This window comes from Mesorhizobium sp. YL-MeA3-2017 (assembly GCF_030814575.1).
GTDB lineage: Bacteria > Pseudomonadota > Alphaproteobacteria > Rhizobiales > Rhizobiaceae > Mesorhizobium > Mesorhizobium terrae.
Map to the genome: position 1 here is coordinate 117,843 of NZ_JAUSVH010000001.1, position 230,686 is coordinate 348,528.

The following is a 230,686-nucleotide window of genomic DNA, read 5'->3' on the forward strand; positions in this document are numbered from 1 at the left end:
AAGGAGAACTTCTTCAAGGGCTTCCCGGTGGTGTGGAACATGGTTGTGTTCACGCTCTTTGTCATCGAGCCCGGCCAATGGGTGTCGTTCGCCATCGTAGTGACGGCCGGCATTCTCACCTTCGTGCCGATCAATTTCCTGCACCCCGTCCGGGTGGTGCGGCTGCGGCCGGTGAATTTGACGGTTACGCTGCTTTGGTGCGCCTTCGGCGCGCTTGCGCTGGCGCAGTCGGCCTTGGCCAGTTTCTACAATCAGATCGGGGTTCTAGGTGAACAGGTCAGCCTGTTCACGAAGATCGGTATCAGCCTGACTGGCCTCTATCTGTTCTGCATCGGCGGCGTTATGCAGTTCTTCCCCAATCTCGGCGCCAGGAAAGCTTGAAGATGAGCAAGGCCATCCGCATTCACGCCCATGGCGGACCTGAAGCGCTGATTTACGAGGACGTCGATCCCGGTCGTCCGGGACCCGGCCAGATCCTAGTCCGGCACACGGCGATCGGCCTCAATTTCATCGACGTTTATTACCGCAACGGATTGTACGCGGCCCCGGACGGCCTGCCGCTGATCCCGGGCGGCGAGGCTGCCGGCGTCGTGCTTGAACTGGGCGAAGGCGTCGAAGGCCTCAAGGTGGGAGATCGCATTGCCTATGCGGTTGCCGTCGGCGCCTATGCCGAACAGCGGGTGATCGCGGCTGATCGCGTGGTGAAAATTCCCGACGGCATTTCGGACGAACAGGCCGCAGCCATGATGCTGAAGGGCATGACCGCCGAATATCTCGTGCGGCGTACCTTCAAGGTGGGGCCAGGTAACACCGTTCTCTATCATGCCGCGGCCGGCGGCGTCGGCCTGATCCTCGGCCAATGGGCCAAGCACCTTGGCGCGACGGTGATCGGCACGGCCAGCTCGCCCGACAAGGCGGAACTGGCCAGGGCGCATGGCTACGACCATGTCATCGATTACAAAACGCAGGATTTCGTTGCTGAGGTTGCCCGCCTGACCGGTGGCCGCAAATGCGATGTCGTCTATGACGCGGTCGGCAAGGATACGTTCCCGGCTTCGCTGGATTGCTTGCGACCGCTCGGCACGTTCGTATCGTTTGGCCAGTCTTCAGGTCCGATCCCGCCTTTCAACATTGCGCTGTTGGCGCAGAAAGGCTCGCTCTTCGCCACCCGGCCGACGCTGTTCGTCTACAACGCCAGGCGCGAGGATCTCGAAGCGTCGGCTCGGGCGTTGTTCGACGTCGTGCTGGCCGGCGCGGTCGAGATCAAGATCAATCAGAGTTATGCTTTGAAGGACGCCGGAAGAGCCCACGCCGATCTTGAAGGGCGCAAGACGACAGGAGCGACAGTGCTTATTCCTTGAGCGCGAACCTAGGTGTCTTGCTGAAATTCTTGAAGCTCTTTCAATATGCGTGCCGCTATCCGAAATAAGCAGCTGCTGCCTACGATGATTGCGGGAACACAGAACATATCTGGGAAAACCGGATGGGAGGCACTGTGAGTGCACAAGACGGCACCGCGAACCTGTTAGAGGTCCGCGGACTGACGAAGATATTCGGCACGCTGACCGCGTGCGATCATGTCGACCTCACCATCGCGAAAGGCGAAATCCACGCGCTTCTCGGCGAGAACGGCGCCGGCAAGTCGACGCTGGTGAAAATGCTGTTCGGCTCGCTGGAGCCGCATTCCGGCGAAATCCGCTGGAATGGCGAGGCCGTCAGGATGACCAGTCCGAGCGTTGCCAAGAAGCTCGGCATCGGCATGGTTTTTCAGCATTTTTCGCTGTTCGAGGCGCTGACGGCGGCCGAAAATATCGCGCTTTCGCTGGATGACGGCGCACCAATCAATACGATCGCCGCGAAGGCGAGGGCGCTTTCCTATTCTTACGGCTTGCCGCTCGATCCGGACTCGCTGGTGGGCGACCTGTCCGTCGGCGAACGCCAGCGCATCGAGATCATCCGCTGCCTGCTGCAGGCGCCGCAACTCATCATCCTCGACGAGCCGACTTCGGTGCTGACCCCGCAGGAGGCCGACAAGCTGTTCGAGACGCTTGAACGTTTGCGCGCCGAGGGCAAATCGATCCTCTACATTTCGCACAGGCTGGAAGAGGTGAAGCGCCTTTGCGATCGTGCAACGGTGCTGCGTCATGGCAAGGTGGTCGGCCACTGTAATCCGCGAGAGGAAACGGCCGCGTCGCTCGCCCGCATGATGGTGGGCAGCGAGGTCAAGTCGGCTGAACGCACGCCGGTATCGCTGGCCGATGCGCCGGAACTGCTGAGTGTCTGCGGATTGAGCCGCAAGCCGGCCGGGCCGTTCTCCATGCCACTCAAGAACATCTGGCTCTCGGTCAAGGCGGGCGAGATTCTCGGTATCGCCGGTGTCGCCGGCAACGGCCAGGGCGAACTCTTCGAAGCACTGTCCGGCGAGACGCAACAAGCGAGCAGCGATATCGTGCGGATTCGCGGCAAGGATGCGGGGCTGCTCGGCATCACCGGCAGGCGCATGCTGGGAGCGGCCTTCGTTCCCGAGGAACGCCTTGGCCATGGTGCCGCGCCGCGCATGAAGCTCTCGGAAAATCTGCTGCTTTCACGGCACGCCACCGACGCCAGAGCCTTTGTCGGTGCCGGCGGCATGGTCAAGAACGGCTCCGTCTACGAAGCCGCGCAACGCATCATCAAGGTGATGGACGTGCGCAAGAGTGCTCCCGATCCCGAAGCCGCGGCGCTTTCCGGCGGCAATCTGCAGAAATTCATCGTCGGGCGCGAGCTGGATCGCAACCCGACGGTCATGGTCGTCAACCAGCCCACATGGGGCGTCGATGCCGGCGCCTCGGCCCATATCCGCCAAGCCCTGATCGAGCTGGCGCGCAGCGGCTCGGCAGTGCTGGTCATCAGCCAGGACCTCGACGAACTGTTCGAGATATCCGACGCCATCGCCGTCATGCACAATGGCGAATTGTCGAAACCGATCCCAATCGCGGAAGCCACTTTCGAACGGATCGGCCTGCTGATGGGCGGCGCCGAGCCCGGTCACGCCGAACACAGCCTGGAGACCGCGTGATGCGCCTCGAACTCGTCAAGCGTCCCCAGCGTTCCGCGCTGTTTTCAGCGCTTTCGCCCTTCATCGCCTTCGCCCTGACAATGATTGCCGGCGCGATCCTGTTCGCCCTGTTGGGCATCAATCCGCTGTCGGCCTTCTACACCTATTTCATCTCGCCGATCACCGAGGTCTGGCAGCTGCACGAACTGGCGATCAAGGCAGCGCCGTTGATCCTGATCGCAGTCGGCCTGTCGGTGTGTTTCCGGTCCAACATCTGGAACATCGGTGCCGAGGGTCAGTTCATCTTCGGCGCCATCGCCGGCTCGATCATCCCGGTGCTGTATCCTCAGATGCAGGGGCCGTTCGTGCTGCCGCTGATGCTTCTGATGGGCATGGTCGGCGGTGCGGCTTACGCGGCCATCCCAGCACTGCTCAAGACCCGCTTCAACACCAACGAAATCCTCACCAGCCTCATGCTGGTCTATGTCGCGCAGCTGTTCCTCGACTGGCTGGTGCGCGGGCCATGGCGCGATCCCAAGGGTTTCAACTTCCCCCAGACCGTCCAGTTCAACCCGTCGGCGGTTCTGCCGGAACTGATGCCGATGTCGGGCCGCGCCAATATGGGCTTTGTCTTCGCGCTGGTCGCCGCCGTGGTGGTCTGGCTTTTGATGAGCCGCCTGCTGAAAGGTTTTGAAATCCGCGTCCTCGGCTCCAGCCCGCGGGCAGGGCGGTTCGCCGGCTTCAGCTTCAACCGCATGGTGTTCTTCGCCTTCATGCTGTCAGGCGCTCTCGCCGGGCTTGCCGGCATTTCCGAAGTGTCCGGCGCGATTGGCCAATTGCAGCCGTCGATTTCGCCGGGTTACGGCTTCACCGCGATCATCGTGGCTTTCCTCGGTCGTCTCAATCCGCTGGGCATCGTCGCGGCGGGCCTTGTGCTCGGATTGACCTATCTCGGCGGCGAAGCCGTCCAAAGCGTGCTCGGCCTCTCCGACAAGGTGGCGCGTGTGTTCCAGGGCATGTTGTTGTTCTTCGTTCTCGGCTGCGACACGCTGATCCACTACCGCATCCGGCTCGTCGGCCTGGCCCCTGCGACCAAGCTGGACACGACGCCGAAGCTGGAAGAGGCCCACTGACATGGACATCACCGTCAACATTCTCCTGACCATCGCCACGGCCGCTACGCCGCTTCTGATCGCGGCTATCGGTGAACTGGTGGTCGAGCGCTCCGGCGTGCTGAACCTCGGCGTTGAAGGCATGATGGTTATGGGTGCGGTCGCCGGCTTCGGCGCCGGCTATCTGACCGGCTCGCCCTGGGTCGGCCTCGTGGCCGCGATTGTTGTCGGCGCGCTGTTCTCGCTGCTGTTTGCGGTGATGACGCTGTCGCTTGCCACCAACCAGGTCGCGACCGGCCTGTCGCTGACGCTGCTTGGTCTCGGCCTGTCGGGCATGATCGGCACTGGCTTCGTCGGCCTGCCGGGCGAGCGCTTGCCCAATCTCAACATTCCGCTGCTGACCGACCTGCCGGTGGTCGGCAAATTGCTGTTCGGGCAGGATCCGATTTTCTACATCTCGATCGCGCTGGTCTTCGGCGTGTCGTGGTTCCTGTTCAAGACCCGCACCGGCCTCACCCTGCGCTCGATCGGCGACAGCCACACCTCGGCCCATGCGCTGGGCATCCAGGTCATCCGCTACCGCTATCTGGCGGTGATGTTCGGCGGGGCCTGCGCCGGGCTCGCCGGCGGCCACCTCTCCCTCGTCTACACGCCGCAATGGGTGGAGAACATGACAGCCGGCCGCGGCTGGATCGCGCTGGCGCTGGTGGTGTTCGCGTCCTGGCGGCCGTGGCGGGTGCTGGCCGGCGCCTATATCTTCGGCGCGGTGTGGATCGGCCAGTTGCATGCGCAGGCGTTCGGCATCCCGGTCCCCTCGCAATTCCTGTCGTCGCTGCCGTATCTTGCCACCATCGTCGTCCTCGTCGTCATCTCGCGCAACAAGCGCCTGACGATGATGAACACGCCCGCTTCGCTCGGACAGGCTTTCGTTCCGGATCGTTGACAACCTAGAAAAAGACCAGCATAGCAAGGTTAATCCAGAGAGGTAACATCATGAAAAAGCTACTGATTGCCCTGATGACTTCGGCTGCGGCGCTGTCCGTCGCCGTCTCGGCCGAGGCCGCCGAAAAACTGAAGGCCTGCTGGGTTTATGTCGGCCCGGTCGGCGACTTCGGCTATTCCTACCAGCACGATCAGGGTCGGCTCGCAGTTGAAAAGAAGCTGGGCGACAAGGTCGAGACCGCTTATCTCGAAAACGTCGCTGAAGGTCCGGACGCCGAGCGCGCTTTCGAGCGCCTGGCACGCCAGGGCTGCAAGCTGATCTTCGGCACCTCGTTCGGCTTCATGGACGCAGAAGTGAAGGTCGCGGCCAAGTTCCCCGACATCAAGTTCGAGCACGCCACCGGCTACAAGACCGCGCCGAACCTCGGCATCTACAACGCCCGTTTCTACGAAGGCCGTTACATTCTCGGACAGATCGCAGCCAAGGAATCGAAAGCCGGCGTCGCTGGCTACATCGTCTCCTTCCCTATCCCGGAAGTGGTGATGGGCATCAACTCCTTCATGCTCGGCGCGCAGTCGGTCAACCCGAACTTCAAGGCCAAGATCGTCTGGGTGAATTCCTGGTTCGATCCGGGCAAGGAAGCCGACGCCGCCAAGGCGTTGTTTGACCAGGGCGCCGACGTCATCGTCCAGCACACCGATTCCACCGCGCCGCTGCAGGTAGCGCAGGAACGCGGCCTGCACGGTTTCGGCCAGGCCTCCGACATGATCAAGTTCGCGCCGAAGTCGCAGCTGACCGCGATCGTCGACGACTGGGGTCCGTACTACATCGAGCGCGTCGAAAAGGCGCTGGACGGCACCTGGAAGCCGGAAGACCGTTGGGAAGGCATCAAGGCTGGTGCCGTGCACATGGCGCCCTACACCAACATGGCGGACGACGTGAAGGCGATGGCGGAAGCCACGCAGAAGAAGATCGCCGGTGGCTGGAACCCCTTCACCGGCCCGGTCGCGAAACAGGACGGCACGCCGTGGCTGAAGGACGGCGAAGTGGCCGACGACAAGACGTTGCTTGGCATGAACTTCTACGTCAAGGGCGTGGACGACAAGCTGCCGCAGTAAGCCTCCTGACAACAGGCTGTCAGGGAGGGGTTGGTAGAAAGATCGCCTATCTTTGACAGCCTGAGAAGGAAGGCGAGGCCGAAATGCTGAAGTTCTACTGTACGCCCTGGTCACGGGCTTCGACCGTTTTCTGGCTACTTGAGGAACTCAGCCAACCCTACGAGATTGAACTCGTCGATATTCGCGCTCCGGGCGGTGTTCCGGAGGGCTACCGTGCCATTCAGCCGAACAAGAAGGTGCCGGCGATCGATCACGACGGCATAATCGTCACCGAACGGGCGGCGATTTGCATCTATCTGGCCGACGCGTTTCCCGAAGCGGGTCTCGCACCCGCGATTGGCAACGCCAGCCGCGCCGCCTATATGACGCGGCTGGTCTATTGCGATTCCGTGTTTGACCCCGCCATCGCAGTGCGGTCGAAGGGTTGGGAATATGCCGGTAGCGACTTCTCGTTCGGCCTGTTCGACGACATGGTCGCCAATCTCGAAAAATTGCTTTCGAAACATCCTTATGCGGTCGGCGATAGTTTTACCGCAGCTGACACGCAGCTCGCCGGCGGCATCGACTTCACCATGAACATCCTGAAGGTGCTGCCGCGCCTTCCGGTTTTTGTCGACTACATCGCCCGTGCCACCGATCGGCCGGCCTACAAACGCTATCGCGCCAAGGAGGCAGAGCTTGCCTCGAAAGTCACGCCGCTGTTCGACAGTTGAGGCCGACGAGAGGCAGGCTGTTCCATGCGCGATGGCACTGCGCCGCAATACAGCTCTTCAGTCCGTCTGTCTGGTTGAGGGCGCCGCGCAGCGCACCTCAGCAAGGATCACACAGCCGAGCCGTATAGGTCATAGGCGTCGGCGCGGTCGACCTTGACGGTGACGATGTCGCCGACGCGCAGCGGGCGCCGCGACTGGATATGCACCGAACCGTCGATCTCGGGCGCGTCATATTTGGTACGCCCCTTGGCCGTGGTGCCGTTGGCCTCGTCGATGATGACCGGCAGGCGTTTGCCGACTTTCTTGGCCTGTGCGGCAGCCGAAATCTTCTGCTGGCGCTGCATGAAGCGATGCCAGCGCGCTTCCTTGACCTCGTCCGGCACCTGCTCGAGGCCGAGGTCGTTGGAACGCGCACCCTTGACCGGCTCGTATTTGAAGCAGCCGGCGCGGTCGATCTTGGCCTCGTCGATCCAGTCGAGCAGCATCTCGAAGTCTTCCTCGGTCTCGCCGGGGAAGCCAACGATGAAGGTCGAACGGATGGCAAGGTCCGGGCAAACGTCGCGCCAGCCACGGATGCGCTCCAGCGCCTTTTCGCCATGGGCGGGGCGGCGCATGTTCTTCAACACCTGCGGCGAGGCATGCTGGAAGGGAATGTCGAGATAGGGAAGGATCTTGCCCTCGGCCATCAGCGGGATGACGTCGGCGACATGCGGGTAGGGGTAGACATAATGCATGCGCACCCAGATGCCGAGCTCGCCCAGTTCCTGCGACAGGTCGAGGAATTTTGCGCGCACCTCGCGCTCTTTCCAGACCGACGTCGCATATTTGACATCGATGCCGTAGGCGCTGGTGTCCTGCGAAATGACCAGCAGTTCCTTCACCCCGGCGTTCGCCAGCTTTTCCGCTTCGCGCAGCACATCCGCCGCCGGTCGCGAGACAAGGTCGCCGCGCAGGTCGGGGATGATGCAGAAGGTACAGCGGTTGTTGCAGCCTTCGGAAATCTTCAGATAGGCATAGTGGCGCGGCGTCAGCTTCACGCCCTGCGGCGGCACCAGGTCGGTGAACGGATCATGCGCCGGCGGCGCTGCCTCATGCACGGCCGCCATCACGCTCTCATAGGCCTGCGGGCCGGTGATGGCGAAGACATTGGGGTGCTTTTCGCGGATCAGCTCCGGTGTGGCGCCCATGCAGCCGGTGACGATGACCTTGCCGTTTTCCTTCATCGCCGTGCCGATGGCGTCGAGCGACTCCGTGCGCGCCGAATCCAGGAAGCCACAGGTGTTGACGACGACAAGGTCGGCGCCATCATGCTTGCGGGCGATCTCGTAGCCTTCGGCGCGGAGCTGGGTGAGGATGCGTTCGGAATCGACCAGCGCCTTCGGGCATCCGAGGCTGACGAAGCTGACGCGGGGTGCTGCGGTCATGGCGGCGTTCCAATGGACGCGGGCCGGAAACCTTGCAGGTCCGGCCCGGAATTCGTTCGTTTTCGGCATGGCACCAGTGCGGTGCTCTATTCGGCGCGCGCAATAGCACAGTTCGCCTGGCAAGCAAACCTCAGGCGCAGCCGGGCGCCCGGGCCTGAGTGGCCCGGGTCGTCCTCGACCTAATGCGCGCCACCGACGCTAGGCCCGAACCAAGGCGCCAGGAAACCGAAATGGTTCGGGAACTGCTCGACGGCGCCGTCGAGCAGCATCTTCAGCGCCACATAAAGGATGATCAGCAGGCCGATATAGGCGATCCAGCGGAAGCGATGCAGCAGGCGCGCCACGAAGGAGGCGGCAAACCCCATCAGCGCGATCGACAGCGCCAGGCCGATGATGAGCACCGTCGGGTGCTCCATCGCCGCGCCCGCGACCGCCAGCACATTGTCCAGCGACATCGAAACATCGGCGATGACGATCTGCCACGCCGCCTGGGCAAAGGTTTTGCGCGGTTTTCCCGATTTGGCGGCGGCGCCGTCGCTTTCCGCATCCGCCAGCGCTTCGGTGGCCTCCTGCTCTTCCTCGTGGCTGACGCGCAGCTCGCGCCACATCTTCCAGCACACCCACAACAACAGCAGGCCGCCGGCGATGAGCAGCATCGGGCCGAAGGCCAGCAGCCATTGCGTGATCAGGGCGAAGATGATGCGCAGCACCGTCGCGGCGCCGATACCGACCAGGATCGCCTTCTTGCGCTGGTCCTTGGGCAGGCCCGCCGCCGCAAGGCCGATGACGATGGCATTGTCGCCGGCAAGCACGAGGTCGATGGCGATGACCTGCAGAAGGGCGGAAAAACCAGCGGCGGTGAAGATTTCCATAAGCGGAAGTGCCCCTCATCGGTTTTTGAATCGAACTACATAAAATGTGGCCCTACGTGTATCGCATCATGGCGTCAAGCGCAGCACCGGATTGGCCGGATCACGCTCCGTTCCACACCGAAACATAAGGCTTTGGCCCGAACCGCCACGGGCGGAATGCATCGGATTGAGGTGCGATATGCTTGAGGACGCCGGAGCCTCCGCCGGCTCGGCCCGCCATTGCCTCGATAGTCCTGACGACGGGCAGGTGAGCAATCCGGCGCCGGATTTTGCCGTTCCCGCAGCCATGGTCGACCGGTAGTCGGACTCAGTCGGGAATCGGAGAGCGCCCACGGCGGCGGATCGGCCGCAATTCCCACTCATTGGTCGGGCGCGGCGCGTTTTTCAGCCGAAAATCGTCCCGAACACGGCTGTTTTTCGATTTTCCCCCTCTGTTCATACGGGGCGCGGTTTTGCGCCCGCTGCTATCGCCTTGGCCGGAATGAACGAATCCACGGGCCGGAAATGCGATTTTTCGTGAGCATAGACCAGCATTGCGCCGCACGGCTCCTGCGGTCGCATGCGGCCGGCAGGGTGGGGGTGTCGCCATATGTGCCCGCGTTTTGGCGAAAAGAAACCCTGCCGGCCAATCGGCGCGACCTTTTCGGCGCGCCGCGCGGTCCCGGCCCGCGCGCTTCGTTCATCGCGATGTTCGACGCTTCAAGAGGGACTTTTCCATGACCATGACGATTTCCGCCCAGCCGGCCAAAAGGTGCGCTCGTGCCTTCCGGCGCAGCCTTCTGGCCGCCACCGCTCTGGTGGCCGCCGCCGCCGGCCCCGCCTGGGCGGGCTATCGCTTTTCAACCACGGGCACTTATTCGGGTACCATCATAATAAACTCAGCCGAGAGGGAATTCAGCCTTTCGGTGGTTAGCGGCGCTGTCGGGACATTTGTCGGCATTCTACATATCGAGGGCGGTATGTTCGTACCCCGCCTCAACATCGGCAGCACGGGGGACGGTGCTAATAACGGAACGATTATCTTCGCACCCTCGGCCATCGATCGAGTTGGAGGATCGTACGTTAATATTTTTCTCGACGCCGGGACCGCGCAGATTGGCAGTCAGGCTGGGCGAGATTTGCTGGCGCATGAACGGACACAGGTCGCGCTCAGAAGCGGAACGTTGGATCTGGCTGGCCAAGACCTAGCTATCAGAAGTTTGTTCACCGGCGTCGACGGAAACGAGGGGACCGTTCGCAACAATACCGCAGGCACAACCGCAGTACTTGCCTTGGTTGGGGCCAACATCAATAGCGCCAACAGGATCGTCGACGGCCTTGGCAAGATACGGCTTAGGAAGGAAGGAAATCGCTTATTATCGGTAGTTGGTAGCCAAAGCTACTCCGGTGGCACTGAGTTCGCCGCTGGCGCTATCCAATTCGACAAAGGCAGTCCCACTCAAAGCGATATCAGCATCGGCACCGGCGAGATCCTCTTAAACGCGGAAACGGGCAATACTTTGCAGCTTCGCGCCATGTCTCAAGGCTTGGCCCTCACAAACGACCTGCGCTTCGAAAATGGTAGTGTGGTCGACATCCCGGTCTTTCATGAGGGTAGTGTGACGCTGAAGGGCGCGCGTTCCGGACGCGGGGAAATACGCAAGACCAGTATTGGTACGCTCGTCTTGCAAGGTGACGGTTCGCAATCCGCGCTTCGCTACGAAGTTTATGATGGCACCCTACGGACAGAAGGGAATGGCGACGCCATCGGCGCCAACTCCAGCGTAGCTGTTTGGACAGATGCCACGCTCCATGTCGCTCAGAGTGATCGGCTTAGCGTTCTGAGTGGCATGGGCACCGTACAACTCGATGCCGGCAAGCAGCTGGACATCGCCGGTGTCGATAAGGAATCGCGCTTCGAAGGCCAGGTCGTCGGCGCCGGATCACTGAGGAAATCAGGCTCCGGAGAACTGATCCTCACGAAGGCCAACAGCTATTCTGGTGGTACGGTGTTCAACAACGGTGCCATCCGGGCGACTGCCGACGGCGCCCTCGGCACCGGCAAGATTACCGTTGAGGACGACAACACGGAACTGATCCTCGGCGAAACCGGGGGCGTAACGCTCAACAACGAAATCGCCTTCAACATCCCAGGTAACCAGGGCGCGTCCGTCAGGGTCGACGAGGGCAATATTTCCACCCTTTCTGGGACGTTGCGGGACCTGTCGTCTCCCGGGAAAAACGATGTGATGTTTCACAAGACCGGCCTCGGCAGGCTGACGCTGACGGGCACGACCGAAGGCAATGTTCGACACCAGGCGGGGCGCCTTCAGGTCGACGGAACTGCCACATCCGTGGGCGTGATGCGCGACGCGGTGCTGGGGGGAAATGGAACGATCGATGATCTCTGGATCAGCGGCGGCGGCATCCTCGAAGGCACGTCAGGCCAACAACTGACAGCGGGGAAACTCTTCGCCGATGGCGAGGGTGGCCCGGCATTGATCAACGTGCGCCTTGGCCAGCCCGGCGGTCCGGCTTTGTTCAAGGTGCTGGGCGACTTGACGCTCAGTGCCACCTTCAACGTCTCCGACGCCGGCGGCTTCGGGCAGGGCGTCTACCGGCTGATCGACTATGGCGGCACCTTCACCAACAATGGCATCGGCATCGGCACCACGCCGGACGGCTACAAGAAGGAAGACCTCGTCCTCCAGACTTCGATCGCCAAGCAGATCAATCTGGTTGTCGGCGGTGCCGGGCCGGACAAGAACATCCTGTTCTGGGACGGGGCGGATTCGGAAGGCAACGGCGCCATCGACGGCGGCAGCGGCACCTGGGCGGCCCAGCAGCCCAACTGGACCAGTGCCGATGGCAGCGCCAACACGGCCTGGGGCGGCCGCTTCGCCGTGTTCCAGGGTACTGCCGGCACCGTCAATGTCGTTGCCGATGGCGAGCCGATCAAGATCACCGGCATGCAGTTCGCCTCGGACGGTTACCGCGTCGAAGGTGGCAATCTGGCGCTGAACCAGGCCGAGACCAACATCCGCGTCGGCGACGGCAGTGCCGCCGGCAGCCAGATGACCGCCACCATCGCCTCCGGCCTCACCGGCACCGGCGCGATCGTCAAGGACGACCTCGGCACCCTGGTGCTGACCGGTGCCAACACCTATCTGGGCAACACCATCGTGCGGGCCGGCACCCTGGTCGGCAATGCCGGCTCGATCCGCAACGCCATCGCCAATGCCGGCAAGGTCGTCTTCGACCAGGGTGACGACGCCACCTTCGCCGGCGCCATCGGCGGCACCGGCACCATGGTCAAGAACGGCGCCGGCAAGCTCACCTTGACGGGTGCCAGCGGCCTCGACTGGACGGTCGACCGTGGCACGCTGGCCTCGGCCACCGACCGTTTCGGCGGCGATGTCGAGATCGGCGCCGAGGGCATGACGCGTTTCGACCAGGCCGCCTCCGGCGCCTATGCCGGCATCGTCTCGGGTGAGGGAGCGCTGCGCCTCAATACAGGCAGCGGCAACACCGTCAGGCTGACGGGTGACTCCTCGGCCTTCGACGGCTTCACCACCGTGGAGAGCGGCGCGCTCGACATCGCCGGCAAGCTCGGCGGCGAACTCCTGATGCGCGACGGCACCTTGCTTGGCGGCACCGGCATGGTCGGCTCCACCACCATCGCCTCCGGCGCCACCATCGCGCCCGGCAACTCGATCGGCACGCTGGCCGTCGCCGGCGACTTCCTGCAGGAGGCGGGCTCGGTCTACCATGCCGAGATCGATGCAGGCGGTTCTTCGGATCGCATCGCCGTCGGCGGCCGCGCTACCCTGCAGGGCGGCACCGTGCGTGTCACCAAGCTCGCCGGCTCCTACAACCGCACCATCCGCTACACCATCCTGAGCGCGGTCGGCGGTGTCACCGGCAAATACGCCGTGCTCGACCAGGACCGGCCGTTCCTCAACATGGCGCTGGGTTATGGCGCCAACGACGTCTATCTCGACATGGTGCGCAACAGCACCGCCTTCTGCGATGCCGCCCAAACCCGCAACCAGTGTTCGGCCGCACGTGGCGCCGAAAGCCTCGGTGCCGGCAACAGCGTCTACAACGCCATTGCCGCCGTCAGCGACCAGGCCATGGCGCGCCAAGCCTTCGACGCATTGTCGGGCGAGGCCCATGCCTCGACAAGAAGCGCGCTTGTCGACGACAGCCGCTTCCTGCGCGAGGCGGCCAACCGGCGGGTACGCGAGGCCTTCGCCGAACCCGGCGAGACGCTGGGCGGCGTGTGGCTGCAGGGTTTTGGCAGCTGGGGCTCGACGCAGACGACGGTCGAGACGGCGGCACTGCACCGCTCCATCGGCGGCCTCTTCGTCGGCGCCGACGGCGAGATCGGCGACAACTGGCGCGCCGGTGTCGTGGCCGGTTATTCCTCCAGCACGCTCAAGGCTGATGCGCGCGCTTCCTCGGCTTCGGTCAAGAGTTACACGCTGGGTGCCTATGCCGGTGCCGAATGGGGTGCCTGGACGCTGCGTGGCGGCCTTGCCCATGCCTGGCATGATGTCGAGGCGGCGCGCTCCGTTGCCTTCGACGGCTTCAAGGACAGTCTCAAGTCCGACTACGATGCCCGCACCACCCAGTTCTACAGCGAGGTCGGTTATGCCATGCATGCTGGCGGCATGCGCTTCGAGCCGTTCGCCGGCCTTGCCATCGTGCATGTCGCCTCCGAAGGCTTTCGCGAGAAGGGCGGGGCGGCCGCACTCGACGGTCGTGCCGGCAGCGACACCGTGCCGTTCACCACCTTCGGCATGCATGCCGAGACGCAGCTGATCGTCGGCACCGAGGCGGTCCTGAAGGCGCGCGGCATGCTGGGCTGGCGCCATGCCTTCGGCGACGTGACGCCGGATGCGGGCTTGCGCTTCGTCAGCGGCGGCTCCGCCTTCGCCATCTCCGGCGCGCCGATCGCCCGCGACAGCCTGGTGCTTGAAACCGGCCTCGACCTCGCCATCGGCGCCGCCACCACGCTCGGCATCTCCTACACCGGCAATCTCGGCGGCGATGCCTCCGACCACTCCATGAAGGGCAACCTCTCCATCCGCTTCTGAGCGGATGAAGATACCCCAACCTCCCAAGGAACACTCAATGGCTACCGCTCGCACCATTGCGACCACTCCAACCTCTGCTTGACGCTGTGATCTGGCGCGCGGTAAAGGCGAAGCGACGATGGCATTCGTTAGCAAAACGGCAGCAGCCATGGCGGATGCCATCGCCGAAAACCAAAAAAGCTAGCGAGATTAATGCCGGAGGGATGGCCGAGCGGTTTAAGGCACCGGTCTTGAAAACCGGCGTGGCAGCGATGTCACCGTGGGTTCGAATCCCACTCCCTCCGCCACCTATCTCGCTTTCAGCCCGTGCCGAAGGCACTTCACCATTGGTCGGCTGACGTCTTCACCAGCATTTCGCGGTTACCGAAGGCGGGCCACTTGAAAAGGACATGATAGCCAGTCTCATCAGCGAACCCTTGCACATATCCTTCCCAAGCCGGCGTATGAAACCGCTAAAACTTAAGGCCTTTGTTTATTTCGCGAGACGACGCCGGCGCCTGCTGCCGGTCTGAGATCGTCGGCGAACGATCAGGTCGCTGTGTAGTCTCCAGATATTATTTCAAAACAAGCTATTGCCCGATTGCTCTACGGCACAACGACACCTTGTCGCCACAATTTTGCCGGTCGAAGGCCGCAATCGATTAAGCGTGTAATAAGCAATTCCTGTGCAAAAGGGATTCTGGGGTTTTGGGTGTCGAGCGGGTCATCGTTCGAATTGCTTCGTCCCCAGCAGTGTTTGAGTAGCGGCGCCATTGTTCGGGCCGGCAGGGGAAGAGTTCACGATGCAGGTACCGACGCGTCTTCGTCGCATTTCGACTTACGCGTTGTTGGCCGTCTCGGCCGGGCTTCTCGCAGCCTGCGCATCCTCTGAACCGACCAAGACCAGCAAGCGCGAACGCTCCAAGGAATATTTCTCGGAAGCCGAATATGGTGTGAAGGCCAGCCCGCGCGTCGCCATGGGCAAGCACGGTTTTCGCCGCGGCGGCGGCCGCGACCAGCTCGGCAATCCCTATCAGGTTCGCGGCAAGTGGTATTACCCGAAGGAAGAGCAGAAATATTCCAGGAAGGGCACTGCCTCGTGGTACGGCGAAGCCTTCCATGGTCGGCTCACCGCCAATGGCGAAGTCTACGACATTTCGCAGATCACCGGCGCGCATCCGACCATGCCGTTGCCCAGCTACGCCCGCGTCACCAATCTCGACAATGGCAGTTCCATCATCGTGCGTGTCAACGATCGCGGGCCTTATCACGAAGGGCGGCTGATCGATCTGTCGAAACGGGCGGCCGACATGCTGGGCTACTCCCGGATCGGCACCGCCAGGGTCAAGGTCGACTATGTAGGCCGCGCTCCGCTCGAGGGCAGCGACGATTCCTATCTCCTGGCTTCCTACCATCCCGGCAACAGGATCCCCGATCCATCCGACGGCCTGCCGACCGGCGTCATGGTTGCCATGAACGGCTCGTCGCCAAGCGCGCCGATTGCCGCCAGTGCGGCAAGCATCCCGTTCCCCGGCCAGGCCGCGAGTGTCGCACTAGCACCGGCACCGTTGGTGGTGGCGCAGAACAGCTCCATCGAAGGCATCGTCCTGCCGGATTTCGGGCCGATCGTCATGCCGCGTCCGGATATGGCCGATGTGCTGCCGACGCCGCAGAACCTTCCATTCAAGATGGCGACCCTGTCTTATGCCGCCGAACGCAACCAGCGCTCGGCTTCGGCCTTTGCCGCGCTCGAAGGGCCGGCGGCGGCGCTAGGCAACTGGAAACAGCAGAACGACCCGTCCGATGATTATGTCGCTGCCGGCACCTTCGACAGCGCTGTGGACGCAAAGAAAGTCGCTGCAGCGCTCAAGGCCTATGGTCGCGTCGAAATCGACCAGGCAAAGCTCGACGGCAGGGACTGGTATTCGGTCAATCTCTATCAGGACGGCCGCATGACCGTCGATAACATGCTGGAAGCAGCCTGGAGCCATGGCGCGCCGGATGCATTCGCGGTGCGCGACTGAGGCGACCCGCCGCCGGGGATAAGCTGGGCGCCGGCGGCAGGCGCGATTGATCGGCTCGCCTCTCAACTGATAGCGTGTGGCCATGATTTCGAAATCCCGCACTCCTTTGGCCTTGGCCAGCCTGTTCGGCATCGCGCTTCTCGTGCTCTCGGCTATGCCGGCAGCCGCGCAACTGTTCGAGACCAAGGCGGCGGCCGCCTTCATGATCGACGCCGAAACCGGCACGGTGTTGTTTTCCAAACAACCCGACAAGCCGATCCAGCCGGCCTCGCTCGCCAAGCTGATGACGCTGGAAATGGCCTTCAATGCGGTGAAGGGTGGTCGGCTCACGATCAACGACACCTTCGTGGTCAGCGAAAACGCCTGGCGCAAGGGGGGCGCCCCATCCGGCACCTCCACCATGTTTGCGGCCCTCAAATCGGCCATCCGCATCGAAGACCTGATGAAGGGTATCGCCGTTCAGGCCGCCAACGATGGCTGCATCATCCTCGCCGAAGGATTTGCGGGTTCCGAAGAGAATTTCGCCCTGCAGATGAATGAACATGCCCGCCAGATCGGGCTGCCGATTTCGACCTTCGTCAACGCCACCGGCTTGCCGGCCGGCGGCCAGAAGACGACTGTTCGCGAACTTACCCAGCTGGCTTTGCGCCTGTCGCGCGAATATCCGGACCTCTACGCCTATTTCGGGCTGAAGGACTTCACCTGGAACAAGATCACGCAGCGCAACCGCAACCCGCTATTGGCCATGGATATCGGCGCTGACGGGCTGGCGGTCGGCGCCAGCGAACAGGACGGATTCGGTATCGTCGGTTCGCTCAACCAGGGCGGCAGGCGGGTCGTTGCAACGATGAGCGGGCTGGCCAGCGACCGCGAACGCGCCGAGGAGGCACGCAAGCTCCTCGAATGGGGCCTGCGTTCCTTCGAAAAGACCGAGGTCTTCGCCAAGGATGAGACAGTTGGCGAGGCGCAAGTGTTCGGTGGCGCCAAATCCGGTGTGGCGCTGAAGGCCAAGGGGCCGATCGATCTCCTGCTGCCCATTGCTGGCCGCGACAAGGTCACCGCTCGCATCGTCTACAATGGCCCGCTGCCAGCGCCGGTGGAAGCCGGGCAGCCGGTCGGCGCGCTGCGCATCTGGATCGGCGATACGCTGAGCCAGGAAACGCCGCTGTTCGCGGCCGAGACAGTGGAGGTTGGCTCCATGCCGCGCCGCGCCATCGACGCCGTCAAGGAAATCGCGGTTGGTTGGTTGCGATAGGTCTTTAGTCGCGCAAAGCGATACAACCTATTATAAACAAAGCGAATTCACTCGATCTTCGGATTCTTGTGGCCGGTTTCCCGTCGCCATTCTGGACCTTTTCGCCGGCGCGCATTAAGAGTGGAAAGATCGGCAAGAAGCACTAACCCTCTCGCCGCAGCGGCTTCCGGCACCTATGTCTGGTATTGGGGCGACAACCGAGGCGCAGCGTTTGGCGAGCGGATTCTTCATCACTTTCGAAGGCGGCGAGGGCGCCGGCAAGTCGACGCAGATCAAGCGTCTGGCCGAGCGTCTGCGCACCAAGAAATATGATGTCATGGTCACCCGGGAGCCGGGCGGTTCGCCAGGTGCCGAAGCGGTGCGCCACGTGCTTTTGTCGGGCCTTGCCGAACCCTTCGGGCCGAAAATGGAGGCGCTGTTGTTTGCCGCGGCCCGCTCGGACCATGTCGAACAAGTGATCCGGCCGGCGATCGAGCGCGGAGCGGTTGTGTTGTGCGATCGTTTCATCGATTCGTCACGGGTCTACCAGGGTGCCACCGGCGGGCTGGATCCAGCCTATGTCGATGCGCTCCAGCGCGTTGCCATCAACGGAATGGTGCCGAACCTGACCCTGATCTTCGACATCGATCCGACCGAGGGACTACGTCGCGCCGCCGAGCGGCGCAATGCCGGCGAGGTTCCCGATCGTTTCGAGAAGGAGACGCTCGCCATCCAGCAACGCCGCCGCGAAGCCTATCTGGCAATCGCCAAGGCGGAGCCGAAGCGCTGTGTGGTCATCGACGCGTCCGGCGATCTGGAACAGGTCGAGCATGCGGTGACCGCCGCCGTTTTCGCCGCACTCGACAAGGGCAAGCCGACACGCGCCAGCCATAAGGCGCCGGCATGAGTTTCGAACGGCTGGCACCGGAACAGCATGATACGCTGGACGGCGTGCCGGAACCGGCCGAGAATCCGCACCTTGTTGGCCACGGTGACATCGCGGAGACGCTGGCCGCCGCCTATCGGGCTGGCAAGCTGCCGCATGCGCTGATGTTGTGCGGCACCGCGGGTATCGGCAAGGCGACCCTGGCTTTCCATCTTGCGCACCACCTTCTGCGTTATCCCGACGGCAGATCGGCGCCGGAAGCGCTTGCCGTTCCTGATCCGACCTCATCGCTGCACCGCCAGATCGCCATGGGTGCGCACCCATCGGTGCTGCATCTGACGCGACCGATGAACGATCGCACCAAGACCTATAAGAGCGTTGTTACCGTCGACGAAATCCGCAAGGTCGGCCAGTTCCTGTCGATGACCTCCCATGACGGTGGCTACAGGGTGGTGATCGTCGATCCAGCCGACGACATGAATACCAATGCAGCCAATGCGTTATTGAAGAATCTTGAAGAACCACCTGCAAGAACGGTCTTCATCCTCATCGTCCATGCACCCGGCAGCTTGTTGCCGACGATCCGATCGCGTTGCCAGGTGTTGCGGCTTGCTCCGCTCGCCGAGGACGAATTGACGGCCGTGCTGGATGCGGTCGGTCAAGCAGTGCCGGATGACGCCGCACAGCGTGCTGCGTTGGCCGAGCGGGCAGGGGGCAGCGCCCGCGCCGCCATCCTGCTCACCCAATATGGCGGCCTGGAAATTGCGGGGGCACTGGAAAAGCTGGTATCGGCGGGCAGGGTGGATATCGCCAAGGCGCATCGGCTGGCTGAGACGGTTGCCGGTCGCGATCAGGCCATTCCGTTCGAGACGTTCAACCGTCATGCTCTGGAATTGCTCTCTGACGCGGCAAGTTCGGCGGCGTTGAGTGGCGATCTAAGGCGCGCCAAGCTGCTGTCGGATGCTTGGCAAGAAGCGCGGCGTGTAATATCTGAGACTGAAACCTACAATCTCGACAAGAAGCAGCACGCGCTTACGATGATCGACCGCCTGAATTCTGCAATGCGAATGTGACGGCCCTGAAGCGCGGGATGGCTTTCGCCATACCGATGCGATATCCACGCCCCGACTTTCCATTCAGACATTCATGACGGTCCGCCATGTCCCGCGACAAGTTCTACATCACCACCGCAATTTCCTATCCCAACGGCAAGCCGCATATCGGCCATGCCTACGAATTGCTGGCAACCGACGCGCTGGCCCGTTTCCAGCGCCTGGACGGCAAGGACGTCTTCTTCCTGACCGGAACCGACGAACACGGCATCAAGATGCTGCAGACGGCCAAGAAGGAAGGCATTTCACCGCGTGAGCTGGCCGACCGCAACGCGGCCGAATTCCAGCGCATGGCGCTGGCGCTCAACGCCTCCAACGACGATTTCATCCGCACCACCGAGGCACGCCATCAGGTCGCTTCCCAGGCCATCTGGAAGGCGATGGAGGCCAATGGCGACATCTACAAAGGCGGTTATGCCGGCTGGTACTCGGTGCGCGACGAAGCCTATTACGGTGAGGAAGAGACCGAAGTTCGGGCCGACAACGTTCGTTACGGCCCGCAGGGCACGCCGGTCGAATGGGTCGAGGAGGAAAGCTACTTCTTTCGCCTTTCCGCCTATCAGGACAAGTTGCTGGCGCTCTACGAAAGCCAGCCGGATTTCGTCGGCCCGAGCGAACGGCGCAACGAGGTGGTCTCCTTCGTCAAATCCGGCCTGAAGGACCTTTCGATCTCGCGCACCACCTTCGACTGGGGCATTCCGGTTCCCGGCGACGAAAAGCACGTCATGTATGTGTGGGTCGACGCGCTGACCAACTACATCACCGCTGCCGGCTATCCTGACACCGCCGCCGCCTCCTGGAAATTCTGGCCGGCGACGCACGTCATCGGCAAGGATATCGTGCGGTTCCACGCCGTCTATTGGCCGGCATTCCTGATGTCGGCGGGCATCGAACTGCCGAAGCGCGTCTTCGCGCACGGCTTCCTGTTCAACCGCGGCGAGAAGATGTCGAAGTCGGTCGGCAATGTCATCGATCCGTTCACGATGGTCGATCACTACGGGCTCGACCAGGTGCGCTATTTCTTCCTGCGCGAAGTGCCGTTCGGACAGGATGGCAGCTACAGCCACGAGGCGATCGTCAACCGCACCAATGCCGACCTTGCCAACGATCTCGGCAATCTGGCGCAGCGGTCGCTGTCGATGATCGCCAAGAACTGCGCCGGCGTGGTGCCGCAGCGCGGCACGCTCGCCGAGGCTGACGAAACAATCCTTGGCCAAGCGACGGCTGCCTTGGCGACTGCGCGCAAGGCGATGGCGGAGCAGGGCATCCATCATGCACTGGCAGCGATCTTCGCAGTCGTGGCCGATGCCAACCGCTATTTCGCCGCGCAGGAGCCGTGGGCGCTGAAGAAGACCGATCCGGCTCGCATGGAAACGGTTTTGTGGACCACGGCCGAGGTCATTCGGCGCGTCGGCATCCTCTGCCAGCCCTATATCCCGGGCTCAGCGGCAGAGCTGCTCGACACGCTGGCAGTCGCTGCGGACAAGCGTGGCTTCGAGCATCTGGGCGACGAACAGGCGCTGGTGCCGGGCACGGCGCTGCCTGCGCCGCAGCCGGTGTTCCCACGTTATGTCGAGCAGGCCCAGGAAGGCTGAGTGATGCTGGTCGACAGCCATTGCCATCTGGACTTTCCGGATTTCACCGAGGAGCGGGCGGCCATCGTCGCCCGTGCCCTCGCGGCCGGTGTCGGCCGCATGGTGACAATCTCGACGCGAGTGAAGCGCTTCGAACAAGTGCTTGCCATTGCTGAGGAATATGACGAAGTCTATTGCTCGGTCGGCACTCATCCGCACAATGCCGCCGAAGAGCTCGACATAACCACCGAAGACCTCATTCGGTTTGCCGCGCACCCGAAGGTCGTTGCGATCGGCGAGGCGGGGCTCGACTATTTTTACGACAAGGCGCCGCGCGACGCGCAGGCGCTAGGATTGCGTGTCCATATCGCGGCGGCGCGTCAGACCGGATTGCCGCTGGTGATCCACGCCCGCAACGCCGACGAGGATATGGCGACGATCCTGACGGAAGAGACAGGGAAGGGCACCTTCCCCTTCATCCTGCATTGCTTCTCCTCCGGCGCCGAGCTTGCTCGTGTCGGCATCGAGCTCGGCGGCTATGTGTCGTTCTCCGGTATCCTGACCTTCAAGAATTCGGCCGAATTGCGCGATATCGCCAAGGACGTACCGCATGAGCGGCTGCTGGTCGAAACAGACGCACCCTATCTGGCGCCGCCGCCGCATCGCGGCAAGCGCAACGAACCGGCCTATGTGGTTGAGACTGCTAAGGTTTTGGCCGAAACGATCGGCGTCAGCGCCGCTGAAATTGCTACGATCACCACGGCCAATTTCTTCCGGCTGTTCACCAAGATGCCAAAGCCGGCCTGAGCGATGCCGGATACGCTGCGCCTCACCATATTAGGCTGCGGTTCGTCGCCTGGCGTGCCGAGGCTCACCGGTGACTGGGGCAATTGCGACCCTAGCAACCCGAAAAATCGCCGCATGCGCGCCGCAGCCCTGGTGGAGAGGATTGCCGCCAACGGCGCCACGACCACGGTTGCCATCGACACCGGGCCGGATTTCCGCTCACAGATGCTGATGGCGTCGGTCAAACGCATCGATGCCGTTGTTTACACTCACGCTCATGCCGACCATATCCATGGCATTGACGACCTGCGGACCTTTGTCGTCGACCAGCATCGCCTGATGGACATCCATGCGGATCGGCTGACGCTGGAGCGCTTGAAACAGGGCTTCGGTTACTGCTTCGAGACGCCGCCGGGCAGCTCCTATCCGCCCATCCTCAAGCCGCATCTGATCGATCATGACAGGCCGGTGGTCGTCGAAGGAGAGGGGGGTCCCCTCACCTTAGAACCGCTACCTCAGGCGCATGGCGATATCGTCTCGCTGGGCTTTCGCATCGGCGGGCTCGCTTATTGTTCCGACGTGTCCGACTTTCCGGCGGCTACGACCGAGCGGCTGACCGATCTGCAGGTGCTGATTATCGATGCGCTGCAGTACCGCCGCCATCCCAGCCATTTTTCGTTGTCGGAAGCGCTTTCCTGGATCGAACGGCTGGCGCCGGAAAGAGCGGTGCTGACGCATATGCATGTGCCGCTGGACTATGCCGCCGTGCAGGCCGAGACGCCTGATCACGTCGAACCGGCGTTCGACGGCATGATCATAGAAATCCCTTATGATTCAAACTAGAGCACAATTTTCCTCGTGCGCACTGCGAACGGAAAGTATCTCGTGGTGCGGTCGGTCTATCCGGTGATTGTGATGGCGTTGCCCAATCCCGCGATCGGAAATCGAAGTGCTGCCGGCGCCGACAAAGCCTCTTGGCCCCATATTCATAAGTTCCATAATCTATCTTATGCGACTTGAGGATAAACCTGTACTGATCGCAACTTCTAACGTCGGCAACGCCGAACAACCAAGCCAACCATGAGCGAACGCGATATGTCGATGGGAAGCCCCGGCAAGACAAATGGCACTGTCCCCTGGCAGGACGATTGTCGCGATGGCGTGCGCAACGTACGCGATCTCGATCGCCTGCCACTTTCGCCGCAGGAACGTGCCGCCGCAGAAGCAGCCGCAGCAATTCACAAGATCCGCGCACCCAAGAGCTACCTCGACCTGATCGATTGGGACAACGCAGCGGACCCCATCCGGCTTCAGGTCATTCCTTCGCCCGAGGAACTCGAATTCGACGAAGGAGAACTCGTCGACCCGATCGCCGATCACGCCTTCAGCCCGATACCACGCCTGACGCACCGCCACGCCGACCGGGTCCTGCTGTATCCGACCTATCAATGCGCGGTCTATTGCCGGTTCTGCTTCCGCAAGGAATCGCTGACCTCGATCGGCCGCGGTTATTCCCGCGAGGCTCTCGAGGCCGCATTCGCCTATATCGAGAGCCATCCGGAAATACGCGAGGTGATCCTGACCGGTGGTGACCCATTGTCCCTGCCCGACAAGGCGCTGGCGGAAATCAGAGCGCGCGTCGAAGCCATCGAGCATGTGCGGCTGCTGCGTATCCATACGCGTGTGCCTGTCGTGCTGCCATCGCGCGTGACGGATGAGATGGTTGCAGCGCTACAGGGCCGGCTGATGGTTACGGTCGTCACCCACTTCAACCATGCCCGCGAAATCACGCCGGCGACCGAACAGGCCTGCCGTATCTTGCGACACGCAGGCTTTGTCCTGCTCAATCAGACGGTTCTCCTGAAGGGCGTGAATGACACGGTCGACGTCCTGGAAGAGTTATGCCGGGAATTGATGTACCGGCTCGGCGTCAAGCCCTATTACCTTCATCATGGCGACCTCGCCCGCGGCATGGCGCATCGGCGCACCACGATCGCCGATGGGCAGGCGCTGGTGCGCGAGCTGCGCGCGCGCCTGTCCGGAATCTGCAATCCGGTCTATGTTCTCGATCTTCCCGAAGGCGGCGGCAAGGTGCCGATCAACCCGTCCTATGCCGAGGCACAGGACGGGTCGACCTGGCAGTTCCGCGGCCATGACGGCAAACTCAGGACTTATGCTGAGATCGTTCGCGAGCCATAGCGGTCGCCATCCCCTGCTCTAGCGGACGCTTCTTCGCGCCAGCAGCTTGTCGATCCGGCGACCGTCCAGATCGACGATCTCGAAGCGCCAGCCTTCATAGGTGAAGGTCTCGCCAATCTTGGGCAGATGTCCGAACTGGAACAGCGCAAACCCCGCAATCGTGTGGAAATGGTCGCTGCCGGCCCGCGATCCTATGCCCAGGCGGCTAAGGGCGTCATGGGCCGACATCATCCCGTCGATCAAAAGCGAGCCGTCCTCACGCTCGACAATGTCAGGCTCTTCGCCCTCCATGCCGGGCAAATCGCCGGCAATCGCTTCGAGCAGGTCGGTTTGGGTCACGATGCCTTCAAGGCTGCCATATTCGTCAACGACCGCAGCCAGCCGAACGGGAGACTGCTTGAACAATTCCAGCACTTTGGCGACCGACGTGACTTCGTGGACGATCAGCGGTTCGCGCATCGCCGCAAGAGGATCGAGCGGCTGCCCATTGAGAAACTGATCGAGCAGATCTTTCTTCAGCACCATGCCAAATGGTTCGTCGATATCGCCTCGCCCGACCAGCAACTGATCATGCCGGCATTCCCGGATGGTGCGTATCATGTCCTCGCGCGTATCGTCGGCGTCGATCCAGTCCACCTCATGACGGGGTGTCATGATGCTGCCGATGCGGCGATCGGCGATGTTGAGGGCGCGAACCACCACCTCACGCTGCGCGTGTTCAAGGATGCCGGCTTCCTGGCTCGCCTGCACCAGGAGCTTCAACTCCTGCGGCGAATGCAATGCGCCCTCGCCCGCTCCCGGTTGCAGCCCACAAGCCCGCAGGATCAGATTGCCGAGGCCGTTGAGTGCGAGGATTGCCGGGCGCAGCAGGAAAAGAAACAGTCCGAGCGGGCGCACGATCCACAGCGCCGTGCCTTCGCTACGTTGCAAGGCAAGGCTCTTTGGCGCGAGTTCGCCCAGCACGATGTGCAGGGTCGTGATGATGATGAAGGCAATCGCCACCGCAATCGCGTGCGAGCCGAAGGCAACGAGCGTTTCCGGTAGGCCGGACAAAAGCGGCTCGATCAGATGGGCCAATGCTGGTTCGCCGATCCAGCCGAGCGCCAGTGATGAGATGGTGATGCCGAGCTGGGTTGCTGCGAGATTGGCGTCGAGATTGTCGACGGCTCGCTGCAATGCCATCGCATTTATGCGGCCTGCGGCCACCAGTTCAGCCACCCGGCTTTTGCGAACCGCGACCAATGAGAATTCCGCTGCAACGAAGAAGCCGTTTGCGGCAACGAGAATGAGGACCGACACAATTCCGAAAATGTCGGCCAAGCTACTACTACCATCGCCCGTAGGCATGATCTCCTCATAAGGGTTGCGACGCGACACGCGCGCCAGGGAAAAAAAAGGCGGCATCGACGATGCCGCCACCAGATTTGCCCGCTGATGCAGGCAAGCAGCAATCCTACCGAACGAAAAGCCGTCCGCCTAGGGTTTGCTTTGGAATATCTGGTTCCAGCCCCCGCGGCCGCGTTGATCTTCGGAGCGGATGTCGCCAAACAGACTGAAACGGCCGCCCGCGGTCCAGCGTTTTGCGAGCATCTAAGTGTTGGAGCGACCCTCCAGTCGGTATTACCGAATGGAGGGTCGCAGCCCGCTCAGCTGGCGTTTTCAGGCCTTACGATTTGCCGATGTATGGCATCAGTTCCAGCGCGCCGCGGTAGATCATGTCGCCGGCCACATAGAGGATGATTGCCAGGCCGACATAGGCGATCCAGCGATGCTTCTGCAGCAGGCTGGCAATGAAGCTGGCAGCGATACCCATCAGCGCGATCGACAGAATGAGCCCGAAGACCAGAACATTCGGATGATCGCGCGCGGCACCGGCAACGGCCAGCACATTGTCGAGCGACATGGAAACGTCGGCGATGACGATCTGCCAGGCGGCCTGGGCGAAGGTCTTTGTCGGCGCACCTGCGGCGCCCTCGGCGGAATTCTCGCCTGCATGAGCCTCCTGTCCGTGTCCGGACCGAAGCTCGTGCCACATCTTCCAGCATACCCATAGCAGGAGGACGCCACCGACAAGCAGCAGCCCGACGATCTGGAGGAGTTGCGTCGTGGCCGCGGCGAAGATGATGCGAAGAACGGTTGCGGCGATAATGCCGACGAGGATTGCCTTGGCACGTTGTGCCTTTGGCAGCCCCGCGGCGGCAAGTCCGATAACGACGGCGTTGTCGCCGGCCAGGACAAGGTCGATCATGATGACCTGGAACAAGGCGGTCATCGCTTCTGGAGTGAAGAATTCTGTCATACGGCACCCTTTGCATTCAGCATGGGCGGCGCAGCGTTCAGACATGCCCCGTACACTCGCGCAACGCGAATGTTGTCAGGGACTAGCGAAGAGCTAGAAACATCAGAGCCAGGCCACCGGATTGAAATTCCAGTCCGACATCACAGCCATGATGGCTGCCAGAGGGGCCCGGCCTGGTAGCTTCTGACTAGTCGATGGGAACCAAAAACTCAACACAAAACATGCGCCTCGGAGCAAACACATGCAGGGGCCGTTCAGATTATGGTGGACGAAGCTTCGACCTCGCCAATGCCGGGAATGACGACCGAGAACGCAATACTGCCTAGGTCAAACGGCGCGCCGCCCCGATTTCCCGCTGTCGCCGTCGAGCCAATATTCAGTGGATTGATCAGACTTCCCCACCCGGAGACTTGGTTGCGGCTGTTCCCTGCTCTATCGATAGAAAATCGATGCTTTTGGGGGAGCCGAAAGTCCGTATGAATGAAATGCACGGGAAATTCGGCTGGATAGCCGGAGCGCTGAAGCGCTTGGGTCCGTTGGGTGCTCTTCTCATCCTATCCGCCTGCGTCAATTCTCCCGCCGCCCCTGCTATTCCGATATTCGGATCCTACTTTCCCGCCTGGATCATCGCTGCGGTTATCGGCATCATCGCCACTATCGTTATCCGTCTGCTTCTGGTGGCCGCCGGCATTGACGAGCACTTGCCGGTGCCGCTGCTGGTCTATCTCTCGCTTGCCCTGCTTTGCGGCATCGGCGCCTGGTTCGCGCTGTTTGGCGGAGTGCCCCGGTGAGCGCGCTCGACCATGTCCGGCGTGGCGTGGCGTGGATTCTGACGCTCGCCATCATCGCCGGTGCGGCCGTAGCGGTCTATCTCGCTCTGTGGGAAGCGGATCGCAGCCCGCGCACTGACGTTGCCGAGGTCGACGCACCGACGGTGCCGATCGCAGCTTCCGTGCCCGGCAAAGTCATCTCGGTCAGCGTAACCAACAACGCTTCGGTGAAGAAGGGCGACATCCTCTTTCAGCTCGATCCGGAACCCTATCGCCTACGCCTGGAGCAGGCGCGGGCAGAGCAGCGCGCTGCTGAATCGGAAGTGGCGCAAGGCGGTCGCAACCTCGCCACTGAACGCGACAATGCCGGCATCGCCGACAAGCAGATCGAACGGGCGCGCATTAACGCCGAGATGACCAAACAGACGCTGCAGCGGCTCGAACCGCTTCTGCCCAAGCGTTTCGTCACCGCGCAGCAAGTCGACATGGCGCGCACCGCCGCCAACGATGCGCAGGTCAGCCTGCGGCAGGCCCTGCAGCAGGCGCAAGGCGCCACCAAGATCATCGGCACGCTGGATACCCGCAAGGCCCAGGCCGACGTTGCCCGCGCAACGGTCGATCTGGCGCAGCGCGATCTTGACAACACCACGGTGCGCGCGCCCTTCGACGGCAAGATCGTCGGCATGCAATTGTCGGTTGGCAAGGTGGTGATCCCCGCCGAAACCCTGTTCACGCTCATCAACACGGCCGAATGGGAAACGGTCGCGTTCTTCCGCGAGACCGATCTCGGCGCCATCAGGATCGGCAATGCCGCCGACGTCTTCGTGATGGCCGATTCCACCCGCCGCATCAAAGGCACGATCTCGAGCTTAGGCTGGGGCGTGCGTTCGGATGAAGCCGCCACCATTCTCGGCATCCCGATCGTTTCCTCGTCGCTCAACTGGGTGCGCGTGGCCAAGCGCTTCCCGGTCTATGTGAGACTGGAGAACCCACCGGAAGACCTCATGCGCGTCGGCGCTTCCGCCGTGGTGATCGTCGGGCCGGCTCCGGCGAATGGCGACGGTGCAGATGCTGTACCAGCCGCCAAGTAAGACCACCCTGCTTTCGATCCTTTGGGACGAATTGCAGCCCTATCCGGGGCGGCTCGACCTGTCTTTGCGCATCGCACTGGTCTGTGTGCTGGTCACGATGACGGCGATGGCGCTGGAGGTGCCGGAAGCCGCCCTCTCCTGCTATCTCGTCTTCTTCGCCTCGCGCGCTGACGCCGGCTCTGGCATCGTGACCGCGGCCGGCGTGCTGGTCGGCGCTACCCTCGGCATCGCGATCGGCATTCTGAGCCTGATGGTAGTCGCCGACAGTCCGATGCTGCGCTTGGGGCTGGTCGCGCTTTTCACCTTCGGCGGCATGTATCTGGCGCAGGCGTCCAAGGCCGGACCGCCGGTCGGCACGGTCGCCATGGTCTTCGCCTTCGTCATGACCCTCTATGACATCGTGCCGATCGCCGAACTGCTTGTGCGGGCGCTTGCCTGGATGTGGGTCGTGGTGTTCTTCCCGATGGTCTATCTCATCGCGCTCAATGTCGTGGCCGGGCGCAGCCCTGCCAGGCTGTTGCGCCGTGAGATAGAGGAGCGGCTCGAAACGGCCGCAGCGTTGATCGAAAGCGGTAGCGAAGAAACACAACGTCGCGCCGGCAAACTGCTGGCCGCCGGCAATGACGAACTTGCCAAATACCGCGTCTTCGCGCGCATCCTTTCGCTGATGGACAACAAGGAGGCGATGCGGGCCGGCGAACTCGCTGAAGCAAGTTATGCGCTGCTCACCCTCGTGCTCGCGCGGGTCGTCAATGGCGAAGGATTTGGCCAAGACGCCCATGCCGCCGACACCTTGCGGGAACTGGCTGGCGATATTCGCGCCCGCCGCTTGCGCAACACAGTGGCGACAAGATTGCTGCATGCAGGCGATCCGGAAACGGCTCGGCTGATCAACCGGATCGCGCAAATCCAGATGCGGACGTACGAACCGCGGCCGCTGCCGCCGGGGGAGAGCGAGGGCTTCTTCGCGCCGGACGCGTTCACCAACCCGGTCTACACGCAGTTCGCGTTGAAGACCCTGCTGGCGGTGATGATCACCTACATCACCTACACTTCGCTGAACTGGTTCGAGATCCATACCGCCATGATCACCTGTTTCATGGTGGCGCTGGGTTCTACCGGCGAGACGGTCCACAAGCTGACGCTGCGCATCATTGGCTGCCTGATCGGCGGTGCAATGGGTGTCGGCTCAATCGTCTGGCTGGTTCCGCACATGACCGATATCGGCCATCTGGCATTGCTGGTCGGCGGCGCCAGTTTTGTCGCCGCCTGGGTTTCGGTCGGTTCGGAGCGCATCTCCTATATGGGTTGGCAGATCGCGCTGTGCTTCTTCCTGGTCACCCTGCACGGCTTCGGACCGAGCCTCGACATGGATGTGGCGCGCGACCGCATCATCGGCATCATCTTTGGCAATGTCGTCGTCTCATTGGTGTTCTCCACCATCTGGCCGGTCAGTGTCGGCGCTAGTGTGCGCAAGCAATTGGCGAACGGCATCTCGGCGCTCGCCGACCTGATGGCGCGGCAGGGCGAAAAGGTCAGCGCCTATGCCGGCCTCGCAAGCGGCTTGTCGAAAGCGATGCGACAAGCCGAAATGCTGCGTTTCGAACTGAAGCGGGTGCGGCATGGTGAAATCGGAGCCGAGACGGCCGAGCGCATTGCCGACGAAATCGAGACGATGGCGACGCCGATCATTCTGCTCCGCGAACGGGATGAGAATACCGATCCGTTTCATCGCCTGCCGAAACCGGTGCGCGCTGCAACACGGAACTTTGAGGACACGGTCGCCGCGTGGCTGCGTGAACGTTCGGCCGATCTGGGGGCTCGTCGCTGGGATCGCACCTCAGGCTCCGTGCGGGCCGCACTGCGGCGCATCGAAGCCAGGCTGCTGCGCACCGAACGCGGTGCTCCCGGCGGTTTTCCCCGAAAACTTCGCGCTGAACTGGCGGCACGGCTTGCGCTCTATGAAGAGATCGCGCAGGCCGTGGAGCGGGCAGAAGCGAAGGGAAAGCCGGCATGAGCCTGCGATCGCGCACGGCATGTTCGATTGACCGGCCCGCTGATGGCCGGGTTGGTCGGCTGCGCGTGCTTCGCTACGCCCTTATTGGCGCCGCCTTCCTCCTATCCGGCTGCACCGCATCCGCGCTGCACGACCTTGCACCGCCGAGCGCCGACAAACCGTCCTCGAAGGCTCCTGGCAATATCGCCGCCGCTCCGAAGGCGGTCGACGGCAAGCCCGATTTCGGGCTGACACCAAATCCGGCGATCCCGATCACGCTCAACACGCCGACCATCGACCCCAAGCATGCCTATTCGCTGCCCGAACTGATCGACATGGCCCAGATGGCCAATCCGGTCACGCGGGCGGCCTGGCAGCGGGCACGGCAGGCGGCGATCGCGGTTGGTGCGACGGAGGCGACCTACCTGCCGATTATCACGGCTGATGTCGTAGCTGGGTTCGAACAGACTTCGGCGACCGCGCCCGGCCTCAATCTCATTCCCATTCCGATACCGGCCGGCACCTTGACCACCACCGGCACGCAGGTGGTCCCTTCCCTCACGGTCAAGTGGTTGCTGTTCGACTTCGGCCAGCGGGAAGCGATGCGGGATGCCGCCAATCATCTTTCCTATGGCGCCAACGTCACTTTCAACGGCACGCATCAGAAGCTGATCTTCGATGTATCGAATGCCTTCTTCATCCTGACCGCGGCCCGCGTGCAACTGAAGATCGCCCAGGGCACGCTGGCCAACTCCAGACTGGTTCTTGAAGCCGCCGAGGCCCGTATGGGGCGTGGGCTCGCCACCACCATGGAGGCGGCCACCGCCAAACAACAGGTGGCGCAAGCGCGCTTCAACCTCACCCAGTCGCAGGGGCACGAGCGCAGTTCCTACATGGGATTGCTGGAAGCGATCGGCATTACGCCCACGACCGAGATTAATATCCAGGACATTTCCAGCCGCGTGCTGCCGAAGGCCGTCCCGGCCGATCTCGACCGGCTGATCGCCACCTCGCTGCAACGCCGACCGGATGTGCAGGCTGCCTTTGCGAAGCTGCAAGCTGATCGCAGTGGCATTGCCGCTGCCCGCGCCGAGTTCATGCCCAAGATCGCGATCGCCGGCAACATCAACCGCAACATTGGAACGCTCTCGACCGAGGATTCGCGGTTCGACCTGCGCACCAGGCTGAACGTGAACCAGCCCAACGCCAATCTCGTTGTCGGGATCACCATGCCGATCTTCGACGGCGGCCTGCGCGACGCGCGCCTGCAAGGCGCGGTTGCCCAGGCGGCCGCTTCCGAACAGGAAATGGCGCAGTTGCAGAACACGGCGGCGCGCGAGATCGTCACTGCATACGATATGCTGCGAACGTCTCTCGCCGGCCACGGCGCGGCGAGTGAGCTGACCAGTTCGGCACAGACCGCCTATAACGCCGCGCTCGACTACTACAAGCAGGGCCTCGGCACGATCACCGACGTCTCCATCGCGCAGACCGCCCTCCTCCAGGCGAAATTCGCCAAGGCCACCGCCTATTCGGACTCGCTGGTCGCTGCCGCAACGCTCGCCTTTGCCACCGGCACGCTCACCAATCGCAATGGCCCCGGCCGCTTCTGATCGTTTGCCGACTTCCTCCCGGAAGACCCGGCAACAACCGTCCCGGGATTTCCGCTGGGATAAGTATGTTCTTTTCCGCGACGCAAAACTTAGTGGCAGATCGTCATCTTTCGCCAGAAAACCGTGCAGTTCTTGCTCAGGCGTGGCGTCCGCGCAGCATAAAAATATCGAACGTCGCCAGCATCATTCGGCGCGCCCATTATGCTGTCCGTACAATTCGTTAAGCATCTTTCATGAGGTAAAAATAACTGGACGAGTGTTCAGAAAATCGTCTGGACAATCCAGTCCCGTTATGCAGGAATACTTATATTAGCAGGTTGGCGGGGGCTGAACTTGCTCTCAATTGCGAGGGCAGACTGAGGGGATGGCCATGTTCGTTCGCCGTTCTGGCGACGCCCTTCTCGATATTGTTCGGCATTCACCGTGCCGACATCTCCTGCTCATAGGGTCGGGCCAGCCGGTCGCTCTGACCGGCAAGAATGCCGGCTATCTTCGTGCCAGGTCGGCATCACTCGAACTCGTCCAGAACTGGCCTGCAGCTGCAAGCCTGTGCGGACTACACGTCGAAACCACCATGCGAGGAAATTCACCGTGAAACACAAATCGCCCTTCGACATCTTCTTCGATCAATTCAACGAGGATATTTCGGAAGATGAATTTCCGAGAAACAGCATGTCGGCTTTCGCTGCCAAGTCGGTGGTGAACAGCGAGGCATGGACCGACTCGCAGCCGGTGATGAACCTGTCGTCCTTCGTGACGACATTCACCGAGCCGGAAGCGCTCGAAATCCTGCACAGCCATTTCCTGAAGAACTACATCGATCACGACATGTACCCGCAGCTCTTCGCCATGGAGGGCCGTATGGTGCGTTGGTTGCACCAGCTGTGGAACGGCCCCAAGGGCGTCGAGCCTTACGGCACCGCCACGGTCGGCTCCTCGGAAGCCTGCATGTTGGCCGGCCTCGCTCACAAGTGGAACTGGCGCAAGGCGCGCGAAGCTGCCGGCAAGGACAGTTCGAAACCCAACATGGTCACCGGCGGTAACGTCCAGATCGTGTGGAAGAAGTTCCTGCGTTATTTCGATGTCGAGCCGCGCATCGCGCCGCTGAAGCCAGGCAACTACCGGCTGACCACCGAACATCTCGACAAGCTCGTGGACGAAAACACCATCGCCGTGGTCGCCATCGCCGGCCAGACCTTCACCGGCGAAGACGACGACATCCAGGAAATCCATGACTGGCTCGACGCCTATGAGAAGCGCACCGGCATCTCGATCCCGATGCACATCGACGGCGCTTCCGGCGGCTTCGTCAACCCGTTCCTCTACCCCGATTACAAATGGGATTTCCGCCTGCCGCGCGTGCTGTCGATCAATGCGTCGGGCCACAAGTTCGGCCTGGTCCCGCCGGGGCTCGGCTGGGTGATCTTCCGCGAGCGCTCGATCTTCAACGAGGATCTCGTCTTCTACGTCAACTATCTCGGCGGCGAGATGCCGACCGCGACGCTGAATTTCAGCCGCAATGCCGCGCAGATCGCCTACCAGTATTACGCGTTCCTGCGCCTTGGTTTCGAAGGCTACAAGGAGATCATGACGCGTACGCTGGAAAACGCGGAGCATCTGCGCGAACTGCTCGTCGAGAGCGGCTATTTCGAGATCATGAACAAGACACAGCGCATCCCCGTCGTGGCGCTGACGCTTAAGCCGGAATTCAAGAATTTCAACGAGTTCGATGTTTCGGCCAAGGTACGCGAGCGCGGCTGGGTCCTGTCGGCCTACACGATGCCGCCGGACGCCCAGACGGTGAACAGCCTGCGCGTGGTGGTGCGCCCGCATCTCAACCACAATGTCATCAACGGCCTGGCCAAGGACATCATCAACGCTTGCGACTGGCTGAAGCAGCATGGCGGCAACGCCACGCCGCCCAAGCTGCACGACCCGCACAAGGTGACGCCGAGCAAGTGCTGATCATCTGAGAATCCAGCTAAACGCAAGGGGCCGGCGCCCCGGAGCGAAAGGACATCTCCATGGCTGCTTTTATGAGTTTCCTGGGCGCCAACCCTTACATCCTCTTGTTTCTCGTGGTCGGCCTGTCGATCTGGGTCGGCTCGTGGCAGATCAAGGGGTATGGTCTCGGCTCGGTCGCCGCGTCGATCATCGTCGGCTGCGCGGTCGCGGTGCTGGGGTCCTACTATGGCACCCGCTTCCAGCTCGACGATTTCACCAAGCTGCTCTTCTACTACCTGTTCATGTATGGCGTCGGCCTGCGTGTCGGCCCCTCCTTCATCAACGGGCTGAAGGGCGACGGGCTGAAGTTCGCCTTCCTTGCGGTGCTCTGCTCGTTCTTGGGGTTGTTTATCGTGGTAGCCGGCGTGAAGCTGCTCAACCTGCCGATCGGCACGGCCGGCGGCATCCTGGCCGGCGCCATGACCATGTCGGCCGCCCTCGGTTCCGCCGACCAGGCGATAACCTCGGGCGTCGTGCCGCTGCCCGGCGGCACCACGCATGACCAGGTTTCGGCGATGATCGCCTTGTCCTACGGCATCACCTACATCTGGGGCACGGTCGGCATCATCCTGATCACCAAATATCTGCCGCAATGGTGGGGCGTCGACGCCAAGGCAGCCGCGACGCAATATGAGGCGGAGCACGGTGTGCCGAATGTTGACGATGCCGGCCTGTCTGGTTACCAGCCGTTCGGTTTCCGTGCCTACCGGCTGGACAGCGACAAGGTGGCGGGCAAGACCATTGCCGAGTTCCGCAAGTCCTATCCGGAATACCAGATCGAGAATGTCGAGCGTGGCAAACAGTTGCTCGGCGCCGATGCCGATCTCAAGCTTCAGCGCGGCGACATCCTTGCGCTTGGCGGCAACCTGAACGCGCTGACCGATCACATGGGCATCATCGGCCCCGAAGTTCCGGACGCCCGCGTGCTCAACATCCCGCTTGATCAGGCCGAGATCGTCGTCATGAACAAGGACGCTATCGGAAAGGCGCTCAAGGAATACCGCTCCTCGCCGATCGCCGGCCAGGTGCAGCTCACCCGCATCGAGCGCGGCGGCGTGCCGATCCCGATCGGTCTGGAAACCAAGCTGGAACGTTTCGACGTGTTGTTCTTCACGGGCTTGAAGAGCGCCGTCGATGCCGCCGGCAAGCTGGTCGGCAAGGTCGCACGCCATAACACGGCTACCGATCTGCTCACGCTGTCCTTCGGCATGATCCTCGGCCTGCTCATCGGCCTGATCGAGGTGCCGGCTTTCGGTTCCGCCGTCGGCCTCGGCAATGCCGGCGGCCTGCTGGTGTCCGGCATCCTGGTGTCCTCGGTGGTGTCGAGGCTGCGTTTCTTCGGCAACACGCCGAATGCCGCGCGCAACATTCTGGAAGACATGGGCCTGATCGTTTTCGTCTGCATCGTCGGCATCAATGCCGGCGCCGATCTGCTGACCCAGCTCACTGGCACCATTGCCGTGAAGATATTCATCGTCGGTTTCTTGACCTGCTCGATCCCCCCCTTCGTGGTGTGGGCGATCGGCTATCACGTGTTCAAGATGAACCCAGCGCTTCTGATGGGCGGGGTCGCCGGTGCGCGCAGCCATTCCGGCCCAGCACGCGAGGCGGCGAAGCTGCTCGGCTCCAACGTGCCGTGGATCGGTTTTCCGGTCGGTTATGCGGTGTCGGGCGTGTTGCTCACCGTCTTCGGCTACTTCGCGATGCTGCTCGCACACTGACGCTACATCGGGTTTGACGCCGGTCCGGGCCATGCACGGCTCCCGGCCCGGCGCACCGCGATGTCGAGATGGTTTTGGGGATTGGAAAACCGCCGATGCTTGACCTTTTGAAGCCCATCATCGGCACGCCCGAAGCCATGCTGTTCCTCACCGTGGCGCTCGGCGTGCTGCTCGGGCGCCAGAAACTTGCCGGCTTCTCCTTCGGCAACGCCGCCGGAACGCTTATTGCCGGAACTTTCCTCGGCGCGGTGTTTGGCGGGGCGGTGCCGGATCTGTCACCAACACTCAAGTCCGTCGCCTTCCTGCTTTTTGTCTTCGCGGTGGGTTTCCAGAGTGGCCCGCAATTCTTCGCCTCGCTCGGACGCTCGACATTGCCGCAGGCCCTGATCGCCGTTGTCGTCGCTGTGGTTGGCCTCTTCACCACCGCGCTTGTGGCCAGACTGTTCGGCCTCGACCAGGGCATCGCCATCGGCGTTGCCGCCGGTGGCCTTACCCAGACTGCGATGCTCGGCACCGCCTACGGTGCTCTGAACGAACTCGGCCTGTCGGCGGACGCGTTGCGCAAGGTGCAAGGCGATGCCGCGGTTGCCTTCGCGCTTACCTATGTTTTCGGCACCATCGGCGTGGTGCTGTTCTGCTCGCAAGTCGGCCCACGCCTCATCGGCGTCAATCTGAAGGATGCAGCGCAGAAACTGGAAGCGGAGCAGGCCAAAGCCCTGACCACCGGCGGCGAACTGCTCGACTTCCGTTCGCTAGTGGCACGTGTCTTCCGTGTCGATGCCGCCGACGGCAAAACAGTCGGCGAACTGGAACGGAAGTTCGGTCCACAGGCAGCGGTACAGCGTGTACGCCGCAACCGCGCGGATCTAATGGTCACGCCGGACCTACTCCTGCAGCGAGGCGATCTCGTCTCTGTCCAAGGCTACCGACCGGCCATCGTCAAGGTCGCCGGCCAGATCGGCAAGGAAGTTGCCGCAGAGGAACTCGTCAACGATCTTCTGGGCGACGGCGCGGAGGTGATCGTTCATCCATCCTTCGCAGGGCTTAGCCTGCACGATGCCGTGGCAAAGCTGGGCGCCGTTGGCCATGGCTTGTTCCTGCGTCGCATCCGCCGCCAATCACACGACATCCCCGTCACGGCGCAAACCATATTGTTGCCGGGCGATACGCTGTCGCTCGCCGGCCCGGCCGACCGGCTTGCCGCCGCGCTGCCGCAAATCGGCACCGTGGCAAACAACAACAACCGTTCAGATGTCGCCTTCCTTGCCGCCGGCCTGCTTGTCGGCGTGCTGATCGGCTTGCTGACGCTGACCGTTGCTGGCTTGCCGATCACGCTTTCCGCCGGTGGCGGTGCGCTCGTCGCGGGCCTGATCTTCGGCTGGTGGCATGCACGCCGGCCCGAGCGCTCCAACGTGCCGGTGGCGGCAACCCAGATCATGTGGGATTTCGGCCTTGCCTCCTTCTGCGCCCTCGTTGGCTTGACGGCCGGGCCGCAAGCCATTTCCGCGATGGGATCGCACGGCGTCACTCTGCTGCTTGCCGGTGTCATCGTCACGCTGGTGCCACAGATCGTCGGCCTGTTCGTTGGTCACTTCGTCCTGAAGATAAACCCGGTGCTGCTGATGGGCGCGCTGGCCGGTGCACAGACGCAGGATGCGGCCATGCTTGCCGCCAGCGATGTCGCGGAAAGCCCAGCGCCCGCGCTCGGCTTCACCGTGCCTTACGCGATCGGCAACATCCTGCTCACCATCCTTGGTCCTGCCGTGGTTGCCTTGACTTGATTAGCACTGACGTTTGCCCTGAGCGGCTCGACAAAAGTGGAAACGCGCACTGTTAGCTCTTGGTTCGGACCGGCGGTTTCAGTGGTCTTGAGGCGAAACTGTTGGATTGGCTGCGGACCGGCAGCTAGAGGAATGGCCGTGCTACGATTTTCCAGCATTTCCGCACACATCCGCGCACTGGCAGTCGCCAGCCTGGCACTGGCGGGCGGTTGTGCCGGAAATCAGCATGATCTGCTTCCTGCCACCGAGACGGCGGCCCCCGCCTCGTCGATCGCACGCGACCACCACATCTACATCGCCACCACGCGCGCCAAAGCGAAAGACCCACGCGAAGTCTATTCAGGCCAGCGATCGCGAAAGGCCGCCTATGCGATGGTCGATGTCAGCGTGCCCGCGATCCACAAACCAGGCCGTATCGAACGCCCGCCCGGCAATGTCGCGGACCCAGCCAAATATTTCACCGCGAAGGAAATTTCCGGCTATCGCGACGACGAGGCTTTTTCCAGGGCGCTCAGTGCCGACATCAAGGCGCATGGAGGTCATGCCCTGGTGTTCATCCACGGTTACAACACCCATTTTGACGACGCGGTCTACCGCATCACCCAGATCGCCCAGGACTCCGGCTACACCGGCGCTCCGGTGCTGTTTACCTGGGCGTCGGCAGGAAAGACCGTGGACTATGTCTACGACACCAACAGCGCCACCGTCGCCCGCGACGCGCTGGAGGAAACGCTCCGCCTCGTCGCCAAATCCGGCGCCAAGCGCATCGACATCGTCGCTCATTCGCTCGGCAATTGGGTGACCATGGAGGCATTGCGCCAGCTCGCCATCACCAAGGACAAGGACCTTAGCGGCAAGCTCGGCGATGTTGTGCTCGCTTCACCCGATCTCGACGTCGATGTCTTCAAGAGCCAGATGGAGCGCTATGGCAAACCAAAGCATCCCTTCATCGTGCTCGCCTCGAAGGACGATCGGGCTCTGGATATTTCGAGCTGGATCGCCGGCGACAAGCCAAGGCTGGGCGACTACCTCAACGCCAAGGACATTGTCAGCTACGGCGTGATCGTCGTCGACCTCTCCAAGGTCAAGCCGGGCGATGAGCTGGGTCACACCACTTTTGCCGACAATGCAAATGTTATCAAACTCTTGGGACAAGGGTTGAACGAAGAAGATGCACGCGCGCTTGGGAGAAATGCCGACGTGACCAGCCGCGTCAACCGCTTCGCGCAAGGGATCGGGCAGTCGCTGTCGTCAGCCGCGGACATCGTTATCACAACCCCGCTCGAAGTGCTGACCCTGGGCGCTGGCGGACGCTAACAGCCCGGCTTGCAGATCATACAGGTCACCGATCCACCATCACGCCTTCGTGACCGAACAACGCAGGGACCGATGGAATAAACGGCCGCCTCCACGGGTCTCCCCAGTATGCGCCACACACGGCGCGATGGGAGATCCACATGAGCCACCATCACGACAATGACGAGCATGGCATAAGCCGGCGCCACGCACTCGAATGCATGATCTGGGCGGGTACAGGCGTGTTATGGACGATTTCAGGCGGCGTTCCCAAATCGCTCAATCTGCTCGGCCAGGCCGAGGCAGCCGAGGCGCTTTCGTCCGGATTCACCTTCCTGCAGATATCGGACAGCCATATCGGCTTCGACAAGGCCGCCAACCCGCACGCCATCGACACGCTGAAAGAGGCGATGGCGAAGATCGCGACGTTGCAGGTGAAGCCAGCCTTCCTGATCCACACCGGTGACATCACGCATCTTTCCAAGCCGGCACAGTTCGACAACGCCGCCCAGATTATCGGTGGCGCGGGCTTTGACGTGCATTACGTGCCCGGCGAGCACGACCTCGTCGATGACGCCAACGGGCAAGCCTATCTCGACCGTTACGGCAAGGGTACCAAGGGCGCCGGCTGGTATTCTTTCGACCAGAACGGCGTGCACTTCGTCGGTCTCGTCAACGTCGTCAATCTGAAGGCAGGAGGACTTGGCAATCTTGGCGCCGAGCAGCTCACCTGGCTGGCCGATGATTTACGCGCATTGAGCAGTTCCACGCCGATCGTGGTCTTCGCCCACATTCCGCTCTGGGCCATCTATCCCGAATGGGGATGGGGCACCGACGACGCGGCCCAAGCGCTGGCACTGCTCAAGCGCTTCGGCTCGGTCACCGTCCTCAACGGCCACATCCACCAGATCATGCAGAAGGTGGAAGGCAATGTGACATTCCATACCGCGCGTTCGACCGCCTTCCCCCAGCCTGCGCCCGGCACCGCCCCCGCGCCCGGACCGATGACGGTCGACGCTGGCAAATTGCGCGGCCTGCTCGGTACCAGCGGCGTTTCGGTGAAGCAGGGTTCCAACGAACTCGCCATCATCGACACCACCCTCGCAGATGTCTGAATTCCAATGGAAAGGAACACACCTTATGCTCCGTTTTCGTCCCCCTGCCCCGCAACTGGCAGCGATCTTCTTCGGCCTCAGCCTGTCCGTTGCGGTGAATGCACCGCTGCATGCCGCGGATGCGCCCGCAATCAAGATCGAGAACTTCGCCTTCACCCCACAGACCCTGACCGTGAAGGCGGGGACAACGGTCACCTTTCGTAACGATGACGACATTCCGCACCAGATCGTGGCAACGGACGGCGGTTTCCGATCCAAGGCGCTTGACACCAGCGACACCTATACCTTCACCTTTTCCAAGGCTGGCGACTTCGCCTATTATTGCGGACTGCACCCCCACATGCAGGGCAAGGTCGTCGTCACGCCCTGAATGCGGTTCTGGACACTGCTACGGAGTGCCGGATGATGCTGTGGAGTTGAGCGGCAAGGCTCCTGCCGGACGGTTTGGCGAGGTGGTTCTGCCCCATCTCGGCGATGCCTTGTCGCTGGCTCGCTGGCTCACCGGCAACGCAACCGACGCGGAAGATGTCGTCCAGGAGGCCTGTCTCAAGGCCCATGCCGGTATTGGCACCTATGCCGGCGGCAACGCCCGGGCCTGGTTGCTGACGATCGTACGCAACACCTCCTATTCGTGGCTTGCACGCAATCGTCCGCGCAATGTCGTCGTGGTCGGCGACATGACCGACCTTGATGAATTGGCGACGGGGTACGGCAACGACGCTCCGTTCGCCAATGGTCCGGAGGCAGCGCTCATCGCCAAGAGCGACCACGCGGCCTTAGAGGCTGCCATCGCGGCACTCCCACATCCGTTTCGCGAGGTGATCGTGTTGCGCGATGTCAACGATCTGGCCTATCGCGAGATCGCGGCGGTGCTTGATCTGCCGCTGGGCACCGTCATGTCGCGCCTCGCGCGGGCACGTGCCGCGCTGATCTCGAAGCTCGGGGGCAAGTCATGATTGACAAGGACGGATTGCCCAGAGATTCTCGGGATTTGCACCTGCTCCTTCACGCGCTTGTCGATGGCGAACTCGACGCAGCGAAGGCCATGACGCTCGAGCGGCGGCTCGCCGAAGACCCAACGCTTGCTGCGGAACATCAGCGCATCGTCGCCCTGCGGCGGGCAGTTCTCGCATTGCCTCGAACGGAAGCCGATCCCGCTTTTGCCGCGCGCATGGCGGCGTTGGCGCAGGAAGGCGAAAAGGCACCCTCGCCAGCCAACAACAACATCTCATGGAAAGCTCGGTGGGACGATTGGCGCGCCCTTGCCGCGTCGGTCGTTGTCACCGCCGGGCTGGCGAGCGGAGCAACCTACTGGATGATGGCGCCCGGCATGCAGGAGGATTTTGCCACGGCGATCGCCAATGACCATCGCCGCAGCCTGCTGGCAGCCGCGCCAGTGGATGTCGTCTCTTCGGATCGCCATACGGTGAAACCGTGGCTGGATGCCAGGATCGGTGTGTCTCCTCCTGCGCCGGATCTGACCAAGGACGGTTTCTCGCTCGTCGGCGGGCGCGTCGAAGTCGTCGGCAATCGGCCGGTGCCTGCACTCGTCTACCGCTATCGCGAACACCTGATCACGCTGGTTGCAATCCCCCGTGAAGGAACCGCCACGCCGATGCCCTCCAAGCCGACAGGTGGAGGCTTCTCAATGCTGCGATGGGACGACGGGGCCTTCTCCTACTGGGCCGTTTCGGATGCGGAACCGAGCGTAATGGAGGATTTCGCGTTCCGTTTCCGCGCCGCCATTGGTCCCTGAGCACTGGTCCCGACAAGCCAACCTTGCGAACTGTTAATTCGACACGCCGGGGCCTTCGTCTTAAAAAACAGGCGAATCGCTGGAGAGTGCGGCCTTGGAACAGCGTGTGGAACTTCCAAAGGAAGCGCAGGCTGCCGAGCAACGTCGATCGGGCAGTTGGCTGGCATGGCTTGTCGTTCTGGCGGTGATCGCGTCCGGCGGCTACTGGTGGTGGCAGCGGTCGCAACCGACGCAGCAACCGGCTCCCAGTTTCAGCCGGCGCTCCGCGCCGCCCGCCGCCGTCGGCACCGCGACGATCTCGACCGGCAATGTCGACGTCACGCTCGACGCCCTGGGCACGGTGACATCGCTCGCCACCGTGACGGTGCGTACCCAGGTCACCGGTCAGCTTGTCCAGATCGCCTTCAAGGAAGGACAGGATGTCAAGAAAGGCGACCTGCTCGCCAAGATCGACTCGCGCTCCTTTGAGGCGTCACTCGGGCAGGCGGTGGGCCAGCTGGCCCGTGACCAGGCCCTCCTGGACAACGCGAAACTGGATCTGACCCGAGCCGAAACGACGGTCAAGACCGGCGCCACCACGCGCCAGGCTTATGACACACAGGCGGCCCTTGTGACGCAGTATCAGGGCACGCTGGCGTCGGACCTGGCAACCGTGCAGGCGGCCAAGGTCAATCTCTCCAACACCAGCATCGTCTCGCCGGTCGACGGCCGTGCAGGCCTGCGCCTGGTGGACGAAGGCAACTACGTAACGCCCGGCGATGCCAACGGCATCGTGGTCATCACGCGGCTGCAGCCGATCAGCGTGCTGTTCACCGTGCCGGAGGACCAGCTCTCGGCAATCCGCCGGCGTCTCGGCCAGGGCGCCACGCTGCCCGTCACCGCGTTCGACCGCACCGGCAATGCCAAACTGGGCGACGGGCAACTGGAAACCTTCGACAGCGCGATCGACCCGACGACCGGCACGATCAAGTTGCGCGCGACCTTCGCGAACGAGGACCACGCCCTCTTCCCCAACCAATTCGTCAACATCCGGCTTCTCGTCGACACCCATGCCGACGCCATCATCGCGCCGACCGCCGCTGTCCAGCGCGGCGCGCCGGGCACCTTCGTCTATGTGGTGAACGCCGACAGCACGGTTTCCGTGCGCACCGTGACGCTTGGCACCATGAATGGCGAGAAAACCCAGATACTCTCCGGCTTGAAGGCCAGCGAGACGGTGGTCGTCGATGGCGTCGACAGGTTGCGCGACGGCATGAAGATCAACGCGGCGCAACCGGGCAATGATGCCGCGACGCCACCAGTCGCAGCCACGCCGCCCGCGCCGCAGCAAGGCGACCCGGCCAAGCCGGATGCCTCAGCACACAAGCACGGCGACGGCAAACACCGGCGCAACCAGACCGGCCAATCGCCATGAATCCGTCCCGCCCGTTTATCCTGCGGCCGGTCGCGACATCGCTGCTGATGGTCGCGATCATGCTGTCGGGCATTCTGGCGTTTCGTTTCCTGCCGATTTCCGCCCTGCCCCAGGTCGATTACCCGACCATCCAGGTCCAGACCTTCTATCCCGGCGCCAGCCCGGACGTGATGACCTCTTCCATCACTGCACCGCTTGAGGTGCAGCTTGGCCAGATCCCCAATCTGGAGCAGATGAATTCGATCAGCTCGGCCGGTTCCTCGGTGATCACGCTGCAGTTCAGCCTGGCCATTTCGCTCGACGTCGCCGAGCAGGAGGTCCAGGCGGCCATCAACGCGGCCGGCAATCTGCTGCCAGCCGATCTGCCGGCACCGCCGATCTATGCCAAGGTCAACCCCGCCGACGCGCCGGTGCTGACGCTCGGCCTCACCTCGACGAACATGGCGCTGCGCGACGTGCAGGCGCTCGCCGACACGCGTCTGGCGCAGAAAATCTCGCAGCTTCCCGGCGTCGGCCTGGTTTCGTTGTCGGGTGGGCAGCGACCGGCCGTGCGTGTCCAGGCCGATCTGCGCAAGCTCGCCGCCTACGGGCTCAACATGGACGATTTGCGCACCACGCTGGCCAGCGCGAACGTCAACCAGCCCAAGGGCAATTTCGACGGCCCTTCGCGCGCCTACACCGTCAACGCCAACGACCAGCTGCAGAGCGCCGATCAGTACAGGTCGCTGATCGTGGCCTACAAGAACGGCGCGCCCGTAAGGTTGAGCGATGTCGGCGCCGTGGTGGACGCCACCGAGAACAACAAGCTCGCCGCCTGGATGAACACCACGCCGGCGATCATCGTCAACGTGCAGCGCCAGCCCGGTGCCAACGTCATCGACGTGGTTGACCGCATCAAGGCGCTGCTGCCACAGCTACAAGCCTCGCTGCCGCATTCCGTCGACGTCGCTGTGCTCACCGACCGCACCACGACCATCCGCGCCTCGGTGCACGATGTCGAATACGAGCTGTCGCTGGCCATCGTCCTGGTCGTGCTGGTCATCTTCGTTTTCCTGCGCAGCGCCCGCGCCACGCTGATCCCCAGCCTGTCGGTACCGCTCTCCCTCGTAGGCACGCTGGGCGTCATGTACATGTTCGGCTACAGCCTCGACAATCTGTCGCTGATGGCACTGACAGTGGCGACCGGCTTCGTCGTTGATGATGCCATCGTGGTGATTGAGAACATCTCGCGCTACATCGAGGAAGGCGACACACCGCTGCAAGCGGCGCTTAAGGGCTCCGAGCAGATCGGCTTCACCATCATCTCGCTGACCGTTTCGCTGATCGCGGTGCTGATCCCACTGCTGTTCATGAGCGACGTCGTCGGGCGGCTGTTCCGCGAATTCGCCGTCACCCTCGCCACCACCATCCTGATATCGGCGGTGGTCTCGCTGACGCTCGTGCCCATGGCCTGCGCCAGGCTGCTGCAACCGATCTCTGAGGTGCGCGAAAACGCCTTCCAGCGCGCCAGCCACGATTTCTTCGAATGGGTGATCCGCGGCTATGGTCGCATGTTGAACTGGGTGCTCGACCGGCAGGCAGTGACGCTCGCGGTCACCTTTGCCACGCTGGTGGCCACCGCGATCCTCTATGTCGAAATCCCGAAGGGCTTCTTTCCGGTTCAGGATACCGGCGTGATCCAGGCCGTCACCGAGGCGCGGCAATCGACATCCTATGCAGCGATGGCGGACCAGCAACAGCGGCTTGCCGCAGTCATCCTGCAAGACAAGGACGTGGAAAGCCTGTCCTCCTTCATCGGCGTCGACGGCACCAACACGACGCTGAATGTCGGCCGCATGCTGATCAATCTGAAATCGCACGAGCAGCGCACCGCTGACATCTCGACCGTCATCGCCCGGTTGAAAAAGGAAGCCGCCGCCCTGCCCGGCATCACCCTCTACATGCAGCCGGTGCAGGATCTGACGATCGACGGCACCGTCAGCCGCACGCAGTATCAATTCGTGCTCCAGGATGCGAGCGCCGGCGAGCTGGCCGAATGGACGCCGAAGCTGATCGACAAACTAAACACCTTGCCGCAACTGGCTGACGTTGCGAGCGATCTTTCTAATCGTGGTCTCGCCGTCTTCGTCGATATCGATCGCGACCAGGCTGCCCGCTTCGGCGTCACGCCGGCCACGGTCGACAACGCGCTCTACGATGCTTTCGGCCAGCGCATCGTCTCGACCATCTTCACCGCCTCCAACCAGTACCGAGTCATCCTCGAGGCCGATCCCGAACTGCAGCAGTCCCTCAAATCGCTTTCGTCGATCTACGTGCCGACATCGACCGGCGGTGGCCCGATATCGCTGTCGGTCTTCGCCAAGATGCGGGTCGACACGGTGCCGCTCCAGATCACACATATGGGCCAGTTCCCGGCGACGACCGTTTCATTCAATCTTGCGCCGGGCGCTTCGCTCGGCGGCGCGGTGGCCGCAATCCAGCAGGCGCAGGCCGAAATCGGCATGCCGGCGTCCGTGACCGCCTCTTTCCAGGGCACGGCCAGTGCCTTCCAGGCCTCGCTTGGCAATGAGCTGTTCCTGATCCTGGCGGCGGTGGTGACGGTCTATATCGTGCTCGGCGTTCTCTATGAGAGTTTCATCCACCCGATCACCATTCTCTCGACGTTGCCATCCGCAGGCATCGGCGCACTGCTTGCGCTGATGATCGCCGGCGAAGACCTGACCATCATTGCGCTGATCGGCATCATCCTGCTGATTGGTATCGTCAAGAAGAACGCGATCATGATGATCGACTTCGCGCTCGACGCACAACGCAACGAAGGCAAGTCGCCGCGCGATGCCATCTTCCAGGCGTGTCTCCTGCGCTTCCGGCCGATCCTGATGACCACGGTCGCCGCCGTCCTTGGCGCACTGCCGCTGATGCTCGGCACCGGTGTCGGTTCAGAACTGCGCCATCCGCTCGGCGTCAGCATCGTCGGCGGCTTGCTGTTCAGCCAGGTGCTGACTCTGTTCACGACGCCGGTCATCTACCTGTGGTTCGACCGGCTGGCGACCCGCCTGCGTGGCGCCGGCCCGGAAATAGCCCGGGGACGTGGCGCGGACTTCGCGCCATGAACCTGTCAGTCCCGTTCATCCGGCGTCCGGTGGCGACCATGCTGCTCACTATCGGCCTGTTCGCGACGGGACTGGTGGCTTTTCCATTGTTGCCGGTCTCGCCACTGCCGCAGGTCGACTATCCCGTCATTTCCGTGCGCGCCTCCATGCCTGGCGCCAGTCCGCAGGTGATGGCCAACACGGTGGCGAGCCCGCTCGAACGGCATCTCGGCGAAATCGCCGACGTCAATGAAATGACCTCGTCCAGTAGTGTCGGCTCGACGCGGGTGACGCTGCAATTCGGTCTCGATCGTGACATCGACGGTGCCGCGCGTGACGTGCAGGCCGCCATCAACGCAGCTCGGGCGGACCTGCCAGCCAGCCTTCGCTCCAACCCGACCTACAGGAAGGTCAACCCGGCGGACGCGCCGATCTTGGTCCTGGCGCTGACCTCCGACACGCTGACGCGCGGCCAGATCTACGACACCGCAAGCACCGTTCTGGCGCAGAAACTTTCGCAGGTCGAAGGCATCGGCGAGGTCGACGTCGCGGGCAGTTCTTTGCCAGCAGTGCGTGTCGAACTAACGCCGCAGACCCTCTATCATTACGGCATCGGGCTGGAAGACGTGCGCGCAGCATTGAGCTCAGCCAACGCGCATGCGCCGAAAGGAGCCATCGACGTCGGGCCGGAGCGGTATCAGATCTATGCCAACGATCAGAGCCTGCGTGCGGAAGACTATCGTCCCCTCATCGTCGCCTACCGCAACGGCGCCCCGGTCAGGCTGACCGATGTCGGCGAGGTCGTCGATTCCGTCGAGAATATCCGCAATTCCGGCCTGGCCAATGGCAAGCCGGCCGTTCTCATCGTCATGACCAGGTCGCCGAACGCCAACATCATCGATACCGTCGACCGGGTGAAGGATCTGATCCCGACGCTGAAGGCGTCGATCTCGCCGGCGATCGATCTTTCGGTCGCCGTCGACCGATCCAACACGATCCGCGCCTCGCTGAAGGAGGTCGAGCTCACATTGATGATCGCGCTCGGCCTGGTCATCCTGGTCGTCTTCGCCTTCTTGCGCGACGTACGCGCCACGCTGATACCGGTCGTGGCGGTCCCGGTCTCGCTGGTCGGCACGCTGGGCGTCATGTATCTGCTTGGCTTCAGTCTCGACAATTTGTCGCTGATGGCGCTGACGGTGGCGACCGGCTTTGTCGTCGACGATGCGGTCGTCGTCCTTGAAAACGTCGCACGGCACCGCTCCGCAGGCCTGTCTCCCGTCCAGGCGGCGATCAAGGGTACGCAGGAGGTCGGCTTCACCGTCCTGTCGATGAGCGTTTCGCTAATTGCCGTCTTCATCCCGATCCTGTTGATGGGCGGCATCATCGGGCGGCTGTTTCGCGAATTCGCGGTCACCCTTTCGGCGGCGATCTTGATTTCGCTGGTCGTCTCGCTGACCACCACGGCCATGATGTGCTCGGTGCTGTTGCGCAAGGAAGAACGCGGTCCGCACGGGCGCCTCTACCGGGCAAGCGAAGCCGCCTTCGAGGCCATGTTCAACTTCTATCGCAGCACGCTGTCGTGGACGCTCGGGCATCCGCGGCTGATCATGCTGCTGCTTCTGGCCACGCTCTGCCTCAACGGTTACCTCTATGTCATTATCCCGAAAGGCTTTTTCCCCCAGCAGGATACGGGGTTGCTGGTCGGTTCTGTCCAAGCCGATCAGTCTATTTCGTTCCAGTCGATGTCTGACAAGGTCAACCGTTTCGCCGAGATCGTGAAGAACGATCCGGCGGTCGCCAGCGCGGTCGCCTTCACAGGCGGAGGCCAGACCAATTCGGGCGCCATGTATGTGGCGCTGAAGCCGCAGGCCGAACGCAACGTTTCGGCTGACGCGGTCATCGCGCGTTTGAGGACGCAACTCGCCGTCGTACCCGGCGCCACGCTCTTCCTGCAGTCGGTGCAGGACATTCGCGCTGGCGGGCGCCAGTCCAATGCCCAATTCCAATACACGTTGCAGGGCGACGACGCCGATGAAATCCGCGATTGGGCGCAGAAGCTGACGATAGCCCTGCAAACCGAACCCAAGCTCACCGACGTCAACAGCGACCAGCAGAACAAGGGGCTGGACATCGACCTCACCATAGACCGGGATACGGCGGCGCGGCTGGGTATCACCGTCAGCCAGATCGACAGCACGCTTTACGATGCTTTCGGCCAGCGCCAGGTCTCGACCATCTATGTGGCCCGCAACCAGTATCACGTCATCATGGAGGTGGCGCCGGAATACTGGCAGCACCCCGACACGCTCAAGCAGGTCTATATCAGCAAGTCGGGCGGTTCGGTCAGCGGCTCGCAAAAGACCAACGCGGTGGCTGGAACCTTCGTATCGGGTCAGAAGAGCGCCGCGTCGGCGCAGGTTTCCGATGCCGCGGTCAATCAGGCCAACAATTCCATTGGCGCTGTCGGCAAGACGGCGAGTTCGACCGGGGCCGCCGTCAGCACGGCGCGGGAAACCATGGTGCCGCTATCGGCCGTTGCCAGCTATGCCCCAGGCAACACGCCGCTGTCGGTGAACCACCAGGGATTGTTCGTCGCCACCACCATTTCCTTCAACCTGGCGCCGGGCGTCGCGCTGGGCGAAGCGATTGCCGCGATCAACGCGGCCCAGGACCGTATCGGCATGCCGGTAACCATCCACGGTGGATTCCAGGGTACCGCCAACGTCTTCCAGCAATCGCTTGCGAACGAACCGATGCTGATCCTGGCAGCACTGCTAGCGGTCTATGTGGTGCTGGGCATGCTCTATGAGAGCTATGTCCACCCGCTCACCATCCTGTCGACCTTGCCGTCGGCGGGTGTCGGCGCGCTGCTGGCGCTTGGCGCCTTCGGCATCGAGTTCTCGATCATGGCGATGATCGGCGTGATCCTCCTGATCGGCATCGTCAAGAAGAACGCCATCATGATGATCGACTTCGCGCTGGACGCCGAGCGCAAGCAGGGCATGTCGGCGCGCGACGCCATCTCCCAGGCGTGCCTTCTGCGTTTCCGGCCCATCATGATGACCACCATGGCAGCCCTGCTCGGCGCGGTCCCCCTTGCCATCGGCCTTGGCGAAGGCAGCGAGCTCAGACAGCCGCTCGGCGTTGCGATCGTCGGCGGCTTGATCCTCAGCCAAATGCTCACCCTTTATACGACGCCGGTCATCTACATTTATCTCGATCGGTTCCGCTTGTGGGCGCTTGGCTCGCGCCGAAAGCGCGGGGCCGCGCCAATTCCGAGCTGATCTCAGGCAGCGAGAAGATGTGTCGAGCAGGTCGAACCCATCAGGCGTTCGCTGCCTCCACCAGCCAGTCATGGAAAGCCACCATTGCCGGCGTTTCGGCGCGCGACTGCAGGCGAGTCAGCCAATAACTCCCCATGGTCACGGCAACGGAGAAGGGCTGCCGAATGGCGTCGGCCAAGAGGTGGCGGGAAAACATCAGCGGCGGCGCCAAGGCAATGCCGGCACCCTGGAAGGCCGCTTCCATCATGGCGAGCGAGGAATCGAAGACGATGCTCTTCGGCACCGGCATGTTAGCCGGCGCGCCGGCCGCGGCCAGCCATTGCGGCCACTCGTCGGCGCGGTAGGAACGCAGCAGCGTGTGCCTGGAAACGTCGGCCGGCGTGTGGAGCTGCTCCGCGATGCTGGGAACGCATAGCGCCGAAAGTGGTGCCTCCAGCAGTCGGACCGCCTCGACACCATGCCATGCCCCTGCCCCGAAGCGGATCGCGTAGTCCAGCCCCTCGGCGGCGATGTCGACACGGTTGTTGTTCGTGGAAAGACGCAGATCGATGAAAGGATGCCGCGCCTGGAAATCGGCGAGGCGCGGCAACAGCCAGCCGACCGCCAACGTCGCCACCGCACCGACGCGCAACACCTCGCGATAGTGGCCACCCTCGAAACGTTCCAGCGTTCCGGCGATGCGGTCGAACGCCTCGCGCAGCGCCGGCAGCAACGTTTCGCCTTCCGGCGTCAGCATCAGGCCGCGAGGCAGCCGGTTGAACAGGATGACGTTCAATTGGCCTTCGAGGCTCTTTACGTGATGGCTGACGGCGGCCTGCGTCACGCACAGCTCGATCGCCGCCTTGGTGAAGCTAAGGTGCCGCGCCGAAGCTTCGAATGCCCGCAGCGCGTTGAGGGGAAGATGAGGTCGAACCACGGAACACCCAAATTCTTCTAATGGCTGGCGCTAGATATCGTCGTTTGTTCGATGCGTACAGGCCACCTATACCAGCTTCACCCGATCGGCTTCCCTGCTTCAAATTACAGCCCGGATTTCGATATGCGGGTCTTTGGACATACAAAAGCGATCAACGACCGCAGCCCTCCCAGGCGCCGCGGATCGCACAACCACGAGGATGCTGTAGCTGCCATGAGAAATATTACCTTTTCGAGGCTTGGGTCTGTTGCTTTTGCCTGGCTCGCGCTCGGCGCGAATGCGCAGGCGGCGGAAAGCGAACAAGGTCAACTCGGCCGCATCGTCGCCAAGGCGATCGAACCGGTCATGAAGGAAAACGACGTTCTCGGCATGGCCGTTGCCGTTACCATCAAGGGCAAGCGCTACTTCTTCAACTACGGCGTGGCATCGAAGGAAAGCGGCCAGAAGGTCACTGAAAACACCATTTTCGAGATCGGTTCGATCAGCAAGACCTTCACCGCCACGCTTGCCGCCTATGCGCAGCAAACCGGTACGATGGCTCTATCGGATCCAGCGGTCAAATACATGCCGGCCTTGGCTGGCAGCGCGCTCGAGAAGGTCAGTCTGCTTGATCTCGGCACCTATGCCGCCGGCGGCCTGCCCCTGCAGTTTCCGGACAGCGTGAAGGGTCAGGATGGAATTGTCGCCTTCTTCAAGAGCTGGCGGCCGGACTATGCTGCCGGCACCTACCGCCAGTACTCCAACCCGAGCATCGGCCTCTTCGGAGAATTGGCCGCCAAGAGCATGGGCAAGCCTTTCGCTGATCTGATGGAGCAGAAGCTTTTCCCCGCGTTCGGCCTGACGAGCACCTTCATCAAGGTCCCTGAATCCCGCATGGCCGATTATGCTTTCGGCTATTCGAAGGCCGACAAGCCGATCCGAGTCTCGTCAGGTCCGTTCGGTTCGGAAGCCTATGGCGTCAAGACGACCTCGACGGATATGGCGCGGTATCTGGAACTGAACATGGACAGTTCCAGCCTCGATGCCGCGATGAAAGGCGCGATCGTCGCCACCCACACCGGATATTACAAAGTCGACAACACCACCCAGGGCCTGGGATGGGAGACCTATTCTTATCCGACGACACTCGACGTGCTGCTTGCCGGCAATTCATCGGACATGGCTCTCAAGCCACACAAGGTGGAAAGACTGGTTCCGCCGCAAGAGGCGGGAGATGACGTGCTGATCAACAAGACCGGCTCCACCAACGGCTTTGGTGCCTACGCCGTTTTCGTTCCGGCGGAAAAGATCGGCATCGTCATGCTGGCCAACAAAAGCTATCCCAACCCGATCCGGGTCAAGGCTGCATATCAGATCATCACGGCCATCGAAAAACAGCCGGGTCTGCTGAACGCCCGCTGACGCGTCACCATTTCTGATCCGAAACAGGCAACGGCGGCAAGGCACCAACCTTGTCGCCGTCACGGCGCGGCATATTGGCCACCATTGTCCGTGTCCAACACCATCGACAAGGTGACATGCCGCGGGCGCGTCAGCGCGAAGATCACAGCCTCGACGACATCGCGGTTGGTGCCGCGCCCGCCTTTGGCGCGATGCGCCACCTCCTCCCATTCGGGATCGGTTGGCAAAATATCGTCCAGATAGGGCGGATGGATCGTGATCGAGCGAACTGGCGAGCCGACCAGCATCTGCTTCAATCCTTCGGCAATCGCTGACTGGCCATGCTTGGCGGCATAGAATGGCACCGAGACCGTATGCAACGACGCGTTGAGTAGGCCGCTGATCGACCCGATCGTAACGATGTCGGGGCTTTCCGAACGCTCCAGCCCGGGCAGAAGCGCCTGCGTGAACAGGAACGTGCCGGTAATCGCGGCGTTGACCACGCCTGCGACTTCATCGGCCGTATAGGGCTCTTTCCGCCCCTCCAGCCACATCGCGCCATTGTTGACCAGAACGTCGACTGTCGGGTTGGAAGCTAAAATCGCCCGGCTTGCCTCAGTCACACTGCCTACATCAGCCAGGTCGACGGCAATACAGGTTGGTGCATTTCCAGTGCGTTCCACGATGATCGACGCGATATCGGCCAGCGCTTGTTCGTTGCGACCGCACAAAACGAGACGGGCTTCGAGTTCCGCCAGCGATATGGCAAGAGCCGCACCCAGCCCCCTTCCCGCACCGGTGATAACGACCAGCTTCCCTGCAAACCGTCCCACCAAACGAACCTCCCACAATCATCGAGTGAAGCGGACATAGGCGCCATCGGTATATTTTGCGAGACCTGCCGGGAACGGAATCCGTCCAACGCAGACCGGCCCCGCGAAAGGACACGAATGGACATCCGCCAACCGGCCATACCGAGCAACACCATTCCATCGTGCCGTTCCGAATGCGCATTCGATTGTTACGCAATGTCAGAATTTCAGCATTCCATTTCGCGCATTCGTCCTTAAGTTCACTATCCTTATGGACTTAAGGGAGGAGCGACGATGATCGAGCGTTCGCGCAATTCCGTCATCATCATTGGCGGTGGCGCCAGTGGCGTCATTCTCACAGCACATCTGTTGCGTTCGACCGATCCGGGTTTGCGTGTCACGCTGGTCGAGCGTCGCGACAGTTTCGGCAAGGGCATGGCCTATTCCACCATCTTGCCCGACCATCTCCTGAACGTCGCCGCCACCAATATGAGCGCGTTTCCCGATGATCCTGGCCACTACTGGCGCTGGCTCGTGGAAAACCGGCTCGTCGCGGCCAATGCCGGGCCGGTCTACACGCCACGCGGCATCTATGGGCGTTATCTCGAGCATGTTCTGGCCACTTGCGTCGAACGCGAAAGCGCTACCGGCCGCCTGCGGCTGGTGAAGCAGGAATGCATCGGTGTCGCCACCACGCAGGGCGGCGTCGAGGCACGGCTGGCCGACGGCACCAGCCTGGTCGGTCATGTCGTCGTGCTCGCCACCGGTCACGACGAGGCGCCGGCCACGGACCAGAATTTCGCGCTCCGTGTCGGCTCGGCCGAAGATACGCCACTGGACCCTGACGCCCGGGTGCTTGTGCTCGGAACCGGCCTCAGCATGGCCGACGCGTGGCTCACGCTCCAGCATCGTGGACACAAGGGCGAAGTCGTTGCCGTATCGCGACGCGGGCTGCTGCCCTGGCCGCACCAGAAGGGCAACCCGATCAAGCTCGACAGCGCCGACATCCCACTTGGTACTGAGCTCTCCTATTTCGTGGACTGGTTCCACAAACTGGTGCGCGAGACCGAAAAAGCCGGCGGCAACTGGCGCGACGTCGTCGATGGGCTGAGGCCGTTCAACCAGCGCATCTGGCAGAATTGGCCTGCTACCGCCAAACGCCGCTTTCTCGAACACACCAAGGCCTGGTGGGATATCCACCGCCACCGCATGGCGCCGCAGATCCATGCGAAGGTGAGCGAAGCTGTGCGTTCCGGCCGGTTAAGGCTCCTTGCAGCGCGCGTCCTCGATACGCAGCCGGACGGTGATCATGGACGCAAGGTGCGGCTCTTGCCGCGCCGCTCGCGCGAAACGGAAACACTGCATGTCGGTCGTGTCTATGACTGCACCGGCATCGTGAAGGACGTGTCGACCGGTTCGATTGCCGTCATCCGCTCGCTGACTGATCGCGGCCTGGCACGCCCTGACCCGTTGCGCCTCGGTCTCGACGTCACGCCGGACTGTGCGGTGATCGACGCAAGCGGCTCGGTTTCCGACCGGCTGTTCGCTGTCGGCCCGCTGACGCGCGGCACATTCTTCGAGATCGACGCCGTCCCCGATATCCGCAACCAGACGGCAAGGCTGGCGGGAAGATTGACGCAGCAAAGCGCGCCGGGCTTTCGCTGATTGCAGAAACGGAAGCGGCGCGATCCGTATAGACCGCGCCCCTCCATCTGTTGCCCGAAGCGTCAGAAGCCGTATCTTTGAACCAGATCGAAACGGCCGGCCGCGACGGCTGAGCTTGCGGCCCAAGCTGCGTCCCGCCGTGCCAGCGAGTTCCGCACGAAGGACGCGACATGGCCGAACGCATCGAGATCGGCCGTGGTCTCGATGCCCGCAACCATGAACTCGGATACGCCCGCATCGATGAAGCCAAGCAGCGAAAGTGCTGCCTGCGCCGGCAACCGAGGCAGGTCTGCGAAACCGGCATTGGCGTGTGCATCGTCTGCAACCCAATGAACAGGCAATGCGAAGCGAACCTTGCCTTGCCGACCGTGCCTTGCCGCCGCCGCGCGGACCCGGCCTGCCAATAGCCGCGCCTCGTCCGGAGAACCGGCTGTCAGTTCAAAGACGTCGGCATGCTTGCCGGCAACGTTCAGCGCTGTTCCGGAAAGCCCACTCATGCGGATCGGCACATGGACGCTCGGAGGCTGCTTGCGCGGCACGAAGCCGCCGGCAACGCTGTAGAACGGCCCCTCATGGTCGATCGGCCTTTCATTCGCCCACAGCCGCTTCAACAGCATCAGATACTCGTCCGTACGCCGCCAGAATGCGATGTGGCTGGGTTGCCACTCAGTGTCTGCGAAGCCTCGAGCAGGTACGCGCAACGAGATGCGGCCGTCGCTCAGTGCTTGCAAGGCAACCACGCGACGCGCGGCCGTCACAGGATCCAGTTCTCCGGCCCCATGCGTGACGACGAGTTGCAGCGATTTGAAGCGAGCCGCAACGGCCTCATCGAGCTCTGCGAGTGGCGCGCCCCGTTCTTCGAGTTGCCAGGACCGGAAGCCCGCATTCCAGGCGAGCGCCGGCGCTACATCGCCGCTCCGGACGCGAGCATCGCCGGTGTTGGACAGTGGTTCAGTGTTATTGGGGGGCACGAAAGTGAACACGACGCTCATCACAACTTCTCCCTTGTTGTGGCTGACAGGCGGGTGATTCAACTCCTACAAAACGCCAGACGCTTGCAGGCTGCCTGGCGAGAGCCTCAGTGCACGAGGCCGAGGACAAAGGCGCCGGCAAAGAGGAAGGATATGGCGAACACCGCATAAGGCGCGAACGCACCTGCAAGAGCCGGCGCTGCTGGGCTGCTATTCTTGCGGGTCTTGCGACCGGCGGTCTGGATTTGGAAATGCGCCACAGCGTCCTCCATTTCCTTTAGTCTATAAACTCAGTAGATTTTGTCGATTGCTATTTTTGACGAAGCGATAGCATGGCTTTCTCAGATGCCTCGACGGCTTCGAACTTTGTTCCGCGAAATTGCCATGCGGCGCGGTTAGGCGCGCTCCAATATCCGCATCGTCCTTTCTGGCCGTTCGCTTTGGCGGCCAATGCAAAAACTCTGGCGATACCCGGGCATTTTTCGTATCACAGCGCCGCGCCCGCCCGGCGGCGCTATACGATGGAACCCGCTCCGATGTTCGAAGACTTGCAGCCCGCGCCGACAGACAAGATCCTGGCCCTGATCGGCCTTTATCGCGCGGACCCGCGCACCGACAAAGTCGATCTCGGCGTCGGCGTCTACAAGGACCGCGCGGGCAAGACCGTGGTGATGCGCGCCGTACGCGCGGCTGAAAAGCGCCTGCTGGAGACGCAGGACACCAAGACCTATCTCGGTCTGGCCGGCGACCTTGCTTTCAACGCCGCAATGGCGGATCTCGTATTCGGTAAGAGCGCCGACGTCACACGCATTCGCTCCGCGCAAGCGCCGGGCGGCTCCGGTGCGCTGCGCCTGGCGGCCGAGCTTCTCAAGCGCACCAGGCCGGATGCCGTGGTGTGGATTTCCAACCCGACCTGGCCGAACCACATCCCCATGATGCGCGGCGCCGGCCTGACTGTCCGGGAATACCCCTATTTCGATGCGGAAAGCGGCACCGTGCGCTTCGACGCCATGCTGGCGGCGTTGAAGGAAGCCAAGAGCGGCGATGCCGTGCTTTTGCACGGGTGCTGCCACAACCCGACCGGCGCCAATCTGACAGCGGCTCAATGGGCCGAAGTGGCGGACCTGCTGGTAGCGCGCGGCCTGCTGCCTTTCGTCGACATCGCTTACCAGGGGTTTGGCGAAGGCCTTGAGGCCGATGCAGCCGGTCTGCGCATCGTCGCGGGCAAGGTGCCGGAAATGCTGGTCGCGGCCAGCTGTTCCAAGAACTTTGCCGTCTATCGCGACCGCGTTGGCGCGGCGATGATCATGGGCAGGACTGGCCCGGAAGCTGACATGGCCCAAGGCCACATGCTGGCCGCAGCCCGCACGCTCTATTCCATGCCGCCGGATCACGGTGCGGCGGCGGTCCGTATCGTCCTCGAAGACAAGGACCTGCGAGCCGATTGGGAAGCCGAGCTTGAGGAAATGCGCCAGCGCATGCTGCGACTGCGCGTCGCCTTCGCCGAGGCGTTGCGCCGCCAGTCCAATTCCGATCGCTTCGACTTCATCGCCGAGCATCGCGGCATGTTCTCGCGCCTCGGCCTGCGCGAAGACCAGGTTGAGCGGCTCCGGGCCGAACACGGCGTCTATATGGTTGGTGACAGCCGCATCAACGTAGCGGGTCTACCTGAGGATGGGCTGGACAAGCTCGCCAAGGCGATCGTTTCAGTGCTCGACTAGGCTGCCGCGACAGTCAGCCAGACTGTGGACAAACGGCCAATGCCACATACCGGCATTGGCCGTTTTGCCGAGCGCGGGCTAGCATCCGGCCATGAAGCCCTCCAAGGACATCTCCCGCCTCATCGAAATCATGGCGGCGCTGCGCGCGCCGGTCACCGGCTGCCCGTGGGATGTCGAGCAGACCTTTTCTACCATCGCGCCTTACACGATCGAGGAAGCCTACGAGGTGGCGGATGCCATCGCCCGCGACGACATGGACAACCTGCGCGAGGAACTCGGCGACCTCCTGCTTCAGGTTGTCTATCACGCGCAAATGGCTGACGAAGAAGGTGAATTTGCTTTCGGCGATGTGGTCGAAGCCATCACCAGGAAGATGATCCGCCGCCACCCGCACGTCTTCGGCGACCAAGAGGCGCGCGATGCCGGCATGGCCAAGGGCATGTGGGAAAAGATCAAGGCCGAGGAGAAGGCGGAGCGTCGCGCCGCCCGACTGGAGCGCGGGCAGGACCCCGAGGATCATGGCAACGGGTTCCTGGATTCCGTGCCGGTCGCCCTGCCCGCTCTCACCCGGGCGTTGAAGCTGCAGGAGAAAGCGGCCCGTGTCGGTTTCGATTGGAGCGAGGCCGCTCCGATCCTCGACAAGATCGAGGAAGAGGTCGCCGAACTGCGCGAAGCACTTGCCAAGGGCGACACCGCCTCGATCAAGGACGAATTCGGCGACATGCTGTTCGCCGTCGTCAATCTCGGCCGTCATCTCAAGGTCGATTCGGAGGCCGCGCTCGCCGGCACCAACGATAAATTCCGCAAACGCTTTCACTATGTGGAACGGACGCTGGACCAGTCAGGCGGCAGCCTGGAGCAGGCGACATTGGATGAAATGGAAGCGCTCTGGCAGAAAGCCAAGAGCGAGCCCTAAACGACGACTAATCCTGGCGAAATGGCTATAGCGAGCGCAAGCTAGCCTTGGATCCGGCGATGCAGGCGACCTTCGATCTCTTCCCGCGCGCTTTCCGTCGCCATCAGCGAAAGTAAAACGCTGCCGTCCTCGTTGTCGGTGCGCGCAACAACGTCGCCGTTGCGATAGAGCCAGTCGACCAGCCCAAGCTGTGCCGGCTGCAAGGTGACTTCGACCCGCTGCAATTCACCCGACACGCGGGTCTCGATCAGCGACTTAAGTGCATCGATGCCTTCGCCCGTCACCGCGGAAATGGCAACCGGCGGACGCCTGCCGTCGGCGCTCTCCGCCAGCAGGCGGTCGCGATTGCCTTCGTCTAGCAGGTCGATCTTGTTCCAGACCTCGACGACACGGTCGGTGTTGGCGGCATCCACACCAAGATCGGCCAGGATGCGTTCCACATCCTCGGCCTGCGCGGCAGTGTCCGGGTCCGAAATATCGCGCAAGTGAATTACAAGATCGGCCTCCACCACCTCTTCCAACGTCGCTCGGAAGGCCGCCACCAGATGTGTCGGCAGATCGGAGATGAAGCCGACCGTGTCAGACAGAATTACCGGTGTGCCATGCGGCAGCCGTACACGGCGCAGCGTGGGATCGAGCGTCGCGAACAACATGTCCTCTGCCAACACCCCCGCCCCCGTCAACAGGTTGAACAGGGTCGACTTGCCGGCATTGGTGTAGCCGACGATGGCAACCACGGGAAAAGGCACCTTCTTGCGTTTGGCCCGATGCAGATCGCGCGTGCGCCGCACCGTCTCCAATTCACGCTTCAGCCGGATGATCTTCTCTTGCAGGGCACGGCGGTCGGCCTCGATCTGCGTTTCGCCCGGGCCGCCCAGAAAACCGGCGCCGCCACGCTGGCGCTCAAGGTGGGTCCAGCTGCGCACCAGCCGGCCCTTCTGGTAGTTGAGATGTGCGAGTTCGACCTGCAGCGTGCCTTCCTTGGTGCGGGCGCGCTCGCCGAAAATCTCAAGGATGAGACCGGTGCGGTCCAACACCTTGACGTTCAATTCCTTCTCCAGATTGCGCTGCTGCACCGGAGTGAGCGGATGGTCGATGATGGCCAGTTCCGCGTGCTTGTCCTTGACCGCCTCTGCCAGTTCAGAAACCTTGCCCGAGCCGAGCAGGGTCGCCGGTCGCGGTTCCGCGACAATGGTGATTGAAGTCTGGACTGGATCGAGATCGATGGCGCGGGTCAGGCCGACGGCTTCATCGAGCCGCGCCTCGGGCGACCGTGCCAGTCGCACCCGGCCGCTGTCGTCCTCCTGCCTGGGATGATTCGGCAGCACGGGCACAATGACGAGGGCGCGGGTGGCTTTGTCGCCGCCCTCGCCCTTAACGTCTGTTGATTGTCCGCGGCCTTTGCGGCCCGCGTCACCTTGCTTGGTCAATTAGCCGCCTTGGCTTTCCTCACCATCGAACATCTGAACCGGTTGGCTCGGCATGATCGTGGAAATGGCATGTTTGTAAACGAGCTGGGAATGCCCGTCACGCCGCAGCAATACGCAGAAATTGTCGAACGAGGTCACGACCCCGGTCAACTTCACTCCGTTGATGAGGAAGATCGTCAGTGGGTTCTTGCTCTTGCGCACCGAGTTCAGGAATAGGTCCTGAAGATTTTGCGAACGCTCTGCCATTGTTCTTATCTTTCGCCGATCCCCTTCGGTATGCATGCCAATGCGCCAAAATACTCGGCGTATGTCAAGCTTGCAGACATGCTTGTCGTCAACAACGACAAGTAGAACGAGATATATTGATGTCCATTCCTGTTGTGCCGGTTATCAGGCCGGACTTTTTTCCGCAACGTCAAAAAACGCTTGTCTCAACGAAAGTGTTACCGATCCAGGGTGGCCGTTGGCAACGGCCTGACCGTCGATGGCTACAACCGGCATGGCGATCAGGGTTGCCGAACTGACAAAGGCTTCGCGCGCCGTTTTCGCCTCATCGACCGTGAACGCCCGTTCCTCGATTCGCAGGCCAAGCTTGGCTGCGACGTCGAAGATCGTCGTGCGGGTGATGCCGCGCAGGATTCCCGTGTCGGCCGGCCGCGTTACCAGCGCGCCGTCCCGGGTCACGATCCATGCGTTGGTCGAGCCGCCTTCCTTGACGGTACCATCGGGATCGACAAACCAGGCCTCCTGCGCGCCGGCCTCCTTGGCTTTCTGCTTGGCCAGGACGTTGGGCAGCAGCCCAATGGTCTTGATGTCGACGCGCTCCCAGCGGTTCTCCGGAACCGTGATCACCTTCACGCCGGACTCGGCCTTCCTGGCGGATGCGGCGGGATCGACCCGCTTCGCCGTCACCACCAGCGAGGACGGTGTATCCGGCGAGGGGAAGACGTGATCGCGCGGAGCGACGCCGCGCGTCACCTGCAGATAAACCAGCCCGTTGACCACGCGATTGCGGCGTACCACTTCGCGAACGATAATCGCCAGCGCCTTGCGGTCGACCGGCCATGCCATGGCCAGTTCCCGCAACGACCTGTCGAGGCGCTCAAGATGACGGGTCATGTCGACGATGAAGCCGCGCGCGACCTCGCACACCTCGTAGACGCCGTCTGCGAACTGATAACCGCGATCCTCAATATGCACGGCGGCGTCACGGTGCGCGACATAGCGTCCGTTGACATAGGCAATGCGCGGCATGGCGAACCCTCTGAAATATTAGGCTTTCTTACGCGATTCCGGTGGTCGCGTATCGAACAATGGCATGGTCCAGCCGGCCGTGGCAGCGGCCGGCGGATAATCAGACACCCAGCGACTTCAGCTTGCGGTGCAGAGCGGAGCGCTCCATGCCGATGAATTCGGCGGTCTTGGAGATGTTACCGCCGAAGCGGTTGATCTGGGCGATCAGATAGTCCTTCTCGAATTGCTCGCGCGCCTCGCGCAACGGCAGCGCCATGATGTGCTGGTCCGACTGGTTGGGCGTACGCGGCATCACGTCGCCGATTTCCGACGGCAACAGTTCCGCGGTGATCGGCACCTCGACATCGTCGCCACGTGCCAAAATCATCAGCCGTTCAATGTTGTTGCGCAGCTGGCGCACATTGCCCGGCCAGTTATGGGCCTGCAGCACAGCCAAGGCATCGTCGCCGATGCGGCGCGGCTTGATACCCGCTTGCCTGGCGATCTGCTTGACGAAAGTGTCGACCAGATAGGGAATGTCCTCGCGCCGCTCGGCAAGCCCGGGCACCGAGACCGGCACGACGGCCAGACGGTGGTAGAGGTCTTCGCGGAAACGACCCTCGGCGATCATCGCCTCGAGGTTCTGTGCCGTCGAGGAAATGATACGGACATCCACCTTCACGCGCTTGGTGCCACCCACACGCTCGAACTGTTGCTCGACCAGAACGCGCAGGATCTTGTTCTGGGTCTCGCGCGGCATGTCGGCCACTTCATCGATGTAGAGAATGCCGCGATGTGCCTCCTCCAGCGCACCGACCTTGCGCTCGGTGCCGTTCGATTCGGTGCCGAATAGCTCGATCTCCATGCGCTCTGGCGTGATGTTGGCGGCGCTCAACGTCACGAACGGTCCGCTTTTGCGGGCCGACAGCGCATGGATCGCGCGGGCCGCCAATTCCTTGCCGGAACCGGAGGGGCCGATGATCATGATGCGGCTGTTGGTCGGCGCCACGCGCTCGATTGTCTGGCGCAACTGGCTCATCGCTGACGACATACCAATCAGGTCAAACGTCTCGCCGCTGCGTTGCTTGAGATCCGAGACCTCGCGTTTGAGCTTGGAGGTTTCCAGCGCGCGCTCGGCGACGAGGATCAACCGGTCGGCCTTGAACGGTTTCTCGATGAAATCATAAGCACCGCGCCGGATGGCCGAGACGGCGGTCTCGATGTTGCCGTGGCCGGAAATCATCACCACCGGCAGGTTGGGATGCAGCGTCTTGATCTCGTCCAGCAGCGCCAGACCGTCGAGACGCGAACCCTGCAGCCAGATGTCGAGGAAGATCAAGCGCGGCGCGCGATCCGCGATCGCCGCCAAGGCGCTGTCGGCATCGTGGGCCGTGCGCGTTTCATGCCCCTCGTCACTCAGGATACCGGCAACCAGTTCGCGGATGTCTTCTTCGTCGTCGACGACAAGAATATCAGACGCCATTACCGACCTTCTCAGTTTCTCGTTCGTTTTCCGCCATGCCGCGGCCACCTGATGCGGCGCCGCTCGAAGGCAGGATGATGCTGATCATCGCCCCTCGCCCGCCGTGGAAGTCGGCCGGCGCATCGTGCAGTTCCAGCCGGCCGCCATGGTCTTCCACGATCTTTTTGACAATCGCGAGGCCAAGGCCGGTGCCTTTCTCGCGTGTCGTCATATAGGGCTCCAGCAGACGCTGGCGATTCTCGCGCGGCAGGCCTTTGCCATTGTCGATCACGTCCACCCGGATCGAACCGTCCTTGGGTGTTGCCTGGATACGGATCACGCCGCTTCCACCGGGAGCGAACTGCATACCTTCCATGGCTTCGGCGGCATTCTTGATCACATTGCCGAATGCCTGCGACAGCAGGCGGTTGTCGAAGGTACCCTTGAGCGGGCGGTCGCCGAAATCGCGCTCGAAAGCGATGTCCGAGCGACTGACCTCCACCAGGAAGGACGCCTCGCGCAACGGCTCGCGCAGGTCGATCGCCTTCATCTCGGGCTTCGGCATGCGCGCGAAGGCTGAGAACTCATCGACCATGCGGCCAATATCCTCGACCTGCCTGATGATGGTGTCCGTGCACTGGTCGAAGACCTCGCGGTCTTCGGTGATGACCTTGCCATAGCGGCGGCGAATGCGCTCGGCCGAGAGCTGGATCGGGGTCAGCGGGTTCTTGATCTCGTGAGCGATGCGCCGCGCGACGTCAGCCCAGGCGGAGGTGCGCTGCGCGGTGACAAGATCGGTGATGTCGTCCACGGTCACGACGTAGGACTTGTCGCTCTCGTAGTCCTGATCCTGGTCTTCCTCGATGGTGACCTGGACGTTGAAAGTGCGCTCGGCGCCGGCACGGAAGAAGGTGACTTGCTCACGATAGACCGGCTTGCCGGACTTGCGACCGATTTCGAGCACCCGACCGACATGCGGCAAGGCTGCGGACAAGTTCTGTCCCAGCGCCGCATCCGACGACATGGCCAGCATTGCCTCGGCCGACTTGTTGACGATGGTGATGGTGCCGAACGGATCGACGCCGATGACGCCCGATGTCACGCCGGCAAGCACTGCCTCCGAGAACCTGAGGCGCTCGTCGGCGAGGTCCTTGGCCGTCAGGATTTCGTTGCGCTGCGATTTCAGCTCGAACAGCATGTTGTTGAACGTCTCGCCCAGCGAGGCAACGTCGCCGTCGGACTGACGCACCGGCACCGAAACGTCGAGATTGCCGGTCGCCACCTCGTCGGCGGCGCCGATCAGTTGGCGGATCGGCCGCACCAGACGGTCGGCCACCGCGATGCCCGTCCAGATCGCCGACAGGATGACGATCAGTGTCAAGGACAGGTAAGGCAGTGCGAATGCCACCTGCGAGAAGGATCGATTGCCCTCAAGGCCACTATATTCACTCGTATTGGCCCTGACGATCTCACGCGCCTTGATCACTTCCGGATCGACGACACGGATCGTGTAGAGATAGAGCCCCTCGATCTCCTTCAGCTTGATGATCGCGCCCATGATGTTGCGCGTGCGTGGCTCGATCAGCAGCGGCGTGCCATTCTGGGCTTCCTTGACCGCACCGTTCGGCGGCTCCGGCATCGGGAAGTCGGCACTGGTCTTGGCGCTGAGCACGAAACCGCCATCGGCATTGACCAGCGCTGCATGGGCAAGGCCGCGCCCGACAGCCTCCTTATTCATCAGGTCGATGAAGCCGGTGCGGTCGAGCCCGTAAAGCGTCCGCGAGCTGTCGAGATCATAGGCCATGGACAGCGTCGTGCCCTGCAGGTTGCGGGCGTTCTCCTGCACATAGGCGTCCGCGATCGACAGCGATGAATTGATGATCGTCTTGGTGCGGATTTCGAACCAGCGATCAAGACCGATGTTGAGCGTGATCGAGGCGATGATGGCGACCAGGATCGCCGGCACCGCTGCCACCAGCCCGAACATCGCCACAATACGCACATGCAGCCGCGATGCAGCCTTGCCGGTGCGGCGCGCCATGATGATTCGCCGCGCCTCGCGGGCGATCAGTGCGGCGAGGAAAAGGATGAACAGCGCGTTGAGGCCGATCAGCCAGAGCGTCGTCGTTCTATCGGGCACGATCGGCGTTGCCCCGACCAGAATCGCAAAGGAAATGCCGGCCATTAGCAGCGCGCCGAGGATCGCAACGATGCCAGGCAGCGCCATCAGCCGCCTGGCTTCCTGCACCCCGGTTCGTCGAAACAATGATCCGCTCAATGTGATGGCCTGCTCAGCCATTTCGCCGCTTGCTGTCATGATTGCGTCGCATCTATGCAACGCATTGTGGCGAATATGCAACAAGACGCCCGATCACAAAAATCTTTCGGCACCTCATCAACCGAAATTTGTTTGCGTCGTCGCGAAGCTCGCGACGGCGGGATTTCGCCGCGATCAGTTCGGTCGCGATCCGCGATAAACGTTGACGCCGAGGTCCCGGATCTTCTTGCGCAACGTGTTGCGATTGAGGCCGAGCAGGTCGGCGGCACGGATCTGGTTGCCGCGCGTCGCTGTCATCGCGGCCAAGACCAACGGGTGCTCCATTTCTTCGAGGATGCGCTGGTAGAGGCCAGGCGGCGGCAATTCATCGCCGAAAGAGGCGAAATAGCGCTGCAGATAGTGCTCCACCGCCTGGCTGATCGACAGGTCGTCGGGGATCAGCGCGTTGGCGCTGGGCACAACTGGCGCTTCCGCCGTCTTGAGCTCGGCTTCGATGATTTCGGCGGAAATCTCATCCTGCGGATAAAGTGCTGCCAACCGGCGCACCAGGTTTTCCAACTCGCGTACATTGCCCGGCCAAGGATAACGCTTCATCAGCTCGATGCCGGCGGGCACGATGCGCTTGGTCTGCAAGCCTTCCTTGGCGCCAAGCTTGAAGAAATGCCGTACCAGGTCCGGAATGTCCTCGGCGCGTTCGCGCAGGCCGGGAAGCCGCAACGGCACGACATTGAGGCGATAGAACAAATCCTCGCGGAACAGGCCTTGATTGATCAGCGTGCGCAAATCCTTGTTGGTGGCAGCAACGATGCGCACGTCCGTCTTGATCGGCGTGCGTCCGCCAACGGTCGTGTATTCGCCCTGCTGCAAAACACGCAGCAGCCTGGTCTGTGCCTCCATCGGCATGTCGCCGATCTCGTCCAGGAACAGCGTGCCGCCCTCAGCCTGTTCGAAGCGGCCGGTGGAGCGGTTCTGCGCTCCGGTAAAGGCGCCCTTCTCGTGACCGAACAATTCGGATTCAATCAGGTCGCGCGGGATCGCCGCCATGTTGATGGCAACAAACGGCCCGCCTCTGCGACGCCCATATTCGTGTAGCGCACGCGCGACCAACTCCTTGCCGGTGCCCGATTCGCCGCTGATCATCACCGTAAGGTCCGTCTGCATCATGCGCGCCAGCATGCGGTAGATGTCTTGCATGGCGGCCGAACGACCAACCAGCGGCATGGTCTCGGGTTGCTCCTCCGGTCGAATATCAGCCTTCGGACGGCGCGGTTCGGCGAGCGCCCGGCCCACGATGTTAAGCAGCTCGGTCAGGTCGAACGGCTTCGGCAGGTATTCGTAGGCGCCTGTCTCGGAAGCACGGATAGCGGTCATGAAAGTGTTCTGCGCGCTCATGACGATAACCGGCAGTTCTGGCCGCGCCTTCTTGATGCGTGGCAGCATGTCGAAGGCATTCTCATCGGGCATGACCACGTCGGTGACGACGATGTCGCCCTCGCCCGCAGCCACCCAGCGCCACAAGGTCGAGGCATTGGACGTAACCCGCACTTCATGGCCGGCGCGCGACAGCGCCTGGTTGAGCACGGTGCGGATCGCCGCATCGTCGTCGGCGACAAGAATGGTGCCGCGAGCGGTCATATGCGGTGATCTCCTTCGTCGTCATGCATTTCCGGCGCCGGGTCTTTCCAGACTGGCAACAGCACGCGAAACGTGGTGCCGCGCGGCGTCGAATCGCATTCGATGATGCCGCCGTGCTCGCCGACGATCTTGGCAACCAGCGCCAGACCGAGCCCCGAACCATTCGGTTTTGTGGTGATGAACGGGTCGAACAGGATCGGCAGGATGTCTTCCGAGACGCCGGAACCGTTGTCGTGCACGCAGAATTCCAGCGGCAGCGACACGCGATCCTGCGTACCTGGCACCGACATGCGAATGCCGGGGCGGAACGCCGTCGTCAGCGTGATCTCGCCGAGCGGGTCGGAACCGACCGCTTCGGCCGCGTTCTTGACCAGGTTCAGGAACACCTGGATGAGCTGATCACGATTGCCGTAGACCGAAGGAAGCGATGGATCATAGTCTTCCATGATCTTGATCCGGTTGGCAAAACCGTTCCGGGCGATCGCCTTCACATGATCGAGCACGACATGGATGTTGACGGGATAACGGTCGATCGGCCGCTCGTCCGAAAACACCTCCATGCGGTCGACCAGCGACACGATACGATCGGTTTCGTCGGTGATCAGCCGGGTCAACGCCCGATCCTCGTCGGAGGCGGAAAGTTCAAGCAATTGGGCAGCGCCGCGGATGCCGGACAACGGGTTCTTGATCTCGTGCGCCAGCATGGCGGCAAGGCCGGTAACCGAACGGGCAGCCCCGCGATGCGTCATCTGCCGATCGATCTTGTCGGCCATCGAGCGTTCCTGGAACATCACGACGACGGAATCCGGGAATTCCGGCACCGGCGCCGCGTAAAGGTCGACGATCTTCTCGATGCCGAGGCGCGGCGAAGACACATCCACTCGGTATTCGTTGACCGGCGCATGCCGTTCTCGAACCTGGTCGACCAGGGTTAGTAGCGGGCTGCCGAAGGGAATCAATTTGGCCAGCGTATTGCGCGCCAGCATGGTCGCACTGGAGCGGAAGAAGTCCTCGGCATCGGCGTTGGCATAGGTGATATGGCCTTCCGGCCCCACCATGATCACCGGACGGCGGATGGTGTTGAGCAGGATCTGCGCGGCATCGGCCATGTCCGCGACTGGAGCCATCGCAACGGTCATGCCGCGCTCCTGATCGCTTCGACTTCGCTGTCGCGCGCAAACGCCTCACGCAACAAGGCGATGACGCGCTCGGGTTCGAAGCTGGTGAGGATATCCTTGCGCAGGTCGGCAGCAGACGCAGCGGCGTGTCGATCAAGATACCAGCCGAGATGTTTCCGGGCCTGCCTCAATCCGCTTTCGATGCCATAATGCGCCAGCATATCCTCGTAGTGCGCGACGACATATTCGCCAAGTTCCGCGGCACTCCCCGGCAAGCTCACGGATTCGCCACCACTTGCGACAGCGGCGAGTGCGCCGGCCGTCCACGGCGCGCCATAATGAGCGCGACCGACCATGACCGCATCGGCGCCCGACTGGTCGAGGATCACTGCCGCATCGGCTGGTGAGGCAACATCGCCATTGGCGACGACGGGGATCGATACGGCATCTTTCACGCGGGCGATCGCGCGCCAATCTGCTTTGCCCTGGTAGAACTGGCAGCGTGTGCGGCCGTGCACCGTCACCATCCTGACGCCGGCCTGTTCGGCGCGCCGTGCCAGCATCGGCGCGTTCAGCGCGTCTTCGTCCCAGCCGAGCCGCATCTTGACGGTCACCGGCACCTCGACCGCGCCGATGACGGCTTCAATCAAGGTCAATGCGTGATCGAGATCGCGCATCAGCGCCGAGCCGGCATAGCCGCCGGTCACCTTCTTCGCCGGACAGCCCATATTGATGTCGATGATGTCGGCGCCTTCGCCGGCAGCGATCCGTGCGGCCTCAGCCATGTGAGCCGCCTCGCGTCCGGCGAGTTGCACCATGTGTACAGGCAGGCCGGAATGGCGAATGCGCAGGTCGAATCCGGCCCTGCCCCGCGCCAGTTCGCCACTGGCAACCATCTCCGAAACCACAAGGCCGGCCCCATGCGCATAAGCGCGTTTGCGGAACGGCTCGTCGGTGATGCCGGACATGGGCGCCAGGAAGATGCGATTGCGCAACTCCACCCCACCCACATCGAGCGGCAAGGCGAGTTTCTCAGGATTGGTCATGCACAAAAACCAAGCAATATCTAGTGTTGCCTATTCCCTAGCCAGATCGGAATGATTGTGCAATGCAGAATGAACATGCATTGCGGCTTATTTGGGAAAATGCTGGCCTTCCGCGCCGCCCACGACTAAGCGTCTGCGCATGAAGGAACCGAGCGCAATCAAGGCTGTCGCCACAGATCGCCGTGTTGCCGCCGTCATCGTGGCGGCAGGCCGCGGCGAACGCGCCGGGCAGGCCGAGGGGCCCAAGCAGTACCGCCGCATCGGCGGCCGCGCCATCCTTGCCCATACGCTGGAGACCTTTCTTGCGCATCCGCAAGTCGGCCAGGTGGTGGTCGTGATTCATGGCGACGACCAGGAGTTGCTGCGCAAGGCGATAGGCGACAACCTCGAACGGGTCGCAATCGTCACCGGCGGTCCGACAAGACAGGATTCAGTACGTCTCGGTCTTTTGGAACTGGCAGCGCAGGCGCCAGACAGGGTTCTCATCCACGACGCGGTGCGACCGTTCTGCGATGCGGACCTGATCGACAGGGTGATTGACGTCATCGGCGCCAACCAGGGCGCGCTGCCGGCCTTGCCCGTGGCCGATACGCTGAAACGCGAGGGCCGCGACGGCACCATCGGCGAGACGGTGCCGCGCGCTGGCCTCCATGCCGCGCAGACGCCGCAGGGATTTCCTTTCCGGCCGATCCTCGAAGCGCATGAAAGAGCACATCAGGCCGGCCGCAGTGATTTCACCGACGATGCAGCGATAGCCGAATGGGCGCGCATCCCGGTCAAGATCGTCGCCGGCTCGCCGGACAACGTCAAACTCACCTGGGCACGGGATATCGCGATGGCGGATCAGAGGATTCACGGCGAACGGTCGAACTTTCCCGACATCCGCACCGGCAACGGCTACGATGTCCACGCCTTCGAGCCGGGAGATCATGTCATGCTCTGTGGCGTCGCCATCCCGCATGATCGCAAGCTGTCTGGCCATTCCGATGCCGATGTCGGCCTGCATGCCTTGACCGACGCGCTGCTCGCCACCTGCGGTGCCGGCGATATCGGCACGCATTTCCCGCCTTCCGACCCCCAGTGGAAGGGTGCCGCCTCGCGCCTGTTCGTAGAGCACGCCGCCAGGCTGGTACGCACACATGGCGGCCGCATCGCCAATGCCGATATCACGCTGATCTGCGAGGCGCCCCGCGTCGGCCCACATCGCGAGGCGATGACGGCGGCTTTGTCCAATATGCTTGGCATCTCGCCCGAACGCGTCTCGATCAAGGCGACAACCAATGAGAAACTTGGTTTTGTCGGGCGACAGGAAGGCATAGCGGCAATCGCCACGGCAAGTGTCGTCTATCCCGGAGAAGTACCGGAATGAACGACCTCACCGAACTCGCCGATCGTTTCCTGAAAACCTGCGCGGCGCGCGGGATCATGGCGGCAACGGCCGAAAGCTGCACCGGCGGCATGATCGTTGCGCATCTGACCGATATTGCCGGCTCTTCCACGGTGGTCGATCGCGGTTTCGTCACCTACTCGAACGAGGCCAAGATGGACATGTTGGGCGTCGAGCCGGCAACATTGCGGGCCTTTGGCGCCGTTTCGGCCGAAACCGCGCGGGAAATGGCCGCCGGTGCGCTCGCCCGATCGCGGGCCGGCATCACCCTTGCCGTCACCGGTATTGCCGGGCCGGACGGCGGTTCGCTGGAAAAGCCGGTTGGACTAGTCTGGTTCGGGATGGCGCTGTCTGGCCGCCCCGCAGTCGCCGAACAGCGCATCTTCGACAATCGCGGCCGCGACTTCATCCGCCGCGAGACCGTCAGGCACGCTCTTGAGATGGGATTGAAGGCGCTCGCTGTCTGAAGCCTACTTCGTCTTCAGCCAAGGCGTGGCGGTACTCCAGAAGATGATGTCGGCGCCAAGATAATCTTCTGCAAAGCGCGCGAACTCGCCCTTGCTGAACGGCTTGTGGGTTTTCGGGTTTTTGTAGGTTAAAGTCGGTTCCTGCACCGCCATGGCGACAAGCGACAGTTTCCCCTTGTATTTGTTGAAGAACGGATAGGAGTTCTTCATCTGCGCCTTGCGGCCTGGGACGATGTCGGGACCGCCGAGCCCGACGCCATTGGCGCTGGCGAATTCAAACATACGCCCCATGTAATTGTGATCATTGTCCCATTCGCATGGCCAGAAATTCACATATTGCACCACATGCGACTTGGTGAACGCTTTTCGCGCAAAAGACAGGTTTTCTAATTCGCCGGCAAAGTAATTGTCGCAACTGAAGCCTTTGGGCGGCGCTTTTTCGTCGAGGTCGATAGCGGTTTCCGGCAGGTTCACGCCGAAAACCCGACCGTCGAAGCGCGCTGCAAGAGCCGCGAGCAATGCCTGATACCGTTGGCGAACGGCGGGGTTCCACTGTTGCGCCACCCAGCCGGATCCAATTGGCTTGTTTTCGCCCGGATTGTCGAATTGCGGAGACAAACCGCCACCATACGCCGGATCGCTCATCAGATAGCCGGGGACGTATTTCGCATCTGGTTCGAAAAAACGGTCCTGGATCTGGATGAAAAGCTTCTTTTTCAGACCATCGAGAGCGGCAAGGTCCTTTTCGATCGCGGAGAAATCATACTTGTCCTTCTCCGGCTCCAACGCCCGCCAATTGTAGACGATTTGCGCCCCTTCTATATCTTGCCGACTAATTACATTCATCGCCTCATCGAGATCGCCTGCACTCGTATAGATGAAATTGCGGGGCTTCTCGGCTCGAGCCGGCAGCGAGACGGCAAGCAAAGCGACGGCAACGGCAAGACCGGCTATCTTGACCAAGGGTGGTCTCCTGTAGGGATCGCCGAGGGGCTTCAGCTTTTCAGGCGGGAGGATTTCGTCCGTAAATTACATCGGCGCGCTTCTCGAACGCCTCGGAAAACATGCGGAAGGCACGGTCGAACATCGTGCCCATCATCACGCCCAAAATGCGGCTCTTGAACTCGTAGTCGATGAAGAATCGGACGAAACAACCGTCGCTGGCCGGCTCGAAGCCCCAAATGTTGCTCAGATATTTGAACGGGCCGTCGATGTATTTCACATCGATGATGTGCTCGTCCGGCTTGAGCAACACCTGGGTGGTAAACGTCTCGCGAATGGCCTTGTAGCCGATGCTCATATCGGCGATCAGAACGGTACGCCCGTCACGCTCGCGTCGCGAGCGAACCGAAAGCGCCTCGCACAGCGGCAGGAATTGCGGATACTGCTCAACGTCAGCGACCAGCGCGAACATCTGGTCCGGACTGTGCGATACACGCCGCGTCGCCTCGAATTTCGGCATGAAACCGGCTTATTGAGCGGATTTCTTGAGCTGCTCCTCGCGTGCCGCGCGCAGGCGGGCGAAATCCTCGCCAGCGTGGTGCGAGGAACGCGTCAGCGGGCTCGAAGCCATGAGAAGAAAGCCCTTGCTCTTGCCGACGATGGCATAGGACTGGAATTCTTCCGGCGTGACGAAGCTCTTCACCGGATGGTGCTTCTTCGACGGTTGCAAATATTGGCCGATGGTCATGAAGTCGACGTCGGCCGAGCGCAGGTCATCCATCAATTGCAGTACTTCGTTACGCTCCTCGCCGAGCCCGACCATGATGCCGGACTTGGTGAAGATTGACGGATCAAGCTCCTTCACGCGCTGCAGAAGCCGGATCGAGTGAAAATAGCGCGCACCGGGGCGCACCGTCAGATAGTTGGACGGCACTGTCTCCAGATTGTGGTTGAAGACGTCGGGTCTGGCCGCCACGACGATCTCCAGTGCGCCTTCCTTGCGCAGGAAATCCGGGGTCAGAATTTCGATGGTCGTGGTCGGTGCTGCGGCGCGAATGGCCTGGATGACCTCGGCAAAATGCTGGGCGCCGCCGTCGGCCAGATCGTCGCGGTCGACCGATGTAATGACAACATGGGTCAGGCCCATCGTCTTGACGGCCTGAGCCACGCGGTTCGGCTCGTCTGCGTCGAGCGCGGTCGGAATGCCGGTGGCGACATTGCAGAAGGCGCATGCCCGCGTGCAGATCTCGCCCATGATCATGAATGTGGCGTGCTTCTTTTCCCAGCATTCGCCGATATTGGGGCAGCCGGCCTCCTCGCACACGGTCACCAGCTTGTGCGACTTCACGATCTCGCGCGTCTCGGCATAGCCCTTGGAAACCGGCGCCTTGACGCGGATCCAGTCCGGCTTGCGCAGCACCTCCTGGTCCGGCCGATGCGCCTTCTCAGGATGACGGGGACGTGGTTTGTTGGCGACGAGATCGAGAACGGTGACCATCTGAAACCTGTTTCCTGCGGCAAGCGCTGTGCGCTTCATCTAAGACTTTTCGCGGCAAAGAAAAAGGCCGACGCTGTGCATGCCGCGACGGCCTTTTTTGCATGGCGGATCGTGTGGGCGTTCAGCGCCGCACGAGGCGGCCGGCCCAGATCAGCAGACAGGCGCCGATGAAGCCGGTGATCAGATAGGCAACCCAGCCGACACCGAACACGCCGAGATTCAGCGCTTGTAGGATGGCATTCAGCACGACCGCGCCGACAATGCCCAGAACGATATTCATGAAAATGCCGGTGTTGCTCTTCATCACCATCTCGGCCAGCCACCCCGCCAGACCTCCGATGATGATGGCCGCAATCCAGCCAACGCCATTGACGCTCATCTGCACCCTCCTTGCTGCTTGGCGAACAAATTCGCATAAGCCAACGTTTCCCGCAGCGTTCCGGTTCCACGGTCAGAAGCGCGGATGAGCGCTTTTTCACGCGTTCAGAACCCGTCCATAGGCATCGAGCACGCTTTCCTTCATCGTCTCCGACAGGGTCGGGTGAGGGAAGATGGTGTGCATCAGCTCTTCCTCGGTGGTTTCCAGGTTCATGGCGACCACGAAACCCTGGATGAGTTCGGTCACTTCGGCTCCCACCATATGGGCACCGAGCAACTGCCCGGTCTTCTTGTCGAAGATCGTCTTGACCAGGCCCTGGTCTTCGCCGAGCGCAACCGCCTTGCCGTTGGCCACGAACTGGAAGCGGCCGACGCGGATATCCTTGCCCTGCTCCTTGGCCTTGGCCTCGGTGAGGCCGACGGACGCGACCTGCGGGCTGCAATAGGTGCAACCGGGGATTTTCAGCTTGTCCATCGGGTGGACATGAAGGCCCGCGATCTTTTCCATGCAGATAACGGCCTCGTGCTCGGCCTTGTGTGCCAGCATGGGCGGCCCGGCGACATCGCCGATCGCATAAATACCTGGAACATTGGTGCGGCAGAATTCGTCGATGACGATGGCGCCACGATCGATCTTCACGCCCACCGTCTCCAGCCCGAGATTCTCGGTGTTGCACTGGACGCCGACAGCCGAAATCATGCGGTCGGCGGTAATCGTCTGTGTCTTGCCGTCCTTGCCCTCGACTGTTGCAGTGACGGAATTAGCGCCCTTCTCAACCTTGGTGACTTTGGTCTCAAGCAGGATCTTCATGCCCTGCTTCTCGAGCTGCTTTTTAGCCCAGGTGGAAATCTCGGCGTCTTCGACCGGCATGATCTGCGGCATGATCTCGACCACGGTCACATCGACACCCATGGTGCGGTAGAAGGAGGCGAATTCGATGCCGATGGCGCCGGAGCCCATCACCAGCAGCGATTTCGGCATCTGCGGCGGCACCATCGCCTCGAAATAGGTCCAGATCAGCTTGCCGTCCGGCTCGATGCCCGGCAGCGCGCGCGGCCGCGCACCCGTGGCGATCACAATGTGCGTGGCCGTATAAGTGCCCTCGCCCTTGGTGCCCTTCGGAATCGGCCCCATCGGCTCCATCGGCTTCTTCGAGGTCTTGCCAACGACGATCTCGCCCGGCTTGGTGATCTTGGCTTCACCCCAGATCACGTCGACCTTGTTCTTCTTCATCAGGAAACCGACGCCATTGTTCATGCGCTGGGCGATGCCGCGCGAACGGTCCACGATACCCTTGATGTCCGGCGTGATCGTGCCTTCGAGCTTAAGGCCGTAATTCTTGGCATGTTCGGCGTAGTGGAGGATTTCGGCCGAACGCAACAGCGCCTTGGTCGGGATACAGCCCCAGTTGGAGCAGATACCGGCCAGATGCTCGCGCTCGACGATCGCCGTCTTGAAGCCGAGCTGCGCCGAGCGGATGGCCGCGATATAGCCACCCGGACCGGAACCGATGATGATGACGTCGTAATTGTCAGCCATGTTCTTCCTGCCTTCTCATCAAGCGGCGCCGCGCGTCAGCAGCACCCAGCCATGTTCTTTGCTGTTGTCTAACAGCGGTACAGCGCGTTTGCGGGCCACTTCCACGAATCCGCGCGACCCGTAGAGGCCGAGCGCCGTCTCGTTGTGGCTTTCGGTGATCAGGCTCATCGGCCTGCCGCCTCCGCGTGCGATTTCGTGGTCGAGAAGCCGCTTGCCGAGCCCCCTGCCGCGATGGTGCCCGTATACGCCAAGACTGTCGAGGAACCAGTGGCCGACCAGCGTTTTCTGCAAGGCCAGGATCGGCTCGATGACCGGATGCGGCGCCTCCGCGTCGACGATCGACGGTTCGATCGGATGACCGATGACGACGCCAGCAACTTCCTCGCCGATCACGGCCAGGCTGGCGTCTTTCCACGCGGCCTGTTCGGTGTCGGAACGCATGAAAGAGCGCCCCTGTTCAAAGGCGGTTTCCTTGGAACCGTCAAGCACCGCCCCGTACCAGAACCACGACGCGAAACCGTGCGAGCTTACATCGACCAGAATAGCGAGCTCGGCGGCATCGCGCTTCTCGGCCCTGCGAATGGTTGTCGCCGCTGCCATCACAACCCCAGCAGCTCACGCACTTTCGGCACCAACGCCGCACCAATCCTGCGGCTGTTGTCGGCGTCGAGATGAACACCGTCGAGCGGTGTCGTTCGTGCCACCGTACCTGCGTCGAAAAAGCCGCAGCCCACTTCCTCGGCGAGCGCCGCATAGAGCGGCGCAAGGTGCTGCGAGGCCTTGTCGCCGCCGGCGAACATTTCCTTGTATTCGGAATTGGTCGTGTGGCTAAGCACCGGAGGCGAAACCAGGAGCACCCGTGGCGGCGGATAGCCCATGCCGTGATCATAGCCGCGTACGATCGAGACCAGTCGCGCCATGCCTTGCCTGGCCGCCAGCGGATTGCCGTGGATCCACGGCTTCATGTCGTTGGCGCCGAGCATGATGATGACGAGATCGAGCGGCGCATGCGTGCCAAGAACCGTTGGCAAAGTGCGAGCGCCGTTCCGATCGGCCTCGGCAAAATTGTCGTCAAAGGCAGTGGTGCGGCCGTTCAGCCCTTCGGCGACGACATGGACATCGGCGCCAAGCTCAGCTTGCAGCACGCTCGGCCAGCGATCTTCGAGCGAATGGCGCCCCGGACCTGAGGCATCGTAGCCCCAGGTCAGGGAATCGCCGTAGCAGAGGATGGTTTTCATGCGGCCCAACCCGGCCGCCTAAACCAACATAGCCATCGGGTTTTCGATGATGCGCTTGAAGGCACCGAGCAGTTCGGCACCCAGCGCACCGTCGACGGCACGGTGGTCGGTCGAAAGGGTAACGGACATCACGGTGGCGATCTTCACTTCGCCGCCCTTGACCACCGCCCGCTCCTCGCCGGCACCCACCGCCAGGATCGTCGCATGCGGCGGATTGATGACGGCGGCAAAGTCCTTGATACCGAACATGCCGAGGTTCGAGACAGCCGTCGTGCCGCCCTGATACTCTTCCGGCTTCAGCTTGCGGTCGCGCGCCCGTTTTGCCAGATCCTTCATCTCGTTGGAGATGACGGACAAGGTCTTTTGATCCGCCTTCCTGACGATCGGCGTGATCAGCCCGCCCGGGATCGACACCGCCACGCCGACATCGGCATGCTTGTGCTTGACCATCGCGGTCTCGGTCCACGAGGCGTTGGCATCGGGCACGGCAACCAGCGCCTGCGCCATCGCCTTGATGATCATGTCGTTGACCGAGAGCTTGTAGGCTGGCACGTCGCCCTTGTCGGTCTTCTTGATCGGGGCGGCGGCATTGAGCTCGGAACGCAGTTTCAACAGCGCATCCAGCTCGCAATCGAGTGTGAGATAGAAATGCGGGATGGTCGACTTCGCCTCGACCAGACGCCGGGCGATGGTCTTCCTCATATTGTCGTGCGGGACGAGATCGTAGGAACCCTGCTCGAACAGTTTCAGCACCGCCTCGTCCGACATCGGCTTGGCAGCCGGTGCACCGCCAACGGCAGGTGCTGCGGCCGGAGCAGGCGCGACCTTGGCCACGCCACCACCGGCAAGCGCCGCCTCGACATCCGCCTTCACCACGCGCCCATGCGGGCCGGAACCGGTGACGGCGGAGACATCGACGCCGGCATCCTTCGCAATGCGACGAGCGAGCGGCGACGCGAAAGTGCGCTCGCCGGCGGCAACAGGTGCCGCCCCATTCGCAACCGGCTTCGGTGCAACTGGCGCTGCCGCAGCGGTTTGAGCTGTCGGAGCTTCGGCCGGCGCTTCCGCCTTGGGCGCCTCCGCCTTGGCGGGTACTGCACCACCCTTGGCGGCGGCACCGGCATCCTCGCCTTCGGCGGCCAGGATGGCGATCACGGCGTTGACCTTTACACCCTCGCTGCCAGCCGGCACAACCAGCTTGGCAACGGTACCTTCATCGACGGCTTCGACTTCCATCGTCGCCTTGTCGGTCTCGATCTCGGCGATCACGTCGCCCGGCGAAACCTTGTCGCCTTCCTTGACCAGCCATTTGGCAAGATTGCCCTCCTCCATGGTGGGCGAGAGGGCCGGCATGGTGATGTTGATCGGCATGTTGTCCTCCCGGCCAGATCAGCGATAGGTGACGGCTTTCACCGCCTCGATCACTTCCGCGACATTAGGCAGCGCCAGCTTCTCGAGATTGGCGGCATAGGGCATAGGCACGTCCTTGCCGGCGACGGTGATGACCGGCGCGTCGAGATAGTCGAAAGCCCGGCGCGACACCTGGTTGGCGATGTAGTCGCCGACCGAGGACTGCGGGAAACCTTCCTCCACCGTGACCAGGCGATTGGTCTTCTTCACCGAGGCGATGATGGTATCGATATCCATCGGGCGGATGGTTCTCAAATCGACGATCTCGGCGTCGATGCCGAGCTTGGCCAGTTCCGCCTCGGCCTTGACCGCGTAGGTCATGCCGATGCCCCATGAAACAATGGTGACGTCCTTGCCCACCTTGTGGATGCGCGCCTTGCCGATCGGCAGAATGAAATCGTCCATTTTCGGCACGTCGAAGGAGTGGCCGTAGAGGATTTCATTTTCCAGGAAGATGACCGGGTTGGGGTCGCGGATCGCTGCCTTGAGCAGCCCCTTGGCGTCGGCCGCCGTATAAGGCTGCACGACCTTGAGGCCGGGAATGTGGCTGTACCAGGCGCCATAGTCCTGGCTGTGCTGGGCCGCCACGCGCGACGCTGCCCCGTTCGGGCCGCGGAACACGATCGGCGCACCCATCTGGCCGCCGGACATATAAAGCGTCTTGGCCGCCGAGTTGATGATCTGGTCGATCGCCTGCATGGCGAAGTTGAAGGTCATGAATTCGACGATCGGCTTGAGGCCCGTCATCGCGGCACCGACCCCGACGCCGGCAAAGCCGTGCTCGGTGATCGGCGTGTCGACCACGCGCTGCGGGCCGAATTCCTGTAGCAGGCCTTGGGTGATCTTATAGGCACCCTGGTATTCGGCGACTTCCTCGCCCATGACGAAGACGTCCGCGTCACGGCGCATTTCCTCGGCCATGGCATCGCGCAAGGCTTCGCGCACGGTGGTGGAAACCATTTCGGTTCCGGCCGGAATATCGGGATCGGCCGCGATCTGCGCTTTCGGCGCCGCGGCGACGGGAGCGGCGGCCAGCTTCTCGGCCGGAGCCGGCGCTGGCTCGGCTACGGCCGGCGCCTCGGCCTTGGCCGGTGCGGCCGCCTTGCCGATATCACCGGCGCTTTCGCCGTCCTGCAACAGCATCGCGATCGGCGTGTTGACCTTGACGCCTTCGGAACCGGCGGCGATCAGGATCTTTCCGAGCGTGCCTTCGTCGACGGCTTCCACTTCCATGGTCGCCTTGTCGGTCTCGATTTCGGCAATGACGTCGCCCGGGGCGACCTTGTCACCCTCGTTTTTCAGCCATTTCGACAGATTGCCCTCTTCCATGGTCGGCGAGAGCGCGGGCATGAGAATTTCGATCGGCATGGTCGCACCCTCCCCTTAGATCGTGATGTCCGTCCAGAGCTCGGACGCATCCGGCTCGGGATCGGTCTGGGCGAAGTCGGCGGCGTCGGCGACGATGTCGCGCACGTCCTTGTCGATGGCCTTGAGATCGTCCTCGCTCGCCCATTTCTTGGCGGCCAGGCGCGCCTTGACCTGTTCGATCGGATCGTGCTCGGAGCGCATCTTCTGCACTTCCTCCTTGCTCCGGTACTTGGCCGGGTCCGACATCGAGTGGCCGCGGTAGCGATAGGTCTGCATTTCGAGGATGATCGGGCCGTTGCCCGCGCGGCACCATTCTGTAGCGAGCTCCCCAGCGGCCTTTACCGCGCGCACATCCATGCCATCGACCTGGATGCCGGGGATGCGGAACGACAGACCGCGCTGCGAGAAGTCGGTCTCGGCCGACGAGCGCGTCACCGAGGTGCCCATGGCATAGCGGTTGTTCTCGATCACATAGATGACCGGCAGCTTCCACAGCGAGGCCATGTTGAAGCTTTCGTAGACCTGGCCCTGATTGGCGGCGCCGTCGCCGAAATAGGTCACCGAGACATTCTTGTTGCCGCGATAGCGGTTGGCGAAGGCGAGGCCCGTGCCCAGCGACACCTGCGCGCCGACGATGCCGTGACCGCCGTAAAAATTCTTTTCCTTGGAGAACATGTGCATGGAGCCGCCCTTGCCCTTGGAGTAGCCTCCACGGCGTCCGGTCAGCTCGGCCATCACACCGCGCGGGCTCATCTCCATGGCCAGCATATGTGCGTGGTCGCGATAGGCGGTGATCATCTGGTCGCCTTCGATCAGCGACATTTTGAGACCAGTGACGACAGCCTCCTGACCGATATAGAGATGGCAGAAGCCGCCGATGAAACCCATGCCGTAGAGCTGGCCGGCCTTTTCTTCAAAGCGGCGCATCAACAGCATCAGGCGGTAGGCGGAGAGTTCCTGCTCCTTTGAAAAGTCTAACGGTTTTGGAGCTGAGAGGTTCGGCAATTTGCCGTCGGATTTGGATTTGGCAGGCGCTTTTCTGGCGGCGGTTGCCATGCTTCACTCCCTGTTGCGTCTCTTCGCGGACACGGGGGAGCAGCTTGCCTCTCCCCACCGATTGGAGAAAAGGCTAACATGCAAGCTGCCGTTCCGCCATGCGGAAAAATGCATGGCTGACATGCACGTAAGCGATTAGAAATATTGAAAATAACCTTGATTAACCGACTTTCGGTTAATTCGATTTCGTCGGCAGCATGATGACGAGCTCGTCGGCGCTCGTCACATTCAGCGTGCGGCGCGCCTGCTCGTCCAGCATATCCTTCTCCAGCGAGCCGTCATGCAGAAGCCGGACCCGCTGCTCGATTTCCATGCGGCGCGCTTTCACCGACGCCAGCTGTTCTTGCAAGCCCGCGACCTGCGCCTGGAGTTTGGCCTTCGAATTGATGCCGAACGCGCCATGATAGGCATGATAGCCGAAATAGCTCAAGAACAGCGCGCACAGGGACGGCACGATCAGCCGTCCGGCATTTGTCTGCTTGTGCTGGCGTGTCCACATCGGCGCGACTCCTCGTCCACCTCTTGTCGCCCGATTGTGCTTAATGGAGGGTTACGGCGAGGCCGCGGATGCAAAAAGGGCGGGCCTCAGGCCCGCCCTTCGTTGAGGCTGGATTTGCCTGATTAGGCTCTGAGGATCGACGTGCCGGCGTAACGTGCCTGCTTGCCGAGCTCTTCCTCGATGCGGATCAGCTGGTTGTACTTGGCGGTGCGGTCCGAACGTGCCAGCGAGCCGGTCTTGATCTGACCGCAATTGGTGGCGACGGCGAGGTCGGCGATGGTCGAATCCTCGGTCTCGCCCGAACGGTGCGACATGACGGCGGTGTAGCTGGCCTTGTGCGCAGTCTCCACCGCATCAAGCGTCTCGGTCAACGAGCCGATCTGGTTGACCTTGACCAGGATCGAGTTGGCGACGCCCATCTTGATGCCATCGCGCAGGCGCGCCGAATTGGTGACGAACAGGTCGTCGCCCACCAGCTGCACCTTCTTGCCGCACAGGTCGGTCAGATACTTCCAGCCTTCCCAATCGTCCTCAGCCATGCCGTCCTCGATCGAGATGATTGGATAGTCGGCGGCGAGCTTGGCGAGATATTTTGCCTGCGCCTTGGGATCGCGGGTCTTCTTCTCGCCTTCATAGACGTAGTTGCCGCCCTTGAAGAACTCCGTCGCAGCGCAATCGAGCGCCAGCGCCACGTCCTGGCCCGGCTTGAAGCCGGCCTTTTCGATCGAGGCCATGACGAAATCGAGCGCGGCCTGGGCGCTCTTCAGGTTCGGTGCGAAACCGCCCTCGTCACCGACATTGGTGTTGTGGCCGGCTTCCTTCAGGCCCTTCTTCAGCGTGTGGAAGATTTCCGAACCCCAACGCACGGCGTCGCGCAGCGTCGGCGCGCCGACGGGCATGATCATGAATTCCTGGAAGTCGATCGGATTGTCGGCATGGGCGCCGCCATTGATGATGTTCATCATCGGCACCGGCAGCACGCGGGCGTTCGGGCCGCCGACATAGCGGTAGAGCGGCAGGCCGGATGCCTCGGCCGCAGCCTTGGCCACGGCGAGCGAGACGCCGAGAATGGCGTTGGCGCCCAGCCGGCTCTTGTTCGGCGTGCCGTCCAGCTCGATCATGGTCTGATCGATCTGGATCTGGTGTTCGGCCTCCATGCCGCCGATCGCCTCGAACAGCTCGCCATTGACGGCCTCGACGGCGCGCTCGACACCCTTGCCGAGATAGCGCGGACCGCCGTCGCGCAACTCCATCGCCTCATGCGCACCGGTGGAGGCACCGGATGGCACTGCGGCACGACCCATCGAACCGTCTTCGAGGACGACATCGACCTCGACCGTCGGATTGCCGCGGCTGTCGAGGATTTCACGGCCAACTATGTCGATGATGGCGGTCATTTGAGGCTCCTGCTTGGGATGAGGACAAAATGCGGGGCTCACCGGCGGGTGACGCTGCGCAAACTCAATAGCCCAAGCCCCGCGAAACGCAACGCGCTAAAAGCCAGTTTTCGGCCTTTGTCAGGCTGCCGGCTTCACCGTCGCGCTGAATTTCCCCATCAGGTAGGGACCGGACTGCACGGGCTGGTAGCGCGGCACCTCTCCCGGCTTCAGGCAGGTATCCAGGCAGGCGATCTCCTGGTGCCAGTTGGGTTGATGGAAGAAGGCGAGCGACTGGCGCCTGGACGATTTGGCCGCACCGACATCGGGATTGACGACACGGTGCAGTGTCGAAACCCAGCGGTCGTTGGTCCACAACGCCATCAGGTCGCCGATGTTGATGACGAAGGCGCCCGCTACCGGCGGCACCTCGCGCCATTCCCCTTCCGGCGTGTAAATTTGCAGGCCGCCCGAACCCGGCTGCGGCAGAAGGATGGTCAGGCTGCCATAGTCGGTATGGGCGCCGGCGCGCAGCTGGCCGACCAGCGGCGGGGTGTCGGTCTCGGGATAGTTCAACGCCCGCAAGGCACTGATCGGCCGATCGATCATCGGCTCGAAATAGTCTTCCCGCAGGTCGAGCGCGACGGCGAAGACGCGCATGATGCGCGCCGCCAGATCTTCCATGGCGGTGTAATAGGCTTTCCACGCTTCGACGAAACCATCCGGCGCATCCGGCCAGATCGTCTCGGCGTAGCAGAAGGACAGCGCCTGCGGATCGGTCAGCCCCTCGGGCACCGAGAGCGGACCGCCATTGAAACTTTCCTTCAAATCCGGCGGCGTGTCAGCACCCTTGGACCTCGCCAGCGCCTCTACGCCGGGACCGAGATAACCATAGGGATAGCCGGGATAGGGCGCCCTCACCTTTTCCTTGGCTTCCGGCGGCCGATCGAAAAAGGCTTTGGCCTTCGACCAGACGGCGTCGATCACCGCCGGCGGTACCGAATGGCCGCTGATTGCGAGAAAGCCGGTTTCCCGGCAGATCGCGTCGACCTCGCGGCCAAGCGCCTTGCGCCCAGCCGTATCCGCCGCCTCGAAACGCGAAAGATCGAAGACCGGAAACGCCGTCGCAACCATTTTCCACTCCCCTCAGATTTTTGTTCTGGTTGGAGCATAACGTTGCGCTTGGCGGCGCTTCAACGAGGAAGCGTTGTTCCAGGCTTGCTGCTTGGGATCACTCGGCGAGGATGAAGGTGACCTTCATGTTGACCCGGTAGGCGACGATCTTGCCGTTCTCGACCACGACCTTCTGGTCCTGGATCCAGGCACCCTCGACATTCTTAAGCGTCTTGGAAGCGCGCTCGACGCCCTTCTCGATGGCGTCCTGGAAGCTCTTCTTGGATGATGCAGTGATCTCGGTAACGCGGGCGACGGACATATCCTACTCCTGACGACGAGCCAATTTGCCGGGCGAGCCTACAACCGGCCGCCAGCGCTCGCAAGCAAGGGTAGTCGATACAGGGTCGCCGCCGTCAGCCCTTGGCGATGCGGTCGAAAGCCATCAGCCGCTCAAGCAGCGCCGGCATGTCCTTGAACGGCACCATGTTCGGCCCGTCCGACGAGGTCGAATTATCGGGGTCCTCATGCGTCTCGACGAAGACACCTGCGACACCCACAGCCACAGCGGCCCGGGCCAGGGTTTCGACGAAACGACGTTCGCCGCCGGAGGTGGCACCCTGCCCGCCCGGCTGCTGCACGGAATGGGTGGCGTCGAAAATCACCGGCGCGCCAATCTCGGCCATGATCGGCAGCGCGCGCATGTCGGAGACCAGCGTGTTGTAACCGAAGGAGGCACCACGCTCCGTCACCAGCACATTGGCGTTGCCCGAACCGGTCACCTTGCTCACGACATTCTTCATGTCCCACGGCGCCAGGAACTGTCCCTTCTTGACGTTGATGACCTTGCCGGTCTTGGCTGCAGCCACCAACAGGTCGGTCTGGCGCGACAGGAACGCCGGGATCTGCAACACGTCAACATGCGGCGCCACGATCGCGCACTGCTCTTCAGTGTGGACGTCGGTGAGGATTGTTACGCCGAGTTCCTTGCGGAGGTCTGAAAAGGCCGGCAATGCTGCCTCGAGACCGGCGCCGCGCGTGCTGGACAGCGAGCTGCGGTTGGCCTTGTCGAAGGAAGATTTATAGACAAAACCGATGCCGAGTTTCTGCGTGAGTTCCTTCAGCTTGCCGGCCATGTCGAAAGCATGCTGGCGCGACTCGAACTGACATGGACCGGCAATCAGCGACAGCGGCGCGTCATTGGCAAACAGTGTCTTGCCGACGGTCACTTTGGCATTGGGTTTGGTCATGTCCGTTCCTCGAAGATGAAGGCTGCACCCTGGCCGTCTGCTTGGGGCACCACAAGCCGGCCATCGCGCAGATGGTGTTTTACATGCGCGGACACAAGCAGACGTTCGGTCGCAACAAGATCGGCGGTCGCGAAGACCACGGCGACGAAACGCAAAGCCGAACGCGCGCCGGCACCAAGACCGAACTTCGCCTCATACTCCGCCCCGTGCATCAACTCGATATCGGCATTGGGCAGAGCCAGCCGACTTTCCGCCACAGCGGCCTTGTTGGGCGCGCCCGCGGCAATAGCGAGCAGCTTGCGCAGCCTCGCCACATCGTCGCTCACCGCCACAACGCCGCGGATTGCAACGGCGCCGTTGGCATGCGCTTGCAGTGCGGCCCGGTCGACCTTGGGGGCATTGACACGCTGGCAGGCGAAGACGAAGGCGTCCGGCGTATCGCGCCCGGAGGCGAAAGCCAGCCGGAATGAAACCGTGTCGCTCTTGCCGGAGCGGTCGGTGAAGGGGCGCGAAAAATCGAGCCTTTCGCCGGCCGAAATATTCGCCTCGACATAGGCACGATGGTCGGCGTCGGCATCTTCGGTACCGAAGACGATGGCCGAAAACCCTTCGGCGCCATGCTCTTCGCGATAGGTGTGGTCGCGGGCGACAAAGACGTTGCCGGCCATGATTGCCTGCGCGGCGACCTCGGCATCACCCACGGCCAACGGCTCGAGAAAGGTGCCGTCAGCCAGGTAAACGCAGCAATTCTCGGTGCCGAAAGGATGTATGCCACGCGGCGCCACGGTGAATCCGAGAGCGGCGAGCCGAGCCTCTGCCGCGCCGAGGCTTTCAGTCGGCAGCACGATATGATCGAGCGGATGGGCTGGTCGGTGCATGTTGGCGGCGGTGTGCATCATTCTGGCTGCCGGTTCAAGCGAAATGGCGGCGCAATCGCGCTCCGGCCGCATTCCCTGCCACGCCCCTGCGTCAACCGCGTGACGTGAACGGTGGAATTGCCCGACGATTGGTAAGTAACAGCCTACGACTGCAGGTCAAAACGCCAGTCGTTGCTGCGCATCAGCTTGCCCGGCGGGTATTCGAAATCATGTTCGCCCATCAGGACAAAACCGAGTTTGCGGCAGATCGCGTTGGAAGCGAAATTATCGGGCGACGGGAAGGCGTGCAGATAACGATGCCGCGCCTCACCGCGCAACACGCCGATCAGCAGGCCGGTCCCCCTGGCAGCGAGGCCACGGCCTTGCAATTCAGGCACGACCGCCCAACCGGTTTCGTAGACTGGCTGATCCTGCCAGGTTTTCCGCCAATAGCCGACCGAGCCGGCGCCTGCCCCATCGAACGATATCTTGAACATCCGGGTTTCGCCTGGAGCGGTGCTCTCCAGGTAGCGCCGGTGGCGATCGGCCAGCTTTTCAGGTGTTTCAGGACCGCCTATGTGCTGCTTTTCCGCTGGCGTATTGCAGCGTTCGAGGATGTCGAAATCCCTGGAAGACCAGGTTTTCAGCGTAACAGTGCCGTCCTGCGCGACAATCATTCAAGCCATCCTCGGCAGTTCTCGACGACTCAACCGCGTGGCCGGCGAGCGCAGAATCGCTAGCCGATAACCCTGTTTCTCGTTGAATATCTTTTTCGGAAAACCCGGCAAATCATTTTCTTCCCCTTACCCAACGTCAGACCTAACCTGCACTACAAAAAAACAAGGTCATGAGAGGGAACAACTATGACCATCAAAGGAGCTTCGCCCGGCCTTTACAATGAGGATCTGGCGCCCGCCAAGGTCCGCAATTGGGGGCCATTCTCGATCTTCAACGTATGGACTTCCGACGTCCACAGTCTGTGGGGATACTATCTGGCCGCCAGTCTGTTCCTTTTTTGCGGCGGCTTTTTCAACTTCATCATCGCCATTGGTATCGGCTCGCTGATCATCTACGCGCTGATGAACCTCGTCGGCTATGCCGGGGTCAAGACCGGCGTGCCCTACCCCGTGCTCGCCCGGGCTTCCTTCGGCATCTGGGGCGCAAACGTGCCGGCGCTGGTGCGCGCCATTGTCGCCTGTTTCTGGTACGGCGCGCAGACGGCCGCCGCCTCCGGTGCCATCGTCGCGCTGCTGATCCGCAACGAAGGCATGCTCGCCTTCCACCAGAACAACCACCTGCTCGGCCACTCAACGCTGGAAGTGATCTGCTTCGTCGTCATCTGGGCGCTGCAGCTGCTTATCATCCAGAAAGGCATGGAGACGGTGCGACGTTTCCAGGACTGGGCCGGACCGGCGGTGTGGATCATGATGCTGATCCTGGCCATCTATCTCTGTGTAAAATCAGGGAAATTCGCCTTCACCAGCGACATCCCGCTCGACGTGCTGCGTGAAAAGACCAAGGACGCCGGTATTCCGGGCGATCCAGGCTCATGGACGGCGCTGTTCGGCGTCGCGGCCATCTGGGTCACCTATTTCTCGGCGCTTTACCTGAATTTCTGTGATTTCGCCCGCTATGCGCCGGACAAGGCGGCGCTGCGCAAGGGCAACATCTGGGGCCTGCCGGTCAACCTGATCCTGTTCTCGCTGGTCGCCGGCGTCACGACCATCGCGGCCTATGATGTCTATGGCGAAGTGCTGCTGCATCCCGACCAGATATCGGCAAAATTCGATAGCTGGTTCCTGGCGCTGCTTGCCGCGCTGACCTTCGCGGTGGCGACGCTCGGCATCAATGTGGTGGCGAACTTCGTCTCGCCGGCCTTTGATTTCTCCAACGTCTTCCCGCGCCAGATCGACTTCAAGAAAGGCGGCTATATCGCTGCCTTGATTGCGCTTATCCTCTATCCCTTCGCACCGTGGGAGGGCAGCGCGGCGAGCTTTGTCGGCATCATCGGCGCTACCATGGGCCCGATCTTCGGGGTGATGATGGTCGACTACTACCTGATCCGAAAAGGCGAGGTCGATGTCGAGGCACTCTACCGCGAGGATGGCGAGTTCCGCTTCCAGGGCGGCTGGCACGTCAACGCCTTCATCGCGGCCGGCATCGGCGCTGTCTTCTCGTCCATCCTGCCCAATTTCACCAACTGGCTGCCGGTATGGTGGGGTGTCTATGGCTGGTTCTTCGGCGTCGCCATTGCCGGGGTCATCTACTACATCTTGCGCTCGGCCTCAGCCGCCGTGCCGGTCAAAGCCTAGGATTTTTGCTCTCCCAACCTCGACGGGCGGAGGCGCGATTGCCGCGTTTTCCGCCCTTTTTCTTGCCGTTTTTCACGACCGCGTCCGGAATGGATATGTCCGGTCCAGGCCTCCGATGTGGACATCGACGCCCGGCCGGGGACGCGGTGAAAAAACTAACGCGTTCGCTTTCAATGATTTGCCGATCAAGGGCCCTGAAACGGCCCGCGGATTTATTCACCTTGAGCCAAATGACTGCAAAATCGGGTCAAACGGTTTCAAAGTCGCGTGCCTTGGCTTCACTTTGGCTGCCCCGAATGCGCAACCGGCGAAACTGGCGCGGCGGCCCCGGCCCTTCTCGCCGAGCACCCTGGATTTCATGTGTAAGTAAAAGATTACGGAGTTAGAATCTCGGCCAATTTGCGCACGGTGTTCCAGTTGCGCGAGGTGCCGATGCCGAGGCGTTTGTGGCCGACGGCGGACAGCAGGCGCGAATTCGGTCGCTCCCGCGAAAACACGATCCAGATGTCGCCGCCGACGATCGCGATCTTCTCGTCCGCTGCCGCATAGGCCTTGAGCGAACCGATTTCGGCCGCCGGCGCCGGTCGGCGCATGACGCGGACCGCAACCTGGTCGGCGGCCTCGAGAGACTCGTTCGGGAACGGGTTGCCGGCGGCCAGCGCCAGCCAGCCGGTTGCGTCGCGCACGATGATGTCGACATGCCGGCCGAAGGTTTTGGGAAAAGCCGCCTCCAGCCGGCTTTCCAGCTCGGCTATCGGCGTTTCGGGTGCATCGAACACCAGATTGCCGCTGGCGGCGAGCGTGCGCAGGTTTGCGAAGCCCAGCCCCTCGGCCATCGCCTTGAGGTCGGCCATCACCACGCGGCGCTGCGGCGTGAGCACGATGGAATAGAGCAGCGCAATATAGGTCCGCACTGCCCTACCCTTATCTTCAGACCAAACGGCTCTGCGCGATCGCCGCCTCGATGAAGGAGGAGAACAGCGGGTGCGGTTCCAGCGGCCGGCTCTTCAATTCCGGATGATACTGGACGCCGATGAACCAGGGATGGTCGGGATATTCGACCGTCTCTGGCAGCACGCCGTCGGGCGACATGCCGGCGAACACCAGCCCGCATTCCTCCAGCCGCTGCTTGTAGTCGATGTTGACTTCGTAGCGGTGGCGGTGGCGTTCGGAAATTTTTGTGTCGCCGTAGATGTCGGAGATCTTCGAGCCGGATTCCAGCCGCGCTTCATAGGCGCCAAGCCGCATCGTGCCGCCGAGGTCGCCGGCGGACTGCCGCTTCTCCAGCATGTTGCCCTTCAGCCACTCGGTCATCAGGCCGACGACCGGCTCCTTGGTCGGGCCGAACTCCGTCGAGGACGCTTTGTCGATGCCGGCCAGCGAGCGGGCCGCCTCGATGCAGGCCATCTGCATGCCGAAGCAGATGCCGAAATACGGCACCTTGCGTTCGCGCGCGAACTTGGCCGCCAGGATCTTGCCTTCCGAACCGCGTTCGCCGAAACCGCCCGGCACCAGAATGCCGTGCACCTTCTCCAGGAACGGAGCCGGGTCTTCCTTCTCGAACACCTCGCTCTCGATCCAGTCGAGCTTGACCTTGACGCGATTGGCAAGACCGCCATGCGACAATGCCTCGATCAACGACTTATAGGCGTCCTTGAGGCCGGTATATTTGCCGACGATGGCGATGGTGACTTCGCCCTCGGGATTGTGGATGCGCTCGGCCACGCCCTGCCAAGGCTCCATGCGCGGCTTCGGCGCCGGCTCGATGCCGAAGGCGGCAAGCACTTCCGTGTCCAGCCCTTCATTGTGATAGGCCATCGGCACATCGTAGATGTGGCCGACATCGAGCGCCTGGATGACGGCCGATTCGCGCACATTGCAGAACAGCGACAGCTTGCGCCGCTCTTCCTTGGGGATCGAGCGGTCGGCGCGCACGAGCAGGATGTCGGGCGCGATGCCGATCGAACGCAGTTCCTTGACCGAATGCTGCGTCGGCTTGGTCTTCAGTTCGCCGGCCGCCGGGATATAGGGCATCAGCGTCAGGTGCACATAGACGGCATTGTTGCGCGGCAGGTCGTTGCCGAGCTGGCGGATCGCCTCCAGGAACGGCATCGCCTCGATGTCGCCCACCGTGCCGCCGATCTCGCACAGCACGAAATCGTAGTCGTCATTGCCATCGAGCACGAAATTCTTGATCTCATCGGTGACGTGCGGAATGACCTGCACGGTCGCGCCCAGATAGTCGCCGCGCCGCTCGCGCTCGATGATGTTCTTGTAGATGCGACCAGTGGTGATGTTGTCGTTGTGATTGGCCGAGCGGTTGGTGAAACGCTCGTAATGGCCGAGATCGAGATCGGTCTCGGCGCCATCGTCAGTCACGAACACTTCGCCATGCTGGTAAGGCGACATCGTGCCGGGGTCTACATTGAGGTAGGGATCGAGTTTTTTGATGCGCGCGCGGTAGCCGCGCGCCTGCAACAGGGCTCCAAGAGCCGCTGCGGCAATGCCTTTTCCAAGGGAAGAAACCACGCCGCCGGTGATGAATACATATCGGGCCATGGGAACCATCGCTTAGCGCGGCTGAATTGATTCCGCCAGTGGAAAAACCGCCGCGCATGGTTTTTCCCGGAGATGAAGGCTGCCGGAACGCAGCCAAAACAAAAGGGCCGGCTGGAGCCGGCCCTTTCGCCAATTGTGTGTACCGCGTTACAGGACGACGACCTTGGTGCCCATCTTGACGCGGTTGTAGAGCTCGATGACGTGGTCGTTGATCATGCGGAAGCAGCCATTGGAGGCGCTGGTGCCGATCGACTGCGGCGCAATCGTGCCGTGGATGCGCAGATGCGTATCCTTCTTGCCGTCATAGAGGTAGATGGCACGGGCGCCGAGCGGGTTCGCACCGCCGCCGGGCATTCCGTCCTTGTACTGGCCGTATTTCTTCGGCTCGCGTTCCTGCATGTCCTTGGTCGGGATCCAGCGCGGCCATTCCTGCTTGTCGCCGACGGTGGTCATGCCCTTGTACTGCAGGCCTTCCTTGCCGACCGCGATGGCGTAGCGGCGAGCCGTGCCCCAGGATTCGACCAGATAGAGCCGGCGCTCTTCGGTGTTGATGACGATGGTACCGGGCTCGTAGCCGGTGAACGCCACTTCCTGCGGTTCGTATTCCGGCTTCACCTTGAACGGCTTCTTGGACTGCTTGCGGTCGAGCGCGGCGTCGAGCGCGCGCGTCTGCGGCAGCATGGACATCGAAGACGAGCCGGCAGCACCGCCGAACAGACCGGCGAACAGGCCGTTGTTGGGACGCGTAGCGGTTTCACCCGGGCGCGGCTCGCTGCGCAGCTCGCCATTGTTGCCGTTTGAAACGACGTCCTGTGCTTCTGGCGTCAGCGGCTCTTCCACGACAGCGGGGATCGGCTGTACCGGCTTTGCGGTTTCAAGTTTCACCAGCTTCTTGGCCGACTTGGCGTCTTCGGCGTCGGCGTCCTGAACGACCGGCTTCTGACCCTTCTTGGTCAGGAATTCCTGACGGGCGGCATCCGCCTTGGCCTTGGCGGCCTCGCGCATGGCCATCTTGCGGGCTTCGAGCACTTTTTCCTTGGCCAGTTCGCGCTCGACCCGGACCTGCTTCTCCAGTTCCTGGATGCGGGCGAGATCGGCCTCGGTCGGCTTCTTTTTCTTCTTGAGCTGTTTCAGCTCGACAGCGGCGCTCTTGGTCTTGGCGATATCCGCCTTGGCTGCCTTGGTATTGGCTGGCGCGGCCGCATAAGCAGGCGCACCAAGGGTGAGCACGGCACAAAGGCCGGCGAGAATGAAACTGCGAAGCCGCATGGCGAGGTTCCGTCCAGAAGAAATGCGTGTTGCCCACGGCAACAGCGGGCGCCCGGAAGGTGCCTCAATTGCCGCAATTTCGCTATAATCGAACAGCCGGCACCTGCTCAAGCGCCAACGGCACACAGATGAGATCGAATCTTCGTGATTGCCGCGCATTTGCCGCGACTGTGTTCAAACGACAACAGATCGCAACATTACTGTGCCAGCGCCGGCGTTGTTTGCCTGGCTATTGTCCAGAATCGGGACGGACAGCCCGCGCCCGTCCCGCGCCAGCACCCTTCCCTGGATTTCCCGAAGGGCCAGCGCCGCGCGTGCCATTCGCCGCCGCAGCGTGGACGAGCAAATAAAAACGCCCGCCGGACCGGTCGGTCCCACGGGCGTTTCTGGATTGGACAACGCGGCCGCTGGAGCGCCGCGCGCCTGTTCGCTTACTGGTTTGGAACCTGCGGCTGCGCCGGCTGTGCCGGGGCGGGAGCGGTGCCAGCCGGAGCGGTGGTCGCCGCGCCATCGCCGGTCGGCGCGGCCGGAGCCGTCGATTGCGGCTTGGCGGCGCCGTCGCCCGAAGCCGGGGCGGCAGTGCCTGCCGGAGCAGCCGGAGTGACCTGGCCCGGAAGCTTGTCGAGAACGCCCTTGCCGCCGGTCTGCTGCGTCACCGGAGCGCGGTCGAGGAAATCGGTCGCCTTGCCGCCGTAACGCGCCGAGATCGACAGGATCAGCGAAGTGGCGAAGAACAGTGCCGCGAGGATCGCCGTCGCGCGGGTCAGCGCGTTGGCGGCACCGCGGGCGGTCATGAAGCCGGAACCGCCGCCGATGCCGAGACCGCCGCCTTCCGAACGCTGCAGAAGCACGACGCCGACAAGCGCGAGCACGATCATGAGATGGACGACGATCAGGACTGTTTGCATTGTCTACCTTGGCAAAGCTGGCTTGGGCGCCAGCGGCGACCGGTGAACAGGTGGCGGCTCTTACAACGCTTTGATGGCATTTCCAAGCCCGGCACCGGAATATGGGGACCGGTGCCGGCTTTGCAACCGAAAAGCACGCCGTCAGAGGTTGCGATAGGCCTCGGCGATGCCAAGGAAATCGGCCGCCTTGAGGCTGGCGCCGCCGACCAGCGCGCCGTCGACATTGGCGACGCCAAGCAGTTCGACCGCGTTGGATGGCTTGACCGAGCCGCCATAAAGAATGCGCATCTTGGCCGCGGCCGCCTGGCCGAGCTTTTCGGCGAGCTTTTCGCGGATATGGGCATGGGCCTCAGCCACATCCGCGGCCGTCGGCGTCAGGCCGGTACCGATCGCCCAGACCGGCTCATAGGCGAGCACCGCATTGGCGGCTGTCGCGCTGGACGGCACCGAACCCGCGACCTGCGTGGACAGAACATCGAGCGTCGCGCCGCTTTCGCGCTGCGCGCGGGTTTCACCGACGCAGATGATGGCGACCAGCCCGGCGCGCCAGGCGGCCTCGGCCTTGGCGTGGACGGTGGCGTCGCTCTCGCCATGGTCGGTGCGGCGCTCGGAATGGCCGACGATGACATGGCTGGCGCCGGCATCCTTCAGCATCTCGGCCGAGACGTCGCCGGTATGGGCGCCGCTCTGATTGGCATGGCAATCCTCGCCGCCGACGTGAACCGGCGTTCCGGAAACCGTTTCGGCGGCGCGCGACAGCAAGGTCGCCGGCACGCAGACCAGCGCGTCGGTCCTGGCGTCGAGCCCGTTGATGAAGCCCTGGCCGATGGAGCGCAGTTCGGGAAGCGAGGCGCTGGTTCCGTTCATCTTCCAGTTGCCTGCCACGAGAGGGCGTATTCCTGGTGTCATTCTTGTGATCTCCGGCCGGTCTGTCGCGGTCTTCCCTACCAAAATCAGGCCACAAAGCAATCGACAGTGGGCGTGAAGGACGCTATTGCGCTTGGCTTGATTTAATTTGGACAACGACATGCTCTCTACATTGCGGAACGCGGCGGGAACCTGGGTCGCGAAAGCGCTGCTCTCCCTGTTGGTGGTGAGTTTCGCCGTCTGGGGCATCTCCAGCCGCATGATGGGCACCATCGCCGGCCACCACAGTGTGCTGACCACGGGCGGCACTTCCGTCTCCGTCACCGAATACCGCCTCGCCTATGACCGCGAGATCAACGTCATGTCGCAGCAGTTCGGCCAGCGGCTGACGCGCGAACAGGCCAAGCAGCTGGGCGTCGAGAATCGCGTTCTGTCGCAGCTGGTCTCCGGCGCGGTGCTGGACGAGCAGGCGCGCAAGCTCGGCCTCGGCCTTTCGGAAAACCGCATCGCCGAGCTGACCCGCGAGGACGCCGCCTTCAAGGGCGCCGACGGTCAGTTCGACCGCCGCATGTTCGACTATGTGCTGCGCCAGATCGGCATGCGTCCGGAAGACTATCTGAAGAACCGCATGCAGGTGGCCACCCGCCAGCAGATCGTCGAGGCCGTCTCCGACGGCATGAAGGCGCCGGACACCTTCCTCAAGGCTGTCGCCCTTTATCGCGGCGAGGACCGCACCGTCGACTATCTGGTGCTGCCGAAGGCGATGGTTGAGCCGATCAATCCGCCGTCCGACAGCGACCTGAGGGCCTATTTCGAGGCCAACAAGAAGAAATACGCCGCGCCCGAATACCGCAAGTTCTCCTATGTGCGCCTCGAGCCCGAGGACATCATGGACCTCTCCGCGGTGACCGAGCAGCAGATCAAGGACGACTACGAGAAGAACAAGGCGCGCTACACGACGCCTGAAACCCGCACCATCCAGCAGCTCGTCTACAAATCGCCGGAAGCCGCCAAGGCTGCCGTCGATTCGCTGAAGAGCGGCGGCACCTTCGACAAGCTGATCACCGCCGAGGGCAAGACGCCGGCCGACACGCTTCTGGGCACGCTCTCCAAGGACAAGATCGGCGACAAGGCGGTGGCCGAGGCGGCCTTCGCGCTGAACGCCAACGAGGTCAGCCAGGTCATCCAGGGCGCCTTCGGCCCGGTGCTGGTGCGCGTCACCGAGATCAAGCCGGAAGTGGTGAAGCCGGTCGCGGAAGTCACAGCCGAGATCCGCAAGGAACTGGCCGTCAACGAGGCGAGCCGCATCCTGCTCGACACCCACGACGCCTATGAGGACGCCCGCGCCGGCGGCGCCACCATGAAGGAAGCGGCCGAGAAGCTGAAGCTCAAGGTAACCACCGTCGACGCCCTCGACCGCACCGGTCAGCGGCCGGACGCCACCGTGGTCACCGGCCTGCCGGAATCGGTGGCGCTGATCCGCGCCGTGTTCGACGCCGGTCAGGGCATCGAGAACGAAGGCCTGACCACCGCCGACAACGGCTATGTGTTCTATGAACTGAACGGCGTCACCCCTGCCCGCGACCGTCCGCTCGACGAAGTGCGTCAGAAGGTGGTCGCCGACTGGACGCTGGCCGAAGCCGACAAGCGCCTGACCGCCAAGGCCGACGAGCTGGAAAAGCGCGTCAAGGCTGGGGCCACGCTCGAAACCGTCGCCGGCGAACTCAAACTGGAGAAGCAGACCAAGCGCGGCCTCAAGCGCGAGACCGACGACGCCGATTTCGGCAAGGACGGCACCTCCGCCATGTTCGCCGTCGGCGAAGGCGGCTCGGGCGTCGTTTCGGCACCGACCGGCGCCGCCAAGATCCTGTTCAAGGTCGCCGAAGTGTTCGAGCCGGCCGGCGTCGATGCCAACACCATGCCCGACGACGTCAAGAAGACCTTCGCCTCGGGCATGTCCGACGACCTGCTCGACGAACTCGTGGCACAGCTGCGGACGCAGTTCGAGGTGCGCGTCGACCAGACAGCCGTTTCGCAGGCCCAGCAGGTCCAATGAGCGCGCTGAAGCCCCATATCGCCCGCGTGGCGGCCGGGCACAGGCTGTCCTTCGAGGAGGCGCGCGAGGCCTTCGACATCATCATGTCGGGAGACGCGACGCCCGGCCAGATCGGTGGCTTCCTGATGGCGCTGCGCGTGCGCGGCGAGGCGGTGAGCGAGATTTCCGGCGCGGTCGCCACCATGCGCGACAAGATGCTGCGCGTCGAGGCGCCGGCCGGCGCGATCGACATCGTCGGCACCGGCGGCGACGGCTCGCATTCGCTCAACATCTCGACCGCCTCGGCCTTCGTCATCGCCGGCGCCGGCGTGCCGGTGGCCAAGCATGGCAATCGCGGCCTGTCCTCGCAGACCGGTTCGGCCGACGTGCTGACCGGCCTCGGCATCAAGCTCGACCTGACGCCGGAGGCCATCGGCCACTGCATCGCCAAGGCCGGCGTCGGCTTCATGTTCGCGCCGTCGCATCACCCGGCCATGAAACATGTCGGCCCGGTGCGCGGCGAACTCGGCACCCGCACCATCTTCAACCTGCTCGGACCGCTGTCCAACCCGGCCGGCGTCACCCGCCAGATGGTCGGCGTGTTCGCGCCCGAATGGATTTTGCCAGTGGCCGAGACATTGAAGGCGCTGGGCGCCGACCATGCCTGGGTTGCGCATGGCGACGGCTATGACGAGATCACCACCACCGGCGAGACCGAGGTGGCCGAACTGGTTGGCGGCGCGATCCGTAGCTTCAAGCTGACGCCCGAGATGGTCGGTCTCAAGCGGCATTCGAAACAGGATCTGCGCGGCGGCGACGCCGCCTACAATGCCGAGGCGCTGCGCCGCATGCTGGCCGGGGCGCCGGGCGCCTATCGTGATACAGTGCTGATGAACGCCGGCGCCGGACTGGTGGTGGCCGGCAAGGCGGCGACGCTGGAGGACGGCATCGCGCAAGCGGTCGCCGCCATCGACAGCGGCAAGGCCAAGGCGGTGCTCGACCGGCTGGTGAAGGTTTCCAACGAGTAGGGCCATGGCCGATATCCTGCGCAAGATAGAAGCCTACAAGCGCGACGAGATCGCCGCCGCCAAGGCGCGCGTGCCGCTGGCCGAGATGAAGGTGCGCGCCGCCGATGCCGACCGCCCGCGGGGTTTCCTGGCGGCGCTGGAGACAAAACGCGCGGCCGGCGCCTTCGCGCTGATCGCCGAGATCAAGAAGGCGAGCCCGTCCAAGGGGCTGATCCGCGCCGATTTCGATCCGCCGGCGCTGGCGCGCGCCTACCAGGCGGGCGGCGCTGCCTGCCTCTCGGTGCTGACCGACGCACCGTCGTTCCAGGGCGCGCCGGAATTCCTGACCGAGGCGCGCAAGGCTTGTAACCTGCCGGCGCTGCGCAAGGATTTCCTGTTCGATCCCTATCAGGTCTACGAAGCGCGTGCCTGGGGCGCCGACGCCATCCTCATCATCATGGCAAGCGTCGACGACGGGCTGGCCGCCGAGCTCGAGGAAACCGCTTTCTCGCTCGGAATGGACGCGCTGATCGAAGTTCACGACGAGGAAGAAACGACGCGGGCGCTGAAACTGCGCTCGCGCCTCATCGGCATCAACAACCGCAATCTGCGCACCTTCGAGACCAGCCTCGAAACCTCGGAGCGCCTCGCCGGCATGGTGCCGGACGGGCGCCTGCTGGTCAGCGAAAGCGGCATCTTCACCCATGAAGACTGCCGCCGCATGGAAAAGAGCGGCATCGGCACCTTCCTGGTCGGCGAAAGCCTGATGCGACAGGCCGACGTGACCGGCGCCACGCGCACGCTTCTCGGGCTCGACGCCAGGGCCGAGGCCCTCTGACCGTGGCCGGCAGCGCCCTCACCCATCTTGGCGCTCAGGGCGAGGCGCATATGGTCGATGTCGGCGACAAGGCCGAGACGGTTCGCACTGCGGTGGCCGAAGGTTTTGTTGCCATGCAGGCCGACACGCTCGCCATGATCCTTGCGGGCAATGCCAAGAAAGGCGATGTGCTGGGCACCGCCCGCATCGCCGGCATCATGGCCGCCAAGAAGGCGCATGAACTGATCCCGCTCTGCCATCCGCTGCTTTTGACCAAGGTTTCGGTCGATATCGAGCCGGACCACGCCCTTCCCGGCCTGAAGGTAACGGCGCTGGCGCGCGTCACCGGCAAGACCGGTGTCGAGATGGAGGCGCTGACGGCCGCCTCGGTCGCCTGCCTCACCATCTACGATATGGCGAAGGCGGTGGACCGCGCCATGACCATTTCCGGTATCCGGCTGGTCGAGAAGACCGGCGGCAAATCCGGCGACTACAAGGCGGGTGCCTGATGTCGCTGGTGCCGGTCGACGACGCGCTGGCGCGCCTTCTCGGCGACGCCATGCCGCTGCCCGCCGAAACCATCCCGCTTGCCGAGGCTTATGACCGGGTTCTGGCCGAGCCGCTGGTGGCGCTGCGCACGCAACCGCCTTTCGACGCCTCCGCCATGGACGGCTATGCCGCCCGCGGCGCGGACGTGGCGGCTGCGGCGGGTCGCCTCACGGTGATCGGCCAGGCGCCGGCGGGCCGCGGATTCACCGGAACGGTGGGACCCGGCGAGACCGTGCGCATCTTCACCGGAGCGCCGCTGCCGGCCGGCGCCGACACCGTCGTCATTCAGGAAAACGTGCGCAATCTCGGCGACGGCACGGTCGAACTTCTGGAGCCGACCGCCGAAGGGCGCAATGTGCGCCGCAAGGGCCTGGATTTCGAGAGCGGCAACGTGCTGCTCGACAAAGGCCGGCTGCTTGACGCCGCCGCTTTGTCGCTTGCCGCCTCCGCCAATCACCCCACGGTGGCTGTCGTTCGCCGGCCGCTGGTCGCCATCATCGCCACCGGCGACGAATTGCTGCCGCCGGGCAGCGTGCTTGGTTCCGGCCAGATCATCTCGTCCAACGCCTATGGCGTCGCCGCCGCGGCGCAGGCGGTGGGCGCCAGGGCGCTCGACCTCGGCATCGCCGCCGACCGCAAGGACGCGATCGCCGCTTTGGTCAGGCATGCCGTCGACGCCGGTGCCGACATCATCGTCACGCTGGGCGGCGCCTCGGTGGGCGACCACGATTTGGTCCACGACGTGCTGACCGGCGAAGGCATGACGCTCGACTTCTGGAAGCTCGCCATGCGCCCCGGCAAGCCCCTGCTGTTCGGCCGCATGGGCGCCATTCGCTGCATCGGCCTGCCCGGCAATCCGGTCGCCAGCCTGGTCTGCTCGCAACTGTTCCTGAAACCGCTGCTCGCCCGCCTCGGCGGGCGCCTCTTCAGGCAAGACATGCGCGAGGTGAAACTGGCAAGTAATATGCCGGCTAATGATCGGCGCCAGGATTATGTTCGCGCGGTCGTGGAGGAGCGCGCTGGCGCCCTCATCGCCACCCCGTTGGGCATCCAGGACTCCTCGATGCTGCGCACGCTGGCCGATGCCAACGGGCTGATCGTGCGCCCGCCCTTCGCCGCCGCCGCTATCGCCGGCGAGCCCTGCCAGGTGCTGATGCTGCGCTGACGAGCGGAGCAAAAAACTGGCGGCAGCGAAGAACTGTTTTCAAGCCGCCGCACGTCCGCCTCGGACGTACAAAAAGCTCTTTAATCCCTTGAATTTACGCGTTGTTTTTACCGAACACCGATCCCGATTCTCGAACCGTCGCGCGCGGCATCGTTAGGTGAATCAGGTCGCCGCCACGCGCTTCGGCAGCACGAGATCGCCGACGGTGTAGGTGTGAAATTCGCTTTTGGACACCGCGTCCAGCTTGCGGAACTTCTCCACGAAGACTGGATCGGAGAAGAACGTGTCGACATCGCCGGCGCCCTGGATCGCTTCGACATTCACGACCGTTTGTCCGTCCGTGCTCTTGGCCAGCGTGCTCCAGAGGAAACCTTCCTTGCGTTCGGCGACATAGTGCACGACGTCCTGGATGATGGCGAAAGCCTCCTCCTGCTTTCCGGGGTGGGCGTGGATGACGTTGACGATGAAGGTCGTTGGCTGGGGAGTGGCCGCGAAGGCGGCGTTCGATTGGGTGGTCATGCGTATCTCCATTTGAGGATCGCGGCGGACTGTGCGCGACGGCATCTGGATATCGGGACGGAAATATCGGATAAATGGTCCGGTATTCTCATCACATCGGATATTTTTTCCGGAATTGACTCTCCATGGATACGCTTGGAACGCTTGGCATTTTCATTCAGGTGGCCGAGGCGGGAAGTTTCGCGAGCGCTGCGCAACGGCTCGGCCTGTCGGGTTCCGCTGTCGGCAAGGCCATCCTGCGGCTCGAGGACGAGATGGGCGCGCGCCTTTTTCACCGCTCGACGCGCAGTATGGCGCTGACCGAGGAAGGCAGTTTTTTCCTCGACAGCTGCCGGCGCATCCAGGCGGAATTCGAACAAGCTCAGGCCCAGCTGTCGCGGTCGCAGGCGACCCCGCGCGGGCAGCTTCGCGTGAGCCTTCCCCTGGCCGGCATGCTTTTGATGCCGACGCTGTCGGCTTTCATGGCAACATATCCGCAGATCAACCTCGATCTCGATTTCACCGACCGGCTTGTCGATGTCATCGAGGAGGGTTTCGACGCCGTCGTTCGAACGGGCGACGTCAAGGACACGCGCCTGATGAGCCGCAAGCTCGGGACATTCAGGCACATGATTGTCGCGGCACCCGAATATCTCGCCGAAAACGGCAGGCCGAGTGTGCCGGAGGACCTCCTCCTGCATCGGTGCCTGCATCATCGCTTCGCGAATTCGGGACGGCTCGAACCGTGGCCGCTGGCGCGCGATGGACGCGAGCTGAAGCTCGACCTTCCCGTCACCACGGTCGCCAGCACGTTGGAACCATTGATCTATCTCGCCGAACGATCTTTCGGCATCACATGCCTTCCGCCGTTTGCCGTATCCTCAGGCCTGGCCGAGAGAAAGCTGGTGCCGCTACTGGAAGACTACCTTAGCGAGGCCGGGACGTTTCGGATCCTTTGGCCGACCAACCGATACCTCTCGCCCAAGGTTCGGGTTTTTGTCGACTACATGGCTGCGAATCTTTTTGCCGAGTAATCACCAGGCTGGAAGGCGCGGGACGCGTAGCAGCAACGTCTTTGTCGGCCGGCTTGGCACAATCCGGCCGGGCCGTGCCTTTGTTGCAGGCCCGGGCTCTTCACACCGCGCGCCTGTTCTGCTCAACCATGCAGTGGCGCCTCGATTCTGCCATTTGCAAAGCCACTCGCCCCGGCGCGACGAAAAAGTCGAGATCGAGTTCCGGCGGCATCAGGCTGAACAAAGCGTCAACAGATTCATTAAACTTTAAATGGTTGCGGAACACAAATGGAACAGATAGTGTTTGTTCCGGGTTTGTTTTACTGATTCCGGTTCCAGTCCCCTGGGGGTGACAATGCTGACACGCAAGCAACACGAGCTTCTGCTCTTCATCCACGAACGACTGAAAGAAAGCGGCATCCCACCCTCTTTCGACGAGATGAAGGAGGCGCTCGATCTTGCATCGAAGTCCGGCATCCACCGCCTGATCACCGCTCTGGAAGAGCGCGGCTTCATCCGCCGGCTGCCGAACCGGGCCCGGGCGCTCGAAGTTTTGCGTCTGCCCGATTCCATCGCGCCCGGCCTCAACGCGGCCAGGAGGTTTTCGCCGGCCGTCATCCAAGGCAGCCTCGGCCGCCCGGCGGCCAAGGAGCCGCAGCGCCCGCAGTCGGCCAGCAATGACGACGATGCCGGCTCCGCCGTTTCCATTCCCGTCATGGGCCGCATCGCCGCCGGTGTGCCGATCGACGCCATCCAGCACCGCACGCATTCCATCTCGGTGCCGCCTGACATGATTTCGGGCGGTGACCACTATGCCCTTGAGGTCAAAGGCGATTCGATGATCGAGGCCGGCATTTTCGACGGCGACACGGTCATCATCCGCAATGCCAACACCGCCAATCCCGGCGAGATCGTCGTGGCACTGGTCGACGAGGAGGAAGCGACGCTGAAGCGCTTCCGCCGCAAGGGCGCGTCGATTGCGCTGGAGGCCGCCAATCCGGCCTATGAAACCCGCATTTTCGGGCCGGACCGGGTCAAGGTGCAAGGCAAGCTGGTCGGCCTGATCCGCCGCTATTAATGAGGCCGGAACAGGTCGGCTCGACGCGCTCGGAGCCGGCTCCAAGCGCTCGTAGCAGGTCTCTTTCCTCCGCTGAAATGTCGCGGAGCCGGTTTAGTGGACGCGGTCTTGCCGAATTGATAGCCGGCTAATTTTCTGGCGTTTGAGGCGCGTGATCTCGTTGTTCTGTCGTGACATCAGGACCGTTCGGCGTGGCATCGCGTTTGTTCGCACGCGCATCGCGCCTGTTTGTGTCGGCATCGAATCTGTTTGCCGAGGCATCGAATTTGCCTGCCTTGGCATTGGACTTCACGCGCTCCTGCTGCCGGGGCGGCAGGCCCCTCGCCTCGCGTGAAAACCGGCGCTGCGCGTGCCAGGGCCGGGAGCTGTCTTCGAGGGCGAAGCGCGCCGTTGCGGCAGCAGCGGCATTTTGCGGGTCGAAATAGACCGCCGCGCTGCCGGCGCGGGCCAGATCCTGTCGGGTGATGACGACGACGGCGGCGTCCTCGCAAAGATCGCGCGCCGTGGCGTCGTCGATGACGATCACGGCGGCGACCGCACAGGCGGGCTTCGCGGCGCGCGCATTGGGCGCCGTCGCCACGACCGGGCCATCGGGATGGCGGGCAAAGCAGAGATCCTGCGCACACAGAAACGGCGTGCCGGGCGGCAGGTCCTGCGCGTCCGCCAAGGCGACGCCGGCCGATGCCGCCGTCTCGGGAAGGACGACAGTCTCGGCATCGAGCGCGCGGCGCCAATTGTCGAGCGTGAACGCATTGGGGCGCGGCCGGCTGACCGCCAGTTCGCCGCCGCCGATGGGCATGGCGACGAGGCGCGCATCCTCGGCCACCAGCACGTCGGGCGTCTCGACATCGTCCATCGCCACGATGCCGGCGAAGGCCAGCGGCACGGCGAGCAGCCGCAGCCATGTCGTGGCCATGGCGCCGATCGCCAGTGCGGCCGTGACCAGCAAAACCGATTGCGTCGAGACGAGCCCGACGGCATCGACCGGCGAGCGTGCTGAGATCCATTCGGCGATCGCCATCATCGCCGACAACCCCTTGCCCATGGCGTAGAGGAACGGTCCGTCGGCCCCGAACGGCATGGCGAGCGCGCTGAAAACGGCGGCCGGCATGACGACAAGCGAGACGATCGGCATCACGGCAAGGTTGGCGAGCAGGCTGAGCGGCGAAATGCGCTGGAAGTGCCAGGCCGCGAACAAGGCCGTCGCAAGACCGGCGACGATGGACGTCACGGCGAGACCGATCAGCCCCACCAGCGACTTGTGTACGAGAAATCCCGCCAGCGACCGCGCCGGCGGCGGGCCGGTCGGCGCGATGCCCCGGCGTTCGGACCAGGCAGCATAGGCACCGATCAGCGCGGCGGTGGCGGCAAACGACATCTGGAAGGAGGGCCCGACCACCTCGTGCGGCGCGATCAGGATGACGACGACCGCCGATATCGCCAGATTGCGCATCGACAGCGCGGCACGATCCAAGAGAACGGCGACCAGCATCACCGCCAGCATGATGAAGCTGCGTTCGGCGGCCACCACCATGCCGGAGATGGCGAGATAGGCAGCGATCGAGACCAGCGCGGCAAGGGCCGCATATTTCTTCACCGGATGCCGCGCCGAAAAATCCGGAAACAGCGCGAAGGTCCCGCGCAGCAGCGCCATGACGGTTCCGGCCACCAGCGCCATGTGCAGGCCGGAAATGGAAATGATGTGATAGATACCGGTGCGCCGCATCGCCTCGTTGACGGGTTCTGGAATGCCGGCGCGCACGCCGACGATCAGCGCGGCGGCGATTTCGCCTTCCGCGCCGCCGATGGTGGCGCGAATGCGGGCAGCGATTGTCTCCCGCGCGGTTTCGACCGCCACCGACAGGCGCGCCATGACGGGCATCGCATCGTTCGCGGGCGTCACCAGTTTCGGCTTGCCCATGAAGAAGCCGGTGGCGCCGATGCCGTCGAAGAAGCTTTCGAAGGAAAAATCGTAGCCGTTTGGCCGCACTGGGCCGGCTGGCGGCATCAGCCGCGCATAACCGTTGACCTCCGAGCCGGCCTTGACGCCATCGGGCACCGCCAGCGCCGACAGGCGCACCCGCTCAGGCTGGTAGCGCAGCTTTGGCCGCTGGGTGCTAAGAACGTCCAGCGTCAGCCTTGTGCGGCCGCTCGCCATCGGCTCGACCGCCACGACGCGCCCGGTTATGCCGGTCGAGACCTCGGCGCCCAGCGTGTCGCCCGGCATACGCCAGGTCTCGACCTTGCCGGCCAGGATACCGAGCACGAAGAACAGCACGGCCATTGCCGCGAGATGAGCCTTCGCCCCGGCAAGCAAGGCAATGGCCGCCAGCGCAAGGCAGGAAGCAACCGGCTGAAGGAAGGCCGGTTCTTCGGTCAGCGAAAAATAGACGGCGGCACCTGCCGCCAGGAACACCGGCGCGAACAGAAATGCAGCACCCCGGTCGAGCTCCAGGCTGACAACCGAACCGAGTGCGCCGCGCCAGTCCTGGCGCAACAACAGCCGCATGCGCCGTGTCCAGACGGCGATGCGATCAGGCAAGACCGGAGGTGGCTGAAGTCTGGCGATCTCCGGCGGCAATACGGGGATGACGCGGCTCTCCGCCACCGGCCCGCCGGCCTCGTTTGCGCCATCGGGCAGCCGGGCCGCAGGCGGGAAAAGCGGCTGGGTCGAAGCAAAGAGAAGCTGCTCGCTGATGCCGCGATCGGCATCCGCCCCGCCCTGCCCGCTCCGGCCCCGTCCAGCCATCGGGTCTGCCCCTTGCGCCCCCGACCTCCTATGCTACATGAACGCCCAAACAACGAAAGTCCGCGCCTTTGGCGCCCCTTCCTTGAGAGTTCCATGTCCGATCAGGTTATCACCCGCTTCGCCCCATCCCCCACCGGTTACCTGCATATCGGCGGCGCCCGCACGGCGCTGTTCAACTGGCTGTATGCCAAGCACACCAACGGCAGGATGCTGCTGCGCATCGAGGACACCGACCGCGAGCGTTCGACCGACGCAGCCACCGCCGCGATCCTCGACGGCATGGCCTGGCTGGGGCTGAGCTGGGATGGCGATGCGATCTCGCAATTCGAGCGCGCCGCGCGGCACCGCGAGGTTGCCGAGGAGCTGGTGCGCATGGGCAAGGCCTATTACGCCTATGAGACGCCGGCCGAACTCGAAGCCATGCGCGAGCATGCGCGGGCGAACGGGCTGCCGCCCCGCTATAACGGCCACTGGCGCGACCGCGATCCGTCCGAGGCGCCCGAGGGCGTGCGCGGCGCGGTCCGCATCAAGGCACCGCTGGAAGGCGAGACGCTGGTGCGCGACCGCGTGCAGGGCGAAATCCGCTTCCCCAACAAGGACCTCGACGATTTCATCATCCTGCGCTCGGACGGGGTGCCGACCTACATGCATGCGGTGGTCGTCGACGACCACGACATGGGCGTCACCCACATCATCCGTGGCGACGACCACCTGACCAACGCCGCGCGCCAGACCACCATTTACGATGCGATGGGCTGGGACGTGCCGGTGTGGGCGCATGTGCCGATGATTCTCGGCGCCGATGGCGCCAAGCTTTCCAAGCGGCATGGCGCGCAGGGCATCGATGCATACCGCACCATGGGCTATCTGCCGGCCGCGGTTCGCAATTATCTGGCGCGGCTCAGCTGGAGCCATGGCGACGACGAAGTGATGACGCTCGACCAGATGATCGGCTGGTTCGACATCGACGACATCAACAAGAGCCCAGCCCGTTTCGATTTCGCCAAGCTGGAGGCGCTGAACGGCGTGCATATGCGCGGCATGGACGACGCCGCGCTGACCGAGGCACTCTTCGACACGCTGCCTTATCTGCCGAATGGCGAGGCGCTGGCCGCCCAGCTGGACGATGCGAAGAAGGCGCAGGTGCTGCAGGCGATGCCGGGCCTCAAGGAGCGCGCCAAGACTCTGGTCGAACTCGCCGACAGCCTCTATTTCATCGCCGCCAGCCGCCCGCTGCAGCTGGACGAGAAGGCCGCCGGCCTGCTCGACGCCGACGCCAAGGCCGTGCTGAAGGCGGTGCTGTCGCACTTCCAGGCGCTGGACGAATGGAGCGCCGCCACCACGGAGGCAGCCGTGCGCGCCTGCGCGGAAGCAACGAACCTCAAGCTCGGCAAGGTGGCCCAACCCTTGCGCGCCGCGCTCACCGGGCGCAGCACCTCGCCCGGTGTTTTCGACGTGTTGGCGGTGCTCGGTCGTGACGAAAGTCTCGCTCGCATTGCCGATCAAATCGATTAGGAGATCTGGCCCAAGAACTTTGGCATTGAAAGGCGCGTTTTGCGGTGCAACATTGCCGCTGGATCAAACAGCCCTATTTCCCTCGGCGGCTGCAATCTCGCGCATTTCAGAGGCTTACAGCGTTTTGCGTGGCGGATTGATTTTGCCTGAAGGCATAGGAACAAGAAGGAGTTAGCGATGACCGGACAGACGGCGAAACTGGAACTCGGCGGCAAGACGCACGAGTTCAAGGTCCGAAGCGGCTCCGTCGGCCCGGACGTCATCGATATCGGCGCGCTTTATACCACCACCGGCGCCTTCACCTACGATCCTGGCTTCACCTCCACCGCCAGCTGCGAATCGCAGATCACCTTCATCGACGGCGACGCCGGCGTGCTTTTGCACCGCGGCTACCCGATCGACCAGTTGGCCGAACACGGCGATTTCCTCGAGGTCTGCTACCTGCTGCTCTACGGCGAACTGCCGACCAAGGCGCAGAAGGACGATTTCGACTATCGCGTCACGCGCCACACCATGGTGCACGAGCAGATGAGCCGCTTCTTCACCGGCTTCCGCCGCGACGCGCACCCGATGGCGGTGATGTGCGGCGTGGTCGGCGCGCTGTCGGCCTTCTATCACGACTCCATCGACATTTCCGACCCGCACCAGCGCATGGTCGCCTCGATCCGCCTGATAGCCAAGATGCCGACGATTGCGGCGATGGCCTACAAATACCATATCGGCCAGCCCTTCGTTTACCCGAAGAACGAGCTGAACTTCGCCGCCAACTTCCTGCATATGTGCTTCGCGGTGCCGTGCGAGGAATACAAGGTCAACCCTGTGCTGGCGCGCGCCATGGAGCGCATCTTCATCCTGCATGCCGACCACGAGCAGAACGCCTCGACCTCGACGGTGCGGCTGGCCGGCTCGTCGGGCGCCAATCCCTTCGCCTGCATCGCCGCCGGCATCGCCTGCCTGTGGGGCCCGGCGCATGGCGGTGCCAACGAGGCGGCGCTCAACATGCTTTCGGAGATCGGCACCGTCGATCGTATCCCGGAATTCATCGCCCGCGCCAAGGACAAGAACGATCCGTTCCGCCTGATGGGCTTTGGCCACCGCGTCTACAAGAACTACGACCCGCGCGCCAAGATCATGCAGAAGACCACGCATGAAGTGCTGGGCGAACTCGGCATCAAGGACGATCCGATGCTCGACGTCGCCATGGAGCTCGAGAAGATCGCGCTTACCGACGCGTATTTCATCGAGAAGAAGCTTTACCCGAACATCGACTTCTATTCCGGCATCACGCTGAAGGCGCTGGGCTTCCCCACCGCCATGTTCACCGTGCTGTTCGCGGTCGCCCGCACCGTCGGCTGGATCGCCCAGTGGAAGGAGATGATCGAGGACCCGCACCAGAAGATCGGCCGCCCGCGCCAGCTCTACACCGGCGCCCCGGAACGCGACTACGTGCCGATCGCCAAGCGCTGAAGCCTTCCAGATCTGGCAGTATCCAGCCGCCCCTGATGCAGCCGCGTCCGGGGCGGTTTGCTTTGCTCCGCCAGCCGCCGAACATTGAGCCGAGATGCTCCGGCATCGCTGGAATCGCGCGCAGATCATCACGCGTTTTTCAACAACAGTTGATTTGAAGCGGCCGGCATGTGACCGGCAGGCGGTGGTCTCGACCGAAAATCCCCTATAGAGGCGGTCCGGCAGTACTGTGGTACAGCGATTTAGACTAGAATCATTCCAGAGAGACATTGAGGGAAATAATGAAGTTTACTTTCTTGCAGCCTTGGGCTCCGCAGTTGCTCAGCATCCTGCGTATTCTCACCGCAGCGACCTTCTTCTCGCATGGCGCGATGAAGCTGCTTGGCTGGCCCGCACCGTTCCCCTACCCGCTGAACAGCCTGACGACGGCAGCCGGCATGCTGGAAATCGTCGGCGGCGTGCTCTTGGCGATCGGCCTGTTCTCGCGCCCGGTGGCCTTCATCCTGTCCGGCCTGATGGCGTTCGCCTATTTCATGGCGCATGCGCCGCAGGGCTTCTTCCCGGTGCTGAATGGCGGCGAAGCGGCGATGCTGTTCTGTTTCGCCTTCCTCTACATCGCGGCCGCCGGCCCCGGCCCGTGGAGCGTCGACGCGGTGCTCGGCAAGGCCAAGTAACAGCCACAAGCATAAGAACCTCGAGCAACCGGCCCAAAAGGCCGGTTGTTTTGTTTCCGGCCCGTACTCCTGACGCAAGGGTGTCAGCAGCGCTCGGCTAGAGCATGTCGAGCGTCAGTGAACAAAACGCGAGGCCGGCCATGCTGAAACCGTTCCAGACCAATTCGACCATAATGCGGTCGATGCTGCTGGTCACCTTCCAGGCTCCGGCCGAAGATGTCGACCGCATCATGCGGGCCGTCACCGCTGTCGCGCCGCTGACCATGGGCAATTACGACAGCAATTCCTATCAGTCCGATGCGGGCATCGAACGCTATCGGCCACTGCAAGGCGCGGCCGCCGGCGCCGAGACCGGGCTGCGCGAGCGGCCGGGCGTCGTCGAGGTTTCTTTCGAGATCGAGAACGATGCCGTCAACACCGACCAGATCGAACGGATCGTCGAAGCCATCTTCCAGGCGCACAGCTATCAGGAACCGGTCATCCGCATCCGCCCAATCCTGAGCAGCCGTTCGCGCGGCCTCGACGACAGCGCCAATCCGAACCGCTGGTGGAACACGACCGGCGACTGGAAGAAACGAGAGCAGGTCGGCTGATTGGCCGGCGTCGCCGCCGGCTCTAGACTTTAGGAGCGCCGTCAGGAGCGCTTGGCGATTTCAGCAAGAACGACGTCGGCCGCGATCTCGCCGGCCGGACGGTCCGTGGCCATGCGGCGGCGCACCTCGTCGAAACCGGCCTTTTGCCAGGCACGCAGCCCGCCTTCCGACCACAGCGCCTCGATCTGTCGGGCAAGGTTCTGTGGCCTCACATAGATGTCGTAGAATTCGGTCACCAGCGCCTTGTCGGCGATCAGGTTGGGCAACAGCGCCGACCAGGTGGTGATGAGTTTCTGCACCAGCTTGGCGACGGCGTCGAGCTTGTAGGTAGAGACCATCGGAACGCCCGCCAGCGCCAGTTCCAGCGACACGGTTCCCGACGCGATCAGCGCGGCATCGGCCTCGCCGAAGGCCTGCCATTTGCGCTCGGGCTCCAGCAGGATTTCAGGCTTCTGCGACCAGCTGGATACCGTGGAGCGCACGAAATCGGCCACATGCGGCACGGTGGGCAGCAGGAGCCGCATCTGGTGCCCCCGCGCGGCGAGCACTGAGACGGTCTCGCCGAACGGCTCCAGCAGCCTGCGCACCTCGCCCCGGCGCGATCCCGGCAGAAGAAGCAACGTCTTCACCCGATCGTCGGAGAGATCGCGCGGCGCGGCCTGCATGGCGGCTGCCTTGAGCACATTGGCGTCGTGGCTCAACCGATGGCCGACATAAGTGCCCGCAGGCCCCTTGAGACGCTCCAGCTCCTTCACCTCGAACGGCAGGATGCAGAGGATGTGGTCGACATAGGGCCGCATCGCCAGCGCCCTGCCCGGCCGCCAGGCCCAGACCGACGGGCAGACATAATGCACGATCGGGATCGACGGATGCGCCGCGCGCACCTTCCTGGCGACACGCAGCGAAAAATCCGGACTGTCGATGGTGATCAGGCAATCCGGCTTTTCGGCACCGACCAGCGCTGCTGTCTGGCTGATGCGGCGCATCAGGCGCGGCAGGCCGGCCAGCACCGCGCTGACACCCATCAGCGCGATTTCGCTGGCATCGAAGGGCGGGACGAGGCCTTGCGCCTGAAGGTGGCGCCCGCCGAGACCGACGAGTGTGATGTCGCGCCCGCTCTTGCGCCGCAGCGCCTCGATGAGATCGGCGCCGAGCAGATCGCCGGACTCTTCGCCGGCCACGATCGCGATCTTGAGCGGTCGATCAGCCGCCATCGGCGCCTCCCCGGGGCGGCAGGCCATAGACGAACAGGCCAAGCGCATCGGCCCTGGCGATGACGGCGGCGCTGTCGAGGATCAGCGAGCGGCCCGCCTCGACGGCGATGCCAGCCAGGCCAGCCGCATGAGCGCCTTCCACCGTCTGCAGGCCGATGGACGGCAGGTCGACACGAAGCTCCTGTTCCGGCTTGGCGCATTTGACCAGCACGCCGCCGGTCTTGCCGGCAAGCCGGCCATGGCCGCGCAAGGCTTTCACCCGCTCCAGCAGGCCATCGGTGCCCTCTATGCCTTCGAGCGCGATGGCACGACCGCCGATCGCCACCGCGCCCTGGCCGATATCGAGCGCGCCGATGGCGACCGCCGCCTCGCGAGCCGCCTCGATGTCGCGCCAGTCAGCCTTGCCGGGAACGGTCCGTGTGAGGCTGCCTTCGCTGGTTGTCAGGTCGGGCACGATCTGGTGGGCGCCGAGCACGGTGAAACCGCGTGCCTCGAGGCCGCGAACGACCACCTTGAGCAAACCGTCATCGCCACGCGCCAGTGCCGAAATCACAAGCGGAACAACGGCAAGCAGGCCGAAATTGAAGCGCATGGCGCTCAGTCGCGGCCGGCGCCTGATCTCGCCCGCCAGGACGACATGGGTGACGCCATGGCGACGCAGGATGCCGACCAGCGAACCGAGCGATTCGATCGCAAGAACCTCATGTTCGAAGCGACCGAGCCCGCCGGTGGGCGACGCTTCGCCCTCGACCATCAGCACGAATGGCGCGAGACCCTGGGCAACAAGGCCGTCAGCTACATCGAGCGGCAGCCTGCCGCCGCCGGCGATGATGCCGACCTTGGCACCGGCAGCGAGACGAAGGCGCCCGGCGCCCTCAGGCGTCGTTTTCGGCGTCGTCATCGGCCCCGCCCTTCAGCGGCGGCACGGTATAGTGCCGCTTGCCGCGGCTGGTGATGAAATCGATGATCTTCATCGCCGCTGGCGAGGCGGAGAATTCGGCCTTGGCCAATTCGACATTCTCGGCAACGGTGCGCGACGGGTCGAAGATCGTGTTGTAGGCGCGGCGCAGCAGATGGATTTCCGAGCGCGGCACGCCGGAGCGCTTCAGGCCGATGATGTTGAGGCCGCGCAGCTTCGCCCGGTTGCCGACAGCGATCGCATAAGGAATGACGTCGCCGACAAAGGCCGAGCAGCCGGCGAGGAAGGCGTTGTCGCCGACGCGCACGAACTGGTGCACGGCGGAGAGGCCGCCAATATAGACATTGTCGCCGATTTCGCAGTGGCCGCCGAGCGTGGCGCCATTGGCGAAAGTGGCGTTCTTGCCGACGATGCTGTCATGGCCGATATGGGAATAGGCGAGGAAAAAGCCGTTGTCGCCGACGGTGGTCTCGCCGCGGCTGTCGTCGGTGCCCAGATGCATCGTCACGCTTTCGCGGATCGTGCAGTTGGCGCCGATCACCAGCGTGGTGCGGCCGCCCTTGTGCTTGGTGTTCTGCGGCGGCGCGCCAAGCACCGTCATCGGCCACACCTTGGTGCCGGCGCCGATGGTCGTGGCGCCCTGTACCGAGACATGGCCGACCAGTTCGACATTGTCGCCGACGACCGCGTCGGCACCGATGTGGCAGAAGGGACCGATGCGAGCGCCAGTACCAATCTGGGCGCCGGCCTCGACAACCGCCGAAGGATGAATGTTCGTCTGAATTGTCATGCGTTCCTGGAACTTACGGCCGTTCGTTAACGACCATCATTGCCTGCACCTCGGCCTCGGCGACGACGGCGCCCTCGACCTTGCCTTCGCAGGCGAATTTCAAAAGATTGCCACGCTTCTTGAGTTTGCGGACATGGATGAACAACTGATCGCCCGGCACCACCGGCTTGCGGAATTTGGCACCGTCGATGGTCAACAGATAAACCAGCGACGGCTTTTCCGCGCCGGCGGCACGAATGCAGACAGCACCGGCGGTCTGCGCCATCGCCTCCAGGATCAACACGCCCGGCATCACCGGATGCTCGGGGAAATGACCCATGAAATGCGGTTCGTTGATGGTGACATTCTTGACGCCGATGGCGGAATTGTCGCCATCGATGTCGACGATGCGGTCGATCATCAGGAACGGATAGCGATGGGGCAAGATCTTCATCAACCCGATGAGGTCGACGGCTTCAAGCGTCGCGCCGGCCATATCAGCCATTCTTGTCCCCCTTCGAATGCTTCGTAAATGCGCGGATCGCCGAGAGCTCTCGGAAGAAATCACGCATCGGCTGCGCTGGCATGCCGGCCCAACGTTCACCCGCGGGAATGTCATACATCAAGCCCGACGACGCCGCCACCTGCACCCTGTCGCCGACCGTGATGTGATCGGCAATGCCGACGCGGCCGCCCAGCATGACGTAGTCGCCTAGTGTCACGGAACCGGAGAGACCGCAATGGCCGGCGATGATGCATCCCCTGCCAATGCGCACGTTGTGGGCGATCTGGACCAGATTGTCGATCTTGGTGCCCTCGCCGATCACCGTATCGGTCATCGCGCCGCGATCGACGGTGGTGTTGGAGCCGATCTCGACATCGTCCTGTATGACGACGCGGCCGATCTGCGGCATGCGTTCCGGCCCCTTGGCACCGCCGGCGAAGCCGAAACCGTCCTGGCCGATCCTGGCGCCGCCATGAATGACGACGCGGTTGCCGACCAGCGCGTATTGCACGCTGGCGCCGGGCCCGACATAGCCGTCGCGGCCGATCTGGCAGTTGCGGCCGATAACGGCGGTGGGAGCAATCACGGTGCCCGCGCCGATCGACGCGCCGGCGCCGATGATGGCGCCCGCCTCGACAATGGCGCCGGGCTCGATATGTGCGGTATCGTCGACGAAGGCGTTACGCGAAATGCCTGTTTCGGAGGTCAGCGCCACCGGCGTCGAGGCGGCCGGATAAAGCAGCCTGCCGACCGTGGCGAAAGCCTGCTGGGGACGTGGATTGACGAGCACGGCGACGCCGGCCGGTGCCTGGTCGGCGACATCCGACGGGCACAGCACGGCCGCGGCCTTGAGGCTCGGCATCAGGCCGGCATTACGCTTGCCGTCGATGAACACCAGGGCCTTATCGTTGCCGTCCGAAGCGGAGGCGATCGTCTCGATGACGGTCTCGGCATAGGCCAGATTGGCAATGGCCGAGCCGGTCAAGTCCGCGACCTCGGCCACCGTGAACCGGCGCGAAGGCACAAAAAACACCGGTTCGGTCATTCCTGAGCGGTTTCCAGCTAGATGGAACCCCGACCTCCCGGGCCATCGGGCCCGGAAGTCGTCGCGGTTCTCAAATCAGAAGCGGGTCGATATGCCGAAGTTGAATTCCTGGACGTTGTCCGTCTTTTCCTTCTTCAGCGGTATCGCGTAGTCGATGCGCAGCGGTCCGAACGGCGAAGCCCACATCAGGCCGATACCGGCCGACGCCCGCAGCTTCATGCCGGTCGTCGACGAGTCGACACCAAAAACGTCATTGCCATACAGCGTTGCCGCATCGGCGAACACCGCGCCACGCAGGCCGAGGCTTTCCGGAACGACCGGCAGCGGGAATTGCGCTTCGGCCGACGCATTGAAGTAGGTCGTGCCACCGAGATGGTCGCGGCTGCCGTTGGCAGTCGGCGTGGAAGCCGGGCCGATACCGTTGAACTCGAAGCCGCGGATCATGCGGTCGTTGTTCTGGAACATGTCGAAGACGCGCAGATCGTTGCTGCCGTAACCGATGATGTGGCCAGCGCCGCCGGAAACCACGCCAACGATGTCCAGCTCTTCCGACAGCGTCTGGTAGATCGAGCTGCGCGCCGAGAGCTTGACGAACTTGGCATCGCCACCCAGGCCCGCCACCTCGACGGTGCCGTTGGCATAGATGCCGTAGTGCGGGTTCTTCATATCGTCGATGGTGTTGTACACCAGACCGGCGCTGACCGACGACTTGATCCAGGCGCCGCGCGGCTGGCCGGTAAGCGGGTCGGTGATGGCGTTCTGAATGGCGGTCGACACGTTACAGAGCAGCGGGTTGAAGACGCCGGTCGAGTCGAAGCAGCCGTTGTCGTACTTATACTTCTCCTGGGAGATGTTGTAGGCGAGCTGCGTCGTGATGTTCTGCGTGATCGGCAGACCGAAACGGATGGTTCCGCCGATCGTTTCCGAATCATAGGCGTCGTATTTGCGGGTCGACCGATAGATGTCGAAACCGGCTGCGATGCGACGGCCGAGGAAATACGGCTCGGTGAAGGAGACGCTGAAGTCACGCGACCTGCGGCCACCGCCGGCCGACAGCTTGATGAACTGGCCACGACCGAGGAAGTTACGCTCGGTGATCGAGCCGGTGACCGACGGACCGGGCGTTTCGCCGCCGGTCGAATAGCCGGCGCCGACCGAGAAGTCGCCGGTCGACTTCTCGACCACGTCAACCACCAGAACAACCTGGTCCGGCTCGGAGCCTGGCTGCGTCGAAATCTCGACCTTTTCAAAATAATCAAGCGCTTCCAGGCGCTTCTTCGCGCGCTGCACGAGAACCTGGTTGAAGGCATCGCCTTCGCTGAGGTCAAACTCGCGACGAATCACGTAGTCGCGCGTGCGGCTGTTGCCGCGGATTTCGATGCGCTCGATATAGGCCTTGGCGCCCTGATCGATCGTGTAGGTGACCGAAATCGTCTTGTTCTCGAAATTACGGTCGCCACGCGGCGTAACCTGCGCGAACGCATAACCCTGGCCAGCGACCCGCTCGGTCAGCGCGATGATCGAATCCTCGACCTTCTTGGCGTTGTAGGTGTCGCCCTTATAGGTCTGAACCACCGCCTGCAGCGCCTTGGCATCGACTTCCGGGATGGAGCTGTCGACGTTGATTTCGCCGAAATCGTAGCGCTCGCCCTCATCGACCGTGACGGTGACGGTGTACTGGTTGTTGGAGCTGTCGAGCTCGCCCGAGGCCGAGACGACCTGGAAGTCGGCATAGCCGCGATTGTAGTAGAAGCGGCGCAGCAGCTCCTCGTCGGCCTTCAGCTTGTCCTGATCGAACACGTCGTCACGCAGGATGAACGACAGCCAGCTCGACTTCTTGGTGCCGATCACGTCGGACAGGCGACGGCTCGAGAAAGCCTTGTTGCCCACGAAATTGACGGCGACGATCTTGGTGCGCTCGCCTTCGTTGACGTTGTAGACGACGTTCACGCGGTTTTCGCCCAGATCCATGATCTGGCTGGTGACGGCGGCGTCATCGCGGCCGATGCGGCGATAGGCTTCCTTGATCGTCTCGATGTCGGCGTCGACGGCGGCCTGCGAATAGGACGAACGCGGCTTCAGCTGCACGGTGTTGGCGAGCTGGGCGTCCTTGATCTTCTTGTTGCCCTGGAAAATGACCTGGTTGACGACCTGGTATTCGGAAACCTTGATGACCAGCGCCGAACCGACCTGGTTGATGCGCACGTCGGAGAACAGCCCGGTGCCGAACAGCGCCTTCACGGCTTCGTCGATATCGGCATTCGAGAACGCCTTGCCCGGCTTGATCTTCACATAATTGCGAATCGTCTCGGCATCGACACGGGTGTTGCCACTCACATCGACCCGGCTAACCACAGCCGCATGGGCAGCAGACACGGACGCAAACTGAACAGCGAGCGAACCCGGCACAACCAGGGCGGCTGACATAGCCGCCGCGGACGCGGCGCTCAGAAACTTGGATGCTGCCTTCATCGGGCTTTAAAACCTTTTCTCGAAGTCCCCACGGCGAGAAAACCGGACGTCGCGGTCATTTTCCCGTACCGTATTAACCGGATTTTCCCTACACGCAAGGCTTCTGGTTAATTTGTATTTACTTACCAACCCAGCGTGGCTTTCGCGTCACTCATATCCCCGCTCATGGTAAACGGCGCCTCAACAAGCCGCTCCGCGAGCCAAATTCTTTCATGATTTCAGCACCCAAAGAGATCGTTCCAGAAAACGAACCCCATAAACCCCAAAACCAGAATCATCCCCGTTCGATAGACCGCTTCCATCATCCGCTCCGACACCGGCCTCCGGATGACGGCCTCGATCCCATAGAAGAGAAGATGGCCGCCGTCGAGGGGCGGAATCGGCAAGAGATTGAGTATCCCTATACCGACCGATAGCAACGCGACAAGTTGCACGAGCCATTCGAAGCCGAGTTTGGCCGCCTGCCCGGCCATGCCGGCGATCTTGACCGGCCCGCCAAGCTGGCATTTGTCCTCGCGGCCGACCACGAAACGCTTCATGAAGAGGCCGGTGCGCTCGACAATCTGGCCGGTTGCCTCGACGGCCGCGACCACGGCGCCTCCGGGCGAATAGGTGATCAGCCGCGGCTGGCCGACCTCGGCATTGTTGCCGACGCCGATCACCGCCATCTTCACCTTGTTGCCGAGCGCGTCCTTTTCCTCGGAAAGCTGTGGCGTCGCCACCACGGTAACGTTCTTGCCGTCGCGCAGCATCACGAAGGTCATGGCATCGCCCGCCCGGCCGGAAACCAGCCGCTGCACGTCGGAGAAGGTCTCGACCTTCTCGCCATCGACGCTGACGAAGCGGTCGCCCGGCAGAATGCCGGCCACGGCGGCCGGGCTGTTCGGCCGAACCTCGGCGACCGTCGGCTCCAGCACGTAGCGGCCGAAGCTCAGGAACAGCACGGCGAAAACGACGATCGTCAGCAGGAAATTGAACAGCGGCCCGGCAAACACGGTCGCGGCGCGCTTCCAGATCGGCTGCGTGTGGAAGGCGACCTTGCGCTCGTCGTCGGTTAGCTTCTCGATCTCCTCGGAGCCGGGCTGGCTGGAGGTCGCGTTCATGTCGCCGACGAATTTGACATAGCCGCCGAGCGGTATGGCGCAGAGTTTCCAGCGCGTGCCGTGGCGGTCGGTGAAGCCGACGAGTTCCGGACCGAAACCGACGGAAAAGGCGCGCACGCCGATGCCGCAGAGGCGGCCAACCAGATAGTGGCCCATCTCGTGCACGAAGACGACGACGGTCAGCACGAACAGGAACGGGATGAGCGTGCCGAGCACGACGCCACCGATGCCGAACAATCCGGGAAGAAAATCGTTCAAATCACGTCCTCAAAATTCCCGGCGTATATCCGCGCCGCAAATGTGACCTCAATCGGGGCGAATCCGTGGCGGACGCCACCCGAAGCTCAACGATAATTTCAGACCGGAAACAAGCCGTGTGCCGGATGATCGGCCGAGCCGGCCATCCAGCCAATCAGGTAAAGCGCCGCAGCCGCAGCCACCAGCCCGTCGACACGGTCCATGACACCGCCATGTCCCGGGATGATGGCGCTGGAATCCTTGCAATCGTGCCGTCGCTTCACCCAGGATTCGAACAGGTCGCCAGCCTGGGCCACGATTGAAAGGAACAACGCCACCAGCGCCAGCGTTGCCAGATTGGACAGTCCGAGCACGAGCGCGAGCAGCAGTCCTGCCGCAAGGCCGAACACCGCACCACCCAGCGCGCCGCTCTGCGTCTTGCCTGGGGAAATCGCCGGCGCCAGCTTCGGCCCGCCGACGGCACGACCGACAAAATAGGCGAAAATATCGGTCGCCCAGACCACCGCGAACAGGAACAGCACCGCGGCGAGGCCCGACCAGTCGGAATCACGCAGGAAGGCTAGCGAAAAGCCGGACAGGCCGGCATAGGCGACACCGACCGCGTCCCACTGCCCTGCCCCGCGCATGGCACCGACAATGGCCGCGATGGCGACCGCGGCAACCAGCACGACAAGGGTCGGCATAGCCGGCAGGCCGGCAACCAGAACACCCAGAAAGACCAGCATCGACGCTTCCGGTACAAAGCCGAGCCCCGGCCCGGCCTTGGCGCGCGTCATATGCGTCCATTCATAAAAGATCGCGCCCGCGATCAGCGCCGCCAGCAGCCGGAACGGCAAACCGCCGAGCCAAGTCAGCGCCAATGCGGCGATACCAAGCACGACAGCTGAAACGACCCGGGTCTGGAGGTTGCTCAGCTGACCCGTCATGAGGCGACGTCTTGCGGGGCAACACCACCGAATCGGCGCTCGCGCCCGCCGAAATCGCGAATCGCATCCGCCAGATGCTCGCGGCTGAAATCCGGCCAGTAGCACGGCAGGAACACCAGTTCGCTGTAGGCGGCCTGCCACAGCAGGAAGTTGGAAAGCCTGAGTTCGCCGCTGGTGCGGATGATGAGCTCGGGATCGGGAATGCCCGCTGTATCGAGGTTGGCGGCGAAAATCTCGGCATCGACGTCGGCAGGCGTAATCTCGCCGCGCGCTGCCGCGGCCACCAACTTGCGCGTCGCACGCACGATTTCATCGCGGCTGCCATAGTTGAAGGCAATCACCAGCGTCAGCGCCGAATTGTTAGCAGTCAGCGTCTCGGCCTCTACGAGCAGGCCACGAATGTCGGGCTGCAGGCTGGTCCGATCGCCGACGATCCTGACCCGGACACCGTTCTGATGAAGTTCGGCGAGATCGCGGCGGATGAACAGTTTCAACAGCCCCATCAGGTCTGAGACCTCGGACTTAGGCCGCGACCAGTTCTCCGAGGAGAAGGCGTAGAGCGTGAGATAGGAAATGCCGAGGTCGGGCGCCGCCTTCACGGTCCTGCGCACGGCCTCCACGCCCGCCCGATGGCCGGCGAGCCGCGGCAGTCCGCGCGCCTTGGCCCAGCGGCCATTGCCATCCATGATGATCGCGACATGCGCGGGGGTTGCCATGGTTCTGCTTTCGGGCCGGCCAGCCTCGCCTAAACCTGCATGATCTCGGTTTCTTTTTCCGTGAGCATGCGATCGATCATGTTGATCGTCTCGTCGGTCAGCTTCTGGACGCGGTCCGATTCCTTGCGGTGATCGTCCTCGCCGATATCGCCGTCCTTTTCCGCCTTCTTCAGATAGTCCATGCCGTCGCGGCGCACGTGCCGGACGGCGACGCGGGCGTTCTCGGCATAACCATGCGAAATCTTGACCAGTTCCTTGCGGCGCTGTTCGTTCAGCTCCGGCAACGGAATGCGCAGATTGGTGCCGTCGACGATCGGATTGAAACCGAGATTGGCTTCGCGAATGGCGCGATCGACCGCGCCGACCATCGACTTGTCCCACACCGAGACCGAGATCATGCGCGGCTCCGGCACCGAGACGGTCGCCACCTGGTTGATGGGCATCGCCGAACCGTAGGCCTGCACATTGACGGCGTCGAGCAGGTTGGAGGACGCGCGCCCGGTGCGCAGCGAAGCAAGATCGTGCTTGAAGGCGGCAATCGCCCCATCCATGCGCCGCGTCAGATCGTTATAATCGCCACTCATAGTCGTCTCCCCGGCCCGCTGTCCGAACCACTTGCATCAGGGCGAGGCCCTGTTCTCACTTGTCGGCTACCACCGTGCAGTGGCCGCCACCCTTCAGTATCTCGCCGAAACCGCCCTTTTCGTGGATCGAGTAGACGATTATCGGAATGTTGTTTTCGCGCGCAAGCGCAATTGCGGCCGTATCCATGATGGAAAGGCCACGATTGATGACTTCGGCATGGGTAATGCGGTCGAAACGGGTCGCGGTGGGGTCCTTCTTGGGGTCCGCCGAATAGACGCCGTCCACCTGGGTGCCCTTGAACAGCGCATCCGCGCCGATTTCGGCCGCGCGCAATGCCGCAGCCGAATCGGTGGTGAAGAAGGGATTGCCGGTGCCGCCGGCAAAGATCACCACCTTGCCCTGGTTCATGTAGGCAGTGGCCTGGCGCTGCGAGAAGCTCTCGCACAGCTCCGGCATGGCGATGGCCGACAGCACGACGGCATCGACGCCGATCTTGATGAGCGAGGTGCGCAGCGCCAGCGAGTTGATGACGGTGGCGAGCATGCCCATGTGGTCGCCGGTGACCCGGTCGCCGCCCTTGGAAGCCACGGCAACGCCGCGGAAGATGTTGCCGCCGCCGATGACGACGCCGACCTCGACGCCGAGTGTGCGCGCCTCGGCGATATCGGAGGCGATGCGGTCGACGACCGAGACGTCGATGCCGAAATGCTGTTCGCCCATCAGCGCCTCGCCCGACGCTTTCAACAGGACACGTCGGTAGAGCGGTTTGGCTGTCATCGGGTCCCCTAGGATCGCGGAGCGGGATGGTCTCAGGTGAAACCCGGCTCTTTCCCGCGTCTGTTTTGCAATGTGGAGACCGGATACACGAAGGGCGCCGCCATGTCACGCGGCGCCCTGCCCTTAATGCCCGTTCTCCTCAACTGACGCCGGCAAACGTTCCCCGCATCAACAGATCCGGATAATAACCGGCAGGTTTGTCGCCGACCGCCGCGCCCCCGGTGATGCCGCCCTGAATCTCGGGACCGAAGAAGGAGTACGGAAACGGCGTGGCGGGACGGCTCGCGGCATCCAGCCGCAGGCGCAATTCGGCCGGGATTTCGAAGTCCAGCGCGCCGAGATTGTCCTTCAATTGTTCCAGCCTGGTCGCACCGATGATGGTCGAGGCGACGCCCGGCTGGGTCGCCACCCAGTTGAGCGCCACTTGCGCCATGCTTTTGCCGAGCGTTGCCGAAACCTGTTCGAGTTCGGCGACGATCGCCCAGTTGCGGTCGTTGAACTTCTGGAACCCAGGATTGGCCGTACCGCGCACCGTTTCGAGCCGACCGCTTGCCTTGCCCGCATCGCCGCTGCGGTATTTTCCGCTGAGCAGTCCGCTGGCCAGCGGACTCCACACCATGATGCCGGCGCCATGGCGGGTGCCGAACGGCACGAATTCGTGCTCGATGTTGCGCTCGGCCAGGGAATATTCGAGCTGCAGCGCCGAAACCGGCTCGTAGCCGCGGAATTCCGCCACCGCCTGGGCGCGGCTGGCATACCAGGCCGGCACGTCGGACAGGCCGACATGGCGAACCTTGCCGGCCCGCACCAGATCGTCCAGCGTGCGCATCACCTCCTCCGGCGGCGTCAGCCGGTCCCAGCAATGCAGGATGTAGAGGTCGACATAGTCGGTGCCGAGCCGCTTCAGCGAACCGTCGAGCGCCCGCATGATGTTCTTGCGGCCGTTGCCGCCGCTGTTGGGCTCGGGGCCTTCCAGGTTCATGGTGAACTTGGTGGAGATGACGGCGCGATCGCGCAGCCCTCGCTCGGCAATGAATTCGCCGAGCCAGGTTTCGGAGGTGCCGCCGGTATAGGCGTCCGCCGTGTCGAAGAAATTGCCGCCGGCCTCGACATAGGCGTCGAACAGGGCCCGCGCGGTCGCCTTCTCCGTGCCCCAGCCCCATTCAGTGCCGAAGGTCATGGTGCCGAGCGCCAGCCGGCTGACGCGCAGGCCGCTGTTGCCCAGCGTGTAATAGGTCGTGGTCATGATGGTCTCTCTCGAAATTCGGTTGGTTGCAGGTCCGGGCGTGCGGTCGGGTCAGCGGCCGGGCGTGGTTTTCACCCAGTCGCTGCCGCGTTCATGGGTCTTGTGGAAAGCGAAGGCATCGACCTTCCAGCCGTCGCCGCTGCGCACCATCTGATGCGTGTAGGTGCCCCACACTTCCCACAAGGGATCGCCATTGCCTTCCATGCGGTTCCAGGCGTAGCCGTTGGATTGCACGGTGGCGCGGTCGCCTTCAACGGTGACTTCGTGGTTGGTGCGCAGGTGCAGGCTGGTCTTGCTGCCCTTCAGATTGCCGGCCCAGCCGGCGATCAGGTCATCGGCGGGGATGGTGCTTTCGGGCTGGCCGCTGAGCGAGGAGAAATCGACCCGCACCCGGTCGGCGAAATAGCCGCGTGCACGCTTCCAGTCCTGCGCGTCGACGGCGCGGTCGATATGGTCGGCGATGCGGATCAGTGCCCGCTCCTCAGCAAGCACCCGCAGATCCGGGCTCGAAGGATTGGCCGAGGCGGCAATGCCGCCGGCTTCGGGAGCAGTAGCGACAGCGGCGTAGAGCGCAAGGCGCGTCAGGGTTTTCATGGTCTTTCCTCTCATCTGCATGGAATGGATGTTGAGCGACCTGTAGCGGCCCGTCGGTATCGTGGGCGCTGGTCGGTTGAAGGTTGTTGGTCAGTGCTTGGGTCTCGGGCCCGGAGCCGGGCGGTGGACGGCAAGGCTCAGAAGACGCCGCCGCCGGCGCCGACATTCTGCCCGCTGACCCAGCGCGCCGCGTCGCTGGCGAGGAAAGCAGCAACCTCGGCGACTTCCTGCGGGCTGCCGATGCGGTCGAATGGCGACATGCCGGCGGCAACCGCGCGATCCCGATCCGGCAAAAGCTCGGTGTCGGTGAAACCGGGGGAAATGGCGTTCACGGTGATGTTGCGCGGGCCGAGTTCGCGCGAAAGTACCCGCACGAACTGCTCGACCGCGCCTTTGCTGCCGAGATAAAGCGACGTCTGGCCGAAAAACATTTTGGTGCCGCCGGTGGAGGTGACGACGATGTGCCCGCCATCACGTACCCGCCGCGCCGCTTCCTGGAGGACGAAGAAGACGCCCTTGGTGTTGGTGTCGAAGACCCGGTCGTAATCCTCTTCGGTGCAATCGACGATGGACTTGATCACAGCAGTCGCCGCATTGGCCACGACGATGTCGGGCCGCTCGAATGCCGCTTCGGCCTCATCGAACAGGCGCCGGATGTCGGCCGGGCTTGCCATGTCGGCCTGGATCGCGATCGCGCTTCCGCCCCGTGCCTTGATGCCGTCGACGACTTCCCGCGCCCGGCTTTCGTTCTCGAGATAGTTGATGACGACGGCCGCGCCGCCCTCGGCCAGCCGCTCCGCGATGGCGCGGCCGATGCCGCGCGAACTTCCCGTCACCAGGGCGGTTTTTCCCTTGAATTGCATGGACATGACTTGCTCCTGCCTGATGTTCATGCAGGGAAGATGGAGCCCGGACGGCCATTTGATAATGTTGCTTTATCCGCATGCACTATGCGATATCGTTCATGAATGGATCGCGACCTGCTCAGCCACCTGCCCGTCATCATCGCCGTCGCCCGGCGCGGCGGTTTCGCTCCGGCCGCCGCCGCGCTCGGCATGAGCCCTTCGGCGGTGAGCCATGCCGTGCGGCTGGTCGAGGAGCGCATCGGTCAACCGCTTTTTGCCCGCACCACGCGCTCCGTCGCGCTGACGGAAGCCGGCCACGCGCTGCTCGCCACCGCCGGCCCGGCCCTTGACGACATCGCCGAGCGCCTGGAGCGCATCCGCGCCGTGAAAGGCCGTGTCGGCGGGCTTTTGCGCATCAACACCTCGCGCGTGGCGCTGACCATGGCGCTGATGCCGGTGCTGTCCGCCATGGCCGAACGCTATCCGGACGTGACCGTCGAGATCTTCACCGACGAGCGGCTGACCGACATTGTCGGCGAAGGTTTCGATGCGGGTGTGCGGCTGGGCGAGATGATCGCGCAGGACATGGTAACGGTGCGGCTGACGCCGCCGTTCCGCACGGCAATCGTCGCCTCGCCTGCCTATATCGGCCGCCACGGCAAACCGCGCAGCGCCGACGACCTCGCCAATCACAACTGCGTCGGCTACCGGCTGCTGCGCTCGGGCGCGCTCTATCGCTGGGATCTGATGGTGGACGGCAAGGATGTGAGCGTGGCCACGCGCGGCACGGCCGTAGTCACCGAACAGATGTCGGCCCGCGATCTCGCCGTTGCCGGCGTCGGGCTGGTCTACGGGCTGGAGCCGCTGATGCGCCCCGATATCGAGGCTGGCCGGCTGATCGAGGTTTTACGGGAAACCTCCGTCGAGGAGCCGGGGCTGTTCCTCTATTTCCCACGCCGCGCGGCGATGGCGCCGAAACTGCGCGCCTTCATCGACACCGCACAAGAAATCGGCCGGGCATCCTCGCGGACACCCGGCCGATCAATGGCTTAGAAGCAAAGCTTCCAGAGATTACTTCTTGACCGCTGCCGCGACTTCGGCGGCGAAATCGGTCTCTTCCTTCTCGATGCCTTCGCCGAGTGCAAAGCGCAGATAGGCGGTGATCTTCGCCGGCGCGCCGATTTCCTTCTCGGCTTCCTTCAGCGCCTGCTCGACAGTGACGTCGGGGTTCAGCACGAAGGCCTGCTTGAGCAGCACGACTTCCTCGTAGAACTTGCGCAGGCGGCCTTCGACCATCTTCTCGATGATGTTTTCCGGCTTGCCCGAAGCGCGCGCCTGGTCGGAGAAGATCGCCTTCTCGCGCTCGATGGCGGCCGGGTCGAGGGCGTCGATGTCGAGCGACTGCGGGTTGGTGGCCGCGACATGCATGGCAACCTGACGGGCAAAGGCGCTGGCCTTGTGCGCGTCGCCGGCGGTCTCGATGGCGACCAGAACGCCTAGCTTGCCGAGATTGTCGGCAACGGCGTTGTGGATGTAGGTGGCGACCGCACCCTGCGAGACGGTCAGCTTGTCGGAACGACGGAAGCCGAGGTTTTCGCCGATGGTGCCGACCGCGTCCTTGATCGTGTCGGTGACGCTCTTGTCGGAGCCCGGATATTTGGCATTGGCGACGGCTTCGGTCTTGCCATAGGCCAGCGCGACCTTGGAGACGTTGGCGACGATCTGCTGGAAGGCGTCGTTGCGCGCCACGAAATCGGTCTCGGAATTGACTTCGACGACCGCGGCTTCGCGCACGCCGGCGTCGACACCGATCAGGCCTTCAGCCGCGGTGCGGCCGGCCTTCTTGTCGGCCTTGGCAATGCCCTTCTTGCGCAGCCAGTCGACCGCCGCTTCCATATCGCCGTTGGTCTCGGCCAGGGCCGCCTTGCAGTCCATCATGCCCGCGCCGGTGAGGTCGCGCAGTTCTTTGACCTGTGCTGCTGAAATGCTCATTGTCGCCTCTTTGTTTCGCAATAGGGCTGGCGCACCATCGAACTTTCGATGATGCGCCGCATTCAAGCGCTTAACGCGCCAAGATATGAAATTGATGAAGGCCTGAAGCGGCCTTCCTGCTTAGGCTTCCGGGGTTTCGCCGGCCGGGGTCTCGCCGAGAGCCGGCTCGACCGGAGCTTCCGCCGAAGCGCCGACGTCGACGCCGAGCGCGCCCTGCTGACGGGCGATGCCGTCGATGGCAGCCTTGGCGATCAGGTCGCAATAGAGCTGGATCGCGCGGGCGGCGTCGTCATTGCCGGGGATCGGGAAGTCGATCTTGTCCGGATCGCAGTTCGAATCGATGATGGCGACGACCGGAATGCCGAGGCGCTTGGCCTCGAGAATCGCGTTCGCTTCCTTGTTGGTGTCGATCACGAACATCAGATCCGGGGTCGAGCCCATGTCCTTGATGCCGCCGAGAGCCTTGTTGAGCTTCTCGCGCTCACGGTCGAGGTTCAGGCGCTCCTTCTTGGTGAAGCCCTGGGCTTCGCCGCCGGAGAGCAGGTCGTCGAGCTTGCGCAGACGCTGGATCGAGTTCGAGATCGTCTTCCAGTTGGTCAGCATGCCGCCGAGCCAACGCGAGTTGACGTAATACTGGGCCGAACGCTGGGCCGCATCGGCAACGATGTCCGAAGCCTGGCGCTTGGTGCCGACGAACAGCACACGGCCGCCGCGGGCGACGGTGTCGGAAACCTGCTTGAGCGCCTGGTGCAGCAGCGGCACCGTCTGCGACAGGTCGATGATGTGGACGTTGTTGCGGGCGCCGTAGATGTAGGGCGCCATCTTCGGGTTCCAGCGGTGGGTCTGGTGGCCGAAGTGAGCACCAGCTTCGAGAAGCTGACGCATGCTGAAATCTGGCAGAGCCATTCTTTTAGTTCCTTTCCGGTTGACCTCCACGGGCATTTGACGGTTTTGGGAAAACCGGATCGAAAGCATGTCGCTTTTCGGGGTTCGCCTTGACCGCCACCGGAGGTTTCAGCCGGATTTCTCCCGGACAGACACCAAAACCCGTGTGTGGAATGGTCGCGCCTATAACCGTGTTGCAGCGCAAAAGCAAGCGATAGCGCCAAAAACCGGCCATGTGCCGGCGACGGCATTGGCGCAACAGTTCGCGCTTGGCAAAAACGTACACGAAACCTGCATTAGCCGGCCCTGAAATCAAATCCCGCATGAATTTTGATTCTATTGGCTATTTCACCATCTCAAGGACGGGTTTCTGCCGACATTCTACAGATGCGCATGGGTCCGGCCGGCGCCGTAGAAGACCCCGATCCCGATCGACGTGCTGTTCGCCTTCATCTCAACGCGCGGCGATCAATGCTCCGGTGCCGATCATGGCGCCGCCGGCCACGCGGTTCATCAGCCGCATGCGCGACGGCACCCGGAACCAGCGCGAGGCGCGCCCGGACAAGGCCGCGTAAAAGCCCATGGTGAGGATGTTGACCGAGATCACCACGGCCACGACCAGAACGCCGTCGGCGAAGGTCATGGTGTTGAGGTTGAGGATCAGCGGCATGATCGAGGCATGGAACAGGATAGCCTTGGGATTGCCGAGCGCGATGGACGCGCCGAGGAAGAAGGAGCGCGCAAACCGCGTCTCCCCCTTGCCGCTTTCGTCGGCGCTGGCAGCCGCCGCTCGCCACATCCTGATGCCGAGATAGACCAGATAGGCCGCGCCCGCATATTTAACGACGAGAAAAACCCATTCGAAGGTCTGCGCCAAGGCGACCAGGCCAAGCAAAGCCAGCGTAACCAGCACAGCATCGCCTGCCGCCACGCCGAGACCGGTCGTGAAAGCGCGCATGAAGCCGCGCGTAACGCCATTGGTGATGACGGCGAACATCGCCGGACCGGGCGTCATCGCCGCCAGCGTGGCGGCCATGCAATAGGCAAGCAATGCTGTCGGCGTCATTTTCTCACCTTCCCGTTCCTGATCCGCACGCGCCGGAAAATCGCGACGATCTCCTCGCGGCTGCACTCGACGGCGCCGAGACGGACGGCGCGATCGCGTTCGAAGCCAGTAATATCGTAGTGTGGAGCCGATGTCTTGGGCGGCCCCTGATAGGACGAGCGTTTGACGCCGAGCTCGGCGGCGAACCGGTGCAGTTCGTCGGTATCGTCGGCCATGAGATGGCACCAGCGGTGCCCTGCCCACTTCCATATCGCCGCATCGACATAGACAGCCATGAGCCGGCCGCGACGCCCGCTACTGGTTGCAGGGCTTCTGAGCCGGCAGATCGAACAGCGACAGGTTGACGAGCTTGCCGGTCATCGAGAAGTCGCCGTAATCCATCGTCAGGTCGCGCGTCAGGCCGTTTTCATGCAGCTTGAAGGAGATGCGGTATTCCGGCAGCTCCTCGCCGCTCTCCTTGTTGGTCTCGTCGAAATAGGCAATGTCGACGGGCCAGTATTTGTCCTTGGCGAAGCTGGCGAGCGCCGGCCGCTCCGGATCGTCGGTTGCAACGGTCGACGGCTTTCCGACCACCACGGTCGTGGTCATCACCTTGTCGGCGGCATCGGAACCGTCGAACAGGTTGGTTTCATAGAAGGTTTCGCCCTTCTCGGCCTTGCCGATCAATTCCACCAGATGCTGGGTCGGAAACTGGGTGAGTTTCAGTTCCAGCGTCTTCTTGTCCGGCCTGTCGAGCTCGACCTTGAGGTCCTTGGCTTCCTTGGTGGCGGTACCCTTCACTTCCTTGTCGAGGTTCTGGTCGACAAAGGATTTCGTCACGAAGGAGAAGGTCTTGCCCTGCGCGTCCTCGAAGGTGGTCGTCTGCTGGTCGGTCAGCCTGGTGTTGTCGTTCGTCGCGATCTGCGTGACGAAGCGGAACTTCACCGTATAGCCTTCGCAGGGCGAGCCGTTGAATTCATAGACCATGCGGCCGGACAGCCCGGTGATGCCGGACCGGTCGGAAGCCTTGTTCAGCGCCAGGTCATAGACGGCGCGGTGCGGCTGCAGCGTTGGCACGGCGAAGGCAGGCACCGCCGGCAGCACTGCGGAGAGCAGAAGGGCACTCTGGAAAAGGCGCGTGACGCGCATGGGCGGCTCCGGTCGGCGCGGCTGACGGCATGCCGCACGAAAGATGATCGACATCGAAAAAAGTCGTGGCGGAAGCGTGTCAAACATTGCAGGTTCGACCCAGCCGACGCCGGCACGTTCAAGCAATAAGGAATTACCATGGGCGAAACAATCGAAAAGCGGCTAAGCGAACTCGGCATCACCCTGCCGGCCGCCGCTGCACCCGCCGCCAACTACGTTCCGTTCGCGCGTTCCGGCAATCTTCTGCTCACCGCCGGCCAGTTGCCATTGAAGGATGGCAAGCTGGTCGCCACCGGACTGCTCGGCCGCGACGTCGATGTCGCCACCGGCAAGGAAGCCGCCAAATATTGCGCGGTCAACATTTTGGCGCAGGCCAAGGCCGCGCTCGGCGACCTCGAAAAAATCCGCCGCATCGTCAAGATCACGGTCTTCGTCGCCTCGACGCCGGATTTCGTCGAACAGCACCTCGTTGCCAATGGCGCTTCCGATCTTCTGGCGGCTGTCCTCGGCGACAAGGGCAAGCACGCACGCTCGGCCGTGGGCAGCGCCTCGCTGCCGCTCAACGCCCCGGTCGAAATCGAAGCGATCCTGGAAGTCGAGTAAGCCGGGCCCATCATGACCGACATTTCCTGGCTGACCGCCCGTCCGATCGCGCATCGCGGCTTTCACGATCTCAACAACAAGCGTTGGGAGAACACGCTTTCCGCCTTCTCCGCCGCCATCGAGCGCGGTTATGCGATCGAATGCGACGTGCATCTCAGCGCCGACGGCGTGCCGATCGTCATCCACGACGACGATCTGCGCCGGCTGACCGGCACCGAAGGCTTCGTCTGGCAGCGCACCGCCGCCGAGATGGCACAATTGCGCATCGGTGGCACCGGCGACCATCCGCCGACGCTGAAGGAAATGCTCGATCTCGTCGACGGCCGCGTGCCGCTGGTGGTCGAGATCAAGGGCGTTCCCGGTCACGATGCCGGTCTGGTCAAGGCGGTCGGGCGCCTGCTCAAGCGTTATGACGGCCAGGTTGCCATCATGTCGTTCGACCACTGGCTGATCCGTGAATTCTCGACCGAGGCGCCCGGCATTCCCGGCGGTTTGACCGCTTACGGCACCGGCAACCACGAAATCGAGGCGCATTTTGCCATGCTGGCGCACGGCATCGCCTTCACTTCCTATGCCGCCGGAGACCTGCCGAACCGCTTCGTCTCCTTCGTGCGCGGAAAACTGGCGATGCCGGTGATCACCTGGACCATCCGCGACCAGCCGGCCATCGATCTGACCTTCAAATATGCCGACCAGATGACGTTCGAGGGTTTCGAACCCGATCCCGTCCGCATCGCTTGATGGCATCTTGCACCCGGCCCGATGGACCATAAGTAACAGGCCATGGACCAGGGCAACGACGCGGGCGAACACAATGAGGCGGGCTATGCCGTGCGCATAGCCGCCGGCATCAACGCCTTCACCCGCGACGAATGGAACGGTTTTTTCGGCACAACCAGAACATCGAAAGCCGGCTATAACCCTTTCGTTTCCTTCGATTTCCTGAGTGCTTTGGAAGAATCCGGCTGCGCCGTGCCGCGCACCGGCTGGCAGGGCCATCACCTGCGCCTGGAAGCCGACGGCAAGCTGCTGGGCGCGGTGCCCTGCTACGCAAAATCGCACAGCCAGGGTGAATATGTCTTCGATCATGGCTGGGCCGACGCGTTCGAACGCGCCGGCGGCCACTATTATCCCAAGCTGCAATGCTCGGTGCCGTTCACGCCGGCCACCGGCCCTCGTTTGCTGGTCTCGCATGGCGAGGATGCAGGCACCGTAAAAGCCGGGCTGGCGGCGGGATTGAAGCTCGTTACCGAGCAGCTCGGCGTGTCGTCGGCCCATGTCACTTTCGCCGGCGAAGACGATGTCGCAACGCTGGAAGCCGCCGGTTTCCTGCATCGCACCGACCAGCAGTTCCATTTCTTCAACGAAGGATATGGCTGCTACGACGACTTCCTGGCCACGCTGGCGTCACGTAAGCGCAAGGCACTGAAGAAGGAGCGCCGCGAAGCGCTGGGTAACGGCATCACCATCGAGCGGCTGACGGGCAAGGACATCACCGAACGCGCCTGGGACGATTTCTTCGCCTTCTACATGGATACCGGCGGGCGCAAATGGGGCCGTCCCTATCTCAACCGCCGCTTTTTCTCGCTGATCGGCGAACGCATGGCAGACGACATCCTGCTGGTGATGGCCAAACGCAATGGCCGCTACATCGCCGGCGCGATCAACTTCATCGGCTCCGACACGCTTTATGGGCGCAACTGGGGCTGTATCGAGGACCATCCCTTCCTGCATTTCGAGGTCTGCTACCATCAGGCCATCGACTTCGCGATCGAACGCAAGCTGAAGGTGGTCGAGGCCGGCGCGCAAGGCGAGCACAAGCTGGCCCGCGGCTACCGGCCGGTGACGGTTCATTCGGCGCACTACATCGCCCATCCGGGCCTGCGGCGCGCGGTGGCCGACTATCTGGCGCGCGAGCGCCGTGAAGTGGCGGCGATGGGCGATTATCTCGACGACCACACACCATTCCGCAAAAGCGAGCCGGTGGCGGATTAAATCGCGTAGACGGCTAAGTCACTCTCATTACGTCATTCCGGGTTCCGCTGCGCGGCCCCGGAATGACGTAAATCGGGGCCGATCGCGCCTTATGTGGACCCTAACCGTTCACACGTCCTAGTGGACGAGCGTCTTGGAAAACAGATTGATCACCACTACGCCTGCCATGATCAGCCCCATGCCGATCACGGCCGGCAGATCGAGCGCCTGGCGAAACCAGATCCAGCCGATGGCGGTGATGAGCACGATGCCGGCCGCGCACCACAGCGCATAGACAATGCCGACCGGCATGGTGCGCAAAGGCAGCGACAGGAAATAGAAGGCGAAGGCATATCCCGTCACCACGACTAGCGACGGCCCGAGCCGGGTGAACCCTTGCGTCTCCTTGAGCGCGGTGGTGGCAACCACCTCGAACAGGATCGCGACGATGAGGTAGAGATAGTTTCGCAGCATCTTTTCCGGTGCCTGATTTCGTGCAACGACGCATAGACTAGTGAAGCTTCGACGCCGACATTTGCCCAAACCATCGTCCCAGTGGGATACAAATGTCGGAATCCAACCACCGGCCGTAAAAACAGCACGAGAGGCATGTCATGAGCTATGACGATACCAACATCTTCGCCAAGCTGCTGCGCGGCGAAATCCCTTCGCATCGCGTCTATGAGGACGATGCGGTCATCGCCTTCATGGATGTCATGCCGCAGGGGGTAGGCCATACGCTGGTGGTGCCGCGCGCGCCATCGCGCAACCTGCTCGACGCCGATCCGGCGACGCTCGCCCCCCTCTTCGCCGTCACCCAGAAGATCGCCCATGCCGTGAAAAAGGCTTTCGCAGCCGACGGCGTAACCGTCATGCAGTTCAACGAGCCGGCTTCGGGCCAGACCGTCTACCACCTGCATGTTCATGTCGTCCCCCGCTTCGAAGGCGTGCCGTTGAAGCCGCATACCGGAGGAATGGAGAAGCCCGAGGTGTTGGCGGCTAACGCGGAGAAGATCAAGGCGGCGCTGGCGGGCTGACCCGCCGGCGCAACGGGTCAGAGAGGCAGATAGAGGCCCAGCGCCAGCACCATTTCGGCCGTCAAAATGCCCACGACCATGCGCTTGCCGGAGGCGAGGTAGACGGCGAAACCGAGGGCGGCAGCCGCGACGCGCAAGATCGCCGGGGTATGAGCCAGCGCTCCGCCCGGAAAGACAATCAGATTGCCGATGACGGCGGCCACCAGCGCCGTCGCCATTGTGCGGACCAGCACCAGGAGATCGGAATCCTCGGAGAGCCTGCCGCCGAGATAGACACCGAGGAAGCGCCAGAAATCCGTTGCCGCGAAACCGGCGACGAGGATGAACAGATAGGGCCACCACCAGGCATTGTTGCCGAAAAAGCTCATGCGGCGCGCGCCTTGCGCCGCCACCGATGCCAGCCATAAGCCGCCGTGCCACCGACCAGTCCGGCCGCCAGGAGATCCAGTTTCGGCACCAGGACATGGAAGAGCGGCCCGAGACCGAGGCCGAGAACCATGGCGAGATGCCCTGCCCGCTCGCGCGCCGAGCCCCATAGCGAGGTCAGGAAATACATCGGTGTCAGCAAAAGCAGCATCGCCGATACGGTCGACGGGAGCCTGTCCGCCACGGCATAGACGGTGGCGACCACGATCATGTTCGTCAAAACCAGCGTGCTGCCGAGCCCGGCGTAATAGGTCGCGCGCATGTCGCGCGGAATATGCCTCAGGCGTTCCATCGCCAGCACCCAGGAGGTAACAGCGACGAAATGCGAAAGCAGATAAAGCACCCACGGCCGGGTTTTGTCGGCGCGCATCTCGGGCAAAAGCGCCATCACCATCGGCATCAGGCGTATGGCCGACAAAGTCACGGCGAGCATCGCCGCCGGCAGGATCGCTCCGGACACAATGGCGCCCACCAGCACGACCATGGACGGCAATGCCCAGACGATGCCTGTCATGAACACGGCCTGCGCCGCCGTCACGCCCGCATCCTTCGCCAGGGCTGCGAAACCGACGAAAGAGCTGACGAGGATCAGACCAGGAAGCGAGAACGCGCCGCGCATGCCTTTCAGATACCAGGCCCTTCGCCGGTATATGGAGCGGTGCGTGGTTTGGTCTGGCATCGGCCTTCGCGACTAGCACAGGCCCGGTGGCGGCGCAAAGCTGGCCAGTAGGTCCAGACATGTGGTCGGGGTGGATTCGCGACATCGATCCGCCAATAAAAAAGCCCCGTTGCCGGGGCTTTTTTCATTGATGTGGCTTGGGCAAATCAGCCCTTGCGCGGAAGTTGCGGCACAAGGCTGCGCTTGCCGCCGTCCTTGCCCTTCGGCTCCGGCTTTGCCGTCGCTGCCTTCTTGGCAACCGCCTTCTTGGCCGGCGCCTTGCGCGGCTTCGGCGTCTCTTCTTCCTCCGGCTCCTTCTTCGGCTTGACCGGCGCCTCGTCGGCGAGCGTTTCAAGCTTCAGACCGGTCTCGCCGGTTTCCTTCTTCTCGACGGTGACGCGCACCGTGCCGCCATGCTTGAGCTTACCGAACAACACCTCGTCAGCCAGCGGCTTCTTGATGTGCTCCTGGATGACACGGCCAAGCGGACGCGCACCCATGCGTTCGTCGTAACCCTTTTCGGCCAGCCAGGCGATCGCCTCGGGCGACAGGTCGAAGGTGACGCCACGCTCGGAAAGCTGGGCTTCGAGCTGCATGACGAACTTCTGCACGACCTGATGCACCACCGGCACCGGCAGCGAGCCGAACGGGATGATGGCATCGAGGCGGTTGCGGAATTCCGGCGTGAACAGCCGGTTGATCGCCTCGACGTCGTCACCTTCGCGCTTGGTCGAGCCGAAGCCGATCGCCGCCCGCTGCGCATCCGACGCGCCCGCATTGGTGGTCATGATCAGGATGACATTGCGGAAGTCGATCGACTTGCCGTTATGGTCGGTCAGCTTGCCGTGGTCCATCACCTGCAACAGGATGTTGAACAGGTCCGGATGCGCCTTTTCGACTTCGTCGAGCAAGAGCACGCAGTGCGGATGCTGGTCGACGCCGTCGGTCAGGAGACCGCCCTGGTCGAAGCCGACATAGCCGGGAGGCGCGCCGATCAGCCGCGAGACGGTGTGGCGTTCCATATATTCCGACATGTCGAAGCGCAGCAGTTCGACGCCGAGCGAGGCGGCGAGCTGCTTGGCGACCTCGGTCTTGCCGACGCCGGTCGGGCCCGAGAACAGGTAGGAGCCGATCGGCTTCTCCGGTTCGCGCAGGCCGGCACGCGCCAGCTTGATCGCCGAGGTCAAGGCGGTGATCGCTGTATCCTGGCCGTAAACGACACGCTTCAGCTCGACATCAAGGCCGGCCAGAACCTTCTCGTCGTCGGCCGAGACGGTTTTTGGCGGAATGCGCGCCATCGTGGCGATGGTCTGCTCGATCTCCTTGATGCCGATCGTCTTCTTGCGCTTCGGCTCGGGCAGCAACATCTGCGAGGCGCCGGTCTCGTCGATGACGTCGATCGCCTTGTCCGGCAGCTTGCGGTCGTTGATGTAGCGGGCCGAAAGCTCAACCGACGCCTTGATCGCCTCAGCGGTGTACTTGACCTTGTGGAACTCCTCGAAATAGGGCTTGAGGCCCTTCATGATCTCGATGGCGTCCTCGACGGTCGGCTCGTTGACGTCGATCTTCTGGAAGCGCCGCACCAGCGCGCGGTCCTTTTCGAAGAACTGGCGGAACTCCTTGTAAGTCGTTGAGCCGATGCAACGAATCGCTCCCGACGAAAGCGCGGGCTTCAACAGGTTCGAGGCGTCCATCGCCCCGCCCGAAGTGGCGCCTGCGCCAATCACGGTATGGATCTCGTCGATGAACAGGATCGCACCGGGATAATCCTCGAGCTCCTTGACGACCTGCTTCAGACGCTCCTCGAAATCGCCGCGATAGCGCGTGCCGGCCAAAAGCGTGCCCATGTCGAGCGCGAAGATGGTGGCGTCCGCCAGCACTTCCGGCACATCGCCTTCAACGATGCGCTTGGCCAGGCCCTCCGCGATCGCCGTCTTGCCGACGCCGGGGTCGCCGACATAGAGCGGATTGTTCTTGGAGCGGCGGCACAGCACCTGGATGGTGCGGTTGATCTCCGGCGCGCGGCCGATGAGCGGATCGATACGCCCGGCCTTGGCCTTGTTGTTGAGGTTGACGCAATAGGCAGTCAGCGCGTCCTGCTGCTTCTTCTTGCCGCTTTCTTCCTGCTGCTCGGCGCCGCCGCTGCCACCACCTTGCTCATCCTCGGCGCCGCGTGGCGTGCGGCCCTCCGACGCGCCGGGGCGCTTGGCGATGCCATGCGAGATGTAGTTGACCGCGTCGTAGCGGGTCATCTGCTGTTCCTGCAGGAAATAGGCGGCATGGCTCTCGCGCTCGGCGAAGATCGCGACGAGTACGTTGGCGCCGGAAACTTCCTCGCGGCCGGACGATTGCACGTGGATGACGGCGCGCTGGATGACGCGCTGGAACCCTGCCGTCGGCTTGGAATCCTCGTCATATCCGGTGACGAGATTGTCGAGTTCGGTGTCGATGTAGGTCAAAACTGTCTGTTTCAACTCGTCCAGATCGACATTGCAGGCGCGCATGACCGCGGCCGCCTCGTTGTCGTCGATCAGGGCAAGCAGAAGATGTTCGAGCGTCGCATATTCATGGTGACGTTCGTTGGCGAAGGTCAGCGCCTGATGAAGCGCCTTTTCCAGGCCCTGGGAGAAAGCCGGCATGTTACCTCACTTCTTCTCCATCACGCATTGCAGCGGATGTTGGTTCTGTCGGGCGAAGTCCATGACCTGAGACACCTTGGTCTCGGCCACTTCGTAGGTATAGACCCCGCACTCGCCCACGCCGTGATTGTGGACATGGAGCATGATGCGCGTGGCAGCCTCGCGGTCCTTCTGGAAGAAACGCTCCAGAACGTGGACCACGAACTCCATCGGGGTGTAGTCGTCGTTGAGGATCAGAACCCGATAGAGGCTGGGCTTCTTGGTCTTGGTTTTGGTGCGCGTGATAACGGCTGTGCCGCGACCGACACCATTGCCGTCGCTGCCGTTCTGCATCCGCGCCACATCTGTTGTGGCAGTCTTACCGGTGGTCACGTATTTCTGCCTCTGGATCGAATCCCCGTACGAACCCGACATGTAGGGTATCGATGCAGGATTTTAAGCCCTTCTGGTTAGCTGACAATATGGCTAGGTCCTCAATCAGCGCCGTTTTTTGCAATCGTGAATTGGTCGCAGGCATGCGCATAAAAAAAACCCGGCCGCGCAGAGGCAGCCGGGCTCGTTGGGCGGGTATCCGAACCCGCAAACCGGAAGATGACGATGTTTACTTCGCCTGCGCGACGGCCGATTCGAACGGCTTGTAGGCGTCCTTGGCGAGATCGGCGTAGAGTTCGCTGATCTTGGTGGCCTCGGCGACGAAAGCCTCATAGGCGTTCTTCACATAGTCGGCCTGGATCTCGACGGCGCTTTCCAGCGACTTGGCCGAAAACAGCTTTTCGACATGGGCGGCGCCATTTTCGAAGCTTTTCTTGGTGTATTCGGTCGCCTCAGTGGCGATCGCCTGAGCGCCCTTCGAAAGCGAAGCAAAGCTCTTCAGGCCGGTATCGGCGAATTCCTTGCTGTATTTGGTGAAATCCTCGTAGGTCTGGCTCATCGGGCATTCCTTTCACGGCGGATTGGTTGTGCGATGCGCAACTTCTATGTTGCAGCGCACAAAAAGTCAATCGCCAGCACCGTGCGCCACGGTTCCTAAAATCTGAATAAAGCTCGTCTCAACAGCCGCCAAAATGATGAACGGGACGGTTACCATAAACGGATTGGTAACGAGCCTTAAGTAATTTGACCGAATGCGGGGCCGGACCTTTGCCGGTCCCCTGGGGTGCAATCAAAATTCATCAAAGGAAGCAGCAGTGCGTCAGGCGTTCAAAGGCATCGTGTCCAATTCGGTCTCTCTTCTCAAAACTTCCATGGTGGCCACGCTCGCGCTGACATTCGCGGCGGCAAGCATCGCGCCTGCCATGGCGGCCCCCTCTTCGGCGATCGTGGTGGATGCCAAGACCGGCAAGACGCTCTACGCCAAGGACGCCAATGCGCGCCGCTATCCGGCGTCGCTGACCAAGATGATGACGCTGTACCTGACCTTCGAAGCACTCAAGGCCGGCCGCATCAGCAAGAATTCGCCGGTCGTCTTCTCGGCCAGGGCCGCGGCCGAACCGCCGACCAAGCTTGGCGTGCGCAAGGGTGGCTCCGTCACGGTCGAGACCGCCATCCTTTCCATGGTCACCAAATCGGCAAACGATTCCTCGACCGCGCTTGCCGAGATGCTGGGCGGCACGGAAGCCAATTTCGCCCGCATGATGACGTCCAAGGCGCGTGCGCTCGGCATGAAGGGCACGGTGTTCCGCAACGCCAACGGCTTGCCGGACCCCGGCCAGTTCACCACCGCTCAGGACATGGCCACCCTCGGCATGGCGCTGCGCGAACATTTCCCGCAGTATTATGGCTACTTCTCGACCCGGTCGTTCGCCTACGGCAAGCGCCAGATCAACGGCCACAATCGCCTGCTCGGCCGCATCAAGGGTGTTGACGGCATCAAGACCGGCTACACCCGCGCATCCGGGTTCAACCTGGTTTCCTCGGTCAATGACGGCAACCGCAAGCTAGTCGCGGTTGTGATGGGCGGCACCTCTGGCGCTTCGCGCGACAACCAGATGGCGAAGCTCATCCAGTCCTACCTGCCGGAATCGTCGACCCGTGGTTCCGGTCCGATCGTTGCGCGTGCATCGAACGACACTGCGGTTGCCGCGCTCTCCAACGCGCTGCTGCCCAAGAAGAACGCCCCGACGCCCGAGGAAAAGCCGGAGACCGTCGTAGCCTCCGCTGACGAAGCCGTGGCCGACGAGGAAGTCGCCGAGGACGCAGTGGTCGAGGAAGCCCCGGCCAAGCCGTCGCGCAAGGACAAGAAGGTGATCGCGGCGGCGGTACCCGTCACCGCGTCGGCAGCCTCTGCGCCGATCCCGGCCGAGCTTCCGGTCGTGCAGGCCTATGCCGCCGAAGAAACGCCGATCGACCGTCTGATGACCGCCTCGACCGCCGACAATTCGGCCGCGGCCAGCACCAGCGCCTCCGGTGCCTGGGCCGTGCAGATCGCGTCGGCGCCGCGCGAGGCCGATGCCAAGGCACAGCTCGACAAGGTCGCCAAACAGGCCGGCCGCGTGCTGGCCAAGGCCTCCGGCTTCACCGTCGCCTTCGACAAGGACGGCACCACCTATTATCGCGCCCGCTTCGGTTTCGAGACCAAGGAAGCGGCGTGGAAGGCCTGCAACGCATTGAAGCGGAAGAGCATCTCCTGCTTCGCAGTACAGCAGTGAGTGGATTTCTCCCGGAAACGTACCGAATCGAAGGAGTTCAGTGGTGATTGGAGAGCAGGACGTCCTTGGCTTCATTGATCCGCGCCGCCAGGAACGACGCGTTTCCGACATCGGGGTGCAGGCGCTGCATCAGGCGGCGGTGCGCCTTGCGGACATCCGTCGCGGCGGCGCCCGTTTCAAGACCAAGGATCTTGTAGGCCTCCTCCTTAGTCATGGCGCCCGGACCTGGCGCAATACGCAGCCCCTCGCCACGATACGTCTGCGTGTCGAGGCGCCAGACGGGAAATCGGCCGTCAAGATACGCCTCTAGCAACTGGCGGCTGTCGGCATCGACGGCCAGTTCGCGGTAGAGACGGCCCAGTTCCGTCAAATTCATCGCCCCCAGCATGCGCCCTTCGCTGAGGCCGGCAAGCACGAGACCTTCGAGCCGTCCCGTGTCGTGATCGAGTTCCATTTCCAGGGCAGCCGTCCGCACGATGGATTGGCGGGCGATCAGCGGCAGTGATTTGGCTTGCCTGCGCAGTAGCGCGTAGAGCCCGGCCGCGACGGCCAGAATGAGCAATCCCATCCCGGTGCGGCCAATAGCGAGAATTCCAGCGCCGGCGGCGCCCAGCCCCACCGGCAGGGCAATGCGGACATTGGCTGCAACGGCCCTGGGATCGGCGCGCAAAAACAGCCCCGCCATGCCCAGTACAGCAAGCAACACCGCAATCATCGCGATCGCAATCGCCATGGCCGACCACCTTGGTTAACTGCAGTGTAGCGCGATCCGGGCGCCGTACCAATATTCGACTAACGGTCGCGCGGCGGGATGCTTCCCGCGTGACCTTCAGAGCAATCCGAGTTCGGCGAGTTCCTGCCTGAGTTTTGGCGGCATCTCCGCCCAACCGACCCTGCCCTTGCCGAGATCGGCCGGCGCATCGGCGGGCTTCAGATAACGCCAGCCCTGGAAGGCGCGGCGCGGCTGCCATTCGGTACGCGTAACGATCGGATCAAGCACCAGATGGCAGCGGCCGATGCCCTCGGCGTCGGTGAACGGCCGGATTTCGGTGATCAGCTGCCGGCACTGCACGCTGCCCTTGATGACCCAGTAGAGCGATCCGCCGTCAACGATCTCGGCGGCGCGCGTCGGCACCATGCGCGTGGTATGATATTGCTCGACGGGCTCGCCGGCCCGCCGTCTCTCGTCGAGCCGGAAGACAATCCACTCCTCCAGATCCTCGACGCTGTCGCAGCCGACGCAAAGCTTGATGAGATTGAGAGACATGGCTGGAAGGTAGTACGCTGGCCGGCAGGGTCAACGGCCTGCGCGACTTCTCCACAATGCCAGGATAGGTGCGGTCAGCACTCCACAACGTTGACCGCGAGGCCGCCCAGGCTGGTTTCCTTGTATTTCTCGTTCATGTCGAGGCCGGTCTGACGCATGGTCTCGATGGCCGCGTCCAGCGGCACGAAATGCTTGCCGTCGCCTTTAATGGCGAGCGAGGCGGCTGTCACCGCCTTCACGGCGCCAAGCGCGTTGCGCTCGATGCATGGCACCTGCACCAAGCCTGCAACGGGATCGCAGGTCATGCCGAGATGGTGCTCGAGCGCGATCTCGGCCGCATTCTCCACCTGCTCGGGATTGCCGCCCATGACCGCGCAAAGCCCGGCGGCCGCCATCGCCGAGGCCGAACCCACCTCGCCCTGGCAACCGACCTCGGCCCCGGAGATCGAGGCATTCGACTTGATGATGCCGCCAATGGCCGCCGCGGTCAGCAGGAAATCGCGGATCGAGGCCTGATCGGCCTCGGGATGGAAATGCAGCCAATAGCGCATGACGGCCGGCACCACGCCAGCGGCGCCGTTGGTCGGCGCCGTCACCACGCGCCCGCCGGCGGCGTTCTCTTCGTTGACCGCCATCGCGTAGATCGACAGCCAGTCATTGGCGAGCAGCGGGTTCGGCCGGTTCTGCTGCCATTGCTCCTGCAACTTGTCATGCAACTGGCGCGCGCGCCGGCGCACCTTCAACCCGCCGGGCATGATGCCTTCCTGGCTGAGGCCGCGGTCGATGCAGCCGCGCATGGCGTCCCACACCGCGTCGAGCCCGGCATCCAGCTTTTCGCGCGACATGTGCGTCTCTTCATTGATCCGCTTCATCTCGGCGATGGAAAGGCCGCTTTTCTCAGCCATCTTGAGCATTTCGACGGCGTTCTTGAAGGGATGCGGTACCTTCTTGCCTTCGGTCGTCACCGACCCCTTCGTCTTCATGCGCTGCAGTTCTTCCTCGGAAACGACGAAGCCGCCGCCGATCGAATAATAGATACGCTTGAGCAGCAGCCGATCGGCGCTGTCATAGGCATAGAAGGCCATGCCGTTGGCGTGGCCGGTCAGCGGGGTCTTCTTGTCCAGAACCAGATCCTTGGCCGGGTCGAATCGATAGGACGATGAGCGCCCCTGCGGCCTGATCTGCTTGCTCGCGGTGATTTCGGCGACGATCTCGTCGGCTTTGTCGGGGTCGACGGTCTGCGGTGTCTGACCGGCGAGACCCAGCACGACGGCGCGGTCCGTGCCATGGCCGATGCCGGTATAGGCGAGCGACCCGTGCAGGCTGGCGCCGATTCGCTCCACCTTCACACCCGAAGGCCGGGGCCAGTCACCATTCTCGACCTCGTCAAGAAAGCGCACGGCCGCCGTCATCGGGCCCATCGTGTGCGAACTGGATGGACCGATGCCGATCTTGAACAGGTCGAAAACTGAAAGAAACACGCCTGAAAAGCTCCCAAACCGCGCCAGAAACGGCAACGCACCTTAGTTGATCATTCCGTCATTCGCCACGCGGGCGCTAGAGGCCGCCCCGACGTTCATTTCGCTGCAAACGACATCATCCATAAGCTTCGAGAACGAAGCCACCATCATGTAAAATAGGGTGCATGGGCGATTCTTTCCTCTTTTCCCCGAATGACATCGCAGCTCTGGTTTTCTACCTGGGCGTCTGGGTGTTTTTCGCGCTGGCCGCCGACGGCAGGCTGTTCCGTCGTATTTCGTTGACGAGCGCCATGAACGTTCAGCGCGAAGCCTGGATGCGCACCATGGCGAAGCGCGAACTGCGCATGATCGACACCTCGATCATGATCGGCCTGCAGCAAGGCACGGCCTTCTTCGCCTCGAGTTCGATCTTCGCCATCGGCGGCTGTTTTGCGTTGCTCGGCGCTTCGAACCATGTGCTGGCGGTCGTCTCGTCCCTGCCCTATGCCGCCAGCCCGGCGCAGGGCCTGTTCGAAACCAAGATCCTTGGGCTGATCGCCTTGCTCGCCTACGCTTTTTTCAAATTCGGCTGGTCTTACCGGCTGTTCAATTACTGTTCGATCCTGATTGGCGCGGTGCCGACCACGCAGGAAGGCATCGTCGCGCCGCATGAGACCGAGGCGGCGGTGATGCGCGCCGCCAAAATGAACATACTGGCCGGCAAGCATTTCAACGCCGGGCTGCGTGGCATCTTCTTTTCGCTCGCCTATCTCGGCTGGTTCGTGAATGCCGGCGTCTTCGCCGCCACCACGCTGATCCTGCTCGCGGTTCTGGTGCGCCGGCAGTTTTTCTCCAATGCCCGCGCCGCCGTTCTGGTCGCCGTCGCGCCTCAGGCCGGCCCCGGGAACGGCTGATCGATCTTTCCGGTCAGCCAGTAGGCGAAAAGCCCGATCCACTCCTTGGCGGCGACCGTCGTCGTCTCCAGCGCGTCGATCGCGTTGTCCGTGAACAGGCCGACGCCTTCCTTGCCGGATGTGCGGTAGTCGACCGGCCAGGGCACGGTCGGGAATCCCGCCTTGTCGAACAGCGCCTTGGAACGGGGCATGTGGAAGGCCGAGGTCACCAGAAGCCAGGTTTCGCCGGGCTTGGGCGTCACCAGCTTGCGGGTGAAGACGGCGTTTTCGTAGGTGTTTCGCGATTCGGTCTCAAGAACGAGGCGTTCCTTGGCCACGCCGAGCGCCGTCAGCAGCCGCTCGGCGGTGACGGCGTCGCCTTCGCCTTCCAGGATCAGTTCGCCGGCACCGCCCGAGACGACGACCTTGGCGTCGGGATAGCGGCGGGCGAGGATCGCCGTCTCGACGAAACGATCGCCCGCCGTGCTGAGCTCATAGCCGCCGCGCGCGAGGTTGATCGCCCCCTCCATGCCACCGCCCAGCACGACGATGCCGGCAACCTGGCCAGGTGCTGCCGGGCGCTGGTAGCGCGCCTGCAACGGCTCGATGATGATGGCGCCAAACGAGGTCCAGACCGAAAGCACGAGCACCAGGACCGCGACAACCGTGCCCGCCCGCTGCAGCCTGCGCAAACCGAAGAAGCCCGCGAGCAGGCCCGCCAAAAGCAGGACAATCGCCAGGTTCAAGGGCTGAGCAAAGAACCAGAACACTTTGGAAAGAAGGAAGAACATCGATCCGTCCCGTGGCTGTTGCCCACATCCGAGCGGTGGTGCGATCCCGTCACCTCGACGGGATCGGCCGCCTACCGGTTCACGATTTCAGCAGAATTCGGGCAAAACTGCGGGCTGTCGCGCGCATGACGTGAACGCGGCAGCCAAGCAAACCGTTACCACCACTTCTCCGGCTGGAATCCGCCCGCGGCCTTTTCGATGACATGCGCGGTCTGGAACAGGGTTTCCTCGTCGAACGGGCGGCCGATGAGCTGCAGGCCGAGCGGCAGGCCGTGCTGGTCGAGGCCGGCGGGCACGGCAATGCCCGGCAGGCCGGCCATGTTCACGGTGACCGTGAAAATGTCGTTCAGATACATCTTCACCGGGTCAGCGGCCATGTCCTGATCGGCCACGCCAAAGGCGGCCGACGGCGTCGCCGGCGTCAGGATGACGTCGACGCCGGCGGCGAAGGCATCCTCGAAATCCTTCTTGATCAGCGTGCGCACCTTCTGCGCCTGCAGGTAGTAGGCGTCGTAATAACCCGCCGACAGCACGTAGGTGCCGATCATGATGCGGCGCTTGACCTCGCGGCCGAAACCGGCGGCACGGGTCTTTTCATACATGTCGACGATGTCCTTGCCCGGAACGCGCAGGCCGTAGCGCACGCCGTCATAACGGGCGAGGTTCGACGACGCCTCGGCCGGCGCCACGATGTAATAGGCCGGCAGCGCGTATTTGGTGTGCGGAAGCGAGATGTCGACGATCTCGGCACCCGCCTCCTTCAGCCATGCGATGCCCTGCTGCCACAGCGCCTCGATCTCTCCCGGCATGCCGTCGACGCGGTATTCCTTCGGAATGCCGATCTTCATGCCCTTGATCGAACGGCCGAGCGCCGCCTCGTAGTCCGGCACCGGACGATCAACGGAGGTTGTGTCCTTCGCATCGACCGAGGCCATGGATTTTAACAGGATGGCGGCGTCGCGCACGTCACGGGCGATCGGCCCGGCCTGGTCGAGCGACGAAGCGAAGGCAACAGTGCCCCAGCGCGAGACGCGGCCATAGGTCGGCTTGATGCCGACGGTTCCGGTGAATGCGGCCGGCTGGCGGATCGAGCCGCCGGTGTCGGTGGCGGTGGCACCGGCGCACAGGAAGGCTGAGACGGCCGCAGCCGAACCGCCGGACGAACCGCCGGGAACCAGCTGCATGTTGTCGTAGGTGCGGTTTTCCTTGACGCCACCAGGCTTCACGAAACCGACGCCGCCGTCATGGAAGGTCGGGGTGACGGTGGTCTGGACGCTCGATCGGCGCCACGGATTGATCACAGGGCCATAATAGGACGTCTCGTTGGACGAGCCCATGGCGAATTCGTCCATGTTGAGCTTGCCGAGCATGACCGCGCCGTCGGCCCACAGATTGGCGCTGACAGTCGATTCATAATGCGGCTTGAAACCGTCCAGCACATGGCTGCAAGCCTGCGTGTGCACGCCTTCTGTGGCGAACAGGTCCTTGATGCCGAGCGGAATGCCTTCCAGCGCCCCGCCCTCGCCCCTGGCGAGCTTGGCGTCGGAGGCCTTGGCCATGTCACGTGCCTTGTCGTGGGTGACCGCGACATAGGCGTTGATCACGGGATTGGCCTGGTCGATCGCGCTGAGATACGCATCGGTGATCTCGCCGGCGGAGAATTCCTTCGCCCGCAGCTTGGCGCGTGCTTCGGCTATGGTCAGTCTGGTCAGATCACTCATCGGGCAAACTTCATTTCATAAATCGCGAATGGCCGGGACAAGGTTTTCGGAACCGCATTGCAGGCAGAAAAGCCGCGACGCTATTCCACCACCTTCGGCACGAGGAAAAAGTTCTCTTCGGTCGCCGGTGCGTTGGCGACGATATCGGCGGCCTTGTTGCCGTCGGTGACGACGTCCTCGCGCTTCCTCATCGCCATCGGCGTCACCGAAGTCATCGGCTCGATCCCGGTAACATCGACCTCGTTCAGCTGCTCGACGAAGCCGAGAATGGTGTTGAGCTCGCCAGTCATGCGGGCCGCGTCCTCCTCGTCCACAGCGATGCGGGCAAGGTGCGCGACGCGCTTGACGGTCTTAATGTCGACGGACATGGAAGCCTCGGCAATCGTGTCGGAAAAGATCAAGCGGCTATAACCGCGCGCCGCGCCGCGCGCAACCTCGAACGGCGCTAACCGCCGGCACCGCGCCTAGAGCGAGATCGTCTCGCCAACCTTCGGCAACGCCACTTTCGTACCAGTCCCCTCCATGCCGGCAACGAACTTGTCGGCCGACTGGTCGATGACCGGGAAAGTGCCGAAGTGGCATGGCACGACCGTGTCGAACTTGAAGAAGCGCCGGCAGGCAAGGGCCGCCACCGCACCGCCCATTGTGAAACGGTCGCCGATCGGCACCAGGCCGATCTTCGGCTGATGCAATTCGTTGATCAGCGCCATGTCGGAGAAGATATCGGTGTCGCCCATGTGATAGAGCGTCTCGTCGTCGGGGAAATGCAGGATCAGCCCGCCGGGATTGCCCATATAGGTGTTGGTGCCGCCCTCGCCCGACAGCGACGAGGAATGCAGCGCCTGCACGAAGGTGGTGGTGAAGCCGCCGCAATCGACGGTGCCGCCGATATTGCCGGGATTGATCTTGTCAGCAGAAACGCCCTTGCCGACCAGGAACATGCAGATCTCGAAATTGGCGACCAGCATGGCGCCGCTCTTCTTCAGGATGTCGGCGGCGCTGCCGACATGGTCGTCATGGCCATGGGTGAGCAGGACATGGGTGACGCCGTCGGCGACGCCTTCCCAACCGCCGCCCCAGGACGGGTTGCCCACCAGGAAGGGATCGATCAGGATCGTCGCATCGCCCGCCTCGACCCGAAACGCCGAGTGCCCGTACCAGGTGAGTTTCATCTACTGCTCCTCGATTTTGCGAAAACAGGAAGATAGAACGGCAGCGGGTCAAGTCAAAGGAAAGCACTTGGGTATAATCGCAATCGAAGACGTGCCTCCCCTGCTGGCCTCGGGCGGTACACTGGCCGGCATCGACCTCGGCGACAAGACCATCGGAGTGGCGGTGTCGGACCGAGGCCAGTCCTTCGCGCATCCACGCCCGGTCATCATGCGCAAGAAGTTCTCGCTCGATGCCGCCGCGCTGCTCACGCTTCTCGGCAAGGAGAATGTCGCGGCCATCGTCATCGGCCTGCCGATCAACATGGATGGTTCCGAGGGGCCTCGCGCGCAGAAATCCCGTGCCTTCGTGCGCAACATGGCGCCGCTCAGCCCGCTGCCCTTCATTTTGTGGGACGAGCGGCTGTCCACGGTCGCCGCCGAACGCGCGCTCTTGGAAATGGATGTGTCGCGCCGCAAGCGCGAAACGCGCATCGATTCGGCGGCAGCCGCCTTTATTCTGCAGGGAGCCTTGGACCGCCTTCGAGCATTGAGCTGACCCGCTTGGCGCTGTCTCGCGCGGCAGCCCTGCCGCGCCACCATGCCGCGATCTTCTTGCGCCGGCGGAAGGCGATGATGCCGGCCACGAGGAAACTATCGAAAACACATGCCCTGGCGACCATGCCGGGAATGATGGCCGGATCGATGCCGAGGATCTCCCCGTAGAGCTGGAAGACCATGTCGTGCAGCTGGCGGCTCAGCATCACATAGCCAAAGTTCATGTCGTTGAGCGACAGGAAGTACCAGCCCCAGAAAAGTACGAGCGGCGTGATCCAAAGCAGCAGCAAGGTGCGCATCAGCCCACCTTTCCGGCTGCTCGACGCCGGAATCCCGCATACGCCTTAACCATAACCGCCCAATGGGCGGTTCTGTTCTGGCCTTTGAATGGTTGCGGAACGCGGCGCATGGTCTTCCTATCGTGGGAAAAGACAGTGGGGCTTGTCGCCCCGCGCTGCAATGGAAACCATTTGTTAAGGTTAACAGGCAGGGCCCCTTACCTTCTCCCCTTGCGGGAGAAGGTGGCCGAGCCCCGGCGGCAAAGCCGCCGTCGAAGGCGAGGTCGGATGAGGGGTGCTGGAGGAAACGAGGCGTTTCGGAACTAGCACCCGTCAAAACCCACTTCGCATCCTGCGAAGTAACACTCCGTCCAACACCCCTCATCCGCCTTCGCCAGCGGCGGCTTTGCCGCCGGGCTCAGGCACCTTCTCCCACAAGGGGAGAAGGGAAGGCTCGATCGGTGCTAGTTCGTCTCCGGATAGAGCGTGTCCAGGATCATGCGGGCGTCGTGGCGCGAATCCAGCATGCCATAGGTGTTACGCCATTGGCCGGCCAGCCGCGTTTCGATGAAGGCATCGGCGATGCGCCCTGCCCCCAGCCGCTTCAACTCCGCCGCGGCCGCCGCCAGCGCCAGCTGTTCCGTCAAAATCCGGGCTGAGCCTTCGTCGGTCGAAGCCACTTGCATGGCCGCCTTCAGGACACTGATCGTGCCACGCCCATTGGCGCCGAGGTCGCGGTCGATACCGGCGAGAACCTCCTCGAAGAGCGCCGGCGCCCGGCTGACGACACGCAGCACGTCCAGCGCCATAACGTTGCCGGACCCTTCCCAGATCGCGTTGACCGGCGCCTCGCGATAATAGCGCGCCAGCGGCGCCTCCTCGACATAGCCATTGCCGCCGAGGCATTCCATCGCCTCGTAGAGCAGCGGCGGCGCGATCTTGCAGACCCAGTATTTCACCACCGGGGTCATGGCGCGGGCAAAGGCCGCCTCGCCGCGATCGGCGGCGGCCTCGTCGAAGGAACGCGCCAGGCGGAACGACAGCGCCGTGGCGGCGGCGACGTCCAGCGCCATGTCGGCCAGAACGCGCTGCATTAAGGGCTGGTCGATCAGGTTCGCACCGAACACCTTGCGATAGCGGCAATGGTGAACCGCCTCCGCCAGCCCTGCCCGCATGAGCGCTGCGGAGGCTACCGCACAATCCAGCCTGGTCAGCGTGACCATATCCATGATCGTCTTGATGCCGTGGCCAGGCTCGCCCACCATCTCGCCGATGGCGTTTTCGAACTCCACTTCCGACGAGGCATTGGAACGGTTGCCGAGTTTGTCCTTGAGACGCTGGAAACGGAACCCGTTGCCCGAACCATCGCCAAGGATGCGCGGCACCAGGAAGCACGACAGACCTTCCGACGCTTGCCCGAGCACCAGGAACGCATCCGACATCGGCGCCGACATGAACCATTTGTGCCCGGTGAGGCGATAAAAGCCGCTGGAACCGGCGCGCTCGGCCTTTGTCGTGTTGGCACGCACATCCGTGCCGCCCTGCTTCTCGGTCATGCCCATGCCGAGCGTCAGCCCAGCCTTTTCCACCGGCGGCTTTTGCGCCTGGTCGTATTTGCGCGTCGTCACCCGCGGCGCCCACTCCCGGAAAATCTTCGGGTTGGCCATCAAGGCGGCCAGCGAGGCGTTGGTCATGGTGATCGGGCAAAGATGGCCAGTCTCGAGCTCTGCCGTCAGATAGAAGCGCGCGGCGCGCACCTGATGGCGGCGGCCGATCTCGGCCTCGCCGTTTTCCCAGACAGAGGAATGCAACCCGTTGGCGACCGAGCGGCGCATCAGGGCATGATAGGCAGGGTGGAACTCGACCAGGTCGATGCGTTTGCCCTGCCGGTCATGCGTCCGCAATTTCGGCGTGTCGGTGTTGGCGAGGCGAGCGAGATCCTGCGCCTCCTGCGTCAGCACGAAGCGGCCCAGCCCGTCGAGATCCTTGCGCACGGGTTCGGAAAAGCGCTCGGCCAGCTGAATCAGCAGCGGGTCGCCTCGCCAGGCATTTCCGCCGGCGAGCGGCGGCGGCTGGTTCATCACGTCGTCGGCCACGCGTTCCCTTTCATTCCGGTTCCAACGGCGCCCGATGCTCGAATCCCGGACCGTCCGCCGGTTTATAACGGAGGTGCCGCCCGCGCGCGACGAAAATACCGGTGGATAGCCACTCTATCCGAAGCGGGCGCTTGCGGGGGGAACGCGCCCGCCCTATAGCACCCCCTTGAGATGACCGACGCTTCGTCCCTTCCGCTGTATCCGCACCGCCACCTCCTGGGCATCAGCGACCTTTCTCCCGCCGACATCGAACTGCTTCTGGACCGCGCCGACCGTGCCGTGGCGATTTCGCGCCAGTCCGAGAAGAAGACCTCGACCCTGCGCGGGCGCACCCAGATCAACCTGTTCTACGAAGCCTCGACGCGCACGCAGTCGTCCTTCGAACTGGCAGGCAAACGGCTTGGCGCCGACGTCATGAACATGTCGGTCGCCTCGTCCTCGGTGAAGAAGGGCGAAACGCTGATCGACACCGCGATCACGCTGAACGCCATGCGGCCGGACATCCTGATCATTCGCCACCAGTCGGCGGGTGCCGCCGCCCTGCTCGCCCAAAAGGTCGGCTGCTCGGTGGTCAATGCCGGCGACGGCACGCATGAACACCCCACCCAGGCGCTGCTCGACGCGCTTACCATCCGCCGCGCCAAAGGGCCGTTGTCGAAGCTGATCGTGGCGATCTGCGGCGATATCCTGCATTCGCGCGTCGCCCGTTCCAACATCATCCTGCTCAATGCGCTGGGCGCGCAGGTGCGCGTCGTAGCGCCTTCCACGCTGCTTCCTTCCGGCATCGAGCGCATGGGCGTCATCGTTGCCCGCTCCATGGCCGAGGGGCTGAAGGACGCCGACGTGGTGATGATGCTGCGCCTGCAGCGCGAACGCATGGAGGGTGCATTCGTGCCTTCGGTGCGCGAATACTTCCGCTATTTCGGCCTCGATGCCGAGAAGCTCAAGGCCGCCAAGGACGACGCGCTGGTCATGCATCCCGGGCCGATGAACCGCGGCGTCGAGATCGCCTCGGAAGTGGCGGACGGGCCGCAAAGCGTCATCCAGGAACAGGTCGAGATGGGCGTCGCCGTGCGCATGGCGGTGATGGAGGCCTTGCTCGATCCACGCCGCAACCAGGAGGGCCGCGGCGCATGACGAAAACGGTTTTCGAGCGCGCCCGCATCGTCGATCCGTCGCGCGGTATCGATGAGATCGGCACCGTCATCGTCGATGGCAGGACCATTCTTGCGGCCGGTGCGGCAGCGCTGAACCAGGGCATTCCGGAAGGCGCGCAGGTCATCGACTGCGCCGGCAAGGCGATCATTCCGGGCCTGGTCGACGCTCGTGTCTTCATCGGCGAACCGGGCGGCGAACACCGCGAGACAATCCGCTCGGCCAGCCAGGCGGCGGCCGCCGGCGGCGTTACCTCGCTGGTGATGATGCCCGACACCGACCCGGCGATCGACACGGTCGCGCTGGTCGAATTCGTGCTGCGCACGGCCAAGGATACGGCGAGCGTCAATGTCTTTCCGGCGGCAGCCGTCACCAAAGGGCTTGCCGGCCGCGAGATGACGGAATTCGGCCTGCTGCGCGAGGCAGGCGCCGTCGCCTTCACCGATGGACGCCACACCATCGCCAATGCGCTGGTGATGCGCCGGGCACTGACCTATGCGCGCGATTTCGGCGCGGTGATCGCCCATGAGACGCAGGATGTGGACCTCGCTTCCGCCGGCGTCATGAACGAAGGGCTCTATGCCAGCTGGCTCGGCCTTTCGGGCATCCCGCGCGAAGCCGAACTGATCCCGCTGGAGCGTGATCTGGCGCTCGCCCGGCTCACCAGGGGCAATTATCACGCCGCCAAGATTTCCACCGCGATGTCGGCGGCGGCGATCGCACGCGCCAAGGCGGACGGCGCCAATGTGACGGCCGGCGTCGCCATCCACAATCTGGCGCTTAATGAAAACGATGTCGGGCAATACCGCACCTTCTTCCGGCTGATGCCGCCGCTGCGCGCCGAAGAGGACAGGCAGGCGATGATCGAGGCGCTGAAGGACGGAACCGTCGACATCGTCGTCTCCTCGCACGATCCGCAGGACGTCGACACCAAGCGCCTGCCCTTCGCCGATGCCGCGGCCGGCGCTGTCGGCCTCGAAACGCTGCTCGCCGTGGCCTTGCGCCTCTACCACAATGAAGACCTGTCGCTGCTCAGGGTGATCGAGGTGCTGTCAACGGCGCCAGCCAGGCTGTTCGGCTTGCCCGGCGGCACGCTGAAGCCTGGTGCTTCGGCCGATCTCGTGCTGGTCGACCTGAACGAACCGTGGATCGTCAGCGAGGCCGGCATCCGCTCGCGCTCCAAGAACACATGCTTCGAAGGCGCGCGCCTGCAGGGCAAGGTCTTGCAAACACTGGTTGCAGGCCGCACAGTGTTTTCCGCCTAGCGCTCGTCCAGAAGCGCGGGCAACCCCGGGGGGACTATGTCTTTCATTTTGGTCTTGGCGCCCATCGTCGGCTATGTGTGCGGCTCGATCCCGTTCGGATTGCTGCTCACCCGCGCCGCGGGCCTTGGTGATGTCCGCAAGATCGGCTCCGGCAATATCGGTGCCACCAACGTGCTGCGCACCGGCAACAAGGGCCTGGCGGCGGCCACGCTGGTCCTCGACGCGCTGAAGGGAACCGTTCCCGCGCTGATCTTCGCGCGCTATGGCGCGGAGGCCGGCGCATTGGCGGGTGCCGGCGCTTTCATCGGCCACATTTTCCCCGCCTGGCTCGGCTTCAAGGGCGGCAAGGGCGTCGCCACCTATCTCGGCGTGCTGATCGGCCTCGCCTGGCAGGTGGCCCTGATCTTCGCCGCCGTCTGGCTGGCGATGGCGGTGCTGTTCCGCTACTCCTCGCTCGCCGCGCTGACGGCCTGCGTGGTGGTGCCGGTCGCGCTTTTCGCCCTCGGCCACCTTGAATACGGTCTCGCTTTCGCCCTGATGAGCGTGCTCGTCTTCTACAAGCACCGCGCCAACATCGAACGGCTGCGGGCCGGCACCGAGGGCCGGATCGGAGCAAAGGGATGAACAGCCCCGTCGCCGGTCTGCACCTCAGCGACCGGCAGCGGCTGAACTGGCTTCGACTGATCCGCACGCCCAATGTCGGCCCGGCCTCTTTCCGCGACCTTATCAACCGCTTCGGTTCCGCCGAGACGGCGCTCGAGTTCCTGCCTGAATTGACGCTTTCCGGCGGCGCCAACCGCCTGGCGAAGATCCCAAGCATCGCCGAGGTGGAAGCCGAAATGGAAACGGCCCGCCGGGCCGGGGCACGTTTCGTCTGCATCGGCGAGCCGGACTATCCGCCGCTCTTGAAGCGCATGGACCACCCGCCGCCCGTGCTTGCGATCAAGGGCGTCGGCGCGGTATTCGCCTTGCCGACTGTCGCCATCGTCGGCGCTCGCAACGCTTCGCTCGCCGGCATCAAGATGGCGCGCATGCTGGCGGCGGAACTCGGCCGCGAAGGTTATGCCATCGTCTCGGGCCTGGCGCGCGGCATCGACACCGCCGCCCATCAGGGCAGCCTGTCGACGGGCACTGTCGCGGTGCTGGCCGGCGGCCTCGACCACCCCTACCCGCCGGAAAATCTCGGCCTGTTCGAGGAGATCACCGAGCGTGGCGCCGTCGTTTCCGAAATGCCGTTCGGATGGCAGCCGCGCGCGCAGGATTTCCCGCGCCGCAACCGGCTGGTTGCCGGAATGGCGTTCGGCCTGATCGTCGTCGAAGCCGCCGATCGTTCCGGCTCGCTGATCAGCGCGCGGCTGGCTGGCGAAATGGGCCGGCTGGTGTTCGCGGTGCCGGGCTCGCCGCTCGATCCGCGCGCCCGCGGCACCAATGGTCTTATTAAGGATGGCGCAACTCTGGTCACCGAAACCGCAGACGTGCTTAATGCGCTAATGCCGCTGGTTGGAGGGCATGCAACGCCGACATTGCCTGTGGAAGAACCGCCGGATTTTTCCGCGACGCCGCCACCTGGCGACAGCGAGCGCGAGCGTGTTGCCGAGACCCTCGGCCAAACACCTGTAAATATTGACGAAATTATCCGCCATACCGGCCTGCATCCAGCGCAGGTGGCGATGGTCCTTTTGGAACTCGACCTGGCCGGCCGGCTGGAGCGCCATGCCGGCGGCTCTGTTTCACTGATCTTTATCGATTGAGCCGCATTGTCGGGTCGGATCAGATGAAAATTCGACAGTTCGATAAAATTCTAATCTTATCCTACTGATTTTACTCATCTTTCATTCAATAGAATCGCGCACCACTCTCGCCGTGTCCCGTCTTGCCGGGCACGCAGGAACGGAGGCGATCGTGAAAGAACGTTTTGAGCTTGTTTTGGACCCAACGGACCTTTGGACCATCTGGGACAACGAGACGGATCAGCCTGTCGTGTTCGCCAACCAGCTCCTGGCGGGCTTGAGCAAAAGCGAGGCCGAAGCCGCCTACCAGATCCTGGTCGAAATCGTGCGCAAGCGCGAGTTGGAAAAGAGCAAGAAGCACCAGCAGGACAAGAAGAAGCGCTCGCCCGACGCTGCGTGACGATCCTTATCCCAAATAAGGAAACAGATCACGTCTTTTCTAGTCAAGCGGGTTGGCGTGCAGCCGGTATTCCAGCGGGCCTTCTGATCAATGATAATTCTCAGGCACCTAGCGGTTCAGGCGCCAACCCGCGCCACGCCTCCACCCAATTTTGGTCGTCCAAACGCCAGCGACAGGCGCTAGCGAATAAGTTATTGGTGGCTTGGCGAAGGATAGTATTCCGCCAAGGGGGAGCTATGAGAAGTGCACTGGCTGCAATCTTTCTGTTGTTCAATATTGGGCTTGCCATAGCGCAAGAACGCTACCCGCAGTATTTGCCAGAATGGATTTGGAACGACGACAAGCGAATAGCCAGCATTATGGATCCGGGTTTTGCTACGCTTTTCAGACTGACATCGCGGCAGCCAAGGCCTTAATTAAGAACGGAAACCCAGAGGAGGGTTCGCTTAAGTTCGATGCGGCACGCCAAAAATTGCACGCTCAGCTTTCGACCCGCGACCTCGCACGCTACGGGAACGTTGTCACGTCGCATGACAAAAAGCGGAGAATTGCTTTATGGCTCGACCCCGCTTTTCCCGACCACATGAAGCCTGTCCTGCAAGCAGCAATAAGCATCTACCTGACAGTCGCGACAGATTATTCTGTCGTAACGGAGGCTTACTTAAACTCGACGGAAACAGCCGGGCCGATACCAAGCAAGGAGCAAGAAGATTACCTATACCTTTATTCGGTCAGCGCGATAAGGCCACAGAGTGTGGAACTATTCACGAGCCAACTCGCGCAGGTACTTAATTCCGACACCGACATCCCAGCCATCGTCATATCATCGTATGCCGGCGGCAAAGAAAATGTCTGGTGGGGGGGCGGGCTTTACGACTCATATGGAAATCCAAAACTGTGGCTGACCAGAGTGAATCCAAAGGGCTTTCTGTACATTCGGCTCAACTCCGACCGTATGGCCAGTGATCAAATTCGACACGACGATCCGAAGTTTTGGGCATCAAAGATCTCACATGAGATCGCACACAACCTTGGATACTGGCACCCGAGCTACGCGAGCCCAGATGAACGAGACACGATAGCGAGCGTCAGAAATCGACCATTCATCTACGCATATGAACTGGCCGTGTTGGCTGCAGCCGATAAGCTGAAATAGTTCGTCAGAACATTATGATTTCCACGCTACTGCGATCCACACAAACAGAAAACTATGACGAATGATTACGAAATGATAAGCGCTTGAGTATACCAAGCTTCTAACTTACCCCATTTGAGGCATGACTTCTCTGCGTCGTAGGAGCAAGCTTGCGGCCTCATTGAAGGGGGCTGACATGAGAGTTCTAAGCTTTGCAGTCGCAGCATTATTTTTTGCAGGAACGGCATTTGCCGCCGATCCCGTTGTGCGAAACGGAGCTCAGCTACCTCAATCGACTATCGCTAAACTGAAGAAGAAGACGATCCTCAAGAACAAGCCGTTGAGCTCATGCTACCGAAACTGCCCCAATGGTTGGTCGCCATCATGTGATTACAACGGATTTTGCGACGCGCGAGGATGCTTCAGTACGTGCGTTTGTTTTTGCCAACCCAATTAAACCTAAGCCGCGCAGAACGCTTGCCACGCAATCGCTGCGCCAACTGATGGCGTCAGCCGAATGTTTAATCAAATCGCTCCAGCTTCACTTGGCTAACACCGTCTCAGCGGTGTAGTGCGAGGCCAACTCAGGAGATGGCAACATGACCGACGATGTAGTGGTACGCGACAGCAACGGAACGCAGTTGAACGACGGGGATTCTGTCACGCTGATCAAGGATTTGAAGGTCAAGGGGACCTCGGAGACGCTCAAGCGCGGAACCCTGGTCAAAAACATCCGCCTGAACGGCAATCCCGGCGAGGTCGAGGCCAATACCAAGCAAGTCAAAGGGCTGGTGCTGAAAACCGAGTTTGTGAAGAAGGCCTAGGTCGCGCGGAACGCCTTCCACGCCGCCACGGTGCCAGCTGAAGGCGTTGGCAACAGCTTGATGATGGTGCGCTCGGTGTCGTCGATGGCGAGACTATCGGTCAGCCGGCCGCCAGCGTTCCGCATATCGGCGACAACACCTCCCGAACCTTGAACCGTTTCCGTGACAAGCCGCGGAGCAGCCCTCCGGCGGCCCGGGCTTTGTCAATGCCGTCGGAGCGGCCGATGAGACCGAGGACGGGCGACAGACTGAGTATTTGTTGCGCGCAGCAGCAGTCGCCGCGCCGTTGGGCACGTTGTGGTTCATGGTCGTTCCTTTCAGAAGGTAGGGAACCCGGCTACTTCAAAGCGCCGACGAATTCTCGATTGCCGCTTGAAGGGAAATCTCCCCAGCGAGCCTTCACTTCGTCCATCAATTGACGAACGACAAGGTCAGTGCCTTTGACCGACAGGTGGTCGTCATCATGGTAGAAAACATCAGAAGCCTGGTTGGTGGCACAACGATCTTTGACGAAAGTGTTACAGAGAACCAGATCAGGACGTACAGCGATAATGTCACCGTCGGCTGAGACGAATTTGTCAAAAATCTCGAACACTCGCCAGTTGCGAGTTTTGTAGACGTCGTAGGATGTGGTTAGGCCATCCCGAATTTGCCGCATCGACATTTTCTGCAATGTCGCGGGCACCACCCAGCCCACTTCAGGGACCGGATACACGAGGATGATCTTCTTGCCTCGCTGCTCAAGGTCCTGAATGCCATCAATAATCGATTGGGTGAAAGTCTGCTTCTCCTGTTCGCTTCTTCCGACAAAGGTTGCGTCGAGGCCTTCGATGCCGCCCTCTCCGTTGTCGAATGCCGTATTTTCGATTCTTAGAGTGAAGCGGCCGGCAAGGATAACGGTCTCAATCTGAGGCTCGAATATCTGGGCCTTCTGTTTTGATAGGATGTCGTTCCATTCGTCCGCCCGGTAATAGAAGTTCGGGAACGACTTAACCAAAACATCCCCGGTGGCGAGCACCAAAGCCGACTTACCGGAGCCCTTCAATGCGCGGTCCAAACTCGTTGCCAAGGCAGCGGCATGGCTATCCCCGACCAGCGCGATGGTTGGAGGAACCGGATCGCCGACAATGCAATTGTGCCTGAAACAGTCTTGCCCGGCTGAATTTAAATAGCCCGCCGCCACCTCGATCGGCGGCCGCCTCCCAGGGAAGCCGTTCATGGCATATCCGGTGTAGCCCACAGCGATCAGCGAAACGAGCGCCGAGGCTGATGCAGTCCAAACAGTCGGCGGAGAGACTAGCCCCGGTTTCCTGAACGGTTGTTCGACAAACCTCCATGACAGGTAGGAAAGCACGACGGCAAGCGCGATAAGTGCGGCGTAGGTCGGCCATTCCACTTCGTTGATCGAATACAATCGGGCGAAGGCGAATAGGGGTTGGTGCCAAAGATAGAGCGAATACGAGATGAGGCCCAAGCCGACGATAGGGGCCGAAGCCAAAAGTCTGGACACCGGGTCTCTGCCGCCCGGGTACCAGATGAGCAGTGCAGCGCCGCTCACCGGAGCGACGGTTAGAATTCCCGGGTGAGGCGTTGCGCCATTGAATTGCACTATCGAACCAACGATGAGGGCCATTCCAACTACGGGCATGACGCGAGACAGAGTCGTGGTTGTCGGGCGGCCGCCGAACTTTTGCTCAGCAACCGCCAGCAAGGCGCCGACGACTAGTTCCCAAGCCCTCGTGGGGAACAAATAGAAGCCTGCCGCTGCAAATCGGGTTGATATCAATTGCGCCAAGCAAAGCGAAGCCACCCCGATAAGTGTCAGGGTTAGCCACATCCTCCTGCCTTTGCCGTATATCACCCATAGCAACAGTGGGAAGAAGACGTAAAACTGCTCTTCCACCGCCAGCGACCAGGTGTGGAACAGCGGTTTCAGATGCAGCGATTCCGAAAAATAATCGGCATCCCACCAGAAGAAGAAATTTGATCCGAAGAAGGCCGTGGCAACAATGCTACGCGCAAAATTCTTCAACTGATCCGGCATCATCCAAAGCCATGCCGGAATGAATGACGCCAACACCACCAGTATAAGAGCCGGTAGAAGCCTCCGCGCTCGCTTTTCATAAAAGCGGAGTATCGAGAACCGCTCGTGGGCCATATCCTTGAGTAGGGTGCGAGCGATTACGTAACCGGAAATGACGAAAAAGATGTCGACGCCAAGATACCCACCCACGAAAAGCGGCGAGCCGGCGTGGAAGAGAATAACCGGGAAGACTGCAATTGCACGCAGTCCATCAACGGTCGTCCTGTGGTCACTGTTCAAGTTGAAACCCGACAAAAAACCCACCGGCTTATCGCAACAGGCCAGGGCAAGGTCAACGCACATTAGCTGTGGTGGCTAGACTCTATCTGCTGCGCCGGCTCACTGCGATACTGTAACCGTGCCGCCCTTCCTGCTTAGAGCCGCCATCCTGTCCCCAAGCCTGAGTGCGTCCGGGCAACACCTCGCGCATAGGTATTGGCAAAATAGCGCATTCCATGCAATTCAGCTCGAATGAGAGTCAGTGGCTACCGACCGGACATAGACGGCCTGCGAGCATTCGCCGTGATCGCCGTCGTTCTATTCCATGCTGGCATCACCCGCTTTGCCGGCGGTTATCTTGGTGTTGATGTATTCTTTGTGATTAGCGGCTATCTGATCACCGGAAACATCAAGCGTGACGTGGAGCGCGGCCAATTCAGCTTTGCTGAATTCTACACACGGCGAGGCCGGCGCCTGTTCCCGGCGCTGGTGGCGACTTTGTTGGTCTCCGGCGCGGCCTCGGCTTTGCTCCTGTCACCCGCACTCATGGCCGACTTCGGCGGCTCGCTGGCAGCGTCCGTGTTCTCGCTAGCGAATGTCTATTTCTGGCTCGGATCGGGTTACTTCGACGGCGCGGCGATAGGCAAGCCGTTGCTGCACACATGGTCACTGAGCGTCGAAGAACAGTTTTACCTCGTTTGGCCCGTCTTTCTGCTCTTGCTGCTCCGAAGAAGCTTACCTTGGCTATGGATCGCCATTGCAGGCGCGATCAGTATCGTGGCCGTCATCGCTTGGAACGGATCGACAACGACGACGTTCTTTCTCACCCCATTTCGCGTCTATCAATTCGCTATCGGTGCGTTGCTCGTCTGGCTGCCCGCCGTCCGTACGGGCAGGTTGCAGGAGTTGATCTTGGCTGCTGGCATTGCAGCATTGGTCGCGGCCGTAGTGCTGTTCGACCCTGTCTCAAACCAAGCGCTTGCTGGCATGGTTGCGGCCACCGGGGCCGCTGCGGTTCTGTCGGCGGGCCAGGCACGGTTCGTTGGCCTTCTCCTGCGCAACCCCATATCTGTCTACCTGGGCAGGATCAGCTATTCTGTTTATCTCGCTCATTGGCCTGTTGTCGTTTTTGCGGCCTATGTCCTTCAGCGCAATTTCACGGGCGCCGACAAAGCCACGCTAGTAACAGCAGCCGTAGCTCTCGGGGCGGTCCTCTCGCACACCGTCGAGCAGCCGTTCCGACATGCGGGGAAAGCATCATTCGGTCGCTCCCGTTATTGGGCTTCATTCACCGCAGCGGCAGTGGCTGTCGCGCTACTCGGATACAGCGCTACCACCACCGGATGGCCATGGCGGCTAGGCGAACGCGGATACTTCCTCGCAGATTTTCGAACGGACCCGGAAAAAGTCCAACTGGTCGGATATGGTGGGGACGGTTGCAATCCGAATGGCTGCATGACGAAAGGGGGCGGAGCCCCAGACCTCATAGTCATTGGCGATTCCCACGCGCGGCAATACTATGCGGGTTTCCTCAAAGCACTTCCTGACCTGAACGTTCAATTCTTCGAGTTCAGCAGTTGCCCATTCTATTCCCCAACATACACGCGAGATTTCCGCACTCACCCTGATCCAATCCTATACGACAAAGGTTGCCGGCAGATGCGGGCCACCGCCTTCAAAGCCATCCGCTCAGCCAGAGTGCCTGTGGTGATCGGGCAGTATTGGGATATTTACCCAATGATCGATGAAATCACTGGTCAAAAGCGGCAACTAGAATCCGCTGAAGACCTTGCAACCTTCGCTGCAAGCGAGCTTGTGAAGCTTAAGCGCGACCTTGGGATTTCGCACCTTTTCGTCATCGGTAATGTGCCAACTGTAGGAGTGGCTGGCACGCCGCTTGATTGCATGGGGCGCACCTTCTTGACTATGGCCGCATGTGCGAGCGAGGCAATTGACAACGCGACCGTTTCGGCGAGGGCCGCCATCAATGGACTGATGGCAGCCCGTATTGGCGATACCGCCCTGTTCCTGGACCCCTTCGATGTCCTCTGCAGCGATGTCAAATGCTTAATGATAGCCGATGGGATCCCTCTATATTCGGATCAGACGCATCTGTCGGCGTGGGGTGCGAGGCGCATCGTCACCGAGTTTGCCAGCAAGATCGAGACGGTATTGCACCCGGGATAGGCGCTCCAAGCGTCCATATGCCTCTTGGATGGAGATATGGGCTCAGGCCTATCCATTCGTGCGAGGCATAGCGATGCAGTAACTAGACCCGCGTGGCCTCAAAATAGAGCAGGTGATAGCCGGGGTCGTCAAAATACAAGAAGCTCACGGGCACCATCTCCGACTTGGTGATGCGATATCCCGCCTTCTTCAACATCTCTGGATATTTGTACAGCATCATGACCATGCGGAAAACGACCGAGTTGTCGCCGACCGAATATTCGGGGAAACGGCCCGCATCTCGGCTAATGCCCGAAGGCTCAAAACCAACAATAGTCTCGACGCCTTTACTATGGCACTCGTTATAGAACCTCTGACGAAATCAGGATAGCAAAGGACAGTCGTCCTGGTTTTTGTGAAAAGAACAAATTCCTCGTCGACGGTCTTTAGACTCTCAAAGATATCCCCATCCCTAAAATGCAGGTTTGGAAGGGAATAGGCTTCGTCATTCAGCTTCTTGACAATCTCTTGTCGGTCGACACCATAGACACCGACCTCGGGAAACTGCTTTGCCAGTCGGTAGTTGATTTCTCCGCACAGGGCCCCGAAATCGATCACCGACTTTGGGCTCGTTTCCTTGATAGCCGAAGACAGTCGCCGAAGGATCGCCCCATCACAAATGGTTCGTTGTGCTGCCATTCCGTGAGTTGGTTGAAATGGCGCCAATAACGCCACCAGGTATCGATCACATTCTGCTCGTCGTAGATGTCACCCCTGCCAGTTCGAAGGGTGAGTGTTCCGTCGATGGCGGCGGCGAACTCCTTCTTGACTACATCGACACCGCCTGTCGGAACGACGCCGGAAGGCGCTGCGGCGAGCACCGAATTAGCTTCTGCTACGCTTCCAGACCAGTACAACTTGGATACAAGTTCCAGCGTCAAACCCCATCAGGGTAGAAGCGATCGGTAGTCTTCCGCAGACGTTCAATGGCTTGTTTTGATTTGCCGTTGGTCCTTAGACAGCGGGCTAAAAGCCACGCATTGAAGGAGTTTTCAGATTTGGCGAACCGCGATTTGGCGATATGTTCTGCCCGGTTAATTTCGCCTGTGGCGTACGTATACGCAGCATTGCCGTGATAGCAATAATCGCTGCCGTCGAATACCCTTTCATAGGCCGGATGATCAAGATGAAAGCCAGCCTCCGGGTCCACCGCAAGTTTATTCAGAAGTTACAGACTTAGGCGCTTCCGTTCGTCGTCCGCCGAGGCACCGTAACGGTCTACAAAACGCTTAAACTCATCCCGAGTGAACGCATTTGGCGGCCTTGGCGCAAACGGATCATTCAGCGAAGCCAGCGTTTTCTTTACAATAGACTTCGCTGCGCGCGAAAAGAGCGACGTGGCCGCCATAATTCCCCCTAGAAATGCGTCGTGCGACTTAATGCCAAGCATCTTGTGCGGCTGTCATCAAGTCGGCAATTGGTCACGTCCAATTATTCTCAAGAATTATTCCGATTGCGAAACACGATCTATCAAGACTGATCCCGTTTCACGATAATATCGGCTTTATGTGTGGCAAACAAAGGCGCCATGTTATTGTATCAATAATGCATGTACTCCACCATATTGTTAAGACGAGTAGTGACAATCGCCCTGCAACCCAATTTTACCAACGTAACAGTGGCTGTATAGCTTGTCGATTCCATATTGTTAGCGAAAAAAGACCCGATAGACACGTGCCGAGATGCTTACAGTGAAGTTGCTCACGCCGACACCCGAAAAGCTTCTGGTGGTGCCGTTGTTGAGCAAGAAGGCGCTTCCAGATACCTACCCCACTTAGCCGACAGGCGTATTCCCGCCGCCACGTCTTTTGTGCGAACAAGCTGATTTGAATTTTTGAGGACTATTTTGCTGTCTGCTGGCAGGATCGGTTGCAACGTCACGGCAGAAGACTAACGCCGGTCGGTGACCGTCTCCAACCGATCCTGGCTACAATCATAGGTTCTCGTCAGCATTAGCCGACCACCCATGCTGAAATCCGTTTTTTGCATACCCCGGAGGCACGCCAAAACTTATCTCGCCGCGAGAACCGAACCACCGGTGGTTTCCTGGTTGACGGCCATAGTATTCAGTGTCGTGATGGTAGGCCGTACCGCCGTCACCGCATCGTAAAGCTTTTCCCCACTTTGGAATGCCCGTATTGCCAGTCGATCACGACAGTCGTTGACGACTTGGAACGGAAGCATCCAAAGGCACCGCTAGTCAGGCCCTGTATCTTTTCGCCGCTGACAAAGCCTGCAGCAAAGTCCGTCGTGCTATCGACATTGATGGTCACGGGCCACTTGATTTCAGAGGTCAACGCTGTGCTGGAAAGACACTATCTTGCCGACGATCAGCAAGTTCCGGTGCAGTGATCCAGCGCATGGAGCAGAACACCAAACGGACAAAGCGCGTAAACCGTGTGTAAACGGCCTATTTTCGTATCGAGGTCAAACCCTCAAGCTATTGAAAACGATTGGCGATCCCGACAGGATTCGAACCTGTGACCATCGGCTTAGAAGGCCGGTGCTCTATCCAGCTGAGCTACGGGACCGCTGGCTGACCCAAGCCGGGGCAGCAAAATCAAAATCGGCAGAAGACCGCCGTCAAAATCCGCGACAGCGACTGCCACGTGTGGCTTGCGCCGCTGACACCGGAAATCAGTGCGTCCACGGCGTACGGCGGTCATAGCGGAAATTATCCGCATAGGAAATCTGCCGGCGCTTGGCTTCCTTGGGTTCCTCGACCCTGTAGGCCAAGCCCTGCTTCTCGGCATAGGCGACGGCTTCCTCGCGCGTGTCGAAGGACAGCTTGATCTGGCTCTTCATGTCGCCGGAGGTCGTGTAGCCCATCAGCGGATCGATCTTGCGCGGCTGCTCGGGGTCGAATTCGAGCACCCAGTTGCCGGTTCTTGCCTTGCCCGACTGCATGGCGGTCTTGGCTGGGCTGAAGATGCGTGCGGACATGGAGACCTCGTTGTGCGGCGGCAGCGCCGTTTCCTCCCCGGTGCTTACTGCGCAATGGAATTAACCGCAAGACCAATGGTTTTTGGGCTTGCTTTGTGGTGGCCGAAACACTAGGCAACACCCGGTCCGGAGTGTAGCGCAGCCTGGTAGCGCACCTGATTTGGGATCAGGGGGTCGCAGGTTCGAATCCTGCCACTCCGACCAACCAAGCCAAAATCGCCACCAACAGCTTGCTCTCAGCAGAGCGGCTCGACCCTGCCCACGGCAGGCCGATCGCGATCGTGGCGCGCATTCCTCCCTACGGCATTCAGAATCACCTCCCCCGGCCCGCCCGCAAACAAAAACCGATTCGACGCGTTATTGACTCGCTGTTTTTGCCGTGCAATTGGTTGGACCATTGATCCAATCGGATGTCGCATGAGCCAGATCCGCCTCCCTCCGATCCAGACCACGGCGCGCGATGACGCCGTGCTGGCGGCGCTGGCGGATTTTGTCCTTCAGGAGACACTTGGCCCCGGCGACAAACTGCCCACCGAGCGTATCCTGGCCGACCGGCTGAGGGTCAGCCGCAACACCGTTCGCGAGGCTTTGACGCGCTGGGAAGGTCTTGGGCTGGTCGAGCGCCGGCAGGGCAGCGGTACCTTTCTCAAGGCGGCCGTCTCCCCGCATATGCTGCACATGCCGCTGACGCTGGCCGGCGGCAACGACTTCGCCAGCCTGATGCAGACGCTGGAGGTGCGCCGCGCCTTGGAGGCCGAGGCCGCTGCCTTGTGCGCGCTGCGCACCGGCCCTGCCGATCTCGACCTTATCCACCATAAGCTGGAAGCGATGGAAGAAGCCTTCCACAGCCGCGCCGGCATGTCGTCGGACGAAGACTGGGAGTTCCACCAGGCCATCTACCGCGCTTCCGGCAACCCGCTGTTCGAGCAGCTGATCTCGGCCATGCACGAGATGTTCCACCGTTTTTGGGAACACCCGTTGGGCGTGCGCGACTTCGGCCACGCCTCGTTTCCCTACCATCGCACCATTTACGAGCGCATCGCCGCCCGCGACCCCGAAGGCGCGCGCGCCGAGGCGCTGAAACTGATCGCCACCGTCGAAGCCGACCTCAGGCGCGGCGCGGCGAGAATACAGGCAAGGCAGACATGAACGACCATCGCCCGATCCCCGACACCGATTACATCGCCGAGGCCGCGACGCTGCTGGCGCATGACGATGCGTTCGACAGCGGAGCGGTGGTGCCGCCGATCTACCAGACCTCGCTCTTCACCTTCGGCAGCTACGCCGAAATGGCCGACACCTTTGCCGGCAAACGGCGCCAACCGATCTATTCGCGCGGCGACAATCCGACGGTGATGGAGTTCGAGAAACGCGTCGCGGCGCTGGAAGGGGCGGAAGCGGCGCGCGGTTTCGCCAGCGGCATGGCGGCGATCAGCGCGACCGTGCTTGCCTTTGTCGGCGCAGGCGACCGCATCGTCGCGGTGCGCAATTGCTATGGCGATGCCTATCGCCTGTTCGAGCGCCTGCTGCCGCGCCTCAACATCAAGGTCGACTATGTCGACGGCTCGGACCCGGACGCCGTTGCCGCTGCCCTGCCCGGCGCCAAGCTGCTCTATCTCGAGAGCCCTACCTCGATGATGTTCGAGCTGCAGGACCTGCCGCATCTGACCCGGCTGGCAAGGGAACATGGCATCGTCACCACCATCGACAATTCCTGGGCGACGCCGGTCTTCCAGAAGCCGATCGCGCATGGCGTCGATCTCGTCCTGCATTCGGCCTCGAAATATCTCGGCGGCCATAGCGACACTGTTGCGGGCGTCGTGGCCGGTTCGGCTGACCACATCCGCCGCATCAACGAGCAGACCTATTCCTATCTCGGCGGCAAGCTGTCGCCCTTCGACGCCTGGCTTCTGCTGCGCGGCTTGCGCACGCTGCCGCTGCGCCTGCCGCACCACATGAAAAGCGGCCTGACGATTGCCGAACGGCTGAAGGCGCACGGGAAGGTCGAGCGCGTCAATCATCCCGTCTATTCGAACCATCCGGGCAAGGCGACGCTTGCCGGTTACACCGGCCTGTTCTCCTTCGAGGTGACCGACGACGTCGACATCCCGGCTTTTGTCGACGCATTGACCTATTTCCGCATCGGCGTGTCGTGGGGCGGCCATGAAAGCCTGGTCGTGCCGGCCAAGGCTTCCCTGGAACAGACGCCCGGAGTGAATTCCATGGCGCGCTTCGGCGTCAGCCCAAGAACCATCCGTGTCAACATCGGATTGGAAGATGTCGAGGATTTGTGGAGCGACATCGCACAAGCCTTTGAAAAATCAAAAAAATAACATGTCAAACAATGGGAGTGAGTGACATGAAGACGATGAAGATATTGCTTGCGGCCGCTGCCGGTCTTGCCATCTCGGCAGGTGCCGCTTTTGCCGACACCACGATCAAGATGGTCGAGGTCATTACCAGTCCGCCGCGGACGGAATTCCTGAAGAAGCAGATCGCCGAATTCGAGACCGCCAATCCAGGCGTCAAAGTGGAGCTCATCTCGCTGCCCTGGGGCCAGGCATACGAAAAATTCCTGACCATGGTGCAGGCCGGCGACACGCCCGACGTGGTCGAGATGCCGGAGCGCTGGATGGGCCTTTATGGCAACAACGGCATGCTGGAGGACCTCGGCCCGTACATGGAGAAATGGCCGGACAACAAGACGCTGGGCGAACGCGCGCGCCAGTTCGGCTCGACCGTGGGCGGCAAGCAGTTCATGATCCCCTACGGCTACTATCTGAAGGCGATGTTCTGGAACAAGAAACTGTTCAAGGAGGCCGGCCTCGACCACGCCCCAACGACCTTGGATGAGTTTGTCGAGGACTCCAAGAAGATCTCCGCCCTGCCCGGCAAATATGGCTACTGCCTGCGCGGCGGCCCCGGCGCCACTTTCGGCGTCAACATGTTCATGAACATCGCCAACGGCAAGGGCGGCTACTTCAATCCCGACGGCACGTCGCTGATGAGCGATCCGGGTTCGGTCAAGGGCCTGCAGATGCTGGCCGACATGTACAAGAACGGCTACGCGCCGAAGGACAGCGTCAGCTGGGGCTTCAACGAGACGGTGACCGGCTTCTACACCGGCACCTGCGCCATGCTCGACCAGGATCCGGACGCGCTGATCGGTGTTGCCGAGAAGATGAACAAGGACGATTTCGCCGTCGCTCCGGTGCCCGCCGGGCCGGGCGGCAAATCCTTCCCGACGCTGGGTTACAGCGGCTGGGCGATGTTCGCCAATTCCAAAGTGAAGGACCAGTCCTGGAAGCTGATGGAAACCTTGCTCTCGCCGAAGGGCAATATCGATTGGGCCAAGATGGTCGGCGTACTGCCGATCCACAACGGCGCCGAACAGGACGCCTATTTCAAGACCGAGCAGTTCAAGGGCTGGTTCGAGGAACTGAATGGCGGCGACAAGTATGAGTTCGTCACCCCACCGACCCATCTGGAGAACCTCGGCAACTTCGTCGACCAGATCGCGATCAAGGGCTTCCAGGAAGTGCTGCTCGGCAAGCGTCCGGCCAAGGAAGTGGCTGACGAATGGGCGGCCTACATGACCAAGGAACAGCAGGACTGGATGGCCAAGAACAAGAAGTAAGCTCTTGGTCCTTCTCCCCATCCGTGGGGAGGCCCGCAGAACGGCCCGAAGGGCCGGATGAGGGGCGGCAGCGCCAAACTCTCCCGGGTTCGCTCCGCCCCTCGCTGCCCTGCCGGACATCTCTCCCCCATAAACGGGGAGAGACCGCCGCACGCATTGGTTTCGCCAAACGCTGAGTGTTTTCATGACCGTCGCCATCGACATCGCACCGCCGCGCCGCAAGGGCCTGTCCTTTGCGTCGTTCGAGCCGTGGCTCTATCTCAGCCCTGCCATCGTGCTTTTGGTGACGGTGCTTTTGGTGCCGCTGATCATCGGCATCAGCTATTCGTTCCGAAAATTCTCCGCCTTCAAATCGGAGTATGTCGGGCTCGGCCAATACCAGGCCATGCTGACCGACCCGCTGCTGCGCGAGGCCCTGGTCAACACCGCCTGGTGGACCATCGCCAGCCTGTTCTTCCAGTTTTTCCTCGGACTGGGCCTGGCGCTGTTGCTCGACAAGCCCTTCGCCGGCCGCCGCGTTGTCCAGGCGCTGGTGTTCCTGCCCTGGGCGGTGCCTTCCTTCCTTTCCGGCCTCACCTGGGCCTGGCTGTTCAACCCGATCATCGGACCCGTGCCGCACTGGCTCTACGCGCTGGGGCTGAAGGCGGAGCCGACGAACATTCTGTCCGACCCGGCAACCGCCATGTGGGGGCCGATCATCGCCAATGTCTGGTTCGGCATCCCGTTTTTCGCCATCACCTTGCTGGCGGCGCTGAAATCGATCCCTTCGGAACTGCATGAGGCGGCGGCCATCGACGGCGCCACGCCCTGGCAACGCTTCACCAAGGTGACGCTGCCCTTCCTTGCGCCGACGATTGCCATCACGGTGATGCTGCGCACGATCTGGATCGCCACCTTCGCCGACCTCATCTTCGTCATGACCGAGGGCGGGCCGGCCGGTTCGACCGCGACGATGCCGGTCTACATCTATGTCAGCGCCTTCAAATCGCTGGACAAGGGCTACGCCTCGGCGATGGCCGTGCTTCTGCTTGTCCTCCTGATCCTCTACGCGATCGTGCTCATCGGCATCCGTCGCACATTAGTGAGGCATGTCTGATGATTGCCGGACAAACCCAATCCTCGCGCTTGATCGGCGGCATCGGCCTCTATGTCGCGATCGCCGCCTATGTGCTGTTCGCGCTGTTTCCGATCTACTGGACGCTGAAAATCTCGGTCACGCCGACCTCGCTGCTCTATTCGGAGGGCATCACGCTGTGGCCGTCGCGAACGACCTTCGCGAACTTCTCGACCGTGCTCTCCGCCACCGACTTTCCGCGCTATTTCATGAACAGCGTCATCGTCTCCGTGTCGACGGCGGCACTGGTCACCGTCATCGCCACGCTGGCCGGCTACGCCATGTCGCGCTTCACCTTCCGCGGCAAGGCGGCGCTCGCCATCATGCTGTTGCTGACGCAGACCTTTCCGCTGGTCATGGTCATCCCGCCGATCTACCGCATGATGGGCCAGATCGGGCTGATCAACAGCCTGACCGGCCTGATCATCATCTACACGGCCTTCAACACCGCTTTCGCCACCTTCCTGATGCAATCGTTCTTCGATGGCATTCCGAAGGACCTCGAAGAGGCCGCCATGATCGATGGCTGCACGCGCGCCCAGGCGATGCGCAGGGTGATCGTGCCGCTGACCTTGCCCGGCATGGGCGCGACGCTGGGTTTCGTCTTCACCGCAGCCTGGAGCGAACTCCTGTTCGCGCTGATGCTGATCTCGAGCGATGACAAGAAGACCTTCGCCGTCGGCCTGCTCACCTATATCGGCAAGTTCGCGGTCGACTGGGGTCAGATGATGGCCGCTTCGGTGCTGGCGCTGATCCCGGTCTGCATCTTCTTCGCCTTCCTGCAACGCTATCTCGTCACCGGGCTCACCGCCGGTGCGGTCAAGGGGTAATTCATGGCTTCCGTCACGCTGGAAAAGGTCAAGAAGGACTATGGCGTCGTGCGCGTGCTCAACGAGGTCGATCTCAAGATCGCGGACGGTGAGTTCGTCGTGCTGGTCGGCCCGTCGGGTTGTGGCAAATCCACCCTTTTGCGCATGATCGCCGGCCTGGAGGAGGTTTCGGGCGGCGACATCCGCATCGGCGAGCGTGTCGTCAACGACGTCGCGCCGAAAGACCGCGACATCGCCATGGTGTTCCAGTCCTATGCGCTTTATCCGCATATGAACGTTTCTTCCAACATGGGTTTTAGCCTCATGCTTCGGAAGGCCGACAAGACCTCGATCGAGACGCGGGTCGATGGAGCTGCCAAGCGACTGGGGCTGGAACCCTTGCTGGAGCGCCTGCCCCGCCAGCTCTCCGGCGGCCAGCGCCAGCGTGTCGCCATGGGCCGCGCCATCGTGCGCGATCCGCAGGTGTTCCTGTTCGACGAGCCGCTGTCCAATCTGGATGCCAAGCTGCGCACCCATATGCGTACTGAAATCAAGGCGTTGCACCAGCAGCTTAAGACCACCTCGATCTACGTCACCCACGACCAGACCGAGGCCATGACCATGGCCGACCGCATCGTCGTCATGCACAATGGCAATGTGCAGCAGGTTGGCGCGCCGCTGGAACTCTACGACAAGCCTGCCAACATCTTCGTCGCCGGCTTCATCGGCTCGCCGGCGATGAATTTCCTGCAGGCGACGATGGTCAGGCAGAACATCGGCCAGGCCTTGTTCACCGACGGCCAGAAGCTTCGCCTGCCCGACGGGCTGCCGCTGCAAGAAGGAGCTTCGCTGACGCTCGGTGTGCGGCCGGAGGATATCCGGATCGTCGACGACGGCCCGCTCAAGGCCGAAGTCGAAGTCGTGGAACCGCTCGGCATGTCGACGCAATATTACGTGCGGGTGGCCGGCGAGCAGTTGCGCATCTACGCCATCGGCCGCCCCGGGCTGGCGCCAGGCCAGACGGTTCGCCTTGCCGTCGAACCGGCCGTCCAGCACATCTTCGATCCGGAGAGCGGAAATAGAGTGGAGGCTGGCTGACTGGTGCCTGCTCCTTCTCCCCTTGTGGGAGAAGGTGGCTCGGCGCGCAGCGCCGAGACGGATGAGGGGTGCTGGAAGAAATGAGACGTTTCAGAGCCAGCGCATTGGCTTAAGAACACCCGACATCCCGCGAGGCCGCACTCCGTCCAGCACCCCTCATCCGACCTCGCCTTCGGCTCAGCCACCTTCTCCCACAAGGGGAGAAGGAAACGCACGCTCACAACTCGAACTCGCCCTGCCCCTCGTCAAGCGCGTTGACGGCATCGGCCGCCATGCTGCGTGTGATGCGCGCCTTTTCCTCGAGCGCCAGCCGGTCGAGACGCTCGACCACACGCATGGCGGTGGCGAGCGACCGTTCGATGCGCCGGACCAGATATTGCACGACGTGCGGCTCGACCTCGACCTGACGGTCGGCGAACAGCTTGGTGATGACGCCGGCGAGCAGTACGTCGTCCGGCTCGTGGATTTCGACGGTCGCAGCCGCCTTCAGCCGGGATACGAGATCCGGCAGCGTCGCGCCCCAGGCGGCGGGAAAGCGCCGGGCGGTGAGCAATAATTGCGAACCGCCGCCGCGCACCGCATTGATGAGATGGAACAGCCCTTCCTGGTCCAGCGTACCGGTGTCAATGTCGTCGACCAGCACCGGCCGGCCATCGAATGTCGCCGCGGCCGCTTCGACCTGCCCGGCTTCGACAACCCGTGCATCGGCCATCTCGCGCCAGATCGCTGCCAGATGCGTCTTGCCCGAGCCGGCGGGTCCGGCCAGCACGACGACCGGCGCAGGCCAGTCCGGCCAGCGGTCGACCAGCGCGGCGGCTTCCGCATTGGAGCTGGAAACCACCAGATCGTCACGCGAATAGGCGGTGCCGTGCCCGAGATCGAGCGGAATCTGTCGTGGCCGTTCCATGGGCTGGTTTATCCGCGCCGCGCCTTGTCGCGCCGGCTGGCCAGAGGTGGTGGCTCGATACCGTGCCCCTTGTAGAGCGGCGATTCGAGATAGCGGGAGATGGCGAAGCGGACGAGCACGGCGATGGCGGCAGCCGCAGGCACCGCGATCAGCAGGCCGACAAAGCCGAACAGCGCGCCGAAGGCGAACAGCGCGAACATCAGCCACACCGGATGGAGCCCAACGCTCTTGCCGACCAGCTTCGGCGACAAGATGTTGCCCTCGATGAACTGTCCGACGAAGAAGACGCCGGCAACGGCGACGATCATCGCCCAATCCGGCCAGAACTGGACGAGCGCCACGCCCAGCGCCAGAACAAGGCCGGTCAGCGAACCGACATAGGGAATGAAGGAGATCAGGCCGGCGAACAGGCCGATCAGGATACCGAAATTGAGGCCGGTCAGCGTCAGCCCGATCGCATACATCGCGCCGAGTACAAGGCAGAGCGTGCCCTGCCCGCGCACGAAACCGGCGGTGGCCGTGTTAATGTCGGTGGCGATCTGGCGCACCGTCTCGACATGATCGCGCGGCACCCATTTGTCGACGGTCCCGACCATGCGGTCCCAGTCGAGCAGCATGTAGAAGGCGACCACAGGTGTGATCACGAACAGCGACACCACCGAAACCAGCGCCTTGCCGGAATTCCACAGCGACTGGAACACGGTGGTCAGCAGGCCGAGGCCGGAGGTCAGCGCCGAATTCAGCCCTTCCCTCAGCCCTGCTGCGTCGACGCCGAATTTCTGTTCCAGCCATTTCGGATCGAAGCTGGTGACCAGCGTCTGCAGGCGGGTCAGATATTCGGGCAGCTTGGCGGCAAAACCCGCCATCTGCGAGGCGAGCACCGGCACCAGGATCACGAAGGCCAGAACCAGGGTGACGATGAAGCCAATCAGGATCACCACCGTCGCCATGACACGCGACAGCCCAAGCCGTTCGAGCCGATCGGCGACGGGATCCAGGAAATAGGCAAGCACCATGCCGGCCACGAAAGGCAGCAGGATATCGCTGAACAGATAGAGGAAACCGATCAAGCCAATGGCGCTGATTAGCCAGAAGCGCAGTTGCCGACGGAATGCGGCGGCGGCCAGGGCCTCGGCCGCGTCGTGTTCAGGTTCCGGAAGTGTTGCCTTCGCCATTACCGCTCATATGCCTCAGCCAAGCCACGAGATAGGCTGCGGCCGAAGCCACGGTCAAGAGCCCGGACAGGATTATCAGGGCCGAGCGAAGCGGATCGAGATGCATGCCGAAGGTGAGTTCGGCCAGCACCTCCGCCGCCAGGATGATCTGGATTGCGGTGTTTGCCTTGGAAACCAGCAGGGGCTTCATTTCGACCGGATGGCCCATCACCGACGACAGCACCACCGCGCAGATGATCAGCCCGTCGCGGGAAACCACCGCCACGACCAGCCATAGCGGCAGTTGGTTGACCAGGCCGAGGACGACGAAGACGGAAACCAGCAAAAGCTTGTCCGCCATCGGGTCGAGATAGGCGCCGAGCCGTGAGCGCTGGTTGAACTGGCGGGCAATGAAACCATCGACGCCGTCCGATATGCCGGCGACCACGAAGCCGGCGAAAGCCCAGTCCCAGCGCGCTTGCAGCATGGCCAGCACCACGCCCGGCACCAAGAGCAGGCGGAGGATGGAGATCAGGTTGGGAATTGTGATTACCAACAGGCGACCCGTCTTTGTTCTCTGCGATACATGAGCGAAGGCGACCCGAACCGCAAGAGACCAGCGCACCAAGCCGCGCTATCCACGGATTTGTCTCGGGCGACCGCGCCTGCCGCCCTCTTGCGGTTGCGGGGGCGGACGGTTCGTGCGAAGAGCCGCGTGACGCGGTAAGGTGGTGCCGGTCGATCCCGCCGGACCGTCCCGCAAGCAGGGAACAGCGATGAACGAACGAACCAACGGGCTTACCTATGCCGATGCAGGCGTCGACATCGACGCCGGCAACCTGATGGTGGAAAAGATCAAGCCGCTGGTGCGGGCAACCCGCCGCCCGGGCGCCGACGGCGAGATCGGCGGCTTCGGCGGCCTGTTCGACCTCAAGGCCGCGGGCTTCTCGGACCCGGTTCTGGTGGCCGCCAATGACGGCGTCGGCACCAAGCTGAAAATCGCCATCGACGCCGGGAAGCATGACACGATCGGCATCGACCTCGTCGCCATGTGCGTCAACGACCTCGTCGTGCAGGGCGCCGAACCGCTGTTCTTCCTCGATTATTTCGCCACCGGAAAGCTCGACCCGGATCACGGCGTAGCCATTGTCAGCGGCATCGCCGAAGGCTGCCGCCAGGCCGGCTGCGCGCTGATCGGCGGCGAAACCGCCGAAATGCCCGGCATGTACCAGGAAAAGGACTACGACCTCGCGGGTTTCGCCGTCGGCGCGGCTGAGCGTGGTCAACTGCTGCCGACCAACGACATCGTCGAGGGCGATGTCCTGCTTGGGCTTGCCTCGTCCGGGCCGCATTCCAACGGCTATTCGCTGATCCGCCGCATCGTCGCCGCGAGCGGCCTCGCCTGGGATGCAAAGGCACCATTCGCGCCCGGCATGACGCTGGCCGAGGCCCTGCTCGAGCCGACCCGCATCTATGTGAAGTCGATCCTCAGGGCGATCCGCAACACGCATGGCATCAAGGCGCTGGCGCACATCACCGGCGGCGGTTTTCCCGACAACATCCCGCGCGTGCTGCCCAAGGAATTTTCAGCCGAGCTCGACCTCGACGCCATCGACGTGCCGCCGGTCTTCTCGTGGCTGGCCAAGACGGGCGGCGTCGCGCCGCACGAGATGATGCGCACCTTCAACTGCGGCATCGGCATGGTCGTGGTGGTGGCCTCGGGCCAGGCAGCGCAAGTCGCCGCCGTTTTGCAGGAGGCCGGCGAGACGGTGACGCCGATCGGCCGCATCGTGCCGCGCCGCGACAGCGGCGTGCTTTATCGGGGAACGATCGGCCTATGAGACCACAACGCAAGCGCACCGCGATCCTCATTTCCGGCCGCGGCTCCAACATGACCGCGCTGATCGCCGCTGCCGCCAATCCCGACTTCCCGGCCGAGATCGTCGGCGTCATCTCCGACAGGTCGGACGCCGCCGGCATTGGCCTTGCCATCGCGCGTGGCATTCCGGCGCAGGTCATTCCCCGCGCCGACCATGCTAGCAAGGAAGCGCATGACGCCGCGATCGACGCCGCCCTTGCCGGTCTCGGCACCGAACTGGTGGCGCTGGCCGGCTATATGCGCCTGCTCACCACGCCGTTCGTCGAGAAATGGCAGGGCCGGATGATCAACATCCACCCCGCGCTGCTGCCCGCCTTCAAGGGCCTGGACACGCATCGGCGCGCGCTGGAAACCGGAATGCGCATCCATGGCTGCACCGTGCATTTCGTCACGCCGGCCATGGACGAAGGACCGATCATCGCGCAGGCCGCAGTGCCCGTCTTGCTCGGCGACAGCGAAGACGCACTTGCCGCGCGCGTGCTGAAAGCCGAGCACCACATCTACCCGATGGCGCTGAAGCTCGTCGCGGAAGGCAAGGCGCGCATGGCGGAAGGCCGCACCGTGTTTACCGGCCTTGCCGAAAACGATACGCTGTCAGGCACCGTGGTCGCCGCGCCCAATCCGCTGCGTGCCGAGGTCGATCTGGAGCATCTGGCGCGCATCACGCCTTAAGGCCGACACGCCGCCGACATATCGCTGTGGTTTGTGTCTGACCACACTCGCAAGGATCATGTCATGAAACGGCTTCTTCTGCTGCGCCACGCCAAGTCGAGCTGGGACAATCCCGATCTCGCCGATGTCGAGCGCCCGCTGGCGCCGCGCGGCATCGAGGCAGCATTGCTGATGGGGCGCACCATCGCGCAGCGCAACTGGCTGCCCGACCGCGCCCTGGTCTCGTCGGCGGAGCGCACCCTCGAAACCTGGCGCCTGGTCTCCGGTGAATGGACCTCACGACCCGAGGCAAGTTTCTCGCACGCGCTCTACGAGGCGCCGGCTGATGCGATCCTGGCCGAAATACGCAACAATAACGAAGCCGACGAGACGCTGATGGTGGTCGGCCACAATCCCGGCCTTGAAACCCTGGCTGGAAGCCTCATCGCCGACACGTCGCACCGCAAGCTGGCGAAAGCCTTGAGCGAGAAATTCCCGACCGGCGCCCTGGCGCTTTTCGAATATGATGGCGACTGGGCAAGGCTCGACTCCGGCGCTGCCACCCTCACCCATTTCCTGCGACCGAAGGATCTCGGCTAAACGCAGCCGGGATCAGTGGCCGGAGCGTCGCAACAAGCCCATCCGCCGAAGCGCGAACGGTGCGGCGACAATCGCCAGCGCGCCGAGCAGCCATAACGCGACGATCGCCGGCCGGGCGATGACCAATGCTCCCGCCAGGACCTGCTGCACGAGCGACGCCGTGCCCTGCACATCGACCTTGTCGACCAGTTCCTTGCCGACACCGACCGCGCCGGCCACATCCTTGCCACCCTGCAGCAGAACACCGCTGTTGGTGGACAGCCAGCCGCCCAGCACGTCAACCAGGCCATAGGCCGCGACCGCCAAGAGCGTCCAGGCCAGGAAGATGCCGATGGCTGCAACGATGGCGAATTTGGACATGGCCGGGATGCTCGACACCGCTCCGGCGGGCATCATGTCGATCGTCCGTGTTGGCCGCTCGCCTCTCGGCGGTTGATTGCCTGCTGGTGGCTGCTCGTCACGAAAGTTTTCCCGACGATCATGCCCGGAACGCCCCCATCCCGAACCCGAACCATGCCCGCCACTGCCATGGCCGCCATTTCCGTAACCACCGCCGTGCTTGTTCTGTCTGGAACCGTGCCAACTCATATCGGCCTCCTTGATCCGTTAAGACACCGAAGCCGGCGCCATGGACCAAAGATAGATGCTCTAGTGACTAGAGGAGCAAGCGCCGATGCCAAAATGCCGCATGGCATACTGCATCGGCCAGAAAATCGGATTCGATTTTCGGCAGGCACGATGCAGCAGATTCAAAGCGTTAGAGCGTCCTTTGCGCGTCCAATTGGACGCGCGGCGCTCTAATGAATGGCCTCGAGCGGCGAACAGGTCTCGCGCTCCATCTGCAGCGTGGTGTGGTGCAGATCGAACTTTTCGCGCAGCACCGTTTCAGCCGCCCGGCGAACGGTCTCGGCGTCCGCGCCCTCGCCCAGCACAGCATGCGCGGTCAGCGAAACCTTGCTCTGGGTGATCGCCCACAGATGCAGGTCATGCACCGAGGCGACGCCAGGAGTTCCGGCGATCGCAGCCTCGACCTCCGACAGTTTCATGCCCGGCGGCACGCCTTCGAGCAGGATGTTGACGCATTCCTTGAGCAGCACCCAGGTGCGCGGGAAGACCATGAAGCCGATGCCGACGGCGATCAGCGAATCCACCCATTGCCAGCCGGTCAGCCAGATGATGATCGCGCCGGCAATGACGCCGACCGAACCCAGCATGTCGGCCCAGACTTCCAGATAGGCGCCCTTGACGTTGAGGCTCTTGTCCTTGTGGCTGGTGAGCAGTCGCATCGACGTCAGGTTGACCAGCAGGCCGACAACAGCGATGGCCAGCATGCCGAGCGAGGCGATCTCCTGCGTCTCGAACAACCGCTTGTAGGCCTCGTAGAGAATGTAGAACGCCACCGCCAGCAACAGCATGGCGTTGAAGGCCGCTGCCAGTATCTCGAAGCGGGCGTAGCCGTAGGTGCGCAGCAAATCCGCCTGCCGGCGGCCGATGCGAATGGCAAGCAACGCGATGGCAAGGGCCATGGCGTCGGTCAGCATGTGCATGGCGTCGGAAATCAGCGCCAGGCTGCCGGTAACGATGCCGCCGACGATCTCGACGATCAGGAAGGTGCCGGTCAGCCCGAGCGCCATCCACAGTCGCGAGGCCGGTGTCGTCTCAAGATCGCCGTGCTGGTGGTCGCCGCTCATCGCAATCTCCAAATCGCATCCGGGCCCACGCTAGACCGATATTGGCAACGATTGGAAGACACGGGCTCGCGCGGATGCGCTTCGATCAACCATGCATCCATCCCGCCGCATAGGTATCGACCGTCTCCTTCTGCAGCAGGAAATCGATCACTGCGCGCACGGCGGGAAGCTGTCCGCGCTTTTGCGGCGTCAGGATCGAGGTGATGACGCTGCCTGCGGTCCACCCCGGCAATACCCGCACCAACCGTCCTTGCCGCCGCGCCTGCGCCGAGATCATTTCCGGCAGGCAGACGACGCCCAGCCCCGCTTCCGCCGCCATCAACAGCGGTACGGATTCGTCCGCATAGAGGCGCGGCTGCGGGGTGACCTCAACCGTGCGCCCCTCCGCGTCGCTGAGGCGCCAGGCCTTGATCGTCATGTTGTTGAACAATCCTTCATGGTCGCTCAGGGCCTCGGGCGTCGCAGGCTCGCCGCGCTCCGCGATATAGGACGGCGCCGCGACCAGCGTGATCTTCTCCTTGCCCATGCGCCGATGGACGAGATCGGAATCCGGCAGCGGCCCGAAATGGCTGCGGACCGCGATGTCGAAACCGTCCTGCACCAGATCGACGAAACGATCGGTGACATGAAGCTGGACACGCAGCTTCGGATATTGGCGCGCAAGCAGCGGCAAGCGCGGCGCCAGCCGGAACTGGGCGGTCGGTACCGATGTCGTGATCCGCACAATGCCGCTCGGTTCCGCCAGGCGCCGATGCACGACGGCCTCGGCCGCTTCCGCCTCGATCATCGCGGCGCGGGCATGATCGTAGACGTCGCGTCCGACATCGGTCAGCGTGAAATTGCGCGACGTGCGGTGGATCAGTTGCACCCCGAGTGTCGCCTCCAGCGCGGCCACCCGCTTGCTGATCGTCGATTTCGGAAAGCCAAGGCGCCGGGCCGCGGATGCGAAGCCGCCGCTATCGACCGCCTGGGTAAAGAACTGGAGATCGTTGAGGTTCAGCATCAAAGTCTCCGCATGCAGACATTGGGTTTCAATTCGTCAGTCTACCGGGCAAAAGTCCACGAATCTATATCCGTTGCATCAACAACGGAGAACCAAAATGAAACCGATTTCCGAACCGATCTTCACCTCCGGCTTTCCGCTCGGCTCGTCCGCCGGGCTCGTCGCCGCCTTCGAATGGCTCGGCCAGCCCTACCGCCTGACCCGCGTGGACATGCTGGGCGAGATGCGCGAGGCCCCCTACAAGCGCCTGAACGGCCGGGTGGAAACGCCTGTGCTGATCACCGATGAGGGCCGCGTGCTGACCGAGACCATGGCGATCGCGCTGTGGCTGGAGGCGCGCGACACCGAGCGCCGCATCAGCTTCGAACCCGGCACGCCGGAAGCTGACCGCATGCACCAGTACATCGCCTTCCTCAACACCGGCTTCACCGGCGCGTTCTTCTCCATGTGGGTGGCGCTGGAGGCGGACGACGCCTCCGAGGAAGAGCGCGAGACGCTACGCAAATTCGGCCGCAGCTTCGTCGCCAAGCGCCACGAGCAGCTCGAGGCGATGATCGGCGACAGCCCGTATCTGCTCGGCGACAAGCCGACTCTTGCCGATGCGGTGTTTGCCGGCGTGGCGCGCTGGGTGGAGTTCCACAAGGCGATCGACCCGCGTGACTATCCGCGCATCCTGGCGCTGCGCCAGCGGATCGAGGCCGATCCCGCCTTCCGCTTCGCCGTGGCGATCGAGGACGGCAAGCCGGCCATCGGCAGCGGCGCGATGAAGGGGCTGGTCCCGCTGGAAGACGTGCTGCGCGACACCGGCGCCGCGCTCGCCGCCTAAACGCTCCGCCTGGAACGAGATCGGGCGTCATCCGTGGATGGCGCCCGATCTTTTTGAACTTGCGACCGAAGCCGGGTTCGTGCCGCGCCTTAAGTCGCCCGCACCCAGACCTTGTTGTCGTGAACGGCCGCGCCGCCATAGGGCGCAGGCGCGTCAGAGCCGGTCAGCACGTTGATGCCCTCGCCGCGCTCATGCGCCGAATTCGGCCAGATGCCCTCGGCGATGACGACGCCACGCTTCAACCCGGCGAAGAACTTCGTATGCAGCACTACCTCGCCGCGCCGGTTGCCGACCTCGACGCGCGCGCCTTCGGCAAGTCCGAGCACCTCGGCATCGTCAGGATGGATCAGAAGCTCCGGCCGAACTTCCTTGGCCTGCGACACCGGCGTCTCGGCGAAGCTGGAATTCAGGTAATTGCGCGCCGGCGAGGTCGCCAGGCGGAACGGATGCTCGGCATCCGCCACCTCGATCAGGTCGACATGGTCGGGGAATTCCGGCAGCTGTTCGACCGGGCCGAAAATGCCCATGCTCTTCGGCGGCTTGTTGGGTGCCGCGCCGCCGTTCCATTGCGGCTTGAAGCGGAACTTGCCGTCGGGATGGCCAAAACCTTTCAGGAAATGCGCGGTCTCGAAATCCGGCTGCATGTCGGCCCAGCGCTGTTCGCGCAGCGTGTCGAAATCGAGGTCGCGGTTCTTGAGCAGCGCGTTGATGTGTTCCTTCTCGGTCAGGCCGAAGCCCGGCAGGTGCGAAACGCCCAGACGCTTGGCCAATTCCTCGATGACATAATGGTTGGTGCGCGGGCCGACCGGCGGCTCGATCAGCTTCGGACCCAGCGTGATGTGCTGGTTGCCGCCGCCCTTGTAGACGTCGTCATGCTCCAAAAACATGGTGGCCGGCAGCACCACGTCGGCCAACTTGGCCGTGTCGGTCATGAATTGCTCGTGCACGCAGGTGAACAGGTCCTCGCGCAGGAGCCCCTGGCGCACCAGCCGCTGTTCGGGCGCGACGTTCATGGGATTGGTGTTCTGGATCAGCATCGCCGTCACCGGCGGGCCGCCATAGAGCGCATCCTCGGCATTGGTCAGCACCGGACCGATGCGCGAATGATCGAGATAGCGCACCTTGGGGTCGCGGTAGCGGTCGCCTTCGAGCAAGTCCTTGTTGAACTTGAAGCCGGAAATGCCTGAATTGGAATGGAAAGCGCCGCCGCCCTCATATTGCCAGCAGCCGGTGACGGCGGCGATGGAAAGCGCGGCGTGCATGTTGACCGAGCCGTTGCGCTGGCGCGCGAAACCATAACCCAGCCGGAAGAACGTCTTTTTCGTCGTGCCGATCAGGCGGGCAAAAGCCTCGATCTCGGCAACGGTGAGGCCGGTGATCGCCGCCGCCCATTCCGGTGTCTTGTCGGCAAGATGCGCTTCCAGCCCCTTCGGGTCGTCGGTGTATTTTTCGAGATAGGCGCGGTCGGCCATGTTTTCGCGAAACAGCACATGCATGACCGCGCAGGCGAGCGCGCCGTCGGTGCCGGGCTTCAGCACCAGGCCCATGTCGGCCTGCTTCATGGTGGCGTTTTCATAGATGTCGATGACGACGATCTTGGCGCCGCGTTCCTTGCGGGCCTTGATCGCATGCGTCATCACATTGACCTGGGTCACCACCGCATTTGTGCCCCAGACGACGATGCAATCGGAACGGCCCATTTCGCGCGGATCGGAGCCGCGCAGCGCGCCGGTGCCCATGACATAGCCGGTCCAGGCAAGATTGGTGCAGATCGAACCGAAGAAGCCGGAATATTTCTTGGCGTGGCGCAGCCGCTCGATGCCGTCGCGCTGCACCAGCCCCATCGTGCCGGCGTAGAAATAGGGCCATACCGTCTCGGAGCCGTATTTTTCCTCGGCCGCGATGAATTTTTCGGCGACGAGGTCGAGCGCGGCTTCCCAGCTGGATTCCTTCCACTGGCCGTCGCCCTTGGCGCCGGCCCGCACCAGCGGCTTCATCAACCGGTCGGGATGGTGGATGCGATCGGCGTAACGCGCCACCTTGGCGCAAACGACTCCGGCCGTGTAGCTGTTGTCCTTGGCGCCATGCACGCGGCCGATACGGTCGGGCCCCAGGAGTTCGACGTCGAGCGCGCAGGTCGACGGGCAGTCATGCGGGCAGGCCGAATGGCCGATACGGATCTTGGCGTGGGTGTTCATGGCGCCCTTTTACCTGTTTGCCGGCGCGCAGTGTAGGGCCAGTTTGTGGATAGCTGGAGGCAGCGCGGGCTGTTTTCGCATCGACGAGAGAAATCGAATTTCGTTGAAGGCAGGCTGAGCAAGGCAAAGGCGCCGGAAAAGGCCACGCACTCGTCATTCCGGGCCAGCGAGGCGGAGCCGAGCGCCGACCCGGAACCCATAAGCAGCACGGCCGGGACCTGGGTTCGCGTGGATCGCCCTGAAGCGCACAGCGCCGATTCAACTGCAAGAACGGTTCAAGACGAGGACCGGGCCGAGCTCGACGCGCCAGGACCAATGGGTTCCGGGTCGGCGCTCGCTTTGGTCGCTTGCCCGGAATGACGGAGGCGTTGCGGGTTGAATACATCTATTCATCGCCACGCTGCGGAAATCCGCCCTGGCCATTGTCAAAAAACACTCCCGTTGCGGGAGGTGGGAAGCGGGGCGCCGGGTCGGTGCCTGTCTGTAATAATACGTGGCGCCTTCCGGGCGCCCCGCCAGTGTTCTTGCCCCGGACCGACCTCGCCGTCCTTCGCGACGGCAGACTTCGGGCCTCGAAGCCGCCATTTTCGGCGGCCGGGTTTTTCCAGGGCCCGGACTTAGGGCTCGTCACCAGACAGCGCCACCGTTAGCGCTGCCAGTCCGGCACCGGCGCCCTCCCTGATACCCGGTGCGCACCAGGTTCCCGTGAGGGCGATGGGCCGATTGTCAACTGAAGGCGAGTGGCGTGGACAAATCCGGGCGTGGTTTTCGTGCGGTTTTCGGCAAGGGATTGAAGGGACACGGTTCTTTCTTTGGGCTTGCGTCTTCCTCCGCGCATCCAATCCACATCCTGCACCGCGCCATAGGCGGTTCGGATGCGCTGGCGATGCGCGACACGCAATACGGCGGCGTGGCGAACGGTTGCGCTTGCGCGAACCGGCCTTATGCACGCGCCGCGGCCGGGCGCAGGCGCGCCAGGCCTTTCGGCAGGTACAGCATGGCCAGGATGATGGTGAGACCAGAAATGATCGGGTGGTAGTCCGGCACGAAGATGCGGGCGAGATCGAACACCGCATACATGACGAAGGCGCCAAGGATCGGCCCGAGCAAGGTGCCGGTACCGCCCACCACCGTCATCATCAGCGGCAGCAGCATCCAGTCGAGACTGAACACCGAGTCCGGGCCGACATGGAAGATGTAGTAGGTGTAGAGGCTGCCGGCGAGGCCGGCGATGAAAGCGCTGGCGGCGAAGGCGGCGACCTTGACCTTCAGCGTGTCGATGCCGTTGGCGGATGCGGCCATCTCGTCGTCGCGCACCGCGATCAGCGCCAATCCGTAACGCGAGCGCATCAGCCAGCCTATGGCAAGCGCGGTGCCGACGGTGAGGCCGAGCCCGGTCCAGTAATGCGGCATCAGCGTCTCGAACGTGCTGGACGGCGCCACCACGCCAAAGGCGCCGCCAGTGAAATCGCCACCGTTGACGAACATCACCTTGACGATCTCGCCGAAGCCGAGCGTGCCCAGCGCGAAATAGTCGCCGCGCAATTTGGAGAGCAGCGGCAGGCCGATCAGCGCGGCGGCGAGTGCCGCGACCAGCCCGCTCAGCACCATCGTCACCGGGTCGAAATAATAGATGCGCGGGAAAGCCTGGTAGAGCGAACCCCACAGATAGTTGCCGCTCCACAGGATGGCCGTGGTGTAGGCGCCGAGCCCGAAGAAGGCGTGCGAACCGAGACTGATCTGGCCGCCGAAGCCGGCGATCAGGTTCCAGCCCTGCGCTAATATGGCGTAGACGAACACGAAGAACAGGAAGGAAAAGGCGTAGCTGTCGATGACGCCGGGCCAGAGCGGCAGCAGCGCGAGCACGACAACGGCGGCGGCGAGCCAGATGCGGTTTTGGGCAAACATGGCCTTACGCCTTCTTGTAGGGCCGGCTGAACAGGCCCTCGGGTTTGAACATCAGCACGGCCAGGAAGACGCCGTAGGCGATGGCGTTGGTCCAGCCGCCGGAGATGAAGAACTGCACATAGGCCTCGATCAGCCCGAGGATGATGCCGCCGGCCAGCGCGCCGACGACATTGCCGATGCCGCCGAGCGCCAGCGCCACCAGCGCCTTGAGTGAAAAAATAAACCCAGCAAAGGGGTTGAAGGGAAATGTTGTAGCAACAGCGACGCCGGCTGCACCGGCCAGCGCAATGCCGATGGCGAAGGCGATCGCATTGACCTTGTGCGGGCTGATGCCCATCAGCGTCGCCGCCGTCATGTCCTCGGAGGCTGCCCTCACCGCCTTGCCGACTAGCGTGTTGCGCAGGAACAGCACCACCAGCCCGGTGCCGGCCAGCGCGATCAGAAAGCCCATCGAGCGGGTGAACGAGGTGCGCACGCCGAGAAACTCGATGCCGCTTGCCGTGTAGCTGGTGACGACGGCGGCGGTGTTGCCGCCCCAGATCACCGTCATCAGGTTCTGCACCAGGAACATGACGCCGACCGCGATCAACAGCGAGATGTTGCGGTCTTCTTCCGCCGCCGCCTTGCGGAACAGGCCCTGGTAGATCAGCCATCCCGCGCCGAAGCCGACCGGCACCATGATGGCGAGCGACAGGAACGGGTCGATGCCGAGATGCTGGAACAGCGCCCGCACCAGATAGGCGGCCAGGATGATCATGGCGCCCTGCGCCAGGAAGATCAGCCGCATGGTGCCGAAGATGAGGCTGAGGCCGACGGCGGCGACGCCATACATGGCGCCGCCGAGCGCGCCGTTGATGGATAGCTGCAGGAAGATGTCCGGCGAGGGCAAGGTCATCACAGCTCCAATACGCCCATATAGGCTTTCTGAACTTCGGGATCGGCGATCAGCTCGGCGCCGGTGCCCTGCATGGCGATCTCGCCGGTCTTCAGCACGAAGGCGTGGTCGGCGATCTTCAGCGCCTGGTGGATGTTCTGCTCGACCAGCAGGATGGTGACACCCTGCCGGTGCAGTTCCTCGATCAGCTTGAACATCTGCTGCACCACCAGCGGCGACAGGCCGATGGACGGCTCGTCGAGAATGAGCAGCGACGGCTCCGACATGGTGGCGCGTGCGATCGCCAGCATCTGCTGCTCGCCGCCCGACAGCGACCCGGCCTTCTGCCCTGCCCGCTCCTTGAGCCGCGGAAACAGCGCATAGGCCTTCTCCAGCGACTGCTTCATGCGAGCCCTGGCCTTTGGCTGGAAAGCGCCGAGTTCAAGGTTCTCCAGCACCGTCATCTGGCGAAACAGGCCGCGCCCTTCCGGCACATGGGCGATGCCCATGCCGGCGATCTCCTCCGGCGCGCGGTTGAGCAGGGAAGCGCCGGAAAGCAGGATCTCGCCGCGTTTCGGCTTCAACAGACCGGAAATGGCGCGCATCAGCGTCGTCTTGCCGGCGCCGTTGGCGCCGACGATGGCAACCACCGTGCCCGCCTCGACATGGATCGAGACGCCCCACAGCGCGCGCACGTCGCCATAGGCGACTTCGAGATCTTTTACTTCAAGCAGCCGGTTCGCCAAGATAGGCCTCTATGACTTTGCGGTTGGCGACGATTTCGGCGGGCGTGCCGTCGGCGATCTTGACGCCGTGGTCGAGCACGACCACCCGGCTGCACACCTTCATGATGGCGTCGACCTTGTGCTCGACCCACAGGATGGAAATGCCCTTTTCCGAGCGCGTGCGGCGGATGACCTCGACCATCTGGCGGATTTCGGTCGGGTTGAGCCCGGCCATCGGCTCGTCGAGCAGGAGCAGCGCCGGGCTGGAGGCAACCGCGCGGGCGATTTCGAGCAGCCGGCGGTCGGACAGCGTCATATGGGCGGTGGTCACGTTGCGCTTGGCGGCAAGTCCGACCAGTTCCAGCGCCTGCTCCGCCGCCTCGGCGGCGTGGCGCACACGGCCGCCGCCGCCGTAGACGGCGCCGACCATGACATTTTCGAAGGCGGTCATGGTGAGAAAGGTGCGCACCAGCTGGAAGGTGCGGGCGATGCCGAAACGGCAGATATGGTGCGGCTGCGCGCCGGTGATGTCGCGTCCACCGAACAGCACCTTGCCGCGCGTCGGCGCGTAGATGGCGGTGATGACGTTGAACAGCGTCGACTTGCCGGCGCCGTTCGGCCCGATCAGGCCGACCAGTTCACTGCGGCCGACGGCAAGATCGATGCCATCCAGCACGACCAGACCGCCGAACCGCTTGGTGACCGCCTCGAGGCAAAGCACCGTCCCGTCTGGCTGCATGAAGTGTTCCATTCCCCGATTTTTATGGCAGGCGGCCGAACCGCGCGCCAGGCGGCGGCGGGTCGGCGGCCTCGTGCGGGACGAACGGGGCGACGCCTTTGCGGCGACGTCGCCCCGCTGCCCACCCCCTATCAGCGCTTGTCCCAGGCCGGTGCCGGCTTGTAGGTCCAATCGCCGTTCGGGAAGATCAGCTGATGCTTGCCCTGCCACCATTGCGTGGCGACGGACGGGATCAGCGCAAAGCCACCCTCGTCGAATTTCAGCGGCCCGACGACGGTGTCCTTGAACTCCTGGTTGAAGACGGCGTCGTGGACGGCGCTGGCATCGGTCGAACCGGCGCGTTCGATCGCCTGGAACAGCACCTGCGCGTTGGCGTAGAAGGCGCCGACGGTGACCGAATCCTTCTTGTATTGGGCCTCGTAGCGATCGCCCAATTCCTTGGCGCCCTTGTAAGGGTAGCTGGCCGACCAGAACCCGTCGGTCAGGACGTAGTCGGAATCCTTGCCCAGCGCGTCATGGAATTCGCCGGTCCAGGTGCCCTTCCAGCCGTGCAGGTAAGGCACGCTGAAGCCGAGCTCCTTCATCTGGCGCATCAGCGTGATGGTGTCGGCGGGCGAGCCGAACACCAGCATGGCGTCGACATCGGCGGCCTTCAGCTTGGTGATCATCGCCGAATAGTCGGTCGAGCCGGTCGCCCAGGGATCGTTGAAGGCAAAGGTATAGCCATATTTCTTCGCCGCCGCCTCGAAGGCACCGCCAAAGCCCTTGCCGTCGGGCGAATCCTCGGTGACCAGCGCCGGATGTTTCGGCCGCTCGTTTTCCGGCAGCTTCTGCCATATCTCGAACGGCACCTCGGCGCCGGGACCGGGATGGAAGAAGAACAAGGCCGAATATTTGAGCTTGAGCGGCTGCCATTCGAACGGGAAAGCCGTCGTGATCATGTAGAACTTCTTGTATTTCTCGGCCACGATCGCGCCGGCAACGTTGAGCGGGCCGGAATGGGTCGACAACAGGATGTCGACCTTCTGCACCTTGACGAGGTTCTCGATCGCCGAGGCCACCTTGGCCTCCGCGCTCTCGTCGTCGGCGATGACCAGCCGCACCGGCAGCTTCTTGCCGGCTTCCTTGATCATGATGCCGCCGGCCTTGTTGATGTCCTCGACTGCCTGCTTGTAGGCCCATTCCTGTTCCTTGCCGTCGCCGGCGAACGGACCGGTCAAGGAGACCGGCGCGCCGATGACGATCTCGTCGCCGGCGGCATTGGCGACAACCGTCGCGCCGGCGCTCAGCACCGTGGACAGCGCAAGCGCCGCCATCATTCCTTTCAGGCTCATTTGCATTTTCTCCTCCCAGATCCGGTCCCGCCAGCCCCACGCCGGTCAGGCCATGCCCCCAAAACCCGTCAGCCGGTCGCCTCCGCGACCAGTTTGGTGTCGGTGAACTGCTCGAACCGCAGCACCTTGCCGTCCTCGACATCCCAGACATGGACGACGCGTGCCTTCATCGGCCGGCCCGTCCGCTTGTAGGTGCCCGAATAGGTGCCGATGCCAAGCACGGTCGAACCGCCGTCGACCAGCCGCTCCAGCTTAAAGGTGTAGCCCTCCCACTCATCGCCGATGCGTTTGAACACGCCTTCGATGATGGCGACGGCACCGACATAGGTGCCGGCGTAGGGAAAACCCGCCATTTCGGTCCAGGCGGTGCGGTCGGTGATCGGCGCCATCATCGCCGCCAGATCCTTGTTGTCGGAGCCGGCGTAATGCGCCTTGATCGCTTCGTAATTCTTGCTCATGGCTTCACCCGCGCGCTCAGACCGGCGCACGCCCCTCGTCGTAGACAGTGGTGGATTTCTTCTCGATCAGTGCGCCGGCGGGCTTGTTTTCGACCGCGCCGGTCGAAGTCACGCCGAGGAACTTGCCGGTCGAGCGCATGCCGTCCCAATTGTAGAAGAACAGCGAGGCGACCGGGATGATGAACTCGCGGAAGCCGAAGACATACTGGTTCTCGGCGAACTTCCAGGTGGTTGCGAGATCGACGTCGCCATGGCCGCGCTGCACGCCGACCAGGTTCTGCCAGGCATAACGCTGCGACGACAGGTAGACGTGTTCGTAGAGGTGGTTCGGGCTGTATTGATAATGCGCGGTGAGCCCGATGAGGTCGCGCGTCGGTGCTGGCTCGATGCCGGTAGGCGCCGCCGAGGCATCGCCAAGAACGCCGGCCAGCCAGGTTTGCGCGACGCGCGGCTCGCCCGGCGCCTCGCCGGCATCGCGCACCCGCTCGCGCACCGAAAGCACGCGCCGTGTCCGCGTGTTGACGATGAAGGCTTCGTCCTCGGTGGTGCGCGCGCCGAAGGTCATGTTGATGAAGAAGGTGTCGGGCGCGACTTCCAGCGCCTCGTACCAGTCGACGCCGGCCTCCTTGCCCTCGCCCCAGGCGACGGTGTCCGGGCTGGTGAAGGCGAGATCGACCTGGCGCCCGCCCTTCAGCGTGATCTTGAAGGTCTGGCCTGCCAGGGCCTTGGTCGTCGGCAGCCGGTTGGTGGCGATGCCGGCTGCGAAGTCGTCGAAATGCTTCCAGTCGGCCGGTCTGTTCACGTCGTTCATCACAAGGTCCTCAAAGGCTCAATCGACAAAGGCTAGGGTCGGCAGGTCGACCACGGTGGCACCGCCGTCGACGGTCAGGATCGACCCGTTCATCATTGCGGCCTCGTCGGAGGCGACGAAGCAGATGACGTTGGAGATTTCTTCCGGCGTTGCCGGGCGGCCGAGCGGCACATCCCTGGTGACCAGCCGGTAGGCCTCGTCGACCGAGGCCAGGCCGTGTTTCTCGACGACGACCTGCATCTGCTCGTCAGCCATGGCGGTCGCCACCCAGCCGGGGCAAATCGTGTTGGTGCGCACGCCGCGGCGGCCGTAGTCGCGCGCCAAGGATTTGCCGAGGCCGACGCAGGCATGTTTCATCGTCACGTAGCCGGCGGCGGCCGGACCGGCGAACAGGCCGGCGATGGAGGCAACGACAACGATGTTGCCCTTGCGCGAGATCAGGTCGGGCAGGCATTCGCGGGCACAGACGAAAGTGGTGTCGAGATTGGTGCGGGTGGCAAGCGCCCAGGTCTCGTCGCTCATCGAAATGGTCGGGCCGACGCCATGGCCGCCGGCATTGGCGATCAGCATGTCGACCAGGCCGAACTTCGCATGCACCTGCTTCAGCGCGGCGCGCACAGCATTGGCGTCGGCGGCATCGCCCTGTACGATCAGCGCGTTGGTGTCACCCGCAACCGCTTCGAGCGGCTCGCGCCGGCGTCCCATCAAAACGATGTTGGCGCCCTCTTTCGCCATGCGCCGGGCAACCGCCGCGCCGATGCCGGTGCCGCCGCCGGTGATGAAAGCCGTCTTGCCGGAAAATCTCATTTCGATCCTGCCTGTCGCGACCGCAAGGTGCGGCCGTCCTCTGTCGCCAATAGTGCGATGTCGACCGGCGGGCGTCTTGTCCGAACGGGAACTTTGTTTTGACTGAACGTGCACTGGCCCGGTGATCGTCTTGCGGCCCGCGCATGCGGTTCCTACCCCTGACTGCACGGTCGAACGACGAACCGATGCCAGGAGGAAGCCGTGAACGAAAGAATAGCACCGCCCATCAGCGCAGCCGCAGCCGCCTTCCTGGCGCGCAGCCATCGCCCGTTCATCGACGGACGCTTCGTCGATGCCGCCGGTGAAGGCCTGCCGGTGGACGATTCCGCCACCGGCGAGATCGTGGCCCGCGTTCCGGAGAGCGGCCCGCAACTCGTCGACCTTGCAGTGCGCGCCGCCCGCGCCGCGCTCGACGGCCCGTGGGGCAGCATGCGGCCCGTCGACCGGCAACGGCTGATGCTGAAACTCGCCGATCTGGTCGAAGCCGACGCCGACCTGCTCGCCGAGATCGAGAGCATCGAAAACGGCAAGTCGCTCGGCGTCGCTAAAATGCTGTCGGCCGGCGGAACGGTCGACTGGCTGCGCTACTATGCCGGCTGGGCCACCAAGATCGAGGGTTCGACGTTCCAGGTCTCCATCCCGGTGCCGCCCGGCGCCAAGCACCACGCCATGACCGTGATGGAACCGGTCGGCGTGGTCGGCGCCATCGTGCCGTGGAATTTTCCGCTACTGATCGGCACCTGGAAGATCGCGCCGGCGCTTGCCGCCGGCTGCACGGTGGTGTTGAAGCCGCCGCATGAGACGCCGCTTGGCTTGCTGAGGCTGGCGGAACTGATCGAGGCGGCCGGCTTTCCGCCCGGCGTCGTCAACATCGTGCCCGGCTCCGGCGCCGTCACCGGCGAGGCGCTGATCAACCATCCCGGCATCGACAAACTGACCTTCACCGGCTCGACCACTATCGGCAAGCGCGTCGGCCACGCCGCCGTCGACCGTGTCGCCCGCTTCACGCTGGAACTGGGTTCGAAATCGCCGATGATCCTGTTGTCGGACATGGAGGACGGCATCGAGCCGCTGCTCGCCGGCCTCGGCATGTTCTTCAACCAGGGCCAGGTCTGCACCTCGGCCGCCCGTATCCTGATCGAAAAGCCGATCTATGAGCGCACGCTGGCAAGGCTGGCCGAAATCGCCGACGGCATGACGCTGGGCGCCGGCCGCGACGAGGGTGCGCAGATCAACCCGCTGGTCTCGGCCAAGCACCGCCACAGCGTGATGGGTTACGTCGAGCGCAGCCTCGCCGCTGGCGCCGAGCAGATAAGCGGTACGCGCACCGTGCCGGCCAAGGGCCACTATGTTGCGCCGACCATTCTGCACAATGTCTCGCACGACATGGAGATCGTGCGCGAGGAGGTGTTCGGGCCGGTGGTCGCCGCCATGCCGGTCGCCGATCTGGATGAGGCGATCCGCGTCGCCAACGACACGCGCTACGGACTTTCGGCCTCGATCTGGACGCGCGACATGGGCAAGGCGATGACCGCCATCCACGCGCTGAAGGCAGGCACGGTGTGGGTGAATTCGCACAACACGCTGGACGCCGCCGCACCGTTCGGCGGCTTCAAGCAGTCCGGCATCGGCCGCGAGCATGGCCGCGCCGCGCTCGAGGGCTATCTCGAGACCAAGACCGTCATCATGCGGTATGCCTGAACCGATGACGGAAAATTTCGACTACATCATCGCCGGCGCCGGTTCCGCCGGCTGCACGCTGGCGAACCGGCTGGTCAATGCCGGCAAGCGTGTGCTTCTGGTGGAGGCAGGCCCCGCCGACAACACCCGCTTCATCGACATGCCGGCGACCTTCGCCAAGGTGATCGGCACGGCGCGCAGCTGGATTTATGAATCAGACCCGGAACCTGCCGTCGGCGGTCGCAGATTGCCGATCCCGCAGGGCCGCACGCTGGGCGGCGGTTCATCGATCAACGCCATGCTTTATGTGCGTGGCCAGCCGGAAGATTATGACGGCTGGCGCGACCTTGGCTGTCCCGGCTGGGGCTGGGACGACGTGCTGCCGGTGTTCAGGCGCCTGGAGCGCAACGAAAGACTGGCCGGCGAACGCCATGGCGACGCCGGCCCCCTGCCCGTTTCCGACCCGCGCCATCGCCACCCGCTCTCGCTCGCTTATGTGCGGGCGGCCCAGCAGGCCGGCTATCGCTACAATGACGACTTCAACGGCGAACGCCAGGAAGGTGTCGGTTTCTACCAGACCACGACCGGCGGCGGCGAACGCCAGTCGACCGCGAAAGTGTTCCTGAAGCCGCTGGCCGGCAATGCGCGGCTGAAGATCGTCACCGACGCGCTGGTGACCGGCCTGATCCTGGAGAACGGCGCGGCGCGCGGCCTTTCCTACACCACCGCTGGCGGCGGTCAGCACATGGCGACGGCCGAAGCCGAGGTGATTTTGGCCGCCGGTGCGCTGGGCACGCCGAAGATCATGCTTCTGTCCGGCTTGGGACCGGCGGCCGCGCTTGCCGGCCTCGGCATTCCGGTGATCCGCGACATCGCGGCCGTCGGCGCCGACTACCAGGATCATGTCGCCGCCCCGGTCTATGCGCTGACGCGCCAGCCCATCTCGCTGCTTGGCGAGGATCGCGGCCTGCGCGCGCTGCGTCATGGCGTCCAATACGTGCTTTTCCGCAACGGGCTGCTCGCCTCCAACGTGGTGGAAAGCGGCGGCTTCTTCGACACCGACGGCGACGGCCGGCCGGACGTGCAGTTCCACGTGTTGCCGGTGATGATCGAAAGCGCCCAGCACGGTTCGATCGAACGGCACGGCATGGAGATCAATCCCTGCGTTCTGAGGCCGAAATCGCGCGGTTCGATCGCCTTGCGCTCATCAGATCCCAACGAGCCGATCCGCTTCACCACCGGGTTCCTCTCCCATGCCGACGACAGGGCGACGCTGCTTGCCGGCATGAAGATCGCGCGCACCGTGCTGCGCCAGCCGGCGCTGCAGGCGGTGGTGAGCGAGGAACTGGCGCCGGGCGCCGCCGCCGACCTCTCCGACGCCGCGATCCTCGACCATATCGAGAAACACGCGAAAACCGTCTACCACCCGTCCGGCACCTGCCGCATGGGCACGGACGCTACCGCCGTGGTCGACCCGCAATTGCGGGTGCGCGGCGTGCCGCGACTGCGCATCTGCGATGCCTCGATCATGCCGCGCCTCACCAGCGGCAACACCAACGCGCCGGTCATCATGATCGCCGACCGCTGCGCCGATTTCATCCTCGCCGGCGCCTGACCGTGCCGGCCGCGGCCGGTGTGGGCCTTCCGCACCGGCAACCATGCCCCACCACAAAGCTGTTGACGCTCACGTAAATCGGGAGTTCCATTCCCGTATGCGTACGGAGATTTCCGGCGCGCCATCGCATTTTATGCGTTTTCAATGCGTTACGGCCGGACAGTCAAAAAAGGGTGGAGGAAAGCATGCTGCATGTCAGACCCGATTTGCTGCGCGAACGCTTCGAGGCACAGCGCCGCGCCTTCGCCGCCGAGCCATTCCCGACGCTGGTCGTGCGCAAGGACCGGCTGAAGCGCCTGCTGGCGCTGACCGACAACCACGAAAAAGCCATTTGCGAGGCCATCGCCGCCGATTTCGGCAGCCGCTCGGCGCATGAAACCCGCTTTGCCGAGCTGTTCGTGGTGCGCGCCGGCATCAACCACGCCATCTCGCATGTCGCCTCCTGGATGCGCGCGCGCCGCGTCGCCACCAGCCTGCCGTTCCTGCCGGGCTCCAACCGGCTGGTGCCGCAGCCGCTCGGCGTCGTCGGCGTCGTCTCGCCCTGGAACTACCCGTTCCAGCTGGCCGTGGCGCCGGCCACCGCAGCCCTTGCCGCCGGCAACCGCGTGCTGATGAAACCGTCCGAACTGACGCCCGCCTTTTCGGCACTGCTCGCCGACCTCGTCGCCCAGCATTTCGCGCCGGAGGAAGTCGATGTCGTTACCGGCGACGCCGAGACCGGCAAGGCCTTCGTCTCGCTGCCCTTCGACCACCTCATCTTCACCGGCTCGACGGCGGTCGGCCGGCAGGTGGCGCTTGCAGCCGCCGCCAACCTGACCCCGGTGACGCTGGAACTCGGTGGCAAGTCGCCGGCGATCCTCGATCCGTCCTGCGACATGGACGCGGCGGTCAGGAGCATCGCCTTCGGCAAATTGCTCAACGCCGGCCAGACCTGCATCGCACCCGACTACATCATGGTGCCGCAAGGCCAGGCGGCGGCCGTGACCGGCAAGTTCGCCGAAGCGGTGAAACGCTTCTATCCGACGCTGAAGGCCAACAAGGACTATTCCTCGATCGTCTCCGACCGCCATTACCAGCGGCTGACGGCGCTGGTCGAGGAGGCGCGCGCCGGCGGTGCCGAGGTGACCGAGATCAACCCTGCCGGCGAGACATTGCCGCCAGAGGGCCGCAAATTCGCGCCGACCCTGGTGCGCAACGCGCCGGAAGACAGCCGGCTGATGCGCGAGGAAATCTTCGGGCCAGTGCTGCCGATCCTCGAATACGCTTCGCTGGACGACGCCATCGGCCACGTCAATCGGCACGACCGCCCACTGGCGCTGTACTGGTTCGGCACCGACACGACGGCGCGCGAACGCGTGCTGCACGAGACGATTGCCGGCGGCGTCACCGTCAATGATTGCCTGCTGCACATCGCGCAGGAACGCCAGCCCTTCGGCGGCGTCGGCGCCAGCGGCATCGGCGCCTATCACGGCGAATGGGGTTTCCGCACCTTCAGCAAGGAAAAGCCGGTCTTCCTGCAATCGCGCTTCAATGGCGGCGCGCTGCTGCATCCCCCATACGGGGCGATGTTCGAACGCGTTTTGAAGATGCTGAGGCTGGTAACCTGACGGCGGAAGCGTCAGCCGGGACAGCCTACCGGTCCGGCAACCCTTCGCCGATCAGCCGCATGAATTCGGTCTCGGCGGCGGTGGCGTAGCGCTCCTTGTGGCGCAGCATGTAGAAGCGGCGGCGCGGCACCGGATAATCGACGGCGATCAGGCTGCCGGCGGCGAGCGCGTTGGCCGCGACGAGGCGCGACATCACCGTCACCCCTGCTCCCGCCGCCACCGCCGTACGCACTGCCTCGTTGGTCGGCAGCACAAGGCCGATGTCGATATCGGCCTCGGCGATGCCGTCCTTGCGCAACATGGCGGCGAGCGTGGAACGCGTTCCCGAACCGCTTTCGCGCAACACCCAGCTGGCCGAACCCAGCACCGGCTTCTCGTCCTTGCCGAGTTGTCCCCAAGGATGCCCGGCCGGCGCCAACAGCACCATCTCGTCCTCGGCCACCGTAGTGACGGCAAGGCTCGGCTCGTCGACCTCGCCCTCGACGAAGCCGAGATTGGCCTCGCCGTCGCGCACATGAGCGGCGACCGTCTCGGTGTTGCCCATGGTTAGCGACACGCCGATGCCGGGATGCTGCGAACGGAAGGCGTGGATGAAACGCGGCAGCCAGTAATTGCCGACGGTCTGGCTGGCGCCGAGGCCGAGCGAGCCGACCTTCAACCCGGCGAGATCGGCCAGCACCAGTTCGGCGGCGGCGGCGCGCGCCAGCACCGACCTCGCCTCGGCGAGAAACAGGCGGCCGGCATCGGTCAGTGCGATCCGGCGGCCAACGCGGTCGAACAGCTTGGTCGCATAACGCGCTTCAAGAGCAGCAACGGCAGCACTTGTCGCCGATTGCGTCAGGTTGAGGTCGCGCGCCGCGTTCGTCACATGCTCGCGTTCGGCGACGGCAACGAAGATGCGCAACTGCTCCAGCGTCATTCAGGTTCCTCAACCTGCGAACTTGACCAAAAGCAGGCTGAAGCAAGCGATAAAGACAAACGCCGAAAGCGCAAGCAGCAAGGGGCGCAGGCCGCGCGAGCGGATCTTGCCGATATGCGTCTGCAAGCCCATGGCGGCAAGGCCGACCGAGAGCATGAAGGTGGTGGCGAAGACGATCAGCGACTTCACTTCGGCCGGCACTTCGACGGCACTGTTCAGCACCACGACGGCGACGAAGGCGACCACGAACCACGGCATTGGCGGCTTCGCCGTCTTTTCGCCGGTCCTGCTCCGCGCCGCCAGCAGGCCGAGCGTGATGACCACAGGGGCCAGCATCGCCACCCGCGCCAGCTTGGCGATGGTGCTGATCTCGCCGGCTTGCGGACCGACCTGGAAGCCGGCGCCGATGACCTGCGCGATTTCATGAATGGAAGCGCCCGCCCACAGGCCGAAACCATGCGGGTCGAGGCCGGCCGGCCCTGCCAGCAACGGGTAGCCCAGCATGGCGACCGTGCCGAACAGGGTGACGCAGGCAACCGCATAGGCGACGTCCTCGTCGCTGGCGCTGGTCACCGCATTGGTGGCAACGATGGCCGAGGCGCCGCAGATCGAGGTGCCGGCGGCGATCAGTTCGGCGAGCTTGCGGTCGACGCCCAGCATGCGACCAAGGCCAAGCGTGAAGCAGAAGGTGGCGACCAGCGACAAGGCGACGATGCCGACGCCGGTGACGCCGATCGCGGTGAGTTGCGTCAGCGTCAACTGGAAGCCGAGCAGCACGATTGCCTGCCGAAGCAAGGTGCGTTGGCAAAACGCAATGCCGGGGCGCGTATTGGCCGGCAGGCCGACCAGGTTGGAGAAAACGATGCCGACGATGACCGCCAGGATCATCGGGCTGAAAATGCCGAGCCCCGGCAACTGCCGGATCGAGAATGCGGAGGCGGCCACGATGACAGCCAGCACGATGCCGGCCCAGACCGTTGCCTTGTCGGCGCGCGCCGGCTCCCTGGCCGCTGCGGGCGAAACGAGGGGGCGGTCGAGGGACGAGGCGACAGACACGGCTATTCTCCAATTCCAATCGGAATTGGAATGCCATTCTATCTATCGCCGATCCAACGCATTGTTCGTGTCGAATCGTTCGATCCAGCCGAACGATTCCACCGACACCAAGGCAACAGCCTGAAAGCCGGAGAGGCTCAGCCCAGCCAGCGCTCGTAATCCGCCACCAGCAAGTGCAGCGGCGCCACATCTTCCTCGATGTCGGAGAAGCGGCCGATCGGCTCGCGGAAGATGTTGTCGGTGAGGTCGTCGTTGACGGTGGAGACCTCGCCGATCAGCACGTCCTTGCCCTCGGCCCAGAAGGCGTGCCACACGCCGGGCAGAAGCGTGACGCTCTCGCCCGGATCGAGCTTGAGCAGGCCGCCGGCCGGCAGCTTGCGGATGGTGCCGTCAACCGGTACCGAGACCTCGGCCTTGGGGTCGATGCCGCCCTCGGCGTCGGGCATGAACAGTTCCAGCACCAGCTTGCCGCCGCCGCGGTTGATGATGTCTTCCGCCTTGATGACGTGGCGGTGCATGGGCGAGAGCTGGTCCTTGCGCGAGATCATGATCTTCTCGGCATAAAGCATGCCGGCGCCCTTCTTCATGTCCTCGAAGCGGCCGTTGCGCACGGTGAACAGGAAGAGGCCAAGCTCGTCGAATTTGCCCTGGCCGTAATCGGTGATGTCCCAGCCGAGGCGGGACTCGAAAATGCCGGCCGAGCTGCCGCGCCGCGCCTTCATCTCCTCCGGCGTCCAGTAAGCGAACGGAGGCATGATGTAGCCGAAGGAGCGGATGAAGGCGTCGGCCTCGCGGATGATGGCGTTGACGTTCGAGCGTTTCATGAAAGCGGTCCCGTAAGAGCGGCGGTGGCGTTAGAGCGCCGCGCGTCCAATTGGACGCGCAAAGGACGCTCTGACACTTTTTATCTGCTGCATCGTGCCTGTCGAAAATCGATTCCGATTTTCTGGCCGATGCAGCAGCATTTCGCATAGCGCAACGCCCCGCCGCTGTCGATGCGCGGGCAGCGATCCGATCAGCTATCGGCGCGCCGTGCCGCCATGCGGCGCATGGCGATGACGCGGCGGCGGCGGATTTCGGTGCGCATCGCCATCATGTGCAGCGCGAAGAACAGGACGGTGAAGCCCACCGCCATCACCAGCAAGGGCCACAACAGGCTGGGATCAATGGTCGGACCGTCAAGCCGGAACACGGATGCCGGCTGGTGCAGCGTGTTCCACCAGTCGACCGAAAACTTGATGATCGGGATGTTGATGAAGCCGACCAGCGTGATGACGGCCGCCGCCCAGGCGGCGCGGGTGACATCGTCCAGCGCGCGGGTCAGCGCGATGATGCCGAGATACATCAAGAACAGCACGAACACGGAGGTGAGCCGGGCGTCCCACACCCACCAGGTGCCCCACATCGGCTTGCCCCAGATGGAGCCGGTGATGAGCGCGAGCGCCGTGAACACCGCGCCGATGGGTGCCGCCGCCTTCAGCGCGACATCGGCCAAGGGATGTCGCCACACCAGCGTGCCGAGCGCCGAAATGGCCATCACCGAGTAGCACATCATCGAGAGCCAGGCGAAAGGCACGTGGATATACATGATGCGCACGGTGATGCCCTGCTGGAAATCCTCCGGCGCGGTGAAGCTCATATAGAGGCCGACGGCCAGCACGACGGCCGCAATGCCGACCAGCCACGGCACCAGCCTGTCTGCCAGCGTCATGAAACGCGTCGGGTTGGCCAGGTCCGCCCAGCTCGAAGAACGTGCACTCGTTTCGCTCATGCGATGTTCTTTAGAGCTTTTCGGATCGGGATTGAAGCCGTTCTGAAAAGACAACACCGCGCACCTTGAAGGTACGCGGTGTCATGATTTTCGCGAAACTGGCGACCAGAGGCCAGCCGGTTCGATGATTAAGCGGCTTCGCCGGTCACCGACACGACGCTGAGGCGGCGAACCTCGTCGTCGTTGAGCAGGCCGCCGGCACGCAGCAGCGAGGCAAAACGGCCATTGCGCAGCGACAATTCCTGGAAACCGCCCATCTCGACGACCTGGCCCTTGTCCATGAAGACGACCAGATCGGCGTCGCGGACGGTGGTCAGGCGGTGAGCGATGACGAAGGTGGTGCGGTCGCGCCGCAGATCGTCGATGGCTTCCTTGACACGGCCTTCCGTCTCGACGTCGAGCGCGCTGGTCGCCTCGTCGAGAACCAGGATCGGCGCGTCCTTCAGCACGGCGCGGGCGATGGCGATACGCTGACGCTCGCCGCCCGAAAGCTGGCCGCCGCGCTCGCCGACAAGCGTGTCGTAGCCGTTGCTCTTCGACAGGATGAAGTCCTGCGCGACCGCGGCGTTGGCGGCTGCGTGCACTTCCTCATTGGTGGCGTCGGCGCGGCCGACGCGGATGTTGTCCTCGATCGAGCGGTTGAGCAGGCCGGCATCCTGGAAGACGGTGGCGATCGAATGGCGCAGCGACTTGCGGGTCACGCTGCGCGTGTCGATACCGTCGATGAGGATGCGGCCCTGGTCCGGCGTGTAGACGCGCTGCAGGAGGTTGATGAGCGTCGTCTTGCCGGCGCCCGTCGGGCCGACGATGGCGACCGTCTGGCCGGCGGCGACTTCGAAGGAGACATCCTCGACGCCCTGGGTGGAGTTGGCGAAGGAGAAGCCGACATTCTCGAAGCGGATATGGCCGGTGACCTTGCCAAGATCGCGCAGGCCTTCCGGCTCGGCCGTCTCGGCGGCCGCTTCCTCGAGCTTGTAGAAATCCTCGAGCTTGGCGCGTGCTTCCGAAATCTGCGTCACGAAGGCCGAAACCTGGTCGAGGCGCGAGATCAGCAAGGTGGCGAAACCGGTGAAGGCAACGACATCGGCGATGCGCAGTTGATTGTGCATGACCAGATAGGAACCGATCAGGAGCACCACCATCATCGAGATGGTCGAGGACAGGCGGTTCATGGCGCTGGCCAGCGCCCACCAGTCGAGAACCGGGTTCTGGGCATTGAGCAGGTCGCGCACATAACGCTTCAGCGTTTCGGTTTCCTGGCCGATACGGTTGTAGCTCTGCAGCACGGCAACGTTGCTGACGGTGTCGGTCACGTGGCCGAACACTGTGTGATAGTGGCGCTCCACATTGGCCTGGCCCGCCTTGGTCTTGCGCATGACCAGCCGGCCGACGGCGAAGTAGAACACGCCGAGCACGAGCAAGACTGCGGACATGCGCATGTCGAGGCGCATCGCGGTCGGCACCAAGAACATCAGTGCGACGACGGTCGACAGATGCTGGCGCATGAATTCGAGCCAGAGGCTGAACAGCGACTCCACCGCGCGCAGCAGCGTCTGCAGCGAGTTCGAGGTGCCGCGCTGCTGGTGCCAGGCAAGCGGCATGGTGATGACGCGCTCGAAGGATTCGCACAGCACTTCCGAACGCCGCTTGTGAGCGAAACGGTCGGCGCCGCGGGCGACGAGCACGAATGCAATGATGTTGAAGGCGCCGAGACCTGCCCACATGACAAGTTCGCTGATCGGGTTGGTGCGCTCGGCGATGGCGCCGATGACCTTACCCAGCAGCAGCGGCTCGTAAACCGCGACCATCGCAAGCATGACGTTTGCCAGGCAGATCAGGGTGAGACGCTTCTTGTCGGCAGTAAGATAGCCGAGCGCTCTCCAGTAGATTTGCAGCAGTGACAACTCGATTACTCCGCGAAACGATCCATTGTGCGCCGCATTATTGCGGTGAACACGTATCTCCAGATGAGCGGCAAAACAATGCCCACCAGTGCCTTCTGTTCCGTTCCGTCGAACAAAACATGACAACGGGCAGAAATCTGCCGTGATCGCGTAACGGTTTGAGATAAAAGGTGAAATCCCAATGCTGCGGCAAAATTGCGGCAGAAGCCCGCCGCTGCCACATTTTTGTGCATTTCAAGGCAGCCGCCGGTGACTTCCGGCGGCCGCCCTCCGGCATCAGGCCGGTATCTTGACGACGACCTCGGTAATCTTGCCGTCCTTGAGGTCGAAGGCGTTGCCCTTGACCTTGGCGCCATCCACTTCCAGCGAGATCGTCTTGGCGCCCTTGGCGCGCACGACGCGGACCGCGTGCTCGGTGCCGTCGATCTTGAGCCTGGCCGAATAACCCGGCCAGTCGGACGGCAGTTTCGGGTTGATCTCGACGCGCTTGCCGCGCCGCTCGATGCCCAGAATGCCTTCCACAGCGGCACGGTAGAGCCATCCGGCGGAACCGGTGTACCAGGTCCAGCCGCCGCGCCCGCCCTTGCCTTCGCCGGCATAGATGTCGGCCGCGACGACATAGGGCTCGACCCGGTAGTGTTCGGCCGCGTCCGCGTCGAGGGCGTGGTTGACGGGGTTCAGCATCGAGAAGCAGCGATAGGCCTCGTCAGTGCGCCCCATCTCGGCCAAGGCGATGACGAACCACGTCGAGGCGTGGGTATATTGGCCGCCATTCTCGCGCACGCCCGGCGGATAGCTCTTGATGTAGCCGGGATCCTTCGTGGTCTTGGAGAAGGGCGGCGTGAACAGCTTCACGATCTTGAGCTCTTCGTCGACCAGATGCTTGATCGCCTGATCCATCGCCGTATGGGACCGCGCCGGATCGCCCTCGCCCGACAACACACTCCACGACTGCGCGATCGAGTCGATCTTGCACTCGTCGGAACCGCGCGAACCGAGCGGCGAGCCGTCATCGAAGCTGCCGCGCCGATACCACTCGCCGTCCCAGGCCTTGTTCTCCAGCGCTCGCTTGAGGTTGGCGGCATGCGCCTCCCAGGCCTTGGCGTGCTTGGCATCGCCCTGTGCCTTGGCGACCGCAGAGAAGTCGGTCAGCGTCTTCAGCAGGAACCAGCCCAGCCAGACGCTCTCGCCCTTGCCGCCAACGCCGACACGGTTCATGCCGTCGTTCCAGTCGCCGCCCAGCATCAACGGCAACCCGTCGGCACCGGTGCGCTGGATCGCTAGGTCCAACGCCCGCGCGCAGTGCTCGTAGAGCGGCACGATCGTCTTGGAGACTTGCGGCTCGAAGAAGGAGTCGTGCTCGCCCTCGGCCAGCGGCTTACCCTCGATGAACGGCAGCGCTTCCTTCAGGATCGACTTGTCGCCGGTCACGGTGATGTAGCGCGACACCGCATGCGCGAGCCAGACGACGTCGTCCGAGATCGTGGTGCGCACGCCGGCGCCGGTGCGCGGCAGCCACCAATGCTGCACGTCGCCTTCCGGGAACTGGCGTCCGGCGGCGTTCAGGATTTGCTCACGTGCCAGCGACGGGTCATGCGCCAACAGGGCCAGCGTGTCCTGCAGCTGGTCGCGGAAGCCGAAGGCGCCGCTCGCCTGATAGAAGGCGGTGCGGGCACGAATGCGGCAGGCCAGCGCCTGATAGGGCAGCCAGTGATTGACCATGGCATCCAGTGCCTTGTCGGGCGTTTCTACCTGGATCGTGTCGAGGAAGCCGCGCCAGGCGACCTCGTTGTCGGCAAGCCGCTTGTCAAAGTCCTTGGCGCGATGCGTCTTGACCAATGCGCTCGCCTCGCCGGCGGAACCGGCGTCGCCCATCAACCACAGCAGCGTGACGTCGCCGCCCGCCGGAATGTCGACGTCGCGCGCCAATGCCGCGCATGGATCGTCGCCGGCCTCGATGCGGCCGGAGAGCGCAGCACCCGCGGTGACGGACTGCGGCGACGCGCTGGTGCCGTGCCGGCCGAGGAACTCCTGTCGGTCAGCGGTGAAGGATTGCGGTTCGCGATCGCTGGCCAGGAAGGCGACGCGATCACCGAAGTCGAGCCCATAGGGGTTCTGGGCCAGGAGCGCGCCGGTTGCCTCGTCGCGCTGCGACAGGATGGTCGCGGCCGTCTTCGAGCGATGGCTGCCGAGCACCCATTCGGCGTAAGCGTAGATGCGCAGCCTTGCCGGCTCTGTGCCGGAGTTCTGGATACGCAGCCGCGTGACGCGCACGGGGTCCGTCGGATCGACGACATGGGTCAAATCCATCGACAATGCGCCACGCTTGGTGCGGAAAGTGGAAAAACCCTGCCCGTGCCAGGTCTCGTAGACCATGGCCGGGTCGCGCAGCAGCGCCGCCGTCGGCGAATAGGATTCGCCGCTGTCGAGATCGTGGATGTAGATGCCCTCGCCCGGCCGGTTGGCGACCGGATCGTTCGACCACGGCGTCAACTGATAGTCGCGGCTGTTGCGGCTCCAGGTGAAGGCAGCGCCTTCAGCCGATGTGTGGAAGCCGAACGCCTCGTTGGCGATGACGTTGATCCATGGCTGCGGCGTCGAGCGACGACCGGTCAGGCGCACCACATAGTGACGGCCGTCGCCGTCGAAGCCGCCATAGCCGTTCCAGTAGTTGAGATCGGTGCCGTCGGCGGCGATGTCCCTGCCATCCTTTTCCGGCTTGCGGGGCGCGGGTGTCTCGGCGATTTGTGCCGCCCGACCCGGATTGAGCACGTCGCGTGCCTGGATCGCCGCCGCCTCGGCCCGTTCGATCTGGTCGAAGATCATGCCGTTGCGGGTGTGCAGCACCACGCGCGCCACCGCCAGCAGCGTCTTGTAGGTGGTCTCGTCCATCAAATCGCGACGCACCGCGAAGATGTGCTGGCGCGGGCCGAACTCGTTGCCGCGCAGGCGGCTGTTCTCGCACAGAGCATCGATCGCCTGCTGCAGGTCCTGGACATAGGAAGACGCCTGCTCGTTGACGATGACGAGGTCGGCCGTCATGCCGCGTGCACGCATATACTCCTGGAAACGCAGCGCCTCGGCGACGATCTCCAGATCGGCGACGTCGCCGATGCGTACCGCGAAGATCGGGAAGTCGCCCGAAATGCTGGTTGGCCACAGGCTGGACTGCTTGCCGAGACCGGACGCGACCGCGTCCGACGGCAGGCGCAGGAACGGATCGGGATAGATCAGGTAGCGCGCCAGCTTCTGCACATTGGCCGCGTCGGTCAGGCTGAGGCCGAGATGGCGCGTCTGCACCTGCGAACGGGTCCAGGCCAGCATCGCCTGGCGGGCGAAGCTCTCGGCATGGTCGAGCCGTGCGATCGCCTCGTCCAGTTCGGTGCGGTTGGCACCGACCACCGTCCAGAAAGTGAGCGATATCTTCTTGTTGGCCGGCACGCGCACGCGCCGCCTGAGTGCGGCGACCGGATCCAGTGTAAAGCCGGCATGACCGCCGAGCTTTGCGTCGGGATCGAAGGCGGCGGCATCGGCGATGGTGCGGCCACGGCCGATGAAGGCGCGGCGGTCGGTCTCGGCTTCGCCGTCGCGGGCAAGACCGGACGGATCGGTGACGAAGTGGGCCGCGGCGATGTCCGGCTCGCCGGCGTCGCGCTTGCGGCGCGCGGCGAAGATCGCATTTCTGTTAGGCGCGATCTCAGTCTCCACGAACATCTTGGAAAACGCCGGATGGGCATTGTCGGAGGCGTCCGTGCCGAGCACCAGCTCGGCGAAGGAGGTCACCTCGATATGACGATCGGTGGCGCCGTCATTATAGAGCGTGACCCGCCTGCCCTCGCCATTGCCTTCGGAAATGACGATGCATTCCACTTCCGAGCGCAGCGAATGCACGGTCTTGATGAAGGACGCCTTGTCGTCCGAGAACTGTGCCTGGGCAACCTCGCCCGGCACGCGCTTCGGCTCGACGGTGGCCGACCACCAGTCGCCGGTGTCGGCATCGCGCAGGAAGATGTAGGAGCCCATCCGGTCCTCGGTCGGGTCCGGCTGCCAGCGGGTGACGGAAAAGTCGCCCCAGCGCGAATAGCCCGAGCCGGTCGCCGTCACCATCACCGAATAGCGGCCGTTCGACATCAGATTGGTGGCACGCAGCGCCCAGGCGGGGTCGAGCACGACCCGCGTGTCGGGGTTCTGGAATTCGGTCTCGTCGGCGACGGCCTGTTCCTCGACGTCGGTTCGCACCGTGTCGGCCGGGATTTCGCGCGGCGCCTTCTCCTGCAGCAACAGTTCAGCGGATTCGATGACCGGATCGCTGTGGAAGCGGTCGCGCAGCCGGCCCTCGAAGACGGCGTCGGCGATGGCGGCGATCGACATGCCGGAATGGTGCGCGAAATAGTTCTGCACCACGGCATGGTCGGTGCCTTCCGGCACGCGCTGCGGCGTGAAGTCGACGGCGTCGTAATAGCCGTAGCGGCCAAGCGCGCCGATGCTTTCGAGACGCTTCAGATTGGCGACGGCCTCGCGCGGCATGAACTGCGCGGCCATGATCGTCGCATAGGGCGCGATCACCGTGTTCTGGCCAAGACCGCGCTTCAGGCCTAGGCCGGGCACGCCGAAATTGGTGTACTGGTAGTTCATCTCGCGGTCGCGGGCATTGTAGGCCGCTTCCGAAATGCCCCACGGCACGTTCTTGGAACGGCCGTACTGCATCTGCCGCTTGATGATCAGCTTGCTTGTCTGGTTCAGGATAGAGCCCTGCGGTTCCTTCATGACCAGCGGCGGCATCAGATATTCGAACATCGAGCCGGACCACGACATCAGCGCGCCGCGGAAACCGATCTCGACCACCGGGCGGCCGAGGCGGAACCAATGCTCGGTCGGCAGGTCGCCCTTGGCGATGGCGAACAGGCTGGTCAGGCGGCATTCGGAGGCAAGCAGGTCGTAGCAGGCCTCGTCGAGCTGACGCTCCTCGACCCGGTAGCCGATCGACAAGAGTTTGCGGTCCTGCCGCAGCAGGAAACCGAACTCCATCTCGAAGGCGTAGCGACGGGTGCGCTCGTGCAATTCGAGCAGCTTGACGCGCAACGCCTGCGCCGCCTTCTCGTCGGCCTGCGCGTCCTGCACATGCGCCTCGCATGTCGCTTCGAGCCGCGCCGCCCAGTCGACGATGATGTCGCTGGCGGTCGAATTGGCTTCGGCATGGATGGCGGCGGCGAGCTTGCGGATTTCTCCGGCAAGCACGGTCAGGTTGACGGTGCGCGCGGAAGCCATTTCGGGCTGCGCCTTGATGGTGCGCACGGCGCGGCGCATGCCGTCCAACCGGTCGGCCAGGCGCTGACGCAGCGGCCGCAGCTGGCGACGGTCGTCCGGCAGATCGTCCAGGCTTTCATTGAGGATGGCCACGGTGTCGAGCACCCCCTCGACATCGCCATGCAGATGCACGGACGGCGCTTCCGCCCATTCGGCGCAGGTCGCCGCCACCGTCACCAGATGGCCGGCGAGATTGCCGCTGTCGACCGCTGAAATATAGGTCGGACGCAGCGGGTTGAGCGTCGTCGTCTCGTACCAGTTGTAGAGATGGCCGCGGCTGCGCTCCATGCGCTCGATGGTCTGCATGGTCGCGTCGATGCGCGCGATCGCTTCCGACAGGCTGATCCAGCCGAAATCGCGGGCCGAGACGACCGAAAGCAAATAAACGCCGATATTGGTCGGCGAGGTGCGCGACGCCACGATCGGCTTCGGGTTTTCCTGGAAATTGTCCGGCGGCAGATGGTTCTGTTCGGCCGTGACGAAGTTCTCGAAATAGTGCCAGGTGCGGCGCGCCGCGACGCGCAGCGCATGCACGTCCTGCGGCAACAGGTGCAGCCGGTCCTCGGTTTCGGCCGAACGGCTGACCAGCCAGGCAAAGGCCGGCGAGCCGATCCAGAACAGGGCGAAGGCGAAGGCGACGAAGGCGCCGGTAGAATCGTCGAACACCGGGATGACGAGGCCGATGGCGCCGATGATCACCGCGCCATACATCATGCTGTAATAGGAGCCGATGTCGTTTCCGCTGCCCTTGTGCGCCTGCGAGGCGGTGCGCCATTCGAGCAGATTCTTGCGGCTGACGAACAGGCGGTAAAGCGTGCGGATGATAGCGTCGCCCATCATCCAGGCCTGGTGTGCCATCAAGACGATCTTCAGCGCCACCATGGCGGTGCCGAAGGCGATGTCGTGCGCCAAGGCCGAGAAATGCCCGCGCGGCGTGGCATTGCTGCTCTTCGGGATGATGGCGTTGACGATGTCGAAGGTGGGCGCCATGAACAAAGTCAGGATCAGCAGCGCCTGCCACTGCGCGGCTTGCGTGAACGGCAAAAGCGTCCAGCCGGCGATCGCCGCCATCACCCAGAAGATCGGGGTGAGCGAACGGCGCAGATTGTCGATCATCTTCCAACGCGACAATGCGGGCACGCCAGAACGCGGATCGAAGATGAAGCTCAACAGCTGCCAGTCGCCGCGCGCCCAGCGATGGGTACGCGAGGCGTCCACCCAGTAGCGGGTCGGATAATCCTCGACCAGCTCGACATCGGTGACCAGCGCCGAACGCGCCAGCGCGCCTTCGAGCAGGTCGTGGCTGAGCACGGTGTTGTCTTCGATGCGCCCCTTCAGCGCGGCCTCGAAGGCATCGATATGATAGAGGCCCTTACCGGTGAAGGAGCCGTCACCGAACACGTCCTGATAGAGATCGGACACGGCGAAGACATAGGGATCGAGGCCACGATTGGCCGAGAACACGCGCTGGAAGAACGACGCCTCGTCGCCGGTGGTCAGCGACGGCGTGATGCGCGGCTGCATGATGCCGTAGCCGGCGGTGACGCGGCGCTTTACCGGGTCGAAATGCGGCTTGTTCATCGGATGGCACATCTTGCCGATGAGCTTGGCGATCGCGTCGCGCGTGGTGCGCGTGTCCGCGTCCAGCGTCATCACATGCACGATGTTCTCCGGCAGCGGCGTCTCCAGCGGCAGGAAGGTGGTGTCGCTGTCGCCGCGCAGAAGCAGGTTCAATTCGTGCAGTTTGCCGCGCTTGCGTTCCCAGCCCATCCATGCGCCCTGCGCCGGATTGTAGAGCCGGCGCCGATGCAGGAGATAAAAGCGCGGCGCGCCCTCGGTCGGATAGCGCTGGTTGAGCATCGCGATCTGGCTATGGGCGAAATCGAGGATCTCGGTGTCGTTGGCACTGATTTCCGCCTTGCTGTCGGGCCAGTCCGAAAGCAGGGCGAAATGCAATTCGCCCGACATGTTGGCGAGGTGATGCACCTCGATGTTGCGGACATTCTCCTCGACATCGTCGCGGGAGCCGATCAGCGACGGCACCACGACCAGGGTGCGCGCCTCGACCGGAATGCCGTCCTTGTATTCATAGCCGACAAGGCGTGTCGGCTTGAGGAACAAAAGCACCACGGTGTTGAAGAAGGCGAGCGCGCCTTCGCTGGCCGGTACGGCGAACAGCAGCAACATCAGCGTGATGCCCGCGATCGGCAGACCAAGAGCGGCCAGCGCGTTGCCCGTCAACCACAACAAGAGGACGGTGAGCAGGAAAACCGGCAGCACGATGCCGAGCCAGCCGGTCTTGCGGAAACCGCGCAGGAAGCTGCGGCCGAGGCTCGGCGAATAGCCGATCGCCTTTTCAAGTTCGGGACGGCGCGAACCGACAAGGAAAAAGCCGATGTCAGTGCCGTTGGCCGCATCCGTAGCCTGGTCGACAGCCTGCCCGGCCGCCGCCGCCATATCCGTCGCCTTTTCGGCAACGACGTATTCCGACTGCTTCGAACGCTTGGCCAGTTCCTCGATCTCGGTGCGGTATTGGTCGCGCGAGGCGAAATCGAGTTCCGAGAAATTGGTCCGCTCGCGCAACAACGCGTCGATGCGGCTGACCCCTTCGAACCAGACCGTCCAGTCGACGTCGTTGATCAAGCGCAGGCCGCGGATGATGTTACCGGTGGTGACGTTGCCGCTCGACAGCGTCTGGTGCTCGGCGATGGTGATTTCCTCGGCGTCGGTGCCGGACTTCTCCAGCTCCGCCTCGAGCCATTCGAGCGCCCTGCCGGCATTCTGCGAACCGTCGCGCAGCCGGTAGAGCAGCTGGGTGGCGAAAGTGGTGTCGCCCGCATGCGCCTGGTACTTGCCCAGGATCGACTGGCGGTCGGCGCTGTCGCCGGCGGCAAGCACCTTGTCGGCGACGTCATTGGCGATGAGCCGCATGTCGCGCGAGCGGTTGACGCGCACGGCAAGGCGGCGAAGGTTTTCGATCAAGACGAAGCGCAGCAGCGACGGCAGCGCCCAGATCTCGCCGATCTTCATCGGCTCGATCGACTGGAAGCCCTCGACGATCGCCTTGAACATCTGCGAGGAGATCGAACTGTCGGAATGCGCGACATAGGCCCAGGCAACCGCAAGCGCGCGCGGAATGGCGGTGCCATCGGCGAGCTTCAGCGTCGGCAGCTGGCGATAGAAGCGGCGCGGCAGGTCACGCTTGATCTGATAGATCGTTTCCTCGACCAGATAATTGTTGTCGAGCAGCCACTGGGCGGCCGGCGTCACCGTCTCGCCCCGCGCCTGCGCGGCATTGGTCAGGCGGTAGACTTCGAGGATCTTCTTGGCGCTGTCGCGGTTGCGCTTCTGGAAATCGAACGGCTCGAGCCCGGCGAGATCGGAGACATCGCCCCGTGCCAGGCTTTCGCCCAGCGCCCGCAACCTGTCCTCGGACAAGTACTGCGACCGGATCGGCTCCTCCGCAGCGGCTGGGAAACGCGCGGCGGCGGTCCTGATTTCGGCGGGGCTATTCTGAATGTTCATCAAGCAATCCGTGCGGCGGGAACCGGTCGCGGCGCGACCCTATCGTCCCCGATGTTCGATATCGATTTACAGGTGATTGATTGCGTAGCAAAGCGGGTCGAACGAGCTTGTCCTCTCATCTCGTCGAAGATTAGTGGCCGTTGCTCCCCCGACAACCTCTATGCACGCGCCTGCGCTACCAACGGGCCGATCGAATGGCAAGGATTCAGGCATTTTCGTGATAGCGCAACCGCCCGGCGCGATATTTCGGGCCGGGCGCGATAACGCTTGGAATCAGCCTTTAATCGTTTTGGATGGCGATCACAAAAAGGATCGCGTGCGGCTGGGGCACGAGCCGCAGCGTTTCGCTGGCTCCGTCGAGCCACAGCGTGTCGTGGGCATCGAGCGCGACGGGCGACGATTCGCCGATCGCGATGCTGCCTTGATGGCAGAACAGAAGCGTGGTGGCGGCTTCAGAGACGAAGTCGAACGGCTTGGCAAGCACCAGCCGGCGAACGCCGTGGCGCGCGCGGCCACGGCGGGTCATGACATTGAGGTCGGTAATCGGTCCCGCCGGCAGCGACGCATCGGTCGCCGCGTCGGCGGGAAAGAAAAGCGGATCGGATGCGCGCGTGAGCTCGACCGGCGCGCGGCCGGCGATCGTCAGCCGCATCCCCTCGCCTTCCAGGATCGACAGCGTGCGGTCGATGCCGGCAAAGACCGAGAACGGCCCGCCCGCCTCGACGCGCGCCATCGAGATGCGCCAGTCGAAATCGTCCAGTCCGGCGCCGGCCGGCGAGACGGCGATTTCCGTCGTCACGCCGCCGCCGTTCTTCCACGGCATGGAACGATAATCGGCCGCACGCAGGATGCGCATCGCGTTTAGCCCAGGATGCCCGGCAGGTTGAGCTGGTGTTCCCTGGCGCATTCGATGGCGATGTCGTAGCCGGCATCGGCATGGCGCATGACACCAGTGGCCGGATCGTTCCACAACACACGCTCGAGCCGGCGTGCCGCATCTTCCGTGCCGTCGGCGACGACGACCATGCCGGAATGCTGCGAGAAGCCCATGCCGACGCCGCCGCCGTGATGCAGCGACACCCAGGTGGCACCTGACGCGGTGTTGAGCAGAGCATTCAGCAGCGGCCAGTCGGACACGGCATCCGAACCGTCCTTCATCGCTTCCGTCTCGCGGTTGGGCGACGCGACCGAGCCGGAATCGAGATGATCGCGGCCGATGACGACCGGGGCCTTCAATTCACCCTTGGCGACCATTTCGTTGAAGGCGAGGCCGAGGCGGTGACGGTCGCCGAGGCCGACCCAGCAGATGCGCGCCGGCAGGCCCTGGAACTTGATACGCTTCTGCGCCATGTCGAGCCAGTTGTGCAGGTGATGATTGCCGGGGGTCAGTTCCTTCACCTTGGCGTCGGTCTTGTAGATATCCTCCGGATCGCCCGAGAGTGCTGCCCAGCGGAACGGGCCGATGCCGCGGCAGAAGAGCGGACGGATATAGGCCGGCACGAAACCGGGGAAATCGAAGGCGTCCTTGACACCTTCCTCCAGTGCCATCTGGCGGATGTTGTTGCCGTAATCGACGGTGGGCACGCCCATCTTATGGAAGTCGAGCATCGCCTTGACATGGGTGGCCATGGATTTCTTGGCGGCGACGACGACAGCGTTGGGATCGCGCTCGCGCTTTTCTTCCCATTGCCCGACGGTCCATCCCTGCGGCAGATAGCCATTGACCGGATCGTGGGCCGAGGTCTGGTCGGTGACCGCGTCGGGGCGCACGCCACGCTTCACCAGTTCGGGGAAGATGTCGGCGGCGTTGCCGAGCAGCGCCACGGAAATCGCCTTCTTTTCCTTGCAGGCCTTGTCGATGATGGCCAGCGCATCGTCGAGGTCCTTGGCCTGGACGTCGACATAACCGGTCTTCAGACGCATCTCGATGCGCGAGGGCTGGCACTCGACGGCAAGGCAGGAGGCGCCGGCCATGGTGGCGGCCAGCGGCTGCGCGCCGCCCATGCCGCCGAGGCCGGCGGTGAGGATCCAGCGGCCGGACAGGTCGCCATTGTAGTGCTGGCGGCCGAGCTCGACGAAGGTCTCGTAGGTGCCCTGCACGATGCCCTGCGAGCCGATATAGATCCAGGAACCGGCCGTCATCTGGCCGTACATCATCAGGCCCTTCTTATCGAGCGCGTTGAAATGCTCCCAGGTCGCCCAGTGCGGCACGAGGTTGGAATTGGCCAGCAAAACCCGCGGTGCATCCTTGTGCGTCTTGAACACGCCGACCGGCTTGCCGGACTGAACGAGCAGCGTCTCGTCAGCCTCGAGCTTGCGCAGCGCGCCGGCGATGCGGTCGAAACTGTCCCAGTCGCGGGCGGCGCGGCCGATGCCGCCATAGACCACCAGCTCGCCGGGCTTTTCGGCGACGATCGGGTCGAGATTGTTCATCAGCATGCGCAGCGGCGCTTCGGTGAGCCAGCTCTTGGCGGTCAGCTCGGTGCCGGTGGCGGCGCGGATGGTGCGGGAATTGTCGATACGGGTGTGTTGGGTCATGCGAATGCTCCCTCGAAGATCAGGCCTTCGCCCAGTTGAGTGCGGTCGTCAGGATTTCAGTCAGCGTCGCGCGCATCGGCGCGGCGAATTCGGGATCGTAGCGGCTCGGCCAGTTGGCCGGACCGACCTTGCCTTCCGGCTCCAGCATGTAGCCACGGCAGGAAAGCTCCATCTGCAAGGCATGGACGCCGTCTTGCGGCCGGCCATGATCGCGGGTGATCCAGCCGCCCTTGAAGCGGCCGTTGACGACCCAGGGCCGCCCCGTCGCGACCATGATGTCGGCGACCTTTTTCTCAAGCGCCGGATCGGCGCTCTTGCCGGAATTGGTGCCAAGGTTGAACAGCGGCAGCTTGCCTTCGAACAGCCTCGGGATGACGGAACGGATCGAGTGGCAATCGTAGAGCACGATCTTGCCGTGCAGGCCGCGCAGCCGCGCGATCTCGGCCTCGAGCGCGGCATGGTATGGTTCGAAATAGATCTTGCGGCGCCCGGCCACGTCGTCGGTGTTCGGCTCAAGCCCTGATTTATAGAGCGGTTCACCGTCGAAGGTCGTTGTCGGGCACAGTTCCGTCGTCGCCTGCCCCGGATAAAGCGAGACGCCGGACGGATCGCGGTTCACGTCGATGACGGAACGCGAGATCGTGGTGCGCACCACGGTGGCGCCGAGGCCGACGGCGAAATCGTAAAGCTGCTCGATCCACCAGTCGGCGTCGCGGCGGGCGAGCCAGGCAGAGACGAAACGATCGTCCAGCCCGGCAAGGTCGGTACCGGTGTGCGGGATCGAGACCAGCAGCGGCGCCTCGCCGCGCTGGACGGTGAGCCAGGCGGGCTGCGTCATGCAGCGCCCCCGCTGATCGCCGGCAGCTTGATCGCCTTGGCGGCCTCGACCAGCGCGCCACCGCGCACCAGCGCGATCGCCTTTTCCATGTCGGGATGGAAATGACGGTCGTCGTCGAGATAAGGCACCTGCGTCCGCACCGCCTTGCGCACGGCCTCCAGCGCGGCACTGGAAGCCAGCGGCTGGTGGAAATCGCAGCCCTGGGCCGCGGCAAGCAATTCGATGCCGATCACGGCGGTGGCGTTCTCGATCATGCCGATCAGGCGGCGCGCGCCATGCGCGGCCATCGAGACGTGGTCTTCCTGGTTGGCCGAGGTCGGGATGGAATCGACCGAGGCCGGATAGGCCTTCTGTTTGTTTTCGGAAACGAGTGCGGCCGCCGTCACCTGCGGGATCATGAAACCGGAGTTGAGGCCGGGTTTTGGCGTCAGGAAGGCCGGCATGCCGGACAGCGCCGGATCGACCAGCATGGCGATGCGCCGCTCCGACAGCGAGCCGATCTCGCAGACGGCGAGCGCGATCATGTCGGCGGCGAACGCCACCGGCTCGGCATGGAAATTGCCGCCGGACAGCGCGGTGTCGTCCTCGGCGAAGATCAGCGGGTTGTCGGTGACGCCGTTGGCCTCGGTTTGCAGCGTGTCGGCGGCCTTGCGCAGAACGTCGAGTGCGGCGCCCATGACCTGCGGCTGGCAGCGCAGGCAATACGGGTCCTGCACGCGCTCGTCGCCGACGCGGTGGGATTCGCGGATGGCGCTGCCGGCCATCAGGTTGCGCAGCGCTTCCGCGGTCTCGATCTGGCCGCGATGCTTGCGCAAGAGATGAATGCGCGGATCGAACGGCGCGTCGGAACCTTTCGCGGCATCCGTCGACAGCGCGCCGGCTATCAGCGCCGATTGATAAAGCACTTCTGCCTCGAACAGGCCGGCCAGCGCATAGGCGGTGGAGAACTGCGTGCCATTGAGCAGCGCCAGCCCTTCCTTGGCGCCCAGCGTCACCGGTTCCAGGCCGTGCGAGGCAAAGGCGACCCTGGACGGGAAGCGGCCATGCGGGGTAAAGCATTCGCCAACGCCGATCATCACCGCCGTCATGTGCGAGAGCGGCGCAAGATCGCCAGAAGCGCCGACCGAGCCTTGCGCCGGCACCACCGGAATGACGTCGTTGGCCAGCATCTTCTGCAAGAGATCGATCGTCGCTGGCTTCACGCCGGAAGCGCCCTGCGCCAGCGAGGCGAGCTTCAGCGCCATCATCAATCGCGCCACCGCGACAGGCATCGGCTCACCGACGCCGGCGGCATGGCTGAGCACGATGTTGCGCTGGAGCGTTTCAAGGTCGGCGGCGGGAATGCGCACGCTGGCGAGTTTGCCGAAGCCGGTGTTGATGCCATAGACCGGCTCACCCTTGGCGACGATGCGCTCGACCGCCCTGGCGCTGGCCTCGATGGCCGGCTTGCAGGATGGATCGAGCACCGGCACGGCGCCGCGATAGATGGCGCGCCAGTCGGCCAGCGTGGCGTTTCCGGGTTTCAGTACGAGTTCGGTCATTGTCCCCTCCAGATACGAGCATGGAGCGGATTGAAGCCCATGCGATAAACAAGTTCAGCCGGCCGCTCGATATCCCAGATGGCGAGGTCGGCCCATTTACCGGCTTCCAGCGTGCCGGTTTCGCCCTGCAATCCGAGTGCGCGGGCGGCTTCGCGGGTGATGCCGGCGATGCATTCGTCAACGGTCATGCCAAACAACGTCGCCGCCATGTTCGTGGTGAGCAGCAGCGAGGTGAGCGGCGAAGTGCCAGGATTGTTGTCGGTGGCCACCGCCATCTTCACGCCATGCTGGCGAAACAGTGCGATCGGCGGCTTCTTCGTCTCGCGGATGAAATAATAGGCGCCGGGCAGGATGCCGGCGACCGTTCCAGCCTTGGCCATCGCCGCGGCACCGGCATCGTCGGTATATTCGAGATGATCGGCCGAGAGCGCACCATAGCGGGCCGCAAGCGCGGCACCATTCAGGTTGGACAGCTGGTCGGCATGCAGCTTCACCGGCAGGCCGGCAGCCTTCGCTGCGTCGAAAACGCGGGCAATCTGCTCCGGCGAAAAGGCGATGCCCTCGCAGAAACCGTCGACGGCGTCGGCGAGCTTGTCGGCGGCGACCGCCGGCAGCATCGTTTTGGCCACCAGGTCGATGTAAGCGTCCTTGTCGCCATTGGCCTCGACCGGCAGCGCATGCGCGCCGAGGAAGGTGGTGCGCACCGTCACCGGGCGCGCCACGCCGAGGCGGCGCGCCGCCCTCAACGACTTCTTCTCATTGGCGAGATCGAGCCCGTAGCCGGATTTCACCTCTACGGTAGTGACGCCTTCGGCCATCAACGCATCGAGGCGCGGCAGGGTCTGCGCGACCAGCTCATCCTCGCTCGCCGCACGCAGCGCCTTCACCGAGGAAACGATGCCGCCGCCGGCGCGGGCGACTTCTTCATAGGTGGCGCCAGTCAGCCGCATCTCGAATTCGTTGGCGCGGTTACCGGCATGGATGAGATGGGTGTGGCAGTCGATAAGGCCGGGCGTGATCCAACGGCCTTCGCAATCGACGATTTGAGTTCCGGAAGGAGTTGCCGGCATGTCCGCTTCGGGACCAGCATAGGCAATGCGGCCATCGCGCGCCACGACGGCGCCGCGTTCGATTTCACCAAGACCTGCGGCAGTTTCGGCCAGCGTCGCAAGGCGCGCATTGCGCCACACGCGGCTTGCCCCTGCCCGGCCCTTCTCCTCCTCAGCCATAGCTTTTTTCCGCTTCACTCCACTGAAATTATGTATATACATATTGAGACGCGGCGCAAGTGTTATTCTGGCGTCGATTACGCACAGGGAGGATTATGGCGTGACGGCAATCTTTGCGGAACAGGCGCTTTTAGCCGACGGCTGGCGCAGGAATGTGCGCATCGCGGTTTCCAACGGCGCGCTTGCCTCGGTGCAACCCGACACCACCGCGCAGCCCGGCGACGAACGGCACGCCATCGTCGTCCCGGGCATGCCGAACCTGCACAGCCACGCCTTTCAGCGTGGCATGGCCGGCCTTGCCGAAACGCGCGGCCCCGGCGCCGACTCTTTCTGGAGCTGGCGCGAGGTGATGTATCGCTTCGCGCTGTCGATGACGCCCGACGATGTCGAGGCGGTCGCGTCGCAGCTTTATGTCGAGATGCTCGAGGCCGGTTTTTGCCGAGTTGGCGAGTTCCACTATCTGCATCATGACCACGACGGCAGCGCCTATGCCAACATCGCGGAAATGGCCGAGCGCATCGCCGCCGCCGCCAGCGCGACCGGGCTAGGGCTGACCTTGCTGCCGGTGTTCTATGCGCATTCCAGCTTCGGCGGCACCGCGCCCAACGAAGGACAGAGGCGTTTCATCAACGATCTCAACGCGTTCTCGAAACTTCTCGACAAATCGCGGAAGACTGTAGGCGCCCTCGATGGAGGCGTTGTCGGCGTCGCACCGCACAGCCTGCGCGCCGCGACGCCGGCGGAGCTGACGGATGTGGCCAAGCTGCTCCCACTGGCGCCGATCCACATCCACATCGCCGAGCAGGTGAAGGAAGTGGACGACTGCGTTGCCTGGTCAGGCAAGCGGCCGGTCGAATGGCTGCTCGAAAACCAGCAGGTCGACAGCCGCTGGTGTCTGATCCACGCCACCCACATGACCGATGCCGAGACGATCGCCATGGCGAAATCCGGCGCTATCGCCGGGCTGTGCCCGATTACCGAGGCTAATCTGGGAGACGGCACCTTTTCCGGGCCCCTGTTCTCAAGCCATGGCGGCCGCTACGGCGTCGGTTCCGATTCCAACGTGCTGATCGGCGTCAGTGACGAACTGCGCCAGCTCGAATATTCCGAGCGCATCCTGCACCGCGCCCGCAACGTTTTGGTCGCGCCCGGCCAATCCAACGGCCGGAACTTGTTCAACTCCGCCCTGGTCGGCGGCAACCAGGCGCTCGGTGTTGCGAAAACCGGCCTCGAAGCCGGCGCGCCCGCCGATTTCGTCTCGCTTGATGCGAACCACCCTTCACTTGCCGGCAAATCCGGCGACGCCATTCTCGACGCGTGGATCTTCGCGAACGGCACGCAAATTGACTGCGCATGGGTGCATGGCAAGAAACGGGTCGAGAACGGCCGTCATTTTGCGCGCGAGGCCATTGCCGAACGCTTCCGGAATGTGATGATCAAGCTGTCGGCCGGTTGACGGCCGCCGGATTGAAAAGATGGGGGATGCAGACTGATGACCATGACAGCGGAACCGTCGTCGCTGCATCAGCGTATCCTGTCTGACATCAGCGAGAAGATCCTGTCGGGAACCTGGGCCCCCGGCCATCGCATTCCCTTCGAGCATGAACTGACCGCCGAGTACAGTTGCTCGCGCATGACGGTGAACAAGGCGCTGTCGCAGTTGGCCAAGGCCGGGCTGATCGAGCGCCGCCGCCGCTCCGGCAGTTTCGTGCGCCAGCCGCATTCGCAGGCGGCGATTCTCGAAATCCACGATATCCGCACCGAGGTCGAGGTGACCGGCCTGCCCTACCGCTACGAGCGCGTGTCGCGACACAAGCGCCGCTCCAACACCGAAGATCGCGACCTGCTCGGCCTCGAAACCGCCGGACCGGTACTGGCGCTGGAATGCCGGCACTTCGCCGGCAAGCGGCCGTTCTGCCAGGAACGGCGCCTGATCAACCTGACCGCCGTGCCGGAAGCGGACGAAGAAGAGTTCTTCGACATCAGCCCGAGCCCCTGGCTGGTCGGGCGCGTGCCGTGGAATGCCGCCGAACATCGCATCCGCGCCATGGCGGCGGACCAGGCGATTGCAACTGCTCTCGACATTGCGGTCGGCGCGCCTTGCCTGGTGGTGGAGCGGCGTACCTGGAACGCCGAACACCCGGTCACGCAGGTGCGTTTCGTCTATGCCGCCGAAAGCCACGAGTTGGTGGCTCGCTTCGCCCCATCTCAGGGAACCTAAAGCGCTTCCCGCCTAGACTGAGCCGTTCGCCGCAGATTGCTTCTGCCACAGATAGAGAATGTCGGGCTCGCGCTCTTCATTGCTGCTGCCGTCGGTTTCCTCGATGACGGCAAAACCGTGTTTTTCGTAGAAAGCGCGCGCAGCCCAATTCTTCTGGAACGTCCATAGTTGCACCCTCGGTGAGGCTGCCTTGGCGATATCCAGCAATGCCGTGCCCATACCGCGTCCCTGATGGGCCGGCAGCACGTAAAGCTGGTCCACCCAGCCGTCCCGGAACGCGATGAAGCCGACGATATCGCCGTCTAGCGCACCCCAGATCTCGCATGTCCGATAGACGTGATTTCGGAAGAAGGCCCTGTCCTCGTCGGGCGTGTGCAGCCCGGCAAGCCAGGGCAGTCGCTCGTCGAAGGCTTGCCGCAGGACGATGGCGACACGATCCATGTCCTCAAGAACCAGGCGGCGTAACGTGAAGGACATCGGTTTCAAGGCATGTGGCATCAAAAAGAAAAACGGGGCCAATCCGAACCGGATGGCCCCGCTCTGTTGGTTAGGCAGCCCGCGCGGCCGGCTTGCGGCCGAAGCGGCGCTTGTTGCGGAACGGCTTGTTGCCATCCGGCTTGCGCTCGCCATGCGGCTTGTCCGTGAACGGACGATCGCCCTTGGGCTTGCCGTGGAAATGCCGTTCGCCGGCCGGCTTGCCACTGAAGGGGCGGTCACCGCTCGGGCTGCGCTCGCCCTGGGCGCCACGCTCGCCATCCGGCTTGCCGGAGAACGGACGTCCGCCCGGCTTGCCGCCGAAGCGTTTCTTGCCGAAGCCGTCATTGCGCGGCCGGCCGTCGCGGCGATGCTCGCGGCCTTCGCGCGCGCCGTCATTGGCCGGCTCGAAACCGCGCTCGCCCTGCGGACGCGGCTCGCGCGCCGGATCGGGCTGGCCGAGATGGTCGGCCAGCACCGGCAGCTTCATGCGGATGATGCGCTCGACCTGGCGCAGCTTGCTGTTCTCCGACGGATCGACCAGCGTGATCGCAATGCCATCGCGGCCGTTGCGGCCGGTGCGGCCGATGCGGTGGACATAGCTTTCCGCCTCATCCGGCAGGTCGAAGTTGACGACGTGGCTGATGCCGGGCACGTCGATGCCGCGCGCGGCGATGTCGGTGGCGACCAGAATGCGCACCGTACCGTTGCGGAACCCGTTCAGCGCGTTCTGGCGGGCGTTCTGGCTCTTGTTGCCGTGGATCACGGCGGCCTCGAAGCCGTCGCGCTCCAGATCCTTGGTGACGCGATCTGCACCATGCTTGGTGCGCGCGAACACGATCACCGAGCTCATGGCTTCGTCGGCCAGCATGTCGGACAGAACCTTGCGCTTCTGCTTGGTGCGGGCGAGCACGACGCTCTGCACGATCTCGGCGGCGGTGGTGCCCTGCGGCGCCACTTCGACACGCACCGGCTCGCGCAGCAGGCTTTGCGTCAACTGCTCGATCTCGGACGGCATCGTGGCCGAGAACAGCGCGGTCTGCCTGGCCGGATGGGTGGCCTTGGCGATGCGCTTGACGTCGTTGATGAAGCCCATGTCGAGCATGCGGTCGGCCTCGTCGAGCACCAGCCAGGTGGTCTCGGAGAGGATGACGTCCTTCTCGCGCACCAGGTCCATGAGGCGGCCGGGCGTGGCGATCAGGAAATCGACGCCGGGGCCGATCTTGCGGACCTGGCTGAAGCGGGAAACACCGCCCAGAACCAGTGCGGTGGAGACATGAGCGCCCTTGGCGAGCACCTTGACGGTTTCCTCGATCTGGACAGCCAGCTCGCGGGTCGGCGCCAGGATCAGCGCGCGCGCCGTCTTCGGCCGGCGCTTGGTGCCGAGCGCGATGATCTTGGACAGGATCGGCAGCGCGAAGGCGGCCGTCTTGCCCGAGCCGGTCTGGGCGATGCCCAGGATATCACGGCCGGCGAGCTGCGCCGGGATAGCCTGCTCCTGGATCGGCTTGGGCTCGGTGAAGCCCGCCGCAACGGTAGCCTTCAGGAGCTGGCCGGAAATTCCGAGTTTGGCGAAGCCGTTCAGCTCCGCAGCGATTTCATTGGTCAAAACAATCTTCTTTCATGCGGACATTGCCGCAAACAGCGATGGCGGCCGGGCGCAACCCGCCGTCAAAAACAGGAATGGGACGACAAGGCGGGCGGGCTTTTAGCCCGCTCGGCTGCGCTGTCGTGCCCGCCAGCCTCTTGCCGCGGGACTTACACCGCCTTGCCCAAAGCAAGGGGAACAGACGCAACCAGTCTCAATCAAGGAGAAAGCCGGGAAAGCCCCGGCCCGAGCGCCTATGAAGCGGCATATGGAGGAGTTCGCTCAAAAAAGCAAGAGCGCGATGTTGCATTGCAGCATTGCGCATATATCCCAGCGGGCAGAACGAGCTATCCCGATGCGGCGACGGGGCTTGCCCTTAAGGCCCGCCAATATTTCGCCGTCGAAGCGACGAAATGCCGGTTTGCATCGTGAAACCAAAGCCCTGCTTGCACTCCCCTCGCCGCGCCGATACCAAAAGCGGACAGAGCATTGCAGGGAGGCCGCCCGATGAAGGAAGTGCTGAAGGAACTCGAGCGTCGGCGCGAGATCGCCAGGCTTGGCGGCGGCCAGGCCCGCATCGACGCCCAGCACGCCAAGGGCAAGCTGACCGCGCGCGAGCGCATCGAGATCTTCCTCGACGAAGGTTCGTTCGAGGAGTTCGACATGTATGTCGAGCACCGCTCGACCGATTTCGGCATGGAGAAATCGAAGGTGGCCGGCGACGGCGTCGTCACCGGCTGGGGCACGGTCAACGGCCGCCCGGTCTATCTCTTCGCCAAGGATTTCACCGTGTTCGGCGGCTCGCTGTCGGAAGCCCATGCCGAGAAGGTGATGAAGGTACAGGATATGGCGCTGCGCAACCGCGCGCCGATCATCGGCCTCTACGACGCCGGCGGCGCCCGCATCCAGGAAGGCGTGGCCGCTCTCGGCGGTTATGCCGAAATCTTCCAGCGCAACGTCTTGGCCTCCGGCGTCATCCCGCAGATTTCGCTGATCATGGGCCCCTGCGCCGGCGGCGACGTCTATTCGCCGGCAATGACCGACTTCATCTTCATGGTGCGCGACACCTCCTACATGTTCGTCACCGGACCGGACGTGGTGAAGACGGTGACCAACGAGACGGTGACGGCCGAACAGCTCGGCGGCGCCTCCGTGCACACGACGAAATCGTCGATCGCCGACGGCGCCTATGACAATGACGTCGAGGCGCTGCTGCAGATGCGGCGGCTGGTTGACCTCTTGCCGGCCTCCAACACCGCCGAGATCCCCGAGATCGAATGCTACCAGTCGGTGACCGACCACGACATGTCGCTCGACCGCCTGATTCCCGACAACGCCAACAAGCCCTACGACATCAAGGAACTGATCCTGAAGACGGTGGACGAAGGCGACTTCTTCGAAATCCAGGCCTCCTTCGCCAAGAACATCGTCACCGGCCTCGGCCGCGTCGAGGGCCGCACGGTGGGTTTCATCGCCAACCAGCCGATGGTGCTGGCCGGCGTTCTGGATTCGGACGCAAGCCGCAAGGCGGCGCGTTTCGTGCGCTTCTGCGACTGTTTCAACATCCCCCTCGTCACCTTCGTTGACGTACCGGGTTTCCTGCCGGGCACCGCGCAGGAATATGGCGGACTGATCAAGCATGGCGCCAAGCTTCTGTTCGCCTATGCCGAGGCGACCGTGCCGAAGGTGACCGTGATCACCCGCAAGGCCTTTGGCGGCGCCTATGACGTCATGGCCTCGAAACATCTGCGCGGCGACATGAACTACGCCTGGCCGACGGCGCAGATCGCGGTGATGGGCGCCAAGGGCGCGGTTGAGATCATCTACCGCAAGGATATCGGCGACGCCGACAAGATCGCCGCCCACACCAAGCGCTACGAGGATCGTTTCCTGTCGCCTTTCGTGGCGGCGGAGCGCGGTTATGTCGACGAGGTGATCATGCCGCATTCGACGCGCCGGCGTGTGGCGCGCGCGCTCAGGATGCTGCGCAACAAGGACCTCCAGAACCCCTGGAAGAAGCACGACAACATTCCGCTCTAGGCGGCGCGGCCTAAGCCGCCCATTGCGCGATGTATTTGGCCGTGTCCTGGTTCATCAGGTAGCCGTAAAGGTCGTGCGGGTTGGACACGAGCCGCCCCTTGGCGGCGTCGCGGTAATACCAGCAATTGTAGATCTTCTTGTCTGTGATCGAACGGCAATACTTCTTCGAACGCATGGTCGAGAACGCCGAACGCATGCTTTCGGCATGGGCGATATAGTCGTCCTCGGCATGTACGTTGACCCAGTCGAGGAACTGGTCGCGCGGATATTTCTCGTCGTCCAGCACCACACCGTCGAGCAGGTTGCGCTGCACGCCGACCTCGCCCAGCGGACAGCCGATGGTGAGCCACAGGTTCACCTTCCGGCCGGCGTCGCGCATATGCGCGTATTCGGACCGGAACGAATATTTCCAGAAGACATCATAGGCGACCATGCAGCCGAGGCTGTGGGTGACCAGGCAGATGTCGTCGCCCGCCGCCAGTGCCGGCTCCAGAACCTGCTGCAGCCGGGCGCGGATCTCGGAGCCGACACGCTGCGAGGTCAGATAGGCGGTGAGGTCCGACTTGACCGTTTCCACCACCAGCGTGTTGAGCAGGCCGAAGGTGAGAAGGCTGCCGAACAGGCTGGCGGCATCCGCCGCCTCGTCGAGCAGCCGCCAGTCATCGGCGATATCCAGCACATGCCGATAGGCGGCCAGGTTGAAGCTGCGCAGCGCGTCGGTCATGGCGTAGGCCGCTTCCAGCTCGGCGGCAGGAAAGCACGGCCTGAAAGCGTAACCGGCATCGTTCTGCGCGGTCAGCAGCGCCGCCGTCTTGGCGCTGTAGGAAGCTTCGATGCGGTTGTTGATGTCACCGTAATAGGCGCTGGAGAAACGAACAGCGCCACTCGCCACGCCTTGGGCGATGTCGGCGCGCCCTGCCCGCTGCAAGCCTCTGACGATCGCCCGCTTCGACAGCGAGGCGAGCTCCGAACCCGCCGGCTTGATGTCCCTGCCATGAACGACGATGAGGTGCTTCATGCCGCGTCCCCCGCTGCATCAGCGATAATACCACAAAGGAGCACAGCGATCCCGGCTCTTGTTGGCTAAGCCCGAAGGCCTGGCCGCACCCGGATCAGGCTGCCCTTACCAGCTCATTGTATTCATCGAGGTCGACATAAAAGACGCGCGTGATCTCGGTAATGATCTCGTCCTCGTCATAGCCCTGCGATTTCAGAATATTGATGGCGGTCAGAATGTCGGCGCGGTTGACCAGGCGCCGTTTCTGGTAGTCCTCGAAGAAAGTCTCCACCGGCCCGTCCCCTTGCCCGATGCGCTTAGCAACGCTCAGATCGCGGAAGGAAGCCTACGCTTCATCGCTTGCGTGGAACTTGCCAGCGCCGGCGACGTCTTCCTCGATCTGCCCCCAAATCAAGTGTGACGCGGAAAAACGGCCGACTCACCAAGGCCATGCAAAGCATAACATGGATCGGTAAGGCCAAGAGCCGTATTAGAGGTCGGCTATATATGATTGCAGCGCTCCACATTACGCAAGCGCCTTCCCGTTCCAATGTTGCGGCTCTGTCGAAAAAATGCTGCATGCTTGGCAACGCAACCGGATCCAGCCGATGAAGCGCCGCCTCCTGATCCCGCTTTCGCTCGCCGCAGCACTTGTTGCCGGCAGTGCACGCGCCGGTATCGCCGACGGCACCCTGCCCGACGGCGGCTATCGCTGCGAGGTCTACCTGCTTGGCGCCTTCCTCTATCTCGGTGACATCACCATCAAGGGACGCGTCTATAGCGGCCCGACCTACGGACCGGCCATGCAGGGGTACAATTACGAGATGGACAAGAACGGCGAGATCACCTGGCTTGGGCCGCTCGGCGGCTTCTCGACTGGCGGCAACAAGGTCTCCCTCACCCAGGCCACCGAGGACGGGCCGAAGAATATCTTCTTCGACATCATCATGCGCCAGCCCGACGGCGCGGCGAGCGCCGCGACCTGCACGCTGCGCTAGGTCGAAAACTCAGCTTTCCAGCACGTCCTTGACGACGGTTGCCAATTGCTTGAGCGAGAACGGCTTCGGCAGGAAGCCGAATTGGGCATCGGCCGGCAGGTTCTTGGCGAAAGCGTCCTCGGCATAACCCGAGACGAAGACGAACTTGATGTTGGGCTGGCGCTTGCGCAGTTCGCCGAGCAGGGTCGGCCCGTCCATCTCCGGCATCACCACGTCCGACACGACGATGTCGATCTTGCCCTTGAGTTCGTCGAAAATCTCCAGCGCCTCGACGCCTGACGTCGCCTCGTGCACGGTATAGCCGCGCGACTTCAGCGCCCTGACCCCACCCATGCGCACCGCGTCCTCGTCCTCGACGAGCAGGACTATGGCAGAGCCGGACAGGTCCTTGGCGTCGCCATTCCTGGCGGCATCGGCGGTCTTTGCGGGTGCTGCGGCAGCGGTCTCGCCACCGACCGCCTCTCCGGCGATCTGCGACTTCGCCTCGGCTGGCTGCTTCGGCGCCTCCGCGACATGGCGCGGCAGGAAGATGCGGAAGGTCGTGCCCTTGCCGACTTCCGAATCGCAGAAGATGAAACCGCCGGTCTGCTTGATGATGCCGTAGACCATCGACAGACCGAGGCCGGTGCCCTTGCCCACTTCCTTGGTGGTGAAGAACGGCTCGAAGATCTTCTTCAGCACATCCGGCGCAATGCCCGAACCGGTATCCTCGACCTCGACCGCGACGTAGTCGGCCGCGGGCAATTCGCGATAGCCGTAGGTGGCGCATTCATCAGTGGTGACATTCTTGGTGCGCACGGTGAGATCGCCGCCCGACGGCATCGCGTCGCGCGCGTTGACAGCCAGATTGACCACCACCTGCTCGAACTGGCCGATGTCGACCCTGACCGGCCACAGATCGCGGCCATGATCGACCTTGAGCTTGATGGTATTGCCGACCAGCCGGGCGAGCAGCATGCGTAGGTCCGCCAGCACGTCGGTGAGGTTAAGCACCTCGGGCCGCAGCGTCTGCTTGCGCGAGAAAGCCAGCAGCTGGCGCACCAGGGAGGCGGCACGGTTGGCGTTCTGCTTGATGTTCATGATGTCCGGGAAGGACGGGTCCGACGGCCGGTGATTGGCGAGCAGAAGGTCGGAAGCCATGATGATGGCGGTGAGCACGTTGTTGAAGTCGTGCGCGATGCCGCCGGCGAGCTGGCCGACCGCCTGCATCTTCTGGCTCTGCGCCATCTGGCCTTCGAGCGCCTTCTGCTCGGTGGTCTCCACCGCATAGACGATGGCCGCTTCCTCGGCGCCTTCGCCGTCGGTGCCGTCGGCAACCGCGTTGACGTAGAAGCGCACATGCCGCTCCTCATTGTCGGGCAGCACGGTGTCGATGGGCGCGATCTCAGCCTGCCGCTGGCGCGCGCTTTCGAGCGCTGCGGCAAAAGCCGGGCGGTCGCGCTCGTGGATGACGGTGTCGAGCCGTACCTTGCGGTCGAGCGAGTCGCGATCGACGGCTGGGGAAAACAGCGACAGGAACGGCGCGTTGGTGCGCAGGATGCGGCCGGCATGATCGACGCCGGCGATCGCCATCGGCGTCGAGTTGAAGAAGCGGGTGAAGCGGATTTCCGAGGCGCGCAGATCGGCCGAGGCGTCCTCGCCTTGCGTACGGTTCAACACGATGGTGCGACTGGGCCCGCTCAAGCCTTCGCGGCTGGCCGAAACCCGGTGCATGAAACGCACCGGCAGCGCCTTGCCGGCCATGGTGGTGAGATCGAGGTCGATGACGGCATTGCGCGTCGTGCCTGGATCAGCGCGCACCGAGCGGATCAGCGCCATGCCGTCGCCGGCAACGATGTCGGAAAGCGCCACGGCACCCGGCGAGAAGGATGTCAGATCGATGCCCAGCCATTCGGCAAGCGTCGCGTTGACATAGGTGACGCGACCTTCCGGGTCAGCGGCGAAGAACCCGGCCGGCGCATGGTCGAGATGATCGATCGCTTGCTGCAGGTCGAGGAAGAAACGCTCCTGTTCGGCGCGCTCGGCCGAAATGTCGGCGAGCTGCCAGGCCGACAGGGGCTGGCGCAGGCCCGGCACCGAGAAAGTGCGCGCCCTGGTGCGGTACCAGTGCGCGCCGGGTTCGGCGCCCGGCCGGATCGAATGGGTGAGCCTGAATTCGCCATCGCCGGCCTGGCCGTCGCGCAAACCAGCCGCCAGCCGGTAAATCGTGCCGGTCGCCTCCGGAATGTCGGAAAGCAGCCCCTCCACCGTCTTGACGTCGGCGGCAGCGGTTGCGCCGGTCATCGCGGCATAGGCACGGTTGGCGTAGACCACGCGGTCCTTGGCGTCGGTTACCAGCAGGCCCTGCGACATGGAATCCACATAGGCCTTGGACAGTTCGTCGCTGGTCGAGCGCGGCGCGATCTGGACGAAGCCGATCGCCGTGGCGAACAGGAAGCCGACGCCGATCATCGCCAGCACGCCGAGCATGCCGAGCAGGAAGGGATCGCCGAAACGCTCGCGGAAAAGGCCGAAGACGATCGCGGCGCCGGCCAGCACCACCATGAAGACGATCAGCCGGGTTACGGCACCCGGCCGCGTGCCCTGGTCGACGATCGGCATGGGATAGAACTCGCCGCCCGTTTCCTTGGCCATATGCCCCCTGCTCACCAATTCTAGAGCCTGTTATGGACTTGCGATGAGACTGCGCTGCAGCCGACGGCGCCCGACTCGCCCGGTTGAATCATATTCTCCCTGCCCGGAAAAGACCCCGCTGGCAAATGTAAGTCAAAAACAGCACCATCGACGGCCGTATGGAATGATGTTCTGTGGCGTCCTGTTCACAATGCATGAAACGCGCCTTGCGACGGCCGGACGGCACAATTAGTGTCGCCGCACGTACGGGGCCGGATAGTTGTGGGGATGTCGATGCTGGGTTGGCTGGAAAGCATTGCGGGGCCGAATTACGCGCCCGCCATCCTGTGGACCCTCGCCGCGCTGGTGTTCCTCGTGGTCATCCTGCTCATCGTCAAGCTGATCCGCAGCCTGACCTTCGGCACCTATGTGGCCGGCGGCCGCAACCGCAAGACCCGCCTGGCGGTGATGGACGCCACCGCCGTGGACAGCCACCGCCGCCTGGTGCTGGTGCGCCGCGACGACATCGAACATCTGATCCTGATCGGCGGACCGACCGACGTGGTGGTCGAGCGCGATATCCGCATGGTTCCCTCGCGCCGCCCGGTGCTGACCGGAGACGGCCAGCCGCAGGCGGCAGCTCCGGCGCCTGCCAGGCAACAGCAGCGCCCGGCCCAGCCGGCACCCGCGCCCCAGCCCGTGCGGCAGGAGCCGCCACGCCAGCAGGCGAACCATGTGTCGCATCGCGAACCGGTGGCGCCAGCGGCAGCGCCGCGTGTCCAGCCGCAGCCGGCAGCGCAGCCCGCCCCACGGGCCGAGCCTGTACGAGCGGAAACCGCCCTGCGAACGCCGCCGCCACCCGTCACCGACGATCTTCTCGACGACGCGCTGATGCAGGAACTGGAAGTGTCGCTGGAGGAAGACGCCCTGCCGCCGGCCAAAAGCGGCGCCAAGGCTTCGCCGTCGCTCGACGACGAAATGGCCAAGCTGCTGGGCGAGCTTTCCAACCACAAGCGCTGAAATCGCCACCCCGGGAGAGCGGTTCCTGAAGCGAATGACTGCCCGGGCGCGCCGGGCGGAACCGCACAAGCAGGTTTCAGGGCGCTCTTAACAGCGACCGCAAAAGAAAATGGCCGGCAAGCCGGCCATCCTCACAAAGACTGTCATACGGCCAAAGCCGGCCTCAATCGTCGCGATAGACCTTTTCGCGGCGCTCGTGGCGTTCCTGCGCCTCGATCGACAAAGTCGCGATCGGGCGTGCGTCGAGGCGCTTCAGCGAGATCGGCTCACCCGTCTCCTCGCAATAGCCATAGGTACCCTCGTCGATACGCTGCAGGGCGGAATCGATCTTGGAGATCAGTTTGCGCTGACGGTCGCGCGCCCTGAGCTCGATCGCCCGGTCTGTCTCCGACGATGCACGGTCGGCCAGATCGGGATGATTTGCATTTTCCTGCTGCAGGATTTCGAGAGTTTCGCGCGCCTCGCGCAGAATATCATTCTTCCAGGTAATCAGCTTTTGCCGAAAGTATGATTTTTGCCGTTCGTTCATGAACGGCTCGTCTTCGGAGGGTATGTAATCGGAAGCTATAATTGCGCTCATTCGACTCACCCGACTGCCCTAAATTTGGCGCCTATATATTCGCGAGGCAATGGCTGTACAAGCGCAAACAGTCGACATGTTGCGCATTTGTTAATACAGGTCCCGCCGCGGTTCGCCCGCGCCCCCGATCAACCCCAGGTCGTGCCGCTTGTGGCATATTTGCCAATGCCTGCAACGTTGCGCCGAAACGATCCGCTGGCTAATCCTGTAACGGAGAACCGGCGACCGGCGCCGGCAGGACGGGGGTGTTGGTGGCGAAACTCTATCTTCTCAGGCATGCCAAGGCTGGATGGGCCCTGCCCGGTACGCGCGACTTCGACCGCGCGCTCGACCCTTCCGGAATTGCCGATGCCGAGGCGATCGGTACCGCCATGCGCGCCAACGGCTATGTTCCCGACCTCACTTTGTGTTCCGGCGCGCTGCGAGCGCGCGAGACGCTCGGCGGCATCGCCAGCCATACCGACACCGGCCGCGTGCTCTATTTCGACAAGCTCTACAGCGAGGACGCCGCCGGTTATTTGCAGATCATCCGCGACAATGGCGGCTATGGTTCGCTGCTCGTCATCGGCCACAATCCGATGATGGAGGACCTGGCCATGGCGGTGTCGGGCGATGGTGATCCGTCCGCCCATGAAACGCTGGAGCACGGCTTCCCGACCTCGGGGCTTGCCGTCATCCGTTTCGACGACGGCCTTGCCAATGCCGCTCCCGGGAAAGGTTATCTGGAGGCGTTCCTCATTCCCGCGACGGTGTGATCGCCTCGACGCCATTTTGCGCCGCGCCATTTTAATGACGCCGCGAACGACCTATATCGGGGTGCCCGCGCTTGCGGGAGATCAGGACCGGCAAAGCGCGAGAGGACCGGATTGGCGTCATCGCTGACAACCTTTTCCGACGAGGCCCGCATTGCGCTGGACACGGTCGCAGGCCGTGCCACCAGCCTTTTCACCCCCTCGCTCAGGCTCGGCGTCACCGGCCTGTCGCGCGCCGGCAAGACGGTGTTTATCTCCGCGCTGGTGCACAATCTGGTGCATGGCGGCCGCCTGCCACTGTTCGAGGCGCAAAAGTCCGGCCGCATCGCCCGCGCCTTTCTCGAACAGCAGCCCGACGACGCGGTGCCCCGCTTCCAGTACGAGGACCATATCGCGGCACTCGTCGATCAACGCATCTGGCCGGATTCGACCCGCGCCATCTCGGAACTGCGCCTCACCATCGAATATGAATCAGCTTCCGGCTGGAACCGCATGTTCTCGGCCGGCAAGCTGTCAGTGGACATTGTCGACTATCCCGGCGAATGGCTGCTCGATCTGCCATTGCTCGGCAAATCCTACGCGGATTTCTCCAACGAGGCCTTCGAACTGGCCGCCCTGCCGGTGCGGGCCGACCTCGCCCGGGAATGGCGAACGCTGTCGGCCGATGCAAGCGCCGATGCCGACGCCGACGAACTGACGGCGCGCCGGCTGGCCGAGAGCTTCGCTGCCTATCTGAAAGCCTGCAAGCTGGATGAAAGGGCACTGTCGACGCTGCCGCCCGGCCGTTTCCTGATGCCCGGCGATCTCGACGGTTCGCCGGCGCTGACTTTCGCGCCACTGCCGGGGCTTGGTGCCACGCGCGCCCGGCCGGGCTCTCTGCATGCGATGATGGAGCGGCGCTACGAGGCCTACAAGACCCATGTGGTGAAGCCGTTCTTCCGCGAGCACATCGCCCGGCTCGACCGCCAGATCGTTCTGATCGACGCCATGCAGGCGCTGAACGCAGGTCCCGCTGCGATGGCCGACCTCGAACGCGCCGTCACCGAGATCCTCGCCTGCTTCCGGCCGGGGCGCGGCTCCTTCCTCACCGACTGGTTCTCGCGCCGCATCGACCGAATCCTCATCGCCGCCACCAAGGCCGACCATCTGCATCACGAAAGCCACGACCGGCTGCAGGCGATCGTGCGCCGGCTGGCCGACCGCGCCATCGCCAAAGCAAGCTTCACCGGCGCGGCGGTCGATGTAGTGGCCATGGCGGCGGTGCGCGCCACCCGCGAAGGCACCGTCAAGCAGGGTGGCGAGACGCTACCGGTCATCATCGGCACGCCGCTGGCGGGCGAGCGCATCGGCGACCAGACTTTTGATGGAAACACCGAAACAGCCATATTTCCCGGCGACTTGCCGAAAAGCGTTGATGCCGTGTTCGAGGATCATCGCGCCGCCGACCTGGACGAGGTCGATCCAGCCGTCCGCTTCGTGCGCTTCCGCCCGCCCAAGCTCGAACGCACCGCCGAAGGCGTGACGCTGTCGCTGCCGCATATCCGCCTCGACCGTGCCCTGCAGTTCCTGATCGGAGATCGTCTGGCATGACCACGTCCCGCAAGCCGGCGGCGTTCCGCATCGAGCCCGAACCGGCAACGAAACCCAACGAGCCGGCAAGACCGGTCGAGACGGCGCGCAAGCCGCGCGCGCTGAAGGCCGACGTCGCGGTCGTCGTTCCCGACGCCATCGATGTCTTCGACGAGCCGGATTTCACCGCCGCCGAACCGCCACCCGCGCCGGCACCGCGCAAACGCTCCTTGCTTGCCAATGTGTTCTTCGGCGCCGTCGGCATTCTGATATCGCTGGCCATTGGCCTGTGGACCGACCGGCTGATCCGCGACTTGTTCACCCGCGCCGACTGGCTGGGCTGGCTGGCCACCGGTGTCGCGGCGGTCGCCTTGTTTGCTCTCATCGTCATCCTTGGTCGCGAATTCCTGGCGATCGCGCGGCTGGCCAAGGTCGAGAAGCTGCAGACGAAGGCGCTCGACGCGATCGCCCGCGACGATCCCAACGCCGCCCGTGCCGTGGTGGACGAGCTTTCCGCCTTCGTCGCCGCGCGCCCGCAGACCGCCGCCGGGCGTCGCGCACTGGCCGAATTGCGCGGCGAGATCATCGACGGCGGTAATCTGGTTAGGCTGGCCGAAACCGAAATCCTGACCCCGCTCGACAGCCAGGCCAAGGCGCTGATCCTCGACGCCGCCAAGCGCGTGTCGCTGGTGACGGCGGTGAGCCCGCGCGCTTTGGTCGACATTGCCTATGTCGTCTTCGAGGCCGGCCGGCTGATCCGTCGCCTGTCGGAACTCTATGGCGGCCGACCCGGCACGCTGGGTTTCTTCCGCCTGGCCCGCAGCGTGCTGGCGCATCTGGCGGTCACCGGCTCGATCGCCGTCGGCGACAGTTTCGTCCAGCAGATCGTCGGCCATGGCCTGGCGGCGCGACTGTCGGCCAAATTAGGCGAAGGCGTGGTCAACGGCATGATGACGGCGCGAATCGGCATCGCCGCGATGGAAACGGTTCGCCCGCTGCCCTTCACCGCGGTCAGGCGCCCCGGCATGGGCGATTTCCTCGCCGCGCTCACCTCCTTCGCCAGCGGCAAGGACGGCAAGAACGACGCGAAATCATAGGTTCGGAACCGCCCGAAGGCTGCTCGGGTCACGAAGCATTAACCAATCTTCTTCATGGTTGCCCCACGTTCCAACACAGCGTTCTCGTTGCCGGGTGTCATTCATGAAAAGCGTGATTTCGTCTGCCGCCATGCCGCTAGCGCTTGCGGCTGCCGTTTCGGTAGCGGCAGGAACGACGGCCTTCGGCGCCGATCGCGACAAGCAGTTCTTCCAGACGGTCGAAGGACAATGGGTGGGCCCGGGCGAGATCGTCGCCGGCAAATACAAGGGCACCAAGTTCACCTGCAATTTCACCGGCTCCACGCCGAGCGGCAAGGTTGGCATGACGCTGGACGGCGATTGCCGCGTCGGCGTCTTCTCGCAGAAGATGGCGGCCACCGTCGAACGCAAGGGCCGCGACGGCTACAAGGGCTCCTTCATGGGCGGCTCGTCCGGCACCGGGATGGACATCATCTCCGGTAACGTCGTCGACGACCGCAAGGTGGTTTTCGCCATCAATCGCAATCAGTTGCGCGGCGTCATGCAAGCGCGCGTGCCCGACCAGAATTCGATGATCGTCACCGTTTCGGTCAAGGTCGACGAGCAGATGGTGCCGGTGATCGGCATGAACCTGAAGCGCGTCGACGATGTCGCCGTCGGCTCCATCGCCCGCAATTGAGGTAAGCCACGGACTTCAAAAGCAAACGGCGGCCAGGGGCCGCCGTTTTTCATTCCGGATGTCCGCGAGGCATGAGCCTTGCGGCGCGGGCGATCAGCCCTTCTTCACTTCGGCGATGATCTCGTCATAGGCCTTGCAGGCATCGGCCTGGTTGGTCGAACCGGCATATTTGGTGGCGATTCCCTGAACCTTGGCGGCCCATTCGGTCGCCTTGGCCGGGTTCTTGGTCACGGCTTCCTGCACGGCGGTGGTCAGTTCCTGGGTTTTCTTGGTGATCGCTTCCTGGTTGCATTCGGGCGCCTTCGAGCACGCCGAAAGACCGAGCGCCGCCATGCCGATGACGGTCAGCACAATTTTCTTCATAACAAAAAACCTCTCCAAAATGGCGGCGATCCCAACCGCCGTAAGTTTCAAGCCCCAGCAACCGTGCATAGCGCGCGATTGTGTCACGCTGCAACTCACCAACATACAGCCCTTGGAAATATTGGATTTACCGGCCGTGGCCCGGCCATCGGCGCAGGTCGAAACATGCTGATTCGGGCTGTTCGCTGCCGGCCTAAGCCCTTATCGTGACAAACGGCGCCCCCTACCGCGAACGACTTGGCGAAAGGTTGAAACACGCAATGGCTGTGGAAGCTTCGAACAGCGACTTGGTGAACGTCGTCGCCCTGCTCGGTGCCGGCGTCATCGCGGTGCCGATCTTCAAGCGGGTGGGCCTCGGCTCCATTCTCGGCTATCTCGCTGCCGGCCTCGTCATCGGCCCGTTCGGCCTGCGCATCTTTTCCGACCCCGCCGCGATCCTGCATGTGGCGGAACTCGGCGTCGTCATGTTCCTTTTCATCATCGGCCTTGAAATGCAGCCCTCGCGGCTGTGGGGCCTGCGCCGCGACATCTTCGGCCTCGGCGCCCTGCAGGTGGGGCTCTGCATGCTTCTGCTGACGGCGGCCGGACTGGCCGGCGGCTTTCCGGTCGCGCAGGCCTTTGTCGCCGGCGCCGGCTTCGTACTGACCTCGACCGCCATCGTCATGCAACTGCTGGAAGAAGAAGGCGAGATCGCCACGCCGAAAGGCCAGCGCATGGTCTCGATCCTGCTCCTGGAAGACCTGGCGATCGTACCGCTTTTGGTGCTGGTCGCCTTCCTGGCGCCCGGCGGCGCCGGCACCACGCTGCAGCAGCGCTTCATCGAGATCGGCATTGGCGTCGGTGCCATTGTCGGCCTGGTGCTGGCCGGCCGCTATCTGCTCAATCCGTTTTTCAGGCTGCTGGCCGACGCCAGAGCCCGCGAAGTGATGACGGCCGCGGCTTTGCTGGTGGTGCTGGGCTCGGCGCTCGTCATGCAGATGAGCGGACTGTCGATGGCGATGGGCGCCTTCCTGGCGGGCGTGCTTCTGTCGGAATCGACCTTCCGCCATCAGCTCGAGGCCGATATCGAGCCGTTCCGCGGTGTGCTCCTCGGCCTGTTCTTCCTTGCCGTTGGCATGTCGCTCAACCTCGGCGTGGTGGTCGAGAACTGGCAGCTCGTCGCTGTCTATGTTGTCGCCTATATGGTCGCCAAGGCGGCCGGCATCTATGTCGTTGCCCGGCTGCTGAAGGCGCCGCACCGCGAGGCGCTGGAGCGGGCGGTGGTGATGGCGCAGGGTGGCGAATTCGCCTTCGTGCTCTATGCCGCCGCCAGCCAGGCCGGCATCATCGATGGCCGCGCCAATGCGGTGCTGACCGCCATCATCATCATCTCGATGGCGCTGACGCCGCTGATGATCATTGCGCTGCGTTACTTCTACCCGCAGCACGACGAGCCTTCGCTTGACGGCATCGACGTGGCCGACAGCCTTTCCGGCTCGGTGCTGATCATCGGTTTTGGCCGCTTCGGCCAGATCGCCAGCCAGCCGCTGATCCTGCGCGGCGTCGACGTTTCGATCATCGACAACGATGTCGAGATGATCCAGGCGGCCGCCAATTTCGGCTTCAAGGTCTACTACGGCGACGGCGCCAGGCTGGACATCCTGCATGCCGCCGGCGCCGGACGCGCGCGCGCCGTGCTGATCTGCGTCGACAAGCCGGAGATCGCCGTGCGCATCGCCGAACTGGTCAAGGCCGAATTCCCGCTGGTGACGCTGTTCGCCCGCGCCTTCGATCGCGGCACGACGCTGCAGCTGATCCGCGCCGGCGTCGATTACCAGCTGCGCGAAACCTTCGAATCGGCCCTCGTCTTCGGCGGTTCGACGCTGGAAGCGCTCGGCGTCGACCCGGACGAGGTCGCTGAACTGATCGAGGATGTGCGCCGGCGCGATGCCGCCCGGCTCGACCTGCAGCTGGCCGGCGACATCCGCGATGGCCGCAACTTCCTGAAGGGCAACATCGCAACACCGGTGCCCGCGCCGGTGACGACGCCACGCCGCCCGGCGCAGCCACTCAGCGAAGAAACCGCGACGGTGCTGAAGGACGCGGCATCCGCGGCGCAATCCTGAACAATCCACGTCAACATTCGGGGGGAACATCATGAAGAAGCTGGACGAACACGCGCTCGCGGTAACGGCGTTCTGGCGCAAGGCAGGCCCGGACGCCTGGTTCACCAAGGACGAGGCTTTCGATACCGATTTCAGGAACCGGTTCCTCGATCTCCACTACGCGGCGGCCAGGCGCGAACTGGATGACTGGATCGACCAAACCGAAAGCGCGCTGGCGCTGATGATCCTGCTCGACCAGTTCCCGCGCAATTGTTTTCGCGGCACCGGCCACATGTA

204 protein-coding genes and 3 tRNA genes (2 of these 207 only partly in view) are annotated in these 230,686 nt (G+C 63.2%); 92 read left to right on the forward strand and 115 right to left on the reverse strand.

Annotated features, from left to right (window positions below):
- The 7 genes from pcsA to QFZ88_RS00515 all read left to right on the forward strand — a co-directional run.
- Positions 1-381, forward strand: the end of a protein-coding gene (pcsA, locus tag QFZ88_RS00485) for a phosphatidylcholine synthase (protein ID WP_024924003.1). Its footprint begins 426 nt before the window's first position; only the last 381 of its 807 coding nucleotides appear in the window; its start codon lies beyond the left edge, outside the window; it ends in the stop codon at positions 379-381.
- Positions 382-383: 2 nt separating this feature from the next.
- Complete coding sequence (locus tag QFZ88_RS00490; protein ID WP_024924004.1) at positions 384-1,361, forward strand: quinone oxidoreductase family protein; 978 nt, start codon at positions 384-386, stop codon at positions 1,359-1,361.
- 122 nt (positions 1,362-1,483) lie between these two features.
- On the forward strand, positions 1,484-3,058 hold the full coding sequence (locus QFZ88_RS00495; protein ID WP_036255255.1) for an ABC transporter ATP-binding protein: 1,575 nt from the start codon (positions 1,484-1,486) through the stop codon (positions 3,056-3,058).
- Positions 3,055-4,170, forward strand: coding sequence for an ABC transporter permease (locus tag QFZ88_RS00500; RefSeq protein WP_024924006.1), 1,116 nt, complete (start codon positions 3,055-3,057; stop codon positions 4,168-4,170). The genes QFZ88_RS00495 and QFZ88_RS00500 overlap by 4 nt, the downstream gene beginning before the upstream one ends.
- Position 4,171: 1 nt before the next feature.
- A complete protein-coding gene (locus QFZ88_RS00505) occupies positions 4,172-5,092 on the forward strand; it encodes an ABC transporter permease (protein ID WP_024924007.1) in 921 nt (306 codons plus the stop codon).
- A gap of 50 nt (positions 5,093-5,142) precedes the next feature.
- A complete protein-coding gene (locus QFZ88_RS00510) occupies positions 5,143-6,210 on the forward strand; it encodes a BMP family ABC transporter substrate-binding protein (protein WP_024924008.1) in 1,068 nt (355 codons plus the stop codon).
- Positions 6,211-6,293: 83 nt separating this feature from the next.
- A complete protein-coding gene (locus QFZ88_RS00515; protein ID WP_024924009.1) occupies positions 6,294-6,923 on the forward strand; it encodes a glutathione S-transferase family protein in 630 nt (209 codons plus the stop codon).
- Positions 6,924-7,030: 107 nt separating this feature from the next.
- Here the strand turns inward: QFZ88_RS00515 and rimO are convergent, their stop codons facing one another.
- Positions 7,031-8,347 carry a 30S ribosomal protein S12 methylthiotransferase RimO gene (rimO, locus tag QFZ88_RS00520; RefSeq protein WP_024924010.1) on the reverse strand — a complete coding sequence of 439 codons (1,317 nt, stop codon included), beginning with the start codon at positions 8,345-8,347 and terminating at the stop codon, positions 7,031-7,033.
- 179 nt (positions 8,348-8,526) lie between these two features.
- Positions 8,527-9,219, reverse strand: coding sequence for a TerC family protein (locus QFZ88_RS00525; RefSeq protein WP_024924011.1), 693 nt, complete (start codon positions 9,217-9,219; stop codon positions 8,527-8,529).
- Between the two features lie 1,829 nt (positions 9,220-11,048).
- Here QFZ88_RS00525 and QFZ88_RS00530 point away from each other — a divergent pair.
- The 10 genes from QFZ88_RS00530 (at position 11,049) to QFZ88_RS00575 (ending at position 24,091) form a co-directional block, all read left to right on the forward strand.
- Positions 11,049-14,297, forward strand: coding sequence for an autotransporter domain-containing protein (locus QFZ88_RS00530; RefSeq protein WP_024924012.1), 3,249 nt, complete (start codon positions 11,049-11,051; stop codon positions 14,295-14,297).
- Between the two features lie 197 nt (positions 14,298-14,494).
- Positions 14,495-14,584: transfer RNA gene (locus tag QFZ88_RS00535), tRNA-Ser, on the forward strand.
- A gap of 495 nt (positions 14,585-15,079) precedes the next feature.
- On the forward strand, positions 15,080-16,300 hold the full coding sequence (locus QFZ88_RS00540) for a septal ring lytic transglycosylase RlpA family protein (protein WP_024924013.1): 1,221 nt from the start codon (positions 15,080-15,082) through the stop codon (positions 16,298-16,300).
- 82 nt (positions 16,301-16,382) lie between these two features.
- Positions 16,383-17,555: a D-alanyl-D-alanine carboxypeptidase family protein gene (locus QFZ88_RS00545; RefSeq protein ID WP_024924014.1), complete on the forward strand. Its 1,173-nt coding sequence runs from the start codon at positions 16,383-16,385 to the stop codon at positions 17,553-17,555.
- A gap of 211 nt (positions 17,556-17,766) precedes the next feature.
- Positions 17,767-18,441, forward strand: coding sequence for a dTMP kinase (gene tmk, locus QFZ88_RS00550; protein WP_024924015.1), 675 nt, complete (start codon positions 17,767-17,769; stop codon positions 18,439-18,441).
- On the forward strand, positions 18,438-19,493 hold the full coding sequence (locus QFZ88_RS00555; RefSeq protein ID WP_024924016.1) for a DNA polymerase III subunit delta': 1,056 nt from the start codon (positions 18,438-18,440) through the stop codon (positions 19,491-19,493). Before tmk ends, QFZ88_RS00555 begins: the two co-directional genes overlap by 4 nt.
- Positions 19,494-19,579: 86 nt before the next feature.
- Entirely contained in the window at positions 19,580-21,127 is a 1,548-nt protein-coding gene (gene metG, locus QFZ88_RS00560) for a methionine--tRNA ligase (RefSeq protein ID WP_024924017.1), read from the forward strand.
- A 3-nt stretch (positions 21,128-21,130) separates the two neighbouring features.
- Positions 21,131-21,913: a TatD family hydrolase gene (locus tag QFZ88_RS00565; protein WP_024924018.1), complete on the forward strand. Its 783-nt coding sequence runs from the start codon at positions 21,131-21,133 to the stop codon at positions 21,911-21,913.
- 3 nt (positions 21,914-21,916) lie between these two features.
- A complete protein-coding gene (locus tag QFZ88_RS00570) occupies positions 21,917-22,735 on the forward strand; it encodes an MBL fold metallo-hydrolase (protein ID WP_024924019.1) in 819 nt (272 codons plus the stop codon).
- 237 nt (positions 22,736-22,972) lie between these two features.
- Positions 22,973-24,091 (forward strand): KamA family radical SAM protein, encoded by a 1,119-nt coding sequence (locus QFZ88_RS00575; protein ID WP_024924020.1) that lies wholly within the window; start codon positions 22,973-22,975, stop codon positions 24,089-24,091.
- Positions 24,092-24,109: 18 nt separating this feature from the next.
- On the opposite strand, the gene QFZ88_RS00580 is transcribed toward QFZ88_RS00575, so the two are convergent.
- The gene (locus QFZ88_RS00580) at positions 24,110-25,438 is read right to left on the reverse strand and encodes a hemolysin family protein (protein ID WP_024924021.1); all 1,329 of its coding nucleotides are present in this window, start codon (positions 25,436-25,438) and stop codon (positions 24,110-24,112) included.
- A gap of 319 nt (positions 25,439-25,757) precedes the next feature.
- On the reverse strand, positions 25,758-26,390 hold the full coding sequence (locus tag QFZ88_RS00585) for a TerC family protein (RefSeq protein WP_024924022.1): 633 nt from the start codon (positions 26,388-26,390) through the stop codon (positions 25,758-25,760).
- 410 nt (positions 26,391-26,800) lie between these two features.
- Between QFZ88_RS00585 and QFZ88_RS00590 the strand changes: the two genes are divergently transcribed.
- The 15 genes from QFZ88_RS00590 to QFZ88_RS00660 all read left to right on the forward strand — a co-directional run bounded on the left by QFZ88_RS00590 (position 26,801) and on the right by QFZ88_RS00660 (position 49,323).
- A complete protein-coding gene (locus QFZ88_RS00590; RefSeq protein WP_287499020.1) occupies positions 26,801-27,181 on the forward strand; it encodes a YtcA family lipoprotein in 381 nt (126 codons plus the stop codon).
- Entirely contained in the window at positions 27,178-28,251 is a 1,074-nt protein-coding gene (gene mdtN / locus QFZ88_RS00595) for a multidrug transporter subunit MdtN (protein WP_024924024.1), read from the forward strand. The genes QFZ88_RS00590 and mdtN overlap by 4 nt, the downstream gene beginning before the upstream one ends.
- A complete protein-coding gene (locus QFZ88_RS00600; RefSeq protein WP_051512150.1) occupies positions 28,214-30,268 on the forward strand; it encodes an FUSC family protein in 2,055 nt (684 codons plus the stop codon). Before mdtN ends, QFZ88_RS00600 begins: the two co-directional genes overlap by 38 nt.
- The gene (locus QFZ88_RS00605; protein ID WP_024924026.1) at positions 30,265-31,860 is read left to right on the forward strand and encodes a TolC family protein; all 1,596 of its coding nucleotides are present in this window, start codon (positions 30,265-30,267) and stop codon (positions 31,858-31,860) included. The genes QFZ88_RS00600 and QFZ88_RS00605 overlap by 4 nt, the downstream gene beginning before the upstream one ends.
- Positions 31,861-32,451: 591 nt before the next feature.
- Entirely contained in the window at positions 32,452-33,825 is a 1,374-nt protein-coding gene (locus QFZ88_RS00610) for a glutamate decarboxylase (protein ID WP_024924027.1), read from the forward strand.
- 59 nt (positions 33,826-33,884) lie between these two features.
- Positions 33,885-35,585: an aspartate:alanine exchanger family transporter gene (locus QFZ88_RS00615; protein ID WP_024924028.1), complete on the forward strand. Its 1,701-nt coding sequence runs from the start codon at positions 33,885-33,887 to the stop codon at positions 35,583-35,585.
- 95 nt (positions 35,586-35,680) lie between these two features.
- The gene (gene aspT / locus QFZ88_RS00620; RefSeq protein ID WP_024924029.1) at positions 35,681-37,366 is read left to right on the forward strand and encodes an aspartate-alanine antiporter; all 1,686 of its coding nucleotides are present in this window, start codon (positions 35,681-35,683) and stop codon (positions 37,364-37,366) included.
- 138 nt (positions 37,367-37,504) lie between these two features.
- Entirely contained in the window at positions 37,505-38,683 is a 1,179-nt protein-coding gene (locus QFZ88_RS00625; protein ID WP_244431308.1) for an alpha/beta hydrolase, read from the forward strand.
- A gap of 140 nt (positions 38,684-38,823) precedes the next feature.
- Entirely contained in the window at positions 38,824-39,777 is a 954-nt protein-coding gene (locus QFZ88_RS00630) for a metallophosphoesterase family protein (protein ID WP_024924031.1), read from the forward strand.
- 25 nt (positions 39,778-39,802) lie between these two features.
- The gene (locus tag QFZ88_RS00635; RefSeq protein WP_024924032.1) at positions 39,803-40,147 is read left to right on the forward strand and encodes a cupredoxin domain-containing protein; all 345 of its coding nucleotides are present in this window, start codon (positions 39,803-39,805) and stop codon (positions 40,145-40,147) included.
- 25 nt (positions 40,148-40,172) lie between these two features.
- Positions 40,173-40,733 (forward strand): sigma-70 family RNA polymerase sigma factor, encoded by a 561-nt coding sequence (locus QFZ88_RS00640; protein WP_373426363.1) that lies wholly within the window; start codon positions 40,173-40,175, stop codon positions 40,731-40,733.
- A gap of 35 nt (positions 40,734-40,768) precedes the next feature.
- Positions 40,769-41,533, forward strand: a complete 765-nt coding sequence (locus QFZ88_RS00645; protein WP_244431306.1) for an anti-sigma factor family protein — start codon at positions 40,769-40,771, stop codon at positions 41,531-41,533.
- A 94-nt stretch (positions 41,534-41,627) separates the two neighbouring features.
- Positions 41,628-42,947, forward strand: coding sequence for an efflux RND transporter periplasmic adaptor subunit (locus tag QFZ88_RS00650; protein WP_024924035.1), 1,320 nt, complete (start codon positions 41,628-41,630; stop codon positions 42,945-42,947).
- Positions 42,944-46,060 carry an MdtB/MuxB family multidrug efflux RND transporter permease subunit gene (locus QFZ88_RS00655; protein ID WP_024924036.1) on the forward strand — a complete coding sequence of 1,039 codons (3,117 nt, stop codon included), beginning with the start codon at positions 42,944-42,946 and terminating at the stop codon, positions 46,058-46,060. Before QFZ88_RS00650 ends, QFZ88_RS00655 begins: the two co-directional genes overlap by 4 nt.
- A complete protein-coding gene (locus QFZ88_RS00660) occupies positions 46,057-49,323 on the forward strand; it encodes an efflux RND transporter permease subunit (protein WP_024924037.1) in 3,267 nt (1,088 codons plus the stop codon). Before QFZ88_RS00655 ends, QFZ88_RS00660 begins: the two co-directional genes overlap by 4 nt.
- A gap of 40 nt (positions 49,324-49,363) precedes the next feature.
- Here the strand turns inward: QFZ88_RS00660 and QFZ88_RS00665 are convergent, their stop codons facing one another.
- Positions 49,364-50,239 (reverse strand): LysR family transcriptional regulator, encoded by an 876-nt coding sequence (locus QFZ88_RS00665; RefSeq protein ID WP_024924038.1) that lies wholly within the window; start codon positions 50,237-50,239, stop codon positions 49,364-49,366.
- Between the two features lie 213 nt (positions 50,240-50,452).
- On the opposite strand from QFZ88_RS00665, the gene ampC reads away from it, so the two are divergent.
- Positions 50,453-51,640: a class C beta-lactamase gene (gene ampC / locus QFZ88_RS00670; protein WP_024924039.1), complete on the forward strand. Its 1,188-nt coding sequence runs from the start codon at positions 50,453-50,455 to the stop codon at positions 51,638-51,640.
- Positions 51,641-51,699: 59 nt separating this feature from the next.
- Here ampC and QFZ88_RS00675 read toward each other — a convergent pair whose 3' ends face one another.
- Complete coding sequence (locus tag QFZ88_RS00675) at positions 51,700-52,452, reverse strand: SDR family oxidoreductase (protein WP_024924040.1); 753 nt, start codon at positions 52,450-52,452, stop codon at positions 51,700-51,702.
- A gap of 273 nt (positions 52,453-52,725) precedes the next feature.
- Between QFZ88_RS00675 and QFZ88_RS00680 the strand changes: the two genes are divergently transcribed.
- Positions 52,726-54,096, forward strand: a complete 1,371-nt coding sequence (locus QFZ88_RS00680) for an FAD/NAD(P)-binding protein (protein WP_024924041.1) — start codon at positions 52,726-52,728, stop codon at positions 54,094-54,096.
- Positions 54,097-54,158: 62 nt separating this feature from the next.
- On the opposite strand, the gene QFZ88_RS00685 is transcribed toward QFZ88_RS00680, so the two are convergent.
- A complete protein-coding gene (locus QFZ88_RS00685) occupies positions 54,159-55,088 on the reverse strand; it encodes an LLM class flavin-dependent oxidoreductase (protein ID WP_024924042.1) in 930 nt (309 codons plus the stop codon).
- Positions 55,089-55,174: 86 nt separating this feature from the next.
- On the reverse strand, positions 55,175-55,327 hold the full coding sequence (locus QFZ88_RS00690; protein ID WP_161773096.1) for a hypothetical protein: 153 nt from the start codon (positions 55,325-55,327) through the stop codon (positions 55,175-55,177).
- A 276-nt stretch (positions 55,328-55,603) separates the two neighbouring features.
- Between QFZ88_RS00690 and QFZ88_RS00695 the strand changes: the two genes are divergently transcribed.
- Positions 55,604-56,788: an aromatic amino acid transaminase gene (locus tag QFZ88_RS00695; protein WP_024924043.1), complete on the forward strand. Its 1,185-nt coding sequence runs from the start codon at positions 55,604-55,606 to the stop codon at positions 56,786-56,788.
- Positions 56,789-56,879: 91 nt separating this feature from the next.
- The gene (gene mazG, locus QFZ88_RS00700; protein ID WP_024924044.1) at positions 56,880-57,704 is read left to right on the forward strand and encodes a nucleoside triphosphate pyrophosphohydrolase; all 825 of its coding nucleotides are present in this window, start codon (positions 56,880-56,882) and stop codon (positions 57,702-57,704) included.
- 41 nt (positions 57,705-57,745) lie between these two features.
- Here the strand turns inward: mazG and hflX are convergent, their stop codons facing one another.
- From hflX to QFZ88_RS00725, 5 genes are all read right to left on the reverse strand, one after another.
- Positions 57,746-59,134 (reverse strand): GTPase HflX, encoded by a 1,389-nt coding sequence (gene hflX, locus QFZ88_RS00705; protein WP_024924045.1) that lies wholly within the window; start codon positions 59,132-59,134, stop codon positions 57,746-57,748.
- A complete protein-coding gene (gene hfq / locus QFZ88_RS00710; RefSeq protein ID WP_018428055.1) occupies positions 59,135-59,380 on the reverse strand; it encodes an RNA chaperone Hfq in 246 nt (81 codons plus the stop codon). It lies immediately after the preceding gene.
- Positions 59,381-59,524: 144 nt separating this feature from the next.
- The gene (locus QFZ88_RS00715) at positions 59,525-60,388 is read right to left on the reverse strand and encodes a D-amino-acid transaminase (protein WP_024924046.1); all 864 of its coding nucleotides are present in this window, start codon (positions 60,386-60,388) and stop codon (positions 59,525-59,527) included.
- Between the two features lie 100 nt (positions 60,389-60,488).
- Positions 60,489-61,850, reverse strand: a complete 1,362-nt coding sequence (locus QFZ88_RS00720) for a sigma-54-dependent transcriptional regulator (protein WP_024924047.1) — start codon at positions 61,848-61,850, stop codon at positions 60,489-60,491.
- A complete protein-coding gene (locus QFZ88_RS00725; protein ID WP_024924048.1) occupies positions 61,840-64,128 on the reverse strand; it encodes a sensor histidine kinase NtrY-like in 2,289 nt (762 codons plus the stop codon). Before QFZ88_RS00725 ends, QFZ88_RS00720 begins: the two co-directional genes overlap by 11 nt.
- On the opposite strand from QFZ88_RS00725, the gene QFZ88_RS00730 reads away from it, so the two are divergent.
- On the forward strand, positions 64,040-64,306 hold the full coding sequence (locus QFZ88_RS00730) for a hypothetical protein (protein ID WP_162531501.1): 267 nt from the start codon (positions 64,040-64,042) through the stop codon (positions 64,304-64,306). The genes QFZ88_RS00725 and QFZ88_RS00730 overlap by 89 nt on opposite strands.
- Here QFZ88_RS00730 and ntrC read toward each other — a convergent pair.
- Genes ntrC through dusB form a run of 3 tightly spaced genes read right to left on the reverse strand, consistent with a single transcriptional unit; the run spans position 64,282 to position 67,906 of the window.
- Positions 64,282-65,742, reverse strand: a complete 1,461-nt coding sequence (gene ntrC, locus QFZ88_RS00735; RefSeq protein ID WP_024924049.1) for a nitrogen regulation protein NR(I) — start codon at positions 65,740-65,742, stop codon at positions 64,282-64,284. The two genes, QFZ88_RS00730 and ntrC, sit on opposite strands and share 25 nt — an antisense overlap.
- Positions 65,739-66,881, reverse strand: coding sequence for a two-component system sensor histidine kinase NtrB (locus QFZ88_RS00740; RefSeq protein ID WP_024924050.1), 1,143 nt, complete (start codon positions 66,879-66,881; stop codon positions 65,739-65,741). Before QFZ88_RS00740 ends, ntrC begins: the two co-directional genes overlap by 4 nt.
- A complete protein-coding gene (gene dusB, locus QFZ88_RS00745; protein WP_024924051.1) occupies positions 66,878-67,906 on the reverse strand; it encodes a tRNA dihydrouridine synthase DusB in 1,029 nt (342 codons plus the stop codon). Before dusB ends, QFZ88_RS00740 begins: the two co-directional genes overlap by 4 nt.
- Positions 67,907-68,045: 139 nt before the next feature.
- Between dusB and QFZ88_RS00750 the strand changes: the two genes are divergently transcribed.
- Together QFZ88_RS00750 and QFZ88_RS00755 are read left to right on the forward strand one after the other, a co-directional pair.
- Positions 68,046-69,275 (forward strand): bifunctional 2-C-methyl-D-erythritol 4-phosphate cytidylyltransferase/2-C-methyl-D-erythritol 2,4-cyclodiphosphate synthase, encoded by a 1,230-nt coding sequence (locus tag QFZ88_RS00750; RefSeq protein ID WP_024924052.1) that lies wholly within the window; start codon positions 68,046-68,048, stop codon positions 69,273-69,275.
- A complete protein-coding gene (locus tag QFZ88_RS00755; protein ID WP_024924053.1) occupies positions 69,272-69,760 on the forward strand; it encodes a CinA family protein in 489 nt (162 codons plus the stop codon). Before QFZ88_RS00750 ends, QFZ88_RS00755 begins: the two co-directional genes overlap by 4 nt.
- A 3-nt stretch (positions 69,761-69,763) precedes the next feature.
- Here QFZ88_RS00755 and QFZ88_RS00760 read toward each other — a convergent pair whose 3' ends face one another.
- The 17 genes from QFZ88_RS00760 to QFZ88_RS00840 all read right to left on the reverse strand — a co-directional run bounded on the left by QFZ88_RS00760 (position 69,764) and on the right by QFZ88_RS00840 (position 84,962).
- Complete coding sequence (locus tag QFZ88_RS00760; protein ID WP_024924054.1) at positions 69,764-70,723, reverse strand: hypothetical protein; 960 nt, start codon at positions 70,721-70,723, stop codon at positions 69,764-69,766.
- A gap of 40 nt (positions 70,724-70,763) precedes the next feature.
- Positions 70,764-71,222 (reverse strand): type II toxin-antitoxin system RatA family toxin, encoded by a 459-nt coding sequence (locus tag QFZ88_RS00765; RefSeq protein ID WP_024924055.1) that lies wholly within the window; start codon positions 71,220-71,222, stop codon positions 70,764-70,766.
- A gap of 9 nt (positions 71,223-71,231) precedes the next feature.
- On the reverse strand, positions 71,232-72,239 hold the full coding sequence (gene lipA, locus QFZ88_RS00770) for a lipoyl synthase (RefSeq protein WP_081766868.1): 1,008 nt from the start codon (positions 72,237-72,239) through the stop codon (positions 71,232-71,234).
- A gap of 82 nt (positions 72,240-72,321) precedes the next feature.
- Positions 72,322-72,579, reverse strand: a complete 258-nt coding sequence (locus QFZ88_RS00775; RefSeq protein WP_024924057.1) for a GlsB/YeaQ/YmgE family stress response membrane protein — start codon at positions 72,577-72,579, stop codon at positions 72,322-72,324.
- Positions 72,580-72,675: 96 nt separating this feature from the next.
- Positions 72,676-74,118: a dihydrolipoyl dehydrogenase gene (lpdA, locus tag QFZ88_RS00780; protein ID WP_024924058.1), complete on the reverse strand. Its 1,443-nt coding sequence runs from the start codon at positions 74,116-74,118 to the stop codon at positions 72,676-72,678.
- Between the two features lie 18 nt (positions 74,119-74,136).
- On the reverse strand, positions 74,137-74,718 hold the full coding sequence (locus QFZ88_RS00785; RefSeq protein WP_024924059.1) for a GNAT family N-acetyltransferase: 582 nt from the start codon (positions 74,716-74,718) through the stop codon (positions 74,137-74,139).
- A complete protein-coding gene (locus QFZ88_RS00790; RefSeq protein ID WP_024924060.1) occupies positions 74,718-75,356 on the reverse strand; it encodes an SGNH/GDSL hydrolase family protein in 639 nt (212 codons plus the stop codon). Before QFZ88_RS00790 ends, QFZ88_RS00785 begins: the two co-directional genes overlap by 1 nt.
- Before the next feature lie 18 nt (positions 75,357-75,374).
- On the reverse strand, positions 75,375-76,727 hold the full coding sequence (locus QFZ88_RS00795; RefSeq protein ID WP_024924061.1) for a pyruvate dehydrogenase complex dihydrolipoamide acetyltransferase: 1,353 nt from the start codon (positions 76,725-76,727) through the stop codon (positions 75,375-75,377).
- 18 nt (positions 76,728-76,745) lie between these two features.
- A complete protein-coding gene (locus tag QFZ88_RS00800; protein WP_024924062.1) occupies positions 76,746-78,134 on the reverse strand; it encodes a pyruvate dehydrogenase complex E1 component subunit beta in 1,389 nt (462 codons plus the stop codon).
- 15 nt (positions 78,135-78,149) lie between these two features.
- Positions 78,150-79,190 (reverse strand): pyruvate dehydrogenase (acetyl-transferring) E1 component subunit alpha, encoded by a 1,041-nt coding sequence (gene pdhA / locus QFZ88_RS00805; RefSeq protein WP_024924063.1) that lies wholly within the window; start codon positions 79,188-79,190, stop codon positions 78,150-78,152.
- A 175-nt stretch (positions 79,191-79,365) separates the two neighbouring features.
- The gene (locus QFZ88_RS00810; protein ID WP_024924064.1) at positions 79,366-79,689 is read right to left on the reverse strand and encodes an FtsB family cell division protein; all 324 of its coding nucleotides are present in this window, start codon (positions 79,687-79,689) and stop codon (positions 79,366-79,368) included.
- Positions 79,690-79,811: 122 nt separating this feature from the next.
- Complete coding sequence (eno, locus tag QFZ88_RS00815) at positions 79,812-81,086, reverse strand: phosphopyruvate hydratase (protein WP_024924065.1); 1,275 nt, start codon at positions 81,084-81,086, stop codon at positions 79,812-79,814.
- A 120-nt stretch (positions 81,087-81,206) separates the two neighbouring features.
- Positions 81,207-82,199 (reverse strand): isopenicillin N synthase family dioxygenase, encoded by a 993-nt coding sequence (locus tag QFZ88_RS00820; RefSeq protein ID WP_024924066.1) that lies wholly within the window; start codon positions 82,197-82,199, stop codon positions 81,207-81,209.
- A gap of 97 nt (positions 82,200-82,296) precedes the next feature.
- A complete protein-coding gene (locus tag QFZ88_RS00825; RefSeq protein ID WP_024924067.1) occupies positions 82,297-82,500 on the reverse strand; it encodes a dodecin family protein in 204 nt (67 codons plus the stop codon).
- Positions 82,501-82,594: 94 nt separating this feature from the next.
- Entirely contained in the window at positions 82,595-83,428 is an 834-nt protein-coding gene (gene kdsA / locus QFZ88_RS00830; RefSeq protein ID WP_024924068.1) for a 3-deoxy-8-phosphooctulonate synthase, read from the reverse strand.
- Positions 83,425-84,327, reverse strand: a complete 903-nt coding sequence (locus tag QFZ88_RS00835) for a VOC family protein (protein WP_051504901.1) — start codon at positions 84,325-84,327, stop codon at positions 83,425-83,427. Before QFZ88_RS00835 ends, kdsA begins: the two co-directional genes overlap by 4 nt.
- A gap of 122 nt (positions 84,328-84,449) precedes the next feature.
- A complete protein-coding gene (locus QFZ88_RS00840) occupies positions 84,450-84,962 on the reverse strand; it encodes a GNAT family N-acetyltransferase (RefSeq protein WP_024924070.1) in 513 nt (170 codons plus the stop codon).
- A 186-nt stretch (positions 84,963-85,148) separates the two neighbouring features.
- On the opposite strand from QFZ88_RS00840, the gene QFZ88_RS00845 reads away from it, so the two are divergent.
- A complete protein-coding gene (locus QFZ88_RS00845; RefSeq protein ID WP_024924071.1) occupies positions 85,149-86,597 on the forward strand; it encodes an NCS1 family nucleobase:cation symporter-1 in 1,449 nt (482 codons plus the stop codon).
- A gap of 374 nt (positions 86,598-86,971) precedes the next feature.
- On the opposite strand, the gene QFZ88_RS00850 is transcribed toward QFZ88_RS00845, so the two are convergent.
- The 5 genes from QFZ88_RS00850 to tpiA all read right to left on the reverse strand — a co-directional run bounded on the left by QFZ88_RS00850 (position 86,972) and on the right by tpiA (position 92,242).
- Positions 86,972-87,511: a DUF1697 domain-containing protein gene (locus QFZ88_RS00850; RefSeq protein ID WP_024924072.1), complete on the reverse strand. Its 540-nt coding sequence runs from the start codon at positions 87,509-87,511 to the stop codon at positions 86,972-86,974.
- A 16-nt stretch (positions 87,512-87,527) separates the two neighbouring features.
- Positions 87,528-89,165, reverse strand: a complete 1,638-nt coding sequence (locus QFZ88_RS00855) for a CTP synthase (RefSeq protein WP_137900708.1) — start codon at positions 89,163-89,165, stop codon at positions 87,528-87,530.
- Between the two features lie 138 nt (positions 89,166-89,303).
- Complete coding sequence (locus QFZ88_RS00860) at positions 89,304-90,425, reverse strand: L,D-transpeptidase (RefSeq protein WP_024924074.1); 1,122 nt, start codon at positions 90,423-90,425, stop codon at positions 89,304-89,306.
- A gap of 431 nt (positions 90,426-90,856) precedes the next feature.
- Positions 90,857-91,333, reverse strand: a complete 477-nt coding sequence (gene secG, locus QFZ88_RS00865) for a preprotein translocase subunit SecG (protein ID WP_024924075.1) — start codon at positions 91,331-91,333, stop codon at positions 90,857-90,859.
- 141 nt (positions 91,334-91,474) lie between these two features.
- A complete protein-coding gene (gene tpiA / locus QFZ88_RS00870; protein ID WP_024924076.1) occupies positions 91,475-92,242 on the reverse strand; it encodes a triose-phosphate isomerase in 768 nt (255 codons plus the stop codon).
- 118 nt (positions 92,243-92,360) lie between these two features.
- Here tpiA and QFZ88_RS00875 point away from each other — a divergent pair, with 118 nt between their 5' ends.
- From QFZ88_RS00875 to glp, 5 genes are read left to right on the forward strand one after another with little or no spacing between them, the layout of a single operon-like run.
- Positions 92,361-94,256 carry a peptidyl-prolyl cis-trans isomerase gene (locus QFZ88_RS00875; protein WP_024924077.1) on the forward strand — a complete coding sequence of 632 codons (1,896 nt, stop codon included), beginning with the start codon at positions 92,361-92,363 and terminating at the stop codon, positions 94,254-94,256.
- Positions 94,253-95,263: an anthranilate phosphoribosyltransferase gene (gene trpD / locus QFZ88_RS00880; RefSeq protein ID WP_024924078.1), complete on the forward strand. Its 1,011-nt coding sequence runs from the start codon at positions 94,253-94,255 to the stop codon at positions 95,261-95,263. Before QFZ88_RS00875 ends, trpD begins: the two co-directional genes overlap by 4 nt.
- 4 nt (positions 95,264-95,267) lie before the next feature.
- Positions 95,268-96,080: an indole-3-glycerol phosphate synthase TrpC gene (gene trpC / locus QFZ88_RS00885; RefSeq protein WP_024924079.1), complete on the forward strand. Its 813-nt coding sequence runs from the start codon at positions 95,268-95,270 to the stop codon at positions 96,078-96,080.
- 2 nt (positions 96,081-96,082) lie between these two features.
- On the forward strand, positions 96,083-96,568 hold the full coding sequence (gene moaC, locus QFZ88_RS00890; protein ID WP_024924080.1) for a cyclic pyranopterin monophosphate synthase MoaC: 486 nt from the start codon (positions 96,083-96,085) through the stop codon (positions 96,566-96,568).
- Complete coding sequence (glp, locus tag QFZ88_RS00895) at positions 96,568-97,773, forward strand: gephyrin-like molybdotransferase Glp (RefSeq protein WP_024924081.1); 1,206 nt, start codon at positions 96,568-96,570, stop codon at positions 97,771-97,773. Before moaC ends, glp begins: the two co-directional genes overlap by 1 nt.
- Before the next feature lie 162 nt (positions 97,774-97,935).
- Here glp and QFZ88_RS00900 read toward each other — a convergent pair whose 3' ends face one another.
- The gene (locus tag QFZ88_RS00900) at positions 97,936-98,292 is read right to left on the reverse strand and encodes an antibiotic biosynthesis monooxygenase (RefSeq protein WP_024924082.1); all 357 of its coding nucleotides are present in this window, start codon (positions 98,290-98,292) and stop codon (positions 97,936-97,938) included.
- Between the two features lie 125 nt (positions 98,293-98,417).
- On the opposite strand from QFZ88_RS00900, the gene QFZ88_RS00905 reads away from it, so the two are divergent.
- Together QFZ88_RS00905 and lexA are read left to right on the forward strand one after the other, a co-directional pair.
- Positions 98,418-99,305, forward strand: coding sequence for a LysR family transcriptional regulator (locus tag QFZ88_RS00905; RefSeq protein WP_024924083.1), 888 nt, complete (start codon positions 98,418-98,420; stop codon positions 99,303-99,305).
- Positions 99,306-99,639: 334 nt separating this feature from the next.
- Complete coding sequence (gene lexA / locus QFZ88_RS00910; protein WP_024924084.1) at positions 99,640-100,362, forward strand: transcriptional repressor LexA; 723 nt, start codon at positions 99,640-99,642, stop codon at positions 100,360-100,362.
- A gap of 127 nt (positions 100,363-100,489) precedes the next feature.
- On the opposite strand, the gene QFZ88_RS00915 is transcribed toward lexA, so the two are convergent.
- Complete coding sequence (locus QFZ88_RS00915; protein ID WP_024924085.1) at positions 100,490-103,111, reverse strand: ComEC/Rec2 family competence protein; 2,622 nt, start codon at positions 103,109-103,111, stop codon at positions 100,490-100,492.
- A 93-nt stretch (positions 103,112-103,204) separates the two neighbouring features.
- On the opposite strand from QFZ88_RS00915, the gene gltX reads away from it, so the two are divergent.
- The 4 genes from gltX (at position 103,205) to QFZ88_RS00935 (ending at position 107,360) form a co-directional block, all read left to right on the forward strand.
- The gene (gene gltX, locus QFZ88_RS00920) at positions 103,205-104,626 is read left to right on the forward strand and encodes a glutamate--tRNA ligase (RefSeq protein WP_024924086.1); all 1,422 of its coding nucleotides are present in this window, start codon (positions 103,205-103,207) and stop codon (positions 104,624-104,626) included.
- A gap of 177 nt (positions 104,627-104,803) precedes the next feature.
- Entirely contained in the window at positions 104,804-106,093 is a 1,290-nt protein-coding gene (gene gltA, locus QFZ88_RS00925) for a citrate synthase (RefSeq protein WP_024924087.1), read from the forward strand.
- A gap of 281 nt (positions 106,094-106,374) precedes the next feature.
- Complete coding sequence (locus QFZ88_RS00930; RefSeq protein WP_024924088.1) at positions 106,375-106,767, forward strand: DoxX family protein; 393 nt, start codon at positions 106,375-106,377, stop codon at positions 106,765-106,767.
- A gap of 140 nt (positions 106,768-106,907) precedes the next feature.
- A complete protein-coding gene (locus tag QFZ88_RS00935) occupies positions 106,908-107,360 on the forward strand; it encodes a hypothetical protein (protein ID WP_036255259.1) in 453 nt (150 codons plus the stop codon).
- 41 nt (positions 107,361-107,401) lie between these two features.
- Here QFZ88_RS00935 and lpxB read toward each other — a convergent pair whose 3' ends face one another.
- From lpxB to QFZ88_RS01005, 14 genes are all read right to left on the reverse strand, one after another.
- The gene (lpxB, locus tag QFZ88_RS00940; RefSeq protein WP_024924090.1) at positions 107,402-108,574 is read right to left on the reverse strand and encodes a lipid-A-disaccharide synthase; all 1,173 of its coding nucleotides are present in this window, start codon (positions 108,572-108,574) and stop codon (positions 107,402-107,404) included.
- A complete protein-coding gene (locus QFZ88_RS00945; protein WP_024924091.1) occupies positions 108,564-109,475 on the reverse strand; it encodes an LpxI family protein in 912 nt (303 codons plus the stop codon). The genes lpxB and QFZ88_RS00945 overlap by 11 nt, the downstream gene beginning before the upstream one ends.
- A complete protein-coding gene (lpxA, locus tag QFZ88_RS00950; RefSeq protein WP_024924092.1) occupies positions 109,450-110,283 on the reverse strand; it encodes an acyl-ACP--UDP-N-acetylglucosamine O-acyltransferase in 834 nt (277 codons plus the stop codon). Before lpxA ends, QFZ88_RS00945 begins: the two co-directional genes overlap by 26 nt.
- A gap of 13 nt (positions 110,284-110,296) precedes the next feature.
- Entirely contained in the window at positions 110,297-110,767 is a 471-nt protein-coding gene (fabZ, locus tag QFZ88_RS00955; protein ID WP_024924093.1) for a 3-hydroxyacyl-ACP dehydratase FabZ, read from the reverse strand.
- Positions 110,760-111,812 (reverse strand): UDP-3-O-(3-hydroxymyristoyl)glucosamine N-acyltransferase, encoded by a 1,053-nt coding sequence (gene lpxD / locus QFZ88_RS00960; RefSeq protein ID WP_024924094.1) that lies wholly within the window; start codon positions 111,810-111,812, stop codon positions 110,760-110,762. The genes fabZ and lpxD overlap by 8 nt, the downstream gene beginning before the upstream one ends.
- Positions 111,813-111,887: 75 nt before the next feature.
- Positions 111,888-114,284 carry an outer membrane protein assembly factor BamA gene (gene bamA / locus QFZ88_RS00965; RefSeq protein ID WP_024924095.1) on the reverse strand — a complete coding sequence of 799 codons (2,397 nt, stop codon included), beginning with the start codon at positions 114,282-114,284 and terminating at the stop codon, positions 111,888-111,890.
- A 218-nt stretch (positions 114,285-114,502) separates the two neighbouring features.
- The gene (gene rseP, locus QFZ88_RS00970) at positions 114,503-115,645 is read right to left on the reverse strand and encodes an RIP metalloprotease RseP (RefSeq protein ID WP_024924096.1); all 1,143 of its coding nucleotides are present in this window, start codon (positions 115,643-115,645) and stop codon (positions 114,503-114,505) included.
- Positions 115,646-115,743: 98 nt separating this feature from the next.
- Complete coding sequence (locus tag QFZ88_RS00975; protein ID WP_024924097.1) at positions 115,744-116,559, reverse strand: phosphatidate cytidylyltransferase; 816 nt, start codon at positions 116,557-116,559, stop codon at positions 115,744-115,746.
- An 8-nt stretch (positions 116,560-116,567) separates the two neighbouring features.
- Positions 116,568-117,287 (reverse strand): isoprenyl transferase, encoded by a 720-nt coding sequence (locus QFZ88_RS00980; protein WP_024924098.1) that lies wholly within the window; start codon positions 117,285-117,287, stop codon positions 116,568-116,570.
- Positions 117,288-117,316: 29 nt separating this feature from the next.
- Positions 117,317-117,871: a ribosome recycling factor gene (gene frr / locus QFZ88_RS00985; protein WP_024924099.1), complete on the reverse strand. Its 555-nt coding sequence runs from the start codon at positions 117,869-117,871 to the stop codon at positions 117,317-117,319.
- Positions 117,872-117,926: 55 nt separating this feature from the next.
- The gene (gene pyrH, locus QFZ88_RS00990; protein WP_024924100.1) at positions 117,927-118,649 is read right to left on the reverse strand and encodes a UMP kinase; all 723 of its coding nucleotides are present in this window, start codon (positions 118,647-118,649) and stop codon (positions 117,927-117,929) included.
- 139 nt (positions 118,650-118,788) lie between these two features.
- Positions 118,789-119,895, reverse strand: a complete 1,107-nt coding sequence (locus QFZ88_RS00995; protein ID WP_024924101.1) for an aldo/keto reductase — start codon at positions 119,893-119,895, stop codon at positions 118,789-118,791.
- 51 nt (positions 119,896-119,946) lie between these two features.
- Entirely contained in the window at positions 119,947-120,489 is a 543-nt protein-coding gene (locus tag QFZ88_RS01000; protein ID WP_024924102.1) for a nuclear transport factor 2 family protein, read from the reverse strand.
- A gap of 137 nt (positions 120,490-120,626) precedes the next feature.
- Positions 120,627-121,358, reverse strand: coding sequence for an SDR family oxidoreductase (locus tag QFZ88_RS01005; RefSeq protein WP_024924103.1), 732 nt, complete (start codon positions 121,356-121,358; stop codon positions 120,627-120,629).
- A 99-nt stretch (positions 121,359-121,457) separates the two neighbouring features.
- Here QFZ88_RS01005 and QFZ88_RS01010 point away from each other — a divergent pair, with 99 nt between their 5' ends.
- Positions 121,458-122,387, forward strand: a complete 930-nt coding sequence (locus QFZ88_RS01010; RefSeq protein ID WP_024924104.1) for a LysR family transcriptional regulator — start codon at positions 121,458-121,460, stop codon at positions 122,385-122,387.
- 18 nt (positions 122,388-122,405) lie between these two features.
- Here the strand turns inward: QFZ88_RS01010 and tsf are convergent, their stop codons facing one another.
- The 6 genes from tsf to QFZ88_RS01040 form a co-directional block, all read right to left on the reverse strand.
- Positions 122,406-123,326: a translation elongation factor Ts gene (gene tsf, locus QFZ88_RS01015; RefSeq protein WP_024924105.1), complete on the reverse strand. Its 921-nt coding sequence runs from the start codon at positions 123,324-123,326 to the stop codon at positions 122,406-122,408.
- A 120-nt stretch (positions 123,327-123,446) separates the two neighbouring features.
- On the reverse strand, positions 123,447-124,232 hold the full coding sequence (rpsB, locus tag QFZ88_RS01020; protein ID WP_036255262.1) for a 30S ribosomal protein S2: 786 nt from the start codon (positions 124,230-124,232) through the stop codon (positions 123,447-123,449).
- A gap of 4 nt (positions 124,233-124,236) precedes the next feature.
- Positions 124,237-124,536, reverse strand: coding sequence for a hypothetical protein (locus QFZ88_RS01025; RefSeq protein ID WP_137900716.1), 300 nt, complete (start codon positions 124,534-124,536; stop codon positions 124,237-124,239).
- 129 nt (positions 124,537-124,665) lie between these two features.
- Positions 124,666-125,277, reverse strand: a complete 612-nt coding sequence (locus tag QFZ88_RS01030; RefSeq protein WP_024924107.1) for a LysE family translocator — start codon at positions 125,275-125,277, stop codon at positions 124,666-124,668.
- The gene (locus tag QFZ88_RS01035; RefSeq protein WP_024924108.1) at positions 125,274-125,552 is read right to left on the reverse strand and encodes a DUF4031 domain-containing protein; all 279 of its coding nucleotides are present in this window, start codon (positions 125,550-125,552) and stop codon (positions 125,274-125,276) included. The genes QFZ88_RS01030 and QFZ88_RS01035 overlap by 4 nt, the downstream gene beginning before the upstream one ends.
- A 19-nt stretch (positions 125,553-125,571) precedes the next feature.
- On the reverse strand, positions 125,572-126,405 hold the full coding sequence (locus QFZ88_RS01040) for a cell envelope integrity EipB family protein (protein ID WP_024924109.1): 834 nt from the start codon (positions 126,403-126,405) through the stop codon (positions 125,572-125,574).
- Between the two features lie 138 nt (positions 126,406-126,543).
- Between QFZ88_RS01040 and QFZ88_RS01045 the strand changes: the two genes are divergently transcribed.
- Genes QFZ88_RS01045 through QFZ88_RS01055 form a run of 3 tightly spaced genes read left to right on the forward strand, consistent with a single transcriptional unit; the run spans position 126,544 to position 129,003 of the window.
- The gene (locus QFZ88_RS01045; protein ID WP_024924110.1) at positions 126,544-127,008 is read left to right on the forward strand and encodes a RidA family protein; all 465 of its coding nucleotides are present in this window, start codon (positions 126,544-126,546) and stop codon (positions 127,006-127,008) included.
- Between the two features lie 12 nt (positions 127,009-127,020).
- Positions 127,021-127,749, forward strand: a complete 729-nt coding sequence (locus QFZ88_RS01050) for a glycerophosphodiester phosphodiesterase (protein ID WP_024924111.1) — start codon at positions 127,021-127,023, stop codon at positions 127,747-127,749.
- A gap of 42 nt (positions 127,750-127,791) precedes the next feature.
- The gene (locus QFZ88_RS01055) at positions 127,792-129,003 is read left to right on the forward strand and encodes a GNAT family N-acetyltransferase (RefSeq protein ID WP_024924112.1); all 1,212 of its coding nucleotides are present in this window, start codon (positions 127,792-127,794) and stop codon (positions 129,001-129,003) included.
- A 117-nt stretch (positions 129,004-129,120) separates the two neighbouring features.
- On the opposite strand, the gene QFZ88_RS01060 is transcribed toward QFZ88_RS01055, so the two are convergent.
- On the reverse strand, positions 129,121-129,453 hold the full coding sequence (locus QFZ88_RS01060; protein WP_065997926.1) for a DMT family transporter: 333 nt from the start codon (positions 129,451-129,453) through the stop codon (positions 129,121-129,123).
- Between the two features lie 143 nt (positions 129,454-129,596).
- On the opposite strand from QFZ88_RS01060, the gene QFZ88_RS01065 reads away from it, so the two are divergent.
- The gene (locus QFZ88_RS01065; protein ID WP_024924114.1) at positions 129,597-130,019 is read left to right on the forward strand and encodes an HIT family protein; all 423 of its coding nucleotides are present in this window, start codon (positions 129,597-129,599) and stop codon (positions 130,017-130,019) included.
- 17 nt (positions 130,020-130,036) lie between these two features.
- On the opposite strand, the gene QFZ88_RS01070 is transcribed toward QFZ88_RS01065, so the two are convergent.
- The 5 genes from QFZ88_RS01070 to QFZ88_RS01090 all read right to left on the reverse strand — a co-directional run bounded on the left by QFZ88_RS01070 (position 130,037) and on the right by QFZ88_RS01090 (position 134,673).
- Complete coding sequence (locus QFZ88_RS01070; RefSeq protein WP_024924115.1) at positions 130,037-130,387, reverse strand: AzlD domain-containing protein; 351 nt, start codon at positions 130,385-130,387, stop codon at positions 130,037-130,039.
- The gene (locus QFZ88_RS01075) at positions 130,384-131,124 is read right to left on the reverse strand and encodes an AzlC family ABC transporter permease (protein WP_051504897.1); all 741 of its coding nucleotides are present in this window, start codon (positions 131,122-131,124) and stop codon (positions 130,384-130,386) included. Before QFZ88_RS01075 ends, QFZ88_RS01070 begins: the two co-directional genes overlap by 4 nt.
- 146 nt (positions 131,125-131,270) lie before the next feature.
- On the reverse strand, positions 131,271-133,742 hold the full coding sequence (gene clpA / locus QFZ88_RS01080) for an ATP-dependent Clp protease ATP-binding subunit ClpA (RefSeq protein ID WP_024924117.1): 2,472 nt from the start codon (positions 133,740-133,742) through the stop codon (positions 131,271-131,273).
- A 6-nt stretch (positions 133,743-133,748) separates the two neighbouring features.
- Positions 133,749-134,075 carry an ATP-dependent Clp protease adapter ClpS gene (gene clpS, locus QFZ88_RS01085; RefSeq protein ID WP_024924118.1) on the reverse strand — a complete coding sequence of 109 codons (327 nt, stop codon included), beginning with the start codon at positions 134,073-134,075 and terminating at the stop codon, positions 133,749-133,751.
- Positions 134,076-134,343: 268 nt separating this feature from the next.
- On the reverse strand, positions 134,344-134,673 hold the full coding sequence (locus tag QFZ88_RS01090) for a phasin family protein (protein ID WP_024924119.1): 330 nt from the start codon (positions 134,671-134,673) through the stop codon (positions 134,344-134,346).
- Positions 134,674-134,929: 256 nt separating this feature from the next.
- Between QFZ88_RS01090 and QFZ88_RS01095 the strand changes: the two genes are divergently transcribed.
- Positions 134,930-136,390, forward strand: a complete 1,461-nt coding sequence (locus QFZ88_RS01095) for a D-alanyl-D-alanine carboxypeptidase (RefSeq protein WP_024924120.1) — start codon at positions 134,930-134,932, stop codon at positions 136,388-136,390.
- Between the two features lie 37 nt (positions 136,391-136,427).
- On the opposite strand, the gene QFZ88_RS01100 is transcribed toward QFZ88_RS01095, so the two are convergent.
- From QFZ88_RS01100 to QFZ88_RS01110, 3 genes are all read right to left on the reverse strand, one after another.
- A complete protein-coding gene (locus tag QFZ88_RS01100; RefSeq protein ID WP_024924121.1) occupies positions 136,428-137,123 on the reverse strand; it encodes a DnaJ domain-containing protein in 696 nt (231 codons plus the stop codon).
- 96 nt (positions 137,124-137,219) lie between these two features.
- A complete protein-coding gene (locus QFZ88_RS01105; RefSeq protein ID WP_024924122.1) occupies positions 137,220-137,657 on the reverse strand; it encodes a DUF1489 family protein in 438 nt (145 codons plus the stop codon).
- Positions 137,658-137,731: 74 nt separating this feature from the next.
- Entirely contained in the window at positions 137,732-139,138 is a 1,407-nt protein-coding gene (locus tag QFZ88_RS01110) for an L-serine ammonia-lyase (RefSeq protein WP_024924123.1), read from the reverse strand.
- A gap of 164 nt (positions 139,139-139,302) precedes the next feature.
- On the opposite strand from QFZ88_RS01110, the gene QFZ88_RS01115 reads away from it, so the two are divergent.
- Complete coding sequence (locus QFZ88_RS01115) at positions 139,303-140,031, forward strand: DUF599 domain-containing protein (protein WP_024924124.1); 729 nt, start codon at positions 139,303-139,305, stop codon at positions 140,029-140,031.
- On the opposite strand, the gene QFZ88_RS01120 is transcribed toward QFZ88_RS01115, so the two are convergent.
- From QFZ88_RS01120 to QFZ88_RS01135, 4 genes are all read right to left on the reverse strand, one after another.
- Positions 140,007-140,801 carry a YdcF family protein gene (locus QFZ88_RS01120; protein WP_024924125.1) on the reverse strand — a complete coding sequence of 265 codons (795 nt, stop codon included), beginning with the start codon at positions 140,799-140,801 and terminating at the stop codon, positions 140,007-140,009. The two genes, QFZ88_RS01115 and QFZ88_RS01120, sit on opposite strands and share 25 nt — an antisense overlap.
- Positions 140,802-140,956: 155 nt before the next feature.
- A complete protein-coding gene (locus tag QFZ88_RS01125; protein ID WP_024924126.1) occupies positions 140,957-142,522 on the reverse strand; it encodes an amidase in 1,566 nt (521 codons plus the stop codon).
- Between the two features lie 80 nt (positions 142,523-142,602).
- On the reverse strand, positions 142,603-142,890 hold the full coding sequence (gene gatC, locus QFZ88_RS01130; protein WP_024924127.1) for an Asp-tRNA(Asn)/Glu-tRNA(Gln) amidotransferase subunit GatC: 288 nt from the start codon (positions 142,888-142,890) through the stop codon (positions 142,603-142,605).
- Positions 142,891-142,986: 96 nt separating this feature from the next.
- Positions 142,987-143,694 (reverse strand): metal-dependent hydrolase, encoded by a 708-nt coding sequence (locus QFZ88_RS01135; protein ID WP_024924128.1) that lies wholly within the window; start codon positions 143,692-143,694, stop codon positions 142,987-142,989.
- A 67-nt stretch (positions 143,695-143,761) separates the two neighbouring features.
- Between QFZ88_RS01135 and ruvX the strand changes: the two genes are divergently transcribed.
- Complete coding sequence (gene ruvX / locus QFZ88_RS01140; protein WP_024924129.1) at positions 143,762-144,229, forward strand: Holliday junction resolvase RuvX; 468 nt, start codon at positions 143,762-143,764, stop codon at positions 144,227-144,229.
- Here the strand turns inward: ruvX and QFZ88_RS01145 are convergent.
- Both QFZ88_RS01145 and QFZ88_RS01150 read right to left on the reverse strand, forming a co-directional pair.
- Positions 144,186-144,527, reverse strand: a complete 342-nt coding sequence (locus QFZ88_RS01145; protein WP_024924130.1) for a DUF6105 family protein — start codon at positions 144,525-144,527, stop codon at positions 144,186-144,188. The genes ruvX and QFZ88_RS01145 overlap by 44 nt on opposite strands.
- Before the next feature lie 443 nt (positions 144,528-144,970).
- Positions 144,971-146,602: a DNA alkylation response protein gene (locus tag QFZ88_RS01150; protein WP_024926923.1), complete on the reverse strand. Its 1,632-nt coding sequence runs from the start codon at positions 146,600-146,602 to the stop codon at positions 144,971-144,973.
- A 171-nt stretch (positions 146,603-146,773) separates the two neighbouring features.
- On the opposite strand from QFZ88_RS01150, the gene QFZ88_RS01155 reads away from it, so the two are divergent.
- The 7 genes from QFZ88_RS01155 to QFZ88_RS01185 all read left to right on the forward strand — a co-directional run bounded on the left by QFZ88_RS01155 (position 146,774) and on the right by QFZ88_RS01185 (position 153,111).
- Positions 146,774-147,739, forward strand: coding sequence for an aspartate carbamoyltransferase catalytic subunit (locus QFZ88_RS01155; protein ID WP_024926924.1), 966 nt, complete (start codon positions 146,774-146,776; stop codon positions 147,737-147,739).
- A complete protein-coding gene (locus QFZ88_RS01160; protein ID WP_024926925.1) occupies positions 147,736-149,022 on the forward strand; it encodes a dihydroorotase in 1,287 nt (428 codons plus the stop codon). Before QFZ88_RS01155 ends, QFZ88_RS01160 begins: the two co-directional genes overlap by 4 nt.
- 36 nt (positions 149,023-149,058) lie before the next feature.
- Entirely contained in the window at positions 149,059-149,646 is a 588-nt protein-coding gene (gene plsY, locus QFZ88_RS01165; RefSeq protein WP_024926926.1) for a glycerol-3-phosphate 1-O-acyltransferase PlsY, read from the forward strand.
- Positions 149,643-150,773 (forward strand): DNA-processing protein DprA, encoded by a 1,131-nt coding sequence (gene dprA, locus QFZ88_RS01170; protein WP_024926927.1) that lies wholly within the window; start codon positions 149,643-149,645, stop codon positions 150,771-150,773. The genes plsY and dprA overlap by 4 nt, the downstream gene beginning before the upstream one ends.
- 151 nt (positions 150,774-150,924) lie before the next feature.
- Entirely contained in the window at positions 150,925-151,152 is a 228-nt protein-coding gene (locus tag QFZ88_RS01175) for a hypothetical protein (RefSeq protein ID WP_024926928.1), read from the forward strand.
- Between the two features lie 322 nt (positions 151,153-151,474).
- Positions 151,475-152,308, forward strand: coding sequence for a hypothetical protein (locus QFZ88_RS01180; protein ID WP_024926929.1), 834 nt, complete (start codon positions 151,475-151,477; stop codon positions 152,306-152,308).
- 578 nt (positions 152,309-152,886) lie between these two features.
- Positions 152,887-153,111, forward strand: coding sequence for an alkylphosphonate utilization protein (locus QFZ88_RS01185; protein ID WP_024926930.1), 225 nt, complete (start codon positions 152,887-152,889; stop codon positions 153,109-153,111).
- Here QFZ88_RS01185 and QFZ88_RS01190 read toward each other — a convergent pair.
- Positions 153,108-153,236 carry a hypothetical protein gene (locus tag QFZ88_RS01190; protein WP_275040862.1) on the reverse strand — a complete coding sequence of 43 codons (129 nt, stop codon included), beginning with the start codon at positions 153,234-153,236 and terminating at the stop codon, positions 153,108-153,110. The genes QFZ88_RS01185 and QFZ88_RS01190 overlap by 4 nt on opposite strands.
- Positions 153,237-153,448: 212 nt before the next feature.
- The gene (locus QFZ88_RS01195) at positions 153,449-155,434 is read right to left on the reverse strand and encodes an acyltransferase family protein (RefSeq protein ID WP_051512155.1); all 1,986 of its coding nucleotides are present in this window, start codon (positions 155,432-155,434) and stop codon (positions 153,449-153,451) included.
- Between the two features lie 231 nt (positions 155,435-155,665).
- Between QFZ88_RS01195 and QFZ88_RS01200 the strand changes: the two genes are divergently transcribed.
- On the forward strand, positions 155,666-157,600 hold the full coding sequence (locus tag QFZ88_RS01200; protein ID WP_024926932.1) for an acyltransferase family protein: 1,935 nt from the start codon (positions 155,666-155,668) through the stop codon (positions 157,598-157,600).
- A gap of 593 nt (positions 157,601-158,193) precedes the next feature.
- Here the strand turns inward: QFZ88_RS01200 and QFZ88_RS01205 are convergent.
- The 5 genes from QFZ88_RS01205 to QFZ88_RS01225 form a co-directional block, all read right to left on the reverse strand.
- A complete protein-coding gene (locus QFZ88_RS01205) occupies positions 158,194-158,520 on the reverse strand; it encodes a hypothetical protein (protein ID WP_024927294.1) in 327 nt (108 codons plus the stop codon).
- Positions 158,517-158,789 carry a hypothetical protein gene (locus QFZ88_RS01210; protein ID WP_139116481.1) on the reverse strand — a complete coding sequence of 91 codons (273 nt, stop codon included), beginning with the start codon at positions 158,787-158,789 and terminating at the stop codon, positions 158,517-158,519. The genes QFZ88_RS01205 and QFZ88_RS01210 overlap by 4 nt, the downstream gene beginning before the upstream one ends.
- A 946-nt stretch (positions 158,790-159,735) precedes the next feature.
- On the reverse strand, positions 159,736-159,912 hold the full coding sequence (locus tag QFZ88_RS01215; protein WP_161773094.1) for a hypothetical protein: 177 nt from the start codon (positions 159,910-159,912) through the stop codon (positions 159,736-159,738).
- A 181-nt stretch (positions 159,913-160,093) separates the two neighbouring features.
- A tRNA-Arg gene (locus QFZ88_RS01220) sits at positions 160,094-160,170 on the reverse strand.
- A 106-nt stretch (positions 160,171-160,276) separates the two neighbouring features.
- Positions 160,277-160,582 carry an ETC complex I subunit gene (locus QFZ88_RS01225; RefSeq protein WP_024926934.1) on the reverse strand — a complete coding sequence of 102 codons (306 nt, stop codon included), beginning with the start codon at positions 160,580-160,582 and terminating at the stop codon, positions 160,277-160,279.
- Between the two features lie 127 nt (positions 160,583-160,709).
- Here QFZ88_RS01225 and QFZ88_RS01230 point away from each other — a divergent pair.
- From QFZ88_RS01230 to QFZ88_RS01260, 7 genes are all read left to right on the forward strand, one after another.
- Positions 160,710-160,786 (forward strand) — tRNA-Pro (locus tag QFZ88_RS01230).
- 213 nt (positions 160,787-160,999) lie between these two features.
- The gene (locus QFZ88_RS01235) at positions 161,000-161,731 is read left to right on the forward strand and encodes a FadR/GntR family transcriptional regulator (RefSeq protein ID WP_024926935.1); all 732 of its coding nucleotides are present in this window, start codon (positions 161,000-161,002) and stop codon (positions 161,729-161,731) included.
- The gene (locus tag QFZ88_RS01240) at positions 161,728-162,915 is read left to right on the forward strand and encodes a PLP-dependent transferase (protein WP_024926936.1); all 1,188 of its coding nucleotides are present in this window, start codon (positions 161,728-161,730) and stop codon (positions 162,913-162,915) included. The genes QFZ88_RS01235 and QFZ88_RS01240 overlap by 4 nt, the downstream gene beginning before the upstream one ends.
- Positions 162,916-162,950: 35 nt before the next feature.
- Positions 162,951-164,219: an ABC transporter substrate-binding protein gene (locus QFZ88_RS01245; protein ID WP_024926937.1), complete on the forward strand. Its 1,269-nt coding sequence runs from the start codon at positions 162,951-162,953 to the stop codon at positions 164,217-164,219.
- A 184-nt stretch (positions 164,220-164,403) separates the two neighbouring features.
- Complete coding sequence (locus tag QFZ88_RS01250; RefSeq protein WP_024926938.1) at positions 164,404-165,315, forward strand: carbohydrate ABC transporter permease; 912 nt, start codon at positions 164,404-164,406, stop codon at positions 165,313-165,315.
- Positions 165,315-166,163, forward strand: a complete 849-nt coding sequence (locus tag QFZ88_RS01255) for a carbohydrate ABC transporter permease (protein WP_024926939.1) — start codon at positions 165,315-165,317, stop codon at positions 166,161-166,163. Before QFZ88_RS01250 ends, QFZ88_RS01255 begins: the two co-directional genes overlap by 1 nt.
- A 3-nt stretch (positions 166,164-166,166) precedes the next feature.
- A complete protein-coding gene (locus tag QFZ88_RS01260; RefSeq protein ID WP_024926940.1) occupies positions 166,167-167,240 on the forward strand; it encodes an ABC transporter ATP-binding protein in 1,074 nt (357 codons plus the stop codon).
- 217 nt (positions 167,241-167,457) lie between these two features.
- Here the strand turns inward: QFZ88_RS01260 and hdaA are convergent, their stop codons facing one another.
- From hdaA to QFZ88_RS01275, 3 genes are read right to left on the reverse strand one after another with little or no spacing between them, the layout of a single operon-like run.
- Complete coding sequence (gene hdaA, locus QFZ88_RS01265) at positions 167,458-168,147, reverse strand: DnaA regulatory inactivator HdaA (RefSeq protein WP_036255353.1); 690 nt, start codon at positions 168,145-168,147, stop codon at positions 167,458-167,460.
- An 8-nt stretch (positions 168,148-168,155) separates the two neighbouring features.
- Positions 168,156-169,322, reverse strand: a complete 1,167-nt coding sequence (locus QFZ88_RS01270; RefSeq protein WP_024926942.1) for an AI-2E family transporter — start codon at positions 169,320-169,322, stop codon at positions 168,156-168,158.
- Positions 169,294-169,851, reverse strand: a complete 558-nt coding sequence (locus QFZ88_RS01275) for a CDP-alcohol phosphatidyltransferase family protein (protein ID WP_024926943.1) — start codon at positions 169,849-169,851, stop codon at positions 169,294-169,296. The genes QFZ88_RS01270 and QFZ88_RS01275 overlap by 29 nt, the downstream gene beginning before the upstream one ends.
- A gap of 226 nt (positions 169,852-170,077) precedes the next feature.
- On the opposite strand from QFZ88_RS01275, the gene purM reads away from it, so the two are divergent.
- The 3 genes from purM to QFZ88_RS01290 all read left to right on the forward strand — a co-directional run bounded on the left by purM (position 170,078) and on the right by QFZ88_RS01290 (position 172,431).
- Positions 170,078-171,142, forward strand: a complete 1,065-nt coding sequence (gene purM, locus QFZ88_RS01280) for a phosphoribosylformylglycinamidine cyclo-ligase (protein WP_024926944.1) — start codon at positions 170,078-170,080, stop codon at positions 171,140-171,142.
- Positions 171,139-171,852 carry a phosphoribosylglycinamide formyltransferase gene (gene purN, locus QFZ88_RS01285; RefSeq protein WP_024926945.1) on the forward strand — a complete coding sequence of 238 codons (714 nt, stop codon included), beginning with the start codon at positions 171,139-171,141 and terminating at the stop codon, positions 171,850-171,852. The genes purM and purN overlap by 4 nt, the downstream gene beginning before the upstream one ends.
- 63 nt (positions 171,853-171,915) lie before the next feature.
- Positions 171,916-172,431 carry a SixA phosphatase family protein gene (locus QFZ88_RS01290; protein ID WP_024926946.1) on the forward strand — a complete coding sequence of 172 codons (516 nt, stop codon included), beginning with the start codon at positions 171,916-171,918 and terminating at the stop codon, positions 172,429-172,431.
- A gap of 12 nt (positions 172,432-172,443) precedes the next feature.
- Here the strand turns inward: QFZ88_RS01290 and QFZ88_RS01295 are convergent, their stop codons facing one another.
- The 3 genes from QFZ88_RS01295 to QFZ88_RS01305 all read right to left on the reverse strand — a co-directional run bounded on the left by QFZ88_RS01295 (position 172,444) and on the right by QFZ88_RS01305 (position 175,125).
- Positions 172,444-172,827, reverse strand: coding sequence for a hypothetical protein (locus QFZ88_RS01295; RefSeq protein WP_024926947.1), 384 nt, complete (start codon positions 172,825-172,827; stop codon positions 172,444-172,446).
- Between the two features lie 401 nt (positions 172,828-173,228).
- Positions 173,229-174,122, reverse strand: a complete 894-nt coding sequence (locus QFZ88_RS01300) for a cation diffusion facilitator family transporter (RefSeq protein ID WP_024926948.1) — start codon at positions 174,120-174,122, stop codon at positions 173,229-173,231.
- An 85-nt stretch (positions 174,123-174,207) separates the two neighbouring features.
- Positions 174,208-175,125: a LysR family transcriptional regulator gene (locus QFZ88_RS01305; protein ID WP_024926949.1), complete on the reverse strand. Its 918-nt coding sequence runs from the start codon at positions 175,123-175,125 to the stop codon at positions 174,208-174,210.
- A 97-nt stretch (positions 175,126-175,222) separates the two neighbouring features.
- On the opposite strand from QFZ88_RS01305, the gene QFZ88_RS01310 reads away from it, so the two are divergent.
- Positions 175,223-175,951, forward strand: coding sequence for a glutathione S-transferase family protein (locus tag QFZ88_RS01310; RefSeq protein ID WP_024926950.1), 729 nt, complete (start codon positions 175,223-175,225; stop codon positions 175,949-175,951).
- A gap of 89 nt (positions 175,952-176,040) precedes the next feature.
- On the opposite strand, the gene QFZ88_RS01315 is transcribed toward QFZ88_RS01310, so the two are convergent.
- The 9 genes from QFZ88_RS01315 to QFZ88_RS01355 all read right to left on the reverse strand — a co-directional run bounded on the left by QFZ88_RS01315 (position 176,041) and on the right by QFZ88_RS01355 (position 185,805).
- Complete coding sequence (locus tag QFZ88_RS01315; protein WP_024926951.1) at positions 176,041-178,149, reverse strand: molybdopterin-containing oxidoreductase family protein; 2,109 nt, start codon at positions 178,147-178,149, stop codon at positions 176,041-176,043.
- A 942-nt stretch (positions 178,150-179,091) separates the two neighbouring features.
- Positions 179,092-180,057 (reverse strand): branched-chain amino acid ABC transporter permease, encoded by a 966-nt coding sequence (locus QFZ88_RS01320; protein WP_024922263.1) that lies wholly within the window; start codon positions 180,055-180,057, stop codon positions 179,092-179,094.
- A gap of 4 nt (positions 180,058-180,061) precedes the next feature.
- Positions 180,062-180,952, reverse strand: coding sequence for a branched-chain amino acid ABC transporter permease (locus QFZ88_RS01325; RefSeq protein WP_024922262.1), 891 nt, complete (start codon positions 180,950-180,952; stop codon positions 180,062-180,064).
- Positions 180,952-181,677 carry an ABC transporter ATP-binding protein gene (locus tag QFZ88_RS01330; protein WP_343039640.1) on the reverse strand — a complete coding sequence of 242 codons (726 nt, stop codon included), beginning with the start codon at positions 181,675-181,677 and terminating at the stop codon, positions 180,952-180,954. The genes QFZ88_RS01325 and QFZ88_RS01330 overlap by 1 nt, the downstream gene beginning before the upstream one ends.
- Positions 181,658-182,395: an ABC transporter ATP-binding protein gene (locus QFZ88_RS01335; RefSeq protein ID WP_036254715.1), complete on the reverse strand. Its 738-nt coding sequence runs from the start codon at positions 182,393-182,395 to the stop codon at positions 181,658-181,660. Before QFZ88_RS01335 ends, QFZ88_RS01330 begins: the two co-directional genes overlap by 20 nt.
- A 131-nt stretch (positions 182,396-182,526) precedes the next feature.
- Positions 182,527-183,729 carry an amino acid ABC transporter substrate-binding protein gene (locus QFZ88_RS01340; protein WP_024922259.1) on the reverse strand — a complete coding sequence of 401 codons (1,203 nt, stop codon included), beginning with the start codon at positions 183,727-183,729 and terminating at the stop codon, positions 182,527-182,529.
- 68 nt (positions 183,730-183,797) lie between these two features.
- Positions 183,798-184,187: a nuclear transport factor 2 family protein gene (locus QFZ88_RS01345; protein WP_024922258.1), complete on the reverse strand. Its 390-nt coding sequence runs from the start codon at positions 184,185-184,187 to the stop codon at positions 183,798-183,800.
- Between the two features lie 16 nt (positions 184,188-184,203).
- Positions 184,204-184,998: a MoaF C-terminal domain-containing protein gene (locus QFZ88_RS01350; RefSeq protein ID WP_024922257.1), complete on the reverse strand. Its 795-nt coding sequence runs from the start codon at positions 184,996-184,998 to the stop codon at positions 184,204-184,206.
- 18 nt (positions 184,999-185,016) lie between these two features.
- Positions 185,017-185,805 (reverse strand): SDR family NAD(P)-dependent oxidoreductase, encoded by a 789-nt coding sequence (locus QFZ88_RS01355; protein ID WP_024922256.1) that lies wholly within the window; start codon positions 185,803-185,805, stop codon positions 185,017-185,019.
- 201 nt (positions 185,806-186,006) lie between these two features.
- Between QFZ88_RS01355 and QFZ88_RS01360 the strand changes: the two genes are divergently transcribed.
- The 3 genes from QFZ88_RS01360 (at position 186,007) to QFZ88_RS01370 (ending at position 190,707) form a co-directional block, all read left to right on the forward strand.
- Positions 186,007-187,506: an aldehyde dehydrogenase family protein gene (locus tag QFZ88_RS01360; RefSeq protein ID WP_081766801.1), complete on the forward strand. Its 1,500-nt coding sequence runs from the start codon at positions 186,007-186,009 to the stop codon at positions 187,504-187,506.
- Between the two features lie 4 nt (positions 187,507-187,510).
- A complete protein-coding gene (locus tag QFZ88_RS01365) occupies positions 187,511-189,100 on the forward strand; it encodes a GMC family oxidoreductase (RefSeq protein WP_024922254.1) in 1,590 nt (529 codons plus the stop codon).
- Between the two features lie 185 nt (positions 189,101-189,285).
- Entirely contained in the window at positions 189,286-190,707 is a 1,422-nt protein-coding gene (locus QFZ88_RS01370) for a coniferyl aldehyde dehydrogenase (RefSeq protein ID WP_024922253.1), read from the forward strand.
- Between the two features lie 25 nt (positions 190,708-190,732).
- Here QFZ88_RS01370 and QFZ88_RS01375 read toward each other — a convergent pair whose 3' ends face one another.
- The 11 genes from QFZ88_RS01375 to hutI all read right to left on the reverse strand — a co-directional run bounded on the left by QFZ88_RS01375 (position 190,733) and on the right by hutI (position 211,335).
- Positions 190,733-191,626, reverse strand: a complete 894-nt coding sequence (locus tag QFZ88_RS01375; RefSeq protein ID WP_024922252.1) for a LysR substrate-binding domain-containing protein — start codon at positions 191,624-191,626, stop codon at positions 190,733-190,735.
- A gap of 9 nt (positions 191,627-191,635) precedes the next feature.
- Complete coding sequence (locus QFZ88_RS01380; RefSeq protein ID WP_024922251.1) at positions 191,636-192,682, reverse strand: YeiH family protein; 1,047 nt, start codon at positions 192,680-192,682, stop codon at positions 191,636-191,638.
- A gap of 137 nt (positions 192,683-192,819) precedes the next feature.
- Positions 192,820-193,506 carry a D-lyxose/D-mannose family sugar isomerase gene (locus QFZ88_RS01385; RefSeq protein ID WP_024922250.1) on the reverse strand — a complete coding sequence of 229 codons (687 nt, stop codon included), beginning with the start codon at positions 193,504-193,506 and terminating at the stop codon, positions 192,820-192,822.
- 191 nt (positions 193,507-193,697) lie between these two features.
- A complete protein-coding gene (locus QFZ88_RS01390; RefSeq protein ID WP_024922249.1) occupies positions 193,698-194,453 on the reverse strand; it encodes a heme ABC transporter permease in 756 nt (251 codons plus the stop codon).
- Between the two features lie 128 nt (positions 194,454-194,581).
- Positions 194,582-196,357: a glucan ABC transporter ATP-binding protein/ permease gene (locus QFZ88_RS01395; protein ID WP_024922248.1), complete on the reverse strand. Its 1,776-nt coding sequence runs from the start codon at positions 196,355-196,357 to the stop codon at positions 194,582-194,584.
- 276 nt (positions 196,358-196,633) lie between these two features.
- Positions 196,634-205,189 (reverse strand): GH36-type glycosyl hydrolase domain-containing protein, encoded by an 8,556-nt coding sequence (locus QFZ88_RS01400; RefSeq protein ID WP_179654188.1) that lies wholly within the window; start codon positions 205,187-205,189, stop codon positions 196,634-196,636.
- A 280-nt stretch (positions 205,190-205,469) separates the two neighbouring features.
- Positions 205,470-206,045 carry a HutD family protein gene (locus QFZ88_RS01405; RefSeq protein ID WP_024922246.1) on the reverse strand — a complete coding sequence of 192 codons (576 nt, stop codon included), beginning with the start codon at positions 206,043-206,045 and terminating at the stop codon, positions 205,470-205,472.
- 5 nt (positions 206,046-206,050) lie between these two features.
- The gene (gene hutU / locus QFZ88_RS01410; RefSeq protein WP_024922245.1) at positions 206,051-207,727 is read right to left on the reverse strand and encodes a urocanate hydratase; all 1,677 of its coding nucleotides are present in this window, start codon (positions 207,725-207,727) and stop codon (positions 206,051-206,053) included.
- Between the two features lie 19 nt (positions 207,728-207,746).
- Entirely contained in the window at positions 207,747-208,565 is an 819-nt protein-coding gene (hutG, locus tag QFZ88_RS01415; RefSeq protein WP_024922244.1) for an N-formylglutamate deformylase, read from the reverse strand.
- Entirely contained in the window at positions 208,562-210,106 is a 1,545-nt protein-coding gene (gene hutH / locus QFZ88_RS01420) for a histidine ammonia-lyase (RefSeq protein WP_024922243.1), read from the reverse strand. The genes hutG and hutH overlap by 4 nt, the downstream gene beginning before the upstream one ends.
- The gene (gene hutI, locus QFZ88_RS01425) at positions 210,103-211,335 is read right to left on the reverse strand and encodes an imidazolonepropionase (protein ID WP_024922242.1); all 1,233 of its coding nucleotides are present in this window, start codon (positions 211,333-211,335) and stop codon (positions 210,103-210,105) included. Before hutI ends, hutH begins: the two co-directional genes overlap by 4 nt.
- Positions 211,336-211,435: 100 nt before the next feature.
- Here hutI and QFZ88_RS01430 point away from each other — a divergent pair, with 100 nt between their 5' ends.
- Entirely contained in the window at positions 211,436-212,791 is a 1,356-nt protein-coding gene (locus QFZ88_RS01430; protein WP_024922241.1) for a formimidoylglutamate deiminase, read from the forward strand.
- Between the two features lie 36 nt (positions 212,792-212,827).
- Positions 212,828-213,556 carry a histidine utilization repressor gene (gene hutC / locus QFZ88_RS01435; RefSeq protein WP_024922240.1) on the forward strand — a complete coding sequence of 243 codons (729 nt, stop codon included), beginning with the start codon at positions 212,828-212,830 and terminating at the stop codon, positions 213,554-213,556.
- 12 nt (positions 213,557-213,568) lie between these two features.
- Here hutC and QFZ88_RS01440 read toward each other — a convergent pair whose 3' ends face one another.
- A complete protein-coding gene (locus QFZ88_RS01440) occupies positions 213,569-214,186 on the reverse strand; it encodes a GNAT family N-acetyltransferase (protein WP_307416927.1) in 618 nt (205 codons plus the stop codon).
- Entirely contained in the window at positions 214,104-215,639 is a 1,536-nt protein-coding gene (locus QFZ88_RS01445) for a DEAD/DEAH box helicase (RefSeq protein ID WP_024922238.1), read from the reverse strand. The genes QFZ88_RS01440 and QFZ88_RS01445 overlap by 83 nt, the downstream gene beginning before the upstream one ends.
- A 486-nt stretch (positions 215,640-216,125) precedes the next feature.
- Between QFZ88_RS01445 and QFZ88_RS01450 the strand changes: the two genes are divergently transcribed.
- Positions 216,126-217,658, forward strand: coding sequence for an acyl-CoA carboxylase subunit beta (locus tag QFZ88_RS01450; RefSeq protein ID WP_024922237.1), 1,533 nt, complete (start codon positions 216,126-216,128; stop codon positions 217,656-217,658).
- A gap of 10 nt (positions 217,659-217,668) precedes the next feature.
- Here the strand turns inward: QFZ88_RS01450 and QFZ88_RS01455 are convergent, their stop codons facing one another.
- Both QFZ88_RS01455 and QFZ88_RS01460 read right to left on the reverse strand, forming a co-directional pair.
- Positions 217,669-218,676 (reverse strand): hypothetical protein, encoded by a 1,008-nt coding sequence (locus QFZ88_RS01455; protein ID WP_024922236.1) that lies wholly within the window; start codon positions 218,674-218,676, stop codon positions 217,669-217,671.
- Between the two features lie 94 nt (positions 218,677-218,770).
- Positions 218,771-218,947 (reverse strand): hypothetical protein, encoded by a 177-nt coding sequence (locus QFZ88_RS01460; RefSeq protein ID WP_162835308.1) that lies wholly within the window; start codon positions 218,945-218,947, stop codon positions 218,771-218,773.
- A 316-nt stretch (positions 218,948-219,263) separates the two neighbouring features.
- On the opposite strand from QFZ88_RS01460, the gene QFZ88_RS01465 reads away from it, so the two are divergent.
- Positions 219,264-219,653, forward strand: coding sequence for a hypothetical protein (locus QFZ88_RS01465; RefSeq protein ID WP_024922235.1), 390 nt, complete (start codon positions 219,264-219,266; stop codon positions 219,651-219,653).
- Positions 219,654-219,662: 9 nt separating this feature from the next.
- Here the strand turns inward: QFZ88_RS01465 and cckA are convergent, their stop codons facing one another.
- Complete coding sequence (cckA, locus tag QFZ88_RS01470) at positions 219,663-222,287, reverse strand: cell cycle histidine kinase CckA (RefSeq protein ID WP_024922234.1); 2,625 nt, start codon at positions 222,285-222,287, stop codon at positions 219,663-219,665.
- Positions 222,288-222,560: 273 nt separating this feature from the next.
- Between cckA and QFZ88_RS01475 the strand changes: the two genes are divergently transcribed.
- Entirely contained in the window at positions 222,561-223,286 is a 726-nt protein-coding gene (locus QFZ88_RS01475; protein ID WP_036254749.1) for a flagellar biosynthetic protein FliO, read from the forward strand.
- 163 nt (positions 223,287-223,449) lie between these two features.
- On the opposite strand, the gene dksA is transcribed toward QFZ88_RS01475, so the two are convergent.
- A complete protein-coding gene (gene dksA / locus QFZ88_RS01480; protein ID WP_024922232.1) occupies positions 223,450-223,866 on the reverse strand; it encodes an RNA polymerase-binding protein DksA in 417 nt (138 codons plus the stop codon).
- Positions 223,867-224,117: 251 nt separating this feature from the next.
- Here dksA and QFZ88_RS01485 point away from each other — a divergent pair, with 251 nt between their 5' ends.
- The 4 genes from QFZ88_RS01485 to QFZ88_RS01500 all read left to right on the forward strand — a co-directional run bounded on the left by QFZ88_RS01485 (position 224,118) and on the right by QFZ88_RS01500 (position 227,942).
- The gene (locus QFZ88_RS01485) at positions 224,118-224,621 is read left to right on the forward strand and encodes a SixA phosphatase family protein (RefSeq protein WP_024922231.1); all 504 of its coding nucleotides are present in this window, start codon (positions 224,118-224,120) and stop codon (positions 224,619-224,621) included.
- Between the two features lie 111 nt (positions 224,622-224,732).
- Positions 224,733-226,208 (forward strand): YcjX family protein, encoded by a 1,476-nt coding sequence (locus tag QFZ88_RS01490; RefSeq protein WP_024922230.1) that lies wholly within the window; start codon positions 224,733-224,735, stop codon positions 226,206-226,208.
- The gene (locus QFZ88_RS01495) at positions 226,205-227,284 is read left to right on the forward strand and encodes a YcjF family protein (RefSeq protein WP_024922229.1); all 1,080 of its coding nucleotides are present in this window, start codon (positions 226,205-226,207) and stop codon (positions 227,282-227,284) included. The genes QFZ88_RS01490 and QFZ88_RS01495 overlap by 4 nt, the downstream gene beginning before the upstream one ends.
- A 103-nt stretch (positions 227,285-227,387) precedes the next feature.
- Positions 227,388-227,942 carry a hypothetical protein gene (locus QFZ88_RS01500; RefSeq protein ID WP_024922228.1) on the forward strand — a complete coding sequence of 185 codons (555 nt, stop codon included), beginning with the start codon at positions 227,388-227,390 and terminating at the stop codon, positions 227,940-227,942.
- Positions 227,943-228,035: 93 nt separating this feature from the next.
- Here QFZ88_RS01500 and QFZ88_RS01505 read toward each other — a convergent pair whose 3' ends face one another.
- The gene (locus tag QFZ88_RS01505; protein WP_024922227.1) at positions 228,036-228,305 is read right to left on the reverse strand and encodes a hypothetical protein; all 270 of its coding nucleotides are present in this window, start codon (positions 228,303-228,305) and stop codon (positions 228,036-228,038) included.
- A 260-nt stretch (positions 228,306-228,565) separates the two neighbouring features.
- Here QFZ88_RS01505 and QFZ88_RS01510 point away from each other — a divergent pair, with 260 nt between their 5' ends.
- Complete coding sequence (locus QFZ88_RS01510) at positions 228,566-230,410, forward strand: monovalent cation:proton antiporter-2 (CPA2) family protein (RefSeq protein ID WP_024922226.1); 1,845 nt, start codon at positions 228,566-228,568, stop codon at positions 230,408-230,410.
- A 31-nt stretch (positions 230,411-230,441) separates the two neighbouring features.
- A protein-coding gene (locus tag QFZ88_RS01515) for a DUF924 family protein (RefSeq protein WP_024922225.1) crosses the window boundary here: on the forward strand, positions 230,442-230,686 show its 5' end (the start). Its footprint extends 304 nt past the window's final position; the window shows 245 of its 549 coding nt (coding positions 1-245); it begins with the start codon at positions 230,442-230,444; its stop codon lies off the right edge, out of view.

Coding starts and splice junctions, on each gene's coding strand:
- dusB (WP_024924051.1), bottom strand. CDS start 67,906: ATGACCAATCCTGAGAAACTCGCCTTGCCGCTCGATGTGGGTGGGGTG.
- QFZ88_RS00810 (WP_024924064.1), bottom strand. CDS start 79,689: ATGTGGACACGCCAGCACAAGCAGACAAATGCCGGACGGCTGATCGTG.
- QFZ88_RS01025 (WP_137900716.1), bottom strand. CDS start 124,536: ATGCGGGATTTGATTTCAGGGCCGGCTAATGCAGGTTTCGTGTACGTT.
- hutU (WP_024922245.1), bottom strand. CDS start 207,727: ATGACCCAACACACCCGTATCGACAATTCCCGCACCATCCGCGCCGCC.
- QFZ88_RS01500 (WP_024922228.1), top strand. CDS start 227,388: ATGAAAAGCGTGATTTCGTCTGCCGCCATGCCGCTAGCGCTTGCGGCT.
- QFZ88_RS01450 (WP_024922237.1), top strand. CDS start 216,126: ATGAAGGAAGTGCTGAAGGAACTCGAGCGTCGGCGCGAGATCGCCAGG.
- QFZ88_RS00825 (WP_024924067.1), bottom strand. CDS start 82,500: ATGTCCGTCGCCCGCGTTACCGAGATCACTGCATCATCCAAGAAGAGC.
- QFZ88_RS01240 (WP_024926936.1), top strand. CDS start 161,728: ATGAACGACCATCGCCCGATCCCCGACACCGATTACATCGCCGAGGCC.
- QFZ88_RS00655 (WP_024924036.1), top strand. CDS start 42,944: ATGAATCCGTCCCGCCCGTTTATCCTGCGGCCGGTCGCGACATCGCTG.
- QFZ88_RS01505 (WP_024922227.1), bottom strand. CDS start 228,305: ATGAAGAAAATTGTGCTGACCGTCATCGGCATGGCGGCGCTCGGTCTT.
- QFZ88_RS01005 (WP_024924103.1), bottom strand. CDS start 121,358: ATGTCCATGCAATTCAAGGGAAAAACCGCCCTGGTGACGGGAAGTTCG.
- QFZ88_RS00605 (WP_024924026.1), top strand. CDS start 30,265: ATGAGCCTGCGATCGCGCACGGCATGTTCGATTGACCGGCCCGCTGAT.
- QFZ88_RS01400 (WP_179654188.1), bottom strand. CDS start 205,189: ATGAACATTCAGAATAGCCCCGCCGAAATCAGGACCGCCGCCGCGCGT.
- QFZ88_RS01295 (WP_024926947.1), bottom strand. CDS start 172,827: ATGATGCCCGCCGGAGCGGTGTCGAGCATCCCGGCCATGTCCAAATTC.
- ampC (WP_024924039.1), top strand. CDS start 50,453: ATGAGAAATATTACCTTTTCGAGGCTTGGGTCTGTTGCTTTTGCCTGG.
- QFZ88_RS01255 (WP_024926939.1), top strand. CDS start 165,315: ATGATTGCCGGACAAACCCAATCCTCGCGCTTGATCGGCGGCATCGGC.
- QFZ88_RS01040 (WP_024924109.1), bottom strand. CDS start 126,405: ATGCGCGTCACGCGCCTTTTCCAGAGTGCCCTTCTGCTCTCCGCAGTG.
- QFZ88_RS00930 (WP_024924088.1), top strand. CDS start 106,375: ATGAAGTTTACTTTCTTGCAGCCTTGGGCTCCGCAGTTGCTCAGCATC.
- QFZ88_RS00505 (WP_024924007.1), top strand. CDS start 4,172: ATGGACATCACCGTCAACATTCTCCTGACCATCGCCACGGCCGCTACG.
- QFZ88_RS01190 (WP_275040862.1), bottom strand. CDS start 153,236: ATGCGGAACGCTGGCGGCCGGCTGACCGATAGTCTCGCCATCGACGAC.
- QFZ88_RS00530 (WP_024924012.1), top strand. CDS start 11,049: ATGGGCACCGTACAACTCGATGCCGGCAAGCAGCTGGACATCGCCGGT.
- QFZ88_RS00575 (WP_024924020.1), top strand. CDS start 22,973: ATGAGCGAACGCGATATGTCGATGGGAAGCCCCGGCAAGACAAATGGC.
- QFZ88_RS00715 (WP_024924046.1), bottom strand. CDS start 60,388: ATGCCGCGCATTGCCTATGTCAACGGACGCTATGTCGCGCACCGTGAC.
- QFZ88_RS00510 (WP_024924008.1), top strand. CDS start 5,143: ATGAAAAAGCTACTGATTGCCCTGATGACTTCGGCTGCGGCGCTGTCC.
- QFZ88_RS01270 (WP_024926942.1), bottom strand. CDS start 169,322: ATGGCGAAGGCAACACTTCCGGAACCTGAACACGACGCGGCCGAGGCC.
- QFZ88_RS00630 (WP_024924031.1), top strand. CDS start 38,824: ATGAGCCACCATCACGACAATGACGAGCATGGCATAAGCCGGCGCCAC.
- QFZ88_RS00600 (WP_051512150.1), top strand. CDS start 28,214: ATGGCGACGGTGCAGATGCTGTACCAGCCGCCAAGTAAGACCACCCTG.
- metG (WP_024924017.1), top strand. CDS start 19,580: ATGTCCCGCGACAAGTTCTACATCACCACCGCAATTTCCTATCCCAAC.
- QFZ88_RS01105 (WP_024924122.1), bottom strand. CDS start 137,657: ATGTCTCTCAATCTCATCAAGCTTTGCGTCGGCTGCGACAGCGTCGAG.
- QFZ88_RS00565 (WP_024924018.1), top strand. CDS start 21,131: ATGCTGGTCGACAGCCATTGCCATCTGGACTTTCCGGATTTCACCGAG.
- rimO (WP_024924010.1), bottom strand. CDS start 8,347: ATGACCGCAGCACCCCGCGTCAGCTTCGTCAGCCTCGGATGCCCGAAG.
- QFZ88_RS00785 (WP_024924059.1), bottom strand. CDS start 74,718: ATGGCAGCGGCGACAACCATTCGCAGGGCCGAGAAGCGCGATGCCGCC.
- QFZ88_RS00795 (WP_024924061.1), bottom strand. CDS start 76,727: ATGCCGATCAACATCACCATGCCGGCCCTCTCGCCCACCATGGAGGAG.
- fabZ (WP_024924093.1), bottom strand. CDS start 110,767: ATGGCTGATATGGCCGGCGCGACGCTTGAAGCCGTCGACCTCATCGGG.
- QFZ88_RS01375 (WP_024922252.1), bottom strand. CDS start 191,626: ATGACGCTGGAGCAGTTGCGCATCTTCGTTGCCGTCGCCGAACGCGAG.
- QFZ88_RS00695 (WP_024924043.1), top strand. CDS start 55,604: ATGTTCGAAGACTTGCAGCCCGCGCCGACAGACAAGATCCTGGCCCTG.
- QFZ88_RS00800 (WP_024924062.1), bottom strand. CDS start 78,134: ATGCCGATCGAAATTCTCATGCCCGCGCTCTCGCCGACCATGGAAGAG.
- QFZ88_RS00495 (WP_036255255.1), top strand. CDS start 1,484: ATGGGAGGCACTGTGAGTGCACAAGACGGCACCGCGAACCTGTTAGAG.
- QFZ88_RS01340 (WP_024922259.1), bottom strand. CDS start 183,729: ATGAGCCTGAAAGGAATGATGGCGGCGCTTGCGCTGTCCACGGTGCTG.
- QFZ88_RS01305 (WP_024926949.1), bottom strand. CDS start 175,125: ATGCTGAACCTCAACGATCTCCAGTTCTTTACCCAGGCGGTCGATAGC.
- QFZ88_RS00875 (WP_024924077.1), top strand. CDS start 92,361: ATGCTCTCTACATTGCGGAACGCGGCGGGAACCTGGGTCGCGAAAGCG.
- dprA (WP_024926927.1), top strand. CDS start 149,643: ATGAACAGCCCCGTCGCCGGTCTGCACCTCAGCGACCGGCAGCGGCTG.
- QFZ88_RS01065 (WP_024924114.1), top strand. CDS start 129,597: ATGAGCTATGACGATACCAACATCTTCGCCAAGCTGCTGCGCGGCGAA.
- QFZ88_RS01260 (WP_024926940.1), top strand. CDS start 166,167: ATGGCTTCCGTCACGCTGGAAAAGGTCAAGAAGGACTATGGCGTCGTG.
- QFZ88_RS00860 (WP_024924074.1), bottom strand. CDS start 90,425: ATGCGGCTTCGCAGTTTCATTCTCGCCGGCCTTTGTGCCGTGCTCACC.
- QFZ88_RS01045 (WP_024924110.1), top strand. CDS start 126,544: ATGGGCGAAACAATCGAAAAGCGGCTAAGCGAACTCGGCATCACCCTG.
- QFZ88_RS01250 (WP_024926938.1), top strand. CDS start 164,404: ATGACCGTCGCCATCGACATCGCACCGCCGCGCCGCAAGGGCCTGTCC.
- QFZ88_RS01440 (WP_307416927.1), bottom strand. CDS start 214,186: ATGGCGAGCGCAAGCCGGATGGCAACAAGCCGTTCCGCAACAAGCGCC.
- QFZ88_RS01145 (WP_024924130.1), bottom strand. CDS start 144,527: ATGCGCACCTTGCTGCTGCTTTGGATCACGCCGCTCGTACTTTTCTGG.
- hdaA (WP_036255353.1), bottom strand. CDS start 168,147: ATGGAACGGCCACGACAGATTCCGCTCGATCTCGGGCACGGCACCGCC.
- QFZ88_RS00765 (WP_024924055.1), bottom strand. CDS start 71,222: ATGCCGAAATTCGAGGCGACGCGGCGTGTATCGCACAGTCCGGACCAG.
- QFZ88_RS00720 (WP_024924047.1), bottom strand. CDS start 61,850: ATGGCGTCTGATATTCTTGTCGTCGACGACGAAGAAGACATCCGCGAA.
- QFZ88_RS00750 (WP_024924052.1), top strand. CDS start 68,046: ATGAAGGAACCGAGCGCAATCAAGGCTGTCGCCACAGATCGCCGTGTT.
- hutI (WP_024922242.1), bottom strand. CDS start 211,335: ATGGCTGAGGAGGAGAAGGGCCGGGCAGGGGCAAGCCGCGTGTGGCGC.
- QFZ88_RS01320 (WP_024922263.1), bottom strand. CDS start 180,057: ATGTTTGCCCAAAACCGCATCTGGCTCGCCGCCGCCGTTGTCGTGCTC.
- QFZ88_RS01010 (WP_024924104.1), top strand. CDS start 121,458: ATGGATCGCGACCTGCTCAGCCACCTGCCCGTCATCATCGCCGTCGCC.
- QFZ88_RS01475 (WP_036254749.1), top strand. CDS start 222,561: ATGCTGGGTTGGCTGGAAAGCATTGCGGGGCCGAATTACGCGCCCGCC.
- QFZ88_RS01370 (WP_024922253.1), top strand. CDS start 189,286: ATGCTGCATGTCAGACCCGATTTGCTGCGCGAACGCTTCGAGGCACAG.
- QFZ88_RS00490 (WP_024924004.1), top strand. CDS start 384: ATGAGCAAGGCCATCCGCATTCACGCCCATGGCGGACCTGAAGCGCTG.
- tpiA (WP_024924076.1), bottom strand. CDS start 92,242: ATGACACCAGGAATACGCCCTCTCGTGGCAGGCAACTGGAAGATGAAC.
- QFZ88_RS01300 (WP_024926948.1), bottom strand. CDS start 174,122: ATGAGCGGCGACCACCAGCACGGCGATCTTGAGACGACACCGGCCTCG.
- QFZ88_RS00540 (WP_024924013.1), top strand. CDS start 15,080: ATGCAGGTACCGACGCGTCTTCGTCGCATTTCGACTTACGCGTTGTTG.
- QFZ88_RS00570 (WP_024924019.1), top strand. CDS start 21,917: ATGCCGGATACGCTGCGCCTCACCATATTAGGCTGCGGTTCGTCGCCT.
- gltX (WP_024924086.1), top strand. CDS start 103,205: ATGTCCGATCAGGTTATCACCCGCTTCGCCCCATCCCCCACCGGTTAC.
- purN (WP_024926945.1), top strand. CDS start 171,139: ATGAGACCACAACGCAAGCGCACCGCGATCCTCATTTCCGGCCGCGGC.
- QFZ88_RS01035 (WP_024924108.1), bottom strand. CDS start 125,552: ATGGCTGTCTATGTCGATGCGGCGATATGGAAGTGGGCAGGGCACCGC.
- QFZ88_RS00900 (WP_024924082.1), bottom strand. CDS start 98,292: ATGACCACCCAATCGAACGCCGCCTTCGCGGCCACTCCCCAGCCAACG.
- clpS (WP_024924118.1), bottom strand. CDS start 134,075: ATGCAGAACGGCAGCGACGGCAATGGTGTCGGTCGCGGCACAGCCGTT.
- QFZ88_RS01310 (WP_024926950.1), top strand. CDS start 175,223: ATGAAACCGATTTCCGAACCGATCTTCACCTCCGGCTTTCCGCTCGGC.
- lpxD (WP_024924094.1), bottom strand. CDS start 111,812: ATGACCGAACCGGTGTTTTTTGTGCCTTCGCGCCGGTTCACGGTGGCC.
- QFZ88_RS01455 (WP_024922236.1), bottom strand. CDS start 218,676: ATGAAGCACCTCATCGTCGTTCATGGCAGGGACATCAAGCCGGCGGGT.
- lipA (WP_081766868.1), bottom strand. CDS start 72,239: ATGAAGCGCACAGCGCTTGCCGCAGGAAACAGGTTTCAGATGGTCACC.
- QFZ88_RS01355 (WP_024922256.1), bottom strand. CDS start 185,805: ATGAGATTTTCCGGCAAGACGGCTTTCATCACCGGCGGCGGCACCGGC.
- QFZ88_RS00905 (WP_024924083.1), top strand. CDS start 98,418: ATGGATACGCTTGGAACGCTTGGCATTTTCATTCAGGTGGCCGAGGCG.
- QFZ88_RS00820 (WP_024924066.1), bottom strand. CDS start 82,199: ATGGTTGCGACGGCGTTTCCGGTCTTCGATCTTTCGCGTTTCGAGGCG.
- QFZ88_RS01030 (WP_024924107.1), bottom strand. CDS start 125,277: ATGACGCCGACAGCATTGCTTGCCTATTGCATGGCCGCCACGCTGGCG.
- trpD (WP_024924078.1), top strand. CDS start 94,253: ATGAGCGCGCTGAAGCCCCATATCGCCCGCGTGGCGGCCGGGCACAGG.
- lpxB (WP_024924090.1), bottom strand. CDS start 108,574: ATGGCGGCTGATCGACCGCTCAAGATCGCGATCGTGGCCGGCGAAGAG.
- QFZ88_RS00740 (WP_024924050.1), bottom strand. CDS start 66,881: ATGACCGTTGCGATGGCTCCAGTCGCGGACATGGCCGATGCCGCGCAG.
- QFZ88_RS01350 (WP_024922257.1), bottom strand. CDS start 184,998: ATGAACGACGTGAACAGACCGGCCGACTGGAAGCATTTCGACGACTTC.
- QFZ88_RS00845 (WP_024924071.1), top strand. CDS start 85,149: ATGACCATCAAAGGAGCTTCGCCCGGCCTTTACAATGAGGATCTGGCG.
- QFZ88_RS01465 (WP_024922235.1), top strand. CDS start 219,264: ATGAAGCGCCGCCTCCTGATCCCGCTTTCGCTCGCCGCAGCACTTGTT.
- QFZ88_RS00680 (WP_024924041.1), top strand. CDS start 52,726: ATGATCGAGCGTTCGCGCAATTCCGTCATCATCATTGGCGGTGGCGCC.
- QFZ88_RS00545 (WP_024924014.1), top strand. CDS start 16,383: ATGATTTCGAAATCCCGCACTCCTTTGGCCTTGGCCAGCCTGTTCGGC.
- QFZ88_RS00835 (WP_051504901.1), bottom strand. CDS start 84,327: ATGATGCACACCGCCGCCAACATGCACCGACCAGCCCATCCGCTCGAT.
- dksA (WP_024922232.1), bottom strand. CDS start 223,866: ATGAGCGCAATTATAGCTTCCGATTACATACCCTCCGAAGACGAGCCG.
- QFZ88_RS01075 (WP_051504897.1), bottom strand. CDS start 131,124: ATGCCAGACCAAACCACGCACCGCTCCATATACCGGCGAAGGGCCTGG.
- QFZ88_RS00840 (WP_024924070.1), bottom strand. CDS start 84,962: ATGATTGTCGCGCAGGACGGCACTGTTACGCTGAAAACCTGGTCTTCC.
- hutG (WP_024922244.1), bottom strand. CDS start 208,565: ATGACGCAGCCCGCCTGGCTCACCGTCCAGCGCGGCGAGGCGCCGCTG.
- QFZ88_RS00945 (WP_024924091.1), bottom strand. CDS start 109,475: ATGACGACGCCGAAAACGACGCCTGAGGGCGCCGGGCGCCTTCGTCTC.
- eno (WP_024924065.1), bottom strand. CDS start 81,086: ATGACCGCCATCATCGACATAGTTGGCCGTGAAATCCTCGACAGCCGC.
- QFZ88_RS00685 (WP_024924042.1), bottom strand. CDS start 55,088: ATGAGCGTCGTGTTCACTTTCGTGCCCCCCAATAACACTGAACCACTG.
- aspT (WP_024924029.1), top strand. CDS start 35,681: ATGCTTGACCTTTTGAAGCCCATCATCGGCACGCCCGAAGCCATGCTG.
- purM (WP_024926944.1), top strand. CDS start 170,078: ATGAACGAACGAACCAACGGGCTTACCTATGCCGATGCAGGCGTCGAC.
- QFZ88_RS00855 (WP_137900708.1), bottom strand. CDS start 89,165: ATGGTTCCCATGGCCCGATATGTATTCATCACCGGCGGCGTGGTTTCT.
- QFZ88_RS00635 (WP_024924032.1), top strand. CDS start 39,803: ATGCTCCGTTTTCGTCCCCCTGCCCCGCAACTGGCAGCGATCTTCTTC.
- cckA (WP_024922234.1), bottom strand. CDS start 222,287: ATGGCCAAGGAAACGGGCGGCGAGTTCTATCCCATGCCGATCGTCGAC.
- secG (WP_024924075.1), bottom strand. CDS start 91,333: ATGCAAACAGTCCTGATCGTCGTCCATCTCATGATCGTGCTCGCGCTT.
- trpC (WP_024924079.1), top strand. CDS start 95,268: ATGGCCGATATCCTGCGCAAGATAGAAGCCTACAAGCGCGACGAGATC.
- QFZ88_RS01200 (WP_024926932.1), top strand. CDS start 155,666: ATGAGAGTCAGTGGCTACCGACCGGACATAGACGGCCTGCGAGCATTC.
- rpsB (WP_036255262.1), bottom strand. CDS start 124,232: ATGGCTCTGCCAGATTTCAGCATGCGTCAGCTTCTCGAAGCTGGTGCT.
- QFZ88_RS01335 (WP_036254715.1), bottom strand. CDS start 182,395: ATGCAGCCAGACGGGACGGTGCTTTGCCTCGAGGCGGTCACCAAGCGG.
- QFZ88_RS01070 (WP_024924115.1), bottom strand. CDS start 130,387: ATGAGCTTTTTCGGCAACAATGCCTGGTGGTGGCCCTATCTGTTCATC.
- lpxA (WP_024924092.1), bottom strand. CDS start 110,283: ATGACAATTCAGACGAACATTCATCCTTCGGCGGTTGTCGAGGCCGGC.
- QFZ88_RS01385 (WP_024922250.1), bottom strand. CDS start 193,506: ATGAAACGCTCGAACGTCAACGCCATCATCCGCGAGGCCGACGCCTTC.
- QFZ88_RS01365 (WP_024922254.1), top strand. CDS start 187,511: ATGACGGAAAATTTCGACTACATCATCGCCGGCGCCGGTTCCGCCGGC.
- gltA (WP_024924087.1), top strand. CDS start 104,804: ATGACCGGACAGACGGCGAAACTGGAACTCGGCGGCAAGACGCACGAG.
- QFZ88_RS00555 (WP_024924016.1), top strand. CDS start 18,438: ATGAGTTTCGAACGGCTGGCACCGGAACAGCATGATACGCTGGACGGC.
- QFZ88_RS01345 (WP_024922258.1), bottom strand. CDS start 184,187: ATGAGCAAGAATTACGAAGCGATCAAGGCGCATTACGCCGGCTCCGAC.
- clpA (WP_024924117.1), bottom strand. CDS start 133,742: ATGCCGGCTTTCTCCCAGGGCCTGGAAAAGGCGCTTCATCAGGCGCTG.
- pdhA (WP_024924063.1), bottom strand. CDS start 79,190: ATGGCAACCGCCGCCAGAAAAGCGCCTGCCAAATCCAAATCCGACGGC.
- tsf (WP_024924105.1), bottom strand. CDS start 123,326: ATGAGCATTTCAGCAGCACAGGTCAAAGAACTGCGCGACCTCACCGGC.
- QFZ88_RS01125 (WP_024924126.1), bottom strand. CDS start 142,522: ATGAGTGATCTGACCAGACTGACCATAGCCGAAGCACGCGCCAAGCTG.
- ntrC (WP_024924049.1), bottom strand. CDS start 65,742: ATGACCGCTCGCGGCACCATTCTTGTCGCCGACGACGATGCGGCGATC.
- QFZ88_RS01180 (WP_024926929.1), top strand. CDS start 151,475: ATGGATTTGGAACGACGACAAGCGAATAGCCAGCATTATGGATCCGGG.
- lpdA (WP_024924058.1), bottom strand. CDS start 74,118: ATGGCTGACAATTACGACGTCATCATCATCGGTTCCGGTCCGGGTGGC.
- QFZ88_RS01510 (WP_024922226.1), top strand. CDS start 228,566: ATGGCTGTGGAAGCTTCGAACAGCGACTTGGTGAACGTCGTCGCCCTG.
- QFZ88_RS00935 (WP_036255259.1), top strand. CDS start 106,908: ATGCTGAAACCGTTCCAGACCAATTCGACCATAATGCGGTCGATGCTG.
- QFZ88_RS01115 (WP_024924124.1), top strand. CDS start 139,303: ATGGGCGATTCTTTCCTCTTTTCCCCGAATGACATCGCAGCTCTGGTT.
- QFZ88_RS00515 (WP_024924009.1), top strand. CDS start 6,294: ATGCTGAAGTTCTACTGTACGCCCTGGTCACGGGCTTCGACCGTTTTC.
- QFZ88_RS00790 (WP_024924060.1), bottom strand. CDS start 75,356: ATGAAAACCATCCTCTGCTACGGCGATTCCCTGACCTGGGGCTACGAT.
- kdsA (WP_024924068.1), bottom strand. CDS start 83,428: ATGACCAAACCCAATGCCAAAGTGACCGTCGGCAAGACACTGTTTGCC.
- QFZ88_RS00915 (WP_024924085.1), bottom strand. CDS start 103,111: ATGGCTGGACGGGGCCGGAGCGGGCAGGGCGGGGCGGATGCCGATCGC.
- QFZ88_RS01390 (WP_024922249.1), bottom strand. CDS start 194,453: ATGAGCGAAACGAGTGCACGTTCTTCGAGCTGGGCGGACCTGGCCAAC.
- QFZ88_RS00980 (WP_024924098.1), bottom strand. CDS start 117,287: ATGGCAACCCCCGCGCATGTCGCGATCATCATGGATGGCAATGGCCGC.
- QFZ88_RS00525 (WP_024924011.1), bottom strand. CDS start 9,219: ATGGAAATCTTCACCGCCGCTGGTTTTTCCGCCCTTCTGCAGGTCATC.
- gatC (WP_024924127.1), bottom strand. CDS start 142,890: ATGTCCGTCGACATTAAGACCGTCAAGCGCGTCGCGCACCTTGCCCGC.
- lexA (WP_024924084.1), top strand. CDS start 99,640: ATGCTGACACGCAAGCAACACGAGCTTCTGCTCTTCATCCACGAACGA.
- QFZ88_RS01135 (WP_024924128.1), bottom strand. CDS start 143,694: ATGAAACTCACCTGGTACGGGCACTCGGCGTTTCGGGTCGAGGCGGGC.
- QFZ88_RS00995 (WP_024924101.1), bottom strand. CDS start 119,895: ATGACCACGACCTATTACACGCTGGGCAACAGCGGCCTGCGCGTCAGC.
- QFZ88_RS01325 (WP_024922262.1), bottom strand. CDS start 180,952: ATGACCTTGCCCTCGCCGGACATCTTCCTGCAGCTATCCATCAACGGC.
- plsY (WP_024926926.1), top strand. CDS start 149,059: ATGTCTTTCATTTTGGTCTTGGCGCCCATCGTCGGCTATGTGTGCGGC.
- QFZ88_RS01090 (WP_024924119.1), bottom strand. CDS start 134,673: ATGAGCCAGACCTACGAGGATTTCACCAAATACAGCAAGGAATTCGCC.
- QFZ88_RS01405 (WP_024922246.1), bottom strand. CDS start 206,045: ATGCGCATCCTGCGTGCGGCCGATTATCGTTCCATGCCGTGGAAGAAC.
- QFZ88_RS00725 (WP_024924048.1), bottom strand. CDS start 64,128: ATGGCTGAGCAGGCCATCACATTGAGCGGATCATTGTTTCGACGAACC.
- QFZ88_RS01155 (WP_024926924.1), top strand. CDS start 146,774: ATGACCGACGCTTCGTCCCTTCCGCTGTATCCGCACCGCCACCTCCTG.
- QFZ88_RS00580 (WP_024924021.1), bottom strand. CDS start 25,438: ATGCCTACGGGCGATGGTAGTAGTAGCTTGGCCGACATTTTCGGAATT.
- frr (WP_024924099.1), bottom strand. CDS start 117,871: ATGAGTGGCGATTATAACGATCTGACGCGGCGCATGGATGGGGCGATT.
- QFZ88_RS01000 (WP_024924102.1), bottom strand. CDS start 120,489: ATGAAAACCCTGACGCGCCTTGCGCTCTACGCCGCTGTCGCTACTGCT.
- QFZ88_RS00755 (WP_024924053.1), top strand. CDS start 69,272: ATGAACGACCTCACCGAACTCGCCGATCGTTTCCTGAAAACCTGCGCG.
- hutC (WP_024922240.1), top strand. CDS start 212,828: ATGACCATGACAGCGGAACCGTCGTCGCTGCATCAGCGTATCCTGTCT.
- hutH (WP_024922243.1), bottom strand. CDS start 210,106: ATGACCGAACTCGTACTGAAACCCGGAAACGCCACGCTGGCCGACTGG.
- QFZ88_RS00730 (WP_162531501.1), top strand. CDS start 64,040: ATGCCAGGCAGCGCCATCAGCCGCCTGGCTTCCTGCACCCCGGTTCGT.
- QFZ88_RS01185 (WP_024926930.1), top strand. CDS start 152,887: ATGACCGACGATGTAGTGGTACGCGACAGCAACGGAACGCAGTTGAAC.
- QFZ88_RS01100 (WP_024924121.1), bottom strand. CDS start 137,123: ATGGCGATTGCGATCGCGATGATTGCGGTGTTGCTTGCTGTACTGGGC.
- QFZ88_RS01120 (WP_024924125.1), bottom strand. CDS start 140,801: ATGTTCTTCCTTCTTTCCAAAGTGTTCTGGTTCTTTGCTCAGCCCTTG.
- bamA (WP_024924095.1), bottom strand. CDS start 114,284: ATGAAGGCAGCATCCAAGTTTCTGAGCGCCGCGTCCGCGGCGGCTATG.
- QFZ88_RS01290 (WP_024926946.1), top strand. CDS start 171,916: ATGAAACGGCTTCTTCTGCTGCGCCACGCCAAGTCGAGCTGGGACAAT.
- QFZ88_RS00660 (WP_024924037.1), top strand. CDS start 46,057: ATGAACCTGTCAGTCCCGTTCATCCGGCGTCCGGTGGCGACCATGCTG.
- mazG (WP_024924044.1), top strand. CDS start 56,880: ATGAAGCCCTCCAAGGACATCTCCCGCCTCATCGAAATCATGGCGGCG.
- QFZ88_RS01055 (WP_024924112.1), top strand. CDS start 127,792: ATGGACCAGGGCAACGACGCGGGCGAACACAATGAGGCGGGCTATGCC.
- QFZ88_RS00775 (WP_024924057.1), bottom strand. CDS start 72,579: ATGAGCGTCAATGGCGTTGGCTGGATTGCGGCCATCATCATCGGAGGT.
- pyrH (WP_024924100.1), bottom strand. CDS start 118,649: ATGACAGCCAAACCGCTCTACCGACGTGTCCTGTTGAAAGCGTCGGGC.
- QFZ88_RS01495 (WP_024922229.1), top strand. CDS start 226,205: ATGACCACGTCCCGCAAGCCGGCGGCGTTCCGCATCGAGCCCGAACCG.
- QFZ88_RS00615 (WP_024924028.1), top strand. CDS start 33,885: ATGGCTGCTTTTATGAGTTTCCTGGGCGCCAACCCTTACATCCTCTTG.
- QFZ88_RS01225 (WP_024926934.1), bottom strand. CDS start 160,582: ATGTCCGCACGCATCTTCAGCCCAGCCAAGACCGCCATGCAGTCGGGC.
- QFZ88_RS01235 (WP_024926935.1), top strand. CDS start 161,000: ATGAGCCAGATCCGCCTCCCTCCGATCCAGACCACGGCGCGCGATGAC.
- QFZ88_RS01160 (WP_024926925.1), top strand. CDS start 147,736: ATGACGAAAACGGTTTTCGAGCGCGCCCGCATCGTCGATCCGTCGCGC.
- hfq (WP_018428055.1), bottom strand. CDS start 59,380: ATGGCAGAGCGTTCGCAAAATCTTCAGGACCTATTCCTGAACTCGGTG.
- QFZ88_RS00585 (WP_024924022.1), bottom strand. CDS start 26,390: ATGACAGAATTCTTCACTCCAGAAGCGATGACCGCCTTGTTCCAGGTC.
- QFZ88_RS01245 (WP_024926937.1), top strand. CDS start 162,951: ATGAAGATATTGCTTGCGGCCGCTGCCGGTCTTGCCATCTCGGCAGGT.
- QFZ88_RS01315 (WP_024926951.1), bottom strand. CDS start 178,149: ATGAACACCCACGCCAAGATCCGTATCGGCCATTCGGCCTGCCCGCAT.
- glp (WP_024924081.1), top strand. CDS start 96,568: ATGTCGCTGGTGCCGGTCGACGACGCGCTGGCGCGCCTTCTCGGCGAC.
- QFZ88_RS01050 (WP_024924111.1), top strand. CDS start 127,021: ATGACCGACATTTCCTGGCTGACCGCCCGTCCGATCGCGCATCGCGGC.